This is a genomic window from Streptomyces sp. R41 (assembly GCF_041053055.1).
In the GTDB taxonomy this organism is placed as follows: Bacteria; Actinomycetota; Actinomycetes; order Streptomycetales; family Streptomycetaceae; genus Streptomyces.
The window spans coordinates 8208281-8436590 of record NZ_CP163443.1; the positions used below are offsets into that span (position 1 = coordinate 8208281).

Genomic DNA, 228310 nt, shown 5'->3' on the forward strand with positions numbered 1-228310 from the left:
TCGCGCCGGACGTCCGCCGTGATCGTGATGCCGACGGCGTACACGCTCGGCGTGATCAGCGCGAGCCCGGCGACGCGCTCCGGATGGTGTGCCGCGTACAGCACGGCCAGATTCGTACCGCCGGAATGCGCGAGCAGGTCGACCCTCTCGAGGCCCAGGTGCTCGCGCAGGGCGTCCACGTCGTCGACGAGTCGGTCGCAGCGGTAGGAGGCGGGGTCCTCCGGTGTGGCCGACCGGCCGGTTCCCCGAAGGTCCAGCATGATCAGCTGCCGGTGCGCGGAGAGGCCACCGAGGTTCCCCAGGTATGCGCAGTCCTGCATCGGTCCGCCGGGAAGGCAGATCACCGGAGGGCCGTCGCCGAACACGTGGTACGCCAGCTCGGTCCCGTCGTGCGCGGAGAAGGTGGGCATGGCCACGACTGTGTCAGTGGCGTTCGGAGGGGAGCAACTGGGTTCCCGGTTGGCCGACCGACGCCCACGTTCGGCGCGACGGGCAGTCCTTCCTCAGGGGCCGCTCCGCCGGGAGGGCGGTCACGCGTTCGTCCTGCCGAGCCCGGCCCCGGTCGTCCACCGCTCCACTTGGAGTCCGAAGGCGCCCGGGCTCAGATACAGCTCGTCCCTGCGCTGGACGACCACGTCCGTGTCCATCTCCGCCGGGATCCGCGCCGCCGTTGCCGCCCCAGCCGTGGACGAGGAGGAGGGCGGGGGGGCGTGCCGGGGTGGCCCGAGTGGTGGAGGGGCGCGGTGTCATGGGCGTGACCTCAGGTGCTTCGGCGAGTCTTGCGGTGGCTTGCGGATTTAGTTGTTCATGTGAGCTCGTATAACTAATTCCGTAATTTTGTGGCTAAGAGGCTTGTGATATCGATAGCGTCCCGCCTATGACGTACGGATCTCTCCCCGAAACCGACCTCACCCGCCACCGTCGTCTCCGTGCGCAGGGCAGCCTGGATCGCGCCGACCTGGACGCGATCCTCGACGCGGGATTCATCTGTCACCTCGGTGTGATCGTCGAGGGGCGGCCACTGGTGGTGCCGACGGTGTACGGGCGGGACGAGCGGCAGCTGTACGTGCACGGGTCGGTGGCCAGCCGGAGTCTCGCGGCCGGCGCTCCCGTGTGCGTCACGGTCACGCATGTCGACGGGCTCGTGCTCGCGCGGTCCGTGTTCGAGCACGGTGTGAACTACCGCAGCGCGGTGATCCACGGGGTACCCCGCAAGGTCACCGACCCGGACGAGAAGGTCGACGGTCTGCGGCGGCTCACCGAGCACGCCACGCCCGGCCAGTGGGACTACGCACGGGCGCCCAGCCGCAAGGAGTTGGCCGCGACGACCCTGCTCGCGCTGTCTCTCGAAGAGGCCTCGGTGAAGATCCGCACCGGCGCGCCGGACGACGGCGACGGACCCGACGCGGAGCTCGGGCTCTGGGCCGGGACCCTGCCGCTGACCTCGACCTGGGGCGCGCCGAAGTCCGACCCGCTGCTTCCGCCGGATGTGGCCCCTCCGGCGCACATCGCGCGGCGCGAGGGGACCCGGCACGGCTGAGTCACAGGCGGGGGCATACCGTGAGGAGTCGAGCACACGGCCTGGAACGAGACTGGGACGAGTCGGGAGCGAGGAGTACGGGATGGGCGGCAGCCGCACCGCGCTGGTCGAGGATCTGATGGAACGGTTCCCGCACGTGCCACGGGAAGCCGTCTTCAAGGAGGACCTGCTCCGTGGTGGCGTGGCCTTCGACGCGTCCGCCCTGAGTGACAACGAGGGCGGCGAGGTCAAGCCGAAGTCGTACTTCATCTTCTCCTTCGACCACGGCACCCTGCCCGAGCTGGGCGAGGCCGCGCTCAGGCGCCCGCCCGAGGAGATCATCCTCACCGGAGGCCCGTACGACCTGCGGCGGACCGTCGTGTCCGTACGCGTCAATCCGTCCTCGCCGTACCGGGTGGCCGCCGACGACGACGGCGTGCTCGGGCTGTACCTCGACGGGAAGCGGATCTCCGACGTCGGGGTGCCGCCGATGCCGGAGTACTACCGGCACAAGCTCTCCAACGGGAAGTCCGTGATGGAGGTGGCCCCGACGATCCAGTGGGGCTACCTCATCTACCTGACCGTCTTTAGGGTCTGCCAGTACTTCGGCGCCAAGGAGGAGTGCCAGTACTGCGACATCAACCACAACTGGCGCCAGCACAAGGCGGCGGGCCGCCCGTACACCGGCGTCAAGGACGTCGACGAGGTCCTTGAAGCGCTCGAGATCATCGACCGCTATGACGCCGCGAAGGCGTCCACCGCGTACACGCTCACCGGCGGCGCGATCACCTCGAAGCTGCAGGGCCGCGACGAGGCCGACTTCTACGGGCTCTACGCCAAGGCCATCGAGGAGCACTTCCCCGGACGCTGGATCGGCAAGGTGGTTGCGCAGGCTCTCCCGCGCGACGACGTGCAGCGGTTCAAGGACTACGGCGTGCAGATCTACCACCCCAACTACGAGGTGTGGGACCGCCGCCTCTTCGAGTTGTACTGCCCGGGCAAGGAGCGCTACGTAGGCCGCGACGAGTGGCACAAGCGCATCCTCGACTCGGCGGAGATCTTCGGCGCGCGCAATGTGATCCCCAACTTCGTCGCCGGCGTGGAGATGGCTGAGCCCTTCGGCTTCACCACGGTCGACGAGGCCATCGCCTCCACCACCGAGGGGCTGCGCTTCTTCATGTCGCACGGCATCACGCCCCGCTTCACCACGTGGTGCCCGGAGCCCACCACCCCGCTGGGCAAGGCCAACCCGCAGGGCGCGCCCCTGGAGTACCACATCCGCCTCCTTCAGGCCTACCGCTCCACGATGGAGGACTTCGGCCTCTCCTCACCGCCCGGATACGGCCCTCCCGGACCGGGGAACGCGGTCTTCTCCGTCAGCTCCTTCATGGACAGCCTTCCCGCGCAGGAGCCGTCGCAGGTGTAATCCGTTCTGCGCCCCCGGACACAGAGGGGTGTGTCTCAACGGGCGTAACGCCTCCGGCGGATGGTGGGCGTCGAAGGTCCGGTGAATGTCGACGGGAATCGAGACTTTCTGGCCTTCCTTCCGTACAACACTCGGGGCGCCTGGAGTTGGGCGACCTGTAGGGCCGACGCCCTGGGACGCCCGGGGGCGGATCGTCGCCACCGAGCGGCAGGGCCGTTGGCGGGACGGGACGGTTCGGTTGCATCGCACCACCGGTGCGATGCAACCGCTTGCCCATCATTTGAATACGTCGCTTGTCAGTTGTGCGGAAACCGTGAAAGGCTCGGGCACCGTCGTGAGACGGACCCCAACTCCCTTGTCTGGGACCCGAGTTGGGCATTGCATTACTTTGCACATGGAAGCAGTGGATGCAGGAGCCCCCCATGCCTGACCTGCCGACCCCTCAGGACGCCGCCGAGGCCGCGCTGTTCTCGGAGAGCTGGGACGCGGTCCTGTCGTACGCCGATCTGTGCACGTCCGGTTCCGCTTCGGCCACCCAGCTGGCCACCGAGGCGTTCACCCACGGCATCCGCGAGGCGCGCGAGGTCGGCTCGGGAGCGAAGAGTACCGGCCGCCGGGCGCTGCGGCTGCCCCGGATTCCCCTGCTGCTGACGTCGGTTCGGACCACGGCCGCCGCCTGGGAGGCGCACGGCCAGGGGCACCGGCTCGACCCCGACCTCAGGCTGTGGCTCAACTCCGAGAAGGCCACCCGCTACACCGGGCCGCCGCTGCACCGCCCGCTCGCGCTGCGCGGCCTCAGGGACATGCAGGAACCCGACGCCGCGCTGCTGTGGCTCGCCGAGGTCGAGTCGCTGCCGCTGCCCGCCGTGGCCCGGCGGCTCGGCCTGGACCCGGCGGCCGCGGCGGAGGAACTCGCCCAGGTGCGGGCGCTCTTCAGGGACCGGTGCCATCGCAACCACCTCGACACACCGATGGACGCCAACTGCCGCAGCTACGCCCGGCTCCTCGACGCGGTCACCCGCTCACCCGGCGCCGAGACGCCCGAGGATCTCTCCCGGCATCTCGCCCGGTGCGTCGAGTGCGCGGAGGCGGCCGCCTGTCTGCGGCTGCACGGCGGCGGGCTGCCCGCGGCGCTCGCCGGCGGGGTGATCGGCTGGGGCGGCCTCGCGTATCTGGAGCGCCGGCGCCGGGCCGCCGAGGCGGGGCTGGCGGGCGGACGTACGGACGCGGCCGTGGACACGGGCCTCGCCGAGGGCAAGGTGGCCGGGCCCCGGATCGGCCGGACCGGGCTCCTGGCCGCGGCCGTCATCGTGTCGGCGCTGGCGCTCACGGTCTCGCTGATGCCGTTCGACGGTTCCAGGGGCGGGGACGCCTCCGCACGCGGCGACTCGGCGGACCGGCAGCCCGTGGCGGACCCGGGCGTCTCGTCCCCCTCGGCCACCACGCGCCCCGCCGGCTCCCTCGTGTCACCCGAACCGTCGGACTCGACGACCGGCTCCGAGACGAACCCCGACCCCGAACCTCAGGGCACGTCCACGTCCCCCGCCGAGACGCCCCACAAGTCCGCGCACCCGACAAAGAGCGCATCGTCGTCCTGCAAGGTGAAGTACGAGATCGTCAACCAGTGGCCGGACGGCTTCCAGGCCACCGTCACCGTCACCTCCGCCAAGGCCCTCGACTCCTGGCGGATCGCCTGGACCTTCCACGACGGCCAACGCGTCACCCAGATGTGGGACGGCACCTTCGTCCAACACGACTCCCGCGTGACCGCGAGCGCCGCCGACTACAACAAGTCGGTCGCCGCGGGCGGCACTTTCGCGGTCGGTTTCCTCGCCTCTTGGCGGGACGGGAACTCGGTGCCGGGGAACTTCACGCTCGACGGGAGCAGTTGTACGACGGCGGAGTGAGCGCGGCCGGTCACTCTCGTTCGCGCAGAACCCGTCCGCCCGAGCAGGGCCGAGCGGCTTGACGGTCGTTCATCTCCCTCGGTGTTCGAAGGAGGTGAGGCAGCAGACCGCAGAACACCTCGGCGGCGTTCCTGCCGGCCGGCTCGTGACGGCTGTCGTCCTTGTGGCTGTCGGCCTCGTCCGACATTCCCCGCACGACCAGCCACGGCTTGGGGGTACCGGCCTCGTTGGCGGCGGCGTGCACGGCCTCGACCAGACCGGCGCCCTCGGTCTCCACGGCGAGGACCTTCTCGTTGTACTCGCTGAGATACCGGCGTTCCGCCGCGTCGACGTGGGCGATCACCGCCTCGCCGGAGCCGATGAGCCCGCGCAGAGCCCGGTGATCGGGTCCGTCGGGCAGCGGCCAGGGTTCGCCGTTCTCTGTGAAGAAGTCGTTGATCGCGTGCTGGACTCGGGCGGTCACGGGGTGGCTGCGCCCACGTCGCCGTACTCCCTCGGGCGTGATCTTGCGCGGCTCGTAGTGAACGATCTCCTGCGCGATCACCACGTCGCCGACGTGCACGTCGGGGTGGACGGAGCCGCCGATCCCCACCAGCGCCAGGAGCCGCGGCGCGAAGCTCTGACGCAGGTACGCCACCGCGTTGCCGGCGAACTGCTGGCCCGGCAGCAGCGACTGGGTGACGACCACGCGCACGGTGCGGCCGGCGGCGTCCCAGCTGAACTGATGGAACCGGACCCCGTGCGGGGTGACTTCCTTGTGGTGCGCGCCGCGTCGAGAGAGGGCATCGATCAGAGCGCGGGTCTCGACCGCTCCTGCTCGTCACGAAAGTGAGGGGACGTCTGCGGTGCGGCGAGAGGGGCTGGGCGCGTACGAGGAAAAGGGTTTGACGACGTGGTGCGGGACTGGGCTATGGTCGGGTCGTTCGACGCCGAGGGGCTGTGACGCCTTCGGCGCAAGCGTGTGGGAAGAGCAGGAGGTGTTGACCGATGGCTGTCTTTGCGATGGGCGCTGCCCGCATCCAGAAGTTCATCAAGTCCACCTCTGTGGCCGCCGGCTGACCTTCCTCCTCCTTCGCGCCTGAGCGCGCCTGCCGGGGCCACCCTTGTGAAGGGTCTCCCTTGACTTCCTCTGCTTTTGATTTTCCGGCAGTGCACCCTCTCGCGGCGTACGGCTGGGACGACGCGTGGGCGGACGAGTTCGCCCCGTACGACTCCGAGGGTCTGCTGGCCGGACGGGTCATCCGGGTCGACCGCGGGCAGTGCGACGTGGTCACCGCCGACGGGGTCATGCGCGCGGACACCGCGTTCGTGACGCCGCACGATCCGATGCGGGTCGTGTGCACCGGCGACTGGGTCGCCGTGGAACCCGCGGGCCATCCGCGCTACGTACGGACGTATCTGCCGCGCCGTACCGCCTTCGTGCGCTCCACCTCCTCCAAGCGCTCCGAGGGGCAGATCCTCGCGGCCAACGTCGACTACGCCGTCGTGGCCGTGTCGCTCGCCGTGGAACTCGATCTCGGCCGCGTCGAACGCTTCCTGGCCCTCGCCTGGGAGTCCGGCGCACAGCCCGTGGTCGTCCTCACCAAGGCCGACCTCGTGCCGGACGCGGTGACGCTCGGGCATCTCGTCCAGGACGTCGAGACGACGGCGCCGGGTGTACCGGTGCTGACGGTCAGCTCCACGACGAGTGCGGGCCTCGATGTCCTCGAGGCCGTCCTCGCCGGCGGTACCTCGGTCCTCCTCGGAGTGTCCGGAGCGGGGAAGTCGACCCTCGCGAACGCGCTGCTCGGCGAGGACGTCATGGATGTGCAGGCCACGCGGGACATGGACGGCAAGGGCCGGCACACCACGACGACGCGCAACCTCCTCGCCCTGCCGGGCGGGGGCGTCCTCATCGACACCCCGGGACTGCGGGGCGTCGGTCTCTGGGACGCCGAGACCGGCGTCGGGCAGGTCTTCGCCGAGATCGAGGAGCTGGCCGCGCAGTGCCGCTTCCACGACTGCGCGCATGTCGCCGAGCCCGGCTGCGCCGTCCTCGCCGCCCTCGACTCCGGCACCCTTCCCGAACGCCGTCTCGACAGCTATCGCAAGCTGCTGCGCGAGAACCAGCGGATCGTCGCCAAGACGGACGCGCGGCTGCGGGCCGAGATTCGACGGGACTGGAAGCGGAAGGGGGCGGAGGGGCGGGCCGCCATGGAGGCCAAGCGGGGGCGTTGGCAGTAGGCCGGGGCCGGGGTGGGTTTGTCTCGCCCCCTCCGTCCCTACCCGTCCCGACCAGCCTTTCGGCTGCGGGTGGGTGGGGGCTTGTCGCGCAGTTCCCCGCGCCCCTAAAAGGGGCGCGGGGAACTGCGCGATCTTTTAGGGGGTCTGGGGGCGCAGCCCCCAGGTACGGGACGGGTAGGGGCGGAGGGGGCGAGAAAAGCCCAACGCCATGTCCGATTTCCGCCAGACCCGTCCCCGGAGGCCCCGCACACTGGAAGGGTGATCGACGCAGAGACCAGGTATGAAGACACCAGGTACGAGGCGGTGCGGAGCCGGGACGCCCGGTTCGACGGGGAGTTCTTCTTCGCTGTCGAGACGACGGGGATCTATTGCCGGCCCAGCTGCCCCGCGGTGACGCCGAAGCGGCAGAACGTACGGTTCTACGCGACCGCCGCCGCGGCGCAGAGCTCGGGGTTCCGGGCATGTCGCAGATGCCGTCCGGACGCTGTGCCGGGGTCCGCGGAGTGGAATGTGCGGGCCGACGTGGTCGGTCGGGCCATGCGGTTGATCGGCGACGGGGTGGTGGACCGCGAGGGTGTCGGAGGGCTCGCGGTGCACCTCGGATACAGCGCCCGCCAGGTGCAGCGGCAGCTCACCGCGGAGGTCGGCGCGGGCCCCGTCGCACTGGCCCGCGCCCAGCGCGCCCACACCGCGCGGGTGCTGCTCCAGACCACCGGCCTCCCGATCACGCAGATCGCGTTCGCGGCCGGGTTCGCCAGCGTGCGGCAGTTCAACGACACGATCCGCGCGGTGTACGCCTCGACACCGAGCGAGCTGCGTGCCGCCGCCCCGCGCACCGGCTCCGCCGCCCTGCGTGCGGCCGCGCCCACCGCCGGGATCCCGATCCGCCTCGCCCACCGGGGGCCCTACCAGTCCACCGCCGTCTTCGACCTCCTCGCCGACGAGGCGATCGCCGGAATCGAGGACCTCAGCGGCACCCGTGGCCGCCGCACGTACCGGCGCACACTCCGGCTCCCGTACGGCACGGGAATCGTCGCGGTCGACGAGCGGCCGGGCGGGAGCCGTGGCCGCGCCACTCACAGCGACGGCGCCCACCCCGGCGGCTGGCTCGACGCCCGTCTCCACCTCACCGATCTCCGTGATCTCACCACCGCCGTCCAGCGGCTGCGCAGGCTGTTCGACCTCGACGCCGATCCGTACGCCGTGGACGAGCGGCTGGGAGCCGACGCGCGACTGGGGCCGCTGGTCGCCGCGCGTCCGGGCCTGCGTTCGCCGGGCGCCGCCGACCCGGACGAGCTGGCGGTGCGCGCGCTGGTGGGGAAAGCGGAGGCCGAGCGGCTGGTCGGGCGGTACGGGAAGGCGCTGGACGCTCCGTGCGGCACGCTCACCCATGTGTTCCCGGAACCGGCCGTCCTCGCGGAGGCAGAGCCGGACGGCACCCTCGGTGCCCTGACCGCCGCCCTGGCCGACGGCACCCTGCGGCTCGACGCGGGCGCCGACCGCGACGACGCGCAGAAGGCGCTGCTCGCGCTGCCGGGTCTGGACGCACACACCGTCGCCGTCATCCGTACCCGCGCCCTAGGCGACCCCGATGTGGCCCCGCCCGGCGACGACGTCCCGGATGCCTGGCGCCCTTGGCGTTCCTACGCCGTCCAACACCTGAGGACCGAAGCCGAGTTGGCGCGCAACAGCGTGAACTAGCCCGGCGGCGACGGCAGCAGACGTGGCTCCAGCCGCTCCTCGACCGCCGCGCCCCCCTCGCGCCTGACCAGGTACGCGCCCTTGCCCGGTATCTCCGTGACCGCCTCGACGAGCTCGGTGCCCCGGTACACAAGGCCTACGCCGTCGTCCGTGCAGTGGGTGACGGGCAGTGTGCCGTCGGCGACCAGCCGGTGGATCAGCGGGCGGCGGCCCTCGTCGCTGTCGTAGTGGACGCCGTTGCCGTAGGGCAGGTACCCGAGTCCGTCGGTGAGCGGGCGCAGTTCGGGCCCGTAGGAGTCCGTGGTGCCGCCCCGGAACCAGCAGATCGATCCGGCGCTCACCCCGCTGAGCACGACCCCGGCCTCCCACGCGCGCCGGAAGATCGCGTCGAGCCCGTGGACGCGCCATACGGCGAGCAGGTTCGCCGCCGAACCGCCCATCACCCACACGACGTCCTGCTCGAGCACCGATCCCTCGATGTCCTTGAGGTTCGGCATGGGGAAGAGGTGGAGCGGGGTCAGATCGAAGCCCGCCACGCGGGCCGCCTCGCTCATGCGCGTGGTGAAGTGCTCGGCGTCGCCGATCGCCGTCCCGACGTACATGACGCGCGGACGGCGCCCCTGGACCCCCGCCAGGTCCACGGCATGGTGGACGAGGGCGTCGAAGGTCACCCGGGTGCGGTCTCCGACGCGGTGACCACCCGAAGTGGCAAGGATGGTGGGTTCCGTGGCGGTCATGGCTCGCGACCCTACCAAGACCGCCGCGCCACGTGATCTTCAACGGACCTGACGCACAAGGCCGCTCGGCCCTCCCGGTCCCCATCCGTTCAGTCCTCCGTCCCCCGGCCGCTCAGTCCTCCATCCCCAAGCCGCTCAGTCCTCCAGCCCCCAGCTGTGGATCCGCTTCGGATGGATGCGGATCAGCTCCTCGCTGAAGTGCGGACCCAACTCGTGTGGACCGGTGAGGAGTTCGGCCTCTCCCCGGATGTCGATGCCTCTGACCTTCCACGGCGAGAAGCTGACGATGTCGTCGACGACGAGGGCGACCTTCGGGTTCTTCTGCAGGTTGCGCCACTTCTTCGTGGCGCCCATGGAGTAGCCGCCGATCAGGATCGTCCCGTCCTCCTGCGGGAAGAAGCCGACGGGGTTCGCCTGCGGCTGCCCGTGGGGGTCGACGGTGGCCAGCCGTCCCAACCGCTGCGTCTTGAGGTACGCGCGCTCGGCCTCGCTGAATTCGGTCATGACAGCAGCCAAACACTCTCGCGCCGCGATCGCATCGGATGCTGGTCCTAGGTCCAGGGGAGTACGGGGACGTCGTACGGGTGCATCCATTGGGGTGACAGTGAGTTGAGGGGGCCGGCGGCCAGGGAAACCATGCCCCCATGACTCGCGCGATCAAGGTCCGGCACCTCCTGGCCGTCCTGGTGACCTCCCTGGTTCTCACCCCGCCGACCGCGCTCGCCGAGTCCGGGCCCGGCCGGGCCACCTCCACGCCGGGCCAGACCTGGACCGGCACCTGGGAAGCCGCCGCCTCAGGCACCGCCCCCGCGCTGCCCGGCGCCTCGATCCGCAACGTGGTGCACACCAGCGTCGGCGGCCGCGCCGCCCGCGTCCGCCTCTCCAACCGGCTCGGCACAGCACCGCTCCAACTCGACGCCGTGACCGTGGCGTTGCAGCAGCCGGGCGCGCCCACCAGCCCGCGGGCCGTCCCCGGCTCGATGCGTACCGTCACCTTCGCCGGCGCGGGATCGGTGACGATCCCCGCGGGCAGAGACCTGGTCAGCGACCCCGTCGCCCTCCAGGTCCCCGCCGACGCCAACCTCCTGATCTCGCTCCACACCCCGGCGGACTCGGGCCCGGCGACCTATCACCGCTCCGCCCTCCAGGCCAACTTCCTTGCCCGCAAGGGCAATCGCACCGCCGACGAGAGCGGCACCGCTTACACCGTCACTCTGGGGAACTGGTACTACGTGACCGGTGTCGATGTGCTCGGCTCGGCCGTCGTGGGCAGCGTGGTCACGCTCGGCGACTCCATCACCGACGGCACCGGCTCGACGTTCAGCGCCAACCACCGCTGGCCCGACCGGCTCGCCGACCGTCTGCGCGGCCTCCCGCCGTACCGCCGCCACGGCGTCCTGAACGCGGGGATCGCAGGAAACCGCGTCCTGCTCGACGGCCGCGGCCCCAGCGCCCTGTCCCGCCTGGACGCCGATGTGTTCTCCCGCACCGGCGTACGCGCGGTGATCGTGATGGAGGGCATCAACGACATCAAGGGCACCCCCGAGCAGACGGACCCCCGCGCCATCGAGGACGCGTATCGCCGCATCGTGCGCCACGCCCACGCCCGCGGCATCCGTGTCATCGGTGCCACACTCACTCCGTACGGTGGTCACGCCGCGTACACACAGGCCCGCGAGGCCGTACGGCAGGCCATCAACACCGTCATCCGCACGCGCGGTCTCTTCGACGCGGTCGTGGACTTCGATGCCACCGTCCGCGACCCGTCGAAGCCGAACCGGATCCTCCCCGCCTACGACCCCGGCGACCACCTCCACTTCAACGACGCGGGCATGAAGGCGATGGCGGACACCATCGACCTGACGACCCTCATTCCCTAGGCCGTTCCCGGAAGGCCCCACTTGGGCGCCTCCGCGTTCGACCGCACCGGCGCGATCGTGAGGTCCGGCCGGTCCCCCTTCGCCGTGATCAGCGCCGACTCGCCCTTGCGCAGGGAGATTTGGATCGCGCCGCCGCCCGCGTCGGAGTACCGCAGGGCCCGCCCGTGTGCGTCCCGCACGTCCACCGGCCCCCCGATGCCATGCCGTACGACACAGGGGGCACCCGCCTCGCTGACCAGCCGGACCCAGCGGGTCGCCCCGCCCTCGCGCACCGCCGAGAGCAGAAAGGCGCCCTGCGTGCGGAAGTTGTGGACCGTCAGGTCCGACCACGCGGCGGGCAGCGCGGGGAAGACGCGGACGACGCCACCCCACGACTGGCAGACCATGTCGTGCAGGGACTGGGCGGCCGAGAGAGGGGTCTCGATGACCGGGCCCGACTCCTTGTACATGGTGTTGGCCTGGATGAAGCGGGTCATCAGTTCACCCAGGTACCCGAGCGCGTCCTCGCCCTTGCCGAGCAGGGCGGACATCGAGGCCGCGCCGGTGAAGGTGTAGCCCTGAAGCGCGCCTTCGAAGCCGACCCAGTGCGCCAACGACTTCTCGATCAGGGCCCGTTCGTCGGGTGTGCGGCCCGTCAGCTCGTACAGCGGGTACACCGCGAGCAGGTGCGAGTAGTGGCGGTGCGACTTCGCGAAGGGGATGTCCGCGCCGATCATGAAACCATTGGCGTCGGTGGGATACGCCACCCGCTTGGCCAGCACCTCGCGCCAGCGCGGCGCCAACTCGTCGTCGATACCGAGGAGTTCGGCCGACTCCAGCAGAGTCCGGCAGCCCCAGGTCAGCAGCATCAGGTCGTAGCTGCAGTCGCGCGTGTTGCCGCCGTATTCGGGGGAGAAGGTGGCCGGAAGGTGCAGCTTGCCGTCGGCGCCCGGCTCCAGGAAGTGCAGGTAGTAGTTGATCGCCTTCCGCAGCAAAGGGAACAGGACGTCGCGGAGGATCGACTCGTCCATGGTGTGGCGATAGCTGAGCCAGACGTTGTGCAGGGCCCAAGTGAGGTTGCCGACCTCCGGAGTGGGCGGATCCTGGCCGGGGATGCCGACGCCGTAGCCGGTCAGGGTGCCCGCCGCGCCGTTGACGAGGTGGGGGTCCGTGGTGCGCGGGATGCCGAGCGAGTCGCCGCGGTACCGCTCCGCGACCTCCTTGGACAGGTTGTCCCGGTATTCGCTCAACGCCCTTGTCACCGCGTCGAGTTCGAGATGGTTCGAGCCGTGGATCAGCCAGTACTCCAGCTGCACGTTCAGGTTCCACCAGGTGTTGGGCCACGGTGTGGACTCCAGCCAGGGTCCGCTGGTGGCCATCACGGGCGCGTCCCGGCGGGCGGCGGACGCCGTCTTGTACAGCTGGATCCAGTAGAAGCGCTGGATGCGCGCGTCGGGGAGGGAGAGGAAGCTCTTGCGGTAGTAGGCGTGCCACCAGGCGCGATGTGCTTGCGCCAGCCGGTCGTACGGCAACGCCGACGCCCCGCGCACGGCGGTGAGCGCCCGGTCCAGTGCCGTGGACTTCGGGTACGAGTGCGCGACATGGACGTACAGGGTGCGTGTCTCGCCCCGAGTCCGCTCCCGCCACGCGGTCGCGTGCTGTCCGCCCGACAGCAGCGGCTGTACGGCGGCCCGGATGCCGTCGTGCTCGGCGACCTCGGCGGGCGGGTTGCCCTGATAACCGTCCGGCAGCGGTTTGAAGGCGGCGCGCGGGCTGATCGCGTCGGCCGGATGGAACACCCATCGGAAGTCGCGCTCGCCCTCGCTCGGTGTCACCTCGACGGCGAGGACCGAGCGGGAGTTGTGCACCAGCGCGCGGAGCGTGAGCGTGCCCCGGTCCGTGGTGAGCGTGCCGGTCAGCTCGGCGTCGCGCAGTCCGAGCCGCCAGTCCAGGCCCGTGATGGTGCCCACCGGCTCCAGCGTGAAGTGGCCGATGGGCAGCCGGGCGAGCCCGAAGAGCGAGCCGAACTCGGGGCGGTGGTCCTGCACCTCGGAGTGCTGCACGTTGAAGCGCACGGCCGTGCTCTCCGCGCCCGGCTCCGCGTAGATGCCGGAGCCGAGGAAACCGTTGCCGAGGTACGGCCCCTCGTACCAGGTCTTCGGCATCCGCTGCCAGACGAGGTCGGCGTCGTCGAGGACGGTGCGCCAGGGGTCGGCGGCGCCTTCGTGGACGGACGCCCTCGCCTGCGCGGGCAGGCCTCCGGCGATAAGCGTCCCGCCGAGCGCGGATCCGGTGGCGAGAACGGTACGTCTGGACGGGCTGGGCATCGCGCCTCCTGGCGGCTCATTCGGCAACGTACGCACGGTGATTCATCGGAGCTATTCCAGACCGCAACGTAGAGAGCGTGCGATGGGCCGTCAATGGCTGGGAAGAGATCCGATGTGTAGGTGTGTACATGAATGACGGTCGTATGGCTGTCCTGCATGACGGCCGTATGCCTCGTCAGCAGGCCTCAGCCCCAGATCACCGCCACCAACCACGCCCCCATGATCAGCAGACAGGCGAACAGCTCCGTCAGCACACTCCATCCGCCCGACCGCATCGCGGTCCGCGCCGCGGCCCGCGCCTGCCCGTGCCCGCCCAGCCGCAGCCGCTCGGAGAGATAGATCCCGCCGATGAAGCCGGGTATCGCGCCGACCACCGGCAGCAGAAAGAAGCCGAGCAACGCCCCGGTCCCGGCGTACACCGCCATCCGGGTGGTGGCCCCGCTCGCGCGCAGCCGCCGTGGAGGCAGCACCCAGCGGACCGCCTGGGCCAGCAGCAGGACCACGGTCGCGCCGACGAGCACGGCCCAGGAGAGCGCCCGTGGGTCGGTCAGTGCCCACCACAGGACCGCGGCCCAGACGAGCCACGACCCCGGCACACCGGGCACCAGTACTCCGGCAAGGCCGAGCAGGATCACCACGCCGACCAGCAGGAGTTCCCAGACTCCCATCTGCCCAGAGTGACTGAGCGGACGTGCGACCGCAGGTCAGTACCGCGCCAACGGCCTGGGCCGGTTCCAGTGCCGCGCCCACCAGCCCGCTGGTGTCAATCCGCGCCCACCAGTCCCGCTGAAGTCACGCGCCCACCAGCCCCGCTGATATCAGGCCTCCCGCCGGTATCAGTCCCGCGCCACCCAGCCCCGCTCGTACGCGTGCCAGCCCAGCTGCAGTCGCGTCGTCACGCCCGTCAGCTCCATCAGCCGCTTCACTCGTCGCTGCACGGTCCTCAGGCCCAGATCGAGCTGCTTGGCGACGCTCGCGTCGGTCAGCCCGGCCAGCAGGAGTGACAGGATTTCCAGGTCGGTGCTGTCAGGGCCGTCCGGCTCCTGCTCGTTCACGCCCCTGCTGCCGAGGCGCAGCGGCAGCGCGTCCCGCCACACCGACTCGAAGAGGCCCGACAACAGCTCGAGGAGTCCGCTCGCGTGCACCACGAGCGCCGCGGGCTCCGCGGTGTGCGAGGTGAGCGGGACCATCGCGAGCGTCCGGTCGGCGATCACCAGCTTGGTCGGCACCTTGTCCACGACGCGCACCTGCTCGTCGCGGCTGAGCGCGGCGGACAGCTCGGTGATGCCGGTGGGCTGGTCGAGGACCGCCCGTTCGAGCACCACGCGGTAGCCGACGCCCCGGCCCGCGGCCTGTTCCTCCGCGTCGTTGTCCATCCCGGAGACCACGACCGGATTCCCGGTGACCAGCGCGCACACCTCCTCGGCGGCACCGAGCTGGAGCTGCAGGAACCGCTGGGAGACCGCCGCCGCGCCGATCACCACCTCGACCAGGTCGTGCACCGCCGGTTCGGCGGCCGCCGCCCGGTACTCCTCCGCGAGCAGCGCAGCCGCCAGCTCCGCCTTCTCCAGCTCGTGCCGCTGCTGGGTGAGCAGCGCGCCGAGGGCGACCCCGGGCGGCGCCGCGACCCAGCGCCCGGGCCGGGCCGAGGACTGGGCGGCGAGACCGTGACGCTCCAGCCGGCGCAGGGCGCGCTCGGTGTCGTACTCGCCGAGCGTGAGCCGCCGCGCTAGATCGGGCACGTCGGCGGCGCCCACGGACACCAGCGCCCGGTACGCCGACTCGTGCGTCTCGTCCAGACCTATCGCTCCCAGCATCCGGCGACGTCCCTCCCCTTGGATCCGTTCCGGCCCGCCCGTGGCGGAAATCGGCCACGGCGCAAACCCGCCTCGGCACATCATCGCCGCACACCCCGCCTCTCTGCCAAGCTCACGCCACCGCAGCACCAACCACCGTCCGCAATGCCCTTCTTGGGCCTGTTCGGCCTGGACAGATGCGGGATGCGGGCCGCACCGGCTCGTCGCGGACGCGGGTGGAGCTACCTTGGGGAGTGGGACTTTGGGGAGAGCGACAGCCCGTACGGCGATCGGGGCGGCCACCGCCGCCGTCCTTGCCGTCACGACACCCACGGCGGCGGCACAGCGGCCGAGACCGCTGACCCGTACCGGGGCCACCGCCCCGGGCGCCGTCGTCACACTTGTCACCGGAGGCCGTGTCCTGGTGACGAAGGACGGGGCCACCGCCCTGCCCGGTGAGGACGGCACCAATCCCTTCACCCTGACCCGGCAGTCCGGCAAGGACCTGTACGTCTGTGCCGAGGGCGCCGTCGCGGCCATCGCCGCGGGTCGCGTCGACGAGGGACTCTTCGTCGAGGCCAGGCCGGTGCGGCTGTCGTACTGGTACGACGGTGGCGAGACCTGGACGTCCGCGGAGACCATCCTTCGGACGGCAAGTGGACCGCCACGGTGCATCACAGCGGAGCCTCAGGGAAGCAGGTCACACTCAGGGCCGAACTGACCGACGCGCACGGCAACTCGGTCACCCAGACCGTGACCCGGGCGCCTACGACGTGCGCCAGTCCGGTCATCCAAGCGCCGCCGGGCGGTTCTCCCGTGGGGGGTGGGACCGCCCGGCGGTTTCGTCTCACTGTTCGGCTTCCAACCCTCTGGCCGGTTTTTCCGGATGCCCCGTTTTCATCCGGCTCCCGCGGTGGACAATTGGGGGCATGAGCCAGCAGGGGGAAAAGCCCACCGGTCATGAGGACGACTGGTGGGGGCAGTTGTACGACGACTCCACCGAGGACACGGGGCCCGCGGCCGCGGCCGATTCTCTGGACGATCGGTTCGCGTCGGCCGCGGGGACGATGGGGCTGGGGTCCGCCGCGGGCCCGGGGGCCGCGGCCCGCCGACCGGACGGGCCCGAGCCCGATGTCCCGTCCAGGCCGGAGCGGCCTCCCGCGGTGCCGGACTCGTCTCCCGTTCCCGCCGTTCCGGAGCGGCCTCCTGCCGTACCGGAGCAGCGTGGTGGCGCATCCGCCTCCGTGGCCTGGCCCGGAGCGACGCCGCGCGGTGAGGGGCCGACGCCGGGCCCCGGGCGGTGGGAGCGAGGTGACGTTCCCGAACTGAGTCCCGACCCCGGCCCACTGCGGCGAAGTGGTCTCGCCCGGCAACCCGCCCCCTGGGAGCCCCCGCCCACCGAACCACCGGCTCCCGCGACCTTCCCGCCCGGGCCGACGCCGCCGGGGTTCCCCGCACGGGAGCCCAGGAGCCGTACGTCCACGGAATCGCCCGGCAGTGCGGTGCCCGTGCCGAGGGCACCCGTGGACGCGCCACCGGCCCCCACGTCACCGCCCGCCGTGCCTCCGGGCGACACCTTGCCCATCACCCCGTCCGACGCCCGGCCCCCGCGGCCCACCTCCGCCCCCGAGGACGCCCCGCCAGGCGAACCCGCCCTCTCCGTCCCTCACCAGCCGCCCGCCGTCGACTACGTGGGCTCGGGCCCGCCCACCTACGACGCCGAGCCGACCGCGCTCCCGCCCGCCGACCCCGACGAGCTCGACGACCTGGTCGCCGACACCGTGCTGGACGGGGCGCGCTACGGGACGAGCACGCTGCGGGCCGTGTCCGTGCGCGGGGACTCCGCGCGGTACCGGGGCGAGCCGCGCCGGGACTCGCTGCTCACCGCCCGGTTCGGGACGGGGGAGCAGGCGCTGGTCCTGGTGGCGATGGCGACCGGCGCGCGGGCCACGCCGGGCGCGCACCGGGCGGCCGCCGAGGCGTGCCAGTGGATCGGGCGCGCCGTGGGGCGCAGTCACGCACGGCTGGCCGAGGACATCCGGGCCGCCCGGCGCGGCGACCTGAAGTCGGGGTTGCACCGACTCATCGACCGCAGCCTGGGCAAACTGCGCGCGAGCGCGGCCGAGCAGGGCATCGAACCGGAGGAGTACACCGCCAGCCTGCGCTGCCTGCTGCTGCCGGCCGACCCGGGGTGCCGTACGCGCGTCTTCTTCGGCGTCGGCGCGGGCGGTCTGTTCCGGCTGCGGGACGGTGAGTGGCAGGACATCGAGCCGCGGGTCGCGGAGGCCACCGGCGAGGCCGTGGTCGGCTTCGGATCGCTGCCCCACGAGACCCCGGAGGGCGATCGGCTCACCATGGACCTGGGCATCGCGACGCCCCCGAGCCCGTACGAACCCGCCCCCGCGCCGCCGCGCGACCCCTTCCGCTTCCGCGCCTCCGTCGCCCGCCCGGGTGACACGCTCCTGCTGTGCACCGGCGGCCTGGCGGAGCCGCTGCGCGGCGAACCCGAACTGGCCGAACACCTGACGGAGCGGTGGTCGGCGGCGGAACCACCGGGCCTCGCCGCGTTCCTCGCGGACACCTTGGTGAGGGTGAAGGGGTACGCCGACGATCGGACGGCCGCGGCCGTTTGGGAGGCGTAACCGCACGCCCTGTGAATTCATGGACCCGAGGGATGGACGAAGGGACCCGGGGGACCCGAAATGCCCAAGGGATCCAAGGGATCCAAGGATCGCGAAGAGGTGCGTGAAGCATGGCCAAGCAGAACGTCGCCGAACAGTTTGTCGACATCCTCGCCCGCGCGGGCGTCAAGCGGCTGTACGGCGTCGTCGGCGACAGCCTCAACCCTGTCGTCGACGCCATTCGGCGCAACTCGGCCATCGACTGGATCCACGTCCGGCACGAGGAGACCGCCGCCTTCGCCGCGGGCGCGGAGGCGCAGATCACCGGCAAGCTCACCGCCTGCGCCGGCTCCTGCGGCCCCGGCAACCTCCACCTCATCAACGGCCTCTACGACGCACACCGCTCCATGGCCCCGGTCCTCGCCCTCGCCTCGCAGATCCCGTCCAGCGAGATCGGCCTCGGCTACTTCCAGGAGACCCACCCCGACCAGCTCTTCCGCGAGTGCAGCCACTACAGCGAGCTGATCTCCAACCCCAAGCAGATGCCGAGGCTGCTGCAGACGGCGATCCAGCACGCGGTGGGCCAGTCCGGCGTCAGCGTGGTCTCCCTCCCCGGTGACGTCGCCTCCGAGCCCGCCCCGGACAAGCCCCTGGAGACCGCCCTCGTCACCGCCCGGCCCACGGTCCGCCCCGGCGACACCGAGATCGACAAGCTCGTGGCGTTGATCGACGAGTCGGACAAGGTCACCCTCTTCTGCGGCAGCGGCACGGCGGGTGCGCACGCCGAGGTCATGGAGTTCGCCGGGAAGATCAAGTCCCCGGTCGGGCACGCGCTGCGGGGCAAGGAGTGGATCCAGTACGACAACCCCTTCGACGTCGGCATGAGCGGACTGCTCGGCTACGGCGCCGCCTACGAGGCCACCCACGAGTGCGATCTGCTGATCCTGCTCGGCACCGACTTCCCGTACAACGCCTTCCTGCCCGACGACGTCAAGATCGCCCAAGTCGACGTCCGGCCCGAGCACTTGGGCCGCCGCTCGAAGCTGGACCTGGCGGTCTGGGGCGATGTGAAGGAGACCTTGCGCTGTCTCATCCCGCGCGTGAGGCCCAAGGAGAACCGGCGCTTCCTCGACAAGATGCTGAAGAAGCACGCCGACGCGCTCGAAGGCGTCGTCAAGGCCTACACGAGGAAGGTCGAGAAGCACATCCCGATCCACCCCGAATACGTGGCCTCCGTGCTCGACGAACTCGCCGCTGAGGACGCGGTGTTCACGGTCGACACCGGGATGTGCAATGTCTGGGCGGCCCGCTACATCTCGCCCAACGGCCGTCGCCGCGTCATCGGTTCGTTCTCGCACGGCTCGATGGCGAACGCGCTGCCGATGGCGATCGGCGCCCAGTTCACCGACCGGGACCGGCAGGTCGTCTCGATGTCCGGCGACGGCGGATTCTCCATGCTGATGGGCGACTTCCTCACCCTCGTCCAGTACGACCTGCCGGTGAAGGTCGTCCTCTTCAACAACTCCTCGCTGAGCATGGTCGAGTTGGAGATGCTGGTGGCCGGCCTGCCCTCGTACGGCACCACGAACAAGAACCCCGACTTCGCGGCCGTCGCCCGCGCCTGCGGTGCGTACGGCGTCCGGGTCGAGAAGCCCAAGCAGCTGGCCAGCGCGTTGAAGGACGCCTTCAAGCACAAGGGCCCGGCCCTCGTCGACATCGTCACCGACCCCAACGCCCTGTCCATCCCGCCGAAGATCAGCGCGGAGATGGTGACGGGGTTCGCGCTGTCGGCGTCGAAGATCGTGCTCGACGGAGGAGTGGGCCGGATGGTGCAGATGGCCCGCTCGAACCTGCGCAACGTTCCGCGACCCTAGCCGGTGCGGGGCGCCCAGCGGCAGCCCGCGTACCAGTAGGGCGGCAGGCCGGGCCGCCATCACCCTGACCTGAGGTGACCGGACGACCACCGAGCTCGTCGTCGACATGACCAGGAGGGGCACACGATCATCCACGTCGGCGACAAGGGCATCGGCGGCACGTAGCGCGCCCGGACCCTACGCCGGTCGCAGCCGCAGCGTGAGGATCTGGAACGGCCGCAGCTCGAACTCCGACGGGGCTTCGCGCAGCGGCCGTTCCAGCAGGTCGGTCACCTCGGTCCGGGCCACTGGGAAGCCGGTGCTCAGGGTGGCCCGCGCGCGCCCGCCCCGGGACTCGTACAGCCGGACCACCACATCGCCACCGCGGTCCTCGGCGAGCTTGACCGACTCGACGGTGACGGCCGGGTTGTCGACGCTCACCAGCGGTTCGAGCGAGGGCGCCGCGGCCGACCGCAGCGGCAGGTTCAGCGCGAGCCCCTCCGCGACGGCGTCTGTCACGCCCGCGCCCGGCAGCAGCGCGTACGTGAACCGGTGCGTGCCCAGATCCGTCTCCGGGTCCGGGCTGTGCGGGGCGCGCAGCAGCGTCAGCCGTACGGTCGTGCCCAGCCCGTGCTCATGCGGTGTGCGGGTCACGTCATGGCCGTACGTCGAGTCGTTGAGGACCGCCACGCCGTACCCGTCCTCCGCGACCCGCAGCCAGCGGTGCGCGCAGATCTCGAAACGGGCCGCGTCCCAGCCGGTGTTGGTGTGGGTGGGACGGTGCACATGGCCGAACTGGATCTCGGCGGCGGAGCGTTCGGCGTGCACGTCGAGCGGGAAGGCGGCCTTGAGCACCTTCTCCGACTCCCGCCAGTCGATGTCCGTCACGATGTCGAGCCGGCGGCTCGCGGCCGTCAGCCGGATCTCCTGGGTGACGCGGGACGTGCCGAAGACACGGACGACGCGGACCGTCGCCCGCAGCGGCCCGCTCTCGACCAGCTCCACCGACTCGGCGGCCGTCAGGTCCGTGTGCCTGCGCCGGTAGTGCCGGTCGATGTCCCAGGCGTCCCACGCGTTGGGGTGGTCCGGGTGCAGCTGGAGGAGATTGCCGGGGCCGCTGAGCACTTCGCGGTCGGCCGCGCGGTCCCGGACGGAGGAGAGCAGCCCGTCGCGGTCGATCGTCACCCGCAGCCATCGGTTCTCCAAGAGGACGGTGTCCCCGGTCCGTTCGGCCCGGACGCCCTCTTCGACAGTGGCCGATACGGCCGCACTCCCGAGTCCCGGCACCGTCACCAGCCCGTCCCCGACCACCTCCGTGCGCTCGTACGGCGAGGCGTTCAGCGCGGCGGGCGAGCCCGGCCCCAGCGCCCGTACCGCCTCCGCCGTGATCTCCTCCAGCTCCGCGAGCACCCGCGCGTAGGTCTCCCGTGCCTCGCGGTGCACCCACGCGATCGACGACCCCGGCAGGATGTCGTGGAACTGATGCAGCAGCACCGTCTTCCAGAGCCGGTCGAGGGCGTCGTACGGGTAGGCGTACGAGGGATCGCGTACGGCCGCCGCCGTGCACCACAACTCGGCCTCGCGCAGAGCGTGTTCCGATCTGCGATTGCCCTGCTTCGTCTTCGCCTGAGTGGTGTACGTGGCCCGGTGCAGCTCCAGATACAGCTCGCCGGACCACACCGGCGCGTGGCTTCCGTACTCCTCCTCGGCGGCCGCGAAGAAGGCCGAGGGCTTCTCGATCTCGACGCGCGGCGAGCCCTCCAGCGACCGCAACCGCCGTGCCTTCTCCAGCATTTCGCGAGTCGGGCCGCCCCCGCCGTCGCCCCAGCCGAAGGGGACGAGTGAGCGGGTGGCCCGCCCCTTGTCGGCGAAGTTCCTCTCCGCGTGGGCGAGTTCACGGCCGTGGAACTGGGAGTTGTACGTGTCCACGGGCGGGAAGTGGGTGAAGACGCGAGTGCCGTCGATGCCCTCCCACCAGAAGGTGTGGTGGGGCATTTTGTTGGACTGGTTCCAGCTCAGCTTCTGGGTGAGGAACCAGCGGACGCCCGCGAGCTTCGCCAGTTGAGGGAAGGCGGCCGTGTAGCCGAAGGAGTCGGGCAGCCAGATCTCCTCGGTCTCGACGCCCAGCTCCTCCTGGAAGAACCGCTTGCCGTGCACGATCTGCCGGGCCAGCGCCTCGCCGCCGGGCATGTTGGCGTCCGACTCGACCCACATCGAGCCCACGGGGGCCCAATTCCCTTCCTCCACCGCCTTCTTGATGCGTTCCCAGATGTGCGGCTGGTGCTCCTTGACCCAGGCGTACTGCTGGGCCTGCGAACAGGCGAAGACCAGCTCCGGGTAGTCCTGGGCGAGCGCGGTGACGTTGGCGAAGGTGCGCGAGGCCTTGCGGACCGTCTCGCGCAGCGGCCACAGCCACGCCGAGTCGATGTGGGCGTGCCCGGCCGCCGAGACCCGGTGCGCGCTGGCCGAGGCGGGCCTGGACAGCACATCCGTCAGCTCGGCCCGGGCGGCGGCCGCCGTACCGGACACGTCGTGCAGGTCCAGGGCGTCCAGCATGTCCTCGAGCGCGCGCAGGATCTCGTGCCGCCGCGGCCTGTCCGCGGGCAACTCGTGCATCAGCTCCGACAGCACTTCGATGTCGAGGACGAGCCGCCAGACGTCCTCGTCGAGTACGGCGAGATCGGCAGCCGCGAATCGGTAGATGGGCCGATCGCCCGCGGTCAGCACGTCCCCGAGGGACGTCGGCTCGAAGCCGTGCAGCACCGCCGGGTTGGCCGCCGCCTCCAGCAGCAGATGCACGGCCTCGCCTCCCCGCGCGGGTGCCGCGACGGTCAGATGCCGGTTGCGCGGGTGAATCCCCTTGAGGGGGACGCCGGCAGCGTCGTACAGGAGCCCCTCCGCCTGGAATCCGGGTCCGTCACCCGTGAAGCCGGGGTCGATCACCACCTCCACACGGCGGCCCGACCACTGCGCGGGCACCCGGCCCTCGATGCGGAACCAACTCGTCGACCAGGGCTTTCCCCAGACCGTGCCGGTCGTGAACGGCTCGTACGCGGCCTGCAGTGCCTGGTCGACGGGGACCGGCTCGCCGGGCACATGCCACACCGACAGCACCAGCGGCACCCGGTCCGCGTACTGCGCGGGGCGCAGGAACTGTCGCAGCGCGCGCTCCAGGCGCCCCTCCACCAGCGAACGGTCGTCGTGCACGGCGGCTCCTCGGCGCTCGGACGGCTCTGTCCACAGTTTCACTTCCCCGCCGGGATGCCGCGCATCCGTGGGCACCCGGCGGGTGGTTGACGATTCGACATGACTGTCACGTTCCCGACGGGGCATGGATTCCCGTGAACGTGTTCGAGCAGGAGGGAACCGACATCGGCGTGCAGGCGGGGGTCATGAAGAGGCAGGCACGAGGAGGTGGTCCGATGGCCATCGGGGCCTCCTCCGCGAAGGCAGTGGAGGAAGCGGCCGACAAGGTGACGGACCAGCCGGGTGACACGCAGCTCAGGCGCAGGCTGGGAAGGGCGGACCTGCGGGCCGTGCCGGAGGCCCGAAAGGCACTGAGGGAACTGTTACGCCACTGGGGGAAGCCGGGGAGGTCCGAGATAGCCGAGCTGCTGACCAGCGAGCTCGTCACCAACGCACTCATTCACACCGACCACGACGCGGTCCTGACGGCCACCGTCGGACCCCGCGGACTCCGCGTGGAGGTGCGGGACTTCGTGGGACGCAGGCCCAGACTGCGGGTACCGAACGCCGACGACGGTACGCACGGCAGAGGCCTCGTTCTCGTCCAGTCCCTCGCGGACGCGTGGGGCGTACGGGCGCACGGGGTGGGCAAGGCGGTGTGGTTCGAACTGGACGGCGGCGCGGTGTAGGGAACACACCACGCCGCCGTAGTCCTGTCCGGGCCCGGCCGGTGAACCGGCCGGGCAATCCGGGCTCGAGCTCAGGTCCGGCTTGAACCTCTGGCCCTTGGGCCTTGGTCTCAGCCGAACTGCTGCTCGAGGTCCTTGAGCTTGCGCTCCAGGGAGTCGAGTCGAGGCAGGGCCATCGTGTCGTCCTCGGCGGTCAGGTCGACGGTGATCGGCTCAGTGCTCTTGCGGACGGGCGTAAGGGAGGGCCGCGAGCGTACGGGCAGCTGCTCCGGCGATATGGCAGGCTCCGCGGAGGCCTGGGCGGGAGCTCGCTCCACGGTGGTCTCCAGCTGCTGCCGAGCGCCGCCGCGACCGGGCAGCCCACGGTGGCCGCGGCTGAGCGCCTTGAGGTGCGCCCGCTCGACCCGCTCCTCGTTCCGGCGGCGCAGTCGGTTCTGCTCCTTCTGGCGCCGGTCCTCGCGCACCTCGTCCACGGCCTCGTCAAGGGTGCGGACGTTCTCGAGCAGCATCAACGACCAGGCGCTGTACGTCTCACGGGGCGCGCGCAGCCAGCGGACGATGCGGATCTGCGGCAGCGGACGCGGGACCAGGCCCTGCTCACGCAGCGCGGCGCGGCGGGTCTGCTTCAGCGCGCGGTCGAACAGCACGGCGGCCGACAGCGACATGCCGGCGAAGAACTGCGGGGCGCCCGCGTGGTCGATGCCCCGGGGCGCGTGCACCCAGTTGAACCAGGCGGCGGCGCCGGCGAACGTCCACACGAGTATCCGGGAGCCGAGCGCCGCGTCACCGTGGCTGGCCTCGCGCACCGCGAGGACGGAGCAGAACATGGCCGCGCCGTCCAGGCCGAACGGGACGAGGTACTCCCAGCCGTCGGAGAGGCCGAGGTTCTGCTCGCCGAAGCCGACCAGGCCGTGGAAGGAGAGCGCTGCGGCGACCGCGGCACAGCAGAACAACAACACGTAGGAAGCCGTGCCGTAGATGGCCTCCTTACGCCTGCGACGCTCCTCGCTGCGCTCCCACGAGTCGTCGCTGCTCGCGTTCTCCCCGGACCGCTTGCCGCGCGCGAGCACCGCCACCGCCGCCAGCAGTCCCAGGAGCAAAACGGCGCCCGGAAGCAGCCAGTTCAGCGATATGTCGGTCAGTCTCATCTGGGGTCCCTTGCATTGGGATAGGGCGTAACGCCCGCCATAGTGGCCCAATCACGTCGGCCCTCAGGGGGTTTCGGGGCAAGAGGCCGCCAAGGGAGTGCAAGGGGATGCGCAGGGCGACATTCTGCTCGAACTTCCGCGCGAGGGACGGGAGTTGAGTGCGAATAAGATTACCCGTACGGATGGTTCCACGGAAAGTTCCTGCGACAAGTGAGGAAGTTGTGAATCGCCTGTAACCGCGCGGGTGTCCCGGTCGCGGATGATCTTACGGGATCCGGGGCCGTGCCCCGTCCTGAGGGTGAGTCAACTGGCGGATGCGGCCGCCAACTTGGTCACGCGGTCCGCGTCGCAGGTGCGCGGGCAGGTGGCGCAGGTGTCCTCGGGGCGCAGTGTGTAGAAGAGGCAGCAGCTGGCCCGGTCGCGGGTGGGCAGCGACTCCCCGTCCGGACCCCACAGTTCACGGAACGCGGCGGAGCCGACGTACGGCTGCGTCGACCCCGGCAGCAGCAGCTCCAGCTCGCCCATCGCGCGCCGCTCCTCGCCGAGCAGATGGGCGACGTACCAGAGGCCCTCGACGATCTCGTCGGTCGCCATGCCCCACAGGGCCCGGCCGCGCCGCCGCATACGCGGGCCGAAGCCGCCGAGGACCGGTTCCAGATGCTCGGCCACGGCGGCCCGCACCTCCGCCCGCAGCGCCTCCTCGTCCGGTACGACCCGGGCGCCGGGCAGGCCGGCCGCCGGATCGCCGGGCAGGCAGGCGAAGGTCGTGACGCGGACGGCCATGCGGCCGAGCGCGCGCTCGTATGTGACGTGCTCCACAGGAAAGCGGGGCACGCGACGCAGCAGGAACCACGGGACGGTGATCAGCAGGCAGGCGGGCCAGGCGTACCGGTGTAGTCCGAAGCTCGCCACGACATCCGGCCGCGCCCGCTGCCCGTAGTCCCGGAGCACCTGTGTTTCGTCCCACGCGAGAAACGCGTCGAGCTCGGCCCCGCCCTCCGCGAGCCGGGCGGCGGAGACCCAGCCGCCGTCCCGTGGTCCCGCTTCCCCGCGTCCCAGCTCGGTGACGCTCAGCCCGGGGAAGACCTCGGTCAGCCGGGCGTACGCGTCCGCGACGACCGAGGAGGCCGGGCGTATATCGGTGCCGGCCGGGGCGGCGGAGGGCAGGGTGGGAGCGGGCATACGGGGACCACCGCTTCACGATCGTTTGCAGGTTAGGCTTACCTTACCCCGTGTACATGATGTTTGAACTGAGGCCATGTGCGCCTATGGTGCTTGACGGACGGGTAACAACCGCCGCAATGACCCCCAAGTACCACCAAGCCCGGAGGAGGACCCCGTGGAGCAGGCCGGCCCGCGCAATGCGTACGGCCCCGCCGGTGCGGGGGTCCCGGACGTCCGTACGGGAGCCGTGCGGGTGCCCGCGCAGCCGCAGGCCGCGGACGTGGACCGCAAGCGGGGTGTCGCCGCCGAAGGGGCCGGTGCCGTGGCTCGCGGTGAGCACACGCACAGTGAGGCGCCCATCCCGCGCCCGCGCGTCGAGGCCGCGCGTCCCGTCGTCCAGCGCGCCTCCGTACGCGGGCAGATCCTCGACGCCCTGCGCACCGCGCTCGTCGCGGGCGAGCTCGCCCCCGGAGAGGTGTACTCGGCGCCCGCGCTCGGTGAGCGGTTCGGTGTGTCCGCCACGCCGGTACGGGAGGCCATGCAGCAGCTCGCGCTGGAGGGCGCCGTCGAGGTCGTACCCAACAGGGGCTTTCGCGTCGTCGAGCGCGGCACGCGGGAGCTGGCCGAACTCGCCGAGATCCGGGCGCTGATCGAGGTTCCGGTGATGCTGCGGCTCGCGCGCACCGTGCCCGCGGCACGCTGGGCGGAGCTGCGCCCGCTCGCCGAGGCGACGGTACGGGCCGCCTCCTCGGGCTGCCGCGCGACCTACGCCGAGTCCGACCGCGCCTTCCACCGCGGGGTGCTCGCCCTCGCCGGCAACGTCCAGCTGGTGCAGATCGCGGACGACCTGCACCGCCGCGCTCAGTGGCCCCTCGTCGGCGGCCCCGTCACCCGCGGCCGCGCCGACCTCGTGGCCGACGCCGCCGAACACACCGCCCTCCTGGACGCGTTGATCGTCGAGGACCTGACGGTCGTGCAGTCGCTGGTGCGGGAGCACTTCGCCGGAGCGTCCTGAGGCAGCGGGTACGTGCCCTTCCGCTCACCCGTGTCACGGATCCGTACGGTCCACGCAACACACCCCGCCGCCGGGAACCCGGCCCGGGCCGCACGCGTGCCTTCGCGTACACGGCGAGAGCCGGACCGAAACCGGGGGAGAGACCGATGCCCGACCCGTCCTGGATGGCCCAGCAACAGGCACAGCAGGCCGCACAGCAGGCCCAGCAGATCCATCAGAACCACGTACGCCACCACCGCCACATGCACGACATGGCCCGCGCCCACGGCCGTCACTCCGGCGCGCCCCACATGCACCGCCCCATGTCGTACGGCGGCGGCCGGGGCGGCGGACTGCGCGGCTTCCTGACGCTCCTCGTGATCGTGGCGGTGGTCGTCCTCGTGGCCCGCGACCCCGAACTTCGCACGACGGTAGCGACGTTCGCCCGCGACCTGTTGGCGCGAGTCCAGAGTCAGTAATGAGGCGGAACTGGTGAACTCGGGGCAGGGAAGCAGAGTCGGGGGCGCGGGGGAACGGCGCGACCAGCCACGACGCGGCCGCAGCCGACGAACTGCCTCCCCGCGGGTATCAGGCCGTCGCCGCAGGCGGAGTCAACTGCTCCGCCAGCCAGGTGGGTACACCCCCGAGCAACCGGAACAACCGCCCCGCCTCCGCGCGTAGCCGAGACGCCTCAGGCTCGGCCTCCGCATCGGCCAGGGACGCCAACGCCGGAGCCGTACCCACGAGATACCCCAGCTCCTCACGGATCCGCAGAGACTCGGCGAAGCCGTGTCGCGCCTCCGCCAGTTCCCCGTCCCGCAGGGCGAGCCCGGCGAGGTGCCGCCAGGTGAAGGAGAGCAGCAGCGCGTCGCCCTGGGCGACCGCACCCGCGTGGGCACGCCGATACGCGGCCCGCGCGGACTGCGGCGAGCGGGCGAGGTTCTCGGCGAGCAGCCCTCGCCGGAAGTCCAGGAGGGCCCGCCCGGGCGCCCCGGGAGTGAGCAGCGCCGCCGCCCGGCCGAGCGCCGCGCGCGCCTCGTCCGCCCGGTCACGCACCCCGAGCAGCGTGGCCGCGTACGCGAGCTGCCCGCGCTCGCAGGCCGCCGCGCCCCGCTCGTCGTCGCTTTGCGCCACCGCCTCCGCCGTGCGCAAGGCGTCCTCCGCCTCGGCCCAGCCCTGTTCGGTGTACAGACACCGCTCGACGAGGAGCGAGGCTCTCTGCAGCGCCGCCCCCGCCGTGTGCGGCTTGAGCAGCGCGGCCGCGTCGGCCCAGCAGGCGCGCGAACGCAGCCGCCATACCGCGGTCTGGAGTGGATCGTCCCCTGCAGTCGTTCCGGAACCAGACATGGCGGTATGCGCCACGTTGCCCTCCCCGAGCACACCATTGAGCTGTTGAGTGGTGGCATCTCAGCACGGATCGCGGGGCCCGGCCAAGGGGGTGGGTGAAGGATTTCACAAAGTCGTGGGACACCGGAGGCACTTGGGGAGAGTGGGGCCGGCGAGCCCGCGACCTCAGCTCATGCGCAAAGCCAGGAAGAAATCGAGTTTGTCCTCCAGTCGCGACAGGTCCCGACTCGTCAACTGCTCGATACGGCCCACCCGGTAGCGCAAGGTGTTGACGTGCAGGTGCAGACGTGTGGCGCAGCGGGTCCACGAGCCGTCGCAGTCGAGGAACGCCTCCAGGGTGGGGATCAGCTCGGCGCGGTGGCGGCGGTCGTAGTCGCGCAGCGGGTCGAGGAGCCGGGCGGTGAAGGCGCGGCGTACGTCGTCGGGCACGAAGGGGAGCAGGAGCACGTGCGACGCCAGCTCCTGGTGCCCGGCCGCGCACACCCGCCCGGGGCGCGCCGCGGCGACCCGGCGCGCGTGCCGGGCCTCCTCCAGCGCACCGCGCAGCCCCTCCGCCGAGTGCACGGCGGCGCTGACGCCGAGCGTGAGCCGCCCGTCGTCGTTCAGGCCTGCCGACAGCGGGTCGCGTACGGCCTCCAGGAGCGTGTCGGCGAGCAGCCCCGACTCGGAGCCGTCGTGTTCCGTCGACACCGCCGGTAGGGGTACGAGCGCGATCGCCTCGTCACCCGTGTGCGCGACGGCGATCCGGTCGGAGTGCTCGGGGCCCGTCGACAGCGGGTCGACGAGGATCTCCTCCAGGAGCGACTGGGCGACCGGACCGCCCTCGATCTCGCCACCGTCCCACTCGACGCGGGCCACGACCACCTGCCAGTGCGGTGCGGCGCCGAGGCCGGGCAGCAGCACCGGCGCGGCCACCCGCAGCCGCGCCGCGATCTCGGCGGGCGCGGCGCCCGTCTGCACCAGCTCCAGGATCTCCTGCGCGAGCCGTCGGCGCACCGTGCGCGCCGCGTCCCGCCGGTCCCGTTCCACCGCGATCAGCTGGGTGACGCCCTGGAGCAGGTCGAGCCGCTCATCGGGCCAGTCCCCGGCGTCCGCCTCGACGGCGAGCAGCCAGTCGGAGAGCACCGTCGCGCGCACGTCACGGGAGGCGCCCGTGGAGCGCCCGGACGAGCGGATCGGGAAGAGCGAGTACGTCGTCGTGCCGACCGTCACCCGGTGCGGCCCGCGGCGTCCGGTGCGCGCCGCCGCCAGATGCTCGGCGGCCAGCTCGGCGCACACGTCCACGGGCAGTCCGGCGCCCGCGAGCTTCGAGCCCGCGATGGGCCGTCCGGTGGGCGAGAGGACCCAGGCCCGCAGATCCAGGTCGGTGCCGAGCAGGTCCAGGACCACGTCGGGACCCCCGCCGGCCGGGCCCGACGTCATCATCCGCCGGTGCCGGTCCACCACGGCGGCCAGGTCCCCGGCGCGCTCGCCCGAGACCTGTCGTACGACGTGCTCGGTGATCGTCGCGAAGGCCACCGACTCATTCACGGCGAACAGCGGCAGCCGGTGCCGGGCGCACGCCACGACCAGGTCGTCGGGGATGTCGCCGAGCTCCGCCTCACCGGCGGCCAGCGCCGCGACCCCGGCGCCGGCGAGGATGCGTACGAAGGGCTCGGAGTCCGCCGCGTCGTGCCGCCAGGCGAGGCCGGTGAGGACCAGTTCGCCGCCGGAGAGATAGCGGCTGGGGTCCTTGAGGTCCGTGGTCATCACACCGCGGACGGTGCGGTCCAGCTCATCCTCGCCGCCGAGCAGCCGCAGGCCCAGCGCGTCGGTGTCCAGCAGTGCGCGCAGCCGCATTCTCGTCGCCGCCGTTCTTTGTCTCGAAATCTACGATGGATCTGTGGTGAGGACCGCGCGAGCGGGTTCTCGGGCTCCGGAGAGCGGCCTCAGGGGGTCCTCAGGACGGTGGTCCCGGCCCCTCCGAGGCTGTGTCCTGGGCTTTTGCGAGCTGTGCTCTCTCTGACCCGGGCCGTGCTTGAAGTTTCCAGAGGTCTGTGTCTGACGTTTCCAGAGGAAAACAAAGAGGTTACTGAGGACCTCCGTTCATACGAATCTACAAGATGCGCGCCCTGGCCAGCCAACTCCTTCATGGTTTCGGTGACTGACCCCGGTGTTCGACTGCGCGGTGTACTGACCCCAATCCGCGTTAACAACTCATGAACGAGCCAGGCCGCCGCACACGATCTTTGGCTCAAACAGAACGACCCACGATACGAAGAAGAGAGCCACTCATGGACTTCCTTCGCCCCGCCAGCTGGGAGGAGGCGCTCGCCGCCAAGGCTGAGCACCCCACCGCTGTGCCGATTGCGGGTGGCACCGATGTGATGGTCGAGATCAACTTCGACCACCGCCGGCCCGAGTACCTCCTTGACCTGAACCGCATCGGCGAGCTGAGCGAGTGGGAGGTCGGCGAGGAGAGCGTGCGTCTGGGCGCCTCCGTTCCGTACACCCAGATCATGGAGAACCTGCGCGGCGAGCTTCCCGGCCTGGCCCTGGCCTCGCACACGGTGGCCTCCCCGCAGATCCGCAACCGCGGCGGCGTGGGCGGCAACCTCGGCACCGCCTCCCCGGCCGGTGACGCCCACCCCGCGCTCCTCGCGGCGGGCGCCGAGGTCGAGGTCGAGTCCGTACGCGGCTCGCGGCTGATCCCGATCGACGAGTTCTACACCGGCGTGAAGCGCAACGCGCTCGCGGCCGACGAACTGATCAGGGCCGTACACATCAAGAAGGCGGACGGCCCGCAGCAGTACTCGAAGGTCGGCACCCGCAACGCGATGGTGATCGCGGTGTGCGCCTTCGGCCTGGCTCTGCACCCCGAGACCCGTACGGTCCGCACCGGCATCGGCTCGGCCGCGCCGACCCCGGTCCGTGCCAAGGCCGCCGAGGAGTTCCTCAACGCGGCGCTCGAAGAGGGCGGCTTCTGGGACAACGGAAAGATCATCACCCCGTCGGTCGCCAAGCAGTTCGCGGACCTGTGCTCCGCCGCCTGCAACCCGATCGACGACGTCCGGGGCACGGCGAGCTACCGCCGCCACGCGGTCGGCATCATGGCCCGCCGCACCCTGACCTGGACCTGGGAGTCCTACCGCGGCACCGCCGCTCGCACGGAGGGAGTCGCGTAATGCGCGTCAATTTCACGGTCAACGGCCGTCAGCAGGAAGCCGACGACGTGTGGGAGGGCGAGTCCCTTCTGTACGTGCTGCGGGAGCGCCTGGGCCTGCCGGGCTCCAAGAACGCCTGTGAGCAGGGCGAGTGCGGTTCCTGCACGGTCCGCCTCGACGGTGTGCCGGTCTGTTCGTGTCTGGTCGCGGCCGGTCAGGTCGAGGGCCGCGAGGTCGTCACGGTCGAGGGGCTCGCGGACTTCGCCAAGCAGCGTGCGGAGCACGGCGGTTGTGCCACCGGCGCCTGCGGCACGGCAGGGAAGTCCGGCACGACGCTCGACGAGGCCAAGCAGTGGGTCGCCAAGGGCACCGACTCCCAGACCGGCGAGGGCACCGAACTCTCCCCGATCCAGCAGGCGTTCATCGACGCCGGAGCCGTCCAGTGCGGTTTCTGCACCCCGGGTCTGCTGGTCGCGGCGGACGAGATGCTGGAGCGCACCCCGAACCCGACCGACGCGGACATCCGCGAGGCGCTCTCGGGCAACCTGTGCCGCTGCACCGGCTACGAGAAGATCATGGACGCGGTCCGCCTCGCGGCCGCCCGGCAGTCTGAGGCGGTCTGACCATGGGAACCACGGGTACGCCCACCAAAATCACGCAGGGCACGAAGACCAAGGGCGGCATCGGCGAGTCCACGCTGCGCCCGGACGGCATCCTCAAGGTCACCGGCGAGTTCGCCTACTCGTCCGACATGTGGCACGAGGACATGCTCTGGGGCCAGATCCTGCGCTCCACGGTCGCCCACGCCGAGATCGTGTCGATCGACACGAGCGAGGCCCTCAAGACGCCGGGCGTCTACGCCGTCATGACGTACGACGACCTGCCCACCGAGGTGAAGAACTACGGCCTGGAGATCCAGGACACCCCGGTGCTCGCGCACGGCAAGGTCCGCCACCACGGCGAGCCCGTCGCCATCGTCGCCGCCGACCACCCGGAGACCGCGCGCCGCGCCGCCGCCAAGATCAAGGTCGAGTACAGGGAACTCCCGGTCATCACGGACGAGGCGTCCGCGACCGCGCCCGACGCGATCCTGATCCACGAGGGTCGCGACGACCACCACATCGGTCACGTCCCGCACCCGAACATCGTGCACCGCCAGCCGATCGTGCGCGGCAACGCCGACGAGGCCGCCAAGAAGGCCGACTTCATCGTCAAGGGCGAGTACACCTTCGGCATGCAGGACCAGGCCTTCCTCGGCCCGGAGTCCGGTCTCGCCGTGCCCTCCGAGGACGGCGGTGTCGACCTCTACATCGCCACCCAGTGGCTGCACTCCGACCTCCGCCAGATCGCCCCGGTCCTCGGCCTGCCCGAGGACAAGGTCCGTATGACGCTCTCCGGCGTCGGCGGCGCCTTCGGCGGCCGCGAGGACCTGTCGATGCAGATCCACGCCTGCCTGCTGGCGCTGCGCACCGGCAAGCCCGTCAAGATCGTCTACAACCGCTTCGAGTCCTTCTTCGGACACGTCCACCGCCACCCCGCGAAGCTCTACTACGAGCACGGGGCGACCAAGGACGGCAAGCTCACGCACATGAAGTGCCGGATCGTCCTGGACGGCGGCGCCTACGCGTCCGCCTCCCCGGCGGTCGTCGGCAACGCCTCGTCCCTGAGCGTCGGTCCGTACGTGATCGACGACGTCGACATCGAGGCCATCGCGCTCTACACCAACAACCCGCCCTGCGGCGCCATGCGCGGCTTCGGCGCGGTCCAGGCGTGCTTCGCCTACGAGGCCCAGATGGACAAGCTCGCCGACAAGGTGGGCATGGACCGGGTCGCCTTCCGTCAGCTCAACGCGATGGAGCAGGGCACGATCATGCCGACCGGGCAGCCGGTCGACTCCCCGGCGCCGGTCGCCGAACTGCTGCGCCGCGTCAAGGCGATGCCCCTGCCGCCGGAGCAGCAGTGGCTCGCGGCCGGCGAGGAGGCGGACGTGCGCCAGCTGCCGGGCGGTCTGTCCAACACCACGCACGGCGAAGGCGTCGTACGGGGTGTCGGCTACGCTGTCGGCATCAAGAACGTCGGCTTCTCCGAGGGCTTCGACGACTACTCGACGGCCAAGGTGCGCATGGAGGTCGTCGGCGGCGAGCCCGTCGCCACGGTCCACACCGCGATGGCGGAGGTCGGCCAGGGCGGTGTCACCGTCCACGCGCAGATCGCCCGCACCGAGCTGGGCGTCACCCAGGTGACGATCCACCCGGCGGACACCCAGGTGGGCAGCGCCGGTTCGACGTCCGCGTCGCGTCAGACGTACGTCACCGGTGGCGCCGTCAAGAACTCCTGCGAGCTCGTGCGCGAGAAGGTCCTGGAGATCGGCCGCCGCAAGTTCGGTACGTACCACCCGGCTTGGGCCACCGCCGAACTCCTCCTGGAGGGCGGCAAGGTCGTCACCGACGGCGGCGAGGTCCTCGCCGACCTGGTCGACGTGCTCGAAGGTGAGCCCGTCGAGGTCGAGGCCGAGTGGCGGCACCGTCCGACGGAGGCCTTCGACCTGCGCACCGGCCAGGGCAACGGCCACGTCCAGTACTCCTTCGCCGCGCACCGCGCGGTCGTCGAGGTGGACACCGAGCTCGGCCTGGTCAAGGTCATCGAGCTGGCCTGCGCCCAGGACGTCGGCAAGGCGCTCAACCCGCTGTCCGTCATCGGCCAGATCCAGGGTGGCACGCTCCAGGGCATGGGCATCGCCGTGATGGAGGAGATCGTCGTCGATCCCAAGACCGCGAAGGTCAGGAACCCGTCCTTCACGGACTACCTGCTCCCCACGATTCTCGACACGCCGACCATCCCGGTCGACGTGCTCGAACTCGCCGACGAGCACGCCCCGTACGGGCTGCGCGGCATCGGCGAGGCCCCGACCCTGTCGTCCACCCCGGCCGTCCTCGCGGCGATCCGGAACGCGACGGGTCTGGAGCTCAACCGGACGCCGGTACGCCCCGAGCACCTCACGGGCACCGCGTAAGGCACCGGACAGGACTCTCCGGGCGGCGAGGGAACGTCACACTTCGCCGCGCCGCCCGGAGTACTCAAGTACCGCACCGCTCGCGGAACTTGGCACATCGGCGAGGAGCAGCAAGCGCCGGCACACCAGTCAGTACCAGCAGTACTAGCAGTCCCCATCGTTCGTCTCGGGCCGTCCCCCGGGTCGTGCGGCCGAAGCACCTTCCCAAATCCCGCAGCCGCGCTCGCGGTTGACCGGCCGTCAGGTCGGTTGAAGCGGGTGCCCCTTTGAACCTTGGGAGTAGGCCCACATGACCCAGCAGTCACTGGAGCCGAAGACCGCCGCGGAGGACGCGGGCACGGGTAGCCGTGTCCCGGCCGGACGGTCTTGGCTCGACCGGTACTTTCACATATCCCAGCGGGGAAGCTCGATCGCGCGTGAGGTGCGCGGTGGCGTCACCACCTTTATGGCGATGGCGTACATCCTGCTGCTCAACCCCCTGATCCTGTCCGGCAAGGACGCGGCGGGGGACACGCTCGGCCAGAAGGCCCTGATCACCGCGACCGCGTTCGCGGCGGCCTTCACCACGCTTCTGATGGGCTTCGTCGGCAAGGTGCCGCTCGCCCTCGCCGCCGGACTGTCCGTCTCCGGTGTGCTCTCCTCACAGGTGGCTCCGCAGATGACCTGGCCGCAGGCCATGGGAATGTGCGTGATGTACGGCGCCGTCATCATGCTTCTGGTCGTCACCGGCCTGCGCGAGATGATCATGAATGCGATCCCGCTTGCGCTCAAGCACGCGATCACCATGGGCATCGGCCTGTTCATCGCACTGATCGGCCTGGTGAAGGCCGGCTTCGTCCACCAGGGCAAGTCGACCCCGGTCACGCTCGGCCCGACCGGTGAACTCGCCGGCTGGCCGGTCCTGCTCTTCGCGGCGACCCTGCTGCTGATCTTCATGCTCCAGGCACGCGGTGTCCCCGGCGCGATCCTCATCGGCATCGTCTCCGGCACGGTCGTGGCCGTCGTCCTCAACGGCCTCGGCGTCATCGACCCCAAGCAGTGGGCCAGCGGCGCTCCCGAGCTGCACGGCAGCGCGGTCTCGATGCCGGACTTCTCGCTCTTCGGCAACGTCGAGTTCGGCGGCTGGGGCCAGGTCGGCGCGATGACGGTCGGCATGATCGTCTTCACCCTCGTGCTCGCCGGGTTCTTCGACGCGATGGCCACCATCATCGGTGTCGGCACGGAGGCCAAGCTGGCCGACGCGCAGGGCCGCATGCCGGGCCTGTCCAAGGCGCTGTTCATCGACGGCGCCGGCGGTGCGGTCGGCGGTGTCGCCGGAGCGTCCGGCCAGACGGTCTTCGTCGAATCGGCGACCGGCGTCGGCGAGGGCGCCCGCACGGGCCTCTCCTCGGTCGTCACCGGCCTGTTCTTCGCGGCCTGTCTGTTCTTCACCCCGCTGACGGCGATCGTCCCCGGCGAGGTCGCGGCGGCGGCGCTGGTCGTCATCGGCGCCATGATGATGATGAACGCCCGTCACGTGGACTGGGCCGATCGCGCCACCGCGATCCCGGTCTTCCTCACCGTGGTGATCATGCCGTTCACGTACTCCATCACCGCGGGCGTCGCGGCCGGAGTCATCAGTTACGTCGCCATCAAGATCGCCCAGGGCAAGGCCCGGGAGATCGGGGCGTTCATGTGGGGCCTGACGGCGATCTTCCTCGTCTACTTCGCCCTGAACCCGATAGAGAGCTGGATGGGCGTGCACTGACGCCCTGGGCCCGGTGGTCGAACCGGGCCCGCCCTCCACACAACCGCTGTTAAGGAGACCCAGACATGCTGGACATCGCCGAAGAGCTGCACCGGTGGGTCGAGCAGGGACGCGACTTCGCCGTGGCCACCGTGGTGGCCGTCGGCGGCAGCGCCCCCCGCCAGCCGGGCGCCGCACTCGCCGTCGACTCCGACGGCACGGCGATCGGCTCGGTCTCCGGCGGTTGTGTGGAGGGCGCGGTCTACGACCTGTGCCAACAGGCGCTGGAGGACGGCGAAACGGTCCTCGAACGCTTCGGCTACAGCGACGAGGACGCCTTCGCCGTCGGACTGACCTGCGGCGGCATCATCGACATCCTGGTGACGCCGGTCCGTTCCGGCGACCTCGCCCGGCCGGTGCTCGCGACCGCGCTGGCCGCCGCCGCGGCCGGGGAGGCGGCGGCGGTCGCGCGGATCGTGACCGGTCCTGGCGAACTGCTGGGCCGCGCGCTGCTCGTTCGCCCCGACGGCTCCCACGAGGGCGGCTTCGGCGCCCACCCCGAACTGGACCGCACGATCGTGGACGAGGCGGCCGCCTTCCTTGACGCGGGCCGCACCGGCACCCTGGAGATCGGAGAGCAGGGCTCTCGCTGCGGAGCACCGCTCACGGTCCTGGTGGAGTCCTCGGTCCCGCCGCCCCGCATGATCGTCTTCGGCGCGATCGACTTCGCGTCGGCGCTGGTCCGCATCGGCAAGTTCCTCGGCTACCGCGTCACCGTCTGCGACGCCCGCCCGGTCTTCGCGACCGCCACCCGTTTCCCCGAGGCCGACGAGATCGTCATCGAGTGGCCGCACACGTACCTGGAGCGCACCGAGGTCGACTCCCGCACGGTGCTGTGCGTCCTGACCCACGACGCCAAGTTCGACATCCCCCTGCTCCAGCTCGCGCTGCGGCTGCCGGTGGCGTACGTGGGCGCGATGGGCTCGCGCCGGACGCACCTCGACCGGAACGAGCGCCTGCGGGAAGTGGGCGTGACCGAGCTGGAGCTGGCGCGGCTCAGGTCGCCGATCGGCCTGGACCTGGGGGCGCGTACGCCCGAGGAGACGGCTCTGTCGATCGCCTCGGAGATCGTGGCCGATCGGCGTGGGGGGAGCGGGGTTTCGCTGACCGGGGCGCATACGCCCATTCATCACGAGGGGGCCCCGGCGCCTGCGGCGCGGATCGGGTCGGTGGCCTGACCGACGTACGAGGAGAGGGTCCGCCACAGACCGTGGCGGACCCTTTCTCGTGCCTTACGTATTGACGCGAGCATGCCCCTCGACGAGTCTCCTGTGGGAGCGCTCCCGCAAGTCCCCCGTGACCGTTGCGAACAGGAGTGAACCCGGATGAGACGTGCCTCAACATGGCTCGCCGCCTTGTCGGTCGGGCTGGCCGCCCTCTTCGCGGCACCATCGGCGCAAGCCGCGGAGTCGGTGGACCACGGACCTTCGCTGTACGTTCCTGAGGCCAACCCGGCGGCGTACCGGCAGGCCCTCGACCTGGCCCACGGGGGCCAATTCCTCGACGCGGCGGGCGTCTTGGCCATGGCGAACACCCCGCAGGCCGTCTGGTACGGCGACCAGTCCCCGGCCCAGGTGGAGCGGCTGATCCGCGCAGTCGTGCGGGACGCGGACCGCGCCGACGCGATCCCCGTGCTCGCGCTGTACAACATCCCCGGCCGCGACTGCTCCAACTACTCCGCGGGTGGCGCAGCCAACACGGCGGAGTACAAGCAGTGGATCGACGCGGTGGCGCGCGGCATAGGAGGCCGCGACGCGATCGTCACCCTCGAGCCCGACGCCCTCGCGCTGCTGCCGTCCGACTGCGGGCAGGACGACGCGCAGGGCACGAAGACCGCCGCGCGGTACGTCGAGGTCAACTACGCGGTGGACAAGCTGGAGCCGCCGGCGGGTACGCGGGTGTACCTGGACACCGGCCATCCCGGCTGGCACACCGTCAACTCCATCGTGCCGCGCCTCATCAAGGGCGGCATCGCACACGCCTCCGGCTTCTACACCAACGCCTCGAACTACAACACCGACGACGCCAACTCCTGGTACGGCAAGCTGATCTCCTCGTGTCTGGCGTACGCCGACGAGGGCGGCGACGTCGCCGAATGTCCCCACCAGTGGTGGCCGCGGGCCGACGCGCGGGCCTGGCTCGACGCGCATGTGCACACACCCCCGTCCCGGATGAAGCACTTCGTCACGGACTCCAGCCGTAACGGGCAGGGCCCCTGGACTCCGCCCGCGGGCCAGTACACGGACCCGCAGGACTGGTGCAATCCGCCGAACCGGGGCCTCGGTGCCCGCCCGACCCTGCGCACCGGTGACCCGTTGCAGGACGCCCGGCTGTGGATCAAGACGCCCGGCGAGTCGGACGGGCTGTGTCTGCGCGGTACGGCGGGGCCCGAGGATCCTGAACGGGGGATGGTGGACCCGAACGCGGGGGACTGGTTCCCCGAACAGGCCCTGGAGCTCGTCCGGTTCGCCGACCCGCCCATTTTCGGCGGACCTTGAGGGTTCAGGGGCCACGGGAGCCATGGGCCGCGCGTGGATGCGCTCACCCCCGGCGCAGCAGTCCGTCCATCGCCCGCCCGAACATCCACCGTGCCGCCCACCCCAGCGGCCGGTCGGCGATCCGGGGCAGCCACCGCACCCTCAGATCCTCCCGCCAGACCACCCGTGAGCCCCCGCCGTCCACCGGGTGCACCTCGATCTCGGCCCACCCCGTCACGAAGGTGCCGCGCTTGACCAGCCGGCACCGCCCCGGGCCCCCGTCCTCCGGCGGCCGCCAGGTCACGACCTCCATCGGGTCGTCGAACGCCATGGGCCCCATTCCCGACCGTGCCACGAACACCGTGCCCTCCCGGGTCGGCGGGGGCGTGCGCACGGTGACCCTGGTCAGCGGTACGACGTCCGCGTGCCGGGGCCAGTCGGTGAGGCGACGCCAGCTCTGGTCGACGGGGTGCGGGGATACGCGTTCCAGCAGGAAGAGGACCACGGGGGTGATCGTAGGTAATCGCACGGGAAGTGAATTCTCACGCAACCGCCCGAAATCGGACGCAGCCGCCCTACCATTCCCTCATGGGGCGAGCAATGCCGCGGCCCCCAGGGGGAGTTGGTCACCATGCCGCTGAAGGCGTACGGCGTACTGATCACACGGGCGGTCGACACCCGACGAGAGGGATCCGTCGACACCCCGCACTACCAGATCCATCTGACGGACGATCAAGGGACTCACTACCGTGCCGCGGTGAACGTGATGTCCCAGGAGCGGCCGTCCGAGTTGCTCTATCTCGTCAACGACGACTTCCAGCACCCGGTCACCACGCACCTGGAGGGCCTGGCCTCCGGCTGGAACACGCTGCCGTCGGGCCCCGGCGGCCCGAACCTCGACTTCGTACGGGGCAACCTCTTCGATCCGGCGAAGATGCGTCCCCTGCCACCCGACGTGGCGGGTCCCGACAACGACCTGGCCGACCTGCTCGACCACTACGTACGGCGCGCGGTGGACGACCCGGCCGCCCGGATGTACGTCTTCGGCGAGCGCTTCGGCCCCGAGCCGACCGTCCGGGACAAGGTCTTCGGCTTTCTGCCCGGAAACGGCGTGCACGACATCCATATGAACCAGGGCAACAGCGCCCGCTTCCAGGGTGACGACGGGGTCTGGCAGGACGGCGGGCTGCTGATCCACTTCCCGGCCCAGTCGCGCTGGGTCGGTGTCTTCCTGGCCTTCCAGAGCCAGGCCTGGCACACGGACGACATCACCGGTCACGCGATCGTCCCGCCCGGCGACTCCCGCCCCGAGCCGGGCGGTCAGCCGGTCCGCGTCGTGGCGGCCCTCGTCAATCCCCGTGGCCCGGCGCCCGAGTCCGAGAACGTCACGCTCATCAACGCCTCGCCCGACCCGGTCGACCTCACCGGCTGGCGCGTCGCCGACCGGCTCGGCCACACCTGCGCAGTGCCCGCCGGTCGACTCGCCGCCGGTGCCGCCCTGGTGGTCCCCCTCACGGACGGAGTCCAACTGGGCAACAGCGGCGGCCAGATCACCCTGCTGGGCGCCGACGGCCTGAAGGTGCACGGCGTCTCGTACACCGCGCAGCAGGCGGCACGCGAGGGCTGGACGGTCGTGTTCTGACGAACCGCTGGGGGAGGCCGGCATGGCCACTGACGGCCGGTACGGCTCGGCGGGTCTCCTGATGTACCCCCGCCAGTCCTGACGGCCCGTCAAGGCCGGTACACCGTACCGGGCTTGGCCTTCCCCGGCGCCAGCAGCTGCGGCACCGTCACGAACACGTACCCCCGCTTCTTCAACGCGTCGATGATCCCGGGCACCGCGGGCACGGTGCCCGGGTAGAGGTCGTGCAGCAGGATGATCCCGTCCCGGGACGACTGCTGCAGGACGCGCTTCTGGATCAGCTCGGGGTCGCTCGTCCTGTAGTCCTTGGCGGTCACGCTCCACAGGACCTCGGCCAGCCCCAGTTGGCGGCTGATCTTGTGCACCGTGTCGTCGGTACGCCCCTGCGGCGGCCGCATCAGCGTCGGCTTGTGCCCGGTGAGCCGCTCTATCGCGTCGTTGGGCTTCTGCAGCTCCTCCCGTATCTGCTCCGGCGTGATCCGCGTGAGGATCTTGTGGTCCCAGGTGTGGCTGGCCACCTCGTGTCCCTCGTCGGCCATGCGCTTCACCAGCTCGGGGTACTTCTCGATGTGCCGCTTGCCCAGCAGGAAGAACGTCGCCGGGACCTGCTTCTCCTTGAGGATGTCGAGCAGCCGGGCCGAGTGCTCACTCGGACCGGCGTCGAAAGTCAGCGCGATGCACTTGGCCTCCCGGCAGTCCACGGTCCCGAACCGTGCCTGCGCGCGGGCGGCGCTCGGCGCGGTGGTGTGGACCGTCGTGCACCCCGTCAGCGGCAGGGCCAGCGCGACGACGGCGGAGATCGTCGCCGCCGCACGGAACCTGGTCCCCGGTCTTTTCATCTTCCTGGTCAGTGAAGGCATGTCGAGACTATACATGCGGTGTATACATCGAATGTATAGTCCCTCGTGGTGCGCGAAATGCCTGCTCCGGGCCGCCGTGTGTCCTGATCGCCGACCGCGGCCACGTGCGCCGAGCGGCGGTGAGGCAGGTGAACCACCGGCAAGGCCAGTCCGCGCACGATGTACGAGATCGCCGTAATCGACGGCGGCTTCGCGGGGGCCGCCGCTCGCGGCCGTACGGCGTGCGAACTGCCCCCGGTCTCCCGGACCGACGACCACAGGTACCCGCCGGGCGAGAACTCCGTGATCCGGAAGCTGATCACCGGTTACCGTGCACTCACCGACGCCGGGGAGGCCGTACGTCCATGGGGGCACTGACCGCACTGGAGAAACTCGTACCGGTGGTGCTGGCCTTCGGCTGCGGAGTCCTGCTCGCGCGCCGCAAGGTCGTGCCGGCGGACAGCTCGCGGGCCTTCGCCGACTACGCGTTCCTCTTCGCGGTTCCCTGCTATCTCTTCGGCAATATCTACAGCAGCGACCTGGGCGCCCTGTTCGACTGGCGCGCCATCCTGGCGTACGCGACCACGGCGGCTCTCGCGGTGCTGACGGTCGGTGTCCTCGCGGGCCTGGGCGGCATACGCGATCCCCGGGGAATCGCGCTGCGCATCATGGCCGGGGTCCAGGTGAACACGGCCTATTTCGCCGTACCCGTGTTCATCACGCTCTTCGGGAACGCGGCCCCGATCTTCCCGGTGCTCCTCTTCCAGGTCTGCGTCCTGACCCTCGTCATCATCTCGATCATGGAACTGGGGCGGCCGGAGCGCGACGCCACCGCGGGCACGGGCCCCCGGCTGCTGCTGCGCGCCGTCGGGGCCTCCCTCGTCACCCCGGTCGTCCTCGCCTGCAACGCGGGCATCCTGCTCAATCTGCTGTCGGTGCACGTCCCGAAGGCGGCCCTGGACGGATTCTCGTTCGTCGGCGACAGTGCGTCCCCCGTGGCGCTGTTCGCCCTCGGGCTGCACCTGGGCGGCAGCGGACTCTCCGTCCGGGACACCACCCGGGAGGAGATCGGGCTCATCGCCTTCAAGTGCCTGGTCTTCCCCCTGATGACCTGGGCGGTCTGCGCCACCGTCTTCGGAGTCGACGGCGACTGGCTGAAGTACCTCGTGCTCATCGCCGCGATGCCGGCCCCGCAGAACCTGTTCATCTTCGCCCAGCGCTACGACGTCGGGGTCGACATGTCGGCGTCACTCGTGATCAAGAGCTCGGTCGCGGCCCTGTTCCTGCTTCCCCTGTGGATGCAGTGGGCGGTACACGTCGGCTGAGCCCCCAACCCACGCCCGGCAGGTGACGGGGGAGCCCCTGCGGGCCTGGTGAGTCCGCCTGTCGGCGTCAGGACGCGTACGAGGCGTTCCGTGCCGTCTCCACCACCTTCTCGCCGTCGGCCGTGCCGAGCAGGCCCGCGGACACCCAGGCGTCCACCGTGGCCCGCACCCGTGAGACCAGCGCGCCCTTGCCGCGGAACGGAGCCCCGGCCCAGATCTCGTCGAGGAGGGTGGTGCCGTCGGCCCTGGCCGGATTGGCGACGCCGGAGTCGGTGCCGCCGAAGACCACCAGCGGCTCGGCCCGCCGGACGTAGGCGTGCGTGGGGTCCTCGGTCCCCTCGAAGAAGGGCGCGAACTCGGTGCCGTCGAGCGTGTAGTGGAGCGGCTTGCCCGTCACGGGGGTGAGCGTGGGCAGCAGATCGCCGGAGAGAGCCGCGTTGCGGTAGAGCCCGAACGGGAGATAGCTCGTGCTCGCGTCGCGGGCGACCAAGTTGACCGGCCCGTAGAACAGGGTCTGTACGGACGGATCGTCGAGGGCCTTCTCCACCCGCAGCCGGAACGGCACGGCGACCCGCACGACGTCACCGCGACGCCAGGACCGGGAGACGGCGAAGTAGCGGCCGGCGACCGGAGTGCCGCTCACCGCCTTGCCGTTGACCGTCACCCGGAAGCCGCTGGTCGCCCATGGCGGCACCCGCAGCCGCAGCTCGAAGGCCGCACTGCCGCCCCCGATGGTGAGCGTGGAACCCTGCTCCCTGGGATAGTCGGTGGTCTGCGTGACGGTGACGCCCTTCTCGGCCCAGGTCAGCCTGGTCGGGCTGTACAGATTGACGTACAGCGCGCTCCCGTCCGCCGCCTTGAAGTACACCGAGTCCTGGTACTTGGTGGCGCTCTCCATGCCCGTGCCCTCGCAGCAGGTGGTTCCCTGCTTGGGCGTGTAGTCACGGACATGGCCGGGCGTCAGGCCGATGAAGTAGGTGACGAGCGGTTTCTCGGCGTCGGCCTTGTCCTGCTTCGAGCCGAGCACCTGGTTGTACAGGGCCCGCTCGTAGTAGTCCATGTACTTCGGGTCCCGCGTGTGGAAGAACAGCATCCGGCTGAGCTTGAGCATGTTGTACGCGCAGCAGGTCTCGGCGTCGGTGGCACTGATCGTCCCGGCGATGACGCCGCGGGCCTTCCAGAACTCACCGGTGCTGGTGCCGCCGATCCCGTACATGCGCACGGGGACGACCATGTCCCAGAAGTTCCGCGCGGCGCTCAAGTACCGCTGCTCGCCCGTCGCGTCGTACAGCCGCAGCAACCCGGTGAAGATGGGAATGTGCTGGTTGGCGTGCAGCCCGTCGAGGGTGTCGGTGTTCGCGGCGCACGCGTCGATGAGCTTGTCCAGGTCGAACAGCCGGGCCAGCGCGAGATGTTCGGCCTTGCCGGTGAGGGCGTGCAGATCGCAGATCGCCTCGACGATGCCGCCGAACTCGCCGCTGGAGAAGATGCCCCACATCCGCTGCAGGGTGGCGTCGGGCAGCTTCGACAGCCGGGAGTACATCCAGTCGCACATCCCGGACGCGAGGTCGAGCGCCCGCGCGTCGTCGGTGTACAGGTACGCGTCCAGCAGCCCGCGCAGGATCTTGTGCGCGGTGTAGTACGGCGCCCACACCTTGGTGTAGTCGCCGCTCGTCATCGACTCCAGCAGGATGAACTGCGTCTCCGGGTAGGCCGCGAGGAACCCGGGATGGCTCGGCCCGCCCCAGGTGCGGCGCAGGGTGGCGTCCAGGCCGCGCCCGGAGGTGTCCGCGAAGGTGCCACCGGTCGTCTCGTCGAAGGCGTACGAGGCCAGGTCGCCCCGGCCGGTGGACGCGTCGGCGGCCCGGCTGCTTTGCAACGCGGTGATCTCGTCGGCGGTCAGCGCCCGCGACCACACGTTGAACTCGTCGAACGCCCCGGCGAACACCGGGTCGCTGGAGTAGTTCGAGCGGCCGAGCCAGTTGTTCTTCAGGGTGCCCAGGTCCGCCGGGGTCAGGTTCATCGCCGTGTTCCGGGCCACGGCGTCGCCGTTGACGTAGAGGGTGCCGGTGCCGCCCGCGATCGTCACCGCCAGATGACTCCACTCGTTCAGCGGCAGCGCCGCGGTGCCGTCGAGGCCCTGCTCGCCGGCCGGCCCGCCGGTCGTGATGGCGAAGCGCGGGACTCCGCTCGCGTTGCGGGCGGCGAGATAGAGATAGCGGGTCGTGTCGTCGCCGAAGTCGAAGACCCGGCTCCAGTCGGCGTCATGGGTCGGTTTCACCCAGGCCGACAGGGTGATCGCCGAGGCACCGCCGAGCACACCGGCCGGCAGGTCGACGTACTGGTAGGAGCCCCGGACATTCTCCGCAGCCGTCCCGAACCGGCCCGCCACGCTCAGCACCGCCGGATCGTGCCGCAGCGCCTCGCGCACCTCGGTCAGTGCCCCCACGATGGAGCCGATCCTGTCGGCGTACGCCTGCTCGCCCGTGCCGCCGTAGGCCTGGGAGAGCATGGTCAGGAAGTGACCGGTGTAATGCCCGCGGAGGTTGCCGTTCGCCTCGCCGTCGAGGCCCTCCCAGCCGCCGGGGGCGACCGCGCCGAGCGTGGAGAGCCCGGCGCACGCGCGGAAGACCTGGAGCAGCCGGTTCACGTCGTAGCCGCGGCCGTGGTCGAGCATCAGCGCGCGCTTGGTGGCGAACAGGCCCTCGCCGAGCGCCACTTCCCTGAGCTGGAACGGCCGGAGCGTCCAGGCGGACGGCGCCGGGAGCGTGGCCGCGGCGGCGCGGCCACCGGCGGCGTACGCGAGTCCTGGTGCCCCCGCGGCGAGTATCGCGGTCTGCAGCACGGCACGTCGGGACAGGGGCGGTGTCATGGTGAGCGTTCCTCGTCTTGTGGGGAGGGGCAAGATACTCGGCGGCGGACTACTCGGCGTAGAACGTCGCGTCCGCCTTGGCCGTCGTCGTGTCGGCGGGCTGCGTGTAGAGCAGGTAGTTGTAGTGCCGGACGTAGCGGCCGGGGGAGCTGTACGACTCGAAGGAGACACCGGAGGCCGTGTCGGCGAGGCCCGCCCGCCGGTAGAAGCTGGCGTCGCTCCTGAAGGCGGCGGTCCCGTCGTCCTTCTCCACCCACACCTCGTAGTTCTTCTGGTGGAGGTAGTAGCCGGGGTAGTTCGTCGACTCCAGGGAGACGGTGCCCGTGCCCGCGAGACCGGTCACCACGCGGAACTGGGAGTCGGCGAGATTGGTGACGTTGGGCTCGATCTTCGCCCGGAAGTCCCAGTGGCGGATGGAGCGGTCCGGGTAGTTGTACGAGGAGAAGCGGACCGGGGAGACGCCGTCGGCGACCGGAATGCCGAAGTTGGGGGTGCCGTCGGAGTTCCAGTAGATCTTCTGGAGGCGCGTGCGGCGGTTCGGGTCGTTCAGGGGGTCGCCGGTGATGTCCTTGTAGTTGCGGTCGTGGTAGACGAGGATGTCCGACTTGCCGTCCTCGGAGACGGTGAACGAGTTGTGGCCGGGCCCGTATTGGGAGGTCGCGGCGTTGGTCTTGAAGACCGGCTGCGAACCCTTCGTCCAGGAGGCCGGGTTGAGCAGATCGGCGGAGGCGGACGCGGTCAGCATGCCCAGGCAGTAGTTGGCGTCGGTGGCGCTGGACGAGTACGTCATGAAGACCTTGCCGCCGTGCTGGATGACCGCCGGGCCTTCGTTGACCTTGTAGCCGACGGTCTCCCAGGACAGCGTGGGCTGGGAGATCTCCACCGGCGTGCCGCTGATGCTCCAGGGGTTGGCCAACTTCGCGAGGAACAGGCTGGTGTTGTTGTCCTCTGCGGGATTGCGCTGGGCCCAGGCGAGATAGCGGACGCCGTTGACGACGAAGGTGGTGGCGTCCAGCGAGAAGGAGGACACCGGGGTGGCGATCTGGCCCTTCTCGGTCCAGCTGCCGGTCAACGGGTTCGCGGCGCTGCTCTCCAGGACGTACATCCGGATCGCCCACACATCACTGGTCGACCCGGCGGCGAAGTACACGTACCACTTGCCGTCGATGAAGTGGATCTCCGGCGCCCAGATGTGAGCGCCCATCACGCCGCTGGCGTGCTTGGTCCAGATCGTGGTCTCCGGGGCCGTGGACAGGCCCTGGAGCGTGGTGGCCCGGCGCAGCACGATCCGGTCGTACTCCGGGACGGTTGCCGTGAAGTAGTAGTAGCCGTCGGTGTGCTTGAAGATGTGCGGGTCGGCGCGTTTCTCGGCGATCGGGTTGGTGAAGGTCACGGCGGGCGAGGCCGGGGCGACCGCGTGGGCGGGCGTACCGGCGGTCATCAGGGCCAGCGTGGCGAGGACCGCGGTCAGCAGGCGGCCGATGAGACGTCTCATGATCCTGGGTCTCCGGATGTCAGACGGTGGGCTTGAGCTGCCACTGCTGGCAGGTGTTGTTCAGCCAGGTCCACTGGCGTACGTCGGTGCCGTCGCCCGTACCGCAGTCGGCCACGTCGGCGACCTTGCCGCTGTTGGCGTTGGAGATCCGCACGTAGTCGCCACCGGTGTAAATGAGCCGGAACTTCTGGCAGTTGTTGTTCAGCCACGACCATTGCCGCAGATCCGCCCCGTCGGCGGTGGAGCAGTCGGCGGTGTCCATGACCTTGCCGGTGGCGACATTGACCAGGCGGCTGGTGTCGTTGCCCTGGTCCTCGATCCGCCACTTCTGGTTGGCCCCGCCGGTGCACGTCCACTGGAAGATGTTGGTGCCGTCCGCGGTGTTGCCGCCCTGCACGTCCAGGCACTTGCCGCTGTTGCGGTTCACCACGGTGTACGCCGTCGGGGTCGCCGCCGTCTCTCCGGAGGGGCCCGCGAGGCTGGTCCCGGTCGCGACCGGGGTGCCGAAGTTCGGTGTGCCGTCCGCGTTCCAGGTGAACTTCTGCGCCCGTGTCGTACGACCGTTGCCGCAGCCGCCGCTCGAGGAGCTGTTGGCGTGGTAGACGATCCAGTTCTCGGTGCCGTCCGGCGAGGTGAAGAACCCGTTGTGGCCGGGCCCGTAGACCCCGGCGGCGTCATTGCGCTGGAAGACCGGGGTCTGCTTCTTCGTCCAGGACGCGGCGGAGAGCGGGTCGCTGCCGGTCAACTCCAGCTGGCCGAGCTTGTAGTCCGCGGTCTGGCAGTAGCTGGCGGAGAACGTCAGGAACGTCCTGCCGTTGTGATACAGCGGCTCGGGCCCCTCGTTGACCGGGGCGCCGGAGGTCTCCCAGCTCAGCGTGGGGCTGGAGATGACGGTGAAGGCGGAACTGCCCAGCGTGTACGGGTTGCTCATCGGCGCGATGACCAGGCTCTGCTTGCTGCCGCCTATGGAACCGCTGCCCACCAGATACAGCTTGCTGTTGTACTGAAGGACGGTGGCGTCGATGAGCCAGCCGCCCGGGTCGAGGTTGGAGCCGGTCAGGCTGTTCTTGTAGGTGTACGGGCCCATCGGGTCGGAGCCCGCGCTCTCCAGGACGTGGGTGCGCTGGGTGTCGCAGCAGGCCGCTCCGCTCTGCGCCCCGGAGTAGTACAGGTACCAATGGCCGTTGAAGAAGTGGATCTCCGGCGCCCAGAAGTTCGCGTTGCGGCCGGAGGTGGTGTCCGTCCAGATCTGCACGCTCGGGGCCGTCGAAAGCCCCGCGAGCGTCGGCGACTTGCGCATGGTCAGCTCGTTGGTGAACGAGGTCGTCACCAGGTAGTAGTTGCCGTTGTAGTACTCCAGCCAGGGGTCGGCGCCCTTCTGCGACTTGATCGGGTTGGTATACGGCCGCCCGTCGGCCGCGGACGCGGGCTGGCTGACGAACGACGCGAGCAGGGCCAGCAGCGCTGCCCCCAGGACGAACCAGCGGCGGGTGCGGAACACGGCGAGTCCCCTTTGACGGCCCGAATGTTCGATATCTCGTACGCTGTACGGAGCTTCGACCAGAAGATAGGTTTCCGGCAGGGGCACGTCAACGCTTCCGACAGGTTTCGATTCCGGTTCGACGCAAGGCACGTGCGGGCCGCGGGTGGGGCCGGCCGGTCAACCGGCGACGGGGAACCCCGCGGTGCGCAGCACCCCGCGCCCGGCGTCGACGGCGAACACCTCGCAGCCCTCCCGCGCGGCGGCCCATTCGACGCCCTCCGCACCCATGGCGAACGCCGCCGTCGCCGTCGCGTCCGCCTCGGTCAGCGACGGCGCCACGACCGTGACGCTGAGCAGGCCCGTCGCCGCACGGCCGGTGCGCCCGTCGAGGATGTGGTCGCCCCGTTCGTACCGCGCGGAGGTCGCCACCGCGCCGTCAGTGATCTCCAGCACGGCGCACAGCCGGTCGGCCAGCTCGGGATGCCGTACGCCCACCCGCCAGGGACCGCCGTACGTCACCACATCACCACCGGCGTTGAGGCAGAACCTCCTCACCCCGCGTGCCGCCAGCAGCTCCGCGGCCCGCTGCACCGACCAGCCCTTCACCACCGCGCACGGGTCGAGGCCGCGGCCGTGCAGCCGTACGTCGAACGCGCCGTGGCTCGCGACCCGGTACTCCTCGCACAGACCGAGGACTTCGACCAGATCGCGGCTGAGCTCATCGGGCTCCAGCTCGCCCCGGTCCAGGCGTGACACCTCGCTGTCCGCGAGGAAGGGGCTGAACCGGGCGTCGACCTCGCGCAGCCACGCGAACACCGGGTCCGCGGTCTCGTCGTCGACGAGTTCGTCGTCGATCCGGAGGGAGACCGGGAACCCCATGACGTGTTCGACGCGGCGCACCTCATGAACCCTTCGCGTCGAGGGCCGCCTGAAGCGACTGGACGTATCCCTCGCTGGTGATCGTGGCGCCGGACACCGTGTCGATGTCGGCGCTCTGCGCCCGCAGCGTCTCCTTGATCAGCACCGGCACGGCGGCCGTGGTCTGCGGGTGGTTCGGCTGCTGGAGCATGCGTACGGAGCTCATCTTGTCGCCCTCGAAGGTCACCTCCACCTGCACGGTGCCCTTCGAGGTGTTGACGGTGGAGCCCTGGACGACCTGTGGGGCGGCGGCCGACGTGGACGGCGAGGCCGAGGACGAGGACGACGCGGTCGACGAGGGAGTCGGGGTCGGCGCGACGACCTCGGTGGTCGTCGTCGTAGTGCTCGACGGTTCGTACCGCCAGAGCGGGATCAGCCCCGCCACGGTCAGCACCACGACAGAAATGGCTCGCTTCATGACGTCCCCCTCATCCGGCCAGGCTGAAGCGCTCGGCGTGTATCTGCTGCTTGGGCACGCCCAGGTCGCGCAGGGTGCGCAGGACGGCTCCGGTCATGCCGGGCGGCCCGCAGACGAAGACGTCCCGGTCGGCCACGTCCGGCACGAGCCGGGCGAGCTCCCGGGGGGCCAGCTTGTCGGGCGTGGCGGGACCGGTGATGACGTGCAGCTCGGCGCCCTTGGCGTACGCGAGTTCCCGCAGCTCGTCGAGGAGTACGGCGTCGCGGTCCGTGGCCACCCGGTAGATGAGGACCCCATGGCCGTACAGCTCCTCCAGCAGGGCCCGGATCGGGGTGATGCCCACACCGCCGGCGATGAGCAGGGTGTCCGGGCGTGTCCGGTGCAAGGTCGTGAACGCGCCGTACGGGCCTTCGGCGAACACCCGCGTGCCCACCCGGAGGTGGCGCAGCGCCGCGGTACCGTCCCCGGCCGTCTTCGCGGTCAGCCGCAGACTGCGGCCGTCCGGCGCGGCCGACAGGGAGAACGGATTGGCCTGCCACCAGCGGTCCTTGGTGAGGAACCGCCACAGGAAGAACTGGCCCGCCCGCGCGGGCAGCCGGTCCAGGTCCCGCCCCGTGATGTAGATCGACACCACGTCGTCGGACTCCGGCACCACGGCCGAGACCCGCAGCCGGTGACGCAGATTCCGCCACACCGGAAGCACCAGCCGCCCCAGGAACACCGAGCCGAGCGCGGCTCCCCACAGCGCCCACCAGTAGGCGGTGGCGGCGGACGACGTGGTGAAGGTCGTGCCCACCGCGACCTGGTGCGTGAACGCCAGCACCACCGCCACATACGTGTAGAGGTGGATGAAATGCCAGGTCTCGTACGCCAGTCGGCGTCGGGCGAAGCGCGCCGACACCGCGCCGATCACGATGATCAGGGCCAGCGCGACGACGGCTCGCAGGACGCCCTCGACCGTCGTGGCCAGTTCCACCAGCTCGTCCACGAAGGACATGGACGCCGGCTGCGCGTAGCCGAGAATGATGAACGCCGCGTGCGACAGCAACGTCCACAGGAGGCCGAAGCCGACCCAGCGGTGCCAGGACGTCAGCCGGTCCATGCCGATCCGGTGGTCGAGCCACGGCAGCCGGGCGACCAGCAGCAACTGGAAGGCCATCAGCAGCGCGCCGTACAGCCCGGCCAGCCGGCCGATCGCGATCAGGGTGCTCGAGCCGAGTCCTGCCTGGAGGAAGAACACGGTCACCACGCCCGCGTTCGCGGCCAGCACGGCGTACAGGCCGGCACGGGCCACCACCTTGGGACGTACCGCCGTGGGAGGCGGCTGGACACGTTCGACAGTGGTCACGGAGGGCAGCTCCTCGTTCGGGTGTGGGGACACCGAGCCTGCCCGGTGGGAGCTGTCGTTTTCCTGTCGGTCAACTTTCAAGTTTTTATCGATGTCGATCAGGAGCGACCGCGGGTATGGCGTCCCGAGGCACGTGAAGCACTATGAGCAGGTGGAAAAAGTGCGCCTTCTGGTCGTGGACGACGACCCTCCCATCGCGGATCTCGTGGCGACGGTCGCCCGCTACGAGGGCTGGGAGGCCGTCACCGCGCACTCCGGCGAGGAGGCGCTGCGCCGGGCCGCCGAGTTCCACCCCGACATCGTGGTGCTCGACCTGATGCTGCCCGGCCTCGACGGATTCGCCGTCCTGGACCGGCTGCGGCAGTCCGGGACGATGGTGCCCGTCGTGTTCCTCACCGCGCGGGACGGTGTCGCCGACCGGGTCGCGGGCCTCACCCGCGGCGGCGACGACTACCTGGTCAAACCGTTCGCCGTGGAGGAGCTCATGGCGCGGCTGCGCACCGTGCTGCGGCGCAGCACCGGCCCCGGCTTCCAGCGGTCGGTGCTCCGGGTCGCGGACCTGACGATGGACGAGGACACCCGCGAGGTGCGCCGCGGCGACCGGCTGCTCACGCTCACCCCCACCGAGTACGAGGTGCTGCGCTACCTGATGCGCAGGTCACCCACCGTGCTGACCAAGGCGCAGATCCTCGACCACGTCTGGGAGTACGGCTTCGGCGGCCGCTCCAATGTGGTGGAACTGGTCGTCAGCCGGCTCCGCCGCAAGCTCGAGGACAGCGGCGAGCCGCTCATCCACACCGTGCGGGGCATCGGATACGTGGTGCGGCAGGTCGCCGAGTGATCGGGCGCCATTGGCGGGCCTACCGCAGACTGCGCCTGGGCACCCGGCTCGCCCTGGGCATGGGCGTGCTGTCGCTCGTCGTGTTCGCGGTCGTCGGCACGGCGCTGACGACATACATGCGGGACTACCTGGACCGCCAGCTCGGCGAGCAGATGAAGCTCGTCCAGGTCACCCAGTCCAAGGACGCCCAGGCGCACAGCACCGTGCAGCGGCAGCCGTACTACGGCTGGTACACCGCCGTGTACGACCTCTCGGACGGCACCGCCGTGCTCCGCAAGCCCGCCGACGTACCGGCGGACACCGCCGCACTGACCGCCGCCGCGGAGGCGCTGCCACCGGCCGGCTCCGAGCACATCCTGCGCAACGCGGACATCGCGGGCAAGGGCACGTACAAGCTGCGCGCCTGCGAGGTCGAACCCGGGGTGGTGCTGGTCACGGCGGCGCCCATGGCGGATCTGCAGGGCACCATGCGGCAGCTGATCACGGTCCAGGTCGTCGCCTTCGCGCTCGCCCTGCTGGCGCTCGTCGTCATCGGCCGGGCGGTGCTGCGGCGCGGCCTGAAGCCGTTCAGCGACATGGCGCACACGGCCCGCGGCATCACCTCGCACAACCTCACCGGCTCGGCGCGGCTTCCGGTGCGCGCCGGGGGCGGGAAGGGCGGACCGGAGGTCGAGGAGCTGCGCACCGCGTTCAACACCATGCTGGAACACATCGACGACGCGTTCGCCGTCCGCACGGAGGCCGAACAGCGGCTGCGCCGGTTCGTCGCCGACGCCTCGCACGAGCTGCGCACCCCCCTGATGTCGGTACGCGGCTACGCGGACCTCTTCCAGTACGCGGCGGCCAACGCGCCCGAGGAACGCGAGAAACACCTGGCGCGGCTGCGGGCCGAGGCCGCCAGGATGGGCGTACTCCTCGACGACCTGCTGCTGCTCGCCCGCCTCGACGCCGCCGAGGTGGAGACACCGTTGCGGCTGGAGTACGCGGACGTGGCGGAGCTGACGCGGGAGGCGGCGGACGCCTTCCGCGCGGGTCACCCGGACCGCGAGCTGACGGCGACCATCGGCCCGGACCCCGTGCGGCTCAGGCTGGATTCCCTGCGCATCCGGCAGGTGCTGGACAACCTGCTCACCAACGCCGCCGTGCACACCCCGGCCGGTACGAAGGTGAGCGTGGAGCTGTCCGTCCCGCCCGGCGCGGCGGTCATACGCGTCGCCGACTCGGGACCCGGCATCCCGGCCGCCGAGCAGGAACGCGTCTTCGACCGCTTCTACCGCGTCGACAAGGCCCGCAGCCGCGACCGCGGCGGCAGCGGCCTCGGCCTCGCGGTCGCGCGCTCACTGCTCCGGGCGCACGGCGGCACCGTCGACGTGACCAGCCGCCCGGGCTCGACGGCCTTCACGATCAGGCTTCCCCGTGCCGAGGACGGCGCCGTCCCTCGCGCGAGGGACGGCGCCATGGCTCGCGGGAGGGACGATCCCCAGCAGCGCCCACTGCCATGATGACCGGTGTGCACCGTGCGACGGCTTGGCGTGAAACCTGGAGGGGAACGCAGCGGTGAGCGGCGGAACTCCCTTACGTGGGTGCCGTGTTCGGGACACTGCTCGGGCTGCTCGCCGTCCTGGAATCGCTCGCCGAAGCCGTCGCCGCCCATGGGTCGATTCCCCGCATGTTCGCCGACGCCACCACGCACACCGGTCCGCACGGCAGCGCCGCCGGCGTGCAATTCGGGGAGATGCGTGCCAGGCGCCGTAGCCGCGCCGGGCTCCGGGCGCTGCTCCCGTCGCTGCCGCCGAATCGTGCGCCATGCTTCCGCCGCCTTCGTCTGCGAGCTGCCGATGAGGCCCGCAGCGGGGCCGGCCAACCTCGCCGAGAGCCTGACCATCACCCCACGAACGTCCAGACACGTGCGTCACACGCGAGTGGTGTGCTGGTCCAGGAGGGCCCGCAGCCGGTCGAGGTCCCCGGCTTCACGCACGCCCCGCTTGGGCAGGACATCGAGGCACATGATGTTGGGGTCCCGGCTGAGCAGGACGAAGTGACCTGCCGTCTCCCGGTAGCCCTGGAAGACGGACCACTTCTGGACCAACGTGCTGTGGTCGCTGCGGCAGGTGATCCCGGCCGGAGACACGGTGGCGCGGTACTCGCCCTGCCATCCGATGATCCGCTGCACGTGGGCGGCCTGTAGCCGCGGGTACCCCCACACCACCAGGACGACGAACAAGAACAGAACGGTCGAGACCACGTCGACACTCCCGCGGCTCACGGCGGAGACCAGCCAGGTCCCTACCCACAGTGCGAGGAACACGCCCCGCAGCAGTAGCCCGGTCCGCTTGATCCGCTCACGGACCCGCAGGCCAACCAGTGTGTCGGCAGACTGGGGCCGGTACACCAGCTGGACCGCGGTCTGCTCGTCCACGACATCGTCAGAGATTTCCGCGCGGTTGTTGGTGCCTTCGGCGCTGCGGCCCTCGGCCATGATCCCTCCCCGGTACGAAGATCCGCGGATCCTATCGAACCTCAGTGCGGGGGCGAACGGCCGCCGACGACGCCCTCCGCGATCGCGACGCCATTCGCACCGGCGCCTCACCCCACCACGTCCCCGACGAGATCCTCGAAGTCCCGGCCGTCCCACACATCCGCACGGGCAAGAAACTCGAAGTCCCCGTCATACGCCTCCTCCAGGGCGCCCCCGCCCTCGAGAGCGTCGTCAGCCCTTCCCGGCGGTCAGCAGGCCGCGGTGACGGCGTCGGCGCCCAGAGGTGCGGCGGTCTTCGCGGTGATCTCGTCGTACGTCACTCCCGGCGCGGTCTCCACCAGCGCCAGGCCGTCGGGGGTGACGTCGAGGACGCCGAGGTCGGTGATGACGCGGTGGACACAGCGTTCGCCGGTGAGCGGAAGGGTGCACTCCCGGAGGATCTTCGCGGAGCCGTCCTTGGCGGTGTGTTCCATGAGGACGATGACGCGGCGGGCGCCGTGGACGAGATCCATCGCTCCGCCCATGCCTTTGATCATCTTGCCGGGGATGCGACTGCTCGTCCGTGACGTCCAGCGGACCGGGGGTGAGGGCGGTGCCGCCCGCCTTCGCGACGAGGCGCTGGGTTTCCAGGGCGCCCTCGTGCAGCAGGTCGCCGCCGACGACGAGCGCGCCCTCGGCCGCGAAGCGGAGGGCAGCCGCCCGGCCCTGGCCGCGGGCCGTACCGGAGATCAGGGCCACCTTGCCCTCGAGCCGTTTCACGACGCCGCCTTGCGCAGCGAGTCGGAGATGGACTTGACGCCGCCGTGCGCGGTGAGCCCGCCGTCGACGGGGATCTCGGCGCCGGTGATGAAGGACGCCTCGTCGGACAACAGGAACACCACGAGCGGGGCGACCTCGCCGACCGTGCCGGTGCGGCCGAGCGGGGTCTCGTGGAGGTTCGTCTCGCGGAAGGCGGGGTGGGCGGAGGCGGTCATCTCCGTCTCGATGAAGCCGGGGTGGATGGTGTTGACACGGATCCCGCGCGGACCGAGTTCGGTCGCGGCGGTCCTCGACAGCCCGCGCAGGGCCCACTTGCTGGACGTGTACGCGACCGGGTAGTGGCCGGTGAGTGCGGCGGACGAGCCCACGTTGACGATGGACGAGCCGGGCGGCATCAGCGGGGCGAGATGCTGGATGCCCAGGAGTGGTCCGGTGACGTTGACGGCGTGGACGCGCGCGAAGTCCTCGGGTCGTACGTCGCCGAGGCGGGCGCGCCAGGTGATGCCCGCGTTGTTGACCAGGCCGTGCACCGCGCCGTACGACTCCCGTAGTTCGGCGGACAGTTGGGCCCAGTCGTCCTCACTGGTGACGTCGAGCCGGCGGCAGCCGCCCTCCGGCTCGGCGTCGGTGGCGATGACCCGGGCGCCCTCCCGGGTGAGTGCCTCGGCCTCAGCGGCGCCCTGGCCGCGGGCGGCTCCGGTGATGACCACGACCTTGCCGAGGAGCCTCTTCACGGCCGCTCCCGCGTACGTCGGCGCGCGGCCGGCAGCGGCACCGGATCGGTGCCCTCCACCACGGTGTTGGAGGTGGAGCCGATGCCCTCGACGGTGAGCGTGACTGTGTCACCGGGCTTGAGCGGCGGCGGATCCTGCCGCCCCCGTACGCCCCACAGCTCGGCCAGACAGCCGCCGTTGCCGCAGGTGCCCGAGCCGAGGATGTCGCCGGGGCGGACGACGGTGCCCCGGGAGGCGTAGGCGACCATCTCCTCGAAGGTCCAGCTCATGTTGGACAGCAGGTCCTTGCCGACGACCTCGCCGTTGACCTCGGCGGTGAGTGCCAGGCGCAGGAAGCCGTCGGCGTCGCGGTACGCGTCCAACTCGTCGGCGGTGACCAGGTACGGGCCGAGGGTGGCCGCCGTGTCCTTGCCCTTGCACGGGCCGAGGCCCACCCGCATCTCACGGGACTGGAGGTCGCGCGCGGACCAGTCGTTGAAGATCGTGTAACCGATGATGTGATCACGGGCCTGTTCCGGGGTGAGGTCGCGGCCCTCGCGGCCGATGACGGCGGCGACTTCGAGTTCGAAGTCGAGGACCTGCGCCCCGGGCGGCACGGGCACGTCGTCGTACGGTCCGACGACCGCGTACGGATTGGTGAAGTAGAAGGTCGGGGCGTCGTACCACGCGTCGGGCACCCCGGCGGCTCCGTCCACGGACCGTCGTACACCTTCGACATGCTCCTCGAAGGTGACGAAGTCGCGGACGGTCCCGGGCTCCAGCGGTGGCAGCAGACGCACGTCGGCGAGGGGGACGGCGGGGCCCACCGGGGACACCCCGAGGGCCTCGACCGGTGAGGTGCCGTCGGGCAGGGGGCGTACGACGGCGTCCTCGACGACGCCACACAGACGGCGGCCTTCGTGGACGTAGGTGGCTATGCGCATGCGTCCCTCACACCGGCGGGGCGACGAACACGCCGCGGTCGACGTCGTTGAACGACTCCTTGGCGACCAGCTCGTTCATGGGGTTGGCGGTGCCCCACTGATCGGCCACGTCGGGCTGGGAGAAGTCGTAGACGTGCGGGTGCCAGGTGTCCTCGTCGAGGACCTCCAACTCTGTCGTGTACTCGATGGTGTTGCCGTGCGGGTCCAGGAAGTAGGTGAAGGTGTTGTCGCCGGCCAGGTGGCGGCCCGGACCCCAGATCTTCTGGTGGCCGGCCCGGATGACGCGGCCGGAGCCGCGCATGTACTCGTCGATGCCGCGCATCTCGAAGGAGATGTGGTGCAGGGCGGTGTGCGGGCCCTGGGCGATGGCCATGGAGTGGTGCTGGCTGCTGATGCGCATGAAGTGCATCGCCTCGCCCATCTTCGGATGCATGAGGGTGTCGGAGAGGCGGAAACCGAGGTGGCGCTCGTACCACTCCCGGGTCCGGTTCAGATCGGGGGAGTTGAGGACGACGTGCGACAGCTTGACCGGGATCGCCTCCTTCTCCTCGATCCTGCGGTGCTGCCGTACCTCGACCTCGGCCGAGACCTCGATCGTGCGGCCGTCGACATCGAAGAAGCGGAAGCCGTAGCCGCCGCCGGGGGTGTCGACCTTGCCCGGATGGGAGAGCAACTGCACGCCTCCGGCGAGGAGTTGCTCGGCGAGCGTGTCGACGTCGTCCACTGAAGCGGCGCCGTACGAGACGAGGTCCAGCCGCTTCTCGTCGGCCTTCCGCAGCCGTACGACGTACTGCTCGGGCGAGCCCTCGGCGGCCAGGAAGGAGATGCCGGGGTCCTCGGCGACCTTGGTCAGGCCCCAGACGCCGGAGTAGAAGTCGAGCTGCTTGTCGTAGTCGGGCACGGCGAGGTCGACGTGCCTCAGGTGGGTGAGCAGACGCATGATGGTCAGTCCTTCCGGAGGAGGGCGGCGGCGTTGCCGCCCCGTACGGCGTGGAAGTCGGCGTCGGGCAGCCGCGCGGTGCGCAGCGCGCCGACCGGGTCCTCGGTGCCCATGTCGAAGGGGAAGTCGGAGCCGAGCAGCACCCGGTCGGCGCCGGCGGCACGGATCAACTCCCGCAGCACGTACGGGTCGTGGACGAGAGAGTCGAAGTAGAGGCGCTTGAGGTAACTGCTGGGAAGGTGGGCACAGCCCGCGCCGGCGTCGGACCGGGCGGACCAGGCGTGGTCGGAACGGCCGATGTGGGTGGGGAGGTAGCCGCCCCCGTGCGCGGCGATCACCTTCAGCTCCGGATGCCGGTCCAGAACCCCGGAGAAGATCAGATGGGAGAGCGCGACGGCGTTCTCGGTGGGCTGCCCGACGACGTTGGACAGGTACCACTGGTCCAGCCGCTCGTCGAGCGTGCAGCCGAAGGGGTGCAGGAAGAGGATCGCGCCCAGCTCCTCGGCCCGCGACCAGAAGGGCTCGTACGCCGGATCGGACAGTTCCCGGCCCGGTGCGTGGCTGGAGATCTCGACGCCCAACAGGCCCAGTCCCAGGGCGTGTTCGAGCGCGCGGACCGCCTGCTCCGGGTGTTGGAGGGGGACGAGCCCGAGCCCCTTCAAGCGACAGGGCGCCGGCGAACAGTGCGCGGCCGTCGCCTCGTTGGCGAGCAGGTACACCTTCTCGGCCGTCTCCTCGTCCGCCCAGTAGTGGTAGTGCGAGGGGGACGGGCTGACCAGCTGGACGTCCACGCCCTGCGCGTCCATGGCCGCCAGGCGTACGGCGACATCGGTCAGCCGAGGGACGCGCTCGCGCACCATGGGGCCGCTGACGGCGAGGGCCGCGGGGCCGTTGCGGCGGGCGTCGAGCGCCCTGGCCTCGGCGAGTCCGGGGAGGTCGGCCACCAGGGACTCCACCTCGGGGAGCAGAACGTGGGCGTGCACATCGACGGTGGGGGTGGTCACGGCGCTTCCTTGAGGAAGTTCATCGTGCGGGCGATCAGCCCGGGTACGTCGGCGTCACGCACGCCGTCCAGCTGCCACTGGCCGAGCTGCACGGACGCCTCGACGACCGTCCGCACCCGTGGGACGCGGCGCTCGTAGTAGGCCTGGAACAGCTCGTCGTCCCAGTCCCGCCCGCCGGTCAGCAGCTCGGCGAGAACGGAGGCGTCCTCCAGGGACAGGGCCGCGCCCTGCGCGAGGGTGGGCGGGCAGCAGTGGGCGGCGTCGCCGATGAGCACGATCCGGCCGCGGTGCCAGGAGCCCTCGACCAACAGCCGGTCGAACCAGGTGTAGTTGACCTTCGCCGGGTCGGTGATGCTCGCGGTGATCTCGGGCCAGGCGCCGCCGTAGCTCTGCGCGAGCCCGCGCATCTCGTCCGCGTACGTGGCCGGGTCGATGGACGCGCGGTCGCGGTTGGCCTCGACGAGGTAAGCGTAGATGGTGTTCTCGCTGGTGGGGCAGTAGCCCGCGATATAGGCCGGGCCGCCGTACGCCAGGTCGGTGCGCGTGACGCCCGCCGGACGCGGGGCGGGGGTGCGCCAGATGGCCATGCCGGTCGGCTCGGGCTTGTCGGTGATGCCGATCGCCGCGCGGGTCGCGGAGTTGAGGCCGTCGGCGCCGATCACCAGATCGTAGCGGCCCTCCGAGCCGTCGCTGAAACGCACCCAGACACCCTCGGCGTTCTGCTCCAGGGCCTCGGCGGTGGTGCCCAGGCGTATGCCGGCGCCACAGGCGCGCACCGCGTCGATGAGGATCTGCTGGAGCTGGGGGCGCTGCATGCCGACCGTGGCGGGCAGGTCCTCGCCGCCGGTCCGGATGTCCTCGTTGGCGAACAGGAGGCTGCCGTCGGGGGCGGTCACGCCCAGCGAGCCGAAGGCGTATCCGGACGCCTCGACCTGTTCCCACACCCCCAGTTCGCGCAGGACGCGCAGGGCGTTGCCCTGGAGGGTGATGCCGGAGCCGGTGGTGGCGTTCCAGTCGGGCCTGGCCTCGATCAGGTCCACGGCGAGGCCGGCGCGACGCAGCAGGATGGTGATGGCGTTGCCGGAGGCGCCGCCGCCGACGACGAGGACTCTGCGGGTGTCTGTCATGGAGAACTCCCTTGTTCCGCCGGTTACTTGACGGCGACCGGATTGACCGGGGAGCCGACGGCTCCGGTTATGGGCAGGGGCGCGGCGGTGAGCCAGAACTCGTACACGCCGTCGCGCGCGCAGTCCGCGGCGAGCGCGTCCAGGTCCCACATCTCGCCGATGAGGAGGCCGATGTGGGGGATGGCGACCTGGTGCAGCGGCTGGAAGGCGTGCTCGAACTCGTTCGGCCGGACCTCGAAGCCCCAGGTGTCGGTGGCGATCGCGGCGATCTCGGTGCGGTGCAGCCAGCCGGCCGTGGTGAAGGACAGGCCGGGCGAGGCACCCCCGGCGTAGTCGCCCCAGCCCTCGCGGCGGGCCCGGGCGAGCCGCCCGGTGCGCACGACGACGATGTCGCCGCGGCCGACGGTCACGCCGTGGGCCGCGGCCGTCCGTGTCAGGTGCTCCTCGGTGATGGCGAAGCCGTCGGACAACTCGCCTTGGGAACCGATCACTTGGCCCACATCCAGAAGCACGCCGCGCCCCGCGACGTGCGGCGCCATGTGCTCGATGCCGGTGACCAGATCGCCCTCGGAGGTGACGACCTTCTCGGCCGGCCGGCCGTTCCAGGCGTTGCCGTGGTCGAAGATATGCCCGAGCCCGTCCCACTGGGTGGAGCACTGCAGCGGCATGGTGATCACGTCGTCGGCGCCGCCGATGCCGTGCGGAAAGCCCTGGTTGCCGAGGGCCGCGTCGGTGCCGGTGTCGAGCATGGTGTGCACGGGGTTCGTCCGCCGCCGCCAGCCCTTCTGCGGGCCGTCCATGTCGAACCGCTGCGAGAGCGAGAAGCTCACTCCCCGCCGGACGAGGGCCGCGCCCTCGCGGCGCTTCGCCTCGTCGAGGAAGTTGAGGGTGCCGAGCACGTCACCCGCGCCCCAACGTCCCCAGTTGGAACAGGACTTGGCGGCCTCGGCGATCGCGCCCTCGGGGTCCTCGCGATTCACGCGTCCTCCCCGACACATCGGGTGCGCTGAGCGCCCAGCCCGGTGATCGAGGCGTCCATCACGTCGCCGTCGCGCAGCAGCCGTCCCCAGTGCATGCCGTTGCCGGCCGGGGATCCCGTGAGCACCAGGTCACCGGGGAGGAGTCGCGCGGTGCGCGAGGCGTACGACACCAACCGCGCGATGCCGAAGATCATGTCCTTGGTGGACTCGTCCTGCATGGTCTCGCCGTTGAGCTTCAGCGTGACCCGCAGGTCACCCGGGTCCGCGATCGACTCCGTCGGGACGATCCAGGGGCCTAGCGGCGTGAAGCCGCGCGCGTTCTTGCTGCGCAGCCAGTCGGTGCCGATGGCGGGCATGTCCCGGCGGAAGACGGTGGCGCGGTCGGTGAGGTCGTTGGCGATCGTGTACCCGGCGACGTGCTCCAGCGCCTCCTCGACGGACACCCGGTAGGCCGGCCTCCCGATGACGGCGGCCAACTCCAGCTCCCAGTCGGGCTTTTCGGCCCAGGCAGGGAGGACGACGTCGTCGTACGGGCCCGTGATCGCGCTCGGCAGGCCGATGAAGACGTAGGGCAGATCCTCCTCCGCCCGCCGGTCCATGATCTCGGCGATCTCCGCGCGCGCCTCTTCGACCGTGCGGGGGTCGTCGGGGGAGCGGTGGGCGACCTCCAGGTCGATCACGTGCTGCCGGTAGTTGGCACCCGACTGGAAGACCTGGCGGGGCTCGACGGGTGCGTGCACGTGCAGGCCGTCGAGCGAGCGCCAGTCACCGGTCGTGCCCGCTGCCAGGGCGTGCAGACGGGGGAGCGTCTCCTCCCAGCGCTCGAAGATCCCGCGCGTGGTCAGCGTGGGCTCGTCGAGAGCCGTACGAAGGTTCAGCACATTGCCCTCGGGGACCACGAGACCTGGGAAGAGCTCCTGGTCGGGGGCGGAGAGGGTGCCGAGGGCGAAGGGTCCGGAGAAGGACGCGGAAGGGGCTGCGGGTTTCACGGGGATGTCCTCCTGATTGCGTTGTGCCTAATCTGGCCCCGCACCTCGTAATCTGGGAAATCGATTCTGTGGATGAGGATCATCCAAGCCGTTTATGGTCCTCACTCGTGTTCTGGAGCACGCCGTGAACCTGGCCAGCCTCGACCTCAACCTCGTCGTCGCCTTGCGCGCGCTCCTGGAGGAGCGCAACGTCACCCGCGCGGGCAAGCGGATCGGCCTCAGCCAGCCGGCGATGAGCGCCGCCCTCGCCCGGCTCCGGCGCCACTTCGACGACGACCTGCTCTCCCGCGTCGGCGGCCACTACGAGCTGACCGCCCTCGGCCAGGTCCTCCTCGACCGCACCTCGACCGCCTGCGACCTGCTGGAACGCCTCTTCACCAGCCAGGCCGACTTCGACCCCGCCACCGAGTCCCGCGAGTTCACGATCGTGGCCTCCGACTACGCGGTCGCGGTCTTCGGCGCCGAACTCGCCCGCAGCCTCCACCGCGAGGCGCCGGGCATCCGGCTGCGCTTCACCCAGACCCCGACCGGCATCGTCGAGGCGGCCGGCACCCTGCTCAGCACGACCGACGGCCTGCTCATGCCGCACGGCATCATCAGCGACTTCCCCGCCACCGAGCTCTACCAGGACCAGTGGGTCTACCTGGTCGCCGACGACAACCCGGAGGTGGGCGATCACCTCACCCGGGACGACCTGGCGCGGCTGCCGTGGGTGACCTACCAGCGCACGTACGACGCTCCGGCCGTCCGCCAACTGGGCATGCTCGGCATCGAACCGAGGGTCGAGGTGTCCGTCGACAGCTTCCAGGTGCTGCCGTTCATGGTGGCCGGCACCCGCCGCATCACCCTCATCCAGGAACTCCTCGCCGAGCGGCTGCGCGGCCTCGCCCCCGTACGGATCATGAGGGCCCCCTATGCGGCCGTACCGCTCCAGGAGGCCCTGTGGTGGCATCCGGTCCACACCCACGACGCCGCGCACATCTGGCTGCGCGAGACGGCCGCGCGGGTCGCCGCCTCGGTGAACGGGCAGGTCATCCACGGGGCGGATGAGGGCGATCCGGCAGTTCGATCGCCCGAGGGCTAGGCGCCGGGGGCGAGCTGGTCGATAGTCGGGGCAGTTCCTGACGCCCGCTGTCCCGGGCGCAGTCCCCTCGGGTGCGCGGGTGCCCCGCGCCATGGCGACGGCCACGGCGGCGGTATGGCTCCGCACCCCCTGCCACCGCTCGTGGAGCCCCGCATGCCCGGATCCGTTCCCCTGCCCGCGCCCGCCGTCCCCCCGGACACTGCCGAGAACGCGGGCCCCCTGCGCGCCACGCTCCTCATGGCCGGCAGCTGTCTGCCGGTCCTCGGCGCCGTCCTCATCGCGCCGGTGCTGCCCAAGATGCAGGACCACTTCGACTCGGTCCCCGGCGCCAAGGCTCTCGTCCCCGTCGTCCTGACCATCCCCGCGCTCGCGCTCGCGCTGCTGGCCCCGTTTGCCGGCGTCATCGTCGACCGCCTCGGGCGCAAACGCCTGCTGGTCGTAGCGACCGTGCTGTACGCGCTCTTCGGGACCGCCCCGCTCTGGCTGGACTCGCTCGGCGCGATCGTCGCAAGCCGCGTCCTGGTCGGCATCACCGAGGCCGCCATCATGACCTGCTGCACCACACTGATCGGCGACTACTACACCGGCCGGGTACGGGATCGCTACCTCGCCCTGCAGACGATGTGCGCCTCCGCCGCCGCCACCGCGTTCTTCGTGCTCGGCGGCGCGCTCGGCTCGGCGGGCTGGCGTGCGCCGTTCTGGATCTACGCCGTCGGTCTCCTGCTCGCCCCGGCGATGGCCGCCGCCCTGCCCAAGCCCCGACCGGTTGGCGCCCCCGCGGACGAACTTGCCGCCGAGGCACGGCCGTTCCCCGTACGGCGGCTGGCAGGTCTGTGCGTGCTGACGTTGTTCGGCGCCACGATCTTCTACACCGTGCCGGTGGAAATGTCGTACCTGCTGGACGACTTGGGCGTGACGTCCACCGGCGTCGTCGGACTGGCCACGGCCCTCGCCAGCGCCGCCACCGTGGTGGGCTCGATCGCCTTCACCAAGCTGGGCGGCGAACCCGTGGGCAGGCTGCCCGCTGTCTTCGCCCTGTGCGCGGCCGGATTCGTGGTGATGGGCTTCGCCGGCAGTCCCGTCGTCCTGGTCATCGGGGCGGTGCTCAACTGCCTCGGCTGCGGCGTCCTGTTGCCCTCCCTGCTCACCGTCGCGATGTCCAAGCTGGACTACGTCGACCGCGGCCGCGGCACCGGTCTGTGGACGGCGGCGTTCTTCGCGGGTGAGTTCGTCTGCCCGCTCCTGCTGATCGCCGTCGAGTCGGCGGTCGGGAGCCTGTCCGCCGCCGTCGGTCTGCTGGGTCTCGCCTCGGCCCTGACAGCAGCCGGACTGCTGCTGTCCCGTCGACGGGTGACCATCGCGGAGGAGGCCCCGCGTCCTGTTCGGCCTTCGAGAGTGCGGTGACGTCGCTCGGCTCGCCGCCGCCCGCGTTCTTGTGTCAGGGGCTCTTAACCTTGCCCTCCGGACTCGTACAGGCCGCCGATGATCAGTATCGCGGCCGGGAGGAAGATGAGCCCCGTCGCCATGAGCCAGCCCATCTTCCTCGACGTCTTGCTCGCGACCTTGGCGCACAGCCACCAGGCAGGCCCCAAGTACAGGACGAGGAAGACGAGGACGATGAAATCGGCACCTGAACCCATGACCGCTTGCCCGCTTTCTTTGCTGTGCCCATGCTATGTGCGCCGGTCGCCGAGGACCGGGCTCGCCGTTCGCCCGTTGTCGCGGGGGCCGCTCCGGCACAAGCGGGCGGCCCCCGCGACACGAACGTCACACGCTACTGTGTGTAGTTGTCCGAGAACCGGTTCGCCGGATCGTCGCAGTGGACGACGTTCGACGGCCGGTAGCCGGGTCCGTCCCCGATGACCGGGACGGGCGGCTCGACATTCCACGGGTTGCCGCCGCTTCCACGGGTGGCGGCACTGCAGGTGCCGAAGGCGTTGCCGTTGGGAGCCGTCAGCGGGAAGTTGGAGAAGTCCTTCCAGTCTCCTCCGCTGATCCTCGAGTTCGACGGACGGCCGAGGTTGTCGGTCATCCTGTCGTCGATGTAGAGGTACAGGTCGGGCATGTAGCTCTGGAACACGATGCCGTTGTGCGGCGCTGCATCCCCGTTCTCCTCCTGATGCATCGGCTTGACGCTGCCGTCCGCGCAGAACGCGGCGGCGACGTCCTGCCAGATCGGAGGCGCGTTGCCGATCATGCTGCCGAAGACGTTGTTGTCCCCGCTGTTCTTGAAGAACATCGAGTAGATGTCTCCGGCGAAATTCTTGACGGCGTAGTTGGTCTCAAGGTTGGAGTTGATCTTGTCGACCCAGGCCTTGACGTTGTCGTTGATGTACTTGTGGGCGACCATCGGCCGGTAGCCGTGGACGCCGCCGCCGACAGCGCGGAAGTCCACGCACGAGCGGTCCGCGTTCAGGCGTGCGCCCCGGAAGTGGGGGAAATACGCCTGCCCGGGGGTGTCGCCGTCGGTGTACGGGTGTGAGGTGAGGACGTTCCCGTACTCGAGGGCATCCTGGGTGGTGTAGTCGATGTCCGGCTTCGGGATGCCGTAGTCGGCTTCGATGGCCTTCATGATGTTGGTCACGAAGTACGGAAGGTGGGCGTTGCCGACACGGACCCGGTAGCTCGCCCCCTCACTGCCGGAGACGATCTTCCCGCTGTCGTCGGACACGAACGTCACGTCGACGTCGCTCTTGATCTTGTAGCTGTTGTCGCCCTTCAGCGCCACACTCGCGGGCTGCGAGGGATCGGGCCGCTGATTGGACATGCCCATCCATACGGGGATCGACATGGCGGGCGCGGAGCCGTCCGAAGTCGGCTTCTCCCCGCCGGCCTTGATGTCCTTGTACCACTGGTCGGCGGCGTCCCAGGTCTTCTGACCGGTGCACTCGCCCACCGCCTTGGCGGTCGGGCAGCGTGCCTCGTAGCTGAGACCGCGCGCGTCCGCCCCGGGGTTGTCCCAGCGTGGGCCTTGATACGCGAGCCCCTGACCCCAGTCGTGCAGGGTCTTCGCGTTCCGCAGAGGGGTGTACATCTCCTCCGGCATGTTGGAGTCGAGGTTCTGGTTCGGGTCGAAGATCGCGGCCGCGGTCAGCGAGCGGTGCACGAACTTGCCCTTGACGGGCTGGAAGGCGACGGCGCCCCAGGCGATGTCGTCGTCGGCGGAGCCGTCCGTGGGCGTGTAGGACGACAGGCTCACGCTCGGGGCGGAGGTGAACTTGTAGGCGCCGAGTGACACCCACTTGCCGCTGTTGCCGTCCTGGTTGACGTACCGGTCGTAGGGTCCGCCGACCGCGCCGTTGACGACGTAGTGGGCCCGCCGTGTCTGCGCCCCGGTGTCGGGAACGTGCACGTACACCTGGGCCAGGTCCATGCTCTCGCCCAGGGTCCAGGTGCCGTCGACGGTCATGTAGCCGCTGGGACCGCCGAGATGAGACCTGTCGCGGGTGTGGGCGTACCAGAAGTGGCCGCCGTAGCCGCCGCCGACCTGGTGCAGGTCCGCCTTCGCTTCGTAGCGGCCCTCCGTGCCCGGGTAGAACGTGAACTGGAAGGTGCCCGAAGAGGTCACCTGCCCGCAGTCGCTCCACGATTCGGTTCCGTTGGGGACGGAGGCTACGACGTGGGAGCCGGTGGGGGCGCCGGAGCACACGGGGGTCCCGTTCTTGAGTCGGTAGCCGCGTCCCGGCTCCGGGATCTCCGTCTGGTACTTGATGTTCTCGTGACCGCAATCGTTGGCGCAGTTGGTCTTCCACTGCACGCTGGGCTTGTTCCACCAGTACTTCGCGTAGCACGCCTCGGTCTTGCAGTCCGGCGGCGTGTTCGGGTCGCAGTTGTTGTTGCCGTTGCAGAAGGTGCTCAGCGGCGGCGAGACCTGGCTGCGCTGGCCAGGGGAGGTCCACCAGGCGGGCTGGAAGCCGGCCGAGGAGAACCCGGACTCACCCTTCCAGTCCTGACGGCCCGAGGTGCCGTAGGAGAAGCCGGTGTCGATGGACCAGGCGGACCAGCCCATCACCTTCTCCTCGTACGGCCAGTCCTGCGGATGCGCCGCGTCCTTGTTGGCTTCCGAGCCGTCCACGGAGGTGTCCATGAACGGGTGGCCCCAGCTCTTCTTGTAGAGCGGGTTGGCCGGGTTGTTGTACCAGCCCAGGCCCCAGTGCCCGTCGTGCTTCGACGCTTCCGACGGCGGGTTGAAGCCGAGGTTGTAGTTCCACACGGCGGTGAACCAGTTCTCCACCATGGACGGGTCGTCGTTGTTGACGGTGACCTTCTGCGCGTCCGTGTGGACCTCGTTCCACTTGCTGGCGAGGATCTTCATGGAGGCGGCGATGTTCGTCGCGTAGTCGACCGCCACGGCCTTCTGCAGGGCCGGGGAGAGGCTGGTCTCGTTCGTCTTCTCGTGCCCCGCGAGGCGCATGCCGTCGGTGACCTGCCCGACGCCATAGCCGCAGTCCGACTTGTCCCAGTTGATCTGCCAGTAGGCGTCCGGGTCACCGTCCACGGCCTTGTGACCGTAGTAGCCGTCCACGGCGGCGAGGGGGCTGCCCATCTGGCCGGGGATCGAACCCCCCTCGGCCTGCCACAGGTTCGACTCCTGGGCCATGATGCCGAGGAGTACGTTGGCCGGGATGCGCCCCTTGCCGTCGCCGCCCTTCAGCGTCGGCGGGGGAAAGAGGCCCTGCGGGTCGATGGAGCTCATGCCGGTCTGGTTGCGGTAGCCGCCCTGCCGGATCACACCGGCGTGCAGCTTGCCGCGTACGGCCATGTCGACGGCCCATTCGACCTGGTTCGGGGTCGGCTGCAGCGCCTGGGCTCCGGTGTCGTTGCGCGAGACGGAGCACCAGCGGTCGGTGTCGACCGGGGTGTGTGACACAGCGGCCGCGGCGGTGCGCGCCAGCTTCTTCTTGCCGGGCGATCCGCCGTCGGTGAGGGCGGGCGAGAAGGTGCTCGTCCCGGCGGAGGCCGTCGTCTCGTGGACGGACTGGGTGATCTTCTCGCCGGTGGTGGTGGCGGTGGAGGTCACCGTCGTCGGCGCGTCGGACGTCACTGTTGCGGGGGCCTGCGCGGGCCGCTCCTGCGAGGAGGCTTCGGCCTTGGTGAAGCCCTTGCCCGAGTTCTTGATCCGTTCCAGGCCGGCGCGGACGCCGGGAGTGAGGACCGGGTGGACGGCGAGACGCCCCAGGGTGGAGATGTCCGTGTTCGAGGGGGCGTCGATGCGGGTGACCCCGGTGCCCTTCGTATGAGGGGTGCCGGTGGGGTGGCCGGTGAGGAACACCCGGCCCGCCGCGCCCTGCGTCAGGTCGAGGTCGCCGACCTTGCCCGAGGCGATGACGGACGGTTTGGCGTGACCCGTGAACAGCTTGGCGCGCGCGGTCGTGTCGCCGCTGCGGTCGACGAAGGCGATCTGCCCGTGTGCGGTGGGGCGGATGTCGAACGGGGCGCTGTCCGCGGCGGTCAGGTTCTTCACCTTGCCGGACCGGTCGATGTGGACCAGGCTGCGGCCGCGTGCGGCGACCGTGCCGTCCTTCACCGGAACAGCGCTGGTGACCTCACCGCCTGTCACGGTCGTGCCAGTCGTCTGCCCCGCCGTGTTCACGGTCACTACGCGCGACTTCGTGCTTTCCGGGTCGTTCATGTCCCGGTAGGCGGTGAACGCGGCAGTGTGGGTGTCCGGGTTGCAGGACGGGTCGAAGTAGGCCAGCGAAGCCGTGAACGGCAGCTTCGTGACGGTCCCGCTGTCGAGGTTGACGATCGCGGTGAACGCGCCGCCTTGCATCAGATCCGGCTTGTTCGTGAACGTGCGGGGCGCGTAGACGACGGCAGCGTGCGCCTGGTCGATGACGCACTGGTTGCCGATCCACGTGTCCGCGGGCATACCGGGCTCGGCAAGGACGGCCGCGGTCTTCCACGCGTACGCCTTCGCGCTGTCGGCGACGAGGACGTGCACACCGTCGGTGTCGGCGGCAACGGTGACAGCCCGGTCCTTGGAGGTGTTCCAGCCCTTGCCGAGCTTGCTGCCCGGATGGGTGATCCCGCCGGGAGGCGCCGGTGGTGTGGCGTGGCTGCGGCCGGGGTTCGGCTTGGACGCGGCGGTGGCGGGCGCTGCTTGCAGGAGGCTGCCGGTCAGTGCCGCGCATGCCACCACAGCGGCCAGCGGCGCGCGTGTTCTTCTTCTGGGTCTCAAGAGAGAGTTTCCCCGCTTCTCGTTGAGTGGTCTCCCGTGCCTGGTCGGGGCACGGTTCGGCCCGCCTGCGGGCACAAGGGCCTGAAGGACGGGTGGTCTTGGTGGTCAGCCGGTTGCGCCGACAACCGCGTGGACGACAGCACGGACGGTCTCTGGACGGTGCGCCTGCTCAGGGGCGGTGGCGGCGATTGGCCAAGTCCCCGCGGAACGCGGTGAATCAGCCCACGATGAGTTCGTCGCCGTCGCCGAACCGGTCGGCGGCGCCTTGGATCACGGCCCCGCTGATGTCGGCGGTGTGGGTGTAAGCGCGCGTCAGAGCCCCGCGAACAGGCCGCTACGTGGTCGGGAAGGGGGCGGCGGTCACGGGCCCGGGCCCTGCCGCTGGCACCGGAGTCGACGAACGAGGGCTGCTGATGTCCACGGGTGCCGGACCGGCCCCGTACAGAACGAACGAGTCGACGGCCGCCGGGGCAGCGTCGGGCGCACCGATGTTGCTGAAACGCATGATTTCCCCCTCAAGTCCCACGGCAGACGCAGGCGGCGCGGCACGTGCGACTCGAAACATTTCCCCGCTGATGGTCACGCGTCGGTGGTGGGCCGAGGACTGGTCTGGTCCATGCCCGCCGAACGCGTGGCTACTGTATGCGCAGCATGGACACGCCAGGCAACGATTTGACCGGGGCGTGACGAAAAATTGCCTCGCAGTCGATGTTCAGGACCATATTCGGGCGGGGTTCAACGTGTGTTCCCGCAGCTCGAGTTGCGTGAGTCAGTGAGGCGCTGTGCGTCGGAAGGCTTGATCGACGCGCCTTGATCCGGCCCCCTCTAGAGCCAGTCCCGCCTCTTGAAAATCACGTACAGACTGGCGCAGACCACGCCCATCAGGCCGATCGCGAAGGGGTATCCGAACGCCCAGTGCAGCTCCGGCATGTTCTGGAAGTTCATGCCGTAGATGGTTCCCACGAGTGTGGGAGCAAAGAGAATCGCGGCCCAGCTGGAGATCTTCTTGATCTCCTCGTTCTGTTCGAAGCCCGCTTCCGCCAACGCGCGCATCTCGGCGTTCTGTTGCTGGGTCACCAGCGTCGCGTTGACGGTGAGGATGTCGGTGAGGGCCTGGCGGAAGCTGTCGACGCGTTCGCTGGTGTGGGTGACGTGGTCGGCGACGTCGCGGAGGTAGCGCTGGAGTTCCTCGTCGGTGCCGTACTTGGCGAAACCGGCCATCAGGCCGTGCAGCATGCCGACCAGGGGCCGGGTGGCGCGCTGGAACTCGACCATCTCCCGGGAGAGTTCGTAGATGCGGCGGGAGACCGCGGGGTCGCCGCGGAAGACCTCGGTCTCGATCTCGTCGATGTCGTTCTGGACGCCGGAGACGACGGGGACGTAGCCGTCGACGACGGAGTCGAGGATCGCGTAGAGAACGGCCTCCGGGCCGAGCTTCAGCAGCTCCGGGGTGTCCTCCATGCGGCGGCGCACCGCCGAGAGGTCCGGCGCCGCGCCGTGCCGGACCGTGATCACGAAGTCGGGTCCCACGAACACGTGCAACTCGCCGAAGTCCACCTCCTCGGCCGCGTCCAGATAGCGCGCGGCGCTCAGCACGACGAAGAGCGTATCGCCGTAGCGCTCCAGCTTCGGGCGCTGGTGCGCCTCCATCGCGTCCTCGACGGCGAGCGGGTGCAGGTCGAACTCGGCTGCCAGGGAGAGGAGTTCGGCCTCCGTCGGACGGGCCAGACCGATCCACGCCATGCCGGACGGCTGCTCGCGCAGTTCGCGGAAGGTGTCGGAGAGGGAGGAAGGGGTCGAGACGCGTACCCCGTCGCGGTACAGGGCCGCCTGTACGACGCTGGCGACCTCGGCGGAGTCCGGTGCCGGTGCGTCAGGGCGGTGCGCGGGGGGCTGCGCGGGCGCGGCCGGAGGGTTCAGTGCGCGTCGCCAGACGGACTTCCTGGCGTCCTTGCCGTTGCCCGCGTTCTTCGCGTTTCCCGTGTTCTTCGAGGCTGAGCGGGCGCGTCGCTCGGACATCGCGGCTGCCTCCCATGTCGAACGTACGTATGCGTGATCACGGAGCAGGATATACGGGGCAAACGACCTGAGCGTGCCCAGTCGCCCCGGGATCCGGTGAGAGTTGCGGACAGAAGGTGTCCGCAAGCGGCGCTAACGTGCGGAGCATGACGAAGACGACCCCGACGGCCGCGACCGCCAGGACGACCGCGAGGACCGCGACCGCCGCCCCCGTGCTCGGCACCCGTGCCCTCAACCGCGCGACCCTCGACCGTCAGCTCCTGCTGCGCCGCTCGCCGCTGTCCGCGAAGGCCGCCGTCGAGCACCTCCTCGGCCTCCAGGCGCAGAACGTCAAGCCCCCGTACTACGCCCTCGCCGCCCGCCTCGACGGCTTCACTCCGCAAGCGCTGTCGCACCTCATGGCCGACCGGGAGGTCGTCCGCATCGTCACCATGCGCTCCACCATTCACACGCACACCGCCGACGACGCCCGCACCCTGCGCCCGCTCGTGCAGGCCGCCCGCGACCGGGAGCTGGGCAATTTCCGCAACGGGCTCACCGGCGTCGACCTGGACCGGCTCGCCGCGATCAGCCGTGAGCTGGTGGAGGCCGAGCCGCGCACCATGAAACAGCTCCGTGAAGCACTGCTCGCCGAGTGGCCGGACGCCGACCCGTTCGCGCTCTCGGTCGCCGCCCGCTGCCGGCTGCCCCTCGTCCAGGTCACCCCGCGGGGCCTGTGGGGCCGCAGCGGCCAGGTCGCGCTCACCACCGCCGAGCACTGGCTGGGCCGCCCCGCCGAGCCGGCGCCCGCGCCCGACGCGACCGTCCTGCGCTACCTCGCCGCCTTCGGGCCCGCCTCGGTCAAGGACATGCAGACCTGGGCGGGCCTGACCCGGCTGCGCGAGGCCTTCGAGCGGCTCCGGCCCCAGCTGATGACGTTCCGCGACGAGAACGGTGTCGAGCTCTTCGACCTCCCCGACGCGCCCCGCCCGGACGCGGACACCCCCGCCCCGCCGCGCTTCCTGCCCGAGTTCGACAACCTGCTGCTGTCCCACGCCGACCGCTCCCGGGTGGTGCCTTCCGACCTCAAGGGGCGCACCTGGCAGGGCAACCAGGCGTACTGCGCCCTGCTCGTCGACGGTTTTCTCGCGGGCGTATGGCGCCAGGAGGGCGAGATCCTCACCATCGAGCCGTTCGGCACACTCACCAAGGCACAGCGGGACGAGGTCGTTCAGGAAGCCGAGCGGATGCTCACGGTGATGGCGGGCTCGTCGTCGTACGACATCCGCTTCGGAGTCGTCGCCAGGTAGAGCTCAGTCCGCGCGCCCCGTCACCGCCACCGTCAGCCCCAGCCCGATCATCGTGAAGCCGCCCGCGCCGCCGATCAGCGACAGACGCCGGTCGGAGCGGGCGAACCAGGCGCGGGCCGCGGACGCGGTCAGACCCCACAGAGTGTCCGTGACCAGGCCGATGGAGATCGGGATCAGGCCCAACAGGAGCATCTGGAGCGGGAGCCGACCGGCGGAGTGGTCGACGAACTGGGGGAGCACCGCGGCGAAGAAGACGATGCCCTTGGGATTGGTGACGCCGACCAGTGCGCCGTCCAGGAGGGTACGGAGATCGCCGCGGGCCGGCGCCGCGGAATCCGCCCGGATCGACGAGGCCTTCATCTCCTTGCGGTGCCGGAACGCCTGCACACCGAGGAAGACGAGATACGCCGCACCGGCCAGCTTCACCGCCAGGTAGACCGTCACCGACCGCTCGACCAGCGAGCCGATCCCGAAGGCGACCGCCACGACCAGCAGATACGAGCCGACGACATTGCCGAGCGCGGTCGCCACGGCGGTGCGCCTGCCGTGCGCGAGCGCCCGCCCGATGACGAACAGCACGCTGGGCCCGGGGATCACGATCACCAGCAGCGACATCGCCGCGAAGGCCAGGAAACGGTCGGTGGACACCATGTCCATCACCTCCCACAGCGGCCCATTCAAACAGCAGGCCACCTGGCCGCTCTACAGTCCATGCCATGGAATTGCGGCAGCTCAGCTATTTCGTGACCGTCGCCGAGGAGCTGCATTTCGGCCGGGCGGCAGAACGGCTGCACATCGTGCAGTCGGCCGTCAGCCAGCAGATCCGGCGTCTGGAGCGGGAGTTGGGCGCCGAGCTCTTCGACCGTTCACCTCGGCATGTGCGGCTCACCGGCGCGGGGGAGCGGCTGCTGCCCGAGGCGCGGGCCGTGCTGGCCGCGGCGGACCGGGCCCGCGCGGCCGTAGCACCCGTCGCCGGGCTGCGGCTCGGCACCAGTACCGGCCTCGGGGAACATCTCGACCGGGTGCTCGCGGCCTTCGCCGAGCGGGAGCCGGGCGTCCAGGTCGAGCTGGTCGCGCTCCCGGCCGAGGAGCGGCTCGCCCGGGTCGTCGACGGGCGGCTCGACGCGGCGTTCGTACGGGGCGCCACACCACAGGAGCCCCGACCGGGCGTACGGGTGCTGCCGCTGTGGCCCGACCCTCTGGTGGCCGCCCTCCCCGCCGGGCACCCCCTGGCGGTGCGGGACGAGGTGGCCCTCGACGAGCTGGCCGGGCTGCCGCTGAGCATCACCGCCCGCCGGATCAACCCCGCGCTGGTCGACCTGGTCGTCGGGGCCTGTCACGACGCGGGGTTCGAGCCCCTGCCCGGTCCGGTGAGCGGCTCTTTGCAGAACACCCTCGCTACCATCGGCGCCCGGCCGCTGTGGACGGTGGTCTACGCGTCCCACGCGCGCGTGCTGCACGCGCCCCGGGTCGCCTTCGTGCCGTTCCGGGCGCCGGGGCTGGCGCTCGGGACGGGGCTCGCCGTGCACGGCTCGGCGCCGACGCCGTACCTGGACGGCCTGCTCGCGGCTTGCGGCACCGCGGGTTCCAGCGATGCTGCTCGCGGCGATCACGAGAACTGATCGCTGCCGTCTCCGGCTGCTTCTTGGTCGCTGACGCCCCGCGCGATGGACTGTTCCCGTACTCGCCGAGCGGCAAGGGCCGCCGTAGACAAGGGAGTTCAGCCATGCCCATCGTCACCGTTCAGCAGGGTCCGCGCGACGTCGAGCTCAAGCGAAACCTCGTCAAGCGCGTCACCGACGCCTTCGTCGACGCGTACAAGATCCCGGCCGAGAGCGTGCAGGTGTGGATCCACGAGGTGCCGGCGGACAGTTGGGCAAGCGCGGGGAAGCTGACCGCCGACAAGTAGGGGGAGCGGGGGAAGTGGATAGGGGGCGTTGCGGGCCGCTCGTGGAGGCCCGCAACGCCCCCTGGCATTCACCTGAGGGGTACTCAGGAGCTCATCGGTGACTACGAATTGACTTGTGCGGTCACCAGGCTGGAAAAGGTCGTCAGACGGGTGTAGACGCCCGGGTGGGAGGCCTCCGCGCAGCCCTCGCCCCAGGAGGTGATGCCTGCCAGGACGCCGCCGATGAGCAGCGGGCCGCCGCTGTCGCCCTGGCAGGTGTCGACGCCGCCGGAGGTGTATCCGGCGCAGACCATGTCGCCGGCCACGAAGTCGGAGCCGTACGAGCTCGCGCAGCTGGAGTCGGACACGATCGGCACGGTCGCGGTGCGCAGCTGGTTGGAGGAGCTGCCGCTCTCCGAGGTGGTGCCCCAGCCGAGGATGCGGGCGGTGGTGCCGGCCGCGTACACGCCGGTGTCGGAGGAGGAGACGTACGACGCCGGGGTGTACGACATCGCCGTCGACAAAGTCAGCACGGCCACGTCGTCGCCGTTGGTGGCGTCCGTGTAGTCGGGGTTGACCCAGATCTTGCTGACCTTGCTGACAGTGCCGTTCGTGCCGTTGAGGTACGTTCTGCCGCCGACCACGCGGACGCTGCTGGTGGTCTCGCCGACCATGCAGTGGGCCGCGGTGACGACCTTCTTGGCCGCGACCAGGGTGCCGCCGCAGAACTGGCTCCCGGACGCGTCAGTGATCTGCATCATGAACGGGTACGCGGTCGTCGTGGTCGTCGTACCGCCGACGATCGGCTGCGGCGCGGCTGCGGCGGAGGGGGCACCGAGCAGCGCCGTCGCGGCGGCGGCTGCGGTGGCCACGCCGACGGCAGCGGTCTTCTTGACGCGGTTGAGCCCGAACATGGGTCTCCTAAGAGGTTGCCGGTGGGGGGTCGCGCGGGTGTGGGGGGTGATGCACGGTGCCTGTGGTGGCGCCGTGTGCCCGAGCGAGCGGCACTGCTCCCAAGTTAGAAGCGGAGGGGCACTCCCCCCAATGAGGGAACCCCCTAAGGGAGTTGAGGGAGGGAAAACCCTCGGCCGCGCCGGGCGGGGTTTGGCGTACGGTGGCGTCCGGTTGGTCCCGTCCGTCCGGGGGCTCCGAACGTGCTGGACGCAGCCCCGGCGCTTCAGGGCCGGGCTCAGCCGGTCCTGCGCTCCGCCGCCAGCCGCACTATGTCCACCCGCGATCGGATCCCCAACTTCCGGTACACCCGCGTGAGCGTCGCCTCCACCGTCTTCACACTGATGAACAGGCGCGCGGCGATCTCGCGGTTGGTGGCGCCCTCCATGACGAGGGCGGCGACCTGGCGTTCGGTCGCGGCGAGCGTGTCGAGGGCGGCGGAGGCGAGGGGAGGTGACGTCGGGTGGGCGGTGGACGCGGACTCGACCTGGCGGAGCCAGGGCAGGGCGCGGCAGCGACGGAAGAGGCGGGCCGCCTCGTCGTACGAGGTGGGGCCGGGCCGGTGGGTGCGCAGCCCCGCGAGGGCGTACGCGGCGCGGGCCTCCTCCAGGCCGTAGCCCAGCTTGCCGAGGCGGTCCTGCGCGGACGTCAACTGGCGTTCGGCGGGGCCCTGTTCGCCGCGCGCGGCGCGTACGAGGGCCTCGGCGCGGTCGAGGACGGCCAGCACACTCTCGCGTTCCAGCCGCAGGGCCCGCTCCCGGGTCACGTCGATGACGTCCTGCGCCTCCACGGGTTCGCCGATCCGCACCAGCGCCTCGGCGAGGTCGCCGTGCCAGCGCCCGCGGGCGGGATCGACGACCCCGAGCCCCTCCTCCAACTCCCTTACACGACGCAGGGACTGGACCGCGGCCGCCGCGTCCCCGGCGACCAGCTGGGCGTGCCCGAGTGCGCCCAGCGCGCGCGAGAGGTAGATCAGGTCGCCGTCCTCCTCGGCGCGGTCCACGGCCTCCCGGGCGAGCGCGAGCGCGCGGTCCACGTCGCCGCCCGCGGCCTCGGCGAGCGAGGTGAACATGGCGGTGGCCGCCTCGCCGATCCCCGTGTCGCGCGCGAGCCGCAGGCTCTCGCGGGCCAGGTCGAGCGCCCGGCCGCAGTGCCCGGAGCGCAGCTCGGTCTCGGCGAGCCCACGCAGGAAGTGCACCTCGCTCTCGACCATCCCGCGCCGCTGCACCTCGTGCAGCAGCGCCGTGATGGTCGTACGGGCCTCGGCGAGCTGGTCGCCCATGATCAGCCAGCGGAAGCGGGCAGCACCGGCGCCGTTGTGGTCGCACGCCACCCGCGGGTCCTGCGGCTCGCGCATCGCCCGCTGGATGGTCGCCGGCGCGTCCGGGTGCCCCATCAGGGTCTCCATCTGCGCCTGGAAGCCCAGCGCGAGGAGTTCGGTGGGCCGGTCCCCGGCCCGGGCCGCGAGCCCCGCGGCACAGGCGGCCTCCTCGCGGGCCTTGGCCATCTCGCCGTCCATGAGCAGGGCCCGCCACGCCAGTTGGTAGCGGACGAGGGCGAGCAGCCGCGGATCGTCTCCCGCGTCGGCGAGCGCATGGGGGAAGACGGCGTCGATCTCGGCCATGGCCTGCCCCGCGGCGTCGATGACGACCATCCAGGCCCGCACCCGGTCCGCCGGTTCGGTGGCCCGGTCCAGCACCTGACGCGCGATGTCCCGCGCGAGGTCCGTCTCACCGGCCGTCAGCGCGTCCTCGGCGGCCACCAGTCGCCGCTCGTCCGGGCCGGGCACGGTGTCGACGGGAGTGTGCCGGGCCGCGAGCAGCCCGAGCCCCGCGGCGACCGAGGGCGCGCCGCGGTCCCGTGCCGCGGCCGCGGCCTCGCCGAGCCGGGCGGCGACCCGTGGGTCCGTTCCGGTGGTGGCCAGGGCGAGATGCCGGGCCCGCTCGATGGGGTCGGAGGCCGCCGTGGACAGCGCGGCGTGGGCCGCGCGCCGCTCCTGGGCACTCGCCTCCGCGTACAGCGCGGCCGAGACGAGGGGATGCGCGAACCGGATGCCGGGTGTCTCGCGCTCCGTGGCGAGGAGCCCGAGCGCCGCGGCCGACGCCATCTCCGCCTCGGCGTTCTCGCGACCGGCCGCGTGCAGCAGCGCGAGCGTGGGACGCGCTCCCGCGCTCGCCACGAGCAGCGTGCGACGGGCCTCGGCGGCCAGCATCTCCAGGCGGTTGAGGACGAGCGCGCGCAGCGAGGTCGGCACGGGGAGCGGCTCGCCCGGGCTCGGCGGGGTCGGGGACTCGGCGAGGGCGCGGCCCAGCTCCAGCGCGAACAGGGGGTTGCCGCCGCTGGTGCGGTGGATGTCCCGCACGGTGGAGCGGGGCAGGCCGGTGTAGCCGCGGTGGTCGAGGAGCGCGGCCACCTGGGCGCGGGAGAGCGGGTTGACCCGCACGGCCAGGGTGTCCGGCGGGGACGCGCGTAGATGGCGGTCGTGCTGTTGGCCCTGCGGTTCGGTGTCGGTGCGTACGGCGCACAGCATCCGTACGGGCATGCCGCCGAGCCGGCGGGCGGCGAAGCCGAGCAGTTCGGCGCTGGCCGGGTCCAGCCACTGCAGGTCGTCGGCGACGATCAGCACCGGGCCCTGGGCGGCCAGCGCCCGCAGCACCGACAGCACCGCGAGCCGCAGCGCCAGTCCGTCGCGCTGAAGGGTGGATTCGCCGCGGCCGGTGAGCGCCGATTCCAGGGCGGTGCGCTGCGGGGCGGGCAGCCGGTCGGAGACCTCGTCCACGACCAGACCGAGGAGGTCGGCCAGGGCGAGGAAGGGGAGGTGGGATTCGGACTCGGTGGCGGAGCAGCGCAACACGGTCCGTGCCGATTCGGCGCATTCCGCGGCCAACGCCCGCAGGATGGTCGACTTTCCAATTCCCGCGGGGCCGTGCACCAGCACGCTGCCCCCGCCGGAGAGCTGCTCGCGCGCTCCCGCGAAGAGCTCCTCCCGGCCGATGACCAGGTCGGGGCGGGGTCTCGCAGGCTCCTTGAAGTCCCCTCGCACGGTCACCGCTCCCCTCGTGTCGTGTCCGGGCCAATATTAGGCAATGTCTCTTTGAATTTCGGACTGTCGGGGTGGTGAGGGAAATAACAGGGTGTGCGCATAAGGTATTTCAAGGCGTGCCAGATTGAATGGAAAAACGCCAGGGGGCCGCGGAGTGGCCGGTTTCGGGGACCGCGGAGCGGTCGAAAGTGACACAGGGCGCGCTGATCGGTCAAAAGGGCGGCTGGGTGGGAAACCGCCGCGGAGCGGCGGAGAACAGGCCGCGAAGCGGCCAGGGCCAGGGGCGCGGAACGCCAAAGGCTCGCGAGCCCTATGGCAACAACCCGGCCCGGCGCGCGGCGACAACCGCCTCCAATCGGGTGTGCGCCCCGAGCTTCCGCATGGCGGACCGCAGGTACCCCTTCACCGTCTCCGGACGGAGTCCCAGTCGCTGCGCGGCGCCCGCGTTGGTCGCCCCCGCCGCGACACAGGCGAGGACGTCTGTCTCGCGCGGCGTGAGATCGACGTGACGCGAGCCGAGCCCAGGCCCCGCTTCGGCGAGCCGCCCGCACACGGAGAGGAGTTCGGCCCGCAACGCCGGGTCGAGGATCCGCGGCGCCAGCGCCCGCAGCGCCCCGTGCGCCTCGCGCACCTCCTCCCACGCGGCGCTTCCCACCGCCGGGTCGGGCTCCCGCGCGGCGGCCAGCAGATCCCGCGCCTCGTCCCGTACGACCAGCGCCTGCTCCACGTCCCGCGCCGCCGCGACGGCCGCGCCGAGCGTGCGGTCACCCAGCGGCTGGGTCGTCCGCAGGGCGCCGTACAACACTCCGCGCACCCGTCGACGTACGACGACGGGCACGGCCAGCACGGAACAGAGCCCCTCCGTGGCGACCGCCATGTCGTACTCGTGGCTGATCTGCCGTGAGGCCGAGTAGTCGGTCACGGCGCACGGCCGGGCGAGAGCAACCGCCTTGCCGCCGAGGCCATTGCCCGAGGACACGGCGAGCGCGCTGAGCGCCGCCGTCGCCGTGCCGCTGAGCTCGCTGATGCGTACCTGTTGGCGGCCGGACTCGACCAGGCCGCCGAAGGCGACCGGCAGCCCCGTCGCGCGCCGCAGCCGTACCAGCGCGCCGCGCATCTCCACCGCCTCGGCTGCGTCTGCTGCCACCTGATCGCCCCTTCATCGCGGCGCACCCCCGTTCGGGGGTGGTGAGACCTGCATCACGGAATACACGATGGTATGCGGCTGTCCGGCGACGAGGAGGACACATGACGACGACGAGCGCGACGGACGAGTTCCGGGCCGCGCGGGACTTCCTGTTGGAGCACCGCGAGGACTACACGGCGGCCTACGAGGGTTTCGGCTGGCCCCGCCCGGAGTACTTCAACTGGGCACTCGACTGGTTCGACGTCATCGCGCGGGGCAACGACCGCACCGCCCTGCACATCGTCGAGGAGGACGGAGAGCGCACCGAGGTCTCCTTCGCCGAGATGTCCGAACGCTCGAACCAGGTGGCCAACTGGCTGCGCGCGCAGGGCGTGGGCGCCGAGGACCGCATCCTCGTGATGCTCGGCAACCAGGTCGAGCTGTGGGAGACGGCCCTCGCCGCGATGAAGCTGCGCGCCGTCGTCATCCCGGCCACCCCGCTGCTGGGCGCCGCCGATCTGCGCGACCGCGTCGAGCGCGGCCGCGTCCGGCACGTCATCGTCCGGTCCGAGGACGCGGAGAAGTTCGGCGAGGTACCCGGCGGCTACACCCGGATCGCGGTCGGCGGTGCGCGGCCCGGATGGCAGTCGTACGAGGAGACGTACACCGCCGACGCGCCCTTCGAGCCCGACGGTCCCACCCGGTCCGACGACCCGCTGATGCTCTACTTCACCTCGGGCACCACGGCCCGCCCCAAACTGGTCGAGCACACCCACGTCTCGTATCCGATCGGGCATCTGGCGACCATGTACTGGATCGGGCTCAAGCCCGGTGACGTGCACCTGAACATCTCCTCGCCCGGCTGGGCCAAGCACGCCTGGTCCAATCTCTTCGCGCCCTGGAACGCGGAGGCCACCGTCTTCATCCACAACTACACGCGCTTCGACGCGGGCCGGCTGATGGCGGAGATGGACCGGGCGGGAGTGACGACGTTCTGTGCCCCGCCCACCGTGTGGCGCATGCTCATCCAGGCCGATCTGACGCAGCTGCGGACCCGGCCGCGCGAGGCCGTCGCCGCGGGGGAGCCGCTCAACCCCGAGGTCATCGAGCAGGTGCGGCGCGCCTGGGGCGTCACCATCCGGGACGGCTTCGGGCAGACCGAGACGGCCGTGCAGGTCTCCAACAGCCCGGGGCAGCAGCTCAAGACGGGTTCCATGGGGCGGCCCAGCCCCGGCTTCCGCGTCGAACTGCTCGACCCGGTGTCCGGCGCGCCGGGCGCGGACGAGGGCGAGATCTCGCTCGACCTGTCGACGCACCCCGTGGGCCTGATGACCGGTTACCACGGCGACGCCGACCGTACGGCGGAGGCGATGGCGGGCGGTTACTACCGCACCGGCGACATCGGCTCGCGCGACGCCGACGGCTACATCACGTACGTGGGCCGCGCCGACGACGTGTTCAAGGCCAGCGACTACAAGATCTCGCCCTTCGAGCTGGAGAGCGCGCTGCTGGAGCACGAGGCGGTCGCGGAAGCGGCCGTCGTGCCGGCGCCCGACGAGCTGAGGCTCGCCGTGCCGAAGGCGTACATCGTCCTCGCGGAGGGTTACGAGCCGGGCCCCGACACCGCCAAGGTGCTCTTCGAGCACTCCCGCACGGTCCTCGCGCCGTACAAGCGCATCCGGCGCCTGGAGTTCGGGGCACTCCCCAAGACCGTGTCCGGCAAGATCCGCCGGATCGAGCTGCGCGAGGCCACGGCCGCGGGCTCGGACGCGGAGTACTGCGAGGAGGACTTCCGGTGACCGAACTGTCGTACGCCCACGGCACGAGCACGACACCGCTGCTCGGCGACACGATCGGGGCCAACCTGGACCGGGCGATCGCCGCGTACCCCGGGCGTGACGCGCTGGTGGACGTGCCCTCCGGACGCCGTTGGACGTACGCCGAGTTCGGCGCCGCGGTGGACGAGGTGGCGCGCGGGCTGCTCGCCAGGGGCGTACTGAAGGGCGACCGCGTCGGCATCTGGGCGATCAACTGCCCCGAGTGGGTGCTCGTCCAGTACGCGACCGCCCGCATCGGCGCGATCATGGTGAACATCAACCCGGCCTATCGCGCACACGAGTTGGAGTACGTGTTGAGGCAGGCGGGCATCTCGGTCCTGATCGCCTCGCAGGAGCACAAGAGCAGCGACTACCGGGCTCTGGTCAACCAAGTCCGCGAGAAGTGCCCGGAGTTGCGGGACACGGTGTACATCGGCGACCCGTCGTGGGACGCCCTGACGGCGGGCGCCGCTTCCGTCGACCCTCGGCAACTGACCGTCGCGGCAGCCGAGTTGAGCTGCGACGACCCGGTCAACATCCAGTACACCTCGGGCACCACGGGCTTCCCGAAGGGGGCCACGCTCTCCCACCACAACATCCTCAACAACGGCTACTGGGTGGGCCGTACGGTCGGCTACACCGAGCAGGACCGGGTCTGTCTGCCCGTGCCCTTCTATCACTGTTTCGGCATGGTCATGGGCAACCTCGGCGCCACCTCGCACGGCGCGTGCATCGTGATCCCCGCCCCGTCCTTCGACCCCGCGGCCACGCTGAAGGCCGTACAGCAGGAGCGCTGCACGTCGCTGTACGGCGTCCCCACGATGTTCATCGCGGAGTTGAACCTCGCCGACTTCGCGACCTACGAGCTGTCCTCCCTGCGCACCGGCATCATGGCGGGCTCGCCCTGCCCGGTCGAGGTGATGAAGCGGGTGGTCGCCGAGATGCACATGGAGGAGGTCTCCATCTGCTACGGCATGACCGAGACCTCTCCGGTGTCCCTGCAGACGCGGATGGACGACGACCTGGAGCACCGCACGGGCACGGTCGGCCGTGTCCTGCCGCACATCGAGGTGAAGGTCGTCGACCCGGTGGATGGCGTGACCCAGCCGCGCGGCACCGCCGGTGAGCTGTGCACCCGCGGCTACAGCGTGATGCTCGGCTACTGGAACGAGCCAGAGAAGACCGCCGAGGCCATCGACCCCGGCCGCTGGATGCACACCGGCGACCTGGCCGTGATGCGCGAGGACGGCTATGTCGAGATCGTCGGGCGCATCAAGGACATGATCATCCGGGGCGGCGAGAACATCTACCCGCGCGAGATCGAGGAGTTCCTGTACGCCCATCCGAAGATCGCCGACGTCCAGGTGGTCGGCGTACCCCACGAGCGCTACGGCGAGGAGGTGCTCGCCTGCGTCATCCCGCGCGACCCGGCCGACCCGCTGACGCTGGAGGAACTGCGGGCCTTCTGCGAGGGGCAGCTGGCGCACTACAAGATCCCCAGCCGGCTGAGGATCCTGGAGTCCTTCCCGATGACCGTCTCGGGGAAGGTGAGGAAGATCGAGCTGCGGGAGACGTACGCCGATTAGGGCCTGTCGGCGGATCAGGTCGGAGGAAAGCAGCGGCGCATGATCCGCCGGGCAGGTCCTACGCCGTGTGGAGGGCTCTGCGCATGCAGACGCGTGGCCATCGGTCGAGGCCGTGCCCGGCCTCCGCGGCGCGGATCGTCCGCAGGCCGGGGGTGAGTTCGGCTTCTTCCAGGACGTGGAACCCGATGCGGAGGTAGTACGGAGCGTTCCACGGGACCTCCGCGAACGTGGTCAGCGTGAGACCGGTCAGGCCCTCCTCGCGTGCGCGGTCGGCGGCGTACGCGAGGAGAGCCCGGCCCACGCCCCGGTGCGCGGCACCCGGGTGGACCGAGATCTGCTCGATGTGGAGCGCGCCGTCCACCGGCTCGGCGATCAGATACGCCCGAGGAAGGTCCTCCCCGTCGACGGCGACCCAGGCGTGGCCCGCCCGGCGGTAGCCGTCCAGCAGGTCCAGGGCGGGCGGCTCGTCGTCGGCGATGTCGGCCATGCCCAGTTCCCGGAAGGGGCCGCCCGCGGCGCGTTCGATGTCCTGGAGGGCGGGGAGCTCGTCGGGGGCCGTGCGGCGGATGCGCATGCGTCGATTGTGCCGGTGGTCAGCCCGCGGTGGCGATGAGTTCGTCGGCCGGGCTGTTCACCGGCTGCGGGGTGCCCGTGAGGTCGAGGACGAAGAGGGGGACGCCGAGGGTGTCGGCCCGGGCACGGGCGTCGTCGGCGTAGCCCGCGAGGGAGAAGTACACACACCCCGCCGACTCCGTCATGGCCGTCAGCCACAGGCACTCCACGTCGCGGAACGAGGCCGGGCGGACCGTGGGGTCCACCTGGGCCAGGATGCCGCGGGCGGCGAGCCCGATCCCGGACGGCGGCCGCTGGTCCGCCCGCCGGATGTCCCGGTAGCCGAGCCAGCGCAGATACAGCGCGGCCGCCGTGACGGCGTCCCGCGCGGTACGGATGGTGACCGGCTGGAACGCCGGGCGGGGCGCGGACGAGGGGGCGTGCGCAGACCTGCTTCTGCCCCGGTCCAGGTCCCTCTCTCGGTCCCGACCGCTGTCCTGGTCCCCGTCCTGCGGCGGTCCGTCCGTGTCGTGCGTCTCGTCGTCGGTCGTGCGCGGGAGGCCGTCCGGGGCGGTTCGCGCGCGGGATTCCCCGTTCCCGTCGGGGTGCGCGTCGGCGGCCGTGCCCGGCGCGAGCTCCGCGCGCTGCGGTCGCCGTACGCCTCGCACTCCTCGTACCCGTCGTACCGGAATCCGCAGCGTCGCCCCGCAGGAGCACCCCAGCTCGGGATGGGGCCACTGGCTGTCGCGGCCGCAGGCCTCGCAGCGCACCGTGACCCAGTCCTCGTCCCAGACGCGATGGGTGACGGGCGCCGGATCCGCGAGGCGGTCGAGGGGAGGCGTCACGGGCGCGCCGCACACGCACGGATACGACGGCGCCGCGTAGAGATGCTCGCGGCGGCAGGCCGGACACCGCACCGGCACGCTCTCGGCCATGGCCCACTCCAGGACGTCACGTCGGGACAGCGCGTCCATCGTCCTCCAGGGAGGCGCCCTCCGGCAGGGAAACGGTTCGACAGCCACCGTCGGGTCCACTGAGGCGCCCACTCTTGACGGCTTTCGGCGCGCCGCCTACATTGCTTCCAGATAGTAGAAGTTAGTTTCCGCAATACGGAATCCCGATCGCCCTTGGGGGTCGGGGAAGCCGCTGCGGACCGCAACGGAATCAACAGCTCTCCGCGGGGCGCGACGGGAGCGCGAATCCGACAGCCGAAGCAGGAGTACTCCATGGCTCGTATGACCGCTGCCCGCGCGGCAGTCGAGATCCTCAAGCGCGAGGGCGTCAGCAACGCGTTCGGCGTCCCGGGCGCGGCGATCAACCCCTTCTACGCGGCGCTCAAGGCGTCCGGCGGGATCAACCACACCCTCGCCCGCCATGTGGAGGGTGCCTCGCACATGGCGGAGGGTTACACCCGGACCCATCCGGGCAACATCGGCGTCTGCATCGGTACCTCGGGTCCGGCCGGCACCGACATGATCACCGGCCTCTACTCCGCGACCGGCGACTCGATCCCGATCCTGTGCATCACGGGCCAGGCCCCGACCTCCGTGATCCACAAAGAGGACTTCCAGGCCGTCGACATCGCCTCGATCGCCAAGCCGGTCACGAAAATGGCCGTCACCGTGCTGGAGCCCGCCCAGGTCCCCGGCGTCTTCCAGCAGGCCTTCCACCTGATGCGCTCCGGCCGTCCGGGCCCGGTCCTCATCGACCTGCCCATCGACGTCCAGCTCGCCGAGATCGAGTTCGACCCGGACACGTACGAGCCGCTCCAGGCCTACAAGCCCGCCGCGACCCGTGCCCAGGTCGAGAAGGCGATCGCCCTCCTGAACGAGTCCGAGCGTCCGCTGATCGTCGCCGGCGGCGGTGTCATCAACGCCGACGCCTCCGAACTCCTCGTCGAATTCGCCGAGTTGACCGGAACTCCGGTCGTCCCGACCCTGATGGGCTGGGGCATCCTGCCCGACGACCACGAGCTGAACGCCGGCATGGTCGGCCTCCAGACCTCGCACCGCTACGGCAACGCGACCTTCCTGGAGTCCGACTTCGTGCTTGGCATCGGCAACCGCTGGGCCAACCGCCACACCGGCAAGCTGGATGTCTACACGGCCGGACGCAAGTTCGTGCACGTCGACATCGAGCCCACCCAGATCGGCAAGATCTTCGCGCCCGACTACGGCATCGCCTCCGACGCCAAGGCCGCGCTGGAGCTGTTCGTCGAGGTGGCCCGCGAGCTCAAGGCCGCGGGCAAGCTGCCGGACCGCAGCGACTGGGCCGCCTCCGCGCAGGAGCGGAAGGCGACGCTCCAGCGCCGTACGCACTTCGACAACATCCCGATCAAGCCGCAGCGCGTCTACGAGGAGATGAACAAGGCCTTCGGCCCGGAGACCCGGTACGTCACCACCATCGGCCTCTCGCAGATCGCCGGCGCCCAGATGCTGCACGTCTACCGGCCGCGCCACTGGATCAACTGCGGCCAGGCGGGCCCGCTCGGCTGGACGATCCCGGCCGCGCTCGGTGTCGCCAAGGCCGACCCGGAGGCACAGGTCGTGGCGCTCTCCGGTGACTACGACTTCCAGTTCATGATCGAGGAACTGGCCGTCGGCGCCCAGCACAAGATCCCGTACGTCCATGTCCTGGTGAACAACGCCTACTTGGGCCTGATCCGTCAGGCGCAGATCGGTCTGGACATCAACTTCCAGGTCAACCTGGAGTTCGAGAACATCAACTCTCCTGAGCTGGGCGTCTACGGCGTCGACCACATCAAGGTCGTCGAGGGCCTCGGCTGCAAGGCGATCCGGGTCACCGACCCCAGCGAGCTGGGCGCGGCCTTCGAGCAGGCCAAGAAGCTCGCCGCCGAGCACCAGGTCCCGGTCGTCGTCGAGGCGATCCTGGAGCGTGTCACGAACATCGCGATGAGCAAGACGAACGACATCAGCAACGTCGTGGAGTTCGAGGAGATCGCGACCGAGCCGGGCCACGCCCCGACCTCGATCAAGACGCTGAAGGTCTGACCCGCCTCTCAGTCTTCCGACACTCCTGTCAGGCAGGGGGCGGCCCGATCCGGGGGGATGGGCCGCCCTTTCGCGTTGTTCACAGGCATCTGCGGGTCCGGCATGCTCGCCCCATGCGGATGACCGTCCCCACACCCCTCGGCGACATCGCCGTACGCTGCTACGGCGCTCCCGGCGCCCCCGCGCTGCTGCTCCTGCACGCCAACCCCGGGGACGGCCGTGACTACGACGCCGTCCTGCCCGCCCTCGCGGACCGCCACCGTACGTTCGTGGTCGACTGGCCCGGCTACGGGGAGTCCACGGCGCCCGAACCTCAACTCGTCACCCCTGAGCGGCTGGTGGAGGCCGCAGGGCAGGTCCTCGACGTGCTCGCCGAGGAGCTGGGCGTCCGCGAGATCTCCGTGCTCGGCAACAGCGTCGGCGGCTACGTCGCCTGTCGTCTCGCCGAGGGACGGCACGCGCCGTCGATCACTGCGCTCGTCCTGGTCGACCCGGCCGGCTTCACCCGGCACACCGCCCTCACCCGCTGGTTCTGCCGCGAGGTGATGGGCCGGCCCGGCCGCGCCCGCCGCCTGGTCGTCCCGCTGGCCCGCGCCTACCTCGGCCGACTCGGCACGCCGAGCGTCAGGGCGACGTACGAGCGAACACGTCAACTACCAGAGGACGCACGGCGATTGGCCGTGCACTGCGCCATCTGGCGCGGCCTCGCCGACCCGGTCTTCGGTCTGGCGGACCCCGCCGTCCTGGACCTGCCGATCCTGCTCCTGTGGGGGAGACGTGACCCGGTCGTCCCCGCGTTCCTGGACGGCCGACGCGCCCGACGCGCCCTGCCCGTCCGGACGTTGAGCGTGCTGCTCCCCACGGCCCACGAGCCGTACAACGAACGCCCGGATCTCTTCCTGCGCCACACCCTGCCGTTCCTGAAGGATCCCCGGGCGGTCAGTGCGAGCCGCCGCCCCAGCCGGCCCCGTCGTCGGTGAACCCGATGCCGCCGCCCTCGCCGCCCCACGACTGCCCGTGCTCCGCCAGGCCGCCGCGGCCGATCAGGCCCGCGGCGGCGGCGAAACGCGGGACCAGGACCGTCAGGGCGGCGTCGCCGTACAGCGCGACCGCGAGCAGGGTGTCGTCCGTCGTGAGCCCCTCCCGTCCAGTGGGCAGCGGGCGTGTCGCGCGCAGCTCCTTGAGGGCGCGCCGGGCCGTGCGGGTCCGGTGGGGAGGAAGGCGACGCAGCAGACCCGCCTCGGCGAGCTCGGTCCGCAGCTCCGCGAGGGTGCGCCGCACCCGGGGCCGCTCCAGCAACTCCCGTATGCCGGCCGGGCGGTAGAGGGAGGCGTGCACCGCCTTCTCCAGAACAAGCCCCGCGCCCGCGGACGCCCGCGACGTCCGTATCGTGCCCAGCCGTCCGGCGTCGGCGGCGCCCCGCAGATGCAGGGCGAGCACGGCGACCGTCACGGCGGCGCGGGGCCCGCCACGCAGCAGCGCGACGGTCTGGGGCTCAAGCCCGACCGCCGCGCTGCTGACCATGGTGCTCCCCCGTACCCCCGTTCGGGGCCCGCCGCCCCCGTGTCGGCGGGCCCCGTGTGCCGAGAATCTGCCTCATCCGGGGGGAGTTGAAGCCCCTGGGGCCGTGTTCAGAGCTTGATTTGAGGGTTCCGTAGAACGTCTACGTCCGGTTGCGTACACCCGGAGCCGGGTTGTGTGCGCCGGGCGCGCGCGGCGTGCGCCCTCACTGCGCCGGATGCGCCGGGTGTTCCGACAGCCCGGGCCAGTCGTCGGGCCCGCCGCCCTGCCAGTCGATGATGTCGCTCTCCTCGACCTCGATCTCGTCGAGGTCGACATCGGCCTGGCGCAGGATCTCGACGACGTCGTCGAGGTGATACGCGATACCGAGCGTCTCGTCCCCCGCGGTGACCCGCCGCGATCCGTCCAGACCCGGGGCGTGCACGACGATGCTGGGATAGTCCATGCCTTCAGGTTCCTGCGCGGCGAGCCGATCCGCACCCGGAACGCATGGTGGAGGGCCGGGTGAGCGAGCCGATCCGCACCCGGAGCACACGGCGGAGCGCCGGGTGAGCGACCCGATCCGCACCCCGAACGCGCGGCAGAGCGCCGGGTACGGGACCGTCCGTACCCGGCGCTCTGGGCCGATGACCTGTGAAGTTGTTACCGTCCGACGGTGCGAGGCTGGGCGCGACAGGACATTCGCGCCGCCGGACGGAGTCAGTGGGCCACACTTCGGGGGTGTGGCTGGGACCGCGGCGGATGCGATGGAACCGGGGTCTCCCTCCCTCAGGTCGAGAAGGAGATCCCGAGACCTTCACCACCGCACTGGCTCGCACGCCGCCGCGGTCCCGGTCCTGCCCGGACAGCCGATGGACCACCCCTCATCCGGGTCCAACGCCGTCGCGGGCGGCTTGAGTTGAGGCTCAGTCCTCGCGCAGGGCGCGGACCGCCTCCTCCACACGCCTGCCGTACTCCGGGTCGGCGGCGTGGAAGTGGGCGAGGTTCTTCTCGATCACGTCGTCGCGGGAGACCTGCGAGAGGCCGCCGGCGATGTTGGCGATCAGCCGGGACTGCTCCTCGGCCGACATCAGGCGGTACAGCTCGCCCGCCTGGAAGAAGTGGTCGTCCTTGGTGTGGAGCGGAGCCTCGTGCGTGCCCGTGTGACCGTTCACCGCGAGCGGCGCCGACAGCGGGCGGCCGGTCTCGGCCGGGCCGTCGTACGAGTTGGGCTCGTAGTTCTTGGCGTGGCGGCCCTGGCCGTTGGAGGCCATGAGGCCGTCGCGGCCGTAGTTGTTCGCGACCGTCGCCTTGGGAGCGTTGACCGCGAGCTGGGTGTGGTTGACGCCCAGGCGGTAGCGGTGCGCGTCCGCGTAGGCGAACAGGCGGCCCTGGAGCATCTTGTCGGGGGAGGGGCCGATGCCGGGAACGAAGTTGTTCGGGGAGAAGGCGGCCTGCTCGACCTCGGCGAAGACGTTGTCGGGGTTGCGGTCCAGGACCAGACGGCCCACACGCTGCAGCGGGTAGTCCTTGTGCGGCCACACCTTGGTGAGGTCGAAGGGGTTGAAGCGGTACTCGGCCGCCTCCGCCGCCGGCATGATCTGGACGTACAGCGTCCAGGACGGGTTCACGCCCCGCTCGATGGCCTGCAGCAGGTCCGTCTGGTGCGAGTTCGCGTCCTTGCCCGCGATCTCCTGCGCCTGCTCGGTGGAGAGGCTGCGGATGCCCTGGTTCGTCTTGAAGTGGTACTTGACGAAGAAGGCCTCACCCTCGGCGTTCGTCCACTGGTAGGTGTGCGAGCCGTAGCCGTTCATGTGGCGGTAGGAGGCCGGGATGCCGCGGTCGCCCATCAGCCAGGTGATCTGGTGCGTCGCCTCGGGGGCGTGCGCCCAGAAGTCCCAGACGTTGTCCGGCTCCTGCTTGCCCGTGAACGGGTCGCGCTTCTGGGAGTGGATGAAGTCGGGGAACTTGATCGGGTCCTTGATGAAGAAGACCGGCGTGTTGTTGCCGACGAGGTCGTAGTTGCCCTCTTCGGTGTAGAACTTCAGGGCGAAGCCGCGCGGGTCACGGACCGCGTCCGCGCCGCCGAGGTTGTCGGCCACCGTGGAGAAGCGCAGGAAGACCTCGGTGCGCTTGCCGACGGTGTTCAGGAAGTCGGCGTACGTGAAGCCGGTGACGTCGTCGGTGACCTCGAAGTAGCCGTACGCACCGGAGCCGCGGGCGTGCACCACGCGCTCCGGGATGCGCTCGCGGTTGAACCGGGCGAGCTTCTCCAGGAGATGCTGGTCCTGGAGGAGGAGCGGGCCACCGACGCCGGCGGTGGCGGAGTTCTGGTTGTCGGAGACCGGGGCGCCGGACTCGGTCGTAAGCACGCGCTTCGACATCGTGGACCTTCCGTACGAGGGGGCAGCGGGGTCAGCGGAAACCTTCTTCCGCTTCGTGGACCTCTTCCGCTTCGTGGAGCCTAGGTTCGGGGCGATTTGAACGTCAACAGTTTGTTGAAGATGGATCCGGGTGGCGCCGTCGCCTGGGCGCGACAGGACAGGTGTCAGCGGCGGCGCCGCCCGGAGGTATCGAGGGTCAGACCTGCGCGCCGGAGAGGCGCTCGACCGCGCGCAGCAGCGCGGAGTGGTCCAGGCCGCCGTCGCCCTGCGCGCGCAGGCTGGCGACGAGCTGGGCCACCACGGCGCCGACCGGCAGCGCGGCACCGACATTGCGGGCGGCGTCGGTGACGATGCCCATGTCCTTGTGGTGCAGGTCGATCCGGAAGCCGGGCTTGAAGTCCCGGTTCAGGAAGTTGTCCTTCTTGCGGGTCAGGACGGTGGAGCCCGCCAGGCCGCCGTTCAGGACGTCGAGCGCGGCCTGCAGGTTCACGCCGGACTTCTCCAGGAAGACCACGGCCTCGGCGCACGCCTGGATGTTCACGGCGACGATCAGCTGGTTGGCTGCCTTCACGGTCTGGCCCGAGCCGTGCGGACCGCACAGCACGATGGTCTTGCCGAGCGCCTCGAAGAGCGGCTCGGCCTCGTCGAAGTCGGCCTGCTCGCCACCGACCATGATGGACAGCACGGCCTCGATGGCGCCGGCCTCGCCGCCGGACACAGGGGCGTCCAGGACGCGGATGCCCTTGTCCTTGGCCGCCTTCGCCAGGTCCACGGAGGTCTGCGGGGTGATCGACGACATGTCGATCAGCAGTGCGCCGGACTTCGCGTTCTGAAGGATGCCGTCGGGGCCGTACGCGATGGCCTCGACCTGCGGGGAGGCGGGCACCATCGTGACCACGACGTCGGCGTCGCGCACGGCCTCGGCGATCGAACCGGCGGCCGTACCGCCCGCGGCGGCCAGGCGCTCCAGCTTGTCCCGCTCCAGCGTGAAGCCGGTGACGTCGTACCCGGCCTTGATCAGGTTCTCCGACATGGGGGAGCCCATGATGCCGAGACCGATCCATGCCACCTTGGGGAGGTTGTTGCTCATGAGGGTGCCTCTCTGGCTTCTCTGCTACGTCTGTGGAATGCCGCTCAGCGGGCGGCTCGGGCCTCGGCGGGCAGCCAGTCGAAGGCCTCCGCGCTCGGGCGGTCGCCCGGCTTGTACTCCAGGCCGACCCAGCCCTCGTATCCGGCCTTCTTCAGCTGGTCGAGGAGGTCCGCCAGCGGGAGCGTGCCGGTGCCCGGGGCGCCGCGGCCGGGGTTGTCGGCGATCTGTACGTGGCCGGTCTTCGACGCGTACTGCTCGATCACCGACGGCAGGTCCTCGCCGTTCATGGACAGGTGGTACAGGTCCATGAGGAACGTGGCGTTGCCGAGGCCGGTCGCCTCGTTGACCTTGTTCACGATCTCGATCGCCTTGGGCGCGCTCACGATCGGGCAGAGCGGCGACTCGGGCTTGTTCAGCGCCTCGATCAGGAGGATCGCGCCGACGCGGTCGGCCGCGCGGGCCGCGAGCGCCAGGTTCTCCAGCGCGAGCGCGTCCTGCTCCGCCGGGTCCACGCCCTCGACCCGGTTGCCGTACAGGGCGTTGAGGGCCTTGCAGCCGAGCGACTGGGCGAAGTCGGCCGTCACGTCGATGTTGGCGCGGAACTTCTCCGACTCCGCGCCGGGGATCGACAGCGCGCCCCGGTCCGGGCCCGGCAGCTGCCCGGCGTAGAAGTTCAGGCCCGTCAGCTGGACGCCCGCGTCCTCGATCGCCTTCTTCAGGGCGTCGAGCTCGGACTGCTCGGGGGTGGGGGAGTCGACCCAGGGCCACCACAGCTCGACCGCCGTGAAGCCCGCCGCGGCGGCGGCCGCGGGGCGCTCCAGGAGCGGGAGTTCCGTGAAGAGGATCGACAGGTTGACGTTGAAGCGCTGGTTTGCGAATCCCATGTGGGTCGGCGCTCCCTTCCGTTGTCGAGATTCCGTATTACGGAAGTTCGTTTCTGCTTAATGGAAGATTGCCGTCGTGTGTCAGTGCTTGTCAAGAGGGGGCTGCCGGAAATCGGCATCACGCAGCAGGTTGAGCGCGTGCTGGGGAGGGTGAAGCCCGACACATGGCTCTGACCTCCGCGATCGCTGAGGTGCGGGGTCTGGCCTGCGGAAACGACTCGCGCTGGTTCTCGCGGTCAGCGCGGCGAGGACCGCGGCCACAGAAGCGAGGCCGTCGAGGCAGTGACCGGAGCGAGCGCCCAGATGGTCGGCTGATGGCCGCCGCGCCGGTGACGGCGAGCAGCGCGATGGCCCACGCGAAGGTGGGTACGAGACCGGACAGGGTCGTCGACGCGCCGAAGGCGATGGCGGCACCGAGGACGACGTTCATCGAAGGCCGTCCCCGACGGAGCTGAATCACCGGGCCGGTGCTCAGCCAAGTGATGAGCGCGCCCGCGAGCGCCGGGCCCGCGCGCGATGTTGAAATACGCCGCACTCAGCGCCGATGCGTTGCGCAGTAGCTCGGCGCCGACCATCTTCCGCCACCGCCGGTATCACCGGGAATCAGTCATCCCGCGCCGCGCGAGGCATTCCTCGAGGAAGCCGAACGCCCGCAGATGATAGGAACGCGCGGCCCATCCAAGACTGATGTTGTGCCCCGCGTCAGGATGGCGGTCGACCCTGACGCGACTCCCGGTCAGCATGCCGCTCAGTTCGGCAACCGCCTGCTGGTCGTGCCGCCACCATCGTTCGTGCTCGGCGAAGGTGAACCTGACCGGCGCGCGAATGCGGCGGGCGACATCGGGGAGCACGTCCGGCCAGGTCGGTACCTCGCGCCGCTCCCACGACGGCGTGGGAGCCACCACCGATCGACTGCTCAGGAAGGTGTTCGGTGGATAGAGTCCGAACGCTCCCCAGCTGAAGCCCCAGGCGGCGCGACTGTGGGGTTCGGGCAATCGGTCGGGTTCTACGGCGTATCGGTGGCCGCATCCGGAAACATCCAGGCCGATCAGAGGGGCGTCCACGTCGTCGGCTGCCGCGGTCAGCACGACTTTGCCCCCGAAGGAATGGGCCAGCAGAAAGAAGCCGGCCCCGACCTCGTGTCGGTGGGCGAACTCGGCCAGCGCGGCGTGCAGCGTCACGGACTGTTCGGCGAGGGGCTGTCCATCGGGGAGCTGGGTGGCGGAGTGGCCGTAGCCGGGCCGGTCGAGGGACAGGACGGTGAAGCCGAGCCGGGCGCCCAGGGTGAGGAGGGAGAGGTCGGGGTGGGCCTGCCCGTCGAAGTAACCGGCGCTCATGCCACTGCCGTGCACGGCGATGACGGTGGCGCGCGGAGTGGTGTGCTCGGGCTCGCTGAGCAGGCAGGACAGGGTGATGCCAGCGGCGCTGAGGGCGATGCGGCGGACCCCCGGGGAAAGGGGGTGAGGCCGGCTCGGCTTCGCCCCGGCCGCGGTCTCTGCCGGGGTCCGGAGGCTGGACTTGATGACGGTCATGCGTCAGTCCTTGATTTCGCAGATGGCGGCGCCGGAGGTGATGGAGGCGCCGACTTCGGCGCTGAGGCCCTTGATGGTGCCGGAGCGGTGGGCGTTGAGGGGTTGTTCCATCTTCATGGCCTCCAGGACGACGACCAGGTCGCCTTCGTTGACTTCCTGGCCCTCCTCGACGGCGACCTTGACGATGGTGCCCTGCATCGGTGAGGCGAGGGTGTCGCCGGAGGCGACGGGGCCGGACTTCTTGGCGGCGCGGCGTTTGGGTTTGGCGCCGGCGGCGAGGCCGGTGCGGGCCAGGCTCATGCCCAGCGAGGAGGGCAGGGAGACTTCCAGGCGCTTGCCGCCGACCTCGACGACGACGGTCTCGCGGCCCGGTTCCTCCTCGGCCTCGAGGTCCGTGGGGGCGGTGAAGGCGGGGATGTCGTTGACGAACTCGGTCTCGATCCACCGGGTGTGGACCGTGAACGGCGCGTTGGAGCCGGTCAGTTCCGGGGCGAAGGCGGGGTCGGTGACCACCTTGCGGTGGAAGGGGATGGCGGTGGCCATGCCCTCGACCTGGAACTCGGCGAGCGCGCGGGCGGCCCGCTGCAGGGCCTGGGCGCGACTCGCGCCGGTGACGATCAGCTTGGCGAGCAGGGAGTCCCAGGCCGGGCCGATGACGCTGCCGGATTCCACGCCCGCGTCCAGCCGCACGCCCGGGCCCGATGGCGGGGCGAAGGCGGTGACGGTGCCGGGGGCGGGCAGGAAGCCGCGTCCGGGGTCCTCGCCGTTGATGCGGAACTCCAAGGAGTGGCCGCGCAGTTGCGGATCGGTGTAGCCGAGTGCTTCGCCGTCGGCGATGCGGAACATCTCGCGGACCAGGTCGATGCCGGCGACCTCCTCGGTGACCGGGTGTTCGACCTGCAGGCGGGTGTTGACCTCCAGGAAGGAGATCGTGCCGTCCGCGCCGACGAGGAATTCCACGGTGCCCGCGCCGACGTAGCCGGCCTCCTTCAGGATCGCCTTGGAGGAGGAGTACAGCTGCTCCACCTGGGCGTCGGAGAGGAAGGGGGCGGGGGCCTCCTCGACCAGTTTCTGGTGGCGGCGCTGCAGCGAGCAGTCCCGGGTGGAGACGACGACCACGTTGCCGTGGGTGTCGGCCAGGCACTGGGTCTCCACGTGCCGGGGCTTGTCCAGGTAGCGCTCGACGAAGCACTCGCCGCGGCCGAAGGCGGCGACCGCCTCGCGGACCGCGGAGTCGTACAGCTCGGGGACTTCCTCCAGGGTGCGGGCGACCTTCAGGCCGCGTCCGCCGCCGCCGAAGGCGGCCTTGATGGCGATCGGCAGGCCGTGCTGCTGGGCGAACGCGACGACCTCCTCGGCGCCCGAGACCGGGTCCGGGGTGCCGGCCACCAGCGGGGCGCCGGCGCGCTGCGCGATGTGCCGGGCGGCGACCTTGTCACCCAGGTCGCGGATGGCCTGCGGGGGCGGGCCGATCCAGATCAGGCCGGCGTCCAGGACCGCCTGCGCGAAGTCGGCGTTCTCCGACAGGAAGCCGTAGCCGGGGTGGATCGCGTCCGCCCCGGAGTCCTTGGCGGCCTGCAGCACCTTGGCGATGTCCAGGTAACTGGTGGCCGGGGTGTCACCGCCCAACGCGAACGCCTCGTCCGCCGCACGGACATGCAGAGCGTCCCGGTCCGGTTCCGCATAAACGGCAACGCTCGCGATCCCGGCATCCCGGCACGCCCGGGCCACGCGGACAGCGATTTCGCCACGGTTGGCGATGAGCACCTTGCGCACGATGGCTGCCTTCCCTCTCACGAGTACGGTGGTCCGGGCTGCCGCCCGCCGTCACAGCGGAGGGTTTCCGTGCTTGCGGGACGGCAGGTCGGAGTGTTTGCTCCGGAGCATCGCGAAGGTGCGGATCAGCGCGGACCGGGTGTCGCCGGGATCGATCACGTCGTCCACCAGGCCCCGCTCGGCCGCGTAATAGGGGTGCATCAGCTCCGACTTGTACTCCTTGATCTTCTGCTGCCGTACCGCCTCGGGATCGGCGGCGGCCGCGATGTCACGACGGAAGATGACATTGGCGGCGCCCTCCGCGCCCATCACCGCGATCTCGTTCGTCGGCCAGGCGAGGGACAGGTCGGTGCCGATGGAGCGGGAGTCCATGACGATGTACGCGCCGCCGTAGGCCTTGCGCAGGATCAGCTGCACGCGCGGCACGGTCGCGTTGCAGTACGCGTACAGCAGTTTGGCGCCGTGCCGGATGATTCCGTCGTGCTCCTGGCCCACTCCGGGCAGAAAGCCCGGCACGTCCACGAGTGTCGCCAACGGGATGTTGAAGGCGTCGCACATCTGGACGAAGCGTGCGGCCTTCTCGGATGCCTCGATGTCCAGGACGCCCGCGAGAGAGGCGGGCTGGTTGGCCACGATCCCCACCACATGGCCGTCGAGCCGGGCCAGAGCGCAGACGATGTTCGTCGCCCAGGCGGGGTGCACCTCGAAGAACTCCGCCTCGTCGACGATCTCCTCGATGACCGTGCGCATGTCGTAGGCCCGGCCCGGGTCGAGGGGGACCAGGTCCACGAGTGCTTCGGTACGCCGGTCTGCCGGGTCGTGGCACTCCACGACGGGTGGGAGTTCACGGTTGTTGGCGGGCAGGAGCGAGAGGAGGAAGCGTACGTCTTCCAGGCAGGCTTCCTCGTCGTCGTAGGCGAAGTGCGCGACACCGGACGTGGTGGCGTGCACATCGGCGCCTCCCAGGCCGTTCTGGGAGATCTCCTCGCCCGTCACGGCCTTGACCACGTCCGGTCCTGTGATGAACATCTGTGAGGTGCCGCGCACCATGAAGACGAAGTCGGTCAGCGCGGGGGAGTAGGCGGCGCCGCCGGCGCACGGACCGAGCATGACGCTGATCTGCGGGATCACCCCGGAAGCGCGGGTGTTGCGCTGGAAGATGCCGCCGTAGCCGGCCAGTGCCGAGACGCCTTCCTGGATCCGGGCTCCGGCCCCGTCGTTCAGCGAGATCAGCGGAGCACCCGCGGCGGCCGCCATGTCCATCACCTTGTGGATCTTCTCGGCGTGCGCCTCGCCCAGCGCGCCGCCGAAGATGCGGAAGTCGTGCGCGTAGACGAAGACGGTCCGGCCGTGGACGGTGCCCCAGCCGGTCACCACCCCGTCCGAGTACGGTCGCCGGCGTTCCAGGCCGAAGCCGGTGGCGCGGTGCCGGCGCAGTGCCTCGAACTCGGTGAACGACCCGTCGTCCAGCAGCAGTTCGATCCGTTCGTGGGCGGTGAGCTTGCCTTTGGCGTGCTGACGTTCCGTGGCGGCCGGGTCCGGTCCTCGGCGCGCCGTCTCCTTGATGTCGCCGAGCTCCGTGAGCCGTTCGCGCAGGGTGCGTTCGTCCGGGGGCCGCTCGTCCGGGTTGTCGGGGGTGATCCGGAGGCTCGACCCGGACCTCTGCCCAGGGATGCCCGAGGGGATGTCCGAGGCGGTCTGCTCAACCGTACGCATGGTGTTCCACTCCAAGGCTTTCGGCGACATCGACGGTCGGGGGAGGGGTGCCCACTGCCCGGAACGGCGCACGACAGCGCGCGGCCCGGGAGTGGGCACCCGCCGCCTGGGCGGCGACGACGGATCTGCTCAGACCTGCGAGCCGATGGTGTTGTTCTCGGCGAACGCCTTGGCGTGCTCCAAGGTGATCCTGCTGTTGCCGCTGAGCGCGGTGCGGGCGAACTCCCGGGCGTCGGCGACCGTGGCACCCTCGCCGAGGACGCCCGCCACCGCCTCGGGGCGTATCGCCACGGTGTGCCGGGAGGTCACCGCGACTCCGCCCCGTACGGCGGACACGTGCCACTCGCCGGTGTGGGCCGTCATCAGCGGCGGCACCACGACCTGCTTGTAGACGATGCGCTCATCGGCGAAGCAGACACGCACCGACTTGGTCGTGTGCATGGCGCCGTCGGCGGTGATGGTGTCCATCTCCATGATCTGTACGCCCGGTTCGTCCTCCGTGAGGTCCATGCGGGAGACGTGCGGCAGCCGGTCGGGCCACTCCCCGGCCCGGTAGAGGAAGTCGTACACCTCCGTCGCCTCGCCGTCGACGACGATGGTGTCCTCGAAGGTCAGCCGCAGTTCTGCCCGGTCCGTCGACTGCTCCGCGAGCGCCTTGAGGTTCGCGAGCTCGGAGCGGCTGTTGCGGTCGGTGACGTCGGCGATCCACGTAAGGGCGTCGGGGGCGTCGTCGATCGCGCGGTAGGTGTGCTCGAGCACCACCTCCGTTCCCCCGTCCGGAAGCGGCTGGAGGATCCATGCTCCGGACATCGCCGCGACGGGCGGCTGGGAGACCTCTTGCCGGAAGGTGATGCGAAGGCCCTCGGGGTCCAGTTCCCGCCGGGAGGTCCAGGTCTTGACCGTGTCCCCGGCGACGGCCCAGATCCGGATGCGCTCGGCCTCCGCGTCCCGTTCGAGCTGCTCCACATGGACGGTGGGAGGGAAGTTCACGGGCCACAGGGTGGTGTCGGCGAGGAGTCCGTACACGGTCTCGGGCGTTGCGGACACGGTGACTGCATGTCGCACGTCGGTCATGGTTCGTACGTCCTTCGTGTCGGGCGTAGCGGGAGGAGCGGGTCGGAGATGGTGGCGGAGTTCAGTAATTGCCCAGTCCGCCGCAGACGTTGAGGGCCTGTGCGGTGATGGAGGCCGCGAGATCCGAGAGCAGATAGCCGACCAGACCGGCCACCTCCCGCGGGGTGGAGTAACGGCCGAGCGGGATCTTGGTCTCGAACCGCTCCAGTACCGCCTGCTCGTCCGTGTCCCAGATCCGCGCGTAGTTGGTGCGCACCTGCTGCGCCATGGGCGTTTCGACATAGCCCGGGCAGACGGCGTTCACGGTGATGCCGGTCTTCGCCAGTTCCAGGCCCAGCGCCTTGGTGAACCCGACCACTCCGTGCTTGGACGCGGAGTAGGGCGCTCCGAGGACGACGCCCTGCTTGCCGCCCGTCGAGGCGATGTTGACGATGCGGCCGCGCTGCTTCTCGCGCATGCCGCCCGTGGTGAGCACCTCCCGCGTCATCAGGAAGACGCTGTTGAGGTTGGTGTCGATGACGTCGTACCAGGTCTCGTCCGCGAGGTCGGCGGTGACTCCGCCGCCGCTGCGGCCCGCGTTGTTGACGAGGGCGTCGATCGTGCCGTACCGCTGCACCGCGGCCTCGACGAAGGCCCGCACCTCGTCGCGCGAGCGGACGTCGCAGCGGACCCCGTCCACGTCCAGGCCGCGTTCGCGCAGATCCTTGACAGTGACGGTCAGGTCCTCCTCGTGGCGTGCGCAGAGGAACACCTTCGCTCCGTTCTCGGCGAGGCTCTCGGTGACGGCCAGACCGATTCCGCTGGTGCCGCCGGTGACGACCACCACGCCGGCGCTGTCGTTCGCCATGCTGTCTTCTCCTCGTATCCGTCCTGCGGGGGTGGGGCCTTGAAACGGGTACGGGCCTTCCGGCGGAGGGGGGATGCCGGAAGGCCCGTGGCTCATGTGCTCGCGGCGACCGGCTCGTTGACCAGGGCCAGGAAGAGCCGGGGTGTCTCGGCCTCGCCGACGGTTTCCTCGGAGAGCTTGACGCCCAGCTCGCGCTCGACCCTGCTGGCGGCTTCGAGCAGAGCCAGCGAGTCGTAGCCGAGGTCGGTGAAGGTGGTGTCCAGGATGTCGCCGTCGAGGTCGATGCCCTCGTCGCCGGCGCTCTGCCGAAGGATGCGGGTCAGGTCCGCCAAGGTCAGCTCACGTGCCGCCATGGATGATGTCCTCACTCTTGTGTGTCTCTTGGCGTCTTGTGTGTCTCTTGCCGTGCCGCCGCCGATACGCCGGATCAGTCGCTGTCGACGGCCGATCAGTCGCTGTCGATACGGCCGGTCAGTCGCCGTCCGGAGCGCGCAGCACCATCGCCGCGTTGAAGCCGCCGTGGCCACGGGCGACCACCAGCGCGGTCCGTACGGTCATGTCGCGTGCGGTGTCCCGGACCAGGGCGATCGGACAGTCCGCCGCCTGGTCCGGGACGTGGAGGGTCGGCGGGACGACGCCGTCGCGCATGGCGAGCAGCGCCGCCGTCACATCGAGGGACGCGGCGCCCGAGTACAGGCGGCCGGTCATCGTCTTGGGCGCGGTGACCGGCACGGTGTGCGGGCCGAACACGGCGGTCAGGGCCTCGGCCTCCGCCCGGTCGAGTGCGCGTACCCCGGCCGCGTCCGCGAAGACCACATCGATGTCCGGCGGGGCCATCGCCGCGTCGGCCAGGGCCAGTTCGACGGCGCGGCGCAGTCCGGGTTCGCGGCCGGAGCCGGGTGCGGGGTCGAAGGTCGCGCCGTACCCCGCGAGCGTGCCGTAGACGCGTGCACCGCGGTCCCGGGCTGCGGTCTCGCTCTCCAGCACGAGAATCGCTCCGCCCTCGCCGGGCACGTACCCGTCGGCCGAGACGTCGAAGGGCGCGTAGGCGCGCTCGGGGTCGGCGGAGCGGCTGAGGCGTCCCGTGGTGATCTGCGAGACCAGGCCCCAGGGGCTCAGCGAGGCGTCCACGCCACCGGACATCACGAGGCCGGTGCCCTTGCGTATGTGCCGCCGCGCGTGGGCCAGTGCGTCGAGGCCGCCGGCCTGGTCGGTCACCAGTACGCCGCTGGGACCGCGCATCCCGTGGCGGATGGAGATCTGGCCGGTGTTGACCGCGTAGAACCAGGCGAACGACTGGTAGGCGCTGACGTGTTCGGGGCCCTTGCTCCACAGTTTCTGCAGTTCGTGCTGGGCGAACTCGAAGCCCCCGGAAGCACTGGCGGTCACCACCCCCATGGCGAACTCCGGCATCGTCGCCGGGTCCACGGCGGCGTCCGCGAGGGCCCAGTCCGACGCGGCCAGGGCCATCTGCGTCATGCGGTCGGTCTGCGGGAGCATGCGGTTCGACAGGTGGTCGGCCGCGTTGAAGGTCAGGACCTCTCCGGCGAGCGGCGAGGGGTAGCCGCTCGGGTCGTAACGGGTGATGCGGTCGATGCCACTGATGCCCTTGAGCGTCGACGTCCAGAACTCCTCCGTGCCCAGGCCGTTCGGCGCGACCACGCCGAGCCCCGTCACCACAGCGTTCTCGCTCATGCGGCGCTCCCTTCCGTGGGGCGGGTCAGCACCATGGCGCTCTGGAACCCGCCGAATCCGCTGCCGACGGTGAGGGCCGTGTCCACGCGCTGTTCCCGGGCGACGAGCGGGACGTAATCGAGATCGCACTCGGGATCGGGGGTGTGCAGATTCGCGGTGGGAGGCACCACACCGTGTTCGATGGCCAGCGCGCAGGCCGCGATCTCGATCGAGCCGATCGCGCCGAGCGAGTGCCCGATCATCGACTTGATGGAGCTCACCGGCACGTTGTAGGCGTGCCGGCCGAGGCTGCGCTTGAAGGCGGCGGTCTCGTGGCGGTCGTTCTGCTTGGTGCCGGAGCCGTGCGCGTTGATGTAGGACACGTCCTCGGGGTTCGTCCGGGCCTCGCCCAGGGCGCTCTCGATGGCGACCGCCATCTCCCGGCCGTCCGGCCGCAGTCCGGTCATGTGGAAGGCGTTGCAGCGGGACGCGAAGCCGGCGATCTCCGCGTAGACATGGGCCCCGCGCCGTCGGGCGTGCTCGTACTCCTCCAGTACGAAGACCGCGGCCCCTTCGCCGAGCACGAAGCCGTTGCGGCTCCTGTCGAACGGCCGGGAGGCGTGCTCCGCCTCGTCGTTGCGCGGTGTGGTCGCCTTGATCGCGTCGAAACAGGCCACCGCGATCGGGGAGATCGGGGCGTCGGTCGCACCGGCGACCATGATGTCCACGCTGCCCTCGGCGATCAGATCGCGGGCGTAGCCGACCGAGTCGATGCCGGACGTGCAGCCGGCCGAGACGACGGCGGCCGGACCTTCGGCACCGACGGCCCACGCGACCTCGGCCGCGATACTGCTGGGCACGAAGTGCCCGTACAGATGCGGCACTCCGTAGGAGCTGTCGACCAGCCATGTGCGCCCGCTGTCGCTCAGGACGACGTACTCCTCCTCGAGCCCCATGGTGGCGCCCACCGCGCTGCCGATCGTCACGCCGATCTGTGCCGGTTCCGGCGTTCCGAAGTCGAGGCCGCTGTCCCGCACGGCCTCCCGGGCCCCGGCGACCGCGAACTGCGTCGCGCGGTCCATACGGCGGATCTCGCGGGGCGTCAGGCCCTGCTGTGCCGGGTCGAAGGTGCACTCGGCCGCCACCTGGGAGCGGTACGCGGCGGGGTCGAAGAAGGAGATGCGCCCGGTCGCGGTGCGCCCCGAAGTGATGAGATCCCAGAACGCCTTGGTGCCCGTACCGCCGGGGGCGATGACGCCCACGCCGGTGATGACCACCCGCCGCGGGCCCGGGGGCGTGCCTCCCGGCCCGCCTGTGCGGCGGGCGTCCACAGATGAGTCCGTCGCTGACATGTGGGTTGCCTTTCGTGGCCAGGTCCCCGTCTCGGCCGCGCTCCGGGACGGTGCGCGGGGACGTGGGTCCGCTCGTTGGCCGCCGGCCTGACGACCGGTCCGGCGCACCGAGCAGACCGACGCCCCCTCAAGGACGGGTCAAGGACCGCTCAAGCAGCCCTCGGGCCGCACTCGTGCGGTCGTCCGACCTGGGTCGAGGCGCCCTTGAGTCGGCCTGTAGTCGTCCTTGAGCGAAGCCCGAGAGCGTTCACCTCGCCGCACCCCGGTTCCCGGAGCAGAACGGGACGCAGCCACGAGACCGGCACCATCGACGCGATGTGAGGACTCCTTGAGTACGCACACGGCATCCGAAGTGAAGAACTCCGTCGTCAACACCGTGGTCATCGGTGTCCCGGCCGACCGCCTGTGGCGCTCGTGCACGGACATCGAGCGCTGGCCGAGCATCTTCCCCACCACCCGTGAGGTCCGCCGCACCGAAGTCGGCGCCAACGAGGTGGTGATGGACATGAGGGTCGTGAACGAGCTGGGTGAGAACAGCGTTCGTTCGCACCGGCGGTACCGCCCCGACCAGTTCCGTATCGACTTCCGGATGGTGACGCTGCCCCCGGCGATCGCCGCGATGGACGGCAGCTGGACCATTGAGCCCGCCGACGGCGGTGCGCGCCTCGTCATCGTGCACACCTTCGTCCCGCGCCAGGACGACACGAAGAGCGCGTCCGACATCGCCGACGCGCTCTTCCGTACCACCGAGAACGTGCTCGCCGCGCTCAAGGAGTGGCTCGAGGCCGACCGGGACATCGAGGTGGACGGCGCCGGGAGCGACAGTCTGCGCGACGCGTGGGGACCCAGGAACGCCGGCAACGGGATCTCGGCGGCGACGTTCGAGAACTGCGAGCTGTTCTTCAGCCGGCTCGGCCTCGCCGGCCTCGACTGGGGCGACATCACCATGGTGCTCAAGGACCTGCGCAAGGAGAGCACGCACGAGGACTGGGCGGACTGGCACCGTCGGTGGTCCGCGCTCGGTGTGCACTACGAGGGACGCGCCGAGGAGTCACTGGCGGCCGGCCATCTGGAGACCACCCGCACCGCACACCGCAAGGCCGCCGCCTGCCACCACTACGCGGAGTTCTTCTACTTCGACGACGCGGAGGCCAAGTGCGAGAGCCGGGACCGGGTCACCGAGGTGTTCGAGCGGGCCATCCCGTATCTGAACGAGGTGGTACACCCGCTGAACGTCACCAGCGACGGGCTTGACGTACCCGGATATCTCATGCTGCCGCGCGGCGAAGGCCCGTGGCCGTGCGTGGTACTGGTCAACGGCCTCGACTCGGCCAAGGAGGTCGAACTCTACGCCTTCGCCCGTGAGTTCATCGCCCGCGGTATGGGCGCGGTCGTCTTCGACGGGCCGGGGCAGGGCGTGCACATCGGCAGGACACCGATGGCGGTCGACTTCGAGCGGGTCGTCGCCGCGGTGATGGAGCACGTCGTGCGGAGGCCGGACGTGGACGCCGACCGGATGGGGATCTTCGGAGTGAGCTTCGGCGGCTATCTCGCCGCGCGCGCCGCCGCGACCGTCCCCGGCTTCCGGGCGTGCGTCAACCTTTCCGGAGGCTTCGACCACGACAGCTACCGCGACGTCAACGCGATGGTGAAGAAGGACTTCCGGTTCGTCTTCGACCAGGCCGACGACGCCGCGATGGACGAGCTCGCCCGTACGTCGCTGAACCTGCGCGACGTCCCGCCGCTGCGTATTCCGCTGCTCGCCATCCACGGAGAACTCGACACGATCATTCCGATCGAGTCCTGCGAACGGATGCTGGACTGGGCCGCGGGCGAGACCGAACTGATCCGCTATCCCGGCGAGCGCCATGTCGCGACGAACTACTTCGGCGACTTCATCCCGCGCTTTTGCGACTGGATGTCCGAGCAGCTCGGAGTCGTGGCGTACTGACCTCGGCCGGGCGCGGCGGGCCGGCCGCGTTGACATACATAGCAAGCTATGGGGTAATCGACTCGGCAGTACCTGTGCACGGAGGTGGCGGTGGCGGTCGAACCCGAGGGCGTAGCGACCCGGCAGTCGAAACAGCTGCCACGCGAGACATCGCTCGGATACCAGATCAACCACCTCGCGCGCCTGCTGGAACGCGCCCTGCGGCTGAGGATCGAGCGACACGGGGTCGTGCCCGGCCAGTTCGCCCAACTGCTCGCGCTCTACGAGCAGGAGGGACTGACCCAGCGGGAGCTCTGCGACCGCGTACAGATCGAGCAGCCGACGATGGCGTACACCCTCCAGCGGATGGAGCGGGACGGACTGATCCACCGCGTCCCGGATCCGCGGGACAGACGCCAGGCACAGGTGCTGCTGAGCGAGCGTGCCCGTGAGCTTCAGGAGCCTCTGATCGCCGCCGCACACGAGGTCAACCATCTGGCGACCGGAGGTCTCGACGCCTCGGAGACGGCCACGCTGCTGAGCATGATCGCGCGCGTCATCGAAAACCTGGAGTCCACCGGGAGTCCCTGATCCCCCAAGAGGTCGGCGGCCCCCATCGACGCACAACGAGACGTCAGGAAGATCCGTCTCGTCCATCGCACCGGGGAGAAGATCGTGAAATCACGTGTGCACGCCGCCGCCGGAGTGCTCGCACTCTCGCTGATCACGCTGTTCTTCACGTCCTCTGTCGTTGTCGAGATCTTCGGCGACGAGCACGCCGTTTCGACCGTCAAGACGGCCATCGCCCTGGCGCTGATCGTCCTCGTGCCGAGCATGGCGATCGCCGGAGCCTCCGGCCGCTCCCTGAGCAGCGGTCGCCGCCGCGCCCCGCTCATCCGCCGCAAGCAGCGCCGCACGGCGGTGGCCGCCGCCGTGGGACTCCTGGTGCTCGTTCCGTGCGCCGTCACCCTGCAGTCACTGGCCGCGGAACGTGAATTCGGTACGCAGTTCTCGCTCATCCAGACCGTCGAACTCATCGGCGGCGCGGTGAACATCACGCTTCTGGCACTCAACGCCCGCGACGGCCGGCTGCTCTCGGCCGCCTCCCGGCGCCGCCGGAAGCAGCGCGTGCCCGCCGACGCACAGTCGTAAGGACCACTCTCCGGAAGGGGAAGCCATGCCGGATCAGACGCCGGCCACCCGCCCGCACGGGCAGCACGCAGAGTTTGGGCACCACCGTTGCCGGAGGACCGCCTGAGATGGCCGTCGCAGGGAAGACCGCGCTAGTCACCGGCGCGAGCGAAGGCATCGGGTTCTCCATCGCCGCGGCGCTGATCGAGGCAGGCGCGCACGTCGTGCTGACGGCACGGAGGCAGGCACCGCTGGCCGCCGCGGCCGAACGGCTGGGCCCCTGGGCAACCTGGGTCGCCGGTGACACGGCGGACGCGGAATCGGCGCAGCGCGCCGTGGACCACGCGGTCGATGTGCACGGAGGCCTCGACCTGCTGGTCTGCAACGCGGGGATCCTGATCCCGGGAGCGCTCGCGCAGCAGCCCCTGAGCGAGGTCGACCGAGTGATCACGGTCAATCTGCGCGGCACCATCGCCACGATGAACGCGGCAGTGCCCGCGATGGCGGAGCGCCCGGGTGCCTCCGCCGTGGTCGTCTCGTCGTCCATCGGCCGCCTACCGACGCCCGGAATGGGCATCTACGGAGCCACCAAAGCGGCACTGCACTATCTCGTGCCCACCTGGTCGATCGAACTGGCGCCCCTGGGGATCCGGGTCAACGCCGTGTGCGCGGGCATCACCGACACCCCTGGTCTGCGCCTCGGAGCCCAGCACATCCCCGGTCTCGAGGACTCCGTGATCGCAACGAATCTGATCAAGCGGATCGCCACCGCGGACGAGATCGCGCGGCCCGCGGTGACCCTGTTGGACAGTGATGTCAGCGGCTATGTCACCGGATCCGTCTGGGACATCGACGGGGGCTTCCAGCGCGATCACGGGAACGGCGCGCCGGCGCGCGCGGCCGAGGTCGAGGGGACGTCCCATGACGCAGCATGACGTGGTGGTGGTCGGCGGCGGTCACAACGGGCTGACGGCCGCGGCCTACCTCGCCAAGGCGGGCCTGGACGTGGTGGTGCTGGAGGCGAAGGACTACGTGGGCGGTGGCGTGATCACACGCGAGGTGACCCTGCCCGGATTCCACCACGATCTGCACGCGATCGCGCACATCTTCATCCAGGGCAATCCGCTCATCCGCGACGACGAGCTGGGCCTGCTGTCGCGGCACGGACTCGAGTACGTGTTCCCGGACCCGAGCATCGCCGTCACCTTCGCGGACGGCGACTACATCGCCTTCTACCGGGACGTACGCAAGACGGCCGAGACGATCGCCAGGATCTCGCCGCGGGACGCGGAGAGCTATCTGCGCTTCCACGCGTTCACCGATCAGCTGCTGGACATGCTCATGGCCGGGCTCTTCGAACCGCCGCCCCCGCTCGGAGCGTTCTTCGCCGGGCTGGACCAGACCGAGGTCGGCCAGGAGCTGCTCCGCATGCTCATGATGAGCTACCTGGACGTCGTCAACGAGTGGTTCGAGAGCCCGAAGGTCCGGGCCGCGCTGGCCCGATGGGTCTCGGAGATCCTGGCCGCACCCGAAGAAGGCGGCACCGGCGCCTTCCTGCTGATGATGGTGCCGGTGATCCACCGCTATGGGCTCGGCTACGCGGTCGGCGGATCGGGATCGCTGACGACCGCGCTGGTCAACTCCTTGGAGGAACTCGGCGGGACCGTCCGGACCGCGGCACCCGTCGAGAGGTTCCTCTTCACGGGCGACCGCGTGACCGGGGTCGTGCTGCGCTCGGGCGAACGCGTCGAGGCCCGGCGGGCGGTGGTCGCCGACGTGAACATCAAACAGCTGCCCGACATGGTCGACCACCGCTTCGGGGCCGACTGGGAACGCAAGGTGAGGCGGATCAAACCGGTCAGCTTCGCCTTGCTGACGGGACATCTGGCGCTGAGCGAGGCGCCCGTCTTCAAGGCCGGTCCCGAGGTGGGCAGCGCGGGCTTCCAGGAGATCGCGGTTCCGCTGCCCGAGCTGATGCGGACCTTCGACGGCCTGAAGTACGGCGTTCCGATCAGCAACATGCCGAGTATCGCCGTGGCGAGCGCCTGGGATCCCACCCGTGCGCCCGCCGGGCAGCACACCCTGTACCTGCTGAGCTACGCCCCTCTCGAACTGGACCGGGGGAGCTGGGACGAGCGCAAGGAAGAACTCTTCGACCGCGTCTTCGAGACCTTCTGCGGTCTCACCACGAACATGGGCCCCGACAAGGTACTGGGCAAGGTGATCGACAGTCCGGTGGACGGCGAGCGGTTCAACGCGTCGTGGCCGAACGGCGACCCGGGCCACTTCGGTTCGCAGCTCTTCCAGTTCATGGGATACCGGCCGATGCCCAATATGGGCTACCGGCTGCCCGCGGAGGGCTTCTATCTGGTCGGGCCGTCCACACACCCCGGATCAGGGGTCACCGGCGGAGCGCGAGCCGGAGCCCGGGCCGTTCTCGACGACCTCGGATTCGACTTCGACGACGTGATATCCGGGCAACGGCCCACCGTTGACCCGGCGGAGTAAGTGGATGCGGGGCGGCTCGGCCGACTTGCGGGGCGACAGCGCAGCCGCCCTCCCGCCCGGCCGGTGGGGTCGCCCCGGTACGCGGGGAGGCGAGCACAGTGGACATCGGAATCCTTGGCCCCTTGACGGTACGGTCCACCGGTGGACAGGCGGTGCCGACCGCCCCCAAACCACGGCAGTTGCTCGCCCTGCTGGCCGCGCGCGCGGGCCTGGTGGTCCCCGTCGACCTCCTGGTGGACGAGTTGTGGCAGGACAACCCGCCTGCCCGCGTGCTGACCGTGGTCCAGACCTACATCATGCAGCTACGCCAATCGCTTGCCCGCGCACAGGGGGCCAGCACCGCCGAAGTGACCCGCGAGACGCTCCCCTTCACCGGTTGGGGTTACCGACTGGTCGTCGACCGTGAACGGTCGGACGCGAGCGTGTTCGCCCAGTACGCGGAGCAGGGCCGACGCGCACTGCTCAACGGCGAGAACGACCGGGCATCCGCGCTGCTGCGCCGGGCGCTGCAGGTCTGGCGGGGGCCAGCGCTGGCCGATGTGCACGTGGGGGCGCACCTGTTGGCGCACCGGACCAGCCTGACGGAGAGCCGGCTCGGCGTCATCGAACAGCGCGTGGAGGCAGATCTGCGTATCGGACGGCATCACGAATTGATCGACGAGCTGACGGGGCTGGTGGCGCGATATCCGCTCCATGAGAACCTCTGCGCGCTCCTCATCATCGCGCTCTATCGCGCCGGACAGCCTGCCCGCGCCCTCGACGCCTTCGAGCTGCTGCGAACGAATCTCCGTGAGGCACTGGGAATCGACCCCTCACCGCGCGTACGCACACTGCGGCAGGCGGTTCTCGACGCGGCCCCGTGCGCGGAGTCCGGTGAGCCGCTGCGGGCGGGGTGTCCGTCGTAGTCGGCGCCGATCCGGATCGGACCCGTTCGTCCCGACAACCAGGGAGTATGTGGATGCCACCCGAAGCGAACCCGGTTCGGCGCCGTCCGGTCGACCTTCTTCTCGACCCGCTGCTCGACCTGTACTTCGTACGTGGGCGGGTCGAGCATCTCGAGCAGGCGACGCCACGCATGCGCCTGATCCGTATCACCGGGCGGAGCGTGCGCGGGCTGGACTGGATCCCGGGCCAGCACGTGAGGGTGCACGTGAAGGATGTGCACGCCCCGCTCTGGGCCGGTGCCCTGCGCGATGTGCTGCGGACCTATTCCGTGTGGTCGTACGACGGGGAAGGGCTGGAGCTGTGCGTCCTCGACCACGGGGACGGTCCCGGTGCCCGCTGGTCCGGTTCTCTCCGGGTGGGGGACGAGGTCACCTTCCGCAAACCCGAGGGGAGGTTCGTCGCCGTCGAGTCGGCCGCGTACCACCTGTTCGTGGGGGAGGAGACGGCGTCGGTGGCCTTCGGCGCGATGCTCCGAGCGCTGCCGGACAGCGCCCGCGTCCACGGCACCATCGAAGTCGCCGGCCCACAGGACCGGTTGCCGCTGCCGAGGTCCTCGGATCTGACGTGGGGTTTCCGCGGAGGCGCGTCCGCCACCCGGTCCGCCTCGCTGGTCGCGGCCGTTCGCGAGCTCGACCTGCCCGAGGAACCCGGGGTCGCTTACCTTGCCGGCGAGGCTCGCACCTGCCAGGCCGTGCGCGATCAGCTGGTGAGGGAACGCGGGTGGCCGCGCAGGTCGGTTCTGGTCAAGCCGTACTGGACACCGGGGAAGCGCGGCCTGGACTAGGCCCTGTCGGACGGGCCGGCCGCCGACGGTCTCACAGGACGCGCCCGGACGGCAGGCCCAGCTCCAGCCTGAACAGCCTGGACTGTATTTCCGCGTCCAGTGAGGGATCGGCCACCAGAATCGCCTGATGCAGGTTGTTTATGCGCGGTGAAGGATCTATCCCCAGCTCGGTGCGGAGATTCTTTCGAAGTTCCTGAAATGTGCTGAGGGCCTGCGCGGGCCGCCCCGAACGGTAAAGAGAAACCATGAAGAGGGAATGAAGATTCTCGTGGAGCGGGTGCTGCAGGACCAGTCCTGACAATTCGCTGATCAATTCGTGGTGATATCCGAGTCGCAGGTCTGCTTCCACGCGTTGCTCGACGGTCGCGAGGCGGTATTCCTCGAGATGGGTGCGGTGTGCGAGCAGGTGCGGTCCGAGCCGGACGCCCGCCAGCGCCGGTCCGCGCCACGTGCGCAGCGCCCGGCGCAGCATCACCGCCGCTTGGTCGTTCGCCCCCGCGGCCAGAGCGTCGCGCCCCAACTCGGCGCAGCGCAGGAACGCCTTTACGTCATTCGTCGTATCCGCACCTGACGCCAGGCGGTACCCCCAGCCCGTGAAGGGCAGTACCGCCTCGGCGACCTCGGCGGAGCGGATCTGCAAGGCGTCGGCGAGTGCCCGCCGCAACTGCACGATGTAGGTCTGCACGACGGTCACCGCGCTGGCCGGAGGGCGGCCCTCCCACATTTCGTCGATCAGCAGGTCCATGGAGACCGCTTGGTCCATCCGGGTCGCCAGCAGTGCCAGTAACTGCCGTGGCTTGGGTGCGGAGGGCGTGGCGTCGCCACCGCTCGACCGCACGACCAGGGGACCCAGAATTCCAATGTTCACCTTTCGCTCCCCCGTTGAAAATGCGCGGTGTCTCATCGCAAATTGAATGCTACAAGAGTTGGCGAGCGGTATGTCAACGTTTTTCTGGGGGGTTCGCCATGTGTTGACCTGGTGTCCTTCTGTTAAGGCGAGGAAAAACCGAAGGTGGGAAGTCTGTTGATTCGATTCAGCGCCCCGTGCGCCGGTCTCGTGGATTTTTCGATCAATTTGACGCCACGCGGAGGGGCGCTGTGAGCTCTTGAGTGATTCTGTGGCGCACTCGGTTCTCCTGTCCGTGACGCCACCCCGTGGAGCTTCGCATGGACACCATGACCCGAAACACCCTCGTCAAGTACCAGCTGGAACAGCTGGCCGAAGACGTGTACGCCTATCTCCAGCCGGACGGCGGCTGGTGTCTGAACAACGCCGGCATCGTGATCGGCCGCGAAGGCACCGTGCTCGTGGACACCGCGGCGACGGAGGCGCGGGCACGTCTGCTGCGGGAGACGGTCCGCACCCTCGGCCCCCGCCCGGTCACCACCGTGGTCAACACTCACAGCCACGGCGACCACACCTTCGGCAATCACCTCTTCGCCCCGAGCGCCACCATCGTGGCCCACGAGCGTGCCGCGGCGGAGATGGCCGAACACGGCCTGGCGCTGACCGGCCTGTGGCCGCAGGTCGACTGGGGCCATGTACAGGTGACCGAGCCCCATGTCACCTACCGGGACCGTATGACACTGCCGACGGCGGGCCCGCGCATGGAGCTCCTGCACCTCGGCCCCGGACACACGGCCGGTGACACCGTCGTCTGGCTGCCCGACCAGCGGGTTCTCTTCGCCGGCGACCTGCTCTTCTCCGGCGCGACACCCTTCGTGCTCATGGGATCGCTGTCCGGTTCGCTGCGCGTGCTGGACCGGCTGCGGGCCCTCGAACCGCTGCACGTCGTACCGGGGCACGGCCCGCTCTGCGGCCCCGAGCTGCTCGACGCGAACGCGGACTATCTGCGCTGGGTCCGCGAGCTGGCGCGCGCGGGCATCGCCGACGGGCTCGATCCACTGGAGCTGGCACGAGCGGCCGGACCCGGACCGTATGCCCAACTCCTCGACAGCGAACGGCTGGTGGGCAATCTGGTCCGGGCCTACGCCGAGTGCCACGGAGCCATTGCCGCCGCACCCGTCGACGTGCAGGGCGCCTTCGAGGACATGGTCGCGCTCTGCGGCGGGCTGCCGCACTGCGGAGCCTGACGGCGCCCGGGACCTGACGCGCCCCAGGGGGCGAGGCGAGGGAGGGTGCGGGGTGGTGCCGTGCCCTTCGTCCTGCCTACGCATCCCCGCTGATCGCCACGGGTGAGTCCGTTAAGGTCGTCTCGGAGCGACCGGGACACAGCGACGCCGCGCTCACGCGCCGGACGGCGGACTGTGCCCCGGATGTGCCCTCTCAGCCAGAGCTGAGGAAAATCGCAGGTCAGAGCCGATGCCATGGGGGCACAGTGCGATTGAGAGTGGAGTTCACGACCGAACCCTTCGACCTCGACGAGGCGCCCCCGCACGCGCTGGTCGCCCGCGAGGTCATCGAGGCGGCCGAGCTGGACGCCGTGGACGTCGGTCCGTTCGGCAACACGGCGGAGGGTGGCGCCGACGAGGTGCTCACGGCGGTCGACGCGCTGCTGCGCAAGACCTTGGAGGCAGGGGCCACCCGGGTCTCCCTTCAGCTCAACGTGGTCGAGGAGGGGGAGCGGTGACCGCTTTCGGGGACGACCCCTTCGTCACGGCGGTCAAGCCGCTGGTCGACGCCATGGGGGGCGAGATGCTGCCGCCCGACCAGGCCGGCGCCGACGATGTCGTGCTGTCCTGGGAGGGCGCGGACGTGGTCGCCGTACGCCTGCCCCAGCTCGCCGACTCCCTCGACCACATCCTGGCCGCCCTGGAGCGCAAGCAGGGCAGGCCGCTGGCCGACCTCGACCGCAAGGCCAAGCAGGAGGTCGTGCGCATACTGGAAGCGCGTGGAGCCTTCTCCGTGCGGCACGGCGTGGAGACCGTGGCAGGCGCCCTCGGCGTGAGCCGCTTCACCGTCTACAACTATCTGAACAGGGAAAACGCCGCGAAGGGTGACTGAGGCCGATCCCCCCACCCGCCGCCGTCCGGACTGCCCGGACGGCGGTTTTTGTTACCCGAAGTTTTCAACAAAGTGTTGACGTGGTGTTTCCGAGGGCGTTAGCTATCCGCAGCCCGTCCAGCACCACGGAGGCTTCCCGTGACTTCGAGTACGACACCTGGCGGCCTCGCCCGGTTCAACGCCCTGGAGGAGCCCGCGGCCGTCGCCGCCCTCCACGAGGCGTGCGCCTCAACGGCATGGGGGAGCGCCCTGCTCGCCCGCCGCCCCTTCGCCTCTCTCGCCGATCTCCTGGCGGCGAGCGACTCCGCCATGGCCGAGCTGACCACCGCGGATCTGGAGGAGGCGATGGCGGGGCACCCGCCGATCGGGCGGCCGAAGGCCGGGGACCCGACCTCCTCCCGGGAGCAGCGCGGCATGGCCGGCGCCTCCGAGGAGCTCAAGGAGGAGATGCTCGAACTGAACCTGGCCTACCAGGAGAAGTTCGGCCACGTCTTCCTCATCTGCGCCACCGGTCGGACCGGCGAGCAGATGCGCGACGCGGTCAAAGAGCGGATCGGCAACTCGCCCGAGCAGGAGCGCGAGATCGTCCGCGCCGAGCTGGGCAAGATCAACCGCATCCGTCTGGCCAATCTCGTACAGGAAGAAGAGGCATGAGCACCGACACCACGGCCTCCGTGTCCACGCACATCCTGGACACCAGCGTCGGCCGCCCCGCCGAGGGCGTCGCCATCCAGCTCGCGGCCCGCGCCGGGCGTGACGCGCACTGGCAGGCGCTCGGCGGCTCCGCGACCGACGCGGACGGCCGGTGCAAGGACCTTCCGGCGCTGCCGGAGGGGACGACCCACGTACGGCTCGACTTCGCCGTCGAGCAGTACTTCGAGTCGGATTCAGAAAAAAAGCAAGCCGATGCGCAGCAGGACGCCCCCGCGAATCGGGACAGCGGCGCGTTCTTCCCGGAAGTGGCGATCACCTTCGCCGTCAAGCCGGGCGAGCATTACCACGTACCGCTGCTGCTCAACCCGTTCGGCTACTCCGTTTACCGAGGGAGCTAGCAGACATGCCCACGATTCTGGGACAGAACCAGTACGGCAAGGCCGAGAACCGAGTCGTCAAGATCACCCGTGACGGCGACACGCACCACATCAAGGACCTGAACGTGTCGGTCGCGCTGAGCGGCGACATGGAGGAGGTCCACTACTCGGGCTCCAACGCGAACGTCCTGCCGACGGACACCACCAAGAACACGGTGTACGCCTTCGCCAAGGAGTACGGCATCGAGTCCGCCGAGCAGTTCGGCATCCATCTGGCCCGGCACTTCGTGACGAGTCAGGAGCCGATCAAGCAGGCGCGCATCCGTATCGAGGAGTACGCCTGGGAGCGCATCGAGACCTCGGACGCCAACTCCAAGTTCATCGGCGCCGACGCGGTCAAGCACTCCTTCGTACGCAAGGGCCAGGAGACGCGGGTCACCCAGATCACCTTCGATGGTGAGAAGTGGGAGGTCATCTCCGGCCTGAAGGACCTCGTCGTGATGAACTCGACGAACTCCGAGTTCTGGGGCTACGTCAAGGACAAGTACACGACGCTCCAGGAGGCGTACGACCGCATCCTGGCCACCCAGGTCTCCGGCCGCTGGCGCTTCAACTGGAGCGGCGACGAGCAGAAGATGCCCAACTGGGAGAAGTCCTACGACCAGGTCAGGAAGCACATGCTCCAGGCCTTCGCGGAGACGTACTCGCTGTCGCTGCAGCAGACCCTGTACCAAATGGGTGCGCGCATCATCAACAACCGCAGCGAGATCGACGAGGTCCGCTTCTCCCTCCCGAACAAGCACCACTTCCTGGTGGACCTGAAGCCGTTCGGGCTCGAGAACGACAACGAGGTCTACTTCGCGGCCGACCGTCCGTACGGGCTCATCGAGGCCACCATCCTGCGCGACGGCTGCGAGCCGCACATCCCGGTGGACCTCACCAACCTGTAGTACTGCACCGCAGGACTTGTGCTCGATCCCCGACGCGTGCGCCGGCGTCAAGTCCCAGGGGGAGAGCGGGGGCATCTGCGCAACAACAGCACCACGGATCCGGTCGTCACCCCGCTCGACCCCCGGGTCCGTCCACCAATGGGAAGAACGAGGAACCGCCGTGGCAGCTTCGCGCATCGTGATCGAGAACTGCGCCATCGCGACCGTGGACGCGGGCGACACCGAATACGCCTCGGGCTACATCGTCGTCGCCGACAACAAGATCGAGTCGGTGGGCGCCGGAAAGGCCCCCGAGAACCTGGAGAACGTGGTCCGCCGCATCGACGGCACAGGGCATCTGGCAACCCCTGGCTTGGTGAACACCCACCACCACTTCTACCAGTGGATCACCCGCGGCCTGGCCACGGACCACAACCTCTTCAACTGGCTCGTCGCGCTGTACCCGACCTGGGCGCGCATCGACGAGAAGATGGTGTACTCCGCCGCACAGGGCTCCCTCGCCATGATGGCCCGCGGCGGCGTCACCACCGCGATGGACCACCACTACGTCTTCCCGAAGGGCTCCGGCGACCTGTCCGGCGCCGTCATCCGGGCGGCACGCGAGATGGGCGTCCGCTTCACCCTCGCCCGCGGCTCCATGGACCGCAGCGAGAAGGACGGCGGTCTGCCGCCGGACTTCGCCGTCGAGACCCTCGAAGGCGCCCTCGCCGCCACCGAGGCCACCGTCGACGAGCACCACGACGCGTCCTTCGACGCCATGACCCAGGTGGCCGTGGCACCCTGCTCGCCCTTCTCCGTGTCGACCGAGCTGATGAAGCAGGGCGCCGAGCTGGCCCGCCGCAAGGGCGTACGGCTGCACACGCACGGCTCGGAGACCGTGGAGGAGGAGCAGTTCTGCAAGGAACTGTTCGGCATGGGCCCGACCGACTACTTCGAGTCGACCGGCTGGCTCGGCGAGGACGTGTGGATGGCGCACTGCGTCCACATGAACGACTCCGACATCGCCGCCTTCGCCCGTACGAAGACGGGTGTGGCCCACTGTCCGTCCTCCAACGCCCGTCTGGCGGCCGGCATCGCGCGCGTCCCCGACATGCTGGCGGCCGGCGTCCCGGTCGGCCTCGGCGTCGACGGCACCGCCTCGAACGAGTCGGGCGAGCTGCACACCGAGCTGCGCAACGCGCTCCTCATCAACCGCCTCGGCGCCCACCGCGAGGCCGCCCTCAACGCCCGTCAGGCACTGCGCCTCGGGACGTACGGCGGCGCCCAGGTCCTGGGCCGCGCCGCGCAGATCGGCTCCCTGGAGGCGGGCAAGCTCGCCGACCTCGTCCTGTGGAAGCTCGACACCCTGGCGCACGCCTCGATCGCCGACCCGGTGACCGCGCTGGTCTTCGGCGCGGCGGCCCCGGTCAGCCTCTCGCTCGTCAACGGCAAGCCGGTCGTCGAGGACAGCCGCCTGCTGCACGTCGACGAGGACGCCATCGCCCGCTCCACACGGGAAGAGGCACAGCGCCTGGCGCAGATCGCCGGCCAGGCCTGAGAGCCCGAGTCCTGACCCCCACCCGGGGTCCGGGCACGGCTTTGAACAACTGGAGATCTCCGGCTGAGGGGGACGGCCCTCGGCCGGTAGCCGTGGACCCGAGCGGGGTCCATGGCGGCCGTATCCGGGGCGCGCATGGACGTGTGCGCCCCGGAACGGTCTCCGTCCCGCATGAACGGGATCCGTTCTCATGAAGGGGGCCAATCCCTTCGAACGGTTTCCGTCCCGGTCCCGCACGACCGCGCATCACCTCCCTGAACCCCGCGTCAACGCCGACGTGTAACCGACCGGAGGAGCCGCCGTGGCCGCCCAGCCCGCGCCCAGCACCGATGCAGAACCAACTGGCCAGCTCAGGCACCCAGTTGACGAGAAGCTCCCGCCCCTGAAAATGGCGACCAGCGGCCTGCAGCACGTGGCCGCCATGTACGCCGGAGTCGTCGCCCCGCCGCTGATCGTCGGCGCCGCCGTCGGTCTCTCCGCCACCGAACTGACCTTCCTCACCGGCGCCTGCCTGTTCACCGCGGGTCTCGCCACCTTCCTGCAGACCCTCGGCTTCTGGAAGATCGGAGCCAGGCTGCCGTTCGTCAACGGCGTCACCTTCGCGGGCGTCGCGCCCATGACCGCGGTCGTCGCCTCCGCCAAGGACAAGAGCGACGCGCTGCCGATCATCTTCGGCGCGGTCATCGTCGCGGGCGTCCTCGGTTTCATAGCCGCCCCCTTCTTCAGCAAGGCGGTCCGCTTCTTCCCGCCCGTCGTCACCGGCTCGGTCATCACCCTGATCGGCGTCTCGTTGCTGCCGGTCGCCTTCGGCTGGGCACAGGGCCCCAACCCCGCGGCCGACGATTACGGCTCGATGACCTACCTGGGCCTGGCGGCCGCCACGCTCGTCATCGTCCTCCTGCTGCGCCGCTTCACCCGCGGCTTCGTCAAGCAGATCGCCGTGCTGCTCGGCCTGGTCATCGGCACACTCGTCGCGATCCCCTTCGGCGTCACGGACTTCGGCCCGGTGGCCGACGCGGACGTCGTCGGCTTCCCGACCCCGTTCCACTTCGGCGCCCCGCAGTTCCAGGTCGCCGCGATCCTCTCGCTGTGCGTCGTGATGGTCGTCTCGATGACCGAATCGACCGCGGACATGCTGGCGTTGGGTGAGATCGTCGAGCGCCCCGCCGACGAGAAGACCATCGCCGCGGGCCTGCGCGCCGACACCCTCGGCTCGGCGATCAGCCCGCTGTTCAACGGCTTCATGTGCAGCGCCTTCGCGCAGAACATCGGCCTGGTCGCGATGACACGGATCCGCAGCCGGTACGTCGTCGCCACCGGCGGCGGCTTCCTGGTGCTGATGGGCCTGTGCCCGATGGCCGCGTCACTCATCGCCGTCGTCCCGCGACCCGTCCTCGGCGGTGCCGGCGTCGTCCTCTTCGGTTCGGTCGCGGCGAGCGGCATCCAGACCCTCGTACGGGCGGGCCTGGAGAAGGACAACAACGTCCTGATCGTCGCCGTCTCGCTCGCCGTCGGCATCATCCCGATCACCGTGCCGGACTTCTACCACGCCTTCCCCGAGACGGCGAAGATCGTCCTGGACTCGGGCATCTCCACGGGCTGCGTCGCGGCCGTGGTCCTCAACCTCGTCTTCAACCACCTCGGCAAGGGGCAGGACGCGGACGAGGTCACGCATCCCATGGAGGCGGGGGAGGACCTCAAGGCCGTACCGGCCCACTGACGACCCGGGCACACGGAGGGCGCGGCACCAGGGGAGTGCCGCGCCCTCCGCCGTACCGGGGGCGTCAGCCGATGTGGTAACTGTCCCCGTACACCTTCCAGTCCAGCGGCGGATCAAGGTTCAGATTCCGCTTGCGCAGGAAGACCCGCTGCTCGGTGTCGACCCGGCTGGTGTCGGAGTGGGCCTCCTCCTGCTTCATCGCCCACACCCGCGCGTCGAGGAAGGCGTTCAGATACGTCACCTCGTCGCCGCCCTGGGAGGGCGGCTGGGCCTTGGCCAGAGCGCGCCGGCGAATACTGCTGAAGCTGGTGCTGTCGCCGCCGTCGCCGTGCATCACGATGGCGTCGTAGTACGTGAACTGGCCGAGCACACCGATGCCGTCGGCCTTGCCCTGCCGTACGGCCGGGTTGAAGTAGACACGGTCGCGTTCGTCGTTCTGGGCCTGCTGGAACGCCGAGTCCTGGGCCGCCCTGTGCCAGTCGCCCTGGAAGCCGGGGTCGAGGCCCTCGTGGGAGTCGCTGCCGTTCACCTCGCGCAGCGCGGGCAGGTACTTGGCCAGTACGTTGCCGGGCTTGCGCTGCGTGTAGAGCTCGACGAGGTCGAGCATGTCGCCGGTGCCGGAGCAGAAGCCGATGATCCCGGCGGTGTAGCCGCGCCCGTCGCCGATGTCCTCGATGTACCTGTACTGCGCCTTCCAGTCCAGCGAGGAGTTCTCCGCGCTGGAGACCAGCTTCATGGCGATCTCCTTCTTCGCCGGGTCGTCCAGACCGGCCGGCGCCGCCGTCGCGGACTGGGTGGCGATGATCGGACCTGCCACCAGCGATGCTCCGATCAGGGCGAGCAGGGTGCGACGTGACGTGCGTATGTGGGGGGTGTGCACGGTGCCTCCGATGGGGGAGTGTGACGTTGCCGCGTACTGTTAGGAAAGTTTCCTACCAGAGATTGGGGACGCCGTACACCCGTTGGGCGAGGGCGAGTTGGTGATCGGGGAAGCCGTGTGCTGGGCTACGGTCTCAGCGCACAGTCATGACCACGAGGGGGATTCCACGTCATGAACGAGTCGGGCCGTGTCGAGGCCTTCAGCGACGGCGTCTTCGCCATCGCCATCACGCTGCTGATCCTGGAGATCAAGGTCCCCGAGACCGGTGAGCACGGCGGACTGTGGCACGCGCTGGGCGCGCAGTGGCCGTCGTACGCCGCCTATGTCGTCAGCTTCCTGGTCATCGGCATCATGTGGATCAACCACCACCAGGTCTTCAGTTACGTGGCCCGGGTCGACCGCACCCTGATGTTCCTGAACCTGCTCGTCCTGATGGTCGTGGCCGCCGTGCCCTGGCCGACGGCGATGCTCGCGGAGTATCTGCGCGAGGACAAGGCGTCCCATGTCGCCGCCGCCGTCTACAGCATGGTGATGGTCGCGATGGCCCTGGCCTTCCAGGCCCTGTGGTGGCACCTCACGCGCACGGGTCACCTCTTCGACACCCGGGTCGACGTCGAAGCCGCTCGCCGCACCCGCGTCCGCTTCGCCCTCGGCTCCCTCGCCTACCCCGCCACGGTCGGCCTGGCCTACGTCTCGGCCCCGCTCACCCTGGCCGTCCACGGCCTGATCGCGATCTACTACGGCTTCAACCAGGTACCGGTGCCGACCCGAACGCCTGACAAGGCCGCGCTGCCGGAAGACGGCCGGTGAACAACGACGTGGGCGGGACGCCCATCGGCGTGCGGAAGTCCGCGGTCATGTGCGACTGGTCGTAGTGGCCGGTGGCGGCGGCCAGTTGGGCCCACGGGGTGTCCGGGGACCGGTGGGCGTAGGTGAGGATGTGGCGTACCGGGGCGACGCGGGCGTACCCACGGACGCGCTTCGTGAGCAGTTCCTCCGGGCAGCACGTCCGAGGCCTACGCCGAGGGTGTGCCGGCGGGCACGGCGTATGTCCGCAAGGGCGGGAACGCCGTGCTGACGGAGGACGTACGGCAGGTACTGGGTCGTGCGCCGCGTACGTGTGCCCGGTGGGCGCGCGATCACAAGGAGGCGTTCGCGCGGGACCGACGGCCGGCCCGCGGAGCCGGGGTGGGGGTCGCGCGCCCCGGCCGCAGGAGCGCCGCCGCCAGCAGCAGGGCCGCCGCCGCGATGCCCGTGGCCACGGTGAACGCCAGCCGATAGCCGTCCGCCGTCGCCGCCACGACCTGCTCGCCCCCGCCGATCAGGTGCTCCGTGCGGCTCGCCGCCAGTGTCGTGAGGACGGCGAGCCCCAGTGAACCACCCACCACCTGCGTGGTGTTGAAGAGCCCGGAAGCCAGTCCCGCGTCCTCCTCGGCGGCGCCCGACATGGCGAGCCCGGTCACCGCGGGCATCGCGGCGGCGAAACCGGCGGCGAGCAGGAGCAGCGGAGGCAGTACATCGGCGACATATGTGCCCTCGACCGGGACCCGGCTCAGCAGGGCCATGCCCGCCGTGATGAGGGCGAGCCCGGCGAGCAGCACGCGGTACGGGCCGAAACGTGCGATCGTGCGCGCCGACAGGCTGAGCATCAGCACCCCGATCGCGACGGGCGCCGGCAGGAATGCCGTGCCGGTGAGCAACTCGCTGTAGCCCAGGACGCGTTGGAGGTAGAGCGCGCCGATGTACTGGAAGCCGTACATCCCCGCGATCATCAGGATCTGGACGCCGTTCGCACTGGTCAGGGCACGGGAGCGGAAGAGCCGCAGCCGGAGCAGCGGGCGGGCGGCGCGCGCCTGGCGCACGGTGAAGCCTGCGAAGAGGGCGAGTGAGATCGCCGCGAGCGTCAGTGTGCCACCGAGCCCTCGGTCCCCGGCGCCCACGATCGCGTACACCGTCAGCATCAGCGCACCCGTGACCAGGGCCGCGCCGGGGTAGTCGGCGCCCTTGCCGAGACCGACTCCCTTGTCCGGGGCGAGAATCCGCAGCGCGGCGAGCCAGGCCACCACCCCGATGGGCAGGTTGATCAGGAAGATCCAGTGCCAGTTGAGGGCTTGCGTCAGCGCACCGCCGAGGAATGTGCCGAGCGCCCCGCCCGCCGCGCCGACCGCGCTGAACACCGCGATGGCACGGGCCTGTTCGCGCGGCTCGGGGAAGAGCGCGACGAGCATGCCGAGGACGACGGCCGAGGTCATGGCCCCGCCGACGCCCTGCAGCGCGCGGGCGGTGACGAGCATGCCCTGGCTGGTGGCGACTCCGCACAGCACGGACGCCGCGGTGAACACCGCGAGCCCGGCGGCGAACATCCGCTTGCGGCCGACCAGGTCTCCGAGCCGCCCCACCAGGAGCAGCAGTCCGCCGAAGGGGATCAGATACGCGTTCACGACCCAGGCGAGCCCCGGTCCCGAGAAACCGAGATCGCTCTGGATCGCGGGCATCGCGACCGTGACGATGTTCCCGTCCAGGATCGTCATCAGCGTGCCCGCGCACAGCACGACGAGCGAGGCCCAGCGGGAGTACGTTCGTGGTGTCGATGGCGTGCGTGGCTCGGTCCGGGACGGCATGGCGACGACCTCCGTGCTCTTCAAGGGTGCCCAGGTGCACGACTTGTAACGGGGTACATCGTGAGTGACCATGGGGACCGGCATAAGGAGGCACTTCGATGTCCCAGGGGAACACCGGTGTTACCTCGCAGGCCGTGCTCGCGCAGGCGTGCCCGGTCCGTGAAGTTCTTGACAGGGTCGCCGGAAAATGGAGCGTGCTGATCATCGTGGCCGCAGCGCACGGCCCCATCCGCTTCACCGAGTTGGAGCGGAGCGTGGAGGGAATCAGCCGCCGCATGCTGACCCTCACGCTGCGCAATCTGGAGCGCGACGGACTCGTCACGCGGACCGTCCATCCGACGGTGCCGCCGAAGGTCGAGTACGAACTCACCCCGGTGGCCCGGGAGTTGCACGCGACCCTGCTGTCCCTGACCGACTGGGCCGAGCGGCACCGCGTCACGATCGCCGAGTCGCGCGCGGCCTACGACGCCCAGCACTCACCGGAGTTGCTGGACGCGTAGGCCTGTTCCCTCAAGGGGGCGCGAGCGCCCCGGCCTGGGACAGCCGCGACGCGCGGATCGCCGGGTACAGTCCTGCCGGGCCGCCGATCACCAGGGTGGCGCCGCGATGCCGCCGGCCGGCGCCCATGGCGGTACGACGGTCGGCCGGCCCTGGTAAAGGCGACTCGTGCCCATGACGGCCACAACCCCCTGGAGAGCCCAGAGACTCGCGCCCGTCCGCCCGCGCGGCGGCCCGGTCAGAGCCCGAACAGCCGCGGATCGGTGGCCAGCGCCCGGAAGTACTCGCGCGGGTCGGCTACCAGCCTGCGTTCCTTGAGGTCGAGCAGTCCGCCGACCGCGGAGATCTCGGCGGACACCGTGCCGTCCGTCTTCCGGATCGTCTGCTCGATGCGGAAGCTCTTGCCCTCGCCCCAGTGGAAGTCGCAGGTCACCTCGACCTCGTCCCCGGCGCGCAGCTCCCGTTTGTAGCGGATGGTGGTCTCCAGGGCCACCGGGCCCACGCCCTTGCCTATCAGCTCGGTCTGACTGATCCCGGCCGCTTGCAGCAGCGACCAGCGGGCGTGCTCGGCGTACTGCAGATACACGCTCTGGTTGAGGTGTCCCTGCACATCGGTCTCGTACCCGCGGACGGTCACAGCGACGGAAAACGGCTCTGCCACGACTTCCCCTTCTCAACGGCGGTCAGGACTGATCCCTCCAACTCCCTTGTACCGAAAGCCATTCCGGGCCCCATCCTCACACCCGTCGCGGCGAGGCCAGGACATACCGCGCACCCGTGCGCGGCTCCGTGTGCTCGCCGACCTGCCAGCCCGCCTTCTCCAGCGTGGCCGCGCAGGCGCGCAGTGCCCCGGAATCCGGCTCGCGCACGGCGACGGCCTCCGGCTGCGGTGTCGCCCGCACCCGGTAACCGCCGCCCTCCGCCCCCGCGGGCCGGTGCCCCGCGGCCTCCAGCGCGAGCGCGGCGGCCTGCACCAGATGCGTACGCTCCCACCCGCACGGACGGTCGGTGTCACCGTCCGGATTGGTCATCCGACGCAGCTCCAGGAGCCCCTCCCAGGCGCTGCGTACCTCCCGTATGCGTGACGGCCCGGCGTCGGCCGCCTCCTCACCGCCGATCCGCGCCGTGAACACACCGGCCTCGGCCGCGGCGGGGGCCTCGACGGGGGCGACCGGCTCGGGCGTCTCACGTATGCGATGTCCGGCTGGCGTCAGGAAGTGGTCGTGCGGCGGCCGTGGATGCCGGAAGGCCAGCCCGCGCTTGACCAGCGCGGCGAGCTGCGCCTCCGTGCCCTTCAGCCGCCCGGTCACGGGATCGGCGGCCTCGATGACACGCCGCTGCGCGGCGGTCGGCGGTCGTGTCACGGCGCGCTCCTTCCCGCCGCCTGTCGTGCGCGGCGGCTCCCTCAGCCGCCCGTCAGTTCCTCTCCGGGCGTCTGTCCCGCCGAGGGGAGCGGCTCATGGGAACAGTACGCGTCGGGTCTGACATTCCACCCGGCCACCACATGCCGGCGGTGCTCGGTGCTGAGCCGGCTCATCGTCCCGGTGCCGAGCTGGAACAGTGCGCCGGCCGAGGCGGGCAGCCCCAGCCGCCGCGCGGTCAGCACCCGCAGGAAGTGCCCGTGCGAGACGACCACGACACTGCCCTCCGCCTCGGCGAGCGCCGCGTCGATCTTGGCCAGCATCCGTTCCGCGCGCGCCCCTACCTCGTCCGGGCTCTCACCGGGGTGCTCGGGCGGTCCGGCCGTGACCCCGTCCGTGAACAGGAACCAGTCGGGCCTGCTCCGGTGGATCTCGACGGTCGTGACCCCCTCGTACCCGCCGTAGTCCCACTCCGACAGGTCCGCGTCGACGCACGCCCCGCCGACCCCGGCCAGCCGCGCCGTCTCCCGCGCCCGCTGCATCGGGCTGACAAACGCCGCCGCGATGTGATGCCGTGCGATAAGCGGAGCCAGCCTCCGCGCCTGCTCCCGGCCCTTGTTGGTCAACGGGATGTCGGTCGACCCGGTGTGCCGCCCGGACAACGACCACTCGGTCTCTCCGTGCCGTACGAGGAGGAGGTCACCCATCGCCGAACCCTTTCTGTCACCTCGTACGGTGGCACCGCCGGACGAATGGCGCAGCTCCGGCTCGGCCGGGTGGCCCTACTGCCGGTACCCGCTCAGGAACCGCCCGATCCGGCTGATCGCCGCGTCCAGGTCGTCGGCGTGCGGGAGGGTGAGGATGCGGAAGTGGTCGGGGCGGGGCCAGTTGAAGCCGGTGCCCTGGACGACCTGGATTTTTTCGCGGAGGAGGAGGTCCAGGACGAATTTCTCGTCGTCGTGGATCTTGTGCACTTCGGGGTCGATGCGCGGGAAGGCGTACAGCGCGCCCTTCGGCTTGATGCAGGAGACGCCGGGGATCTCGTTGAGCTTCTGCCAGGCGCGGTTGCGCTGTTCGTGGAGGCGGCCGCCGGGCGCGGTCAGCTCGTGGATGGACTGGCGGCCGCCGAGCGCGGCCTGAATGGCGTACTGGGCGGGCGCGTTGGCGCACAGGCGCATGGAGGCGAGCATGGTCAGGCCCTCCAGGTAATTGCGCGCGTGCTGCTTCGGGCCCGTCACGACCAGCCAGCCCGAGCGGAAGCCCGCCACGCGGTACGTCTTCGACAGGCCGCAGAACGTCAGGACCACCAAGTCGGGGGCGAGCGCGGCGGCCGAGTGGTGCACCGCGTCGTCGTACAGGATCTGGTCGTAGATCTCGTCCGCGAACACCATCAGGCCGTGGCGGCGGGCGAGGTCGAGGATGCCCTCGACGATCTCCTTCGGGTACACCGCGCCCGTGGGGTTGTTGGGGTTGATGATGACGACCGCGCGTGTACGGTCCGTGATCTTCGCCGCCATGTCGTCCAAGTCCGGGTACCAGTCGGACTGTTCGTCGCAGAGGTAGTGCACCGCCTTGCCGCCGGCGAGGGTGGTGACCGCCGTCCAGAGCGGGAAGTCCGGGGCGGGGATGAGGACTTCGTCGCCGTCCTCGACCAGGGCCTGTACCGCCATCGACACCAGTTCGGAGACTCCGTTGCCGAGGAAGACGTCGTCCACGCCGACTTCCAGGCCCCGGTCCTGGTAGCGCTGGGCGACGGCGCGGCGGGCGGAGAGGATGCCGCGCGAGTCGGTGTAGCCGTGCGCCTGGGGCAGCATCCGGATCATGTCCTGGAGGATCTCCTCCGGCGCCTCGAAGCCGAAGAGCGCGGGGTTGCCGGTGTTGAGGCGCAGCACGCTGTGGCCCGCCTCCTCCAGCGCGTTGGCGTGCTCGATCACCGGGCCGCGGATCTCGTAACAGACCTCGCTGAGCTTGCTCGACTGCCGGAACTCCATGCGCTGCGCCCTCCGGTTCGTGGTGTTGCTTGGTTTTACCAAGTTGGAGCTTGGAAAGTCCAACAAGATAGCTAGACTGCGTCGCATGTCACCTCGCCGAAGCTACGACCAGTACTGTTCCGCCGCCCGCGCCCTCGATGCCGTCGGCGACCGGTGGACCCTCCTGATCGTCCGCGAGCTGCTCGGCGGACCGCGCCGCTACACCGATCTGCACGCCGACCTGCCGGGCGTCAGCACGGACGTGCTCGCGTCCCGGCTCAAGGACATGGAGCGCGACGGGCTGACCACCCGGCGACGCCTTCCGCCGCCGGGCGCGGCGTACGTCTACGAACTCACCGGCAGGGGGCGGGAGTTGCTGCCCGTGCTGCAGGCGCTCGGGGAGTGGGGGGCACCCGCGCTGGGGGAGCGGCGGCCGACGGATGCCGTGCGGGCGCACTGGTTCGCGCTGCCGTTGCTGCGCGGGCTTGACGGACTTTCAGGGGAGGGGCTGGTTGAAGTCCGGCTGGACGAGGGGGAGTTCCATGTGTGGCTCGGTGCTGAGGGCGGGCCGGTGTACGGGGACGGGCCCGCCCCGGAGGAGCCGGATGCCCGGCTGGCGCTCGATACGGAGACGTGCGAGGCCGTGAGCCGGGGGGCGTTGACGCTGCGGGACGCGGTGCGTGCGGGGCGTGTCGAGGTGACGGGGGAGGGCGCGGTGGCCAAGGTGCTGCGGGAGGCGTGACAGGCGGGTTTTCGCCCCCTCCGCCCCTACCCGTCCCTTACCTGGGGGCTCCGCCCCCAGACCCCCGTATCGAGCTTCGCGCTCGTCCTCGAACGCCGGACGGGCTGAAAGATTCAGCCCGTCCGGCATTGACGCGGGGTCAGGCGCCCGGCGGCATCCGCGAAGGCCGTCCCGACCCCCGCGTCAGCGCGTACCCGCCGATGCCCGCGAGCGCCGCGAGGATGCCGCCGATCGCGGTCCACACCCAGCGATCGGACCACCAGCCGGAGGCCCAGCCGTCGTCGGGCTCGATCGAGGACAGCGCGGCCGTCGACGAGTCGGACCCCGAGTCGGACTTCTCGGCGCTCGTCGCGATGCCCGGGACCAGCGGCTTGGCGAGCGAGCCGTCGACCGCCGCCGAGCCGCCGATGTCCTTGGAGTCCACCTTGACCTCGGCGCTCACCGGCAGACCCAGCTCGGACGTGCCCAGACCCGTGGCGGTCAGCCGGATGTAGTACGTGCCCGGCAGCGGGTCGTGGGCCCACGTCTCGGACCAGGAGCGGACGGTGCGCAGGGTGCAGGACAGGTCCACGGAGGCCGCGTCCTTCGCCGCCGTCCGCGTCTGCGCCCCGTACTGGCACGCCTGGCGGCGCCGCAGCCCGTCGTACACGTCGATCTGCCAGGTCTCCGCGGCATTCCGCGTCGAGGCCTCGGGCAGCTTCACCGTCGCCTTCACGGTGGGCCGTTGTCCGGCGTCCGCGGGGAACGACCAGTACAGGTAGTCACCCGTGGAACCGCTCGCGGTGGCCTGCTGCCCCTGCTCGATCTCGGTCGCCGTACGGAACGACGTACCGGCCTCGGTGGGCGCGCCGCCGTCGTCCGACGGACTCGCCGAAGCCGAGGGAGAGGAATCCGCGAGGGCGGGAGCGGCGCAGACGCCGAGCAGAACGGGAGCCACGGTGGCGCCCAGCATGAACACCGTCGTCGTCAACACACGTCGGATACCCATCAGTTGGTCCTCCAGACCGCGACCCGCCAGCGCGAGATCCAGCCCCACAGCACACCCGCGAGGAAGCCGGTGAGCACAAGGGCGCCGAGCAGCCACCAGCCGCGGCCGAGGCCGAACGAGGCGACGTCGCCCGCTTGGTCGGGCCCTTCGACGACGTCGACCGTCAGCTCCAGCGGCAGACCGGGCGTCGTCTTCACGCCCGAGCCCGCGGAGAACGCATTCGACACCTGCAGACACACGACTTCAGCGGCGGCGCTCGTGTCCTCGTCGTCGTCGCTCTCGGCCTTCGGATAGCGCAGACCGGTCGAGATGACGTCGGTGCGGCCGTTGCCCGCGGCCTCGCCGCGGACGATCTCGCGGCCGTGCACGGTGACGGCCCGCAGCAACACCCCGTAGTCCGGGTTGACTTCGCGGTCAGCCGCGACGCTCACCGAGGCCCGCAGCTCCTGGCCCGGCTCGACGTCCACGCGGTACCAGCGGTGCTGCGCGAACTCCTCGCGGTCCGTGTAGAGACCCGACTTGAGCGTGGGCGCCTTGGCGCACTCCGCGGCGCCTTCCACGGCGACCGGCGTCACCACGGGATCGGCGGCCCGGTCGACCAACTGGCCCACGCGGTCGGCAAGTTCCTCCTTGTGCTGGACCGAGGTGTAGGTGCCGCCGGTCGCTTCCGCGATGCAGCTGAGCTGGTCGCGGGTCTTGGCGTCGGGCACCAGGCCGAGCGTGTCGATGGTCAGGCCGATGCCCTTGGCCCCGATCTCGCGGGCCACCTCGCACGGGTCGAGGGGCTGGCAGGTGTCCTCGCCGTCGCTGATGAGGACGATGCGCCGGGTGCCCTCGCCGCCGTCGAGGTCGTCGGCCGCCTTCAGCAGCGCCGGACCGATCGGCGTCCAGCCGGTGGGCGTGAGGGTCGCGACGGCGGTCTTCGCCTCGGTGCGGTCCAGGGTCCCCACCGGGTACAGCTGAGCCGTGTCCTTGCAGCCCGTCTTGCGGTCATTGCCACGGTAGTTGGCGCCGAGGGTGCGGATGCCGAGCTGCACCTCCTGCGGCGTCGCGTCGAGCACCTCGTTGAACGCCTGCTTCGCCGCGGCCATCCGCGACCCGCCGTCGATGTCCCGAGCCCGCATCGAACCGCTGACGTCCAGCACGAGTTCGACCTTGGGAGCGGCCTGCTCCGCCGTTTCACCGGCGACCGCTCCGGCCGGAAAGGCGATCCCGGCCGTCAGGGCGGCAAGCAGGGCGCAGACTCCTGCTGCCAGCCGTTGTCTTGTGATCATCGGCGGATCCTATTGATCAAAGGTGCCGCGCTTCAAAACGATCTTCAAACCGAGCTTGAACGAGCTGGTGCACGTGCTCCGAAACGTGCCTCAAATCGCGCCTCAAGACGTGCCTCGAATCGTGCTTCAGGACGTGCCGCAAATCCTGCTTCACATCGAGTGGCCGCCCGAGCCGGGTCCCGTGAGCGGGTTGGGCAGTCGGGCCCACATGTCACCGGGTGTTTCCGGCGACAACCGCATCGAGGTCAACGCCTTGGTGGGCAGGGGTTCGTCGCGGAGGGCCGCGAGGTCGGCGGTGTCCGGCAGATCCCGTACGACGGTTTCCAGGGCCGCGCGCAGGGCGGCCGTCGAACCGGCTGTCGCCCCCAGCGCGCCGCCGACGAGCGAGCCGAAGAGCTTGCGGCGCAGGGTGGTCTCGTCGTCCGTGACGATCCGGCCGGAGAGGTCCGGGGCCGGGATGCCGTGGCGGGCGAGCCGGGCCGGGCTGATCCGGATGTCCGCCAGGTCGCGGTAGACGAGGCGGACCGGGGCGCCCGCGGGGTCGAGGACCACCAGCAGGTTCTGGCCGTGTGCCTCCAGGGCCACGCCCAGGTCGAGCAGCCGTAGCCCGACGGTGAGGACGAGCCGGGTGAACTCCGCGAGCCGGGCGGGGTCTTCGGTGAGGCCGGTCAGGGGAAGGGCGGCCACCGGGACGACCTGCTCGCCCGGCCGCGCGTACCCGTCCGGGGACTCCCGCAACACCGCCGCCAGATCAGGGCTGTTGGCGGTGATCGCGCCCAGGGTCCTGGTGATGTGCAGTGGCATGTCCAGGCGATCGGCCACCGCCTCCATGAACGCCGAGACGGTCTCGGCCGTCTCGACCGAGTACACCGAGATGTCGCGCACCGAGGAGGTCAGCCGGGCGCTCAGCGCGGTTTTGACGTGCGGGCCGTCCGGCAGGGCGAGGGTGCGCAGGGACATCAACGGATGGGCGGTGAGCCCGTCCTGGACAGGACGGTCCAGCACATGGGCCGACTGCCAGGGGTGGACCGGAATCAGGACGCGCTCGCCGTCCCGCAGCCACTTCGGCCACTCGCCCGTGACGAGGCAGTCGTCCGCGACCACCAGCCCCAGCTCCACGAGCGGCCGGTGCTCCGGCGCGTAGGCGAGCTGCTCGGCCGCCGAGAAACCCGGCCGCGAACGGCAGTTGGGGTGGTACGGATGCCCGTCGACGACCCGCTGCTCCCAGGTCCGGCTGTCCACGGGCACGGCCGGGTCGAAAGAGGCCGTCTGTCCCGCGCGGGACAGCGCCAAGGAGGCCACGCTGTGGTCGAGCTCGGCCGCGAAGGCGGGACCGTGCGGGACCGCGAGGGCGTCCAGGAGCCCGGCCGGACGATCGTACGGCTTGTCGTCGAGGCGTACCTCGGTGACGTACGCGGTGGTGGCGTACGGGTCCGCGTGCGGCCCGTGCAGCCGTCGGCCGTCGGTCAGGCGGACCGTGAGACCGTCGCGGCCCGGCTCGCGGCGCGCGATCCACGGCAGCGGCTCATGCGCCAGCGCCCGCCACAGACGGGTCAGCACGGCCGCCCGGGCGCCGGGCAGCGCCTGCGCGTACGGCGCCGCCAGGCCGGGGCGTACGACGCTCAGCTCGTCGGCCAGCGCCGCCTCGGCCGCGGGCGTGGGGGGACGGTGCACGGTCGGGCTCCTTGGGTACGGGGACTGCGTCGCGGTCGTCCGCCACGGCAGACATACTGATCACCAGTGCACCGTATGGAACGAATGGATCGCGTGGACTCCATGCCCCCCAAGCTCCCCCCGTTCGACGGGGGCGACACGGAAGAGGCCGCCGACGCGTACGCCGCCGCGCCACTGCTCAATTGTCTCCTGAGGGAGGTGGGGGAACCCGCCCAGGGCACGGGCGTGTTCCGGCTCCGGGCCAGTGGCCGACTGCTGCGCGTGCGGGGTGCTCGACGGCCCATGGAACCCGAGGTGTACGCCGGCCGCGCCTGGCATCGGCTCACCCACACCGAGCTGGTCAAACTCACCGCCGAGGAACTCCGCCGCTGCACCGGCCTTTCCAACTCCGAGCTGCCCGCCGAGATGATCGACAGCCGGGACGCGGTGGCCGCGCTGCTGGCCGCGCGCGCCCGCACGACACCGCCCGAGGACGCGTATCTGCGCTCCGAACAGTCCCTGATCACCGGGCACCCGTACCACCCCGCCCCCAAGGCCCGCGGCGGCGGCCCGGTCACCGGCTGGCTGCCGTACGCGCCCGAGGCGTACGCCCGCTTCCCGCTGGACCTGCTCGCCGTGCGGGCGGACGCGGTCGTCGAGGAGGGCGACACGGCGGCATTCGACGCCCTCGGCCGGACCCCGCCCGGCTACCGGCTGCTGCCCGCCCACCCCTGGCAGCTCGACCTGGTCGGCGCCCGCCCGGAGATCCGGGACGCCTTCGCGGACGGCCGGCTGATACGCCTGGGGCGCACCGCACGACCCCTGTGGCCGACGGCCGCCATCCGCACGCTGTACGCGCCCGAGGACGACCGGTTCATGAAGTTCAGTCTCGACGTGCGCATCACCAACGACATTCGCCGGCTGTGGCGGCACGACCTGCTGAAAATGCGCCGCACCGACGAGGCGACCGCCACGGCCTTCGCCGCTGTGCCGGGTCCCGCCGCCTGGCTGAGCGACCGCGGCTACCGCACCGCCGACTTCGCCTTCGAGGAACTCGCCGTCCTCGTCCGCGACGGACTGCGCGAGCACCTGGTCCCCGGGGCGACCCCGCTCCTCGCGGCCGCCCTCGTGGAAGGCTTCGACGGCAGCCCCCTCGACCGGCTCACCGATCCCTCCGCCTGGTGGGCGGCGTATCTGGGCCAGGTCGTGCCTCCGGTACTGGAGGCGTTCGCGCGGCACGGAGTCGTCGTCGAGGCGCACGTGCAGAACTCGCTGGTCGCCGTCGACGCCGACGGCATGCCCGTACAGGCGCTCTTCCGGGACGCGGAAGGCGTGAAACTGCTGCCCGGGGTGACGCGCGCGGCGGGCTGGCAACGGCTCGTGTACTGCCTGATCGTCAACCACGTCACCGAACTCGCCCTACTCCTCGCCGAACGCCACCCGGGCCTGGACCCGTGGCCCGCCGTACGACGGGAGCTGATCCGCTACGACACCGAGCGCGGCCTCCCCGAGATCGCGGACCTGCTCTCCTCGCCCACCCTCCCCGGCAAGACGAACCTCCTCTTGCGGTGGACGGGCGCGGACGGCGCGGACGCGCGGTATGCGCCGCTGCCCAACCCGCTCCGGGAGCCGTCGAGGTGATCGTCCGCCCGGCGTGGAGGGCGTGCCCCGCGATGGTGCTCGGGGCCGTGCGGCGCGGACAATGCCGATCACCTGTCCCGTCCGCTGCTTTACGCTGGCCGGTGTGCTGCGCGACGTGACCGCTGTTCGATACGTGACCCCGCTGAGGGCGGGCGGCTCCGTGCCCGGAGTCGTCGAGGCCGATGACCTGGGGACGTACGTCGTGAAGTTCACGGGCTCCGCGCAGGGCCGCAAGGCGCTGGTCGCCGAGATCATCGTCGGTGAGCTGGCGCGCGCCCTCGGGCTGCGGTTCCCCGAGCTCGTGCTCGTGCACTTCGACCCGGCGGTGGGCGAGCACGAGCCCCACCAGGAGGTCCAGGACCTCCTGCGCTCCAGCGCCGGCCTCAACCTCGGCATGGACTATCTGCCGGGCGCGAAGGACTTCACCCCGGAGATCGCCAAGACGTTCCCCGTCGACCCGCTGGAGGCGGGCAAGGTGATCTGGCTGGACGCCCTCACGGTCAATGTGGACCGCACGGTGCACAGCTCGAACCTGATGATCTGGCCCACCTTCGGCACCACGCCCCCGCGGCTGTGGCTCATCGACCACGGTGCCGCCCTGGTCTTCCACCACCGCTGGGACGCCTCGGCACCGGAGAAGGCGTACGACTTCCGGCGCCACGCGCTCGGTGGCTACACCCCGGACACGCGGGCGGCGGACGCCGCGCTCGCCCCCCTGGTGACCGAGGAACTCCTGCGCTCGGTCCTGGCCGAGGTGCCCGACGCCTGGCTCACGGAAGAGCCCGGTTTCACGACCCCCGACGCGGTCCGCGAGGCCTACGTCGGCTATCTGCACGCCCGCGTGCAGGCCTCCGCGGCGTGGCTGCCCACGGACTTCCCCAGCCGGGAAGAGCTCGCCGCCGAAGACGCCCACCGCGCGGCGAAAACCCAGGAGGGCCGGCCGAACTGGCTGAAGCGGGTCCCGGACCTGCACGGCAAACCGGCGGCGGAACAGGATTGGTCGGTACACCTCGGATGACAGAGATCCACCGCGTTCAGATCGAGTACTGCACCCAGTGCCGCTGGCTGCCCCGCGCCGCCTGGCTGGCCCAGGAGCTGCTCACGACCTTCGAGACCGAGCTGACGGAGCTGTCCCTGAAGCCCGGCACCGGCGGCGTCTTCGTCGTACGGGTCGACGACGAGGTCGTCTGGGACCGGCGGGAGCAGGGCTTCCCCGAACCCACGGCGGTGAAGCGCCTCGTACGCGACCGAGTGGCCCCGGAAAAGTCCCTGGGCCACTCGGACAAGTGACGGTTCAGCCGGCCAGCTGCTCGTAGGCGGGAAGGGTCAGGAAGTCCGCGTAGTCCTCGTCGAGCGCGACCTCCAGGAGCAGGTCGTGCGCCTGCTGCCAGTGGCCGGCCGCGAAGGCCTCCTCGCCGATCTCGGCGCGGATGTTCGCCAGCTCCTCGGCGGCGACCTCGCGGGCCAGCTCCGGCGTGGCCTTCACGGTCTTTCCGTCGTGCTCGAACTCGACGCCCGCGTTGATCCACTGCCAGATCTGCGAGCGGGAGATCTCGGCGGTGGCCGCGTCCTCCATCAGGTTGAAGATGGCGACCGCGCCGAGGCCGCGCAGCCAGGCCTCGATGTAGCGGATGCCCACCTGCACGGCGTTGACCAGACCGTCGTACGTGGGCTCGGCGTGGAGGGAGTCGATGGCGATCAGGTCACCGGCGGCGACGGAGACGTCCTCGCGCAGCCGGTCCTTCTGGTTGGGCTTGTCGCCGAGGACCGCGTCGAAGGAGGCCATCGCGATCGGCACCAGGTCCGGGTGGGCCACCCACGACCCGTCGAAGCCGTCGTTCGCCTCGCGGTCCTTGTCGGCCTTGACCTTCTCGAAGGCGACCTTGTTGACCTCTTCGTCGCGACGCGAGGGGATGAACGCCGCCATGCCGCCGATCGCGTGCGCACCGCGCTTGTGGCAGGTGCGGACGAGCAGTTCGGTGTAGGCGCGCATGAACGGGGCCGTCATCGTGACCGCGTTGCGGTCCGGCAGCACGAACTTCTGGCCGCCGTCACGGAAGTTCTTGACGATGGAGAAGAGGTAGTCCCAGCGGCCCGCGTTCAACCCGGCGGCGTGGTCGCGGAGTTCGTAGAGGATCTCCTCCATCTCGTACGCGGCCGTGATCGTCTCGATCAGGACGGTCGCGCGGACCGTGCCCTGCGGGATGCCGACGTAGTCCTGCGCGAAGACGAAGACGTCGTTCCAGAGGCGGGCCTCCAGGTGCGACTCGGTCTTCGGGAGGTAGAAGTACGGGCCCTTGCCGAGGTCGAGCAGGCGCTGCGCGTTGTGGAAGAAGTAGAGGCCGAAGTCGACGAGCGCGCCCGGGACGGGCTTGCCGTCCGCGTCGACGAGGTGGCGCTCGTTCAGGTGCCAGCCGCGCGGCCGCATGACGACCGTCGCGAGCTCGTCATTCGCCTTCAGGGCGTACGACTTGCCGGACTTCGGGTCGGTGAAGTCGATGTTCCGGGTGTACGCGTCGATCAGGTTGAGCTGGCCGAGGACCACGTTCTCCCAGGTGGGCGCCGAGGCGTCCTCGAAGTCCGCGAGCCAGACCTTGGCGCCCGAGTTGAGGGCGTTGATGGTCATCTTGCGGTCGGTGGGGCCGGTGATCTCGACGCGGCGGTCGTTCAGGGCGGCCGGAGCGGGGGCCACCTTCCAGGAGTCGTCCGCACGGATCGCGGCGGTCTCCGGAAGGAAGTCGAGCGTGGAGGTGCGGGCGATCTCGGCGCGGCGCTCCGCGCGGCGGGCGAGGAGCTCGTCACGCCGGGGCGTGAACAGCCGGTGCAGCTCGGCCACGAAGGCGAGGGCCGCGTCGGTGAGGACCTCTTCCTGCCGGGGCAGGGGCTCGGCGTCGACGATGGCCAGCGGCGACGGCGCTGGTGCGGACATGAGCTGTCACTTCCTTCAGCGAGCTGCGTACATACGGCACTGGGTGCCAGGGGCACCGGAAGCGGCTGACCGCGCCTTCGGGGCGGTCCAGCCCTTCTGAGCAGTGGATACTAGTTTCCTCATGGTGGAAGTTCAATGGTTTGTTGATGTCGAGATTCTCTGAGTCGAGGCAAGATGGCGCTCGGTGCCACCATGCTTACTCAAGGTGGATCAGATCGCCTTCCGTGTCGATGTCGTACGCCTGTGCCACATCACCGCACTCGACGAGTGTGATGGCGTCCTCGTGCGCCTTCAGATAGGCGCGCGCCCCCCGGTCGCCGGTGGCGGTCGCCGTGATCCCGGCCCAGTGACCGGCGCCGAAGAGCACCGGGTGCCCGCGCTCTCCGTCGTACGCCGCCGCCGCGAGCGACAGCGGTGACTCGTAGGCGGCGAGGACCCGGGCCACCGCCTCCCGCCCGATTCCGGGCTGATCGACGAGCGACACCAGCGCGGCCCGCGCCCCCGTGGCCGCCAGCGAGTCCAGCCCCGCCCGCAGCGAGGAGCCCATCCCCTCCTCCCACTCCGGGTTGTCCACGAGGACGCACCCCGGCAGTTCCGCCCGCTCCCGTACGGCGTCGGCCTGGGCGCCCAGAACCACGTGGATCCGGGTGCAGCCCCCCGCGCGCAGGACTTCGACCGCGTGTTCGACAAGGGGCCGTCCCCGGTGGGACAGGAGTGCCTTGGGGCGACCCCCGAGGCGCCGGCCGCCGCCGGCCGCCAACAACAGCCCGGCCACCTCGTCTTTGTTCTCCGTCATGTCCCCTGCATACCCGACCCGGCCCGAGCGCGCCCCGGAACCCCGGCGGGCCCTGTGGTGTCCATGGACTGAATTTCCGTTCGCGGAGTGGCGCCCGGCGCAGGGTGTGGCGTTTACTGGCCCGCGTCCCCCGGCGCCCGACCACCGCCACGGGGAGCTGGGCCGACGTACGAAGGACTGACGCACAACGGCGTGCGAGGGGGAGAGCTGTGTTGCGGAGCTTGGGGCAGAGGCCAGTGACCGGCAGCGACGAGGATCCGAGGGTGGCGGAACTGCGCAGTGCCGTCTCCCGGCTGCGCCGTGAACTCGCCGCGCACCCGGCCGAGTTCCCCGACCGCGGCATCGCCGAGGACGAACTCGCGGCCCTCGCCGCGATGGCCGTCAGCGGCATCCCCGAGATCCCCCGGCTGCGCCGCTCCCTGCTCCTGATCGCGGGCGCGATCGGCTCGGTCAGTGCACTGGCGACGAGCCTCTCCGATGTCCGCAGCGCCGTGGACCTCTTCGGGGAACCGCCGCGGCGGTAGCCGTGTACCAACCGCCGCGGCAGTAGCCGTGCACCTCAGGACAGGCCGATTCAGCCTCTCCGGATGACCCCTCGCTCCGTGGCCACCGCGACCGCCGCCGTGCGCGAATCCACGCCCAACTTGGCGTAGATGTGCACCAGATGGGACTTCACCGTCGCCTGGCTCAGGAACAGTCGCTTGCTGATCTGTTGGTTGGAGAGGCCGTCCTTGACGAGTTCGAGGACTTCGAGTTCGCGGCGGCTGAGGGCGGCGGCCGGGGTGCGCATCCGGTCCATGAGGCGGTCGGCGACCGATGGAGCGAGGGCCGAGTGGCCCGAGGCGGCGGTGCGCACCGCGGCGGACAGCTCCTCGGGCGGGGCGTCCTTGAGGAGGTAGCCGGCCGCGCCCGCCTCGACCGCCGCGAGGATGTCCGCGTCGGTGTCGTACGTGGTCAGGACCAGGACGCGAGGCGCGTCGGGGCGTGCCGTGATCGCCGCCGTGGCCTGCGCGCCGTGCATGCCGGGACCGAACTGCAGGTCCATGAGGACGAGGTCGACGCCGCCCGCCCCGGCGCGGTCGACCGCGGCCTCCGCCGTCGGTGTCTCCGCGACGATCTCGAAGTCCGGCTCCGCGGACAGGACGGCGCGCAGTCCGGCGCGTACGACGGGATGGTCGTCCGCGAGCAGCAGGCGGATGGTCATGCGCGGCTCCCGACGGCACGCGCGGAGGGGAGCCGGAGGGCTGCCTGCTCTTCGGTGGCGGTCGGCTCTCCGGTGACAGGAGGCTCCCCAGTGACAGGAGGCTCTCCAGTGGCGATCGGCTCTCCGGCGGTGCGCGGCTCTCCGATGACGGGTGGCTTCCCAGCGACGGGCAGCGGGAGCGTGACCGCCACCGCCGTGCCCTGGCCCGGCGCCGACTCGACGGTGAACGTCCCGCCCAGCGACTCCGCGCGCGAGCGCATCGCGGGGAGACCGAAACCACCGTCCTCCCGGACCCCCTCGGGCCGTACGGCATCGGGGGCGAAGCCGACGCCGTCGTCCACGACATCCAGGGCGACCGCCGTGTCCATGAAGCTGAGGGTGATCTCGGCGCGGCCCGCGCGCGCGTGGCGCAGCGTGTTGCCGAGGGCGGACTGGGCGATCCGCAGGAGGGCCACTTCGTACGGGGTCGGGAGTTCGCCCGGGGGGCCGCTCACCGAGAAGTGGATCCTCGGGGCGTCGACGGCGGCCGGCCGGCACAGCCGCTCCAGGGCTCCGGCGAGCGAGCCGTGTTCGAGATCGGGCGGCGTGAGGGCGCGGACGAAGCGACGGGCCTCGGCGAGGTTGTCCTGGGCGGTCGAGCGGGCCTGTTCGATGTGCGGGGCCGCCGGGGAGTCCGCGGGCAGCAGGCGCTGGGCGGCGCGCAGCAGCAACTGGATGCTGGACAGGCCCTGCGCGAGCGTGTCGTGGATTTCGTGGGCGAGCCGCTCCCGCTCGGCGAGCGTGCCCGCGGTGCGCTCGGCGTCGGCCAGCTCGGCGCGGGTGGCGATCAGCTCCTCGATCAGCTCACGGCGGCGCTCGCTCTCCCGGTACAGCGCCTCGTACCCGAGGACCGTGGCGACCGCGACCGCCGCCCCGAGGAGCGGGCCGATGAACGCGCCCGGCGTGATGTGCGAGCCGTGCGCCAGGAAGCTCGCGATGGCCGCCGCGGCGGTCAGGGCCACCGAGGGCAGGCTCCAGCGCACGGGCAGCAGGTGCAACTGCAGGAAGTAGAGCGGGAACGCCACCCACAGACCGTCCGGCGAGAGGGTCAGGAGCACCAGCCAGCCCGCGCTCAGGGCGGCCAGCCACACCGCGGCCGTACGCCGTGAGCGGTGCACCGCCGGGGTGCACACGCCCGCCGCGAACACCGTGCCCACCCCGAGGGCCGACAGCACGACGGCCAAGGGGTGCGTGCTGTCCCCGGAACGGACCGCGGCCAGCGCGAGGAGCCCCGTGAGCAGTGCGCAGAGGCACAGGCGCAGGGTGGCGACGACAGGGGAGTGGCGGCGGACGTCCATGGTCGTTCCAGGGTAGGCGGGGCCGAGCGGGCCCCGGTCAACCGAAAGTTTGAAAGTGGGGTGCGCACTTCGGCGGCGCAGGGCTCCGTCCTGTGACGAAGCCGGCTCCCTCCTTCGACGAAACCGGCTCCCTCCTTCGAGGGCGCGGGCTCCCTCCTTCGATTCGGGTGAACCGTGCCGTGGCGCGATGCCCCGGACGCGGCCCGGGCCGCAGGGTGGGGGCATGTTCGTCGCATGGAGAGACCTCCGGTTCGCCAAGGGGCGGTTCACCCTCATGGGGGCCGTGGTCGTGTTGATCACCCTGCTCGTGGGGCTGCTGTCCGGGCTGACCGCCGGGCTCGCCAAGGAGAACACCTCGGCGATCACCGGCCTGCCCGCCGACCACCTCGCCTTCGCCGCGCCGCCCGACGGCCAGTCGGTGTCCTTCACCAACTCGACGGTCCCCACGCGCGCGTGGCGGGCATGGGCCGAGCGGCCGGGCGTCACCTCGGCGGAGCCGATCGGCATCCGCACGCTGAACGCGGCCGCCGGGGACCGTACGGCCGCGGTGTCGGCCTTCGCCGTCGAGCCGGGCTCCGGCATCGCCCCGGCCGGCGTCGGCCCCGATCGGATCGTGCTCTCCGAGAAGGCAGCCGGCGAACTTCGCGCCAAGGCCGGAGACCGGGTACGCCTCGGCGGCACCGAGCGGACTGTCGCGGCGGTCGCGGGCGACGCCTCGTACAGCCATACGCCGGTGGTGTGGACCGCCCTGTCCGGGGAAGCCACCGTGGTCGCCCTCCATACAGACGGAACCGACCTCACGGCGGGGGACCGGGTCGCCGGCACCAGGACCCTCACCAAGGACGCCGCCCTCACCGCCATCGGCTCCTACCGGGCGGAGAACGGCTCGCTGCAGCTGATGCGCGGATTCCTCTTCGTCATCTCGGCCCTCGTCATAGGGGCGTTCTTCACGGTCTGGACGATCCAGCGCTCCGGCGACATCGCCGTACTGAAGGCGCTGGGCGCCTCGACGCCGTATCTGCTGCGCGACGCGCTCGGCCAGGCGGTGCTGATGCTCGCCGCCGGGACGCTCCTCGGCAGCGGGCTCGCCACCGGCATCGGCGGGTTGGTGCGGGGCGGCGACGTGCCGTTCGTCCTCGACGCGCCGACCGTCCTGGGGCCCGCCGCCGTGATGATCGCCCTGGGGGCGCTCGGCGCGGGCCTGTCCATCCGGCGGATCACCGCCGTCGACCCGCTGACCGCGCTGGGCAGCGCCCGATGATCACCCTGGAAGTGCCTGATGACCACGCTGGGAAGTGACCGATGAGCCTGACTCTGGACGACATCACGCTCACCTATCCGGACGGCGAGGGCCGTCTGACCGCCCTCGACCGGGTCGGCCTCGACGTCCCGGCCGGGACCATGACGGCGATCGTCGGCCCGTCCGGCTCCGGCAAGTCCAGCCTCCTCGCCGTCGCCGCGACCCTGGCCACACCGGACGACGGACGCGTTCTCGTCGGCGGTACGCAGACGGGGGCGCTGAGCCCCGCCGAGCGTGCCGTGCTGCGGCGGCGCGAGATCGGCATCGTCTTCCAGCAGCCCAACTTGCTGCCCTCGCTGACGGCGCTGGAACAGCTCCAGGTGATGGGCCACCTGGACGGGCGTCGTCGAGTGGCGGACCGGGCAAGGGAGTTGCTGGCCACGGTCGGGCTCGCCGAGCTGGCGCACCGGCGGCCGCACCAGCTCTCCGGCGGTCAGCGGCAGCGCGTGAACATCGCCCGCGCGCTGGTCAACGAGCCGTCAGTGCTCCTCGTCGACGAACCGACCAGCGCGCTCGACCACGAGCGGGGCGCGGCGGTCCTCGACCTCCTGGTCCGGATCACCCGGGAGCGCGCCACGGCCACCGTCCTGGTGACGCACGACCGCGCCCACCTCGGGGAGGCGGACGCGGTACGGGAGATGGCGGACGGCCGGATCGGGATGCCGGTCCGACGGGCGACGGACGACCGGCGACAGACGGCCGGCGCCTGAGGTGACGGCCTGATCAGGCCCCGGGACCCGAGCTCGCCAGCGCCTCCGACAGTTCGATCGCGACCTGCTGCAGCACGGGCACGATCTTGTCCGTGGCCGCCTCGGTGACACGGCCCGCCGGGCCGGAGATCGAAATGGCGGCGGCGGTGGGGGAGTTGGGTACGGAGACCGCCAGACAGCGGACTCCTATCTCCTGCTCGTTGTCGTCGATCGCGTAGCCGAGCCGGCGCACCTCGTCGAGCGCGTCGAGGAAGCCGTCCGGCGTGGTGATCGTCTTCTCCGTCGCGGCGGGCATGCCGGTACGGGCCAGCAGCGCGCGCACCTCGTCGGCCGGAGTGTGCGCGAGCAGCGCCTTGCCCACGCCCGTGGAGTGCGGCAGCACGCGACGGCCCACCTCGGTGAACATGCGCATCGAGTGCTTGGACGGCACCTGTGCGACGTAGACGATCTCGTCCCCGTCGAGCAGCGCCATGTTCGCGGTCTCGCCGGTCTCCTCGACGAGGCGTGCCAGATAGGGGCGGGCCCAGGTGCCGAGCAGCCGGGAGGCGGACTCGCCGAGCCGGATCAGACGGGGGCCGAGCGCGTATCGGCGGTTGGCCTGCTGACGTACGTAACCGCAGGCCACCAGCGTGCGCATGATCCGGTGGATGGTGGGCAGCGGCAGGCCGCTGCTCCCGGAGAGCTCGCTCAGGCCGACCTCGCCCCCGGCGTCCGCCATGCGCTCGAGCAGGTCGAAGGCGCGCTCGAGGGACTGGACGCCGCCACTGGGAGCGGATGTTTTGGCGGCGTCGGTGGTGCTGGCGCTGGACGTCGGCACGGGCGCGGTCCTTTCAAGGCTCAGAATCGAGAGGTGCGGCCCGCAGGGCCTCGAACAGGGCGGTGGCGGGTGACGGGCGGGCAAGTGCAGCCTACCCGGCAGTCGGTTGACTGCCTGGTTGTGCGTAGCTAAGTTCTGCTTCACGGAAGTCTAATTCCGCTTTGTGGAAACGTCCAGAGGGTGCGCATCGGGGGCAGAGTGGAGAAGTGTGCCCTTGACTGCACGAAGGTCGGAGTGAAGACTCCTTCAACAGAACGTTGAATTTCGTTACGCGGACGTAAACCCGCGGTATCGGGAGTCAACAGCGGCAGAGAGAGGGGTCCGGGTGTCCGACGTCGAACTGGTGCTGCGCTCGACGCGCGTCATCACTCCCGAAGGGACGCGCGCCGCATCGGTCGCGGTCGCCGCGGGGAAGATCACGGCCGTGCTCGCGCACGACGCCGAGGTGCCGGCCGGTGCACGCCTCGAGGACTTCGGCGACGACGTCCTGCTGCCCGGCCTCGTCGACACCCACGTCCATGTGAACGACCCGGGCCGCACGGAGTGGGAGGGCTTCTGGACCGCGACGCGCGCCGCGGCCGCCGGTGGCATCACCACCCTCATCGACATGCCGCTCAACTCCCTCCCGCCGACGACGACGGTCGACAACCTTCGTACCAAGAAGGACGTCGCCCGCTCCAAGGCGCACATCGACGTCGGCTTCTGGGGCGGCGCGCTGCCCGACAACGTGAAGGACCTGCGGCCGCTGCACGACGCGGGCGTCTTCGGCTTCAAGGCGTTCCTGTCGCCCTCGGGCGTGGACGAGTTCCCCGAGCTGGACCAGGAACAACTCGCCCAGTCGCTCGCCGAGATCGCCGGCTTCGGCGGACTGCTGATCGTGCACGCCGAGGACCCGCACCATCTGGCCGCCGCCCCGCAGAAGGGCGGTCAGAAATACGCCGACTTCCTCGCCTCGCGCCCCCGCGACGCCGAGGACACCGCCATCGAGAACCTCATCGCCCAGGCCAAGCGGCTCAGCGCGCGCGTGCATGTGCTGCACCTGTCGTCCAGCGACGCGCTGCCGCTGATCGCCGCCGCGAAGGCCGAGGGCGTACGGCTCACGGTGGAGACCTGCCCGCACTACCTCACGCTCACCGCCGAGGAAGTCCCGGACGGCGCCAGTGAGTTCAAGTGCTGCCCGCCCATCCGCGAGGCCGCCAACCAGGACCTGCTGTGGCAGGCGCTCGCCGACGGCACCATCGACTGCGTCGTCACCGACCACTCGCCGTCCACGGCCGACCTGAAGACCGACGACTTCGCCACCGCGTGGGGAGGCATCTCCGGCCTCCAGCTGAGCCTGTCGGCGGTCTGGACGGAGGCCCGCAAGCGCGGCCACGGCCTGGAGGACGTGGTCCGCTGGATGTCCTCGCGCACCGCGCAGTTGGTCGGCCTCGACGACCGCAAGGGCGCCATCGAGGCGGGCCGTGACGCCGACTTCGCGGTCCTCGCGCCCGACGAGACCTTCACCGTGGACCCCGCGGCGCTCCAGCACCGCAACCGGGTCACGGCGTACGCGGGCAAGACCCTCAGCGGCGTCGTCAAATCCACCTGGCTGCGCGGCGAACGGATCGTGGCCGAGGGCGAGTTCGGCGAGCCGACCGGGCAGCTCCTGACCCGCCACCCGTAAATCCGCGTACCCGCCCCGCACCCGCAGCGGCCGACCCTCGAAAGGCAGACCTGATCACCGTGACGGCGATACCTCATTTCACCGGCGACGCGAACCCCTACGGAGGCGGTGACCCGTACGCGGACTACCGCACCGCCGACTTCCCCTTCACCCAGTACGCCAACCTCGCCGACCGGCAGCTCGGCGCGGGTGTCATCGCCGCCAACGACGAGTTCTTCGCCCAGCGCGAGAACCTTCTCGTGCCCGAGGCCGCCGAGTTCGACCCCGAGCACTTCGGCCACAAGGGCAAGATCATGGACGGCTGGGAGACGCGGCGGCGCCGTGGCGCCTCGGCCGAGCACCCGTGGCCGACGGCTGAGGACCACGACTGGGCGCTGGTCCGCCTCGGCGCGCCCGGCGTGATCCGCGGGATCGTGGTCGACACGGCCCACTTCCGCGGCAACTACCCGCAGGCGGTGTCGGTCGAGGGTGCGTCGGTACCCGGCTCCCCGTCTCCCGAGGAGCTCCTCGCCGACGACGTGAAGTGGACGACGCTCGTGCCGCGCACGGCGGTCGGCGGCCACGCGGCGAACGGCTTCGCCGTCTCCGTCGAGCAGCGCTTCACGCACCTGCGCGTCAACCAGCACCCCGACGGCGGTATCGCCCGCCTGCGGGTGTACGGCGAGGTCGTGCCCGACCCGACGTGGCTGTCCGTCCTCGGCACCTTCGACGTCGTCGCCCTGGAGAACGGCGGCCAGGTCGAGGACGCGTCCAACCTCTTCTACTCGCCCGCCACGAACACCATCCAGCCGGGCCGGTCCCGCAAGATGGACGACGGCTGGGAGACGCGTCGCCGCCGCGACACCGGGAACGACTGGATCCGTTACCAGCTCGTCGGCCAGTCCGAGATCCGGGCGATCGAGATCGACACGGCGTACTTGAAGGGCAACTCGGCCGGGTGGGCGTCGGTGTCCGTGAAGAACGGCGCCGACGGCGACTGGACCGAAATCCTCCCCCGCACCCGTCTCCAGCCCGACACCAACCACCGCTTCACCCTCGCGGCCACCACGGTCGCCACCCACGCGCGCGTGGACATCTTCCCGGACGGTGGCATCTCCCGACTGCGCCTCTACGGCTCCCTCACAGAGGAGGGCGCAACACGCCTGGCGGCCCGCCACCAGGAACTGGGCGGCTGACGAGCGGGTTTCTCGCCCCCGCCGCCCCTACCCATTCCCGTACCTGGGGGGCTCCGCCCCTCAGACCCCCTGGGTTGTTCTTTTGGTGCGGGCCGGTGGGGGCTTGTCGCGCAGTTCCCCGCCCCCCTGAAGGGGCGCGGGGAACTGCGCGGGCAAACCGCCCCTACGCCGCGTACCCCCCGTCCACCGCAAACTCCGCCCCCGTGATGTACGCCGCCTCCGCGCCCGCCAGATAAGTCACCACCGACGCCACCTCACCCGCCGCCCCGAACCGCCCCAGCGCGGTCATCGCCGCCTGCCCAGGCGCGTACGGCCCGTCCGCGGGGTTCATGTCCGTGTCGATCGGCCCGGGGTGGACGATGTTCGCCGTGATCCCCCGATCCCCCAGCTCCCGAGCCAACGCCTTCGTCAGCCCGATCAACGCCGACTTACTGGTGGCGTACAACGTCCCGCCCGGCCCGGGCACCCGCTGTGTCATACAGGTGCCGACGGTGATGATCCGCCCGCCACGTTCCATGCGGGAGGCGGCGGCCTGGGAAGCCAGGAAGACACCGCGTACGTTCACGGCCAGGACCCGGTCGACATCGGCGAGGGACAGGCTCTCCAAGGGGGCGAGCAGGCCGACGCCCACGTTGTTCACCAGGATGTCGAGGCCGCCGAGCGCCTCCACCGCGTGCTGCACGGCGCCGCCCGCCTCCTCCGGGTCCGCGGAGTCCGCCCGCAGCGCGAGCCCGCGCCGCCCGAGGGCCTCGACGGCTCGTACGACGTCCTCCGCCCCCTCCTTGCCGCTGACGTAGGTGAGGGCGACGTCCGCGCCTTCCCGCGCGAGCCGCACCGCCGTCGCGGCGCCGATGCCGCGGCTTCCGCCGGTCACCAGGGCCACCTTGCCGTTCATGGTTCCTTGCGAAGTCGTCGTTCCTTGTGAGGTCATGCGTCCATCTCAGCGACCTGGGCAGCGAGGTGCTGGCGGCGAACGGACACCGAATTCGGGTCACCCGGGACCGTGCCCGGATGGCTGGAACTCTTCGCTCCACTTCCCGCGTTCTCCCGTCGTGACTCTTCAGCAAGAAATCGTCGGCAACGCCATGCAGATGGCGGTCGTCAACCTGAGCCCCGGCCAGACCGTGTACTGCGAGGCGGGAAAGTTCCTCTTCAAGACGACGAACGTGAGCATGGAGACCCGCCTCTCCGGTCCGTCGGGCGGCGCAGGCGGCCAGCAGCCCGGTGCCGGTGGCGGCGGGGGCATGGGCGGCATGCTGCGCCAGGCCATGGGCACGGCCATGCAGGTCGGCCAGCGCGCGCTGGCGGGCGAGTCGCTGGCGTTCCAGTACTTCACGTCGACGGGAGGCGAGGGCACCGTCGGCTTCGCGGGCGTGCTGCCCGGCGAGATGCGCGCCCTGGAGCTCGACGGCACGCGCGCGTGGTTCGCGGAGAAGGACGCCTTCGTGGCGGCGGAGTCGAGCGTGGAGTTCGGGATCGCCTTCCAGGGCGGCCGGACCGGGCGCAGCGGCGGCGAGGGCTTCGTCCTGGAGAAGTTCACCGGGCGCGGGACCGTGATCATCGCCGGTGCGGGCAATTTCATCGACCTCAATCCGGCCGACTTCGGCGGGCGCATCGAGGTCGACACGGGCTGCGTCGTCGCCTTCGAGGAGGGCATCCAGTACGGCGTCCAGCGCGTCGGCGGCCTCAACCGGCAGGGGGTGATGAACGCCGTCTTCGGCGGCGAGGGGCTGTCCCTGGCCACCCTGGAGGGCAACGGGCGCGTGATCCTGCAGTCCCTCACCATCGAGAGCCTCGCCAACGCCCTGAAGAAGGCCCAGGGCGGCGACAAGCAGGGCCCGACCGGAGGGCTGTTCTCGACGCACGCCGGATGAAGCGATGAGTTGCGGGGACCGGTGCGGTCTGAAGTGATGACCAAGGGCCCCGCACCAGAAAGCAGGCACCCGACATGGGCAAGCTCGTCTCCACCATCTTCGTCACTCTCGACGGCGTCTACCAGGCCCCCGGCGGCCCCCAGGAGGACCCCCGCGGCGGCTTCGAGCACGGCGGCTGGAGTTTTCCGTACGGCGACGAGGACTTCGGCCGGTTCATCAACGAGGTCTTCGACCGCGTGGGCGCCTTCCTGCTCGGTCGCCGTACGTACGACATCTTCGCTTCGTTCTGGCCGAAGATGACCGACCCCGCCGACCCGGTCGCCTCCAGGCTGAACGCGCTGCCGAAGTACGTCGCCTCGTCCAGCCTCACCGAGCCCGACTGGGCCGGCACGACCGTGATCGGCGGTGACCTCGCCAAGGAGGTCACCGCCCTCAAGGAGCGCACCGACGGCGAACTCCAGGTTCACGGCAGCGGAGCCCTCGTTCAGTCCCTGCTCGCCCTGGACCTCGTCGACACGATCCACGTACTGACCTTCCCGGTCGTACTCGGCGCCGGGCTGCGCCTGTTCACCGAGGGCTCCGTCCCGACGGCCTTCCGGCACACCGGCGGCCGTGTCACCGCCTCCGGGATCTCCATCCAGTCGTACGACTCGGCAGGCCGCCCGGAGTACGGCTCGTACGAGCTCCCGGAAAACGCCTAGTCACGCCGCCGCCGCATAGGTACGGTGATCGTTCCCGTGCGAGCCGCCGCCGTCTCCACGCATGCCCGTTCGCAGGAGACCCGGAGCCGCTCCCATGTCGTCGATCGCCGTACCCGCCGCGCTCGCGCCCCGCCGCGCCTGGCTCACCGACCTGCCCGTGCTGCTCGTGGCGGTGGTGTGGGGTGCCAGCTATCTCGCGGCCAAGGACATCACCACCGCGCGGACGGTGATCGCCGTCCTCGTGCTGCGTTTCGCGGTCGTGCTGCCGGTGCTGGTGACCGCGGGATGGCGAGCGCTGCGGGCCCTGACGGCGGCGCAGTGGCGCGGGGCCGGAGCGCTCGGGCTGATCCTGAGCGGGATCTTCCTCCTGGAGACGTACGGCGTCGTCCACACCTCGGCGACCAACGCCGGTCTCATCATCAGCCTCACCATGATCTTCACGCCGCTCGCCGAAGCTGCCGTGACCCGCGTACGCCCCTCACGCGCGTTCCTCGCCGCGGCCGGTGTCTCCGTGCTCGGCGTCGTGCTGCTCACCCAGGGCGGTGGCTTCACCCCTCCCTCGCTCGGCGATCTGCTGATGCTCCTCGCGGCCCTCGCCCGGACCGTGCACGTGCTCGCGATGTCCCGCATCAAGTCGGTCCAGGGCGCCGACGCGCTGCCGCTGACCACCGTCCAACTGGGCGCCGCCGTGGCGGTGTTCGCCGTGCTGTCGACCGGCGCCGACGCCACGCCGTGGAGCACGGCCGCGGGCTTCGGTGCGCGGGAGTGGGCCGGGCTGCTGTTCCTCTCCGTGTTCTGCACGCTGTTCGCCTTCTTCGTGCAGATGTGGGCGGTGCGCCGGACGTCGCCGTCCCGGGTCAGCCTGCTGCTGGGAACCGAGCCCCTGTGGGCCGCCGCGGCGGGCATCGCCCTCGGTGGTGAGCGCCTCGGGGCGCTGGGCCTGGTGGGAGGCGTACTGGTGCTCGCGGGGACCGCGTGGGGACGGCGCGCGGCAGGTTAACTCGCGGAAAATTCAACGGACTTGGCGGGAGAAATCCTCTACCTTGACATTGACATGCCATGGTCTACGCGCGTCATTCTAAGTCCATGAGATTCCCCCCACGCACCACTCGCATCGGCGCTCTGGTCGCCCTCATGTCCGCCCTGCTCATCGGTGGTACCGCCGTAGCCCCCGCCAACGCGGCGGCCACCTCCGTGGGCAGCATCTGTTACAGCGACCTGCCGTCCCAGGCGTACGACACGCTCGACCTCATCGCGTCGGGCGGTCCCTTCCCCTACTCCCAGGACGGCACCGTCTTCCAGAACCGGGAGGGTGTCCTGCCCTCCCAGTCCACGGGCTACTACCACGAGTACACGGTGATCACGCCCGGCTCCTCCACGCGCGGTGCCCGGCGCATCGTCACCGGTGAGGAGTACCAGGAGGACTACTACACCGCGGACCACTACGCCACGTTCGATCTGATCGACTTCGGCTGCTGATCCGCCGGTGACCCGGTCCGCCGGAGGTCCGGTCCGCGTTCAGCCGGACTTCCGGCTCTCGGCGGCCGCGAACAGCGCGAACGCCAGCACGAGGAGTGCGACGCTCGCGTAGATCTCGTAGCCGTCGAGGACGCCGAGCCGCTGTACGAGCCCCCACCCGTGCAGTCGGCCGGTGACCTCGTGCACCAGGCCCAGAGCGCCCTGCACCAGGGCGACAAAACCGAGTAGCTCCAGAATCCGTTTCATGTGATGACCCTCGCCCCGCGGACCCCCCACGTTCATCGGCCGCGGGGCGAGGCATGTCCGACCGAAGTCGCCGGTCGCGGTGACGAGGGTCGGACGAAAGTCTGAAGGGGTGCGACTTTGGTCGGTGATACCGGTCGCATGGAGGTGGCGGCGGGCGCGCCTGCGTAGATTTGTCGACCGTGAGTGGTGACAATCCGGCGCGCGAGCCGGCGTCTTGGCCGGCGGGGCCGACCGGGCGGATGGTGCCCGAGGTGCAGGCACTGCCCGGGCGGCGATGGCTGCTGCCCTCGGCCGTGGTCGCCGAGTTGGACCCCGACGCCGAGCGCGCGGGCCGCTCCGGACGGCCGCGCCGAACCGTGCGCGACTGGGTCGTCGACTTCGGGTGCTTCCTGCTGGCCGTCGCCATCGGGCTGGCGGCCGCGGACGCGCTGACCCACGACCCGAACACCCCGCACGGTCTCGCCGTCGCCGACCAGTGGCTCGGCGCGCTCGCCTGCGCCGCCGTCTGGTTCCGGCGCCGTTGGCCGCTGGGGCTCGCCATCGCCATGATCCCCGTCGGGCTGGCCTCGAACACCGCCGGCGGCGCGGGCATGGTCGCCCTCTTCACCCTCGCCGTGCACCGGCCCTTCAAGTACGTGGCCTGGCTCGCCGGTGTCCAGCTCGCACTGATTCCCGCCTTCTTCTGGCTGCGCCCCGACCCCGATCTGCCGTACGTCGCCGCCGTCGCCGTCACCGCGCTGCTCACCTCGGCGGTGGTCGGCTGGGGCATGTTCGTACGGTCCAAGCGTCAGCTCATGCTGAGTCTGCGGGACCGGGCGCGGCGGGCCGAGACCGAGGCGGCGCTGCGGGCCGAGCAGGCGCAGCGGCTCGCGCGCGAGGCCATCGCGCGCGAGATGCACGACGTGCTCGCGCACCGGCTCACCCTGCTGAGCGTGCACGCGGGGGCGCTGGAGTTCCGGCCGGACGCGCCCCAAGAGGAGGTCGCGCGGGCGGCCGGGGTGATCCGGGAGAGCGCGCACGAGGCGCTGCAGGACCTGCGGGAGATCATCGGCGTCCTGCGGGCCGGGGACTCCGACGACGCCGGGCGGCCGCAGCCGACGCTCGCCGCGCTCGACGGGCTGGTCACCGAGTCCCGCTCGGCCGGCATGAAGGTCGTCCTCGACAACCGCGTCACCGATCCGGCCGCCGTCCCCGCCTCCGTCGGACGCACCGCGTACCGGATCGCCCAGGAGGGCCTGACGAACGCCCGCAAGCACGCGCCGGGCGCGGAGGTGACCGTGACGGTTCGCGGAGCCCCCGGAGACGGCCTGACCATCTCCGTCCGCAACCCCGCGCCGCCGGGTGACATCCCCCATGTCCCCGGTTCGGGGCAGGGACTGATCGGCCTGACGGAGCGGGCGACCCTGGCCGGCGGCTGGTTGGAGCACGGGGCCGAGGGGGACGGGGGCTTTCTGGTGCGGGCGTGGCTGCCGTGGGGCGATTGACGCGCGGGCCGCGGGCAGGTGAGGGCTGGTCGCGCAGTTCCCCGCGCCCCTTCAGGGGCGCGGGGAACTGCGCAATCTTTTAAGCGGGGGTCTGGGGGCGGCAGCCCCCAGGTACGGGACGGGTAGGGGCGGAGGGGGCGAAAAACGTCTGCCGGCCCCCCCCGCGACGGCTCAGGAGTCGGTGCGCAGGATCACCCGCATGCCATGCAGTTCCCCGCGCTCCATGCGCCGGTGGACCTCCGCCGCGGCGCTGAGCGGCAGCGTCTCCGTGGTGCGGGGCCGGAGCAGACCCTGGGAGAAGAGGTCGTTGATGGCGGCTGCCGCCGAGGCGAGCTCCTCGGTGCTGGCGTGGGAGATGGCGAAGCCCCGTACGGACGCGTCCTTCATGTAGAGGGGACCCACCGGGAGGACGGGTTCGTCCTTGGCGCCGGCCATGAGGACGATACGGCCGCGACGGGCGAGCAGGGCGACGGCGGAGACGAGGTCGTTGTGGCCGGAGGTGTCGACATGGAGGTCGACTCCGCCGCGGGCCAGCTCCGAGAGGCGCCGGGTGAGCTCGGGATCGCGGTAGTCCACCACCTCGGAGGCTCCCAGGCCCCGGCAGTAGTCGTGGTCGCGCGCCGACGCCGTCGCGATGACACGGGCTCCCGCACGGACGGCGAGGACCACCAGCACGGCGCCCACGTTTCCCGCGGCTCCGCCCACCAGGACTGTCTCGCCACGGCACAGGCCACCGTGGGTGAACAGGGCGAGATACGCGGCAGCGGCCGGGTGGACCACGGCCACCGCGACCTCGGGAGGTACATCCGGAGGGAGCGGGTAGAGCCGGTCGACAGGCACCGCCGCCTGCTCGGCCGCCGCACCCTGACGGCCGCCGTGGCCGAGGCTGTTGCACCACACGGCGTCGCCGACGGCGAACCCGCCCCCGGCCGACGCGACCGTGCCCACAAGGTCCCGGCCGATGACGAAGGGGAACTCCAGCGGCGTACGGAAGACCCCTGAACGGACAAAGGCGTCCACGGGGTTGACCGTGGTGGCCCGTACGTCGACGAGGACCTCGTCGGGACCCGGCACGGGTGCGGCGAACTCTCCGTAGCGAATGACGTCGGGTGGGCCGAGTTGTTCGACGTAAGCGGCACGCATGGCCAAGGTTCCTTCCACCGCGGGGGCGCGCTCGCGCGAAGCCCGCGCGTTCCCGTCAAGTCGCCGTCAAGCCGTCATCAAGTCGCGGTCCAGGTACCCGGGATTTCCGCCCGTCGCGACCTGACGGACCCTCACGGGCATTCTTGCCCCGGCTTCCCGACCGGCGCGGCATTCCGGGCACCAGCGGTGAGTCGCGCGGGGCGGCGCGGAGCACGCGCACCGAGAAAAGGATCTGACGGCGCTTGTTTGAGACCTCCTGATCGGAAGCGTCCTGGTCGCAGACGGGCGACCTGGTTAGGTGGATCCCATGACTGCGATCCGACTGCTGCTCGTCGACGACGACCCCCTGGTGAGAGCCGGCCTGTCCTTCATGATGGGCGGCGCCGACGACATCGAGATCGTCGGAGAGGCCGCCGACGGGAGCGAGGTGGAAGCGCTCGTCGACCGCACCCGCCCGGACGTCGTCCTGATGGACATCCGGATGCCGACGGTCGATGGACTCACCGCCACGGAGAGGCTGCGCGGCCGCCAGGAGGCGCCGCAGGTCGTGGTCCTGACCACCTTCCACGCCGACGAGCAGGTGTTGCGGGCGCTGCGCGCGGGGGCGGCCGGGTTCGTACTGAAGGACACCCCGCCCGCGGAGATCCTCGCGGCGGTGAGGCGGGTGGCGGCGGGTGATCCCGTGCTGTCGCCCACCGTCACCCGCCAGTTGATGGAGCACGCGGCCGGCGGCGCGCCCGACACCCGCCGTGCGACCGCCCGCGACCGGGTCGCCTCCCTCAACGACCGGGAACGCGAGGTCGCCGTCTCCGTAGGGCAAGGCAGGTCGAACGCGGAGATCGCCGCCGAACTCTTCATGAGCGTCGCCACCGTCAAGACCCACGTCTCGCGCATCCTGGCCAAGCTCGGCCTCAACAACCGTGTACAGATCGCCCTGTTGACATACGACGCCGGGCTTCTGGAGGAGGACGGGCACTGAGAGGACGGCACTGAGGGGAGGACGGCACCGAGGGGAGGTCGGGCACTGATCGGGGGCCGCGATCGTTGATCGGGGCAACGGGAGGAGCAACCATGATCGACCTGGGGGAGTACGGGGCGCGGTTCACGGCGGACCCGTATCCGGTGTACGCGGCACTGCGTGAGCGAGGTCCCGTGCACTGGGTGCGCACGCCACCACCCGGTGCGTACGAGGGCTGGCTCGTCGTGGGGTACGAGGAGGCGCGGGCCGCCCTCGCCGACCCGAGGCTGTCCAAGGACAGCACCAAAATGGGGCTGAGCTCGCTCGAAGAGGAGCTGATGGGCCGGTATGTGCTGATCAGCGACCCGCCCGAGCACACCCGGCTGCGCTCGCTCGTCGCGGGCGCGTTCACCATGCGGCGGGTTGAGGCGCTGCGCCCGCGCGTCCAGCAGATCACCGACGAGTTGCTGGACGAGATGCTGCCGAAGGGCCGCGCCGACCTCGTGGACTCCTTCGCCTATCCGCTGCCCATCACGGTCATCTGCGAGCTCCTCGGCGTCCCCGACATCGACCGGGAGGCCTTCCGGGCCATGTCGAACGAGATCGTGGCCCCGTCCGGCGGAGACACCGAACTCGCCGCGATCGAGCAACTCGCCTCATACCTTGACGAGTTGATCGAGGACAAACGCTGCACGGCACCGGCCGACGACCTGCTCAGCGCCCTCATCCGTACCCGCGCGCAGGACGGCGACCGCCTCTCGCGCGACGAACTGCGCGGGATGGCGTTCATCCTGCTGGTCGCGGGCCACGAGACGACGGTCAACCTGATCACGACCGCGGTGCACACCCTGCTCACCCACCCGGACCAACTCGCCGCGCTGCGGGCCGACATGACCCTCCTCGACGGCGCTGTGGAGGAGGTCCTGCGCTTCGAGGGACCGGTGGAGACGGCGACGTACCGCTACGCGGCCGAGCCGATGGAGATCGGCGGCAGGTCCATCGCGGTGGGCGACCCGGTGATGATCGGCCTCGACGCCGCCGACCGCGACGCGGCGTACTGCCCGGACCGGCACCGCTTCGACGTCCACCGCGCCCCGCAGGGCCATCTCGCCTTCGGACATGGCATCCACTACTGCCTGGGCGCGCCCCTGGCCCGCCTCGAAGCCCGTGTCGCGCTGCGCTCCCTGCTGGAGCGATGCCCGGATCTCGAGCTCGACGGGCCCCCTGGGGACTGGCTGTCCGGCATGCTGATACGCGGCCTGCGCAGCCTGCCGGTGCGCTGGTGAGCGGCCCCCTTCGACGAGAGGAGCGTCATCCGTGCTGCGTACGGCGGAGATCACCGCGGAGCTGACCGGCAAGGAGCTGCGCGGCTCCGACGCCCACCAGCTGTACTGGCGCTCCACATTGGAGTTCAGCCTGGACTGCTTCATCTGCGAGCGCACCGGCCGTACGACGGTCTTCGAGCGCGGGGCCGAGCGCGCACTGTGCTCCGGCAGTCGCAGCGGATTCAAGCGGCACCACACCGCCGCCAGGATCGCCGCGTTCGACACCACCAACGGCCGGGAGGGGCTGGCGGTCCGTGCCCTGATCGACTTCTGGTGGGCGCCCTTCACCGACACCCGGGACGGCAACAAGACAGCGGCGCCCACCAGCCACCCCTGGGTCCGGCTGCACCTGGGCTACTACTGCAAGGACGCCAAGGAGTCGGGCACCGACAGCATCCAGACCAACCTGGTGCGGCCGCACGAGCTGAAGTGCAAGCACTGCGACCGGGTACTCGGAGTCGACGCACAGACCCCGGCGGTGCGCCTCCTCGTGTGAGGCGCACCGCCGGGGTCCTCCACTCAGTCTCGCCCGCCCGGGATCTCCCGGAGCCGCACCGGACGCCGCTCCTGCCGGGACACCACACACGCCTCGGCGATACGCAGCGCCTCCAACGCCTCACGGCCGTCGCACGGATTGGGCCGCTCACCGCGGACGACCTCGACGAACGCGGCGAGCTCGGCCTCGTACGCCGGACCGAAGCGCTCCAGGAAGCCCATCCACGGCTTGTCGGCGGGCGGCGGCCCGGCCGGTTCGGTGGACGCGATCGGCGTACGGTCGTCGAGGCCGACGGCGATCTGGTCCAGCTCGCCGGCGAGCTCCATCCGGACGTCGTAGCCGGCCCCGTTCACCCGGGTCGCCGTCGCCGTGGCGAGGGTGCCGTCGTCGAAGGTGAGCACGGCCGCGGCGGTGTCGATGTCACCCGCCTCGCGGAACATCGCGGGCCCGGCGTCCGACCCGGTCGCGTACACCTCGAGGACCTCGCGGCCGGTGACCCAGCGCAGCATGTCGAAGTCGTGGATCAGGCAGTCCCGGTAGAGCCCGCCGGAGAGCGGGAGGTAGTCGACCGGGGGCGGCGACTGGTCGGACGTCATCGCCCGGACCGTGTGCAGCCGGCCCAGCCGTCCCGACCGCACCGCCTCGCGGGCGGCCGTGTAGCCCACGTCGAAGCGGCGCTGGAAGCCCAGCTGCAGAATCGTTCCGGCGGCATCGACCTCGGCCAGCGCGGCCAGCGTGCCCGCCAGATCGAGGGCGATGGGCTTCTCGCAGAAGACCGGGAGCCCGGACCGCGCTGCCCGACCGATCAGTTCGCCGTGGGCCGAAGTCGCCGCCGTGATGACCACCGCATCCACGCCCCAGGTGAAGATCTCGTCCACGCTGGGCGCCGCCGTCGCGCCCAGTCGGTCCGCCAGCCGATGGGCCCGCGCGGTGTCCGCGTCCGTGACGATGAGGGAGCCGCCGACCTCACGGTGACGGCTGAGAGTGGTCGCGTGGAATGTGCCGATACGACCCGCTCCGATGAGTCCGATGCGCATGGGAACAGTGTGGGCGAAGCCGGCACCGTGTCAATGGTTTGTCCGGACAATCGAACTTCACAACTTCCCGTCAACATCTCCCAGAGCTACGCTCGGGCCGTGCCGAAACCAGATGTGGATCCGACCGTGTCGCTCCAGCTCAGCGTCGACCGCAGCAGCCCGGTCCCGCTCTACTTCCAGCTGTCCCAACAGCTGGAGGCCGCGATCGAGCACGGAACGCTGACCCCGGGCAGCCTCCTTGGCAACGAGATCGAGCTCGCCGGGCGGCTCGGCCTGTCCCGGCCCACGGTCCGCCAGGCCATCCAGTCCCTCGTCGACAAGGGCCTGCTCGTACGGCGCCGCGGCGTGGGCACTCAGGTCGTGCACAGCCAGGTCAAGCGCCCGCTGGAACTCAGCAGCCTCTACGACGACCTGGAGTCGGCGGGCCAGCGCCCGGCGACCCAGGTGGTCGTCAACACCGTCGTACCGGCGTCCGCAGAGGTCGCGGCGGCCCTGGGCGTGGCCGAGGGCGGCGACGTACACCGTGTCGAGCGGCTGCGCCTCGCCCACGGGGAGCCGATGGCGTACCTCTGCAACTATCTGCCCCCCGACCTGCTGGAGCTGGACAGCGCGCAGATGGAGGCCACCGGCCTGTACCGGCTGATGCGCGCGGCGGGGATCACCCTGCACAGCGCCCGGCAGTCCGTCGGCGCACGCGCGGCCACCGCGGAAGAGGGCGAGCGGCTCGGCGAACCGGCCGGCGCGCCCCTGCTCACCATGCAGCGCACAACCTTCGACGACACCGGCCGCGCCGTCGAGTTCGGCACCCACATCTACCGGGCCTCGCGCTACTCCTTCGAGTTCCAGCTCCTCGTGCGTCCGTGATCGACTGACGCGCTCTCCTTCCCTCGTGCGTCCGTGATCGACCGACGCGCGCTCCTCACCGGCCCCGCTGTCGTCACCGAGAAGGGCGTGGCGCGACCGGTGAAGTCCACCGCGCGCGGGACCCGCTGGTCGGGTGCATGATCCCCGTGATTGATACTTGGACGTTTGGGGCCGGTGAGACGCCGGTCCCAGGGGCCTATGTGACGGCCCTCCGGGCCAGTCCGCAGGGCCCGGCGCACCAAGGAGCAAGCAAGAAGGGCACGGCCTCGTGGCACGGACTCGGACCTGGGTAAGCATCGCGCTCGCAGGGGCGCTGGGAGTGTCCCTCGCGGGATGCAGCAGCACCGGCGGTAAGCGGGCCGAGGACGCCCGCAAGGCGGCGGCGGCCCAGGGCAGGGCCGCGGTGAACACGCCCAAATGGACCTTCGCGATGATCACCCACGCGGGCGAAGGCGACACCTTCTGGGACATCGTGCAGAGCGGCGCCAAGCAGGCCGCCGTCAAGGACAACATCAACTTCCTGTACTCGCACAGTGGCGAGGCACAGCAGCAGGCACAGCTCGTGGACGCCGCCGTCGACAAGCAGGTCGACGGCATCATCGTCACGCTCGCCAAGCCCGACGCCATGAAGGCGGCCGTCGCGCGCGCCGAGAAGGCCGGCATCCCCGTGATCACGGTGAACTCGGGCTCCGAGGAGTCCAAGGCGTTCGGTGCGCTCACCCACATCGGTCAGGACGAGACCGTCGCCGGCGAGGCGGTCGGTGACGAGCTGAACAAGCGGGGCCGCAAGAAGGCCCTGTGTGTTCTGCACGAGCAGGGCAACGTCGGTCACGAGCAGCGCTGCGCGGGCATCAAGAACACCTTCCACGGCACCGTGCAGAACCTCTATGTCCAGGGCACCAGCATGCCCGACGTGCAGGCCTCCATCGGCGCCAAGCTGCAGGCCGACACGTCCATCGACTCGGTCGTCACGCTCGGCGCCCCCTTCGCGGACACCGCGGTCAAGGCCAAGCAGGACGCGGGCAGCAAGGCCGAGATCGACACCTTCGACCTCAACGAGAAGGTGGCCGGGGAGCTCAAGAGCGGCACGCTCGGCTTCGCCGTCGACCAGCAGCCGTACCTCCAGGGGTACGAGGCCGTGGACCTGCTCTGGCTCTACAAGTACAACGACGACGTCCTCGGCGGCGGCAAGCCGGTCCTCACCGGACCGCAGATCATCACCAAGGACCAGGCCGGCGCGCTGCTGGAGTACACGAAGCGGGGCACCCGATGAGTACCACCGCACCCGCGCCGTCGCCGGGCACCAAGGCCGACGAACGTCTCCTGAAGACCTCGCCGCTGCGCAAGTTCATGGGCCGCCCCGAGCTCGGCTCGGTGGTCGGCGCGATCGCCGTCTTCGTCTTCTTCGCGATCTTCGCGGACAGCTTCGTACGGGCCGGGAGCCTCAGCACGGTCCTGTACGCCTCGTCGACCATCGGCATCATGGCCGTCCCGGTCGCGCTGCTGATGATCGGCGGCGAGTTCGACCTCTCCGCGGGCGTCATGGTGACCAGCTCCGCGCTGATCTCCTCGATGTTCAGCTACCAGATGACCGCGAACGTCTGGGTCGGCGTCTTCGTCTCGCTGCTCGTCACCCTGGCGATCGGCGTCTTCAACGGCGTCATGCTGACCCGCACCGACCCGCCGAGCTTCATCATCACGCTCGGCACCTTTCTGATGCTGACCGGCATGAACCTCGGCTTCACCAAGCTGATCAGCGGCACGGTCTCCACGAAGTCGATCTCCGACATGGAGGGCTTCTCCTCCGCCAAGGACGTCTTCGCCTCGACGCTCACCATCGGCGGCGTCGACTTCAAGATCACCATCCTGTGGTGGCTGGCCCTGGTCGCCATCGCCACCTGGATCCTGCTGCGCACCCGCGTCGGCAACTGGATCTACGCCGTCGGCGGTGGCGAGGAAGCGGCCCGCGCGGTCGGCGTCCCGGTCGACAAGACCAAGATCGGCCTCTACATGGGCGTCGCCTTCGGCGCCTGGATCTCCGGCCAGCACCTGCTGTTCTCGTTCGACGTCGTGCAGTCCGGCGAGGGCGTCGGCAACGAGCTGATCTACATCATCGCGGCCGTCATCGGCGGCTGTCTGATCACCGGTGGCTACGGTTCCGCGGTCGGCGCGGCTGTCGGCGCGCTGATCTTCGGCATGGTCAGCAAGGGCATCGTGTTCGCCGAGTGGAACCCGGACTGGTTCAAGTTCTTCCTGGGAGTGATGCTGCTCCTGGCGACCCTGCTCAACCACTGGGTCCGCAAGCGCGCGGAGGCGACGAAGTGACCACGGACGGGAACATGACGACCGACTCGGCCTCCACGGACCGTACGGCGCTCGTCGAGCTCGACGACGTCAGCAAGTACTACGGCAACATCCGCGCCCTCGAAGGCGTCTCGCTGGAAGTCCACGCGGGCGAGATCTCCTGCGTGCTCGGCGACAACGGCGCGGGCAAGTCCACCCTGATCAAGATCATCGCGGGACGGCACCAGCACGACGCGGGCATCCTGCGCATCGAGGGCGAGGAGACCCGGCTGTCGTCCCCGCGCGAAGCCCTCGACCACGGGATCGCCACGGTCTACCAGGACCTCGCCGTCGTTCCGCTGATGCCGGTCTGGCGGAACTTCTTCCTCGGCTCCGAGCCCAGGAAGGGCGTCGTTCCCTTCAAGCGCATGGACGTCGACTTCATGCGGAAGACGACCCACGCGGAGCTCCTGCGCATGGGCATCGACCTGCGCGACGTCGACCAGCCCATCGGCACCCTGTCCGGCGGTGAGCGTCAGTGCGTGGCGATCGCCCGCGCCGTCTATTTCGGCGCCAAGGTCCTCGTCCTCGACGAGCCCACCGCGGCCCTGGGTGTGAAGCAGTCCGGTGTGGTCCTCAAATATGTGGCAGCCGCACGGGACGCCGGACTGGGTGTTGTGTTGATCACCCACAATCCGCATCACGCGTATCTGGTGGGCGACCGATTCGTGCTCCTGAAGCGCGGCACGATGTTCAGCAGCAACGCGCGCGAGGACATCACGCTCGACGAGCTGACCCGCCAGATGGCGGGCGGCAGCGAGCTGGACGACCTGCGGCACGAGCTGGAACGCAGCTCGTGAGGAGCGCCCCGACAGGGGCGCGTGGCTGTACATAATGCGGCTCCGCCGCGTGGGCGCGACCGGCCTCCACGGCCCGCGGTGAAGGGACGGCCCGAGCCTCTTGACCGGCGCGCCCTGCACAGCGTCCGCGGAGGCTCCCACAGTGCAGGCCCGCCCCGGCGTAAGGCAGAATCGGCCCGATGAGCACCTACCGCGACCTCGCACACCGCGGCTCCGCGCGGGCCACCGTCCTGCGGACCGTAGGGACGCGTGAGCGCCGTTCCCACCTGACGGCGCCCCGCGTCCCCACCGTCGGCATCGACATCGGCGGCACGAAGGTGATGGCGGGCGTCGTGGACGCCGACGGCAACATCCTGGAGAAGGTCCGCGCCGAGACGCCGGACAAGTCCAAGAGCCCCAGGGTCGTCGAGGACACCATCGTCGAGCTGGTCCTGGACCTCTCCGACCGGCACGACGTGCACGCGGTCGGCATCGGCGCGGCCGGCTGGGTCGACGCCGACCGCAACCGCATCCTGTTCGCGCCGCACCTCTCCTGGCGCAACGAGCCCCTGCGTGATCGCCTCGCGGGCAGGCTCGCCGTGCCCGTCCTGGTCGACAACGACGCCAACGCCGCCGCCTGGGCCGAGTGGCGCTTCGGCGCGGGCCGTGGCGAGGACCACCTCGTCATGATCACGCTCGGCACCGGCATCGGCGGCGCGATCCTGGAGGACGGCCAGGTCAAGCGCGGCAAGTTCGGCGTCGCCGGTGAGTTCGGCCATATGCAGGTCGTGCCCGGCGGCCACCGCTGCCCGTGCGGCAACCGCGGCTGCTGGGAGCAGTACAGCTCCGGCAACGCACTGGTCCGCGAGGCCCGCGAGCTCGCCGCCGCGGACTCCCCGGTGGCGTACGGGATCATCGAGCACGTCAAGGGCAACATCGCCGACATCACCGGCCCGATGATCACCGAGCTGGCCCGTGAGGGCGACGCCATGTGCATCGAGCTGCTCCAGGACATCGGCCAGTGGCTCGGCGTGGGCATCGCGAACCTGGCCGCCGCCCTGGACCCCTCCTGCTTCGTCATCGGCGGTGGCGTCAGCGCGGCCGACGACCTGCTGATCGGCCCCGCGCGGGACGCCTTCCGCAGGAATCTCACGGGCCGCGGCTACCGCCCCGAGGCCCGTATCGCGCGCGCCCAGCTCGGCCCCGAGGCCGGCATGGTCGGCGCCGCCGACCTCGCCCGCCTCGTCGCCCGCCGCTTCCGCCGCGCCAAGCGGCGCCGCGTGGAGCGCTACGAGCGGTACGAGCGCTACACGGAGTCCCGCCGCACGACCCAGGGGTCGCTGTGACGGCCTCGCTGCCGCGCCAGGCATCACCGCCGGACGAGCCGCAGCGGCCGCCAGAGGACCCGCGCCACAAGTTCCGCCGCCGTGCCCTCACGCTGCTCATCATCGTGCTGCTCATCGGCGTACCCGCCGGCTATCTGGTGGTCTCCGCCAACCAGAGCCGCAACAGCGGCAAGCAGAAAGAGGACAAGTACTCGGCGACCGGCCTCACCGCAGGCTGGCCCTCGCGTGTCCAGCGCCGCCTGTACCAGGTGCCCATGCCCGCGGACTCCACGGACGTCGCCTACTACGAGACGAACAACTGGAAGACCAGCCGCCTGTATGTGCAGTTCGGCACCACCGACGCGGGCCTGGACTGGTTCCTCAAGACCGTCGGCACCAGCCGGAAGGCGCTGAAGAAGGACGACATCACCATCAGTGCCCGCGACCAGAAGGTCGTCGGCTGGGAGTTCACCGGCGTCGGCCCGTGGTCCGGTCTCGTCCACAAGCAGAAGGACCCGGCGCCCACGCAGGACATCGTCGTGAACCGGTCCGAGCCCCAGCACCCCATGGTGTACGTGGTCTCGCGCACGATTCCCTGACCGGTCCCGATCCGGCCCGGCGCGGTCACCGAGGCCGATTGTCAGACCCCGCCCGTAGAGTCGAAGACAACTGATTCGACTGAGGGGCGGGAGGTGACCGGGCGTATGGGGGACGGGGTGGATGCGACGGCCGAGCGGTCGCTTTCCGCGCGGGCGCTCTCCGGGCGGCTCGCCGCCGTCTTCCTGCCCGCGCCGCTGCCGCGCGAGGGGCGGGTCGCGTTCTGGGATCCGGACGGGGAGCCACTGCCGTCCGGTGAGCAGGGCGGGGACGCGGCGTCGGGGGAGCATGCCGCGGGGGTGTCCTCGGGTGAGCGCGTCGAGGGCGCGTCGTCGGCTGAGCCGGTCGACGGGGCACCGTCCGGTGAGCGGACCCGGCTGACGGTCGTACGACCCCACGGTCCCGGAGTCCGCAGGGGCACCGTCCCCGCCGTGACCCTCCCTGTAGGCGAGGCCCTGCCGCTGCTCGCCGGAGCCCGGCGTGACCCCGCCGCGCATCCTGCCACGGTCTGCTGGGGCGCGGCCGCGCTGCATGCCCTGCGGCTCGTCGCGCGCGGGCGGCTGCTGCCGGGACTGACGGCCGACGGGCTCGACGCATGGCGCGCGGGCCCGCTGGACCAGGACGACATCGCCCACCTCAGGGCGGTGGCAGCGGCCCTTCCGTACGAAGGACATGCCGTCCCGCTCCCCGGCAAGGGCCCGCTGCGGCTGCCCGAGCCGGAAGCGCTGATGCGGTCCTTCCTGGACGCCGTCGCGGACACACTGCCGCGCACTCCGGCAGCGCCGTACACCTCCGGGAAACCCTTCGCGGCGAGCGAGCCGCAGCGGCTGCCCGGTGCCCACGACTGGGCCGCCGAGGTCGCCGCCGGCATGGACGCGGGTGTACGGATCTCGCTCCGCCTGGACCTGTCCGCCTACCAGCTCTTCGACGACGACGAGGGAGCGCGCCGCGCGGGCGCGGCCGTCGTCCAGGTGCACAGCCTCGCCGACCCCACCCTCGTGGTGGACGCGACGGCCCTCTGGGCGGGGGAGGCCGACGCGACCTTCGGCCCCCGCGCGCGCGTCGACGCGGCCCTCGCCGTCCGCCGCGCGGCCCGCGTCTGGCCACCGCTCGACCGGCTGTCCGAACAGGACGTGCCCGACGTACTCGCCCTCTCCGAGGACGAGTTGTCCGATCTGCTCGGGGTCGCGGCGACCCGGCTCGGCGCGGCCGGGGTCGCCGTGCACTGGCCCCGGGACCTCGCCCACGACCTGAGCGCGGCGGCGGTGGTGCGCCCCGCGCCCGGGTCGGCGACGGACGGCACCGGGTTCTTCGAGAGCGAGGAACTGCTCCAGTTCCGCTGGCAGTTGGCCCTCGGCGGCGATCCGCTCACCGAGACCGAGATGGACACCCTGGCCGAGGCGCACCGCCCGGTCGTCCGGCTGCGCGACCAGTGGGTGCTCGTCGACCCGGCGCTCGTCCGCAAGGCCCGCAAGCGTGAACTGGGCCTGCTCGACCCGGTCGACGCGCTGTCCGTGGCGCTCACCGGCAGCGCCGAGGTCGACGGAGAGACGGTCGAGGCGGTGCCGGTCGGCGCGCTGGCCGCGCTGCGCGATCGGTTGACGGCGGGCGTGGCTTCCGTCGACCCGCCGCCGGAGCTTCAGGCCCGCCTTCGGGACTACCAACTCCGTGGCCTTGCCTGGCTCGACCTCATGACCTCCCTCGGACTCGGCGGCTGCCTCGCCGACGACATGGGACTCGGCAAGACCGTCACCGTCATCGCGCTGCACCTGCGGCGGGCCCGTAGCGAGCCGACCCTGGTCGTCTGCCCGGCGTCGCTGCTGGGCAACTGGCAGCGGGAGATCGCCCGTTTCGCGCCCGGCGTCCCCGTCCGCCGCTTCCACGGACCCGACCGCACCCTCGACGAGCTCGACGGCGGCTTCGTCCTCACCACGTACGGGACGATGCGGTCCACCGCGCCGCGGCTCGCCCAGCAGAAGTGGGGCATGGTCGTCGCGGACGAGGCGCAGCACGTCAAGAACCCCTACTCGGCGACGGCGAAGGCCTTGCGGACCATCCCGTCTCCCGCACGCGTGGCGCTCACCGGCACCCCCGTGGAGAACAACCTCTCCGAACTCTGGGCCCTGCTGGACTGGACGACCCCCGGACTGCTCGGCCCCCTCAAGTCCTTCCGAGCCCGGCACGCGCGCGCCGTGGAGAACGGCGAGGACGACGAGGCGGTGACCCGCCTGGCCCGACTGATCCGCCCCTTCCTGCTCCGCCGCAAGAAGTCGGACCCCGGAATCGTCCCCGAGCTCCCGCCCAAGACGGAGACCGACCACCCCGTTCCCTTGACCCGCGAACAAGCCTCGCTCTACGAGGCGGTGGTCCGGGAGTCGATGCTGGCGATCGAGACCGCCGAGGGCATCGCGCGCCGGGGCCTGGTCCTCAAACTCCTCACCTCCCTCAAGCAGATCTGCAACCACCCTGCGCTCTATCTGAAGGAGGAGGCCCGGGCCTCCGCCCATGGGCCCTCCGCCCGCTCCGGCAAACTCGCCCTGCTCGACGAGCTGTTGGACACGCTGCTGGCCGAGGATGGTTCGGCACTCGTCTTCACCCAGTACGTGGGGATGGCCCGCCTCATCACCGCGCACTTGGCCGCCCGTGCCGTCCCCGTGGAGATCCTGCACGGCGGCACACCGGTCGTGGAGCGGGAACACATGGTGGACCGTTTCCAGAGCGGGGCGACCCCGGTCCTGGTGCTGTCCCTCAAGGCCGCGGGCACGGGCCTGAACCTGACCCGCGCCGGCCACGTCGTGCACTTCGACCGCTGGTGGAATCCTGCCGTCGAGGAACAGGCCACCGACCGCGCCTACCGCATCGGCCAGACCCAGCCCGTCCAGGTCCACCGCCTCATCACCGAGGGCACGGTGGAGGACCGCATCGCCGAGATGCTCGAAGCGAAGCGGGCGCTGGCCGACGCGATCCTCGGCTCCGGCGAGGCGTCCCTGACGGAGCTGACCGACCGCGAGCTGTCGGACCTGGTGTCGCTCCGGAGGTCGTCGTGAACGGTTCCGAGAGCGAGGAGCGGGCGGTGGCGGCCGGGGCGCAGGAGGAACGCGAGGAGGCGGACCGGGGCGGAGGCAAGGACCTGCGCGGAGGCACGGACCGGCCCGGCGACTCCGATCTACCCCGTCCCGTTGCCGGGGTGCGGGGACCTGCGGACGAGGCCCGTCGGGCACTGCGGGCCGCGCGGGAGCGCGAGGTTCGGGGGGCCGGGTCGGCTGACGCGGCTGACGACCAGTCGGCCCCGTCTGCCGCGCGGGACGCGGCCGGGACGCCGTCGAAGACGGGGTCCTCCCCGGGAGCGCGACCTGGCGACGCGGCGCGGGAGGCTCTGCGGCGGGCGACCGGGGCGGGGAGAGCGTGGGGTGCCGGTGAGGGTGTGGATGGGGGTGCCGTGCCGTCTCCGGTGTCCGACGGTGATGCGGAACCCGGCCCGGTGGGAGCTTCCGCCGGGGCGGGGAGCACCCCGGCGAGCCGTCCTGCTGAGAATGCCTCCGAAGGCGCGCGTCCCGGTGACATCGCGCGCGAGGCCTTGCGCGCCGCGCGCGACGAGGCGAGGCGGGCACAGGCGGACACCGGAGCCGGCGGAGGAACGGGTACTGGAGCCAAGGGAGTTGAGGGCGGGCGCCGATCCGCCGAGCCGAACCTGAACGCTTCCCGGACTCGGCGGGGGCGGCCGCGCCAGGACGGCGGGACCCGGGCCCGGGACCTACGGGATCTGCTCGCCGGCGCCTTCGAGCTGCCCACGGACGTGACGTCGGACCCGCATACGGTGCAGCCTCGGGATGCTCGGGAGGTGGCTGCGGAGGCGCCTCCTGTGCTGCCTCGGGACGCTCGGGATGCGGCTTCGGGCGCGTATGGTGCGCTGTCTCGGGGTGTCCGGGAGGCGGCTGCGGAGGCGCCTCGTGCGTTGCCTCCGGACGCACACGAAGGGACTTCGGAGCCGCAGTCTGCGCAACGCGGAGACGCGTGCGAGGCGACCCCGCATGCGCACCCGGCACCGGCCGGAGACGCCCGCGCGGCGACGCCGGAGTCGTCATCCGTGCAACGCGGCGACGAGGGCGAGGCGTTCCTCGGGCGGGGCCCCGCGCGGCCCGGTTCCGTAACCGATGTGACCGCCGGCCCGCTCCCGGCGCACCCCGGTTCGCGCTCCGGATCAGCGACGACGACCGCACCCCCGGTCAACCGCCTCCCACGTTCCATGGGGTCCCCGGGCCGCGACGGTGAGCTGCGCCGTACCTTCCCCGCCTTCCCGGCGCGGGTGTCGGAGGCCGACACCTTCGCGGAGACGTGGTGGGGGAATGCCTGGGTGACCGCCTTGGAGGAGGGGGCGCTGGACGCGGCGCGGTTGGCGCGCGGGCGGGCCTATGCCGGGCACGGGTACGTCGACGCCATCACGGTCACGCCGGGGCTGGTGCTGGCATACGTGCACGGCAGCCGGCCGAGGCCGTATCGCGTGCAGGTCAGGGTGCCGACGTTGTCCGACGGCGACTGGGACCGCTTCTTGGACGCGGCCGCCGAGCGACCCGGGCACATCGCCGCGCTGCTCGACAAGGAGATGCCCAAGTCGCTCGCGGAGTGCGGGGTCGCGCTGCTCCCCGGCCCCGGCGAGCTCGAACCGCACTGCAGTTGCCCCGACTCCGGACACCCGTGCAAGCACGCGGCCGCCCTCTGCTACCAGACGGCACGGCTGCTGGACGAAGACCCCTTCGTGCTGCTCCTGTTGCGCGGCCGTGGCGAACGCGAGCTGCTCGACGCGCTGTCCCGCCGTAACGCCGCCCGCGCGGCCCGCGCCGCCCAGGAGCAGGAACCGGCGCCCCTGCCCGGCGTACGCGCCCGCGACGCCCTCACCCGGCGCGCGTTGCCGCCGCTCCCGGCGCCGCTGCCACCGCCCGCGCACCCCGAGCAGCCGCCGACCTACCCGGGCGCGCCGGGTGGTCCGGACCCCTTCGTGCTCGACCAGTTGGCCACGGACGCGGCGGCTCGTGCGCATGCGCTGCTCACGACAGGCCGCGATCCCGTCGCGGAACTGACGCTCTGGCAGGACGCGGTGCGACTGGCCGCCGCCCGCCCTGGTTCCGGCCTCACCGCCGCCACTCGTGCCCTGTACTCCTCGCTCGCCTCCGCGACGGGGCGCACCCCGGCCGATCTGGCGCGCGCGGTCGCCGCCTGGCGGCAGGGCGGATTCGAGGCGCTCAGCGTCCTCGAAGAGCCCTGGGACCCACCGGCGGGCCGTTTCGACCGGGCCCGTCCGCTCCTCCTCGCCGCCGACCTCCCCGCCTTCCGTCCGTGGCGCAACCACCTCACCCACCCCCGGGGCCACGCCCAACTCCGCCTCGGTCGGGGCGGCCTCTGGTACGCATACGAATCCGAACCGGGCCACGACGACTGGTGGCCCCGAGGCACCCCCGACCTCGACCCGGTCGGCGCGCTGACGGGCCTCGGCGCACCGGGCGACCTCTGACACCGACCAGGGGATCGGGGCCGCTCCGTCCGCCGACCGGCCGGATTCCAGGACGAGTTGAGCCCCGGCCTCGTACCATCGTGCCCATGATCCTCGACAACCACCGCCCCGCCCCGCGGTCCCGCGCGCACCTGTCGCGCGGCTGTTGTCGCTGAACCTCGCCACCGACGCGGTACGCGTCCAGGCTGCCGCAGTCCCCTGGATGACGCCGTAGCAGCCTCTTGCTTCAGGCACTCCGAGGGATGTCCCCGCGAAAGCCCGCACCGCCGCGTCCTCCACATCGCGGTCGGCACCCGTGTGTTCGCCTCCCACCCCCTGAAAGGCAGGCCTCCTCATGCCCCTTCACGAATCCGGTTACGACCGCCGCAGACTTCGCCAGTGGCTGGCGGGCGACGCCCGCGCCGACGGAGTCGCCCGGCGCGACATGCTCAGGCTGCTCGCCGCGGCCGGACTGACCGCGGCCGTGCCGACTGCCCTCGCCGCCCCGGCCGCGGCCGCCACCACGGCCGCGGCAGGCATCGTCAAGCCGGTGCCCGAGGACTGGTTCACGATCCGCGGCACCAACGCCGAGACCAAGTTCCCGTCCCTCGCCGGCACCGGCTACCACACCCCCATCGACCACTTCTTCGTACGCAACCACACCTCCACTCCGGTCCTGGACGCCGAGACCTGGAAGCTGACAGTCTGGGGAGACGGTCTCGCACGCGAGGAACCCGTCGAGTTCACCCTCGACGACCTCAAGCGGTTCCCGGCAACCACCCGCAGCGCGTTCGTGGAGTGCGCGGGCAACGGCCGCAGCTTCTTCACCACGCAGCAGGGGCAGCCGGTCACCGGCACGGCGTGGACGCTGGGCGCGATCGGCACGGCGCGCTGGAAGGGCGTACGGCTCGCCGAAGTGCTGCGCAGGGCCGGCCTCACGCGTCACGCTGTGGACGTGCTGCCCCGCGGCCTCGACGCGGAGTACGTCACGGCGGACGGCACGAACCTCGGCCATGTCCGGCGCCCGCTGCCGCTCGCGAAGGCGCTGGACGACGTATTGCTGGCGTACGAGATGAACGGTGAACCGCTGCCGCCGGACCACGGCCACCCCGTGCGCGTGCTCGTGCCCTCCTGGGTGGGCATCGCCTCGATCAAGTGGGTCGGCGACATCGAGGTCGCGGCCCAGCCGCTCTACTCGCCGTGGAACACCGACTTCTACCGGCTGTTCGGCGACGCGTATCCCGAGGGCGGCAGCGCGCCGCTGACCCACCAGACCCTCAAGAGCGCCTTCGAACTCGACTGGAACGCGAGTCTTCCGGCCGGCGCTGAGCATCGCCTCACCGGCCGGTCGTGGTCGGGCGCCGGTGGTGTCGTCCGCGTCGACGTGAGCACCGACGGCGGTACGACCTGGCGCCGGGCCCGGCTGCACGACGCCCCGTGCCGGGCGGGCTGGGTCCGCTGGTCCACCGACTGGCGTCCGGCGACTGCGGGGACGTACACACTGCTGGCCCGCGCCACCGACACCACGGGCCGCACCCAGCCCGAGGCGACCGTCCCCAACACCCAGGGCTACCTCTTCGACGCGGTGGTCCGGCACCCCGTCCAGGTGGGCTGACCAGGCCTGACCACATGTGATGGACCCGTGTGGGCGGCGTGGACAAGCGGGGCCCATGTCCGCCCGCACAGGTGCGGAAGTTAGCGTGGTGCGGTGAGTGAGACGAAGACCCCTGCCCTCCAGTACCGCTTCGACGGCCCGGAAGACGCCCCGGTCCTCATCCTCGGGCCCTCGCTCGGCACCACCTGGCACATGTGGGACAGGCAGGTCCCGGAGCTCGCGAAGCACTGGCGGGTCTTCCGGTTCGACCTGCCGGGACACGGCGGAGCGCCCGCGTATCCGGCGGGTTCGGTCGCCGAACTCGTCGGCCGGCTGCTCGCCACGCTCGACGGGCTCGGCGTGCAGCGCTTCGGGTACGCGGGCTGCGCGTTCGGGGGCGCCATCGGGATCGAGCTGGCGCTGCGCCACCCGGAGCGGCTCGCCTCGCTCGCGCTGATCGCCGCCTCGCCGCGGTTCGGTACGGCCGACGAGTTCCGGCAGCGCGGTGTGATCGTGCGTACGAACGGCCTCGATCCGATGGCGCGTACCTCGCCCGAGCGCTGGTTCACGGGCGGATTCGCCGCCGCCCAGCCCGCGATCACCGAGTGGGCCGTGCAGATGGTGCGCACCACCGACCCCGGCTGCTACATCGCCGCCTGTGAGGCGCTCGCCGCCTTCGACGTACGCGCCGAGCTGGGCCGGATCGGCGTCCCGACGCTCGTCCTCGTCGGCTCCGACGACCAGGTCACCGGGCCCGCCGAGGCACGCACGCTGGTCGCCGGGATACCGGACGCCCGGCTCGCGGTCGTCCCTGGCGCCTCGCACCTGGTCCCCGTGGAGCAGCCCGCCGCGGTCACGGACCTGCTCGTACGGCACTTCTCCACCGCCTGGCAGCCCGCCTTCGACTCGACCACCGGCCAGATGGCGATCCCGGCGGCCCCGGTGAAGCCGGTCCTTGCCCCGCCCCCGTCGTCCGCGCCCGTCGCCGAGATCGCTCCGGCCGTCATGCAGCCCCAGGCCATGGGGATGGGGCGACCCGATCCGTACGACGCCGGGATCAAGGTCCGCCGCGAGGTGCTCGGGGACGCGCACGTCGACCGGGCGCTTGCCTCGGCGGACGAGTTCTCCGGAGACTTCCAGGAGTTCATCACCCGGTACGCGTGGGGCGAGATCTGGGACCGGCCCGGACTCGACCGGCGCTCGCGCAGCTGTGTCACGCTGACCGCGCTGGTCGCGGGCGGTCACCTCGACGAGCTCGCCTTCCACACCCGCGCCGCCCTCCGTAATGGCCTCACGCCGGTGGAGATCAAGGAGGTGCTCCTCCAGGCGGCCGTCTACTGCGGCGTACCGGCCGCCAACAGCGCGTTCAAGGTGGCGCAGCAGGTCATCCGGGAGGAGACCACTCCCCAGGAGTGATCGCCCAGCCTGGCGGCGGAACCACCACCTTGGGCGGGCCGTCGGCGTGCCGAGGGGGGGCAGGATGGACCCATGAAGCTCACGAAGAAGTCGCACGCCTGCGTCCGTCTCGAGAAGGACGGGCGGACGCTCGTCATCGACCCCGGCGGTTTCAGCGAGGAGGACGCCGCCGTGGGCGCGGAGGCCATCCTGGTCACGCACGAGCACGCCGACCACTTCAACGAGGAGCGGCTGCGGGCGGGCATGGAGTCCAACCCGGCGGCCGAGATCTGGACCCTGAGGTCGGTCGCGGAGAAGATCTCCGCCGCGTTCCCGGGCCGCGTGCACACCGTCGGCCACGGCGACACGTTCACCGCCGCGGGCTTCGATGTCCAGGTGCACGGCGAACTGCACGCCGTGATCCACCCGGACATCCCGCGCATCACCAACGTCGGCTATCTCGTCGACGGCGGCCGCGTCTTCCACCCCGGCGACGCCCTCACCGTCCCCGACCAGCCCGTCGAGACGCTGATGCTTCCGGTCATGGCCCCGTGGAACAAGATCGCCGAGGTCATCGAGTACGTCCGCGAGGTCAAACCGCAGCGCGCGTACGACATCCACGACGCCCTGCTCACCGACCTCGCCCGGCCGATCTACGACAACCAGATCGGAGCGCTGGGCGGCTCCGAACACCTGCGGCTCACGCCGGGGTCGTCGGCCGAGATCTGAGAGCCCTTCGGCACGTCAGCTCTTCGGCAGTGTCAGGCCTTCACCGGCATCAGGCCTTCAGCAGCGTCAGCATCTGGTCGGTCGTCGCGATCTCCGCGATCCGCGGGAAGATCTTGCCGAAGCTGTGCGCGTGCGAGTCGGCGTCCAGGTCGGTGGTCGCGTCCTCCACCACCGTGAGGTGGTAGCTGTGCTCGAAGGCCGAGCGGGCCGTGGACTCCACGCCGATGGACGTCGAGATCCCGGCGAGCACGATCTGGGTGACGCCACGGCGGCGCAGCTGGAGATCCAGTTCGGTGCCGGTGAAGGCGCCCCAGTGCCGCTTGGTGATCACGATGTCGTCGCCGAGCGGACCGAGTTCGTCTGGGAACTCGGCGAACTCCGCGGGCGGCGCGGCGGTCGGGCCGGGTCGGTCCGCCCGCCCCACCGGCAGGTCGCCCCCGTCAGGGGACCAGGCGACCCGCACCCGTACGACGGGCAGGCCCTGCTTGCGGAACGCCTCGGCCAGCCGGGTGGCGTTCTTCAGGACCGCGTCGGAGGGGTGGACGGTCGGCAGAGCGAGGATGCCTTTCTGGAGGTCGATGAGAACGAGGGCGGAGCGCTCGTCCAGGGTGGTGGCGGGCATGGCGGTACTCCTTGTGACGCGTGGGGAAAGGCAGCGGCGGCCCTTGAGGAAGACAAAGGGCGGTCCCTGGGGAAGGCGGTCAGTCCTCGCCGAGCCGTCTGAGGAGCTCGACGGACTCGGACAGCGCGTGCTGTTCGGCCGGGGTCAGCCGTTCGGCCATGAGACGGACCATCGCGTCCTCGCGGAGCTCGCCCCGCTGCCGAAGCCGGTTCCGGCCCTTTTCGGTGAGCGCGATGAGCACCTGGCGGCCGTCCGTAGGGTGCGGTCGGCGCTCCACCAGACCCTCGGTCTGCAGGGCGTTCACCGTGGCGAGCATCGACTGCGGGCGGACCAGCTCGGCGCGGGCCAGGGCCGCGGGAGCCGCCGGGCCCTCCCGGTCGAGCCGCTTCAGCAGCGAGGACTGCGAGAGGGAGAGACCGTCGTCGGCGGCCTCGGCACGGATCCTGCGCAGCAACCGGTCCAGGGCGGACCGCAGTTCCTGTGCGGCCCGCCCCAGTTCCTCGCGGCTCAGCGGGGCGCGATCCTCGGGCGACGTCATATCGACAGGCTAACTGTCAAACAGGCGAACTTACAAGTTTGCCTGTCGAAATCGGCTGGTCCTGTGGCACCCCAGGGCCCGTTGTCGTACCCGCCCGGTAGGTTGTGAGCCATGCGCATTGCCACCTGGAACGTGAACTCGATCACCGCCCGTCTCCCGAGGCTGCTGGCCTGGCTGGAGAGCAGCGGCACCGATGTGCTGTGCCTCCAGGAGGCCAAGGTCGCGGCCGAGCAGTTCCCGTCCGACCAACTGCGCGAGCTGGGCTACGAGGCGGCCGTGCACGCGACCGGGCGGTGGAACGGCGTCGCGGTGATCTCCCGAGTCGGCCTGGAAGACGTCGTCAAGGGCCTGCCCGGCGACCCCGGCTACGAAGGCGTCGAGGAGCCCCGCGCCATCTCCGCGACCTGCGGCCCGGTCCGCGTCTGGTCGGTGTACGTGCCGAACGGCCGCGAGGTGGACCACCCCCACTACGCGTACAAGCTCCAGTGGTTCGAGGCCCTCAAGGCCGCGGTCGCGGGCGACGCGACGGGCAGCCGGCCGTTCGCGGTGATGGGGGATTACAACGTGGCGCCGACGGACGACGACGTCTGGGACATCTCCCTCTTCGACGGCGCCACCCACGTCACCCCGGCCGAGCGCGCCGCCCTCGCCGCCCTGCGCGAGGGGGGCCTCGCGGACGTGGTCCCGCGTCCCCTCAAGTACGACCACCCGTTCACGTACTGGGACTACCGCCAGCTCGGCTTCCCCAAGAACCGCGGCATGCGCATCGACCTCGTCTATGGGAACGAGGCGTTCTCGAAGGCGGTCAAGGACGCGTACGTGGATCGCGAGGAGCGCAAGGGCAAGGGCGCGTCGGACCACGCGCCGGTCGTGGTGGACCTGGACGTCTAGCCGGTAGTAGTGGACCGCGCGGCCAGCAGATAGTGGTGGACTGCGCGTCCAGCCGGTAGTGGTGGACCTGGACGTCCAGCCGGTCCGTATGGACCCGGACGTCCAGGCGACCGGCGACGTCACGCCGTCGGCGGCGGCGCCCCGGCGACCACGGGGTGGTCGCGCTCGACCGGCCCCGGGCCGGACGCGCCGCCCGGCGAACCGGGCGCCGGCGAAGAACTCGGCGTCCGCCTTGTGGTCAGGCTCCCGCTGATCAGCAGCCCGCTCATGAGCGTGATGACGTCACGTCACATGGACCTGCTGCCATCCGAGTTGACGAAGGACGGCGACTCCACGGAAGCGGTGCGTGCGCTCGCGCCGGCGGTGGCCGCGTTTCCGGTCGCCGATCCGGCGCGGGCCGCTGACTCTGATCGGGGCGAGTGAACGCCCCTTACCCGGCGGTCCGGCCGGCGCAGCGCTCCCGCTCGCCCGGCGGACCGCCGGGCGGACGGAGTCAGTCCTTCGCCCGTGTCCTGCGGGGTTCCAGGTCGGTCGACAGGCGCATCTCCAGCGACGGGACGACCCAGGCGAGGAACTCCTCGAAGTCCATCTCGGCCAGCGGGTGGACTCTGAGCACATAGCGCATGAGGGCGAGGCCGATCAGATGGCTCGACGCCAGGATGGCGCGGGTCTCGGCGTCTGGGCGGTCCTTGTACCCGGAGGTCGCCGCCCATTTCTTGGTGCTCTCCTCCACGCGGGCGCGGAGTGTCTCGGAGGTGGCGCTGTCGGCGAGGCCGGCCCGGTAGATGGCGGTCATGCCATAGCGGGTCTCCTCGCTCTCCCAGAACTCCAGATAGGTGCGGGCGAGCCAGGAGGCCTCCGACGTGTCGTCGCCGACCATGGACGGAGGCAACTGGTCGAAGATGGAGGCGACGCTGAGCGGCGAGTTGACCGCGGCGTCGAACACCCCCTCCTTGTTGTCGAAGAAGTGATGGACCAACGCCGGATCCACCTGGGCGTCCTCCGCGATCGCGCGGATGGTCGTCCTGGCGTAGCCGCGCTCGGCGAAGAGGTGGAGCGCCGACTCCAGGATCTGTTCTCTCGTGCCGCTGTCCCCGGGCCGACGTCCGCTGCGCGCACGCACCGGACGCGGCTTCTTTGTCGCGGGGGAGGCGGCCCGCCGAGGGGAGCCGGACTTTCGGGCGGGGGTGGGCGAACCGTCTGCACGCGTGGATGTCATGGGATCACTGCACTTCGGGGGTTCCGTGAGCGGTTAATTCACTGCATGATGAAAAATATCCTACCAGTCGGTTCCCGGGGGATTCCATCCACAGGTGGCACTCAGCAACTCCGTGGCGGTGTCCGACCGTTGGCGAGGAAATCGACTCCCCGCCCGGTGTCACTGCGAGACGCGGTTACGGCGTGGCGTCGCTCCCGAGCAGAGTCTGCCGCAGTCCCGGCGAGATCGTCGCCATCACCGTCTCCAGGTCCGCCGCGGCGACGGCGTCGACCTGTATGAGGTGGCGGAGCATCACGACGACCGTGTTCAGCACCAGGGCCCAGGCGACGGCCGCCCGCGGCGTCCGGTCGGGGGACGGCACCCGCAGCCGGAGCGAAGCCTGACACGAACGGGTAGCAGATAACGCCGTACCGGACAGCGGCCCGCGCCGCGCCCGCTCCGCTGCCTGTGTCATGTCGCCCTCACTCGGCAGGAACTCAGTAGTAGTTGCGCATCAGCTCGTCCGCCCACTCCGGCTGGACGACCTCCTCGCGCGGTCCGAACTGCCGCAGATACGGCTTGATGTCGAGCACGGGAGTGCCGTCGACGGCGTCCAGCCCGACGACGTGCAGATCGAGGCCGTCCGTCTTGACCAGCCGGCAGCGGGAGACCCCGATGCGGTTGGGGCGGTTCTTGCCGCGCTGGGCGAAGATGCCGGCGAGCGGCCACTCCGGGTTGTTGCGCGGATGGCGGGCGCCTTCCTGCACCTTGTCCAGTGGCACCCGGTGGAAGTGGAATACGACTTCGAGGTGGGAGAAGGAGTCGAGGGAGAGCAGCGCGTCCGTGGTGAACCGCTCGGCGTCCAGCCGGATGACGGAGGCCACCTCGCCCCAGTTGTCGTCGATGAGTTCACGCCGCTCGTTGTGCACCTGGGCGATGGGCACCAGGTCCGTGATCGCGTCACCGGTCATGTCAGTCCCTCCGTCTGCGCCGGTCAGGGCCGTCCCTGCGGCATCCCTGTCCAGAGACCACACCTGATCCCGTACGAGCAACTCACCTGTGGCGGCGCGCCGCACCGGCAGACGGGCCTTCTCGCGGGGTACGTCGAGAAGGTCGCCGAAGCGGTCCTGGAGACGCCGCAGCAACTGGACGCACCTGGGACGTGCTGCAGCTCTCCTCTGCTTCTTCCACATCTACTGACGAACCATCACCGAGTCGTGCTCATAAGGGATGTGAGCGCGGCGGGCGGCTCCTTGGAGGAACCCGGGCCGCACGGGTGGAGGGTATGTCCGAGCCCTTCGAGCAGCTGCACGCGGACCTCGAAGGGGCGTCGGCCGACCAGCCGGCGATCAACTCCCGTGCGGAAGCGGCGAGGAACTCGACATGCCCGTTCGGCAGCAGGGCGACGATCCCGCCCTCGTTCACCCGGAAGGGAGTCTTCGGCACAGGCGCCTGCCTCTCCTGGTCACGGGACGGCGGAACATGTAAGTAAGTCAGCGGATGTTGAACTCATGCTGTGATGAAATCTACGGAGGATGAATACCGTTGGCAAGGTGTGCCGTGCGCGCGGTGGCGGCGGGCCGCGCGCGGCGGTGGGCGGCGGTGCGAGAAGGGGACCGCTTCGGCGGCGCGGCCCGCGCTGCCAGGACCCGCGGTGACCAGGCAACTCCGCGCGCCTGTGGTGCGACCGGCGGAGTGGGTGACACGCTGGGTGTATGAACATCCCTTTCCTGGGCAACTGGCGCAAGAAGCGCGGCCTCGCCTTCGGCGTCGCGGTGTTCTCCGACGGCGAGAGCGATCCCGCGGGCATCGCCGAACTGCTCTCCGAGTGCGAGCTGCTGCGCTCCCAGGCGCACCAGGCGGGAGTCGAACTCGACGACTCCGCGGCCTCGTTGGAGGCCCTGGACCAACTGCTCCCGCGCTGGCGCGACGACGAGGAGAGCCTGCCCTGGCTCGGCAACGACGCCGGCCTCTACCTCGGCTCCGTGATCGTGCGTACGGTACCGGGCGCGGCCTGGGAGATCTGGCCCAACGGCCAGCCCGTGGTGCGGCTGACCTCCGGCCGTGAGATCGATGTGGTCGCGGGCGGTCACGCGTGGGCGTCCAGCGGTGTCCCCGAACTCTCGCAGCTCTACGCGGAGGTCGCCGAGGGGTAGTCGGTGGATTCAGAGGGGTGATCGGTGGATTCAATAGCAGCCCGGGCGTCGTAAATACGGCTAATGCCCGAAAAGTGCGTGTCGCGTATTAAGTCCGTTCTTGTCTGGATAGTTTGCGGCGACTGCGACACAGCTGAGAGTGGGTAGGGCTGGGCATGGCTGTCGATCCTTTGATCGAGCTGCATGGCGTGAACAAGTACTTCGGGGAGCTGCATGTCCTGCAGGACATCAACCTCACCGTCGGCAAGGGGGAGGTGGTCGTGATCATCGGCCCGTCGGGGTCGGGCAAGTCGACACTGTGCAGAGCGATCAATCGTCTGGAGCCCATCGAGTCGGGGACGATCAAGCTCGACGGTCAGCCGCTTCCTGCCGAGGGCAAGGCCCTCGCCAAGCTCCGTGCCGAGGTCGGCATGGTCTTCCAGTCCTTCAACCTCTTCGCGCACAAGACGGTCCTGCAGAACGTCTCACTGGCCCAGGTCAAGGTACGCGGCCGCAAGAAGGAGGAGGCCGACAAGCGCTCCCGTGAACTCCTGGACCGCGTGGGCCTCGCCTCGCAGGCCCCGAAATACCCGGCGCAGCTCTCCGGCGGGCAGCAGCAGCGCGTGGCCATCGCGCGCGCCCTCGCCATGGACCCCAAGGCACTGCTCTTCGACGAGCCGACCTCGGCGCTCGACCCCGAGATGATCAACGAGGTCCTGGAGGTCATGCAGCAGCTCGCGCGCGACGGCATGACCATGGTCGTCGTCACCCACGAGATGGGCTTCGCACGCTCCGCCGCCAACCGCGTCGTCTTCATGTCCGACGGCCGCGTCGTCGAGGACCGCACCCCCGAGGAGTTCTTCACCAACCCGCGCAGCGACCGCGCCAAGGATTTCCTCTCCAAGATCCTCAAGCACTGAGCGGGGGAGCGCACCGCATGTTCCGTACGACACGTGTGTGCCGTGCCCTCGTGGGGTTCACGGCACTGATCGTCATCGCCGTGGTCGCCGCCTGCGGCAAGGAGGGCAGCCCGCCCGTCAAGGGTCCCGCCGCCGGCAAACTGCCCAACTACCAAGTGGCGGAGGGCTTTGAGCTGCCCGACTCACCCACCTGGAAGCGGGCGAAGAAGCGCGGCTACTTCATCGTCGGCGTCAAGGAGGACCAGCCGTACCTGGGGGAGAGGGACCCGGCGACCGGCACCTACTCCGGCTTCGACATCGAGATCGCCCGGATGATGTCGGCCTCGCTGGGCTTCGCCCCGGAGACGATCCGCTTCAAGACGATCGCCTCCGCCAACCGCGAAACCGCACTGCAGAACGGCCAGATCGACTTCTACGTCGGCACTTACACCATCAACGACCTGCGCAAGAAGCTCGTCGGCTTCGCGGGTCCCTACTACATGGCCGGTCAGTCGCTGCTCGTACGCAAGGACGAGAACGACATCCACGGCCCGCAGGACCTCGCCGGCAAACGCGTCTGCTCTGCGGCCGGTTCGACCCCGTACCAGCGCATCAAGACCGACTATCCGCGCGCGACGCTCGTCGCGTACGACACGTACTCGGTGTGCGTCGACAACCTGCTCACCTACCAGGTCGACGCCGTCTCCACCGACGACGCGATCCTGATCGGGTACGCGGCGAAGGTGCCCGACGAACTCAAGGTCGTCGGCAAGCCGTTCTCCGAGGAGCCGTACGGCATCGGTGTACCGCGCGGCGACAACGCGCTGCGGTTCGCGCTCGACGACGCATTGGAGGCCCGCGAGAAGAACGGCGACTGGAAGAAGGCGTACGAGGCGACGCTCGGCCTGTCCGGCGTGCCGGCGCCCACCCCGCCCCCGATCGACCGCTACCCGGCGAGCTGAAGGGACGAGCGGCCGCATGAACGTACTGACAGACAACTTCTCCACCTTCGCCGAAGGATTCCTCGGGACGGTGGAACTCACCGTCTATGCCTCGGCGTTGGCGCTCGCGCTCGGTTTCGTGATGGCCTCGTTCCGGGTCGCCCCGGTCGGCTCCCTGCGGGCCTTCGGCACGGCGTGGGTGACCGTGCTGCGCAACACCCCGCTCACCCTGCTGTTCTTCGCGGTGCTGCTCGGCCTGCCGCGCTTCGGACTCGTGCTGCCCTTCCAGGTGTTCGCGGTCCTGGCGCTCGGCTGCTACACCTCGGCCTTCATCTGCGAGGCGCTGCGCTCCGGCATCAACACCGTGCCCAAGGGGCAGGGCGAGGCAGCCCGCAGCCTCGGCATGACATTCCAACAGACACTGTCCCTGGTCGTCCTGCCGCAGGCCTTCCGTTCGGTGATCCCGCCGGTCGGCTCCACGCTCATCGCGCTCGCCAAGAACTCGGCGATCGCGGGGGCGTTCAGCGTCAACGAGCTGCTCGGCACCTACAAGACGCTCAGCGAACTCGGCTACAACATCGTCTGGACCTTCTTCTGGATCGCCGTCGGCTATCTGATCATCACCCTCACCATCAGCGCGATCTTCAACGTCCTCGAAAAGCGCTGGGGAGTACCCCGATGACCGCCAACACCGTTGAGTCCACCGCCCTTTACGACATCCCGGGTCCCAAGACACGCCAGCGGCATCGGATGTACGGGATCGCGTCCACCGTCCTGATCCTCGCCCTCATCGGCTGGATCCTGTATCTGCTGTTCGACACCGGCCAGTTCACGTACACGAAGTGGATGCCCTTCGCGTACAAGGGCATCCAGGAGCTGCTGCTGCGGGGCCTGGGCAACACGCTCAAGGCCTTCGTGATGGCCGCGGTGCTCTCGCTGGCGCTGGGCACTGTGCTCGCCACTGGACGGCTCTCCGAGCACCGCCCGGTGCGCTGGATCTCCACGCTGGTCGTCGAGTTCTTCCGAGCCATGCCCGTGCTGGTGATGATCTTCTTCATCTTCGTGGCGCTGCAGGTACAGCCGCTGCCCGCGCTGGTCGCGGGGCTGACGCTCTACAACGGCTCGGTGCTCGCCGAGGTCTTCCGCTCCGGCGTCAACTCCGTCGATCGCGGCCAGCGGGAGGCCGCGTTCACGCTCGGCATGCGCAAGACCCAGGTCATGACGTACGTCCTCGTGCCACAGGCCGTGCGGGCCATGCTGCCCGCCATCATCAGCCAGTTGGTGGTGGCCCTGAAGGACACCTCGCTCGGCTATCTGATCACCTACGAGGAGTTCCTCCACGCCGGGAAGCTCATCGCGTCGAACCTCGACTACGATTTGCCGTTCATCCCCGTGGTGATGGTGATCTCACCGATCTACATCGGGATGTGCATGCTGCTCTCCTGGTTCGCCCAGTGGGTGTCCCGGTGGGAGCGGCGCAGTCCCAAGACCGAGGCCGTACATGTGGCACCGGCCGAACCAGGGACGCTGCTGCCGGGTGGGGGTCCCCCCACCGCCCCGCGACTGTAGGGGGAGAGCAGCGGCGCAAAGGGCTGGGGGTGTCTGGCGGGCCAGGCCGGGCCCGCGAGCCCGGCCTGGCCCGCCAGACACCCCCAGGACCCGGACGGCGGCAGCCGGAGATCACTGCTCGCGCAGGGGCACCGACACATATGAGGGGTCGTGCTCCGGCGAGGAGAAGGTCAGCTGCGCGCCGGACGGGTTGTGCTCGATGTAGAGCGGGTCGACCGTGTCGACGACCAGGGCGAGTCGATGCCCTGCCGGGACGTCGTAGGCCGTGGAGTACAGCTCCAGGTCGAGGCCGGACGGCTTTCCGGGCGTCTGCCCGTGGAAGGTGTACGGCGCGTTGCTGACCAGCTTGCCGAGGCCGAGCGGGCCCACGTCGTAGAGGTAGGCGACGAGGGTGCCGCTCTCCTTGGTGCCGGTGACCGTGGTGTGCAACTTGACGGTGCCGCGCACCTGCTGGGCGCTCGTGTACTTCTCCGACTGCCACACGGCCGCCCAGTAGCGCGGCAGCAGCGGTATCGACGCCATCGGGGGCAGCTGGGCGAGCTGGTCGAGGATGCTGGACAGGAAGATGATCCCGCCGTCCGCGCCCGAGTCGACGTTCGTGTGGATGGTCTTGGTGCCGGCCAGGGCGATCTTCTTCGTGGTCGGGCCGACCGACTTCCAGTCCGGGTAGCCCTCGTAGCCGCCCGAGGAACGGGACTTGAGCTGGACCGGCTGCTCACGATCGATGCCGTTGTCCTCACCCTTGAGGTAGTGGTCGAACCAGCGGCCGGTGTCCGTCCACACGTCGTTGGGGAGCCCGAACAGTCCGGTCACCTCGGCGGTCGCGTGGTCGCCGGGCCGGTACTCCAGCCTCTTCGGTCCGGTCAACTGCTCGTAGAACTTGACGTATTGGTTCGGCGGGAAGATCGTGTCGCCCCAGCCGTTGGCCAACATGATCGCCGCGTGGTTGGAGTTGAGCTGGTCGATGTAGGTCTCGGGGGAACGTTTCTTCCCCCAGGCGATGATCTCCTGTTCCTTGGAGAGATCGGAGGCGAAGAAGTCCTTGAAGATCTGCTGGAGTTCGGCGCTGGGATGGCCGGTGATCGTTCCGGCGCCGTCCAGCAGGGCGGCCGCCTGGGCGTGCTGGGTGCGGCCCGAGTAGATCGAGTCGATGAGGTCGGCCCAGCCGCTGAGGGCGGCAACCGCCTTGATCCGCTTGTCGTGCGCGGCGGCGAGCAGACTGATGCCGGCGCCGTACGACATCCCGGCCATGCCGACCTTCTGTGCGTCGGAGGGGGTGTTCGCCAGCGCCCAGTCGATCACCTTGGAGGCGTCCGCCACGTCCGGCGGGCCTGCCACTTCTATCTCCCCGCCGGACTGCCAGAATCCGCGGACGTTGTAACTGACCACCACATAACCGGAGTTCGCGAGCTTCTGGGCCTGAACGAGGTACTCGGCCTGTGGCAGGCCCCAGCTCGTAGGCAACACGATGAGCGGGTAGCTGCGGGTGCCGTCGGCGCCCGCGGGTGTGACGACGTTGGCCTTGAGGACCGTGCCGCCGTCTCCGGAGATGTCGACGAAGCGAAGGCCCGTCGCGCCGGTGGAGGCCTGGGCGGCGGGGGCCAGACCGAGGCCGGCGGTGGCGATCAGCGTCGCGGAGACGGCACCGACGGTGGACGTACGCAGGGCGTTGCGGCCGTGCCCGCCCGTCACCCACCGCCGCCCTGTTCGAAGGCGCTCCGCGCCCCTTGGACTCATGGGTCACTCCTCACTCGTGTCAGCGCAAAGTGACCCGACGGTAACCTCGGTCGCTTACGGGAAGTAACCCGTCGGTAAGTTACGTGCGGGTAACGATTGGTGAAGTGTTCATCTCGTGAGTAAAGAGACGTCGATCGGTGTGCCGCGACGCGCTGAAGTGCTCATTCCCTGCGCAAGTCGAACTGTTCATTCCGTGTGCGTGTCGAACCGCTCATCGCAGGGGCATGCGGGAGGCGAGCCTTCATGGGGTCGCCCGGTGCGAATTGCGCGGGGGCGCGGGCGTGGGCAGCGGGGTCTGGGCGGCCCGGGTGACGTCCGCGACGAGTTCGACGACGTCCGGGCCGTACGCCTGGGAGTTCACCACCTTCAGGAGCAGGACGAAGGACTTGTCGCCGTGCTTGCGTGCGAGGCGTTCGTGATTGCGGGCGAGATAGCGGGTCGCCGCCTGGTTGGTGATCGCGCGCTGGCCGCAGAAGAGGAAGACGGGCCGGGTCAGGCCGGGTTGCCCGGCCGTGAGCCGTGCCAGCAGCACGTATTCGGTCAGGCCTTGCTCCATGCGGTAGCGCTCGCTGCCGATCTGGAACGCGAGTCGGTCCGGGCCCGGTTCCGGGTCGGTGTTCACGCGCACCCCGGGCAGCATGGCGTCCATATGGGCAGCCATGCGCCGATTCGACCCCGGGCCGCCGACGCAGAACTCCGTCCGCTCGCCGAAGCCCTGCCGGGCCGCGTCCTGAGTGATCACCTCGGCGTGCGCGCCGCAATCCTTGATAAGAGCGGAGAGTTCAAGGAGTGCGAACACGTCGTACCGGTGCACTGCGAGGTCGGCGCTGCCGGCGTCGCGGTTGACGACGAGCAGTGACTCGGAGTTGTCCGGCAGCCCGAAGAACGCCTGCTTGCGGCGGAGCTTGCGCCTCCACATATACGTACGGGCGAGCCAGCCGAGCGCGGCACTGATGCCGGCCGCGAGCACGCCGAGGACGATGTTGCGCACGTCGTCATTCATGGGCGCGCATGCTAGCGGGCTTGCGGATCCGTGTTCGAGGGGGTCCTGACGCGGGCATGGCAGTGAAGTTACGCTGCGCGGACGGCTGTTGACTGGAGGTACGGATGCGTCGCCCTCTTGCGCGGAATCTGGCGGTCTTGGCGGTTTCGGCCGCGGTGGTGTCGGTCGGCGCGGCTGCGCCGCCCGCCGCCACCGATGCTTCGGTCGAGAAGGTTCCGGTCGCCGTCGGCTACGGCGGCGCCGTGGCAAGCGTCGACGCGGACGCCTCCGCGGCCGGGATCGAGGTACTGAAGAAGGGCGGCAACGCCGTGGACGCGGCCGTCGCCACGGCGGCGGCCCTCGGTGTCACCGAGCCGTACTCGTCCGGCATCGGCGGAGGCGGCTACTTCGTCTACTACGACGCCAAGTCCCGTACGGTGCACACGATCGACGGCCGCGAGACGGCGCCGTTGACGGCCGACTCCAGGCTGTTCCTGGAGAACGGGAAGCCGCTCGCCTTCGCGGACGCGGTGACCAGCGGGCTGGGCGTGGGCACACCGGGCACGCCCGCCACCTGGCAGACCGCTCTCGACGAGTGGGGCAGCAGGCGGCTGGGCAGCGTGCTGAAGCCCGCCGAACGCATCGCCCGCGACGGATTCACGGTCGACGCGACCTTCCGCTCACAGACCGAGTCCAACCAGGCCCGCTTCAAGAACTTCCCGGACACCGCCGAGCTGTTCCTTCCGGGCGGCGCGCTCCCGGTCGTCGGATCGACCTTCAAGAACCCCGATCTGGCGCATACGTACGAGGAGCTGGGCACGGAGGGTGTCGACGCGATCTACGACGGCGACCTCGGCCAGGAGATCGTCGACACCGTGAACAAGCCGCCGGTGGATCCGAGTTCGGGCTACAACGCGCGCCCGGGCAAGCTGTCCCTGGAGGACCTGGCGGAGTACGAGGCGAAGCAGCAGGTGCCGACCAAGGCCACGTACCGCGGGTTGAAGGTCTACTCCATCGCGCCCTCTTCCTCGGGCGGCACCACGGTCGGCGAGGCGCTCAACATCCTTGAGAGGAGCGACCTTTCCAAGGCGACCGAGGCGCAGTACCTGCACCGCTACATCGAGGCGAGCCGGATCGCGTTCGCGGACCGGGGCCGCTGGGTGGGCGACCCGGCCTTCGAGGACGTACCCACCAAGGGGTTGCTGTCGCAGAAGTACGCGGACTCGCGGGAGTGCCTCATCAAGGACGACGCGGTGCTGACGAGCCCGCTGGCGCCGGGTGACCCGAGCGACCCGGCCGCCTGCTCCACCGCCGGAAAGGCCGCCCCGACGACGTACGAGGGCGAGAACACCACGCACCTGACGGTGGCCGACAAGTGGGGCAACGTCGTCGCGTACACGCTGACCATCGAGCAGACCGGCGGCAGCGGCATCACGGTCCCGGGCCGCGGCTTCATCCTCAACAACGAGCTGACGGACTTCTCCTTCACGCCCGCGAGCCCGGACGTCCACGACCCGAATCTGCCCGGTCCCGGCAAGCGGCCGCGCTCCTCCATCTCGCCGACCATCGTGCTCGACCGCGCCAACCAGCCGGTGGTGGCGCTCGGTTCGCCGGGCGGCGCGACCATCGTCACGACCGTGCTGCAGACGCTGACCGAGTTCCTGGACCGCAAGCTGCCCCTGGTGGACGCGATCGCCGCCCCCCGCGCCAGCCAGCGCAACCAGACCACCACCGAACTCGAACCCGCCCTGTGGAACAGCCCGCTGAAAGCCCAACTGGAGTCCATCGGCCACGCCTTCCGCCAGAACCCGGAAATCGGCGCGGCAACGGGCGTCCAGCGCCTCCCCAACGGCAAGTGGCTCGCGGCGGCGGAGAAGGTACGGCGCGGGGGCGGGTCGGCGATGGTGGTGCGGCCGGCGTCGTAGCGAAGGGGGTGGGGCGGAGGCCCGGGAGCCCTCTCGGGCCCGGGCCGGCCGCCCCACGCGGCTAGCGAGCCGTCAGGATGCGCGGTCCGGCGTCCGTGATGGCCACCGTGTGCTCCGTGTGGGCCGCGCGGGAGCCGTCGTTCGTGCGGAGGGTCCAGCCGTCGGGGGCCGCGTGGTAGCCGTTGGTGCCGCCGCCGATGAGCATGGGCTCGATGGCGAGGACCATGCCGTGGCGGAGGGGGAGGCCGCGGCCGGGGCGGCCCTCGTTCGGGACGGACGGGTCCTCGTGCATGCGGCGGCCCACGCCGTGGCCGCCGAAGCCGTCCGGGATGCCGTACCCCGCCGCGCGGCACACCGTCCCGATGGCGTGCGCGATGTCGCCGATGCGGTTGCCGACGACGGCCGCCTCGATGCCGGCCGCGAGGGCCCGCTCCGCGGTCTCGATCAGGCGTACGTCGGCGGCGCGCGGCTTCCCGACGATGAAGCTGATCGCCGAGTCGCCCACCCAGCCGCCCAGTTCGGCGCCGAAGTCGATGGAGACCAGGTCGCCGTCGCGCAGCCGGTAGCCGTCCGGGATGCCGTGCACGATCGCGTTGTTCACGGAGGCGCAGACGACCGCGGGGAACGGGGTGGGCGCGAAGGAGGGGCGGTAGCCGAGGAAGGGGGAGCTCGCGCCCGCGTCCCGCAGGACCTGGTGCGCCACCTCGTCCAGCTCCAGGAGTGAGACGCCTACGTCGGCGGCTTCGCGTACCGCCGTGAGCGCCCTGCCCACGACCTGGCCCGCCGCGTACATCTCGTCGATCGATGTGTCCGTCTTCAGTTCCACCATGCCAATTACTATACCGGTATTAGAATGGTGGCATGGGACGTACCCCCCTGACTCCCGAAGAACGCGAACGCGGCGAGCGGCTCGGCCGGTTGCTGCGCGACGCCCGCGGTGACCGCAGCATGGCCGAGATCGCGGCGGTCGCCGGGATCTCCGCCGAGACGCTGCGCAAGATCGAGACCGGGCGGGCGCCCACCCCCGCCTTCTTCACCGTGGCGGCGCTGGCGCGGGCGCTCGGGCTGTCGATGGACGACCTCGTGGTGCGGTGCGCGTTGGCGCGGGTGGCGTGAGGTGACGTCCGACCGCCGACCATCGGGCGGGGGAGGCGAGTAGGGTCTCCTGACAGCTGCGTCCCTGGCGGGCCGCACACCGGTGTCATCCATCCCGGAGGGCTCTGCGTCCGGTCCGAAAACTCCCTGTAGCCGTGCCGTAACACGGCTGGTGTTTTCTACCGGAGCGAAGTACTCCAGTCGGGCGGGGAGTCGTGTGATGGCTGTAGAACAACTCCCGGGTCAAGTGCGGGAGTTCGCGAGGTACCTGAGCGGGCTGATGGAACGGCTCGATCAGGGCGCCGGCTGGTGCGGAGTGTTCTGGCAGCGAGATCCCGACGGCATGCGGGCCTGCCTGGACGGCTGGGAAGTCCCGCCCTGGGATGTCGTGGAGGCGCTCCTCCAGGACATCGCCGCGGAGTACGGCGACCGCGCCGCCGCCCAGGAGACCGAGCGCGCCCGCGGCCTGCACGGCGCCTCGCTCGCCGCGTACGACGCCCGGCCGGGAGGCCGCGACGCCCTCGGCGACCGCCTCGACGTCATGCTCCGCGAACAGCGCTACGCGGCCGAGCGCCAGGCCGAGCTGGGCCGGCTGCTCCGCTCGGCCGGCTCCCAGGAGGAGGCCGAGTCGATCCGGCTCGACCTCGCCTGGGCCCACGACGACCACGAACGGGCCACGGCCCGCTGCGCCGAGCTCCGCCACCGCATGGAGAACCTCGACCGCCGCGCCCAGTACACCTATGGGCAGGGCGCGCTGGACTTCACGGCCGGGCCCGCCGGGGACGTGTTCCGGGTACAGCAGGCCGAGGGCGGGGTGAACACGTCGGGCCGTCCGACCGCTCGGCCGGGCCCAGGAGAGGGCGCCGCCCCGGGGCCGTCGTCACCCCGTCACCGCTCGCCCATTCCCGAGCAGACCGGCCCGCACTCCCCGCTCGCGGACCCGGCCTGGCCGGAGCAGACCTCCGCGCGCTCGCCCTTCGCGGACCCGGAGTCGCCCGCCCGAGCGGCGACCTCACGTCCCGACGCATACGCCCCCGACGCGCAGGGCGACCACGACCAGCCCCCGGCCCGGGCCCCGGAGCCGGCCCCCGCCACCCCCAAGCAACGCTCCAAGCGCCGCCCCCGAGGCAGCGCCCGCTTCGCCGGAATGATGGAGCCGGAGTCGGCCCCCATGGCCGTACCCGAGACGGCGCAGCCCGCCCCGGCCCCCGCCGCGCCGGGCGGCCGTACCCCCCGAGGCGCCCGTTTCGCGGGAGCGGCCGAGGAGCCCGCGCAGCCGCGCACGCAGCCGCTGGACGACGGGGCGCGGCGGGCCACCGTCGAGACCGTCGAGACGCTGATACGGCTGCGGAGCGAGGGCAGGAGCGGCGAGGCGCACGCCGTCCTCGTCGAGGCCGCGTACTGGCCCGCCGCCCGTTTCCCGCTGCTCGCCGCGCAGCTGCACCGCGCGGGCCTGGACGCCGACTGGGCCACCCTGCTGTGGGAGGCGGCCTCGCTCCCCGCCGACCGGTTGGTCGCAGCCGCGGACGCGCTCGTCGCGGCGGGCCGGACGGCCGACGGGCAGCAGATGCTGCGCCAGGGCGTGGCCCGGCCCGCGCCGGAGATCGGGGCCGCCGTGCTGGGTCTCGCCGAGGAGGGCCGCCGGCGCGAGATCGACGCACTGCTCGCCGCGTACGTCCGCGTGCGCACCCCGGAGGAAGCGGCCCGCAGCGCGGAAGCGGACCCGCAGCGGCTCGTGCCGCTCCTCCTGGAGGCCGCCCAGGGTGTCTCGGACGAGCGCCACTGGGACCTCGTCCACGCTCTGCGGGTCGCCGGCTTCACCGCGTGACCGGATCCGTCACTCACCCACAGGAGTGCGAAACGTGATCGACTCAGCGGGTTAACGACGATGGTCTTGGCAAGGCTCCCCAGGGGGCTTACTTTCGAGCCTCTACAGCCTTTGTCTACGGGCGTAGAGGCTCTCTGACGTCCCGTCGAAGGAGCAGCTCATGGCCAACGTCGTACGTGCCGCTCTGGTCCAGGCCACCTGGACAGGCGACACCGCATCCATGGTCGCCAAGCACGAGGAACACGCCCGCGAGGCGGCCCGGCAGGGCGCCAAGGTCATTGGATTCCAGGAAGTCTTCAACGCTCCCTATTTCTGCCAGGTCCAGGAGCCCGAGCATTACCGCTGGGCGGAGCCCGTGCCCGACGGGCCCACCGTCACTCGGATGCGGGAGCTCGCCCGCGAGACCGGCATGGTCGTCGTCGTGCCCGTCTTCGAGGTCGAGCAGTCCGGCTTCTACTTCAACACCGCGGCAGTGATCGACGCCGACGGCACGTACCTCGGCAAGTACCGCAAGCACCACATCCCCCAGGTGAAGGGCTTCTGGGAGAAGTACTACTTCAAACCGGGCAACCTGGGCTGGCCCGTCTTCGACACCGCCGTCGGCAAGATCGGCGTCTATATCTGTTACGACCGCCACTTCCCGGAGGGCTGGCGACAGCTCGGCCTGAACGGCGCCCAGCTCGTCTACAACCCGTCCGCCACCTCCCGCGGCCTCTCCGCCTATCTCTGGCAGCTGGAGCAGCCGGCCGCGGCCGTCGCCAACGAGTACTTCATCGCGGCGATCAACCGGGTCGGGCAGGAGGAGTACGGGGACAACGACTTCTACGGGACGTCGTACTTCGTGGACCCGCGTGGGCAGTTCGTGGGGGAGACGGCGAGCGACAAGGCCGAGGAACTCGTCGTCCGCGACCTCGACTTCGACCTGATCGAGGAAGTCCGGCAGCAGTGGGCGTTCTACCGCGACCGCCGTCCCGACGCGTACGAAGGGCTGGTGCGGCCGTGACCGATCTGTACACGCGCCACAAGGCCGTCATGCCCGACTGGCTCGCCCTCTACTACGAGGACCCGATCGAGATCACCCACGGCGAGGGCCGCCACGTCTGGGACGCCCAGGGCAACAAGTACCTCGACTTCTTCGGCGGCATCCTGACGACGATGACGGCCCATGCCCTCCCCGAGGTGACCAAGGCCGTCAGCGAGCAGGCCGGGCGGATCATCCACTCCTCGACGCTCTATCTCAACCGGCCGATGGTCGACCTCGCCGAGCGGATCGCCCAGCTGTCCGGCATCCCGGACGCGCGCGTCTTCTTCACCACCTCCGGCACCGAGGCCAACGACACGGCCCTGCTGCTTGCCACCGCCTACCGGCAGAGCAACCAGATCCTGGCGATGCGCAACAGCTACCACGGCCGCTCGTTCAGCGCGGTCGGCATCACCGGCAACAAGGGCTGGTCGCCGACCTCCCTCTCGCCGCTCCAGACGCTGTACGTCCACGGTGGCGTCCGCACCCGCGGTCCGTACGCCGATCTGAGCGACGCCGATTTCATCGCCGCCTGCGTGGAGGATCTGAAGGACCTGCTCGGCCACATCCGCCCGCCCGCGGCCCTGATCGCCGAACCCGTCCAGGGCGTGGGCGGCTTCACGCTGCCGCCTGACGGCCTCTACGCCGCCTTCCGCGAGGTCCTGGACGAGCGCGGCATCCTCTGGATCGCCGACGAGGTGCAGACCGGCTGGGGCCGCACCGGCGAGCACTTCTGGGGCTGGCAGGCACACGACGCGGCGGGCCCGCCGGACATGCTCACCTTCGCCAAGGGGATCGGCAACGGCATGTCCATCGGCGGAGTCGTCGCCCGCGCCGAGATCATGAACTGCCTCGACTCCAACTCCATCTCCACCTTCGGAGGCTCGCCGGTCACGATGGCGGCGGGGCTCGCGAACCTCACGTACCTCCTCGAACACGACCTCCAGGGCAATGCCCGGCGCGTCGGCGGGCTGCTCATCGAGCGGCTGCGGGCGATCGCCGTGGCGCTCCCGGGCGTACGAGAGGTCCGCGGGCGCGGACTGATGATCGGCGTCGAGCTGGTCGAGCCGGGCACGGACAAGGCCAGTCCGGACGCCGCGTCCGCCGTGCTCGAAGCGGCCCGCGAGGAAGGCCTGTTGATCGGCAAGGGCGGCGGTCACAACACCAGCGTGCTGCGCATCGCACCGCCGCTCTCCCTCACCGTCGCGGAGGCGGAGGAGGGCGCGGCGATCCTGGAGCACGCGCTGAGGTGTACCCAGTAGGACTGAGCAAGGGAACGCGCCATGACCACCGCCTTGGAACCCGCCCTGTCGGTACGCCAGGTCCTCACCCTGGACCGGGTGCTCGCCGGAGAGCCCGAGGTGGTGGCCGGCGCGAGCCATCTCGACCGGCCCGTGCGCTGGGTGCATGTCGCCGAGGCCGCCGACGTGGGCGTGATGCTCAGCGGCGGTGAAATGGTGCTCACCACGGGGGTGTTGCTCGCCGGTGATCCCGACGCGCAGGCCGAGTACATCCGCTCGCTGCACCGTGCCGAGGCCGCGGCCGTCGTCCTCGGACTCGGCCGCGCCTTCCCGGCGCCGCCGGACGTGATGCGCCGGGCCGCCGAGCGCTGTGGGCTGCCCATGGTGGTGCTCCACCGGCCCTTCCCCTTCGCCGAGTTGACGGAGGAGGTGCAATCCCGGCTGGTCAGAAGCAAGTTCGCGGCCGTGAGTCTGTCCGAGGCCGTACGGACCGCGCTCACCGGACTCATCACCACGGGCGCTCCGCTGCAGCGCATGCTCGACGAGATCGCCGGGCACGCCGCCTGCCCCGTCGTCGTCACCAACCTCGCCCACCGCGTCCTCGCCACCGCCGGGGAGCGGTCCGCCGTCGACGACGTGCTGCGCGACTGGGAGCGCATCGCCCGGCAGGCGGGCGGCAGCGAGGGCGACGGATGGATCCGCGCCGAGCTGGGCGGGCGCGGCGAGCGCTGGGGCCGCATCGTGCTGTGCGGATACCGCGGCGACGGCGCGACCGGGCGGCTGCTCGCCGACCGGGCCGCCGAGGCCCTGGTCCTGCACCGGATGCTCGGCGGCTCCGTGCACACCTGGGAGGAGGAGTCCGCGCAGAGCCTGCTGACCGACCTGGTGAGCGGGGTCGTACCGGCCCGGCAGCTGCTGCCGAGGGCGCGGGCGGCGGGACTGCCCGTCAACCGGCGGGCGTTCGTGCCGCTCGTGGTACGGGACGGCGACCCGACCCAACTGGACCGTGTACTGCGCCTGTTGGGGCTTCCCGGACTCGTCGCCGAGCTGGCCGACGGAGCCACCGCCGTGCTGCTCAGCCTCGCCCGCGACCAGGACGGGGAGGCGCTGGCCGCGCACTTCGCACTGCGGCTGCGGCACGAGACCGGGGTCCGTACGACCGTGGCCGCGGCCTCTCCCCGTACCGCCTGGGACGACGTCCCCGGCGGCCTGCGCGAGGCCCTGCACGTCGCCGAGGCCGCCGCCGACGCGCCGGCCGACCAGGACCAGCCGGTGCTCGTACGCCTGCGGGACGTTCATCTGCGTGGCCTGGTGCGGCTGTTGCGGGACGATCCGCACGTCCAGTCCTTCGCCGAGCGGGAGTTGGACGGGTTGCTGTGCGGCGCCGACGCCGAGTCGGAGCTGCTGCCCGTGCTGCGGACGTATCTCGCGACCGGCCGGAACAAGTCGCGCACCGCGCAGCTCCACCACGTCAGCAGGCCCGCCCTGTACCGGCGGCTGGAGGCCATAGAGGCCCGTCTCGGCGTCGACCTCGACGACTTCGAGCAGGCGGCGTCCGTGCACATCGCGCTGCTCGCGCACGACGCGCAACAACGGTGAAACACGGGACGACATAGGTGAAACATGGGACGACGCGGGGGTGACACCGTGGAACGGCACAGCGCTTCAGACGTGACACGGTGCAACTCAAAGCCGCCCTCCGGCCTTTCTAGGCTCCTGGGGCGGGCGCCGGAATTGCCGTCTGCCCCACGGCGTCCGGCACGCACTCTCGCCGCACCGGGCACAAGCCCAAGTACATCCAGTACGAGGACTTGCGCCCGGCACGCCGAGAGCACGCACCGGACGCCGCAGGGCCCGCCCTCCGGGCGGACGACGGCACTTCCGGCGGCCGCCCCAGCACACCGAGCGACCGGAGGTCCCGATGAGCAGAGTGATCCGCGCCGCCGTCTTCCAGACCGCATGGACCGGCGACAAGGAATCGATGATCCAGGTCCACGAGCAGGCGGCCCGCGACGCGGCCGCGCAGGGCGCCCAAGTCCTGTGCTTCCAGGAGCTGTTCTACGGACCCTACTTCTGCCAGGTCCAGGACAAGGCGTTCTACGAGTACGCCGAGAAGATCCCCGAGGGCCCGATCGTCCAGCGCTTCCAGGCGCTGGCCAAGGAGCTGGGGATCGTCCTCGTCCTGCCGATGTACGAGGAGGAGCAGCCCGGCGTCCTCTACAACACCGCGGCGGTCATCGACGCCGACGGCTCGTACCTGGGCAAGTACCGCAAGACCCACATCCCCCAAGTGCCGGGATTCTGGGAGAAGTTCTACTTCCGTCCGGGCAACTCCGGGTGGCCGATCTTCGACACCGCCGTCGGAAGGATCGGTGTCTACATCTGCTACGACCGGCACTTCCCGGAGGGCTGGCGTGCGCTGGGCCTCGCGGGTGCGGAGATCGTCTTCAACCCGTCGGCCACCTCGCGCGGTCTGTCCGGCTACCTCTGGCAGCTGGAGCAGCCGGCCGCTGCCGTCGCCAACGAGTACTTCGTGGGCGCGATCAACCGGGTGGGCGTCGAGGAGTACGGCGACAACGACTTCTACGGGACGTCTTATTTCGTCGACCCCGAAGCCCAGTTCGTCGGCGAGGTGGCGAGCGACAAGGAGACGGAACTCGTCGTCCGCGACCTGGACCTGGCCAAGCTCCGCGAGGTGCGCGACCGCTGGCAGTTCTACCGCGACCGCGCTCCGGGCACGTACGGGCCGCTGACCGCGCCGTAGGCATAACGCGTTTCGCGGGCCCGGCTCACGGGGGGCCGGGCCCGCGGAACCGTGTTCCTTTCAAGGGCGGGACAACCCCCGGACCCGCGGCCGAAACAGTGTTGATCGCAGTTTTTAACAGCAACCGGATTCCCTCAGTGCACGCACGACCGGAAGGAGAGGGAGCATGAGCCGTACCGTCATCCGTGGTGGCCTCGTCATCACCGCGTCGGACGAGATCCACGCCGACGTCCTGATCGAGGACGGCCGGATCGCGGCCCTCGCCGCGACCGGCACCCCGGCGGCCGAGGCGTGGACGGCCGAGCGGACCGTCGACGCCACCGGCAAGTACGTCATCCCGGGCGGCGTCGACGCCCACACCCACATGGAGCTGCCGTTCGGCGGCACCTTCGCCTCCGACACCTTCGAGACGGGCACCCGGGCCGCGGCCTGGGGCGGCACCACCACCATCGTCGACTTCGCGGTGCAGAGCGTCGGCCACTCGCTGCGTGAGGGCCTGGACGCCTGGAACGCCAAGGCCGACGGCAAGTGCGCCATCGACTACGCCTTCCACATGATCGTCTCCGATGTGAATCAGGAGACGCTCAAGGAGATGGACCTGCTGGTCGAAGAGGGCGTCACCTCCTTCAAGCAGTTCATGGCCTACCCCGGGGTCTTCTACAGCGACGACGGCCAGATCCTGCGCGCCATGCAGCGCTCCGCCGAGAACGGCGGCCTGATCATGATGCACGCGGAGAACGGCATCGCGATCGACGTCCTTGTCGAGCAGGCGCTCTCCCGTGGGGAGACCGATCCCCGCTATCACGGGGAGGTCCGCAAGGCACTGCTCGAAGCCGAGGCCACCCACCGCGCCATCAAGCTCGCGCAGGTCGCGGGCGCCCCGCTGTACGTCGTGCACGTCTCGGCGCAGGAGGCGGTCGCCGAGCTGGCACGGGCGCGCGACGAGGGCCTGAACGTCTTCGGCGAGACCTGCCCGCAGTATCTGTTCCTGTCCACCGACAACCTGGCCGAGCCCGACTTCGAGGGCTCGAAGTACGTGTGCAGTACGCCTCTTCGCCCCAAGGAGCACCAGGCGGCGCTGTGGCGCGGACTGCGCACGAACGACCTCCAGGTCGTCTCCACCGACCACTGCCCCTTCTGCTTCGTGGGCCAGAAGGAGCTCGGCCGCGGCGACTTCTCGAAGATCCCCAACGGCCTTCCCGGCGTCGAGAACCGTATGGACCTGCTGCACCAGGCCGTCGTCGACGGGCACATCTCGCGCCGCCGCTGGATCGAGATCGCCTGCGCGACCCCGGCGCGGATGTTCGGCCTGTACCCGAAGAAGGGCACCATCGCGCCGGGCGCCGACGCCGACATCGTCATCTACGACCCGCACGCCGAGCAGGTCATGTCGGTCGAGACGCACCACATGAACGTCGACTACTCGGCGTATGAGGGCAAGCACGTCACCGGACGGGTCGAGTCCGTGCTCTCGCGCGGCGAACTGGTCATCACCGAGCGGGAGTTCACCGGACGCGCGGGTCACGGCGTCTACACCCCCCGCTCCACCTGTCAGTACCTTCTCTGAGCGACTAGGAGTGGCGCCATGGACTTCGGACTCGTGTTGCAGACCGACCCCCCTGCCTCCCGCGTCATCGAGCTGATGAAGCGGGCCGAGGGCAACGGCTTCACCTACGGCTGGACCTTCGACTCCGCCGTGCTGTGGCAGGAACCCTTTGTGATCTACAGTCAGATCCTCGCGAACACGGAGAAGCTGACGGTCGGCCCGATGGTCACCAACCCGGGCACCCGCACCTGGGAGGTCACCGCCTCCACCTTCGCGACGCTCAACGACATGTACGGCAACCGCACGGTGTGCGGCATCGGCCGCGGCGACTCGGCGATGCGCGTCGCCGGACGCAAGCCCAACACGCTCGCCCGCATCAGCGAGGCGATGAAGGTGATCCGGGCACTCGGGCGCGGCGACGAGGCCGACCTCGGCGGCACCGTCATCAAGTTCCCGTGGGTCAAGCCCGGCGCCGAACTCCCGGTCTGGATGGCCGCGTACGGCCCGAAGGCACTGAAAATGACCGGTGAGGAGGCCGACGGCTTCATCCTGCAGCTCGCGGATCTGTACCTGACCGAGTACATGGTCAAGGCCGTGAAGAACGCCGCCGCCGAGGCCGGACGCGACCCCTCCGACGTCAAGATCTGCGTCGCCGCACCCGCGTACATCACCGAGGACGACTCGCCGGAGGCGCTCGCCCACGCACGTGAGCAGTGCCGCTGGTTCGGCGGCATGGTCGGCAACCACGTCGCCGACCTCGTCTCCAAGTACGGCGAGCACTCCGCCGCCGTACCCGACGAACTCACCGACTACATCAAGGCCCGCGAGGGCTACGACTACTCCCACCACGGACGCGCCGACAACCCCGACACCGCGTTCGTGCCCGACGAGATCGTCGACCGGTTCTGCCTGATCGGCACGGCCGAGCGGCACATCGAGAAGCTCGACGCGCTGCGCGAGCTCGGCGTCGACCAGTTCGCGGTGTACGACATGCACGACGCGCAGGAGGCCACCATCGACGCGTACGGGTCGACGGTCATCCCGGCCATCAACGGCTGATCGCGCAAGCCCAGCCCCACAGCGGCTCCCGCTCCCTCCCCGAACGTCCCCTTCCCGCCGTCCCGGGAAGGGGACCGGCCGCACCCGCACATCCCCCCACGGCGTCACCCGCACGGCCTCTCCCGTCACTCCTCATCTGATTGGCCTGCCCATGACCGAGACCGTCCCCCCGGACAGCCCGCCCGCCGCTCAAGTCACGCTCGCCGACGGGCGGGTGGAGATCGCGCCCGACGCCCCGGCGCCGAGCGGCCCCTACGCCAACGAGGACCTGCTGCCGGTCCCGGTCGAGAAGCGCACCTGGACCACGTACAACTTCTCCGCGCTGTGGGTCGGCATGGCCCACAACACCGCTTCCTGGACGCTGGCCTCCGGTCTGATAGCCGTCGGCATGGACTGGAAGCAGGCCGTCTTCACCATCGCGCTGGCGAACCTGATCGTGCTGGTCCCGATGCTGCTCACCGGGCACGCCGGACCCAAGTACGGCATACCGTTCCCGGTCTTCGCGCGCGCCTCCTTCGGTGTCCGCGGCGCCAACCTGCCCGCCGTCGTACGGGCGTTGGTGGCCTGTGGCTGGTTCGGCATCCAGACCTGGATCGGCGGCGAGGCGATCTACTTCCTCGCCGGGAAGCTCTTCGGCGACAGCTGGGCGAACGCCTCCGAGGTCGGCGGCTACGCCTGGACCATGTGGCTGTCCTTCGCGATCTTCTGGGTGCTCCAGGTCGCCATCATCTACCGGGGCATGGAGACGATCCGCCGCTTCGAGAACTGGGCGGCGCCCTTCGTGCTCATCGGCGCCGGTGTGATGCTGTGGTGGATGAGCAGCAAGGCGGGCGGCTTCGGCCCGCTGCTCGACCAGCCCTCCAAGCTGGGCTGGGGCGGCGAATTCTGGAAACTGTTCTGGCCCTCGCTGATGGGCATGATCGGCTTCTGGTCCACGCTGTCGCTGAACATCCCCGACTTCACCCGCTACGGCAAGAGTCAGAAGGCGCAGACCTGGGGGCAGGCGCTCGGCCTGCCGACCACGATGACGCTCTTCGCCTTCCTGTCGGTCATGGTCACCTCGGGTTCGCAGGCCGTGTACGGCAAGGCGATCTGGGACCCGGTACAGCTGGCCGCCAAGACGGACAACGTCGCCGGCATCCTCTTCGCCCTGGTCACCGTGCTGGTCGCGACCCTGTCCGTGAACATCGCGGCCAACCTGGTCTCGCCGGCCTTCGACTTCTCCAACATCGCGCCCAGGAAGATCAACTTCCGCGCCGGCGCGCTCGCCACCTGCGTCCTCGGCGTGCTGATCTTCCCCTGGAAGCTGTACTCCGACCCGCAGGGCTACATCTTCACCTGGCTCGGCCTGGTCGGCGGTCTGCTCGGCACGGTCGCCGGCATCCTCATCGCCGACTACTGGATCCTGCGCCGTACCAAGCTCGACCTCGCCGACCTGTACCGCACGGGCGGCCGCTACTGGTACGACGGCGGCTGGAACTGGCGCGCCGTCGTCGCCTTCGTCACCGGCGGCGTCCTGGCCATCGGCGGCGCCGACTTCCACCCGCTGATCGACGGCCGGCCCATTCCGGCGCTGGAGTCGCTGGCCGACTACGGTTGGGCGGTCGGACTCGGTACGTCGATGGTTCTGTACGTGGTGCTGATGCTGCTGCGGGGCAAGGAGAAGGCCACTGTCTGACGTGCCCGACTTACGTGCCCATGGGTAGAGCCGACCGCTTCGTCCCGGTCGGCTCTACCGCGTTTTGGCGGACCTGCGTCGGTTTTTCAGGTCCTGTTCCGGTCTTCGGGTCCCGTCCCGGTTCTTCAGGTCCCGTTGCGGATCTTCCCGGCTATTGCCGGCTCTTCTCCAGTGCGGCCACCGCGTCCTTGGCGGCCTTGATGGCGCCCTTGTTGATCTCGTCCGTACTCGGCGCCTTCTTCGTCTCGAAGTCACTGCCGTTGTACGTGATGACCACCAGCGCGTTGGACACCTGCGCCAGCACCACTCCCTCGCGCGTCTGCTGCTTGTCCTCGGTGGTGAGGTTCACGACGGAGTAGGCCCTGTCGCCGAGTCCGGGGACCGCCCCGCCGCCGCTCTTGTCCGCGACGCGCTCCTTGTAGGACTTCTGTGCCGCTTCGTCCGACGCCTTGATCTCGTACGAGACGTCGAGCCAGCGGTAGTCGAACCCCTTCAGCGCGTTCCAGGAGCAGGTGCGGCGCACCGACTTGTCGGTCGAGGCGATCTCCTGCCCGGCCGTCTTGGCGCCCGGGACCAGGGACTTGACCGTCGTCTCCGTCACGCCGTCGCAGGGCGCGGGCGACGCGGTGTATGTCTTGGTGGCGGCGGACGTCGATGGCGCACTTGCCGTATCGGTCGTCTTTTGCGTCGGTTTGTGCTCGGCGGTGGGGGTCGCGGCCAACGGACCGGACGTAAGGGCCCAGCCCGCGGAGGCGAGCACGGCGACCGGCAACAGGCGCGCGGAGAGAGCGAGCGGCAGAGGAAGAGAACGCAAGACGCACTTCTCGTGGGGGACGGTGCGGAGGGGTCCGCACTGCGGACGGGACGCCAGTGTCACATGAGTCCCTGTGGGGCGGAAGTGCCAACTCGCTCCGTGCCTGTGTGGTGACAGTGGCTCACTGTTGACGGGGTGCGGGCCGTTTCTCGCCGTCCTTCGTGATCGCCCTCGCCGTCACGAGCCACACCGCCCCCCGGAGGCGGACGCCGCGATTCGTCTCGTACGGGCGCAACGTGTCCTCCAGGGCGGCGCGCGTGCCGGCGTCGACCGTTCGGCCGGGCGTGCGGGAGAGGATGAAGTCGACGGCGTCCGCGGCGTCGCGCCCCCATGTCGTGTCGACACCCACCGGGGTCACGGTCACGTCGACGTATCCCTGAAGCGCTTCGCGGATCCGCGCCGGGTCGGACAAGGACGCCATCGCGACCTGCGCGGCGGCGATGTCGCCGTCCGTACCCTCGCCGTCTCCATCGCCTCCTTCGAGGAGTTTGCCGAAGAGGCCGAGAGCGCGCGACTCCTCGATGTGCGGACCGGCGGGCCGCGGACACACGAACGCGAGCCGCCCTCCCGGCCGCAACGCCCCTGCCAGATTCCGGAAGGCGGCCGCGTGGTCAGCGAAGAACATCACGCCGCCCCGGCTGATGACCACGTCGTATCCGGCGCGCGGGAAGGGATGGATCTGCGCGTCGGCAAGCTCGTACGCGGCATTCGTGACGCCCTCGGCGGCGGTGATCGCCCGTGCCCTGTCGAGCAGGGGCGCCGAGATGTCGACTCCCACGGCATGTCCGCTCGCGGCCAGCCGGGCCGCGATCCGCGTGGTCGCCCCGGCGCCGCAGCCGACGTCGAGGACGCGGTCGCCCGCCGAGATGGCCGCGCCCGCGAACAGCGCGTCGTTCACGCCCGACACCATCGCGTCGTAACGCTCCTGGTGGGTGGCCCAGTGGGTGCCGACCGGGCCGTTCCAGGCCTGTGCTTGCGCGGAGTTGGCGATCCGGGTCACGAGGTCTCCTTCATGGTGCCGACGGGAAGCGCGCTCTCGATGCGGTCGACGGCGGCGAACGCGCCGTACGCCACGAGGTGCACGAGACAGTGGTCGGTATGGATCGGTCGGCGCCAGGCCGTCACGTCCTCGTCCGTGATGCGGTACGGGGCGAGGGCGGCCAGCAGCGCGAGACGGGCGCCGGGGCGGGAGCGGTCGGGCAGTTCGTCCCGGCCGAGCGGCGGATGCGTGCCGTCCCACGCCTCGAGCGTTTCCCGTACGAGGATCCGGTCGCCCTCGTCCAGGAGCCCCGCTCCGGCGGTGGCGGCGTCGCGCAGTGCGGCGTAGGCCGGGCCGACCGTGCTCCCTTGCGCCCAGTCCGGCCCGGGACCCGGGTCGTCGAGCAGCGCCAGGCCCGCACCGGGGGAGGGGCGCCGACGCACCGTCTTGGCGACCGAACGTCCCGCGAGGCTCCTCACCGCCCGGAAGCGCTGGACGTTGCCCGGCAGCAGGTTCTCGGTCAGCAGGGCCGACACGATCCGGTTGATGAAGTGGAAGGAGAGGGCGGTGCCGATATAGGCGGGGGCGTGGGCGCCGGGGAAGGGGTACGGCGTCAACTCGGCCGCCCCAGGGGTCCGGCTCGCCCTGCCCCACGCCAGCACACGCGCGTGGCGCTCGTCGGCGGGGGTCTCCCCGCGCACCATGGCTTCGGCGAGGGAGTGGTCCCCGGTGGCGTGCAGCAACATCGTGTGCGCGTCCACACAGAACGGACACCGATTGGCTTCGGACACCCCCAGCGCCGCGAGTTCCTTCCCGGTCCTGTCACCGCCGCCCGCGATGAGCGACTCGCGCATCAACGCCCAGGCGGCGGCCATGATTTCGGGCGCGGAGGAGAGCACGACGAACGTCGTCGCGCGCTCGATCCCGAAGTCTTCCGCGAGTTGGGCGTAGACGGCCGCGGTGACGCCGGTGGCGGATTTGGGTGGGGGCGGGGTGGTGTAGCGGAAGGGGCTGGACATGGGGTGCCTCCGGGCTGTGGGTGGTTGTTCAGGGTTGTGGGCTGCGGGCTGCGGGTTGTGGGCTGCGGGCTGATGGCTGTCGGTTGTCGGCTGGCCGCCGGCGACTGGCGGTGGGCGATTGACGGTTGGTGGCTGAGTGCTGGCCGCGAACCTTGGCCTGCACAAGGTGTCGGCCGACCGCCGGTGTCCTGGCCGGTGGCCACTGATTGCCATGCGCGAGCGGGTGGGCGGTGGCCGCCGGCCGCGCCCGTTGGCCGGCGACCTCGACCGCCCACCGCTGTGGGCAGTCGTTCCGCAGGGCCGAGAGCTCGGGGGAGGACGGGTGCAGCCACCAGCGCCGGGTGCCGTTGCAACCCTGGCCCAGGCGAGGCACCCGAGACGTCGTACCCCCGAAGGCAATACCAGCTACCCCCACCGGGGCCCGCGCACAGCGCGACCTACTGCGCCGGGAGTACCCCGGCACCCATCCACAGGTCTGACGCGGCTGTCGGCGCAGCCGCATATGGTGCCGAACATGCAGCTGGACCAGGCCACCCGCAGGAACATCACCGACGCGACGCTCGCCGTCGTGATCGGCGCCCTCGTCGTGACCGCGGCTGCCTTCGACGACGGCACGACCCCCGTCGACTACGCACTGATCGGCGTCGGCTCCCTGGCCCTCGCGGCCTATCGCAGGGCGCCGCGCGCCGTGCTGGCGGCGAGCACGGCCGCCACGACCGCCTACGTCGTCCACGCCCACCCAGGCTCCCTCTCCGCCCTCCCTGTCCTGGCCGCCGTACACACGGCGGCCCGTGCGGGCCACCGAGGCGTGGCGGCGATGGCAAGCGCCGCCTTCCTGGCGGGATACGTGGCGACGGGCCCCACGACACAGGAGATCGTCGAGCGGAGTCTCCTGCTCGCCGGCTGGTTCCTGTGCGCCCTGGTGACCGGCCTCGCCGACCGCAACTGGCAGGCGTACCTGCGCCAGACGGAACAGCGCGCGCTGGAGGCGGAACGCACCCGCGAGGAGGCGGCACTGAGACGCGCGGGCGAAGAACGGCTCCGGATCGCCCGGGAGTTGCACGACTCGCTCACGCACACCATCTCGATCGTCAAGCTCCAGGCGGGCGTTGCCGTCCACCTCGCCCGCAAGCGCGGCGAGGAGGTTCCGCCCGCGCTGCTCGCCATCCAGGAGGCGGGCGGCGAGGCGATGCGCGAACTGCGCGCCACGCTGGAGGTGTTGCGCACCGACGAGCCGACCGGCACACCCGCGCTGCTGGTGGAACGGGCCCGAGCCGCCGGTCTCGCCGTCGATCTGAGGGTGACCGGCGAGGAATGCGCGCTCACGGCGACCGTCGACCGCGCCGCGTACCGCATCGTCCAGGAGGCCCTCACGAACGCCGCCCGCCACGCGGGCCCCGCCAAGGTGACCGTCGAACTCGACTACGCACGGGTGAGTTGACGATCCGCGTGGACGACGACGGCACCGCCCAGTCGGCCCGGCCGCCCAGACCCGGCATCGGCCTCACCGGCATGCGTGAACGGGTCACGGCCCTCGGTGGCACCCTGCAGGCCGGCCCGCGCGCGGAGGGTGGCTTCTCGGTACGGGCCGAACTGCCGCTGGGCATACCGGAGGACGTGTCGTGATCAGGGTCGCGCTCGTCGACGACCAGGCCCTCATGCGGGCCGGCTTCCGCGCTCTGCTCGACGCCGAGGAAGGCATCGAGGTGGTCGGCGAGGCCGCCGACGGAGAACAGGGGCTGGCCCTCGTGAGAGCCGAGGTGCCGGACGTCGCCCTCGTCGACGTGCAGATGCCGGTGATGACGGGCATCGAGGCGACCCGCCGTATCGCCGCCGACCCCGAACTGTCCGGCGTGCGCGTCGTCATCCTCACCAACTACGGCTTGGACGAGTACGTCTTCGAGGCGCTGCGCGCCGGTGCCAGCGGTTTCCTGCTCAAGGACACCGAGCCCGCCGACCTGCTCCAGGCCATCGAGGTCGTCGTCCACGGAGAGGCGCTGCTGTCCCCGTCCGTGACGCGCACCCTGATCGGCGAGTTCGTCGCCCGGCCGCCGGACCGGGCCACCGCGCCGGGCCTGGAGCACCTCACGCGCCGCGAACGCGAGGTCACCGCACTCGCCGCGCGCGGCCTCACCAACGAGGAGATCGCCGCGCACATGGTCATCAGCCCCTTCACGGCGAAGACCCACATCAGCCGGGCGATGACGAAGCTGGGCGCCCGCGACCGGGCGCAGCTGGTGGTGTTCGCGTACGAGTCGGGGCTGGTGGCTGTTCGGCACGGAGATCACCGGTTCAGGTGAGCCGCGTGCTGAATCGCCCAACGCGTGTGGCGGATTGCGGTACACCGGGGAGGGTGGTCATGCTGCAGACACGATGTCCGACGGAGAACCGATGAGCGCTCAGCCGCACGCGTACGCAGTGACCGACCCGGAAACCGCACTGAAGTACGCGATCCAGCACATCCAGGGTGACCGTGTGCAGATCGTCGAGGGGGTCATCCAACCGATCGTGCCGTCCTGGGACCACGAGAACGTCGCCGATCTGATCCGCGAGCAGTTGGGGCCGGTGCTGCGCAGACTGGGCTGCCGGGCCGGTTCCGGGAACCTGGACCTGCCGGGGACGAGCAACTGGTACGTGCCGGATCTGGCAGTCGTGCCGAGCGACGTCGCCAAGGGCGCGGGGGCCCTGCTCCCCGACCAGACCTTGCTGATCGTCGAGGTCACCTCGGAGTCCAATGCGGAAACCGACCGCACGGTCAAACGTGCCCGCTATGCGGAGTACCGCGCACCGCTGTATCTGCTCGTCGACCGTACGGAACGGTCCTGCACCCTGTACGCAGTACCGGGCCGACTCGGCTACACCAGGGTGGAGGGGCCGCTGCCGTTCGGGACGCCTGTCGTGCTGCCTGATCCGTTCGACATGGAGCTCGACACCTCCGAGTTCTGAGCGGCACCGCCGGCTAGGGCACCCGGCCCGTCCATTCCGCCGACCCGAACTTCGACCGCGCCAGCTCCTCCGCCCGCGCCAGCTCCTCCTCTGTCACCTTGCCGTCCGCCAGCCCGTACCGGCCGCGGAACGAGTCGATCATCCGCTCGATGACCGCCTCGCGTGCGAGCCCCGTCTGCCGGCGCAACGGATCCACCCGCTTCTTCGCACTCTTCGTGCCCTTGTCGGAGAGCTTCTCCCGGCCGATGCGCAGCACTTCGAGCATCTTGTCGGCGTCGATGTCGTACGACATGGTCACGTGGTGGAGCACCGCGCCGGGCCCGCCCCCGTCCACGGGTCCCACCACCCGCTTCTGGGCGGCGCCCGCGATCTTGCCCTGGTCCGTGGCGATGTCGTTCAGCGGCTGGTACCAGGCCTTGATTCCCATGTCGCCGAGCGCGCCCAGCACCCAGTCGTCGAGATACGCGTAGCTGTCCTGGAAGGAGAGCCCCTGGACGAGCGCCTCGGGCACGGAGAGCGAGTACGTGATGGTGTTGCCCGGCTCCACGAACATCGCGCCGCCGCCGGAGATCCGGCGCACGACCTCGATGCCGTGGCGTGCGGCCCCCTCCAGGTCGACCTCGTTGCGCAGCGACTGGAAGCTGCCGATGATCACGGACGGGGCGCCCCACTCCCACACGCGCAGCGTCGGCGGACGCCGGCCCGCGGCGACCTCGGCGGTCAGCACCTCGTCCAGGGCCATGTGCAGCGCCGGGGACTGCGGACCCTCGTGGATCAGCTGCCAGTCGTAGTCCGTCCAGTCGGTGGCGTGCGCGAGCGCCCGGCGCACCGCGATCCCGATGCCCTCCGAGGTCAGCCCGTACATGACCGTGCCCACGGGCAGCGCGGCGTCGATGCGGGCGGCCAGGCCTGTCGCGTCGGTGTCGGCCGGGGCCCCGTTCAGCGCGTGGTTGACGGCGTCCAGCGCCTCGTCCGGTTCGAGGAAGAAATCGCCTGCCACGCGCGCGTGGCGCAGCACTCCGTCCTCGACGTCCAGATCCACCACGACGAGCTTGCCGCCGGGGATCTTGTACTCACCGTGCACCGATCCGCCTCCGTTCCGTTCCACGAGGACCAACGCCCATCCCGGGCGAATGATTCCGATCATTCCGGTCCTTCCGGGGCGGCTCCGTGTGGCGCGGGGCCGCTGTCCTGCCCTCCCATGAGCGCAAGTGCCATAGTCGGGACCGAGGTTGATCGCTCCGCACAGCGAGGTGGCAGGCATGTTCACGACTCGACCGACGCTCCAGGGCACCTTCGGCATGGTGTCCTCCACACACTGGCTCGCCTCGCAGTCGGCGATGGCCGTCCTGGAAGGCGGCGGCAACGCGTACGACGCCGCCGTCGCCGCGGGCTTCGTGCTGCACGTCGTCGAGCCCCACCTCAACGGGCCCGCCGGCGAGGTCCCGATCATCCTCGCCCCGGCGGGCGGCGAGGTGCGGGTCCTGTGCGGACAGGGCGTCGCGCCCGCCGGAGCGACGATCGCCCACTACAGGGGACTCGGTTTGGATCTCGTACCCGGTACGGGGCCACTCGCCGCCGCCGTGCCGGGTGCGTTCGACGCCTGGATGCTTCTGCTGCGCGACCACGGAACCAAGCCGCTCGCCGACGTGCTCAAGTACGCCATCGGGTACGCCGAGGACGGGCACGCGCCCGTGGAGCGCGTCGGCGAGACGGTCGAGACCGTGCGCGAGCTGTTCGAGACGGAGTGGACCTCGTCGGCCGAGGTGTATCTGCCGGGCGGCGAGGCACCGCGCCCCGGCGAGCTGTTCCGCAATCCCGCCCTCGCCGCGACCTGGCGACGGCTGCTCGCCGAGGTCTCCGAAGAGACGGACCGCGTGGCTCAGATCGAGGCCGCGCGCAGGGTCTGGCGCTCCGGCTTCATCGCCGAGGCCCTGGTACGCCAGGCCCGGCGGCCCACCATGGACACCAGCGGCGAGAGCCACACCGGCACCCTGACGGCCGCCGACCTGGCGGCCTGGTCCGCGACCTACGAGCCCCCGGCGACGTACGACTGGCGGGGCTGGACCCTGTGCAAGGCGGGCCCGTGGAGCCAGGGACCGGTCCTCCTGCAGCAGCTGGCCCTGCTCCCGGCCGAGCTGCCGCGCTACGGCTGCGCCGACTACGTCCACCTCCTCGTCGAGGGCTGCAAGCTCGCCATGGCCGACCGGGAGGCCTGGTACGGGGACGCGGCCGAGGTGCCGCTCGCCGAGCTGCTCTCGGAGCCGTACAACACCGCCCGGCGTGCGCTCATCGGCGACAAGGCGTCGTACGAGCTGTGCCCCGGCAGCCCCGGAGGGCGCAGCCCGCGGCTGAGCGTGCACGCGCGCGTGGTGGCCGCCGGGGAGCCGGGCTTCGACGCCCTCGCGGTACCGGGCGCCGGTGAACCGACCGTGGCCCGGACGGCCGCGGAACCCGACGTGGCACGGAACGGCGGCACCCGGGGCGACACCTGCCACCTCGACGTCGTCGACCGCTGGGGCAACATGGTCGCCGCCACCCCGAGCGGCGGCTGGCTGCAGTCCAACCCGGTCGTGCCCGAGCTGGGCTTCCCGCTCGGCACCCGGCTCCAGATGGCCTGGCTGGAGGAGGGACTGCCCAACTCCCTGACGCCGGGACGCCGCCCGCGCACCACGCTGACCCCCTCGCTGGCGCTGCGCGACGGCGTGCCGGTCATGGCGTTCGGCACCCCGGGAGGCGACCAGCAGGACCAGTGGCAGACGCACTTCTTCCTGTCCGTGGCACTGCGCTCCGAGGTGCGCGGCGGCCTCGATCTCCAGGGCGCGATCGACGCCCCGAACTGGCACAACGACAGCTTCCCCGGTTCCTTCTACCCCCGCGGCATGCGCCCCGGCAGCCTCACCGTCGAGTCCCGCATGGACGAGGCGGTTGTCGATGAACTGCGCCGCCGCGGCCATGACGTCCTGGTCGCCGAGGCCTGGTCCGAGGGGCGGCTGTGCGCGGTCGCCCGGGACCCGGAGACGGGCGTGCTGTCGGCGGCGGCGAATCCGCGTGGGATGCAGGGGTACGCGGTCGGACGCTGATCTCCGACCGCCGGCATCACTGATCGCCGTCCCCCCGGCGTCGCTGATCGCCGCCCCCGGCGTCGCTGATCGCCGTCCCCTCCCGCATGACCGATCACCGAACCCGTATTGCTGATCTCCGATCCCCGGTATTCATGGCGATTCCACCGGGAGTGCACCGGGCGGGTGGGGATTGTCAGTGGCGCGTGTTGTCATGGAGCCATGATCGAAGACATCGAAACCATCGACGAGTTTCTCGCTCACCGCACGTCCGACGTCGAAGAAGCGATCCGCAAGGCGGCCGCCGCCGAGATCATGCCGCGTTTCAGGCAGCTGGCCGCGCACGAGATCGATCAGAAGACCGGCCCGCACGACCTGGTGACGGACGCCGACCGCAAGGCCGAGGAGTACCTCACCGAGGCCCTCACCAAGCTGCTGCCCGGCTCGGTCGTGGTGGGCGAGGAAGCGGTGCACGCCAACCCGGCGACGTACGAAGCCATACGTGGCACGGCGCCGGTGTGGATCGTCGACCCCGTCGACGGAACGCGGCAGTTCGTGCACGGCGACTCCGGCTTCTGCACGCTGGTCGCGCTGGCGCTGGACGGCGTCGTGCTCGCCTCCTGGACGTACGCTCCCGCGCGCGACGAGTTCGCCACCGCGATACGTGGCCGGGGCGCCGTACTCGACGGCGTGCCCCTGCGCTCCGGCTCGCCCGAGCCGGGCCGCGACCTGGACATAGCCACGTCCCACCCGGACTACACCACGGACGAGCAGAAGCGCGCGCTCCTCGGCCTGTACGTCGAGGGGGTCGTCCCGCGCCCCTGCGGGTCGGCGGGGCTGGAGTATCTGGCCATCGCCCGCGGCGAGTTGGACGCCACGGCCTTCTCCTGGGAGGCCGCCTGGGACCACGCGGCGGGCCTGCTGCTGGTCGAGGAGGCGGGCGGCGCCCACCTGACCCTCACGGGCGAGCCGTTCCGCGTGACAGGGGGCAACGCGCTGCCGTTCACCGCGGCCCGGGACGAGGCCACGGCCCGCCGGGTGGCGGCACTGCTGGCGGCCGGAGTCTGATCGAGCGGCGGGCCTGGCCCGATCAAGAGCCTCCGCGCCCGTTCCAGGCCGGGGGACGGCTCGTGCCCGGGCGAGGGCTCCGCCCCAACCACCCGCGCCGCCAAGGCTGTCAGTCCACCGGCATATCCTGATCCTCAGTGGCCGTCGGCTGACAAAGGAGTCCGAAGGTGCCGTCGATGCTCGATGCGGTCGTAGTGGGTGCGGGGCCGAACGGACTGACGGCTGCCGTGGAGCTGGCCCGCCGGGGCTTCTCCGTGGCGGTGTTCGAGGCGCGGGACACCGTGGGCGGCGGAGCGCGCACCGAAGAGCTGACGCTGCCCGGTTTCCGGCACGACCCCTGTTCGGCGGCGCATCCGCTGGGCATAAACTCGCCCGCGTTCAAGGCGATGCCCCTGGAGCGGTACGGGCTTCAGTGGCTGCACGCCGAGCTGCCCATGGCGCACCCGTTCCCCGACGGCACGGCGGCGGTGCTCTCGCGGTCGGTGGCCGAGACCGCCGCCTCGTTCGGGCCGCGTGACGCCGGCGCGTACCGCAGGCTCGTAGCGCCGTTCCTGCCGAAGTGGGACACGCTCGCGCACGACTTCATGTCGCTGCCGCTGACCGCGCTGCCCCGCGACCCCATCACCCTCGCCCGCTTCGGCCTCGCCGGACTGCCGCCGTCGACGTGGCTGACCCGCCGCTTCCGCGACGAGCGCGCCAAGGCCCTGTTCGCCGGGCTCGTGGCGCACGTCATCGCCCCGCTGGACGGCTTCGCCACCAGCGCCGTCGGCCTGGTCTTCGCGCTGGCCGCGCACGCTCGCGGCTGGCCCGTCGCGCGCGGCGGCTCCCAGTCCATCTCCGACGCGCTCACCGCGTATCTCAAGGACCTCGGCGGCACCGTCCACACCGACTACGAGGTCAAGCGCCTGGACGACCTGCCCCCCGCGCGCGCGTACGTCTTCGACACCTCGCCCACCGCCCTGGCCCGGATCGCCGGCTTCGGGCGGTACTACGAGCGCTACCGGTACGGGGCGAGCGTGTTCAAGATCGACTACGCGCTGGACGGGCCCGTGCCCTGGACGGCCAAGGAGGCGCGCACCGCCGGGACCGTGCAGATCGGGGCGAGCAGCGCGGAGATCAGTACCGCGCTGCGGGCGGCCTCCCGTGAGGGCCGGGCGCCCGACGCGCCCTTCCTGATCACCGTGCAGCCCAGCGTCGTGGACCCCTCCCGGGCACCCGACGGCAAGCAGGTCTTCTGGGCGTACGGACATGTTCCGAACGGCTGGACGGGGGACCTCACGGACGCCATGGAGCGGCAGCTGGAGCGGTTCGCGCCGGGCTTCCGCGACCGCGTACTGGCGCGCGCGACCGCGGGCCCGCCCGAGCTCGCCTCCCGCAACGCCAACTATGTGGGCGGAGACATCGCCTGCGGCGCCGCCTCCGGGCTCCAGCTCATGCTGCGCCCCAAACTGTCCCTGTTTCCGTACAGCACCCCGCACCCGGCCGTCTTCCTCTGCTCGGCGGCCACCCCGCCGGGACCCGGCGTGCACGGAATGTCGGGGCACAACGCGGCGAAGGCCGTCTGGAGGAGGCTGAGGCAGTCATGACCACGATCACGCTGGTCCAGGGCGACATCACCCGGCAGACCGCGGACGCCATCGTCAACGCGGCGAACTCCTCGCTGCTCGGCGGCGGAGGCGTCGACGGAGCCATTCACCGCAGGGGCGGCCCCGCCATCCTCGCCGAGTGCCGCAAACTCCGTGCCGGCCACTACGGCAAGGGCCTGCCCACGGGCCAGGCGGTCGCCACCACCGCGGGCGAGCTGGACGCGCGCTGGGTGATCCACACCGTCGGCCCGCGATTTGCCCACGGGGAGGACCGGTCGGAGCTGCTGGCCTCCTGCTACCGGGAATCGCTGAGGGTGGCCGACGAGCTCGGTGCTCGCACGGTCGCGTTTCCCGCCGTCTCCGCCGGTATCTACGGGTGGCCGATGGACGACGCCGCCCGTATCGCGGTGGAGACGGTGCGGGCCACGGAGACGGCGGTCGAGGAGGTCAGATTCGTCCTCTTCGACGAGCCGGCGTACGAGGCGTTTGCCGCACAGGTCGGCTGAGCGGGGACCATCAGTCGAGCTTGGAGACCTGGTAGTGGCTGATGTACCAGCCGTCCTCCAGGCGTTTCACCAGTACGCCGAGGTTGACGTGAATAGTAGGCCGGTCGGTGAACGAGAAGTCGACGCCCAGGTAGCCCAGGACGAGGTCGTCGGCCGGGCGTCGGGTTTCGAGAATCCGATACTCCGCCGTCATCCCGAGGGGCTGGGAGTCGTAGTAGGCGGCGATGCCCGCCCTTCCGACGCTGTAGGGGTGCAGTCCCTGGAAGATCGCGTCTTCGGTGAACCGGGAGGCGACCCGCTGCGGTTCGTGCTGGTCGACGGCGGCCTTCCACTGGTCGAGGACGCCGCGCAGGATCACTTCACTGTCTGTCGTGCTGGTCATCAGGGTTCTCCTGTCGGTGGAATCGGAGGCGCGGCTTTTCGGCCGCGCCTCGCGAGCGATGCCCTGCGGGTCAGTGACCGGCGCTCATGCCGCCGTCGACGTGGAGGATCTCGCCGGTGACGAACGGGGCGTTCTCCAGGTAGATCACCGCGTCGACGATGTCGCTCGGCTCACCCATCCGGCCGACCGGATGCAGGGCGGCGAGAGCCTCATGCGTGTCCTCGGAGTGCATGGGGGTCTTGATGGTGCCCGGTGAGACCGCGTTGCTGCGGATGCCGCGCGTCGCGTACTCGATGGCGAGGGACTTGGTGGCGGACTGCAGGCCGCCCTTGGTCAACGAGGCAAGCACGGAAGGGACGTTGGAGTCGGGGTTGTCGACCAGGCTGGTGGTGACGTTGACGATGTGGCCGGCGCCCTGGGCGAGCATGTGCTCGATGGCCAGCTGGGTGATGCGGAAGAAGCCCGCGAGGTTCACGCCGGTCACCGTGGCGTAGTCGTCCTGGGTGTAGTCGGTGAAGGGCTTGGCGACGAAGACGCCGGCGTTGTTGACCAGGGTGTCGATACGGCCGAACCGCTCGATGCCGGCGGCGATGACGCGTTCGGCGGTGGCAGGGTCGGCGATGTCTCCCTGGACGGTCAGGATGTCCACGTCGTTGGAGGGGGCGATTCCGCGCGAGGTGGCGACAACCGCGTAGCCGAGCTTGCGATAGGCCTCGACGAGGCCGGCGCCGATGCCCTGCGAGGCGCCGGTGATGACTGCGACCTTCTGGTCCTGAGAGCTCATGATGACCTTCTTCGAGATGAGGTGGGGGCTTCTCGATCGATCGCGAGGAACTAGCCGACCGGTCGACTATTTGACGGTAGGTGTCTCCGCGAACAGAAGTCAAAGCTCAAGCGGGTCGGGTCCGGGACCGACTTCCTCCCACCTGGTAGGCGCAGCCTTCCAGTCCAGGTCGGATGGACAGGGCGGGGCAATGCCGGGGGCGTGCGGCGGCGGAAGCGAGGAGCGGCGCAATTGTCAGAAGGAGAGGCTGACCCCTTGGGAGAACTTGGGGCACTCGAACGGTCAGGCGTCGGCCACGGCCTCGCGCGGTGCGCGGGCACCGAGCAGGGCCAGGCAGTTCACCCACAGTGCGCCGAGCCGGCGGGTGTTGTTGTAGAGCTTGGCGAACAGCACCTGCCCCTCGAGCTGGGCGACCAGCGCCTGTGCGGCTTGCCGGGTGTCGGTCGCGGTCACCTCCTTGCGCTCGAGAGCCTCGGCTATGACCGCCTCGACCATCTCGACCTGTGCGTCGAAGATCTCCTGCAGCCGTGTCCGGATCGCCTCGGTGTGGTTGCTCATCTCCAGGCTGAGGTTCCCGAACAGGCAGCCCGAGACGGTGCCGCAGCTCTGCTGGCCGGCGAGCTGGCCGGCTTCCGTCTCCTCGAACAGCCGGAACAGGCGTCGCAGTGGTTCCTCGTCGCTGTTCAGGATGCGGGTCCAGGTGCGCTTCTGGCCGGCCCAGTGCTCGTCGATCACGGCCAGGGCGAGCGATTCCTTGGATTCGAAGAAGTAGTAGAAGCTGCCCTTGGGTACGCCGGCCGCCTTGCAGATCTCGGCCACGCCCAAGGCCGAGTAGCCGCGCAGCTCGATGAGCGATTGCGCGGCGCTGAGGATCTTCTCCCTGGCGTCGCTGGTCCGTCCCATGAAGCGAGTGTACGACCGGTCGACTATCTCTGGCATACCAGACGGTCGGGGCGTTGGCCAATGGCTGAGCCACGCGTTCAGGATGTGTTCATGGTGCGAATGCCACGTTGATGATCATGCCTCGCAGGCATGCGCACCGTACCCCCCACGGGAGAACTGAACAATGGACAAGTCGGAACTCGTCACTGATCCGAGTGCCACCGATCCGCATGTCGCCGATCCCGGCGCGTATGTGATGAAGAAGCTGCCCGAGGTGACCCTGGCCTTCTGGGTCATGAAGATCGCCGCGACGACCCTTGGCGAGACGGCGGGCGACCTCTTCGCCCAGACCCTCAAGTTCGGGTACTTCCTCACCACCATCCTGCTGTTCCTGATCTTCGTGATCACGCTGGTCGTACAGCTGAAGTCACGGCGGTACAACCCGTTCTTCTACTGGACCGTGATCCTGTCGACCAGCATGGCCGGCACCACGATGTCCGACTTCATGAACCGGGACGCCAGCGCCGAGTACCTCTCCGGCGGCGCCACCTCGCTCGGCTGGGGACCGCAGGGCCTGGGGCTCGGGTACCCCGCGGGTGCCGCGATCCTGATCTCGCTGCTCATCGTCATCTTCGTCATCTGGAAGCTGACCGGGCAGACGTTCGTCATCCGCGACATCGTGACCTTCCGGGGCGAGGCCCTCTTCTGGTCGGCGATCCTCGTGTCGAACACGCTCGGCACCTCCATGGGCGACTTCCTGTCCGACAGCTCCGGACTCGGCTACGCGGGCGGCGCGCTGCTCGTGAGCGGGGTGCTCGCGGGACTCCTCGCGCTGACGCGAGTTCCGGTCGTGCCGAATGTCCTGCTGTTCTGGTTCGCCTTCGTGCTCACCCGCCCGCTCGGCGCCACCGCGGGCGACTTCCTGACCAAGCCGGTCGCCAAGGGTGGCCTCGACCTCGGCACTGTGGGCTCCTCGGCCGTGCTCCTCGCGATCCTCGTCGGCCTCATGGGCTACGCCCACATCAAGGAGCGGCGGCCGTAGCCGGTCACGTGACTGTCGTGGCTGATCGACTGCCGGCAGAAGCCGGGCCTTCTCCAAGCCGGTGCGCGAGGTCTACTAGAACCTCGCCGATACCGGTCTGTCGGTCGCCGGACCGGCCCGCGCAACAGCCCACCGGCTGAGCCTGCGAAGGTCGCGGCCGTGCCTACCAGCCGGGCAGCGTCTCGGCCAGCAGCCGCAGCAGGTCACCGGTCGCGTCGACAGCACCGAGCGCGGGCAGCGCGCCGAGGGCGAGGACCGCCGCCCCGATGGGCCACAGGTCGGGCGGCGGCGCCGTCTGCAGCGCCGCGATACGGCGGGTGACGGCGTGCTCGGAGAAGTGCAGGGCGCATCCCGTGCGGGCGCGCTGGGAGATGAGTGCGGCGCGTGCCAGGGCGCGTGCGGTGGTGCGACGGTCGCCGACGCTGCCCGCGGCCACCTCGTCGGCCCAGCGTTCCAGCAGGAACGTGACGGTGGTGCGCACGGGCACGAGCAGCGGGTTGGCCGCGGCCGCGAGCGCGACGGCGGTCGACAGCGCCGAGTGCCGGTGCACGAGATGAGCGCGTTCGTGGGCCAGCAGGACGCGCCGCTCCGCGGGTTCGAGCGCGCCGAGCATCGCGGCCGTGACCAGGATCCGGCCCGGCGTGCCGGGAATCGCGAAGGCGTGCGGGGTCGAGGACGCGGCGACGATGAGTTCGCTGTCGGGCGGATGCCCTTCGCACAGCCGGCGCAGCACCCGGCGGATCGCGTAGTGCGCTCGTACGGCATGGAAGAGCCGGAAGGCGATCACGCCGAGCACGGCGACCGCCACGACGGCGATGGTCTCCGGGACGGGCTCGGGCAGCGAGCGACCGTCCTCACTGGCCTCCGCGGCCACCGACGGTGCCCTGTCGATCAGTGTGGCGGCGAGCAGGAACAGCGCCCAGGTGGAGGCGGCCGCGGTCAGCACGGCGGCGACGGTGAGTACGCGGGCCGCCAGCGCCGGCGACACCCGCCTGCCCACCTGCGGCGCGACCACCGGGAGCAGCAGCGACAGGACGAGTGGAACGTAGACGTCGATCCTCATGGCCCGTTTCCCCCGAGGAGGTCGCGCAGGGCCTCTTCCTCCTGGGGGCTCAGCCCGGTGACGAACTGCTGGAGGGCCGCGATCGGGTCGGGGCCGCGGTCGAGCGCCTCGTGCATGGCCTCGGCGGTCAGCTCGGCCGCGTTCTTGGCGGGCCGGTAGGCGCCGCGCCGCCCGTCCACGTCACGGAGCACCAGGCCCTTGTCGTACAGGCGCTTGAGGATGGTGTGCACGGTGTTGTAGGCGAGACCGCCGCCGATCTCGGCCTGGATCTCGGCGGGCGTCAGGGCCTCGTCGGTGGCCCACAGGGCGGCGAGGACTTCGCTCTCCAGTTCGCCCGCGCTGCGCCGTTCCGCCCTGCCGTGGGGGCCTGTGCCAGCCATGTCCGCCACCTTACAGCGCGTAGGGGCGCGAGCACCGGGCCGGACTCCGGATGCCGCTCCCGGACTGCATCCATGACTGGTTCACGCTAATTTGTCCATGATTTTCCGGCTCCATCCTTCACACTACATCCTGTAGGGTGAAGGACCCTACAGGATGTAGGGCTGAAGGGTGGACGATGGTCAAGACCTTGAACATCCCGCTCGTCGGCGCCAAGCGCCGCGCCCCGTCCTCGGCTGCCCGCGTGTCGAGACGGCCCGGCGGCGACGTGTGGCTCGCACTGGTCGCGGTCGCCTTCACCTTGGCTCAACTCGTCCTCGTACGCCCCGGAATGGGCCTCGGCTGGGACGAGACCGTGTACGTCAGTCAGGTCAGCCCGCACGTCCCCGCGGCGTTCTTCAGCGCCCCGCGCGCCCGCGGTGTCCCGCTGCTCGTCGCGCCGATCGCCTCCTGGTCCTCGTCCACGACGCTGCTGCGGGTCTACCTCGCCCTGCTGTCCGGCCTCGCCCTGTACCTGGCGTTGCGCGTCTGGCGGGGATTGTTCCCGACACGGGTACTGGCGACGGCGGGCGGCGTGTTCGCGACGCTGTGGGTGACGCTGTTCTACGGTCCGCAGGCCATGCCCAACTACTGGGTCGCGATCGGCGCCCTGGCCTGCGTCGGCTGCTTCCTGCGCGCCCGCGCGGACCGCTCCGACCGGGCGGCGTTGTGGGGGGTGGGCCTCAGCACCGCGCTGATGGCCTGGATGCGGCCCACCGACGCGGTCTGGACGGCCCTGCCGCTCCTGGTGCTCGCCGTGGCCGTCCGCGGATGGCCACGGCCGAGGCTGCTGGTCGCCCTCGTCGCGGGTCTGGTGGCCGGAGCGGGCGAGTGGGTCCTCGAGGCGTACGTCAGCTACGGCGGCCTGGGTCAGCGGCTCGCGGACGCCTCCCGCATCCAGGGCGGCCTGGGCTGGAACTTCGCCGTCGGCGACCAGATGCGCAGCCTGAGCGGACGCGCCCTGTGCCGCCCGTGCACCGGGGCGATGCCGAACCCGGTGGTGATGGTGTGGTGGTTCGCGCTGCCGCTGCTCGCCGTCCTCGGTCTGGTGATCGCCGTCAGGGCCCGGCGCACGGCGACCACACTGTTGCTCCTGGCCTGCGCCACGACGGCGGGCATCCCGTATCTGTTCATGATCGGATACGCCGCCCCGCGCTTTCTGCTCCCCGTCTACGCCCTCCTCGCGATCCCGGTCGCCGACGCCCTCGTCCACCTGGTCACCGCCCCGAGCCGGGCCTGGCGCCCGGTGGCCGTGACCCTGGTGGCGCTCGGCCTCGCCGGGCACCTGGCGGTTCAATTCGCGGTCCTGCAAGCCACCGTGCAGCGCACCACCGACTCCCACCGGGCCTGGGCGGCCACGGCGGCCGACCTGCACCGGCTCGGCGTACGGCCGCCCTGCCTGCTGACCGGCCACGAGGCCGTCCCGATCGCCTTCTACGCCGGTTGCTCCTCCGTCGCGACCAGTGGCCACAACGCCAACACCACCGAGACGGACATCGTGCGGTCCGGACGGCGCGAGCCGGTCGGCGTGCTCACCACCCCGGGAGGACGGCCGCCCGCATACGCCCGCGATTGGGCCCCGCACCCCGCCGGTGACCTGCGTGTCTATGTCGCACCAGGGGCGGGAGGCGGGGCGGTATGACCGTCCCGTCCGGCGCCCCTGCGACAACCGTCGACGGGCCGGCGTCCACGAGGAGGCCGTTGTCCGTCGGCAGACGGGTCTCCTGGCACGCCGCGGTCACTCTTGTCATGCTGGTGTGCGCGGTGTATCTAGCCCGGCGCCACTGGCCGGTGATCGAGACCGGAGCCGATCGGCTCGCCGCCGCCGACCGAGGCTGGCTGCTCGTGGCGACCGCCGCCACCTCGGCGACCTGGGCGTGTTCGGCCCTCGCCCAGCAGGGCGCGGTGGCCCGGTCGTTGCCCGCCCGGCGCCTGGTGGCGGTGCAGTTCGCGGCCTCCGCCGCCAACCACGTCCTGCCCGCCGGTCTCGGGGCGGGCGCCGTCAATCTGCGCTTCCTTACCCGTTGCGGGCTGCCCGTCACCCGGTCGGCGACCGCGCTCGCGGTCAAGGCCACCGCGGGGACCGTGGTCAGAGGCTGTCTGATCGCCGCGCTCGCGCCGGCCTGCCCCGGCGCACTGCGCTCCCCGCACGTATCCGCGACGGCATGGGCGGTGACGGTCGCGGTGGTCGCCACCGCCGTGGTCCTGCTGTCGGGGCCGCTGCGGCGCGCCCTTCGAGCCGTACTGGCGGACATCCGCGCCGTGCACGAAGTACCCGCGCGGGCGGTGGCGTTGTGGGGCGGCTCGCTCGCCTTCACCGCGCTGCACGCCGCCGTGGTCATCGCCGTCACCCAGGCCATCGACCTGCCGCTGCCCCCGGCCCAGGTGGCACTGGCGTACCTCGCCGCGAGCAGCGCCGCCGTCCTGCTGCCCACTCCCGGCGGCCTCGGCTCCCTGGACGCCGCACTCGCCCTGGCTCTCACCCTCGCCGGAGCACCGGGCAGCGCGGCGGCATCGGCGGTCCTCGGCTACCGGCTGCTGACGGTGTGGCTGCCGCTGCTTCCAGGGCTGGTCGCGCTGGGGGTGCTGGTGCGCCGCCGAGTGCTCTGAACCGCCGTACGGCTCACGTGAGTTCGAGACGGTGGCCGCGCCCCGGCAGTGTGGTGATCCGCGGCGCACGCAAGGGCTGCCGCCCCGGGTACGGCCGCACCGAGGGTACGGGCGGCGCGGGCGTCGGTCTCGCCCTCGCGGGTGGGCGGGATCGGTCGGAGGTGAGACCGGTCGGGTAGTCAGGATGTATTCAGGCATCGGCTGGCAGCGTCCGCTCCCATGACATCCGAGACTTCCGAGACGTCCGTTGCGTACGGCCGGACCGAGGCCGCCCCCCGCCACCCCATGCGCTGGAACAAGGTGCCCGAAGTCACCGCGTACTTCTGGTTCATCAAGGTGCTGTGCACGACGGTCGGCGAGACCGCGGCGGACCTCCTGAACGAGAAGCTGGGCCTGGGCCTGACCGGCGTGTCGCTGCTGATGAGCGCGCTGCTGGCGGTGGTCCTCGTCGTCCAGTTCCGCACGAAGGCCTACAAGGCAGGCGTCTACTGGTTCGCCGTGGCTCTGATCAGCGTCGTCGGCACGCTGATCAGCGACAACTTGACCGACAACCTGGGCGTGCCGCTGGAGACCAGCACCGCCGTGTTCGCCGTCGCCCTCGCCGTCGTCTTCTTCGTCTGGTACCGCCGCGAGCGGACCCTGTCCATCCACAGCATCGACACGCTGTCGCGCGAGGCCTACTACTGGCTGGCGGTGCTGTTCACCTTCGCGCTGGGCACCGCGGCCGGTGACCTCGTCGCCGAGCGCATGGCTCTCGGCTACTGGGTCTCCGCCGTCCTGTTCGGCCTCGCCATCGCCGCGGTCGCGGTCGCGCACGTCGCGCTCGGCCTGAACGCCGTACTCAGCTTCTGGATCGCGTACATTCTCACCCGCCCGCTGGGCGCCTCGATCGGTGACTACCTCTCGCAGCCCACCGGCGACGGCGGCCTGGGCTTCGGCACCGTGGTCACCAGCGTGCTGTTCCTCGCGGTCATCCTCGGCCTGGTCGTGTACCTCTCGGTGACGCGCCGGGATGTCGCCGAGGCCGAGCGGCTCACCCCGCAGGGAGGCTGACCACGAACCTCGCGCCCGAGGTGTGCCGCTCGTCGTAGTGCACCTCGCCGCCGGCGGAGCGGGCCAGGCGTCGCGAGAGCGGCAGCCCCAGGCCCGCTCCGCCGTGTCCGTCCCCCGGATCGGCGCGGCGCCCCGGTTGGAAGAGCTGCGTCGCGAACGACGCGGGTACGCCGGGTCCGTCATCCGTGACATCGACGCGTACGCCGCCGGGGCGTGCGCGCGCCCGGAGCTCGACCCGCGCCCGCGCGTGCCGCAGCGCGTTGTCGAGCAGGGGACTGACGATGCGCTCCAGGAGGGCGTCCGGCACACCGGCCGACAGCTCGGCGTCCCGCCCGGTGACGACCACCTCCACTGTCTCGGTCGGCGCGACGCGGTCCGCGAGCCGCCGCAGCACGGGCAGTACGTCGGTCGTGCCGGGCGCGGTGGCCGCGCTGTCGCGCGCGTCGTCCAGGAGGGTGTCGCAGATCGTGCGCATGGACTGGGCGGCGTCGGCGATGACTTCGTGCGTGCTCCGGGTGTCGGCGGCGGAGCGGGGACGGGCCTGCCACCAGTCGAGCTCCGCGATGATCCGGGCGAGCGGGTTGCGCAGTTCGTGCGACAGCTCTCGGGTGAGCTGCCGCTCGTGGCGCAGCAGCGCGCGGATGCGGTCCAGGAGTGCGTCCAACGACCCGCCCAGCTGGGCCAGTTCGGTGGGCCGGGCCACGCTTCCGAAGCGGTCCTCGGAGGCTATGGCGCTCCACCGCGTGGCGTGCTCGGTCATGGTGCGTACGGGACGCAGCGCGCGCCCGACCGCCAGGCGTGTCAGCGCGTATGTGCAGGCGAGCATGACGGCGTCGAGCGCGAGCGAGGCGAGGAGCAGGGCCTCGGCCGAGCTGCGATAGGGGGACAGGTCCAGCGCGGTCACGACGGTCGCGGCACCCTTGTCGCCGGGCACGGGTCGCGAGCACAGCCGGACGGGGCCGTGGCTGTGGGCGGTGACGCACTGTCCGCCGCCCCGCGCGGCGAGCCGGTCCGCGGTGCGGGTCAGCGGGCCGGTGGCGGTGGTGGAGGGGGGCTTTTCGAGGAGCCGGCCGCCCGCGTAGATCCACACGTTCGTGTCGAGCAACTCCTCGCCCGGCGTTTCCAGGACGCGCACCCGGGGGCCGCTGGTGTCGACGGTCGCGGCGACGGCGGCGGCCCGCGTGCGCAGTTCGTCGTCCGCCTGGTGCTGGAGGTGGCGCTGTACGACCGTGTTGAACGCGACGGTGAGGATCACCATCAGCAGCGTGGCGGTGGTCAGCGCGACCAGGGAGAGCCGGCCGCGCAGGGTACGCGGCCACCACCGGGAGCACAGCCGCCGGGGGGAGTATGGCCACCACCGAAAGCGCGGCCACCATCGGGAGACGGATGCCCTCCGGGAGACGGATGCGCTCCGGGAGACGGATGCGCTCCGGGAGACGGATGCCCTCATGACAGGCGGTGCCCGATACCGCGCGCGGTGGTGACGGTCAGCTCGCTGCCGCCGTCCCGCAGCTTGCGGCGCAGCCGGGTCAGATACTGGTCGAGCGTGTTGTCACTGACCTGCGCGCCCTCGGGCCAGCCCACCCTGATCAGCTCCCGCCGGCGCACGATGTCCCCGGACGCCGCCATCAGTGCCGCCAGCAGGCGGAACTCCGTGGGAGTCAGGCCGACTCGGGTGCCCCGGACCGTGAGGCTGTGCCCCACCGGGTCGAGGATCAGGTCACCGGCCGTCGCGGTCGGAACCGAGCCGGTGCGCTTGAGGGCCGCCCGCAGCCGGGCGGCCAGCTCCGTCAGATGGAACGGCTTGGGCAGATAGTCGTCGCCCCCGGCCGAGAACCCCGCCAGCCGGTCCGTGAGGTGGTGGTGGGCCGTCAGGAAGATGACGGGGGAGAGGAAGCCGCCCGCCCGGATCGCCTGGCACACGTCCCGTCCGTCCGCGTCGGGCAGCCCGACGTCGAGCACGGCCGCGTCGACGTCGTCCCCGGCCAGCCGCAGCGCCGTCGCGCCGTCCTGTGCGGGCACGGTGTCGAAGCCCTCGTCCCGCAGGCCGCGCAGCAGGACATCACGCAGGGCGTGATCGTCCTCGACGACCAGGATCCTGTGCCGCATGCCTCTCCCTCACTTGGTCTCGTACGGGGTCGCCTCTGCGAGTTGCGGCGCTATCAGCAGGGGCCTCAGCCGCGACCTGGTGAGCCGGTGCGCCGACGTCTCGGGGATCCGGTGCAGCCCCGCCGTCAGCAGCATCGCGATCAGCGTGCCGACGAGGACTCCGGCCATGACGTCGTGCGGGTAGTGCACGCCCACCCAGACGCGGGACGCGGCCAGCGCGCAGGCGGCCACCACCGCGACGGTGCCGAGGCGGCGGGAGACGTGGAGCAGGGCCACGGCGGCCGCGGCGGCGATGACCGCGTGATTGCTCGGGAACGACCAGTCGCCGGGGGCCGGACACGCCTCCAGCGTCCTCACCTGCAGGCTCTGACAGGGCCGGTCCTCGCGCACCAGCGTCTTGAACACCGAGTTCACCGCGTACGCCACGACCACGATCAGCGGTACCGCGAGCGCGATCAGCGCGGCCCGGGCGCTCACCCGCCGCGCTTGCCACCAGCCCAGCAGCATGAGGACGGCGAACAGCCCGAGCCCGTACGTCGACCAGGCGGACACCAGACTGTCCAGCCACGAGGGGGAGTCCTGGGCGAGATCCACCACATACGTGTAGGCGGAGCCGTCGATCGAGGAGCCGTCGAAGCCCGGCATCATCCTTGGACCCCCTTCTCCGCGGCGGCCGCCCGGCGTGAGCGGTACAGCTCGGCGGCGAGCGGGATCAGGGACACGGCGACGATCAGGGCGATCATCGGGAGCAGATACCGGTCCACGTTCGGAATGGACGAGCCCAGTGCGTAGCCGCCGAGTGTGAGGCCGAGGCTCCAGAGGAGTCCGCCGGTCACCTGCCAGACGGTGAAGGTCCGCACGGGGACGTGCAGGGCGCCCGCCATGGGGTTCAGCACCGTGCGCACCACGGGCACGAAGCGGGCCAGCACGATCGCCTTCGCGTATCCGTAGCGCTCCAGCAGCTCCTCGGCGCGCTGGGCGCCCGCCTGCAGCCGGGGCGAGCTGCTGCGGGCGAGCAGGGCGCCGCCCGCCTTCCGCCCGATCAGATAGCCGGTCTGCGAGCCGGCCAGCGCGCCCACGGCGGCGGCGACCAGGAGCGGGGCCAGCGACAGCTTCAGACCTCCGTGACCCGACCCGGTGCACAACAGGCCCGCCGTGAACAGCAGGGAGTCACCGGGCAGGAAGAAGCCGATCAGCAGCCCGGTCTCCGCGAACATCACCACGCCCACGCCCAGCACACCGAAGGCGGCGAGCAGGGACTGCGCGCTGAGAATATTCACGGCGAGCTGCGACGCTGTGAACAAAGGTGCGGCCATGGTCGCGGGCCCTCTCATACTGGACGGGCGGGTACGGTCGAGACGCACCCGAGTGACTACAATCCTGTAGACGGTCTACTGAACTGTAGACGATGGCGGGGTGAGGATCGTTCCCATGACCAGCGCGAAGGACGAACGCCGACCGGCGGGCGAGCTCGAGGCCAGTGTGATGGCCGCACTGTGGGCCGCCGGGGCACCGCTCACACCCGGGCGTGTACAGCTGGAGCTGGACTCGGGTCTGGCGCGTACGACCGTGACGACGATCCTGTCCCGGCTGCACGAGAAGGGCATCGTCGGCCGCGAGCGGCAGGGCCGGGGCTACGCGTACTTCCCCGTCCAGGACCCGCACGGTCTCACCGCCCGGCGCATGCACAGCGAACTCGACCGGGACGACGACCGCGAGACGGCCCTGGCCCGGTTCGTCGCCCAGCTCAGCCCCGACGACGAGCGTCTCCTGCGCGATCTGCTGGAATCGGGTGAGGAATGACCGCGACGACGGCCCTGCTGCTGATCCCGCTGCTGGTGCCCTTCGCGGTACCGGCGCTGGCCCGCCGCTGCCTCGCCCGTCTCGCACCCGTGACCGCACTGTGGGCCCTGACCCTGGCGGTCGTGGTGCTCGCCGGAGCCTCCGTCGCCGCGCTCGGCGCGCTGCTCCTGACCGGCCTGCTCAAGCTGCCGGTCTTCGCGGGCCTCGGTGACCTCATCCATCCGCTGCGCACCGCGTCCGACCTGGTCGTCCTGCCCGCCGCGGCGGCCGCCACCGGCGCCCTGACCGTCGGCGCCTGGACCCTCGGACGCTCGGCCCTGCGCCAGCTCCGCGCCTTCCGCATCGCCCGCACCCAGGCCGACCGCCGGCCCGCCGCGGGCGACCTGTGCGTCATCGAGTCGCCCCACCCCGACGCGTACGCCCTGCCGGGCCGCCCGCACCGCATCGTCGTCACCACGGCGATGCTCCGCAGCCTCGGTCCCGACGAACGCGAAGCGCTCTTCGCCCATGAGCGGGCCCACAACGCGGGCGGCCACCACCGCTTCCTCCTCGTGGCCGAACTCGCGGCGCACTGCCACCCCGGTCTGCGTCCGGTCCGCGCGTCCATCGCGCTCGCCGCCGAGCGCGCCGCCGACGAGGCCGCCGCCGTCGCGGTGGGGGACCGGCGCCTGACCGCCCGCGCCATCGCCCGCGCCGCCCTGGCCACCCGGGCGTCCCACTCCACCCGCCCCGACTTCGCCCCCGCGGCCACCACCGGCCCCGTCCCCCAGCGCGTCGCCGCCCTCCTCGCCGCACCCTCGCGCCACCCCCGCGCCGCCTCCTGGATCGCCCTGCTCCTCGCCGTCTGCGCCACCCTCTCGGCCGGCGCCTCGGCGGCCGGCGTACTCGCCTTCCATCACGAGGTGGAGGTAGCGCAGGGCGAAGAGCCCCGCTGACGCAGGGTTCAGAGGCAGAGCCCCCTGGAGGAGGCGAGGGCGGAGCCCCGGGCGGGGGTGCAGGGGGCGCAGTCCCCGCCGGGTTTCAAGGGCAGCGCCTCTGGGAGGTACGGGGGCGAACCCCGGGCAGGGGTCCAGGGGCAGCGCCCTTGGCGGGGTCTGGGGCGGAGCCCCAGGGACGGGAATGGGCAGGGGCGGCGGGGGCGAAAAACCATACGGTCGCCACCACCGCGTCGACCCCTTCCTCCGCCTTGCCCAAGGAACCAGGCCCTAGGCCTGTTCGGCGGATCATCTCGGAGACGTGGGGCCCGGCACGCCCATCTGCGACGTTGTCGTCGGTTGCCGACTCCCCCACTCTCGACTTCGCTCGAGGGGCCCCCATAGCGTCGACGCCCACCTCCGCCTCGCAGCTCGACGCACCAAGCCCCGCTCATCGGCGCTTATCAGGCGCCGCAGCTCTCCTCCGACCTGATCCGCCGGACAGGCCTAGCCCCGGCCCCGACGCCCCCCTCCCGCACCCCTCCTCAGCAGGACGCCCGCGACCGGCCCGACCGTCAGCAACACGGCGAGTACCGCGTACCCGTACGACAGTGTCGCCGCCGTGGCGACGCCCGCGACGAGCAACGGCCCGCCCGCGTCCCCCAGTTCGCGCCCCAACTCGGCGGCGCCCATCGTCTGTCCGAGCCGCTCCCGAGGGGTGGCCGACGCCAGGGCGGCGAAGCCCAGCGGGGTGATCAGACCGGTGCCGACACCGATCAGCGCCGCCGCGAGCAGCACGCCCGTCAGCCCGGGGAGCGTCGCGCAGGCGAGCCCCGCGGCGGCGGTCAGCAGCCCGGCGCCGATGCCCGTGCGGGCGGTCAGCCGGCCCGCGTCCAACGCGCGCCCGGCGCGCGGCTGGACGAGGGCGGCACAGGCGGCGAGGACGGACACGGCGGCGCCCGTCGCCACGGTGCCGAGGCCCGCGCCCGCACCGGAGACGGGCAGGAATCCCACGCCGACGGAGAGCGCGGCTGTCGCGCCCGCGAGTGCCCCCGTCGGGGCGAGGAAGGCGGGGTCGGCCAGGCGGCGCGCCAGGTCGAGCACGGTCTGCCGGGCGCGCGGCAGCGGCGGCACGCGCGGCACGCAGAGCAGAGCCCATACGGCGACCACCGCACCCAGCGCCGTGAGCACACCGAACAGCAGCCGCAGCCCGCCCGCCCACACGAGCACGCCGCCCAACAGCGGCCCCAGCGTGTAGCCGATGGACTTGTAGAAGCCGTAACTCCCGTACGCCCGCCCGTGCTTGGCCGCCGGATTGAGCCGGGCCACCAGCGCGGAGGCCGCGGGCGAGAACGCGGAGGCCGCCGCACCCTGACCGAGCCGGGCGGCCCACAGCAGGCCGGGGCTGTCCACCACGACGTACAGCGCGGACGCGACGGCGAAGGCGACGAGCCCGCCGAGCAGTACGGGCCGGGCGCCGATCCGGTCGGCGATCGTGCCGAACACCGGCTTGAGCAGCACCTCGGCCCCGTCGTAGAGGGCCAGCAACCCGCCCAGGACGAGCAGCGAGGTGACCCGGTCCGCGGAGTGCCCGCCCAGGTTCGCGGCGATGCCGTGCGCCCCGAACGCGGTGGTGAACCCGGCGGCGTACAGCGGCCACATCTGCCGCGCGGGCGCCCGCGTCACGTCATCCGCCCGCGTCACATCACTCGGTCGTGTCACTGAGGCCGAGCCGCAGATGCTCCACGTGGTAGACCGCCTGGTCGAGGAGTTCGGCGACATGGTGGTCGTGGAGCGCGTACACCACCGAACGGCCGCTCCGCTCGCCGACGACCAGGCCCAGATTGCGCAGCAACCGCAGCTGGTGCGAGCAGGCGGACTGCTCCATGCCGACCGCTGCGGCCAACTCGGTCGCCGGGAGCGGCCCTTCGCGCAGTCGCGCGAGGATCAGCAGGCGGGAGGGTGTCGACAGCGCCTGGAGCGTGGTCGCCACCTTCGCGACGTTGGCCGCGTCCAGACGTACGCGCTCGGTGGCGTCCTGCGCGGTGGTGACGGCTCCATGACCCATGGGCGGTATCTTACCCACCGCACATGAAGGCATGAATGAGTCTTCATGTGTTCCTGTATGGTCCTCGGTGTGACTCCCACTCTCGCCCCGCCGCCCGTCACCGAACGGCCCGCCTCAGCACCTCCACGGCGGCGCACTCGCGTCCTCGCGCTGCCGGAGGCCCGCCGGGCGCTCCTCGCGACCGTCACCTTCCTGCTCGCGCTCCCGCTGCACCTCGGCGGCGCGCCCGGGTGGACGTACGGCCCGCTCTACGCGATCGCCTACGCCGCCGGGGGCTGGGAGCCCGCCCTCGAAGGGCTGCGGGCGCTGCGCGAGAAGACCCTGGACGTGGATCTGCTGATGATCGTCGCGGCCCTCGGCGCCGTCGCGATCGGGCAGGTCCTGGACGGCGCCCTGCTGATCGTCATCTTCGCCACCTCCGGAGCCCTGGAGGCCCTCGCCACCGCCCGCACCGCCGACTCCGTGCGCGGTCTGCTCGACCTCGCGCCCGCCACGGCGACCAGGGTGACGACCGGCGGCGAGGAATCGGTCCCCACCACTCAACTCACCATCGGAGACGTGCTGTTGATCCGCCCGGGCGAGCGGATCGGCGCCGACGGACGGGTCCTTGACGGCACCAGCGAGGCCGACCAGGCGACCATCACCGGCGAACCGCTGCCGGTCGCGAAGACGCCCGGCGACGAGGTCTTCGCGGGCACCCTCAACGGCACCGGAGCGTTGCGCGTCCGCGTCGAGCGCGACCCCACCGACTCGGTGATCGCCCGAATCGTCACCCTCGTCGAGGAGGCTTCACGGACCAAGGCGCCGACGCAGCTGTTCATCGAGAAGATCGAACAGCGGTACGCGATGGCCGTGGTGGCCGCCACGCTCGCCGTCTTCGCGCTCCCCGTGGCCTTCGGCGCGGACCTCACCGGCGCGCTCCTGCGGGCGATGACCTTCATGATCGTCGCCTCGCCGTGCGCGGTCGTGCTGGCCACCATGCCGCCGCTGCTCTCCGCCATCGCCACCGCCGGACGGCACGGCGTCCTGGTGAAATCGGCCCTCGCCATGGAACGCCTCGGCGAGATCGACGCGGTCGCCCTCGACAAGACCGGCACGCTGACCGAGGGCGCACCCGAGGTGACGGCCGTACGTCCGGCGCCGGGTTCGGGGCTGGACGAGGACGCCCTGCTGGCGCTGGCGGCCGCCGCCGAGCACCCCAGTGAACACCCGCTCGCCCGCGCCGTCGTCGCCGCCGCCCGGGCCCGCGGCCTGCGGCTCGCACCCGCCGCCGACTTCACGGCGAAGCCGGGAGACGGCGTCACGGCGACGATCGACGGCCACGTCATCACAGTCGGCCGCCCGCAGCCGCACACCGACGCCGGTCGGCCCGACCATCGGGCGTCGTACACGGAGGCTGCCGGTGCGGTCGGCCGTCCGGCGTCGCACCCGGAGGCCGATGCCGGTAAGGCCGGCAGGCCGGTCCCGTACACGGACGCCGACGGCGGCACGGTGGTCTTCGTCGCACGCGACGGTACGCCCGTCGGCGCCCTCGCCCTCACCGACCGCCTCCGCCCCGAGGCCCCCGGGACCGTCGCCGCGCTCACCGCCCTGACCGGCGCCGCGCCCGCGCTGCTCACCGGCGACAACCCGCGTGCCGCCGCCCAGGTGGCCACCGCCACCGGCATCACCGACGTACGCGCGGGTCTGCTGCCCGAGGGCAAGGTCGAGGCCGTACACCAACTCGCCGACCGCAAGGTGCTGTTCGTCGGCGACGGCGTCAACGACGCGCCCGCCCTGGCCGCGGCCCATTCGGGGATCGCGATGGGCCGCGCCGGATCCGACCTCGCCCTGGAGACCGCCGACGCCGTCGTCGTCCGCGACGAGCTGGCGGCCATCCCGGCGGTCGTACGGCTCTCCCGCGCCGCCCGCCGCCTGGTCACCCAGAATCTCGTCGTCGCGGGTACGTTCATCACCGTCCTGGTCCTGTGGGACCTCCTCGGCCACCTCCCGCTCCCGCTCGGCGTCGCGGGTCACGAGGGCTCAACCGTCCTCGTCGGCCTCAATGGACTGCGGCTGCTGCGGGAGTCCGCGTGGCGGAGGACGGACGTGGGCTAGGACGAGTCGTCGGAGCGAAGGAGGCACGCAGGCCGGGCGAGGTACATGTCGTATTCTCGCCAGCCCCGACCTCGCGCGTGCCCGATGCTTGAGGCATGCGGAACGGGATGCACACGGACATCGAGCGCTGCGTGCGCGCCGTCCAGGCCAAGGACGCGCGCTTCGACGGATGGTTCTTCACGGCGGTGCTGACCACACGGATCTACTGCCGGCCCAGCTGCCCGGTCGTGCCGCCGAAGCCGGAGAACATGACCTTCTACCCGAGCGCGGCCGCCTGCCAGCAGGCCGGGTTCCGGGCCTGCAAGCGATGCCGCCCGGACACCAGCCCCGGCTCGCCCGAGTGGAACCAGCGCGCCGACCTGGTCGCCCGCGCGATGCGGCTGATCGGCGACGGCGTCGTGGACCGCGAGGGCGTCCCCGGCCTGGCCACCCGGCTCGGCTACAGCACCCGCCAGATCGAACGCCAGCTCCTGGCCGAGCTGGGCGCCGGACCGCTGGCGCTCGCCCGGGCCCAGCGCGCCCAGACCGCGCGGCTGCTCATCGAGACCACCCCGCTGCCGATGGCGGAGATCGCCTTCGCGGCCGGATTCTCCTCCATCCGCACCTTCAACGACACCGTGCGCGAGGTCTTCGCGCTCTCCCCGAGCGAGCTCCGCGCCCGCCTGCCCAAGAAGCGGGCGGGAGCCACGCCGGGCGTGCTGAGCCTCCGGCTCCCCTTCCGAGCACCGCTCAACCCCGACAACCTCTTCGGCCACCTGGCGGCGACCGCCGTACCCGGCGTCGAGGAGTGGCGCGACGGGGCATACCGGCGGACCCTGCGGCTGCCGTACGGGCACGGGATCGTCGCCCTGACGCCGCGGTCCGACCACATCGCCTGCCGCCTCACCCTCAGTGACCTGCGCGACCTGCCCGTCGCCATCAGCCGCTGCCGCCGCATGCTCGACCTGGACGCCGACCCCGTCGCGGTCGACGACCAGCTGCGCGCCGACCCGCTGCTCGCCCCGCTCGTCGACAAGGCACCCGGCCGCCGGGTGCCGCGCACGGTCGACGAGGCCGAGTTCGCCGCACGAGCCGTGCTGGGCCAGCAGGTCTCCACGGCTGCTGCCCGCACCCACGCGGCCCGCCTGGTCGCCGCGCACGGCGAACCGGTCGAGGACCCTGAGGGCGGCCTCACCCACCTCTTCCCCTCGGCCCCGGCACTCGCCGCACTCGATCCCGAGGCACTCGCGATGCCGCGCACCCGCCGCACCACGTTCACCACGCTGATACGCCAACTCGCCGACGGAACACTTCACTTGGGGGTAGAGAGCGACTGGGCTGAGGCACGAACCAGGCTGCTGGCGCTTCCCGGCTTCGGCCCCTGGACGGTCGACGTCATCGCCATGCGCGCCCTCGGCGACCCCGACGCCTTCCTCCCCACCGACCTCGGAATCCGGCGCGCCGCCCAGGAGTTGGGCCTCCCGTCCACTCCGGCCGCCCTCACGGCACGCGCCGCGGCCTGGCGCCCCTGGCGCGCGTACGCGGTCCAGTACCTGTGGGCGACCGACAGTCACCCGATCAACTTCCTTCCCGTATAAGCCCGTTCAAGGACATCCAGTGAAACAGCACACGGTCATCGACAGCCCGTACGGCCCCCTGACACTCGTCGCCGACGGAGGCGTCCTGTGCGGCCTCTACATGGTCGGCCAGCGCCACCGCCCGCCCGAGGAAACCTTCGGCGAACGCGACGACACACTCTTCGATGAGGCGACCGACCAGCTACGGGCCTATTTCGCAGGCGAGTTGAAGGAGTTCACGCTCGAACTGCGGCTGGCCGGCACGTCCTTCCAGCGCAGCGTCTGGGAGCAGCTCCGCGAGATCCCGTACGGCGAGATCCGCTCGTACGGCGAACTGGCCGAGGCCCTCGGCAACCCGGGCGCCTCCCGCGCGGTCGGCCTCGCCAACGGCAAGAACCCCATCGGCATCATCGTGCCCTGCCACCGCGTCGTCGGCGCGAACGGCAGCCTCACGGGATACGGCGGCGGCCTGGACCGCAAGAAGCGGCTGCTGGACTTCGAGAGCGGAGCGGCCCTCTTCTAGCCGCTCGGCGCGCCGGCCGTTCCGCCCGCCAGGGCCTGTCCGGCGGATCAGGTCGCAGGAGAGCTGCCGCGCCTCATGAGCACAGGTGAGCGGGGCCTGGTGCGTCCAGCTGCAAGACGGAGGAGGGCGACGACGCGGTGGGGGTCCCCCCCGCTCGAGCGAAGCCGAGAGTGGGGGAGTCGGCAACCGACGACAACGCCGCAGGTGGGCGTGCCAGGCCCCGCGTCTCCGACATGATCCGCCGGACAGGCCCTGGTCGCCCAGCTTGCGCAGGAGTTCGGGCAGGGCGGTGCCGATCGGCTCCCGTACGACCTCGTCGGCCCGCTCGTCGTACGGCGTCGGCTCGGCGTTGGCGATGATCAGCCGGGTCCCGTGGTCGGCGACACCGGCGAGCCCGGCGGCGGGCCGAACCTGCAGGCTGCTCCGCACGGCGATGAACACTTGGCCGGCCTCGGTGATGGCGACCGCCTCACCCGGCACCACCGGGTCGAGCCGCTCGCCGAACATCCGTCGCCGACTTGAGGATCCCACCGCACTCCAGACACGGCGGGTCCACCTCACCGGCCTCGACCCGGGCGAGCGCGTCCTCCATCGGCTGCCTGGCGTGCCACTTCGTGCAGATGACGCTCCGTGCGGTGCCGTGCAGTTCCAGCACCTTCCGTGCCGGCATCCCGGCGAGCTGGTGCAATCGGTCCACGTTCTGCGTGATCACCCGGACCGGCACGCCGGACCGCTCCAGCTCGGCCACGGCCCGGTGCGCCGCGTTCGGCTCCGCCTTCAGCGTCCGTTTCTTGCGCCGCATCTGCCAGGAGCGGCGCCGGATCTCCGGATCTCCCATGTAGTACTCGTACGTGACGAGCTTCTCGGCCTCCGGGTCCCGCCGCCACAGCCCGCTCGGGGACGATGCCTACGGCGTGCCGGGAAGCCGGACCGTGACGAGGAGACCGCCTGCGGGGCGGGGGACGAGGTCGAGGGTCCCGTCGTGGGCGCGGACGATGCTGTGCACGATGGCCAGGCCGAGGCCGACGCCGGCGTGCTCGTCGGTGCGTACGCGTTCCGTTCCGCGCCGGAAGGGTTCGGTGAGGGTCGGTACGAGTTCCGGGGGGAGCCGACGGCCCGTGTTCTCGACCCGCAGCACGCTCGTGTCGCCGTGCACCTCGGTGTGGACCGTCACGGTGCCGCCGGCGGGGAGGTTGTGGACGATGGCGTTCTGGACGAGGTTCGTCACCATCCGCAGCAGGAGCTCCGCGGAGCCGCTGGTCCGGGCCGCCCCGCCGGTGACGTCGAGCGTCATCCGGCGCTGTTCGGCGAGGGGAAGCAGCGTTTCGGCGGCTTCTTCGGCGACGAGGGAGAGGTCGACGCATCCGCGGGTGAAGTTTCCGCGGTCGCCCCGGCTGAGCAGCAGGAGGGCCTCGGTGAGGTCGATCGCCCGCGTATTGACAGCGTGCAGGCGTTCGATGAGTTCGCCCCGGTCTCGCGTGGGGTCCTTGCGGGCGACGTCGAGGAGGGTCCGTGAGATCGCCAGCGGGGTGCGCAGTTCGTGCGAGGCGTTCGCGGCGAACCTCTGCTGCTCGGCGACGTGGGACTCGAGTTGTTCGAGCATCGAGTCGAACGCGTCGGAGAGTTCACGGAATTCGTCCTGGCGGCCCTTCATGCGGATCCGGTGGGACAGGGACCCGTTCCCGGCCATCCGTGCCGCATCCGTGATCTGTGTGAGTGGTGCGAGCATCCGGCCGGCGAGGATCCATCCCCCGACGAGGCCGAACACGAGCAGGAAGACCATCGCCACGGCCGCGGCGGGGGCGAAGGTGTGCACAAGGAGGTAGCGGTTGGGCGAGATCCCGAGAAGGCCCTGGGAGTTGTCGGGTACATAGCGCAGCAGGAACACCCACACCACGGCCAGCAGGAGGGAGCCGGCGACGGCGAGGAACCCGGCGTAGCTGAGGGTGAGTTTCAGTCGGGCGCTGAGCCCTGGGCGTCTAGGCATGCGTACTGCCGGTGCGGCTGGTGTCGGGGCCGGTGTCGATCCG

The 228310-nt window shown here is 70.7% G+C and carries 204 protein-coding genes and 4 pseudogenes (2 of these 208 cut by a window edge); 111 read left to right on the forward strand and 97 right to left on the reverse strand.

What is annotated here, in order from left to right; all coding sequences use genetic code 11:
* Positions 1–410: the 5' portion of an alpha/beta fold hydrolase gene (locus AB5J53_RS37325; protein WP_369250016.1), read on the reverse strand. Its footprint begins 511 nt before the window's first position; 410 of the gene's 921 nt are visible here — the first part of the coding sequence; the start codon lies at positions 408–410; its stop codon lies beyond the left edge, outside the window.
* Positions 411–877: 467 nt separating this feature from the next.
* Between AB5J53_RS37325 and AB5J53_RS37330 the strand changes: the two genes are divergently transcribed.
* The 3 genes from AB5J53_RS37330 to AB5J53_RS37340 all read left to right on the forward strand — a co-directional run bounded on the left by AB5J53_RS37330 (position 878) and on the right by AB5J53_RS37340 (position 4852).
* Complete coding sequence (locus AB5J53_RS37330) at positions 878–1540, forward strand: pyridoxamine 5'-phosphate oxidase family protein (protein ID WP_369250017.1); 663 nt, start codon at positions 878–880, stop codon at positions 1538–1540.
* A gap of 82 nt (positions 1541–1622) precedes the next feature.
* Positions 1623–2945, forward strand: a complete 1323-nt coding sequence (locus AB5J53_RS37335; RefSeq protein ID WP_369250018.1) for a radical SAM protein — start codon at positions 1623–1625, stop codon at positions 2943–2945.
* A 422-nt stretch (positions 2946–3367) separates the two neighbouring features.
* Entirely contained in the window at positions 3368–4852 is a 1485-nt protein-coding gene (locus AB5J53_RS37340) for a cellulose binding domain-containing protein (protein WP_369250019.1), read from the forward strand.
* A gap of 10 nt (positions 4853–4862) precedes the next feature.
* On the opposite strand, the gene AB5J53_RS37345 is transcribed toward AB5J53_RS37340, so the two are convergent.
* Positions 4863–5645, reverse strand: coding sequence for a hypothetical protein (locus AB5J53_RS37345; protein ID WP_369252683.1), 783 nt, complete (start codon positions 5643–5645; stop codon positions 4863–4865).
* Between the two features lie 326 nt (positions 5646–5971).
* Between AB5J53_RS37345 and rsgA the strand changes: the two genes are divergently transcribed.
* Both rsgA and AB5J53_RS37355 read left to right on the forward strand, forming a co-directional pair.
* Positions 5972–7075, forward strand: a complete 1104-nt coding sequence (gene rsgA / locus AB5J53_RS37350) for a ribosome small subunit-dependent GTPase A (protein WP_369250020.1) — start codon at positions 5972–5974, stop codon at positions 7073–7075.
* A 258-nt stretch (positions 7076–7333) separates the two neighbouring features.
* Positions 7334–8776, forward strand: a complete 1443-nt coding sequence (locus AB5J53_RS37355) for a DNA-3-methyladenine glycosylase 2 family protein (protein WP_369250021.1) — start codon at positions 7334–7336, stop codon at positions 8774–8776.
* On the opposite strand, the gene AB5J53_RS37360 is transcribed toward AB5J53_RS37355, so the two are convergent.
* Positions 8773–9513, reverse strand: a complete 741-nt coding sequence (locus AB5J53_RS37360) for a Type 1 glutamine amidotransferase-like domain-containing protein (protein ID WP_369250022.1) — start codon at positions 9511–9513, stop codon at positions 8773–8775. The genes AB5J53_RS37355 and AB5J53_RS37360 overlap by 4 nt on opposite strands.
* A gap of 135 nt (positions 9514–9648) precedes the next feature.
* Positions 9649–10017 carry a PPOX class F420-dependent oxidoreductase gene (locus AB5J53_RS37365; RefSeq protein ID WP_369250023.1) on the reverse strand — a complete coding sequence of 123 codons (369 nt, stop codon included), beginning with the start codon at positions 10015–10017 and terminating at the stop codon, positions 9649–9651.
* 140 nt (positions 10018–10157) lie between these two features.
* Between AB5J53_RS37365 and AB5J53_RS37370 the strand changes: the two genes are divergently transcribed.
* On the forward strand, positions 10158–11393 hold the full coding sequence (locus AB5J53_RS37370; protein ID WP_369250024.1) for an SGNH/GDSL hydrolase family protein: 1236 nt from the start codon (positions 10158–10160) through the stop codon (positions 11391–11393).
* On the opposite strand, the gene AB5J53_RS37375 is transcribed toward AB5J53_RS37370, so the two are convergent.
* The 3 genes from AB5J53_RS37375 to AB5J53_RS37385 all read right to left on the reverse strand — a co-directional run bounded on the left by AB5J53_RS37375 (position 11390) and on the right by AB5J53_RS37385 (position 15516).
* Complete coding sequence (locus AB5J53_RS37375) at positions 11390–13699, reverse strand: glycoside hydrolase family 95-like protein (RefSeq protein WP_369250025.1); 2310 nt, start codon at positions 13697–13699, stop codon at positions 11390–11392. The two genes, AB5J53_RS37370 and AB5J53_RS37375, sit on opposite strands and share 4 nt — an antisense overlap.
* A gap of 185 nt (positions 13700–13884) precedes the next feature.
* On the reverse strand, positions 13885–14367 hold the full coding sequence (locus AB5J53_RS37380) for a DUF456 domain-containing protein (RefSeq protein WP_369250026.1): 483 nt from the start codon (positions 14365–14367) through the stop codon (positions 13885–13887).
* Between the two features lie 168 nt (positions 14368–14535).
* The gene (locus tag AB5J53_RS37385) at positions 14536–15516 is read right to left on the reverse strand and encodes a winged helix-turn-helix transcriptional regulator (protein ID WP_369250027.1); all 981 of its coding nucleotides are present in this window, start codon (positions 15514–15516) and stop codon (positions 14536–14538) included.
* 241 nt (positions 15517–15757) lie between these two features.
* Between AB5J53_RS37385 and AB5J53_RS37390 the strand changes: the two genes are divergently transcribed.
* The 3 genes from AB5J53_RS37390 to AB5J53_RS37400 all read left to right on the forward strand — a co-directional run bounded on the left by AB5J53_RS37390 (position 15758) and on the right by AB5J53_RS37400 (position 19990).
* Positions 15758–16216, forward strand: coding sequence for a hypothetical protein (locus tag AB5J53_RS37390; RefSeq protein ID WP_369250028.1), 459 nt, complete (start codon positions 15758–15760; stop codon positions 16214–16216).
* A gap of 208 nt (positions 16217–16424) precedes the next feature.
* Positions 16425–18137: a protein phosphatase 2C domain-containing protein gene (locus tag AB5J53_RS37395; protein ID WP_369250029.1), complete on the forward strand. Its 1713-nt coding sequence runs from the start codon at positions 16425–16427 to the stop codon at positions 18135–18137.
* Positions 18138–18247: 110 nt separating this feature from the next.
* Positions 18248–19990, forward strand: a complete 1743-nt coding sequence (locus AB5J53_RS37400) for a pyruvate dehydrogenase (RefSeq protein WP_369250031.1) — start codon at positions 18248–18250, stop codon at positions 19988–19990.
* 177 nt (positions 19991–20167) lie between these two features.
* On the opposite strand, the gene AB5J53_RS37405 is transcribed toward AB5J53_RS37400, so the two are convergent.
* Positions 20168–23176: an alpha-mannosidase gene (locus tag AB5J53_RS37405; RefSeq protein ID WP_369250032.1), complete on the reverse strand. Its 3009-nt coding sequence runs from the start codon at positions 23174–23176 to the stop codon at positions 20168–20170.
* Between the two features lie 215 nt (positions 23177–23391).
* Here AB5J53_RS37405 and AB5J53_RS37410 point away from each other — a divergent pair, with 215 nt between their 5' ends.
* Positions 23392–23844 carry an ATP-binding protein gene (locus AB5J53_RS37410; RefSeq protein WP_369250033.1) on the forward strand — a complete coding sequence of 151 codons (453 nt, stop codon included), beginning with the start codon at positions 23392–23394 and terminating at the stop codon, positions 23842–23844.
* Positions 23845–23954: 110 nt separating this feature from the next.
* Here AB5J53_RS37410 and AB5J53_RS37415 read toward each other — a convergent pair whose 3' ends face one another.
* Together AB5J53_RS37415 and AB5J53_RS37420 are read right to left on the reverse strand one after the other, a co-directional pair.
* Complete coding sequence (locus AB5J53_RS37415; RefSeq protein WP_369250034.1) at positions 23955–24992, reverse strand: DUF2637 domain-containing protein; 1038 nt, start codon at positions 24990–24992, stop codon at positions 23955–23957.
* A gap of 303 nt (positions 24993–25295) precedes the next feature.
* Positions 25296–26174 carry a (2Fe-2S)-binding protein gene (locus AB5J53_RS37420; protein WP_369250035.1) on the reverse strand — a complete coding sequence of 293 codons (879 nt, stop codon included), beginning with the start codon at positions 26172–26174 and terminating at the stop codon, positions 25296–25298.
* Positions 26175–26331: 157 nt separating this feature from the next.
* Between AB5J53_RS37420 and AB5J53_RS37425 the strand changes: the two genes are divergently transcribed.
* Positions 26332–27171: a GntR family transcriptional regulator gene (locus tag AB5J53_RS37425; protein WP_369250036.1), complete on the forward strand. Its 840-nt coding sequence runs from the start codon at positions 26332–26334 to the stop codon at positions 27169–27171.
* Between the two features lie 146 nt (positions 27172–27317).
* Positions 27318–27629 carry a hypothetical protein gene (locus AB5J53_RS37430; protein ID WP_369250037.1) on the forward strand — a complete coding sequence of 104 codons (312 nt, stop codon included), beginning with the start codon at positions 27318–27320 and terminating at the stop codon, positions 27627–27629.
* 109 nt (positions 27630–27738) lie between these two features.
* Here AB5J53_RS37430 and AB5J53_RS37435 read toward each other — a convergent pair whose 3' ends face one another.
* A complete protein-coding gene (locus AB5J53_RS37435; protein ID WP_369250038.1) occupies positions 27739–28512 on the reverse strand; it encodes a hypothetical protein in 774 nt (257 codons plus the stop codon).
* Positions 28513–28662: 150 nt separating this feature from the next.
* Positions 28663–30336 (reverse strand): PucR family transcriptional regulator, encoded by a 1674-nt coding sequence (locus AB5J53_RS37440; protein ID WP_369250039.1) that lies wholly within the window; start codon positions 30334–30336, stop codon positions 28663–28665.
* Positions 30337–30770: 434 nt separating this feature from the next.
* Between AB5J53_RS37440 and AB5J53_RS37445 the strand changes: the two genes are divergently transcribed.
* From AB5J53_RS37445 to AB5J53_RS37470, 6 genes are all read left to right on the forward strand, one after another.
* A complete protein-coding gene (locus AB5J53_RS37445; protein ID WP_369250040.1) occupies positions 30771–31661 on the forward strand; it encodes a xanthine dehydrogenase family protein subunit M in 891 nt (296 codons plus the stop codon).
* Entirely contained in the window at positions 31661–32263 is a 603-nt protein-coding gene (locus tag AB5J53_RS37450) for a (2Fe-2S)-binding protein (protein WP_369250041.1), read from the forward strand. Before AB5J53_RS37445 ends, AB5J53_RS37450 begins: the two co-directional genes overlap by 1 nt.
* Positions 32264–32265: 2 nt before the next feature.
* Entirely contained in the window at positions 32266–34653 is a 2388-nt protein-coding gene (locus tag AB5J53_RS37455; protein WP_369250042.1) for a xanthine dehydrogenase family protein molybdopterin-binding subunit, read from the forward strand.
* 289 nt (positions 34654–34942) lie between these two features.
* Entirely contained in the window at positions 34943–36400 is a 1458-nt protein-coding gene (locus AB5J53_RS37460) for an NCS2 family permease (RefSeq protein WP_369250043.1), read from the forward strand.
* A 65-nt stretch (positions 36401–36465) separates the two neighbouring features.
* Positions 36466–37617, forward strand: coding sequence for an XdhC family protein (locus tag AB5J53_RS37465; protein ID WP_369250044.1), 1152 nt, complete (start codon positions 36466–36468; stop codon positions 37615–37617).
* A gap of 147 nt (positions 37618–37764) precedes the next feature.
* Positions 37765–38937: a glycoside hydrolase family 6 protein gene (locus AB5J53_RS37470; RefSeq protein ID WP_369250045.1), complete on the forward strand. Its 1173-nt coding sequence runs from the start codon at positions 37765–37767 to the stop codon at positions 38935–38937.
* Between the two features lie 43 nt (positions 38938–38980).
* Here the strand turns inward: AB5J53_RS37470 and AB5J53_RS37475 are convergent, their stop codons facing one another.
* Entirely contained in the window at positions 38981–39421 is a 441-nt protein-coding gene (locus tag AB5J53_RS37475; RefSeq protein ID WP_369250046.1) for an SRPBCC family protein, read from the reverse strand.
* A 126-nt stretch (positions 39422–39547) separates the two neighbouring features.
* Between AB5J53_RS37475 and AB5J53_RS37480 the strand changes: the two genes are divergently transcribed.
* On the forward strand, positions 39548–40558 hold the full coding sequence (locus tag AB5J53_RS37480) for a DUF2278 family protein (RefSeq protein ID WP_369250047.1): 1011 nt from the start codon (positions 39548–39550) through the stop codon (positions 40556–40558).
* Between the two features lie 89 nt (positions 40559–40647).
* Here AB5J53_RS37480 and AB5J53_RS37485 read toward each other — a convergent pair whose 3' ends face one another.
* Complete coding sequence (locus tag AB5J53_RS37485; RefSeq protein WP_369252685.1) at positions 40648–41397, reverse strand: polysaccharide deacetylase family protein; 750 nt, start codon at positions 41395–41397, stop codon at positions 40648–40650.
* A 180-nt stretch (positions 41398–41577) separates the two neighbouring features.
* Between AB5J53_RS37485 and AB5J53_RS37490 the strand changes: the two genes are divergently transcribed.
* Together AB5J53_RS37490 and AB5J53_RS37495 are read left to right on the forward strand one after the other, a co-directional pair.
* Positions 41578–41775 (forward strand): hypothetical protein, encoded by a 198-nt coding sequence (locus tag AB5J53_RS37490; RefSeq protein ID WP_369250048.1) that lies wholly within the window; start codon positions 41578–41580, stop codon positions 41773–41775.
* On the forward strand, positions 41763–42722 hold the full coding sequence (locus AB5J53_RS37495) for an AEC family transporter (protein ID WP_369250049.1): 960 nt from the start codon (positions 41763–41765) through the stop codon (positions 42720–42722). Before AB5J53_RS37490 ends, AB5J53_RS37495 begins: the two co-directional genes overlap by 13 nt.
* Positions 42723–42789: 67 nt before the next feature.
* Here the strand turns inward: AB5J53_RS37495 and AB5J53_RS37500 are convergent, their stop codons facing one another.
* The 6 genes from AB5J53_RS37500 to AB5J53_RS37525 form a co-directional block, all read right to left on the reverse strand.
* Entirely contained in the window at positions 42790–45594 is a 2805-nt protein-coding gene (locus tag AB5J53_RS37500; protein WP_369250050.1) for a beta-L-arabinofuranosidase domain-containing protein, read from the reverse strand.
* Between the two features lie 49 nt (positions 45595–45643).
* Positions 45644–47089 (reverse strand): family 43 glycosylhydrolase, encoded by a 1446-nt coding sequence (locus tag AB5J53_RS37505; RefSeq protein WP_369250051.1) that lies wholly within the window; start codon positions 47087–47089, stop codon positions 45644–45646.
* Positions 47090–47108: 19 nt separating this feature from the next.
* On the reverse strand, positions 47109–48590 hold the full coding sequence (locus tag AB5J53_RS37510) for a family 43 glycosylhydrolase (protein ID WP_369250052.1): 1482 nt from the start codon (positions 48588–48590) through the stop codon (positions 47109–47111).
* A gap of 159 nt (positions 48591–48749) precedes the next feature.
* On the reverse strand, positions 48750–49472 hold the full coding sequence (locus AB5J53_RS37515; RefSeq protein ID WP_369250053.1) for an FAD:protein FMN transferase: 723 nt from the start codon (positions 49470–49472) through the stop codon (positions 48750–48752).
* 1 nt (position 49473) lies between these two features.
* The gene (locus AB5J53_RS37520; protein WP_369250054.1) at positions 49474–49908 is read right to left on the reverse strand and encodes an FMN-binding protein; all 435 of its coding nucleotides are present in this window, start codon (positions 49906–49908) and stop codon (positions 49474–49476) included.
* A 10-nt stretch (positions 49909–49918) separates the two neighbouring features.
* Positions 49919–51256: a ferric reductase-like transmembrane domain-containing protein gene (locus AB5J53_RS37525; RefSeq protein ID WP_369250055.1), complete on the reverse strand. Its 1338-nt coding sequence runs from the start codon at positions 51254–51256 to the stop codon at positions 49919–49921.
* Between the two features lie 151 nt (positions 51257–51407).
* Here AB5J53_RS37525 and AB5J53_RS37530 point away from each other — a divergent pair, with 151 nt between their 5' ends.
* Positions 51408–52097, forward strand: a complete 690-nt coding sequence (locus AB5J53_RS37530; protein WP_369250056.1) for a response regulator transcription factor — start codon at positions 51408–51410, stop codon at positions 52095–52097.
* Positions 52094–53599, forward strand: coding sequence for an ATP-binding protein (locus tag AB5J53_RS37535; protein WP_369250057.1), 1506 nt, complete (start codon positions 52094–52096; stop codon positions 53597–53599). Before AB5J53_RS37530 ends, AB5J53_RS37535 begins: the two co-directional genes overlap by 4 nt.
* A gap of 410 nt (positions 53600–54009) precedes the next feature.
* On the opposite strand, the gene AB5J53_RS37540 is transcribed toward AB5J53_RS37535, so the two are convergent.
* The 9 genes and pseudogenes from AB5J53_RS37540 to AB5J53_RS37580 form a co-directional block, all read right to left on the reverse strand.
* Positions 54010–54576: a YcxB family protein gene (locus tag AB5J53_RS37540; protein ID WP_369250058.1), complete on the reverse strand. Its 567-nt coding sequence runs from the start codon at positions 54574–54576 to the stop codon at positions 54010–54012.
* Positions 54577–54824: 248 nt separating this feature from the next.
* Positions 54825–55124 (reverse strand): annotated as a pseudogene (locus AB5J53_RS37545) (CoA-transferase); the annotation flags it as partial.
* 207 nt (positions 55125–55331) lie between these two features.
* On the reverse strand, positions 55332–56069 hold the full coding sequence (locus AB5J53_RS37550) for an SDR family NAD(P)-dependent oxidoreductase (RefSeq protein ID WP_369250059.1): 738 nt from the start codon (positions 56067–56069) through the stop codon (positions 55332–55334).
* A complete protein-coding gene (locus tag AB5J53_RS37555; RefSeq protein ID WP_369250060.1) occupies positions 56066–56992 on the reverse strand; it encodes a fumarylacetoacetate hydrolase family protein in 927 nt (308 codons plus the stop codon). The genes AB5J53_RS37550 and AB5J53_RS37555 overlap by 4 nt, the downstream gene beginning before the upstream one ends.
* Before the next feature lie 7 nt (positions 56993–56999).
* Entirely contained in the window at positions 57000–57932 is a 933-nt protein-coding gene (locus AB5J53_RS37560; RefSeq protein ID WP_369250061.1) for a VOC family protein, read from the reverse strand.
* Between the two features lie 5 nt (positions 57933–57937).
* A complete protein-coding gene (locus AB5J53_RS37565; RefSeq protein WP_369250062.1) occupies positions 57938–58936 on the reverse strand; it encodes an amidohydrolase family protein in 999 nt (332 codons plus the stop codon).
* Positions 58933–60063: an FAD-dependent oxidoreductase gene (locus AB5J53_RS37570; RefSeq protein WP_369250063.1), complete on the reverse strand. Its 1131-nt coding sequence runs from the start codon at positions 60061–60063 to the stop codon at positions 58933–58935. Before AB5J53_RS37570 ends, AB5J53_RS37565 begins: the two co-directional genes overlap by 4 nt.
* A gap of 23 nt (positions 60064–60086) precedes the next feature.
* Complete coding sequence (locus tag AB5J53_RS37575; protein ID WP_369250064.1) at positions 60087–61043, reverse strand: cyclase family protein; 957 nt, start codon at positions 61041–61043, stop codon at positions 60087–60089.
* The gene (locus AB5J53_RS37580; RefSeq protein WP_369250065.1) at positions 61040–62032 is read right to left on the reverse strand and encodes a fumarylacetoacetate hydrolase family protein; all 993 of its coding nucleotides are present in this window, start codon (positions 62030–62032) and stop codon (positions 61040–61042) included. Before AB5J53_RS37580 ends, AB5J53_RS37575 begins: the two co-directional genes overlap by 4 nt.
* Before the next feature lie 124 nt (positions 62033–62156).
* Here AB5J53_RS37580 and AB5J53_RS37585 point away from each other — a divergent pair, with 124 nt between their 5' ends.
* Together AB5J53_RS37585 and AB5J53_RS37590 are read left to right on the forward strand one after the other, a co-directional pair.
* Complete coding sequence (locus AB5J53_RS37585) at positions 62157–63116, forward strand: LysR family transcriptional regulator (protein ID WP_369250066.1); 960 nt, start codon at positions 62157–62159, stop codon at positions 63114–63116.
* Positions 63117–63269: 153 nt separating this feature from the next.
* On the forward strand, positions 63270–64520 hold the full coding sequence (locus AB5J53_RS37590; protein ID WP_369250067.1) for an MFS transporter: 1251 nt from the start codon (positions 63270–63272) through the stop codon (positions 64518–64520).
* Between the two features lie 44 nt (positions 64521–64564).
* Here AB5J53_RS37590 and AB5J53_RS37595 read toward each other — a convergent pair whose 3' ends face one another.
* From AB5J53_RS37595 to AB5J53_RS37605, 3 genes are all read right to left on the reverse strand, one after another.
* Entirely contained in the window at positions 64565–64756 is a 192-nt protein-coding gene (locus AB5J53_RS37595) for a hypothetical protein (RefSeq protein WP_369250068.1), read from the reverse strand.
* A gap of 134 nt (positions 64757–64890) precedes the next feature.
* Positions 64891–69297: a hypothetical protein gene (locus AB5J53_RS37600; protein WP_369250069.1), complete on the reverse strand. Its 4407-nt coding sequence runs from the start codon at positions 69295–69297 to the stop codon at positions 64891–64893.
* A gap of 825 nt (positions 69298–70122) precedes the next feature.
* Positions 70123–71316, reverse strand: a complete 1194-nt coding sequence (locus AB5J53_RS37605; protein ID WP_369250070.1) for a magnesium and cobalt transport protein CorA — start codon at positions 71314–71316, stop codon at positions 70123–70125.
* 146 nt (positions 71317–71462) lie between these two features.
* On the opposite strand from AB5J53_RS37605, the gene AB5J53_RS37610 reads away from it, so the two are divergent.
* Complete coding sequence (locus AB5J53_RS37610; protein WP_369250071.1) at positions 71463–72605, forward strand: winged helix DNA-binding domain-containing protein; 1143 nt, start codon at positions 71463–71465, stop codon at positions 72603–72605.
* A gap of 3 nt (positions 72606–72608) precedes the next feature.
* On the opposite strand, the gene AB5J53_RS37615 is transcribed toward AB5J53_RS37610, so the two are convergent.
* Positions 72609–73256 (reverse strand): LysE family translocator, encoded by a 648-nt coding sequence (locus AB5J53_RS37615; protein WP_369250072.1) that lies wholly within the window; start codon positions 73254–73256, stop codon positions 72609–72611.
* Between the two features lie 65 nt (positions 73257–73321).
* Here AB5J53_RS37615 and AB5J53_RS37620 point away from each other — a divergent pair, with 65 nt between their 5' ends.
* Together AB5J53_RS37620 and dmpI are read left to right on the forward strand one after the other, a co-directional pair.
* A complete protein-coding gene (locus tag AB5J53_RS37620; RefSeq protein ID WP_369250073.1) occupies positions 73322–74227 on the forward strand; it encodes a LysR substrate-binding domain-containing protein in 906 nt (301 codons plus the stop codon).
* A 104-nt stretch (positions 74228–74331) separates the two neighbouring features.
* The gene (dmpI, locus tag AB5J53_RS37625; RefSeq protein WP_369250074.1) at positions 74332–74514 is read left to right on the forward strand and encodes a 4-oxalocrotonate tautomerase DmpI; all 183 of its coding nucleotides are present in this window, start codon (positions 74332–74334) and stop codon (positions 74512–74514) included.
* 101 nt (positions 74515–74615) lie between these two features.
* On the opposite strand, the gene AB5J53_RS37630 is transcribed toward dmpI, so the two are convergent.
* From AB5J53_RS37630 to AB5J53_RS37640, 3 genes are all read right to left on the reverse strand, one after another.
* Positions 74616–75407 carry a trypsin-like serine protease gene (locus tag AB5J53_RS37630; protein WP_369250075.1) on the reverse strand — a complete coding sequence of 264 codons (792 nt, stop codon included), beginning with the start codon at positions 75405–75407 and terminating at the stop codon, positions 74616–74618.
* A gap of 275 nt (positions 75408–75682) precedes the next feature.
* Positions 75683–78493, reverse strand: coding sequence for an AAA family ATPase (locus tag AB5J53_RS37635; RefSeq protein WP_369250076.1), 2811 nt, complete (start codon positions 78491–78493; stop codon positions 75683–75685).
* A 304-nt stretch (positions 78494–78797) separates the two neighbouring features.
* The gene (locus AB5J53_RS37640; RefSeq protein WP_369250077.1) at positions 78798–79634 is read right to left on the reverse strand and encodes a response regulator transcription factor; all 837 of its coding nucleotides are present in this window, start codon (positions 79632–79634) and stop codon (positions 78798–78800) included.
* Positions 79635–79735: 101 nt separating this feature from the next.
* Here AB5J53_RS37640 and AB5J53_RS37645 point away from each other — a divergent pair, with 101 nt between their 5' ends.
* Positions 79736–81412: an AMP-binding protein gene (locus AB5J53_RS37645; RefSeq protein WP_369250078.1), complete on the forward strand. Its 1677-nt coding sequence runs from the start codon at positions 79736–79738 to the stop codon at positions 81410–81412.
* The gene (locus tag AB5J53_RS37650) at positions 81409–83016 is read left to right on the forward strand and encodes an AMP-binding protein (RefSeq protein WP_369250079.1); all 1608 of its coding nucleotides are present in this window, start codon (positions 81409–81411) and stop codon (positions 83014–83016) included. Before AB5J53_RS37645 ends, AB5J53_RS37650 begins: the two co-directional genes overlap by 4 nt.
* 58 nt (positions 83017–83074) lie before the next feature.
* Here AB5J53_RS37650 and AB5J53_RS37655 read toward each other — a convergent pair whose 3' ends face one another.
* Together AB5J53_RS37655 and AB5J53_RS37660 are read right to left on the reverse strand one after the other, a co-directional pair.
* Positions 83075–83590 carry a GNAT family N-acetyltransferase gene (locus AB5J53_RS37655; protein ID WP_369250080.1) on the reverse strand — a complete coding sequence of 172 codons (516 nt, stop codon included), beginning with the start codon at positions 83588–83590 and terminating at the stop codon, positions 83075–83077.
* A gap of 19 nt (positions 83591–83609) precedes the next feature.
* Positions 83610–84503: a hypothetical protein gene (locus AB5J53_RS37660; RefSeq protein WP_369252687.1), complete on the reverse strand. Its 894-nt coding sequence runs from the start codon at positions 84501–84503 to the stop codon at positions 83610–83612.
* A gap of 291 nt (positions 84504–84794) precedes the next feature.
* Between AB5J53_RS37660 and gcl the strand changes: the two genes are divergently transcribed.
* Positions 84795–86579, forward strand: coding sequence for a glyoxylate carboligase (gene gcl, locus AB5J53_RS37665; protein ID WP_369250081.1), 1785 nt, complete (start codon positions 84795–84797; stop codon positions 86577–86579).
* Positions 86580–86692: 113 nt separating this feature from the next.
* Positions 86693–87559 (forward strand): alpha/beta fold hydrolase, encoded by an 867-nt coding sequence (locus AB5J53_RS37670; protein WP_369250082.1) that lies wholly within the window; start codon positions 86693–86695, stop codon positions 87557–87559.
* Here the strand turns inward: AB5J53_RS37670 and AB5J53_RS37675 are convergent.
* The 5 genes from AB5J53_RS37675 to AB5J53_RS37695 all read right to left on the reverse strand — a co-directional run bounded on the left by AB5J53_RS37675 (position 87519) and on the right by AB5J53_RS37695 (position 92437).
* Positions 87519–88103 (reverse strand): TIGR04222 domain-containing membrane protein, encoded by a 585-nt coding sequence (locus AB5J53_RS37675; RefSeq protein WP_369250083.1) that lies wholly within the window; start codon positions 88101–88103, stop codon positions 87519–87521. The genes AB5J53_RS37670 and AB5J53_RS37675 overlap by 41 nt on opposite strands.
* A gap of 202 nt (positions 88104–88305) precedes the next feature.
* Positions 88306–88545 carry a hypothetical protein gene (locus AB5J53_RS37680; protein WP_369250084.1) on the reverse strand — a complete coding sequence of 80 codons (240 nt, stop codon included), beginning with the start codon at positions 88543–88545 and terminating at the stop codon, positions 88306–88308.
* 460 nt (positions 88546–89005) lie between these two features.
* Complete coding sequence (locus tag AB5J53_RS37685; RefSeq protein WP_369250085.1) at positions 89006–90463, reverse strand: catalase; 1458 nt, start codon at positions 90461–90463, stop codon at positions 89006–89008.
* 196 nt (positions 90464–90659) lie between these two features.
* Positions 90660–91553, reverse strand: coding sequence for a 2-hydroxy-3-oxopropionate reductase (locus AB5J53_RS37690; RefSeq protein WP_369250086.1), 894 nt, complete (start codon positions 91551–91553; stop codon positions 90660–90662).
* 44 nt (positions 91554–91597) lie between these two features.
* On the reverse strand, positions 91598–92437 hold the full coding sequence (locus AB5J53_RS37695; RefSeq protein ID WP_369250087.1) for a TIM barrel protein: 840 nt from the start codon (positions 92435–92437) through the stop codon (positions 91598–91600).
* A gap of 314 nt (positions 92438–92751) precedes the next feature.
* Between AB5J53_RS37695 and AB5J53_RS37700 the strand changes: the two genes are divergently transcribed.
* Positions 92752–92892: a hypothetical protein gene (locus tag AB5J53_RS37700; protein ID WP_369250088.1), complete on the forward strand. Its 141-nt coding sequence runs from the start codon at positions 92752–92754 to the stop codon at positions 92890–92892.
* A 138-nt stretch (positions 92893–93030) separates the two neighbouring features.
* Here AB5J53_RS37700 and AB5J53_RS37705 read toward each other — a convergent pair whose 3' ends face one another.
* The 8 genes from AB5J53_RS37705 to AB5J53_RS37740 all read right to left on the reverse strand — a co-directional run bounded on the left by AB5J53_RS37705 (position 93031) and on the right by AB5J53_RS37740 (position 102408).
* Positions 93031–93969 (reverse strand): alpha/beta hydrolase, encoded by a 939-nt coding sequence (locus AB5J53_RS37705; protein WP_369250089.1) that lies wholly within the window; start codon positions 93967–93969, stop codon positions 93031–93033.
* A 3-nt stretch (positions 93970–93972) separates the two neighbouring features.
* On the reverse strand, positions 93973–95745 hold the full coding sequence (locus AB5J53_RS37710; RefSeq protein ID WP_369252689.1) for a biotin carboxylase N-terminal domain-containing protein: 1773 nt from the start codon (positions 95743–95745) through the stop codon (positions 93973–93975).
* A gap of 51 nt (positions 95746–95796) precedes the next feature.
* Entirely contained in the window at positions 95797–97461 is a 1665-nt protein-coding gene (locus tag AB5J53_RS37715) for an acyl-CoA carboxylase subunit beta (RefSeq protein ID WP_369250090.1), read from the reverse strand.
* 129 nt (positions 97462–97590) lie between these two features.
* Complete coding sequence (locus tag AB5J53_RS37720) at positions 97591–98535, reverse strand: aromatase/cyclase (protein ID WP_369250091.1); 945 nt, start codon at positions 98533–98535, stop codon at positions 97591–97593.
* A gap of 61 nt (positions 98536–98596) precedes the next feature.
* Positions 98597–99382, reverse strand: coding sequence for an SDR family NAD(P)-dependent oxidoreductase (locus AB5J53_RS37725; protein ID WP_369250092.1), 786 nt, complete (start codon positions 99380–99382; stop codon positions 98597–98599).
* A 92-nt stretch (positions 99383–99474) separates the two neighbouring features.
* Complete coding sequence (locus AB5J53_RS37730; protein ID WP_369250093.1) at positions 99475–99735, reverse strand: acyl carrier protein; 261 nt, start codon at positions 99733–99735, stop codon at positions 99475–99477.
* A 118-nt stretch (positions 99736–99853) separates the two neighbouring features.
* Positions 99854–101077, reverse strand: a complete 1224-nt coding sequence (locus AB5J53_RS37735; RefSeq protein ID WP_369250094.1) for a ketosynthase chain-length factor — start codon at positions 101075–101077, stop codon at positions 99854–99856.
* Positions 101074–102408 (reverse strand): beta-ketoacyl synthase, encoded by a 1335-nt coding sequence (locus AB5J53_RS37740; protein ID WP_369250095.1) that lies wholly within the window; start codon positions 102406–102408, stop codon positions 101074–101076. The genes AB5J53_RS37735 and AB5J53_RS37740 overlap by 4 nt, the downstream gene beginning before the upstream one ends.
* Positions 102409–102736: 328 nt before the next feature.
* Between AB5J53_RS37740 and AB5J53_RS37745 the strand changes: the two genes are divergently transcribed.
* From AB5J53_RS37745 to AB5J53_RS37775, 7 genes are all read left to right on the forward strand, one after another.
* Complete coding sequence (locus tag AB5J53_RS37745) at positions 102737–104359, forward strand: alpha/beta hydrolase (protein WP_369250096.1); 1623 nt, start codon at positions 102737–102739, stop codon at positions 104357–104359.
* 90 nt (positions 104360–104449) lie between these two features.
* Positions 104450–104929: a MarR family winged helix-turn-helix transcriptional regulator gene (locus tag AB5J53_RS37750; RefSeq protein ID WP_369250097.1), complete on the forward strand. Its 480-nt coding sequence runs from the start codon at positions 104450–104452 to the stop codon at positions 104927–104929.
* An 84-nt stretch (positions 104930–105013) separates the two neighbouring features.
* Positions 105014–105490, forward strand: a complete 477-nt coding sequence (locus AB5J53_RS37755; RefSeq protein ID WP_369250098.1) for a hypothetical protein — start codon at positions 105014–105016, stop codon at positions 105488–105490.
* A 107-nt stretch (positions 105491–105597) separates the two neighbouring features.
* Positions 105598–106404 (forward strand): SDR family NAD(P)-dependent oxidoreductase, encoded by an 807-nt coding sequence (locus AB5J53_RS37760; RefSeq protein WP_369250099.1) that lies wholly within the window; start codon positions 105598–105600, stop codon positions 106402–106404.
* Entirely contained in the window at positions 106391–107977 is a 1587-nt protein-coding gene (locus AB5J53_RS37765) for a phytoene desaturase family protein (protein WP_369250100.1), read from the forward strand. The genes AB5J53_RS37760 and AB5J53_RS37765 overlap by 14 nt, the downstream gene beginning before the upstream one ends.
* A gap of 122 nt (positions 107978–108099) precedes the next feature.
* The gene (locus AB5J53_RS37770; RefSeq protein WP_369250101.1) at positions 108100–108882 is read left to right on the forward strand and encodes a BTAD domain-containing putative transcriptional regulator; all 783 of its coding nucleotides are present in this window, start codon (positions 108100–108102) and stop codon (positions 108880–108882) included.
* Positions 108883–108935: 53 nt separating this feature from the next.
* Positions 108936–109706, forward strand: coding sequence for a siderophore-interacting protein (locus AB5J53_RS37775; RefSeq protein ID WP_369250102.1), 771 nt, complete (start codon positions 108936–108938; stop codon positions 109704–109706).
* A 31-nt stretch (positions 109707–109737) separates the two neighbouring features.
* Here AB5J53_RS37775 and AB5J53_RS37780 read toward each other — a convergent pair whose 3' ends face one another.
* Positions 109738–110610, reverse strand: a complete 873-nt coding sequence (locus AB5J53_RS37780; RefSeq protein ID WP_369250103.1) for a BTAD domain-containing putative transcriptional regulator — start codon at positions 110608–110610, stop codon at positions 109738–109740.
* 263 nt (positions 110611–110873) lie between these two features.
* Between AB5J53_RS37780 and AB5J53_RS37785 the strand changes: the two genes are divergently transcribed.
* The 8 genes from AB5J53_RS37785 (at position 110874) to AB5J53_RS37820 (ending at position 117909) form a co-directional block, all read left to right on the forward strand.
* Complete coding sequence (locus AB5J53_RS37785) at positions 110874–111800, forward strand: MBL fold metallo-hydrolase (RefSeq protein ID WP_369250104.1); 927 nt, start codon at positions 110874–110876, stop codon at positions 111798–111800.
* Between the two features lie 245 nt (positions 111801–112045).
* On the forward strand, positions 112046–112297 hold the full coding sequence (locus tag AB5J53_RS37790) for a thiamine-binding protein (RefSeq protein ID WP_369250105.1): 252 nt from the start codon (positions 112046–112048) through the stop codon (positions 112295–112297).
* Positions 112294–112671, forward strand: coding sequence for a helix-turn-helix domain-containing protein (locus AB5J53_RS37795; protein WP_369250106.1), 378 nt, complete (start codon positions 112294–112296; stop codon positions 112669–112671). The genes AB5J53_RS37790 and AB5J53_RS37795 overlap by 4 nt, the downstream gene beginning before the upstream one ends.
* Positions 112672–112809: 138 nt before the next feature.
* Positions 112810–113325, forward strand: coding sequence for a 2-oxo-4-hydroxy-4-carboxy-5-ureidoimidazoline decarboxylase (uraD, locus tag AB5J53_RS37800; RefSeq protein WP_369250107.1), 516 nt, complete (start codon positions 112810–112812; stop codon positions 113323–113325).
* On the forward strand, positions 113322–113723 hold the full coding sequence (uraH, locus tag AB5J53_RS37805; RefSeq protein WP_369250108.1) for a hydroxyisourate hydrolase: 402 nt from the start codon (positions 113322–113324) through the stop codon (positions 113721–113723). Before uraD ends, uraH begins: the two co-directional genes overlap by 4 nt.
* A gap of 5 nt (positions 113724–113728) precedes the next feature.
* A complete protein-coding gene (gene pucL / locus AB5J53_RS37810) occupies positions 113729–114652 on the forward strand; it encodes a factor-independent urate hydroxylase (protein ID WP_369250109.1) in 924 nt (307 codons plus the stop codon).
* Positions 114653–114812: 160 nt separating this feature from the next.
* Positions 114813–116189 carry an 8-oxoguanine deaminase gene (locus tag AB5J53_RS37815; protein WP_369250110.1) on the forward strand — a complete coding sequence of 459 codons (1377 nt, stop codon included), beginning with the start codon at positions 114813–114815 and terminating at the stop codon, positions 116187–116189.
* Between the two features lie 388 nt (positions 116190–116577).
* Positions 116578–117909, forward strand: coding sequence for a nucleobase:cation symporter-2 family protein (locus AB5J53_RS37820; protein ID WP_369252691.1), 1332 nt, complete (start codon positions 116578–116580; stop codon positions 117907–117909).
* Positions 117910–117973: 64 nt separating this feature from the next.
* Here AB5J53_RS37820 and AB5J53_RS37825 read toward each other — a convergent pair whose 3' ends face one another.
* Complete coding sequence (locus tag AB5J53_RS37825; RefSeq protein WP_369250111.1) at positions 117974–118789, reverse strand: chitosanase; 816 nt, start codon at positions 118787–118789, stop codon at positions 117974–117976.
* A gap of 171 nt (positions 118790–118960) precedes the next feature.
* Between AB5J53_RS37825 and AB5J53_RS37830 the strand changes: the two genes are divergently transcribed.
* Positions 118961–119599 (forward strand): TMEM175 family protein, encoded by a 639-nt coding sequence (locus tag AB5J53_RS37830; protein ID WP_369250112.1) that lies wholly within the window; start codon positions 118961–118963, stop codon positions 119597–119599.
* Between the two features lie 329 nt (positions 119600–119928).
* On the opposite strand, the gene AB5J53_RS37835 is transcribed toward AB5J53_RS37830, so the two are convergent.
* Complete coding sequence (locus AB5J53_RS37835; protein WP_369252693.1) at positions 119929–121320, reverse strand: MFS transporter; 1392 nt, start codon at positions 121318–121320, stop codon at positions 119929–119931.
* A gap of 188 nt (positions 121321–121508) precedes the next feature.
* Between AB5J53_RS37835 and AB5J53_RS37840 the strand changes: the two genes are divergently transcribed.
* A complete protein-coding gene (locus tag AB5J53_RS37840; protein WP_369250113.1) occupies positions 121509–121910 on the forward strand; it encodes a winged helix-turn-helix transcriptional regulator in 402 nt (133 codons plus the stop codon).
* Between the two features lie 10 nt (positions 121911–121920).
* Here AB5J53_RS37840 and AB5J53_RS37845 read toward each other — a convergent pair.
* The 5 genes and pseudogenes from AB5J53_RS37845 to AB5J53_RS37865 all read right to left on the reverse strand — a co-directional run.
* Positions 121921–122060: pseudogene (locus AB5J53_RS37845) on the reverse strand (ABC transporter permease); the annotation flags it as partial.
* A gap of 86 nt (positions 122061–122146) precedes the next feature.
* On the reverse strand, positions 122147–122569 hold the full coding sequence (locus AB5J53_RS37850; RefSeq protein WP_189191786.1) for a thioesterase family protein: 423 nt from the start codon (positions 122567–122569) through the stop codon (positions 122147–122149).
* Between the two features lie 76 nt (positions 122570–122645).
* On the reverse strand, positions 122646–123272 hold the full coding sequence (locus tag AB5J53_RS37855) for a hypothetical protein (RefSeq protein ID WP_369250114.1): 627 nt from the start codon (positions 123270–123272) through the stop codon (positions 122646–122648).
* 41 nt (positions 123273–123313) lie between these two features.
* Entirely contained in the window at positions 123314–123976 is a 663-nt protein-coding gene (locus AB5J53_RS37860) for a histidine phosphatase family protein (RefSeq protein WP_369250115.1), read from the reverse strand.
* A gap of 75 nt (positions 123977–124051) precedes the next feature.
* Positions 124052–125260, reverse strand: a complete 1209-nt coding sequence (locus AB5J53_RS37865; RefSeq protein WP_369250116.1) for a pyridoxal phosphate-dependent aminotransferase — start codon at positions 125258–125260, stop codon at positions 124052–124054.
* 85 nt (positions 125261–125345) lie between these two features.
* On the opposite strand from AB5J53_RS37865, the gene AB5J53_RS37870 reads away from it, so the two are divergent.
* Positions 125346–125981: a winged helix-turn-helix transcriptional regulator gene (locus tag AB5J53_RS37870; RefSeq protein ID WP_369250117.1), complete on the forward strand. Its 636-nt coding sequence runs from the start codon at positions 125346–125348 to the stop codon at positions 125979–125981.
* Between the two features lie 139 nt (positions 125982–126120).
* Here the strand turns inward: AB5J53_RS37870 and AB5J53_RS37875 are convergent, their stop codons facing one another.
* The 3 genes from AB5J53_RS37875 to AB5J53_RS37885 all read right to left on the reverse strand — a co-directional run bounded on the left by AB5J53_RS37875 (position 126121) and on the right by AB5J53_RS37885 (position 129917).
* On the reverse strand, positions 126121–126969 hold the full coding sequence (locus AB5J53_RS37875; RefSeq protein ID WP_369250118.1) for a hypothetical protein: 849 nt from the start codon (positions 126967–126969) through the stop codon (positions 126121–126123).
* Positions 126969–128243, reverse strand: a complete 1275-nt coding sequence (locus tag AB5J53_RS37880) for a VWA domain-containing protein (protein ID WP_369250119.1) — start codon at positions 128241–128243, stop codon at positions 126969–126971. Before AB5J53_RS37880 ends, AB5J53_RS37875 begins: the two co-directional genes overlap by 1 nt.
* Positions 128244–128393: 150 nt before the next feature.
* Positions 128394–129917, reverse strand: coding sequence for an IucA/IucC family protein (locus AB5J53_RS37885; RefSeq protein WP_369250120.1), 1524 nt, complete (start codon positions 129915–129917; stop codon positions 128394–128396).
* 102 nt (positions 129918–130019) lie between these two features.
* Between AB5J53_RS37885 and AB5J53_RS37890 the strand changes: the two genes are divergently transcribed.
* From AB5J53_RS37890 to AB5J53_RS37900, 3 genes are all read left to right on the forward strand, one after another.
* On the forward strand, positions 130020–131537 hold the full coding sequence (locus AB5J53_RS37890) for an IucA/IucC family siderophore biosynthesis protein (protein WP_369250121.1): 1518 nt from the start codon (positions 130020–130022) through the stop codon (positions 131535–131537).
* Positions 131538–131640: 103 nt separating this feature from the next.
* The gene (locus AB5J53_RS37895; protein WP_369250122.1) at positions 131641–132555 is read left to right on the forward strand and encodes a HipA family kinase; all 915 of its coding nucleotides are present in this window, start codon (positions 131641–131643) and stop codon (positions 132553–132555) included.
* Entirely contained in the window at positions 132552–132827 is a 276-nt protein-coding gene (locus AB5J53_RS37900) for a SelT/SelW/SelH family protein (RefSeq protein ID WP_189191774.1), read from the forward strand. Before AB5J53_RS37895 ends, AB5J53_RS37900 begins: the two co-directional genes overlap by 4 nt.
* Before the next feature lie 4 nt (positions 132828–132831).
* On the opposite strand, the gene aceB is transcribed toward AB5J53_RS37900, so the two are convergent.
* Positions 132832–134466: a malate synthase A gene (gene aceB, locus AB5J53_RS37905; RefSeq protein WP_369250123.1), complete on the reverse strand. Its 1635-nt coding sequence runs from the start codon at positions 134464–134466 to the stop codon at positions 132832–132834.
* Positions 134467–134662: 196 nt separating this feature from the next.
* Positions 134663–135262 (reverse strand): NTP transferase domain-containing protein, encoded by a 600-nt coding sequence (locus tag AB5J53_RS37910; protein ID WP_369250124.1) that lies wholly within the window; start codon positions 135260–135262, stop codon positions 134663–134665.
* Between the two features lie 209 nt (positions 135263–135471).
* Here AB5J53_RS37910 and AB5J53_RS37915 point away from each other — a divergent pair, with 209 nt between their 5' ends.
* Positions 135472–135786, forward strand: coding sequence for a DUF5955 family protein (locus AB5J53_RS37915; RefSeq protein WP_369250125.1), 315 nt, complete (start codon positions 135472–135474; stop codon positions 135784–135786).
* Positions 135787–135836: 50 nt separating this feature from the next.
* Here AB5J53_RS37915 and AB5J53_RS37920 read toward each other — a convergent pair whose 3' ends face one another.
* Positions 135837–136466 (reverse strand): response regulator, encoded by a 630-nt coding sequence (locus AB5J53_RS37920; protein ID WP_369250126.1) that lies wholly within the window; start codon positions 136464–136466, stop codon positions 135837–135839.
* A complete protein-coding gene (locus AB5J53_RS37925; RefSeq protein ID WP_369250127.1) occupies positions 136463–137803 on the reverse strand; it encodes a sensor histidine kinase in 1341 nt (446 codons plus the stop codon). The genes AB5J53_RS37920 and AB5J53_RS37925 overlap by 4 nt, the downstream gene beginning before the upstream one ends.
* Positions 137804–138026: 223 nt before the next feature.
* Between AB5J53_RS37925 and AB5J53_RS37930 the strand changes: the two genes are divergently transcribed.
* Together AB5J53_RS37930 and AB5J53_RS37935 are read left to right on the forward strand one after the other, a co-directional pair.
* Positions 138027–139064, forward strand: a complete 1038-nt coding sequence (locus AB5J53_RS37930) for an ABC transporter permease (RefSeq protein ID WP_369250128.1) — start codon at positions 138027–138029, stop codon at positions 139062–139064.
* Between the two features lie 41 nt (positions 139065–139105).
* A complete protein-coding gene (locus AB5J53_RS37935; protein WP_369250129.1) occupies positions 139106–139813 on the forward strand; it encodes an ABC transporter ATP-binding protein in 708 nt (235 codons plus the stop codon).
* Positions 139814–139826: 13 nt separating this feature from the next.
* On the opposite strand, the gene AB5J53_RS37940 is transcribed toward AB5J53_RS37935, so the two are convergent.
* Positions 139827–140630, reverse strand: a complete 804-nt coding sequence (locus AB5J53_RS37940; RefSeq protein WP_369250130.1) for an IclR family transcriptional regulator — start codon at positions 140628–140630, stop codon at positions 139827–139829.
* Between the two features lie 325 nt (positions 140631–140955).
* On the opposite strand from AB5J53_RS37940, the gene allB reads away from it, so the two are divergent.
* Entirely contained in the window at positions 140956–142296 is a 1341-nt protein-coding gene (gene allB, locus AB5J53_RS37945; protein ID WP_369250131.1) for an allantoinase AllB, read from the forward strand.
* Between the two features lie 59 nt (positions 142297–142355).
* Complete coding sequence (gene alc, locus AB5J53_RS37950) at positions 142356–143471, forward strand: allantoicase (RefSeq protein WP_369250132.1); 1116 nt, start codon at positions 142356–142358, stop codon at positions 143469–143471.
* A gap of 163 nt (positions 143472–143634) precedes the next feature.
* Here alc and AB5J53_RS37955 read toward each other — a convergent pair whose 3' ends face one another.
* Positions 143635–144366, reverse strand: a complete 732-nt coding sequence (locus AB5J53_RS37955) for a 3-oxoacyl-ACP reductase family protein (RefSeq protein ID WP_369250133.1) — start codon at positions 144364–144366, stop codon at positions 143635–143637.
* Positions 144367–144523: 157 nt separating this feature from the next.
* Between AB5J53_RS37955 and AB5J53_RS37960 the strand changes: the two genes are divergently transcribed.
* From AB5J53_RS37960 to AB5J53_RS37975, 4 genes are all read left to right on the forward strand, one after another.
* Complete coding sequence (locus tag AB5J53_RS37960; protein ID WP_369250134.1) at positions 144524–145345, forward strand: AIM24 family protein; 822 nt, start codon at positions 144524–144526, stop codon at positions 145343–145345.
* Between the two features lie 74 nt (positions 145346–145419).
* Positions 145420–146046 (forward strand): dihydrofolate reductase family protein, encoded by a 627-nt coding sequence (locus tag AB5J53_RS37965; protein ID WP_369250135.1) that lies wholly within the window; start codon positions 145420–145422, stop codon positions 146044–146046.
* A 94-nt stretch (positions 146047–146140) separates the two neighbouring features.
* On the forward strand, positions 146141–147046 hold the full coding sequence (locus AB5J53_RS37970; RefSeq protein ID WP_369250136.1) for a DMT family transporter: 906 nt from the start codon (positions 146141–146143) through the stop codon (positions 147044–147046).
* Positions 147047–147132: 86 nt separating this feature from the next.
* The gene (locus AB5J53_RS37975; RefSeq protein ID WP_369250137.1) at positions 147133–147525 is read left to right on the forward strand and encodes a ribonuclease domain-containing protein; all 393 of its coding nucleotides are present in this window, start codon (positions 147133–147135) and stop codon (positions 147523–147525) included.
* A 39-nt stretch (positions 147526–147564) separates the two neighbouring features.
* Here the strand turns inward: AB5J53_RS37975 and AB5J53_RS37980 are convergent, their stop codons facing one another.
* The gene (locus AB5J53_RS37980) at positions 147565–147771 is read right to left on the reverse strand and encodes a hypothetical protein (RefSeq protein ID WP_369250138.1); all 207 of its coding nucleotides are present in this window, start codon (positions 147769–147771) and stop codon (positions 147565–147567) included.
* 239 nt (positions 147772–148010) lie between these two features.
* On the opposite strand from AB5J53_RS37980, the gene AB5J53_RS37985 reads away from it, so the two are divergent.
* On the forward strand, positions 148011–149255 hold the full coding sequence (locus AB5J53_RS37985) for a sensor histidine kinase (protein WP_369252695.1): 1245 nt from the start codon (positions 148011–148013) through the stop codon (positions 149253–149255).
* Between the two features lie 171 nt (positions 149256–149426).
* On the opposite strand, the gene AB5J53_RS37990 is transcribed toward AB5J53_RS37985, so the two are convergent.
* Entirely contained in the window at positions 149427–150398 is a 972-nt protein-coding gene (locus AB5J53_RS37990; RefSeq protein ID WP_369250139.1) for an NADPH:quinone reductase, read from the reverse strand.
* Positions 150399–150705: 307 nt separating this feature from the next.
* On the opposite strand from AB5J53_RS37990, the gene AB5J53_RS37995 reads away from it, so the two are divergent.
* The 3 genes from AB5J53_RS37995 to AB5J53_RS38005 all read left to right on the forward strand — a co-directional run bounded on the left by AB5J53_RS37995 (position 150706) and on the right by AB5J53_RS38005 (position 153177).
* Positions 150706–151377, forward strand: a complete 672-nt coding sequence (locus AB5J53_RS37995) for a response regulator (RefSeq protein ID WP_369250140.1) — start codon at positions 150706–150708, stop codon at positions 151375–151377.
* 92 nt (positions 151378–151469) lie between these two features.
* Entirely contained in the window at positions 151470–152642 is a 1173-nt protein-coding gene (locus tag AB5J53_RS38000; RefSeq protein ID WP_369250141.1) for a cytochrome P450, read from the forward strand.
* Positions 152643–152673: 31 nt separating this feature from the next.
* A complete protein-coding gene (locus AB5J53_RS38005; protein ID WP_369250142.1) occupies positions 152674–153177 on the forward strand; it encodes a hypothetical protein in 504 nt (167 codons plus the stop codon).
* 23 nt (positions 153178–153200) lie between these two features.
* Here AB5J53_RS38005 and AB5J53_RS38010 read toward each other — a convergent pair whose 3' ends face one another.
* A complete protein-coding gene (locus AB5J53_RS38010; RefSeq protein ID WP_369250143.1) occupies positions 153201–154214 on the reverse strand; it encodes a Gfo/Idh/MocA family oxidoreductase in 1014 nt (337 codons plus the stop codon).
* 126 nt (positions 154215–154340) lie between these two features.
* Between AB5J53_RS38010 and AB5J53_RS38015 the strand changes: the two genes are divergently transcribed.
* The 11 genes from AB5J53_RS38015 to AB5J53_RS38065 all read left to right on the forward strand — a co-directional run bounded on the left by AB5J53_RS38015 (position 154341) and on the right by AB5J53_RS38065 (position 169328).
* Entirely contained in the window at positions 154341–155078 is a 738-nt protein-coding gene (locus tag AB5J53_RS38015) for a GntR family transcriptional regulator (protein WP_369252697.1), read from the forward strand.
* A gap of 268 nt (positions 155079–155346) precedes the next feature.
* Entirely contained in the window at positions 155347–156351 is a 1005-nt protein-coding gene (locus AB5J53_RS38020) for a sugar ABC transporter substrate-binding protein (protein WP_369250144.1), read from the forward strand.
* Positions 156348–157403 (forward strand): ABC transporter permease, encoded by a 1056-nt coding sequence (locus AB5J53_RS38025; RefSeq protein WP_369250145.1) that lies wholly within the window; start codon positions 156348–156350, stop codon positions 157401–157403. The genes AB5J53_RS38020 and AB5J53_RS38025 overlap by 4 nt, the downstream gene beginning before the upstream one ends.
* Before the next feature lie 14 nt (positions 157404–157417).
* Positions 157418–158221 carry an ATP-binding cassette domain-containing protein gene (locus tag AB5J53_RS38030; RefSeq protein ID WP_369250146.1) on the forward strand — a complete coding sequence of 268 codons (804 nt, stop codon included), beginning with the start codon at positions 157418–157420 and terminating at the stop codon, positions 158219–158221.
* A gap of 179 nt (positions 158222–158400) precedes the next feature.
* Complete coding sequence (locus AB5J53_RS38035; RefSeq protein ID WP_369250147.1) at positions 158401–159546, forward strand: ROK family glucokinase; 1146 nt, start codon at positions 158401–158403, stop codon at positions 159544–159546.
* On the forward strand, positions 159543–160124 hold the full coding sequence (locus tag AB5J53_RS38040) for a sugar kinase (RefSeq protein WP_369250148.1): 582 nt from the start codon (positions 159543–159545) through the stop codon (positions 160122–160124). The genes AB5J53_RS38035 and AB5J53_RS38040 overlap by 4 nt, the downstream gene beginning before the upstream one ends.
* A 105-nt stretch (positions 160125–160229) precedes the next feature.
* Entirely contained in the window at positions 160230–163169 is a 2940-nt protein-coding gene (locus AB5J53_RS38045; protein ID WP_369252699.1) for an SNF2-related protein, read from the forward strand.
* 140 nt (positions 163170–163309) lie between these two features.
* Positions 163310–165631: an SWIM zinc finger family protein gene (locus AB5J53_RS38050; RefSeq protein ID WP_369252701.1), complete on the forward strand. Its 2322-nt coding sequence runs from the start codon at positions 163310–163312 to the stop codon at positions 165629–165631.
* A gap of 334 nt (positions 165632–165965) precedes the next feature.
* A complete protein-coding gene (locus tag AB5J53_RS38055; protein ID WP_369250149.1) occupies positions 165966–167225 on the forward strand; it encodes a sulfite oxidase in 1260 nt (419 codons plus the stop codon).
* 93 nt (positions 167226–167318) lie between these two features.
* On the forward strand, positions 167319–168620 hold the full coding sequence (gene pcaC, locus AB5J53_RS38060; protein WP_369250150.1) for a 4-carboxymuconolactone decarboxylase: 1302 nt from the start codon (positions 167319–167321) through the stop codon (positions 168618–168620).
* Between the two features lie 72 nt (positions 168621–168692).
* Positions 168693–169328 carry an MBL fold metallo-hydrolase gene (locus tag AB5J53_RS38065; RefSeq protein ID WP_369250151.1) on the forward strand — a complete coding sequence of 212 codons (636 nt, stop codon included), beginning with the start codon at positions 168693–168695 and terminating at the stop codon, positions 169326–169328.
* 49 nt (positions 169329–169377) lie between these two features.
* Here the strand turns inward: AB5J53_RS38065 and AB5J53_RS38070 are convergent, their stop codons facing one another.
* A complete protein-coding gene (locus AB5J53_RS38070) occupies positions 169378–169950 on the reverse strand; it encodes an isochorismatase family protein (protein WP_369250152.1) in 573 nt (190 codons plus the stop codon).
* Between the two features lie 79 nt (positions 169951–170029).
* Complete coding sequence (locus AB5J53_RS38075; RefSeq protein ID WP_369250153.1) at positions 170030–170488, reverse strand: MarR family winged helix-turn-helix transcriptional regulator; 459 nt, start codon at positions 170486–170488, stop codon at positions 170030–170032.
* A 111-nt stretch (positions 170489–170599) separates the two neighbouring features.
* Between AB5J53_RS38075 and AB5J53_RS38080 the strand changes: the two genes are divergently transcribed.
* Both AB5J53_RS38080 and AB5J53_RS38085 read left to right on the forward strand, forming a co-directional pair.
* A complete protein-coding gene (locus AB5J53_RS38080) occupies positions 170600–171379 on the forward strand; it encodes an exodeoxyribonuclease III (RefSeq protein ID WP_369250154.1) in 780 nt (259 codons plus the stop codon).
* Positions 171380–171646: 267 nt separating this feature from the next.
* A complete protein-coding gene (locus tag AB5J53_RS38085) occupies positions 171647–171802 on the forward strand; it encodes a hypothetical protein (protein ID WP_369250155.1) in 156 nt (51 codons plus the stop codon).
* A gap of 70 nt (positions 171803–171872) precedes the next feature.
* On the opposite strand, the gene AB5J53_RS38090 is transcribed toward AB5J53_RS38085, so the two are convergent.
* From AB5J53_RS38090 to AB5J53_RS38100, 3 genes are all read right to left on the reverse strand, one after another.
* Positions 171873–172502 (reverse strand): TetR family transcriptional regulator, encoded by a 630-nt coding sequence (locus AB5J53_RS38090; RefSeq protein WP_369250156.1) that lies wholly within the window; start codon positions 172500–172502, stop codon positions 171873–171875.
* Between the two features lie 271 nt (positions 172503–172773).
* A complete protein-coding gene (locus AB5J53_RS38095; protein WP_369250157.1) occupies positions 172774–172959 on the reverse strand; it encodes a hypothetical protein in 186 nt (61 codons plus the stop codon).
* Positions 172960–173074: 115 nt separating this feature from the next.
* Complete coding sequence (locus AB5J53_RS38100) at positions 173075–173722, reverse strand: SAM-dependent methyltransferase (RefSeq protein WP_369250158.1); 648 nt, start codon at positions 173720–173722, stop codon at positions 173075–173077.
* A 570-nt stretch (positions 173723–174292) separates the two neighbouring features.
* Here AB5J53_RS38100 and AB5J53_RS38105 point away from each other — a divergent pair.
* The 5 genes from AB5J53_RS38105 to AB5J53_RS38125 all read left to right on the forward strand — a co-directional run bounded on the left by AB5J53_RS38105 (position 174293) and on the right by AB5J53_RS38125 (position 178121).
* Positions 174293–174733: a DUF6278 family protein gene (locus AB5J53_RS38105; RefSeq protein WP_369250159.1), complete on the forward strand. Its 441-nt coding sequence runs from the start codon at positions 174293–174295 to the stop codon at positions 174731–174733.
* A gap of 155 nt (positions 174734–174888) precedes the next feature.
* Positions 174889–175632 (forward strand): amino acid ABC transporter ATP-binding protein, encoded by a 744-nt coding sequence (locus tag AB5J53_RS38110; RefSeq protein ID WP_369250160.1) that lies wholly within the window; start codon positions 174889–174891, stop codon positions 175630–175632.
* Positions 175633–175649: 17 nt separating this feature from the next.
* Positions 175650–176573: a glutamate ABC transporter substrate-binding protein gene (locus tag AB5J53_RS38115; protein WP_369250161.1), complete on the forward strand. Its 924-nt coding sequence runs from the start codon at positions 175650–175652 to the stop codon at positions 176571–176573.
* Positions 176574–176589: 16 nt separating this feature from the next.
* The gene (locus AB5J53_RS38120; RefSeq protein ID WP_369250162.1) at positions 176590–177234 is read left to right on the forward strand and encodes an amino acid ABC transporter permease; all 645 of its coding nucleotides are present in this window, start codon (positions 176590–176592) and stop codon (positions 177232–177234) included.
* Positions 177231–178121: an amino acid ABC transporter permease gene (locus AB5J53_RS38125; protein WP_369250163.1), complete on the forward strand. Its 891-nt coding sequence runs from the start codon at positions 177231–177233 to the stop codon at positions 178119–178121. Before AB5J53_RS38120 ends, AB5J53_RS38125 begins: the two co-directional genes overlap by 4 nt.
* 111 nt (positions 178122–178232) lie before the next feature.
* On the opposite strand, the gene AB5J53_RS38130 is transcribed toward AB5J53_RS38125, so the two are convergent.
* Together AB5J53_RS38130 and AB5J53_RS38135 are read right to left on the reverse strand one after the other, a co-directional pair.
* On the reverse strand, positions 178233–179858 hold the full coding sequence (locus AB5J53_RS38130) for an alpha/beta fold hydrolase (protein WP_369250164.1): 1626 nt from the start codon (positions 179856–179858) through the stop codon (positions 178233–178235).
* A gap of 241 nt (positions 179859–180099) precedes the next feature.
* Entirely contained in the window at positions 180100–180861 is a 762-nt protein-coding gene (locus tag AB5J53_RS38135; RefSeq protein ID WP_369250165.1) for a hypothetical protein, read from the reverse strand.
* A 104-nt stretch (positions 180862–180965) separates the two neighbouring features.
* Between AB5J53_RS38135 and ggt the strand changes: the two genes are divergently transcribed.
* Positions 180966–182765, forward strand: coding sequence for a gamma-glutamyltransferase (ggt, locus tag AB5J53_RS38140; RefSeq protein ID WP_369250166.1), 1800 nt, complete (start codon positions 180966–180968; stop codon positions 182763–182765).
* 61 nt (positions 182766–182826) lie between these two features.
* On the opposite strand, the gene map is transcribed toward ggt, so the two are convergent.
* Complete coding sequence (gene map / locus AB5J53_RS38145) at positions 182827–183594, reverse strand: type I methionyl aminopeptidase (protein ID WP_369250167.1); 768 nt, start codon at positions 183592–183594, stop codon at positions 182827–182829.
* A 32-nt stretch (positions 183595–183626) separates the two neighbouring features.
* On the opposite strand from map, the gene AB5J53_RS38150 reads away from it, so the two are divergent.
* The 9 genes from AB5J53_RS38150 (at position 183627) to AB5J53_RS38190 (ending at position 194997) form a co-directional block, all read left to right on the forward strand.
* Complete coding sequence (locus AB5J53_RS38150; RefSeq protein ID WP_369250168.1) at positions 183627–183881, forward strand: helix-turn-helix domain-containing protein; 255 nt, start codon at positions 183627–183629, stop codon at positions 183879–183881.
* A 199-nt stretch (positions 183882–184080) separates the two neighbouring features.
* Positions 184081–185688 (forward strand): hypothetical protein, encoded by a 1608-nt coding sequence (locus tag AB5J53_RS38155; protein ID WP_369250169.1) that lies wholly within the window; start codon positions 184081–184083, stop codon positions 185686–185688.
* Positions 185689–185848: 160 nt separating this feature from the next.
* Positions 185849–186691 carry a nitrilase-related carbon-nitrogen hydrolase gene (locus AB5J53_RS38160; RefSeq protein ID WP_369250170.1) on the forward strand — a complete coding sequence of 281 codons (843 nt, stop codon included), beginning with the start codon at positions 185849–185851 and terminating at the stop codon, positions 186689–186691.
* Between the two features lie 29 nt (positions 186692–186720).
* Entirely contained in the window at positions 186721–187971 is a 1251-nt protein-coding gene (locus AB5J53_RS38165; RefSeq protein ID WP_369252703.1) for an aspartate aminotransferase family protein, read from the forward strand.
* 21 nt (positions 187972–187992) lie between these two features.
* Positions 187993–189549: a PucR family transcriptional regulator gene (locus AB5J53_RS38170; RefSeq protein ID WP_369250171.1), complete on the forward strand. Its 1557-nt coding sequence runs from the start codon at positions 187993–187995 to the stop codon at positions 189547–189549.
* A gap of 322 nt (positions 189550–189871) precedes the next feature.
* Positions 189872–190714 carry a nitrilase-related carbon-nitrogen hydrolase gene (locus AB5J53_RS38175; protein ID WP_369250172.1) on the forward strand — a complete coding sequence of 281 codons (843 nt, stop codon included), beginning with the start codon at positions 189872–189874 and terminating at the stop codon, positions 190712–190714.
* A gap of 166 nt (positions 190715–190880) precedes the next feature.
* Positions 190881–192281, forward strand: a complete 1401-nt coding sequence (hydA, locus tag AB5J53_RS38180) for a dihydropyrimidinase (protein ID WP_369250173.1) — start codon at positions 190881–190883, stop codon at positions 192279–192281.
* A gap of 18 nt (positions 192282–192299) precedes the next feature.
* The gene (locus tag AB5J53_RS38185; protein WP_369250174.1) at positions 192300–193319 is read left to right on the forward strand and encodes a TIGR03842 family LLM class F420-dependent oxidoreductase; all 1020 of its coding nucleotides are present in this window, start codon (positions 192300–192302) and stop codon (positions 193317–193319) included.
* A gap of 151 nt (positions 193320–193470) precedes the next feature.
* Positions 193471–194997 carry an NCS1 family nucleobase:cation symporter-1 gene (locus tag AB5J53_RS38190; RefSeq protein ID WP_369250175.1) on the forward strand — a complete coding sequence of 509 codons (1527 nt, stop codon included), beginning with the start codon at positions 193471–193473 and terminating at the stop codon, positions 194995–194997.
* Between the two features lie 151 nt (positions 194998–195148).
* Here the strand turns inward: AB5J53_RS38190 and AB5J53_RS38195 are convergent, their stop codons facing one another.
* The 3 genes from AB5J53_RS38195 to AB5J53_RS38205 all read right to left on the reverse strand — a co-directional run bounded on the left by AB5J53_RS38195 (position 195149) and on the right by AB5J53_RS38205 (position 197809).
* Complete coding sequence (locus tag AB5J53_RS38195) at positions 195149–195811, reverse strand: hypothetical protein (protein ID WP_369250176.1); 663 nt, start codon at positions 195809–195811, stop codon at positions 195149–195151.
* 121 nt (positions 195812–195932) lie between these two features.
* Positions 195933–196811 (reverse strand): class I SAM-dependent methyltransferase, encoded by an 879-nt coding sequence (locus tag AB5J53_RS38200; protein WP_369250177.1) that lies wholly within the window; start codon positions 196809–196811, stop codon positions 195933–195935.
* Positions 196808–197809, reverse strand: coding sequence for a carboxymuconolactone decarboxylase family protein (locus tag AB5J53_RS38205; protein WP_369250178.1), 1002 nt, complete (start codon positions 197807–197809; stop codon positions 196808–196810). Before AB5J53_RS38205 ends, AB5J53_RS38200 begins: the two co-directional genes overlap by 4 nt.
* Positions 197810–198323: 514 nt before the next feature.
* On the opposite strand from AB5J53_RS38205, the pseudogene AB5J53_RS38210 reads away from it, so the two are divergent.
* The 3 genes and pseudogenes from AB5J53_RS38210 (at position 198324) to AB5J53_RS38220 (ending at position 200755) form a co-directional block, all read left to right on the forward strand.
* Positions 198324–199435, forward strand: a pseudogene (locus tag AB5J53_RS38210) (sensor histidine kinase).
* A complete protein-coding gene (locus AB5J53_RS38215; protein ID WP_369250179.1) occupies positions 199432–200109 on the forward strand; it encodes a response regulator in 678 nt (225 codons plus the stop codon). Before AB5J53_RS38210 ends, AB5J53_RS38215 begins: the two are co-directional and overlap by 4 nt.
* A 91-nt stretch (positions 200110–200200) precedes the next feature.
* Positions 200201–200755, forward strand: a complete 555-nt coding sequence (locus tag AB5J53_RS38220) for a Uma2 family endonuclease (protein ID WP_369250180.1) — start codon at positions 200201–200203, stop codon at positions 200753–200755.
* A gap of 13 nt (positions 200756–200768) precedes the next feature.
* Here AB5J53_RS38220 and AB5J53_RS38225 read toward each other — a convergent pair whose 3' ends face one another.
* Positions 200769–201839 (reverse strand): lipoate--protein ligase family protein, encoded by a 1071-nt coding sequence (locus tag AB5J53_RS38225; RefSeq protein WP_369252705.1) that lies wholly within the window; start codon positions 201837–201839, stop codon positions 200769–200771.
* Between the two features lie 178 nt (positions 201840–202017).
* On the opposite strand from AB5J53_RS38225, the gene AB5J53_RS38230 reads away from it, so the two are divergent.
* The 4 genes from AB5J53_RS38230 to AB5J53_RS38245 all read left to right on the forward strand — a co-directional run bounded on the left by AB5J53_RS38230 (position 202018) and on the right by AB5J53_RS38245 (position 206977).
* Positions 202018–203838: a gamma-glutamyltransferase family protein gene (locus AB5J53_RS38230; RefSeq protein WP_369250181.1), complete on the forward strand. Its 1821-nt coding sequence runs from the start codon at positions 202018–202020 to the stop codon at positions 203836–203838.
* Between the two features lie 201 nt (positions 203839–204039).
* On the forward strand, positions 204040–204885 hold the full coding sequence (locus AB5J53_RS38235; protein WP_369250182.1) for an inositol monophosphatase: 846 nt from the start codon (positions 204040–204042) through the stop codon (positions 204883–204885).
* Positions 204886–205061: 176 nt separating this feature from the next.
* The gene (locus AB5J53_RS38240; RefSeq protein WP_369252707.1) at positions 205062–206471 is read left to right on the forward strand and encodes a phytoene desaturase family protein; all 1410 of its coding nucleotides are present in this window, start codon (positions 205062–205064) and stop codon (positions 206469–206471) included.
* Complete coding sequence (locus AB5J53_RS38245) at positions 206468–206977, forward strand: O-acetyl-ADP-ribose deacetylase (protein ID WP_369250183.1); 510 nt, start codon at positions 206468–206470, stop codon at positions 206975–206977. Before AB5J53_RS38240 ends, AB5J53_RS38245 begins: the two co-directional genes overlap by 4 nt.
* Before the next feature lie 10 nt (positions 206978–206987).
* Here AB5J53_RS38245 and AB5J53_RS38250 read toward each other — a convergent pair whose 3' ends face one another.
* The 3 genes from AB5J53_RS38250 to AB5J53_RS38260 all read right to left on the reverse strand — a co-directional run bounded on the left by AB5J53_RS38250 (position 206988) and on the right by AB5J53_RS38260 (position 209046).
* A complete protein-coding gene (locus AB5J53_RS38250) occupies positions 206988–207359 on the reverse strand; it encodes a hypothetical protein (RefSeq protein ID WP_369250184.1) in 372 nt (123 codons plus the stop codon).
* 70 nt (positions 207360–207429) lie between these two features.
* Positions 207430–208143: an SDR family NAD(P)-dependent oxidoreductase gene (locus AB5J53_RS38255; RefSeq protein ID WP_369250185.1), complete on the reverse strand. Its 714-nt coding sequence runs from the start codon at positions 208141–208143 to the stop codon at positions 207430–207432.
* A 282-nt stretch (positions 208144–208425) separates the two neighbouring features.
* Positions 208426–209046 (reverse strand): TetR/AcrR family transcriptional regulator, encoded by a 621-nt coding sequence (locus AB5J53_RS38260; protein ID WP_369250186.1) that lies wholly within the window; start codon positions 209044–209046, stop codon positions 208426–208428.
* Positions 209047–209209: 163 nt separating this feature from the next.
* Between AB5J53_RS38260 and AB5J53_RS38265 the strand changes: the two genes are divergently transcribed.
* Entirely contained in the window at positions 209210–210067 is an 858-nt protein-coding gene (locus tag AB5J53_RS38265) for a hypothetical protein (RefSeq protein ID WP_369250187.1), read from the forward strand.
* Positions 210068–210230: 163 nt separating this feature from the next.
* Here the strand turns inward: AB5J53_RS38265 and AB5J53_RS38270 are convergent, their stop codons facing one another.
* Together AB5J53_RS38270 and AB5J53_RS38275 are read right to left on the reverse strand one after the other, a co-directional pair.
* Entirely contained in the window at positions 210231–211130 is a 900-nt protein-coding gene (locus AB5J53_RS38270; RefSeq protein ID WP_369250188.1) for a M48 family metalloprotease, read from the reverse strand.
* Positions 211127–211510 carry a BlaI/MecI/CopY family transcriptional regulator gene (locus AB5J53_RS38275; RefSeq protein WP_369250189.1) on the reverse strand — a complete coding sequence of 128 codons (384 nt, stop codon included), beginning with the start codon at positions 211508–211510 and terminating at the stop codon, positions 211127–211129. Before AB5J53_RS38275 ends, AB5J53_RS38270 begins: the two co-directional genes overlap by 4 nt.
* A gap of 176 nt (positions 211511–211686) precedes the next feature.
* Here AB5J53_RS38275 and AB5J53_RS38280 point away from each other — a divergent pair, with 176 nt between their 5' ends.
* The 3 genes from AB5J53_RS38280 (at position 211687) to AB5J53_RS38290 (ending at position 215210) form a co-directional block, all read left to right on the forward strand.
* Positions 211687–213189 carry a hypothetical protein gene (locus AB5J53_RS38280; protein WP_369250190.1) on the forward strand — a complete coding sequence of 501 codons (1503 nt, stop codon included), beginning with the start codon at positions 211687–211689 and terminating at the stop codon, positions 213187–213189.
* 107 nt (positions 213190–213296) lie between these two features.
* On the forward strand, positions 213297–214157 hold the full coding sequence (locus tag AB5J53_RS38285; RefSeq protein ID WP_369252709.1) for a lysylphosphatidylglycerol synthase domain-containing protein: 861 nt from the start codon (positions 213297–213299) through the stop codon (positions 214155–214157).
* 219 nt (positions 214158–214376) lie between these two features.
* On the forward strand, positions 214377–215210 hold the full coding sequence (locus tag AB5J53_RS38290; protein WP_369250191.1) for a hypothetical protein: 834 nt from the start codon (positions 214377–214379) through the stop codon (positions 215208–215210).
* Here AB5J53_RS38290 and AB5J53_RS38295 read toward each other — a convergent pair.
* The 4 genes from AB5J53_RS38295 to AB5J53_RS38310 are packed head-to-tail and all read right to left on the reverse strand — an operon-like array spanning position 215191 to position 218653.
* On the reverse strand, positions 215191–216660 hold the full coding sequence (locus AB5J53_RS38295; RefSeq protein ID WP_369250192.1) for a sensor histidine kinase: 1470 nt from the start codon (positions 216658–216660) through the stop codon (positions 215191–215193). The two genes, AB5J53_RS38290 and AB5J53_RS38295, sit on opposite strands and share 20 nt — an antisense overlap.
* On the reverse strand, positions 216657–217319 hold the full coding sequence (locus AB5J53_RS38300) for a response regulator transcription factor (protein WP_369250193.1): 663 nt from the start codon (positions 217317–217319) through the stop codon (positions 216657–216659). Before AB5J53_RS38300 ends, AB5J53_RS38295 begins: the two co-directional genes overlap by 4 nt.
* Positions 217320–217328: 9 nt before the next feature.
* Positions 217329–217967, reverse strand: a complete 639-nt coding sequence (locus tag AB5J53_RS38305; protein WP_369250194.1) for a phosphatase PAP2 family protein — start codon at positions 217965–217967, stop codon at positions 217329–217331.
* Positions 217964–218653 carry a DedA family protein gene (locus tag AB5J53_RS38310; protein WP_369250195.1) on the reverse strand — a complete coding sequence of 230 codons (690 nt, stop codon included), beginning with the start codon at positions 218651–218653 and terminating at the stop codon, positions 217964–217966. The genes AB5J53_RS38305 and AB5J53_RS38310 overlap by 4 nt, the downstream gene beginning before the upstream one ends.
* A gap of 97 nt (positions 218654–218750) precedes the next feature.
* On the opposite strand from AB5J53_RS38310, the gene AB5J53_RS38315 reads away from it, so the two are divergent.
* Complete coding sequence (locus tag AB5J53_RS38315) at positions 218751–219122, forward strand: BlaI/MecI/CopY family transcriptional regulator (RefSeq protein ID WP_369250196.1); 372 nt, start codon at positions 218751–218753, stop codon at positions 219120–219122.
* Positions 219119–220057 (forward strand): M48 family metalloprotease, encoded by a 939-nt coding sequence (locus tag AB5J53_RS38320; RefSeq protein WP_369250197.1) that lies wholly within the window; start codon positions 219119–219121, stop codon positions 220055–220057. Before AB5J53_RS38315 ends, AB5J53_RS38320 begins: the two co-directional genes overlap by 4 nt.
* Positions 220058–220543: 486 nt before the next feature.
* On the opposite strand, the gene AB5J53_RS38325 is transcribed toward AB5J53_RS38320, so the two are convergent.
* A complete protein-coding gene (locus tag AB5J53_RS38325) occupies positions 220544–221698 on the reverse strand; it encodes an MFS transporter (RefSeq protein WP_369252711.1) in 1155 nt (384 codons plus the stop codon).
* Positions 221699–221741: 43 nt separating this feature from the next.
* Positions 221742–222104 (reverse strand): ArsR/SmtB family transcription factor, encoded by a 363-nt coding sequence (locus AB5J53_RS38330; RefSeq protein ID WP_369250198.1) that lies wholly within the window; start codon positions 222102–222104, stop codon positions 221742–221744.
* 57 nt (positions 222105–222161) lie between these two features.
* On the opposite strand from AB5J53_RS38330, the gene AB5J53_RS38335 reads away from it, so the two are divergent.
* From AB5J53_RS38335 to AB5J53_RS38345, 3 genes are all read left to right on the forward strand, one after another.
* Positions 222162–224201 (forward strand): heavy metal translocating P-type ATPase, encoded by a 2040-nt coding sequence (locus AB5J53_RS38335; protein ID WP_369252713.1) that lies wholly within the window; start codon positions 222162–222164, stop codon positions 224199–224201.
* A 95-nt stretch (positions 224202–224296) separates the two neighbouring features.
* On the forward strand, positions 224297–225778 hold the full coding sequence (locus tag AB5J53_RS38340) for an AlkA N-terminal domain-containing protein (RefSeq protein ID WP_369250199.1): 1482 nt from the start codon (positions 224297–224299) through the stop codon (positions 225776–225778).
* 19 nt (positions 225779–225797) lie between these two features.
* Positions 225798–226280: a methylated-DNA--[protein]-cysteine S-methyltransferase gene (locus AB5J53_RS38345; RefSeq protein WP_369250200.1), complete on the forward strand. Its 483-nt coding sequence runs from the start codon at positions 225798–225800 to the stop codon at positions 226278–226280.
* A 261-nt stretch (positions 226281–226541) separates the two neighbouring features.
* Here AB5J53_RS38345 and AB5J53_RS38350 read toward each other — a convergent pair.
* From AB5J53_RS38350 to AB5J53_RS38360, 3 genes and pseudogenes are all read right to left on the reverse strand, one after another.
* A pseudogene (locus AB5J53_RS38350) lies at positions 226542–227178 on the reverse strand (Sir2 family NAD-dependent protein deacetylase); the annotation flags it as partial.
* A 9-nt stretch (positions 227179–227187) separates the two neighbouring features.
* The gene (locus AB5J53_RS38355) at positions 227188–228267 is read right to left on the reverse strand and encodes a sensor histidine kinase (protein WP_369250201.1); all 1080 of its coding nucleotides are present in this window, start codon (positions 228265–228267) and stop codon (positions 227188–227190) included.
* On the reverse strand, positions 228260–228310 hold the final stretch of the coding sequence (locus tag AB5J53_RS38360) for a response regulator transcription factor (RefSeq protein ID WP_369250202.1). Its footprint extends 645 nt past the window's final position; the window shows 51 of its 696 coding nt (coding positions 646–696); its start codon lies beyond the right edge, outside the window; its stop codon occupies positions 228260–228262. Before AB5J53_RS38360 ends, AB5J53_RS38355 begins: the two co-directional genes overlap by 8 nt.

Excerpts from the sequence above, each read along its gene's own strand:
- AB5J53_RS37330 (WP_369250017.1), top strand. The coding sequence starts at position 878 with ATGACGTACGGATCTCTCCCCGAAACCGACCTCACCCGCCACCGTCGT.
- AB5J53_RS37335 (WP_369250018.1), top strand. The coding sequence starts at position 1,623 with ATGGGCGGCAGCCGCACCGCGCTGGTCGAGGATCTGATGGAACGGTTC.
- AB5J53_RS37340 (WP_369250019.1), top strand. The coding sequence starts at position 3,368 with ATGCCTGACCTGCCGACCCCTCAGGACGCCGCCGAGGCCGCGCTGTTC.
- AB5J53_RS37360 (WP_369250022.1), bottom strand. The coding sequence starts at position 9,513 with ATGACCGCCACGGAACCCACCATCCTTGCCACTTCGGGTGGTCACCGC.
- AB5J53_RS37365 (WP_369250023.1), bottom strand. The coding sequence starts at position 10,017 with ATGACCGAATTCAGCGAGGCCGAGCGCGCGTACCTCAAGACGCAGCGG.
- AB5J53_RS37370 (WP_369250024.1), top strand. The coding sequence starts at position 10,158 with ATGACTCGCGCGATCAAGGTCCGGCACCTCCTGGCCGTCCTGGTGACC.
- AB5J53_RS37375 (WP_369250025.1), bottom strand. The coding sequence starts at position 13,699 with ATGCCCAGCCCGTCCAGACGTACCGTTCTCGCCACCGGATCCGCGCTC.
- AB5J53_RS37380 (WP_369250026.1), bottom strand. The coding sequence starts at position 14,367 with ATGGGAGTCTGGGAACTCCTGCTGGTCGGCGTGGTGATCCTGCTCGGC.
- AB5J53_RS37385 (WP_369250027.1), bottom strand. The coding sequence starts at position 15,516 with ATGCTGGGAGCGATAGGTCTGGACGAGACGCACGAGTCGGCGTACCGG.
- AB5J53_RS37395 (WP_369250029.1), top strand. The coding sequence starts at position 16,425 with ATGAGCCAGCAGGGGGAAAAGCCCACCGGTCATGAGGACGACTGGTGG.
- AB5J53_RS37400 (WP_369250031.1), top strand. The coding sequence starts at position 18,248 with ATGGCCAAGCAGAACGTCGCCGAACAGTTTGTCGACATCCTCGCCCGC.
- AB5J53_RS37410 (WP_369250033.1), top strand. The coding sequence starts at position 23,392 with ATGGCCATCGGGGCCTCCTCCGCGAAGGCAGTGGAGGAAGCGGCCGAC.
- AB5J53_RS37415 (WP_369250034.1), bottom strand. The coding sequence starts at position 24,992 with ATGAGACTGACCGACATATCGCTGAACTGGCTGCTTCCGGGCGCCGTT.
- AB5J53_RS37420 (WP_369250035.1), bottom strand. The coding sequence starts at position 26,174 with ATGCCCGCTCCCACCCTGCCCTCCGCCGCCCCGGCCGGCACCGATATA.
- AB5J53_RS37430 (WP_369250037.1), top strand. The coding sequence starts at position 27,318 with ATGCCCGACCCGTCCTGGATGGCCCAGCAACAGGCACAGCAGGCCGCA.
- AB5J53_RS37440 (WP_369250039.1), bottom strand. The coding sequence starts at position 30,336 with ATGCGGCTGCGCGCACTGCTGGACACCGACGCGCTGGGCCTGCGGCTG.
- AB5J53_RS37445 (WP_369250040.1), top strand. The coding sequence starts at position 30,771 with ATGGACTTCCTTCGCCCCGCCAGCTGGGAGGAGGCGCTCGCCGCCAAG.
- AB5J53_RS37450 (WP_369250041.1), top strand. The coding sequence starts at position 31,661 with ATGCGCGTCAATTTCACGGTCAACGGCCGTCAGCAGGAAGCCGACGAC.
- AB5J53_RS37455 (WP_369250042.1), top strand. The coding sequence starts at position 32,266 with ATGGGAACCACGGGTACGCCCACCAAAATCACGCAGGGCACGAAGACC.
- AB5J53_RS37460 (WP_369250043.1), top strand. The coding sequence starts at position 34,943 with ATGACCCAGCAGTCACTGGAGCCGAAGACCGCCGCGGAGGACGCGGGC.
- AB5J53_RS37465 (WP_369250044.1), top strand. The coding sequence starts at position 36,466 with ATGCTGGACATCGCCGAAGAGCTGCACCGGTGGGTCGAGCAGGGACGC.
- AB5J53_RS37470 (WP_369250045.1), top strand. The coding sequence starts at position 37,765 with ATGAGACGTGCCTCAACATGGCTCGCCGCCTTGTCGGTCGGGCTGGCC.
- AB5J53_RS37480 (WP_369250047.1), top strand. The coding sequence starts at position 39,548 with ATGCCGCTGAAGGCGTACGGCGTACTGATCACACGGGCGGTCGACACC.
- AB5J53_RS37485 (WP_369252685.1), bottom strand. The coding sequence starts at position 41,397 with ATGAAAAGACCGGGGACCAGGTTCCGTGCGGCGGCGACGATCTCCGCC.
- AB5J53_RS37490 (WP_369250048.1), top strand. The coding sequence starts at position 41,578 with ATGTACGAGATCGCCGTAATCGACGGCGGCTTCGCGGGGGCCGCCGCT.
- AB5J53_RS37495 (WP_369250049.1), top strand. The coding sequence starts at position 41,763 with ATGGGGGCACTGACCGCACTGGAGAAACTCGTACCGGTGGTGCTGGCC.
- AB5J53_RS37500 (WP_369250050.1), bottom strand. The coding sequence starts at position 45,594 with ATGACACCGCCCCTGTCCCGACGTGCCGTGCTGCAGACCGCGATACTC.
- AB5J53_RS37505 (WP_369250051.1), bottom strand. The coding sequence starts at position 47,089 with ATGAGACGTCTCATCGGCCGCCTGCTGACCGCGGTCCTCGCCACGCTG.
- AB5J53_RS37520 (WP_369250054.1), bottom strand. The coding sequence starts at position 49,908 with ATGAAGCGAGCCATTTCTGTCGTGGTGCTGACCGTGGCGGGGCTGATC.
- AB5J53_RS37540 (WP_369250058.1), bottom strand. The coding sequence starts at position 54,576 with ATGGCCGAGGGCCGCAGCGCCGAAGGCACCAACAACCGCGCGGAAATC.
- AB5J53_RS37555 (WP_369250060.1), bottom strand. The coding sequence starts at position 56,992 with ATGCGCATAGCCACCTACGTCCACGAAGGCCGCCGTCTGTGTGGCGTC.
- AB5J53_RS37560 (WP_369250061.1), bottom strand. The coding sequence starts at position 57,932 with ATGCGTCTGCTCACCCACCTGAGGCACGTCGACCTCGCCGTGCCCGAC.
- AB5J53_RS37570 (WP_369250063.1), bottom strand. The coding sequence starts at position 60,063 with ATGACAGACACCCGCAGAGTCCTCGTCGTCGGCGGCGGCGCCTCCGGC.
- AB5J53_RS37590 (WP_369250067.1), top strand. The coding sequence starts at position 63,270 with ATGCCCGGATCCGTTCCCCTGCCCGCGCCCGCCGTCCCCCCGGACACT.
- AB5J53_RS37595 (WP_369250068.1), bottom strand. The coding sequence starts at position 64,756 with ATGGGTTCAGGTGCCGATTTCATCGTCCTCGTCTTCCTCGTCCTGTAC.
- AB5J53_RS37605 (WP_369250070.1), bottom strand. The coding sequence starts at position 71,316 with ATGTCCGAGCGACGCGCCCGCTCAGCCTCGAAGAACACGGGAAACGCG.
- AB5J53_RS37610 (WP_369250071.1), top strand. The coding sequence starts at position 71,463 with ATGACGAAGACGACCCCGACGGCCGCGACCGCCAGGACGACCGCGAGG.
- AB5J53_RS37615 (WP_369250072.1), bottom strand. The coding sequence starts at position 73,256 with ATGGTGTCCACCGACCGTTTCCTGGCCTTCGCGGCGATGTCGCTGCTG.
- AB5J53_RS37620 (WP_369250073.1), top strand. The coding sequence starts at position 73,322 with ATGGAATTGCGGCAGCTCAGCTATTTCGTGACCGTCGCCGAGGAGCTG.
- dmpI (WP_369250074.1), top strand. The coding sequence starts at position 74,332 with ATGCCCATCGTCACCGTTCAGCAGGGTCCGCGCGACGTCGAGCTCAAG.
- AB5J53_RS37630 (WP_369250075.1), bottom strand. The coding sequence starts at position 75,407 with ATGTTCGGGCTCAACCGCGTCAAGAAGACCGCTGCCGTCGGCGTGGCC.
- AB5J53_RS37645 (WP_369250078.1), top strand. The coding sequence starts at position 79,736 with ATGACGACGACGAGCGCGACGGACGAGTTCCGGGCCGCGCGGGACTTC.
- AB5J53_RS37655 (WP_369250080.1), bottom strand. The coding sequence starts at position 83,590 with ATGCGCATCCGCCGCACGGCCCCCGACGAGCTCCCCGCCCTCCAGGAC.
- AB5J53_RS37660 (WP_369252687.1), bottom strand. The coding sequence starts at position 84,503 with ATGGCCGAGAGCGTGCCGGTGCGGTGTCCGGCCTGCCGCCGCGAGCAT.
- gcl (WP_369250081.1), top strand. The coding sequence starts at position 84,795 with ATGGCTCGTATGACCGCTGCCCGCGCGGCAGTCGAGATCCTCAAGCGC.
- AB5J53_RS37670 (WP_369250082.1), top strand. The coding sequence starts at position 86,693 with ATGCGGATGACCGTCCCCACACCCCTCGGCGACATCGCCGTACGCTGC.
- AB5J53_RS37675 (WP_369250083.1), bottom strand. The coding sequence starts at position 88,103 with ATGGTCAGCAGCGCGGCGGTCGGGCTTGAGCCCCAGACCGTCGCGCTG.
- AB5J53_RS37680 (WP_369250084.1), bottom strand. The coding sequence starts at position 88,545 with ATGGACTATCCCAGCATCGTCGTGCACGCCCCGGGTCTGGACGGATCG.
- AB5J53_RS37685 (WP_369250085.1), bottom strand. The coding sequence starts at position 90,463 with ATGTCGAAGCGCGTGCTTACGACCGAGTCCGGCGCCCCGGTCTCCGAC.
- AB5J53_RS37690 (WP_369250086.1), bottom strand. The coding sequence starts at position 91,553 with ATGAGCAACAACCTCCCCAAGGTGGCATGGATCGGTCTCGGCATCATG.
- AB5J53_RS37695 (WP_369250087.1), bottom strand. The coding sequence starts at position 92,437 with ATGGGATTCGCAAACCAGCGCTTCAACGTCAACCTGTCGATCCTCTTC.
- AB5J53_RS37700 (WP_369250088.1), top strand. The coding sequence starts at position 92,752 with ATGGCCGCCGCGCCGGTGACGGCGAGCAGCGCGATGGCCCACGCGAAG.
- AB5J53_RS37705 (WP_369250089.1), bottom strand. The coding sequence starts at position 93,969 with ATGACCGTCATCAAGTCCAGCCTCCGGACCCCGGCAGAGACCGCGGCC.
- AB5J53_RS37715 (WP_369250090.1), bottom strand. The coding sequence starts at position 97,461 with ATGCGTACGGTTGAGCAGACCGCCTCGGACATCCCCTCGGGCATCCCT.
- AB5J53_RS37720 (WP_369250091.1), bottom strand. The coding sequence starts at position 98,535 with ATGACCGACGTGCGACATGCAGTCACCGTGTCCGCAACGCCCGAGACC.
- AB5J53_RS37725 (WP_369250092.1), bottom strand. The coding sequence starts at position 99,382 with ATGGCGAACGACAGCGCCGGCGTGGTGGTCGTCACCGGCGGCACCAGC.
- AB5J53_RS37730 (WP_369250093.1), bottom strand. The coding sequence starts at position 99,735 with ATGGCGGCACGTGAGCTGACCTTGGCGGACCTGACCCGCATCCTTCGG.
- AB5J53_RS37735 (WP_369250094.1), bottom strand. The coding sequence starts at position 101,077 with ATGAGCGAGAACGCTGTGGTGACGGGGCTCGGCGTGGTCGCGCCGAAC.
- AB5J53_RS37740 (WP_369250095.1), bottom strand. The coding sequence starts at position 102,408 with ATGTCAGCGACGGACTCATCTGTGGACGCCCGCCGCACAGGCGGGCCG.
- AB5J53_RS37760 (WP_369250099.1), top strand. The coding sequence starts at position 105,598 with ATGGCCGTCGCAGGGAAGACCGCGCTAGTCACCGGCGCGAGCGAAGGC.
- AB5J53_RS37765 (WP_369250100.1), top strand. The coding sequence starts at position 106,391 with ATGACGCAGCATGACGTGGTGGTGGTCGGCGGCGGTCACAACGGGCTG.
- AB5J53_RS37775 (WP_369250102.1), top strand. The coding sequence starts at position 108,936 with ATGCCACCCGAAGCGAACCCGGTTCGGCGCCGTCCGGTCGACCTTCTT.
- AB5J53_RS37780 (WP_369250103.1), bottom strand. The coding sequence starts at position 110,610 with ATGAGACACCGCGCATTTTCAACGGGGGAGCGAAAGGTGAACATTGGA.
- AB5J53_RS37785 (WP_369250104.1), top strand. The coding sequence starts at position 110,874 with ATGGACACCATGACCCGAAACACCCTCGTCAAGTACCAGCTGGAACAG.
- uraH (WP_369250108.1), top strand. The coding sequence starts at position 113,322 with ATGAGCACCGACACCACGGCCTCCGTGTCCACGCACATCCTGGACACC.
- pucL (WP_369250109.1), top strand. The coding sequence starts at position 113,729 with ATGCCCACGATTCTGGGACAGAACCAGTACGGCAAGGCCGAGAACCGA.
- AB5J53_RS37820 (WP_369252691.1), top strand. The coding sequence starts at position 116,578 with ATGGCGACCAGCGGCCTGCAGCACGTGGCCGCCATGTACGCCGGAGTC.
- AB5J53_RS37830 (WP_369250112.1), top strand. The coding sequence starts at position 118,961 with ATGAACGAGTCGGGCCGTGTCGAGGCCTTCAGCGACGGCGTCTTCGCC.
- AB5J53_RS37835 (WP_369252693.1), bottom strand. The coding sequence starts at position 121,320 with ATGACGATCCTGGACGGGAACATCGTCACGGTCGCGATGCCCGCGATC.
- AB5J53_RS37840 (WP_369250113.1), top strand. The coding sequence starts at position 121,509 with ATGTCCCAGGGGAACACCGGTGTTACCTCGCAGGCCGTGCTCGCGCAG.
- AB5J53_RS37860 (WP_369250115.1), bottom strand. The coding sequence starts at position 123,976 with ATGGGTGACCTCCTCCTCGTACGGCACGGAGAGACCGAGTGGTCGTTG.
- AB5J53_RS37865 (WP_369250116.1), bottom strand. The coding sequence starts at position 125,260 with ATGGAGTTCCGGCAGTCGAGCAAGCTCAGCGAGGTCTGTTACGAGATC.
- AB5J53_RS37870 (WP_369250117.1), top strand. The coding sequence starts at position 125,346 with ATGTCACCTCGCCGAAGCTACGACCAGTACTGTTCCGCCGCCCGCGCC.
- AB5J53_RS37875 (WP_369250118.1), bottom strand. The coding sequence starts at position 126,969 with ATGGGTATCCGACGTGTGTTGACGACGACGGTGTTCATGCTGGGCGCC.
- AB5J53_RS37880 (WP_369250119.1), bottom strand. The coding sequence starts at position 128,243 with ATGATCACAAGACAACGGCTGGCAGCAGGAGTCTGCGCCCTGCTTGCC.
- AB5J53_RS37890 (WP_369250121.1), top strand. The coding sequence starts at position 130,020 with ATGCCCCCCAAGCTCCCCCCGTTCGACGGGGGCGACACGGAAGAGGCC.
- AB5J53_RS37900 (WP_189191774.1), top strand. The coding sequence starts at position 132,552 with ATGACAGAGATCCACCGCGTTCAGATCGAGTACTGCACCCAGTGCCGC.
- aceB (WP_369250123.1), bottom strand. The coding sequence starts at position 134,466 with ATGTCCGCACCAGCGCCGTCGCCGCTGGCCATCGTCGACGCCGAGCCC.
- AB5J53_RS37910 (WP_369250124.1), bottom strand. The coding sequence starts at position 135,262 with ATGACGGAGAACAAAGACGAGGTGGCCGGGCTGTTGTTGGCGGCCGGC.
- AB5J53_RS37920 (WP_369250126.1), bottom strand. The coding sequence starts at position 136,466 with ATGACCATCCGCCTGCTGCTCGCGGACGACCATCCCGTCGTACGCGCC.
- AB5J53_RS37925 (WP_369250127.1), bottom strand. The coding sequence starts at position 137,803 with ATGGACGTCCGCCGCCACTCCCCTGTCGTCGCCACCCTGCGCCTGTGC.
- AB5J53_RS37930 (WP_369250128.1), top strand. The coding sequence starts at position 138,027 with ATGTTCGTCGCATGGAGAGACCTCCGGTTCGCCAAGGGGCGGTTCACC.
- AB5J53_RS37935 (WP_369250129.1), top strand. The coding sequence starts at position 139,106 with ATGAGCCTGACTCTGGACGACATCACGCTCACCTATCCGGACGGCGAG.
- AB5J53_RS37955 (WP_369250133.1), bottom strand. The coding sequence starts at position 144,366 with ATGAACGGCAAGGTGGCCCTGGTGACCGGCGGAAGCCGCGGCATCGGC.
- AB5J53_RS37965 (WP_369250135.1), top strand. The coding sequence starts at position 145,420 with ATGGGCAAGCTCGTCTCCACCATCTTCGTCACTCTCGACGGCGTCTAC.
- AB5J53_RS37970 (WP_369250136.1), top strand. The coding sequence starts at position 146,141 with ATGTCGTCGATCGCCGTACCCGCCGCGCTCGCGCCCCGCCGCGCCTGG.
- AB5J53_RS37975 (WP_369250137.1), top strand. The coding sequence starts at position 147,133 with ATGAGATTCCCCCCACGCACCACTCGCATCGGCGCTCTGGTCGCCCTC.
- AB5J53_RS37980 (WP_369250138.1), bottom strand. The coding sequence starts at position 147,771 with ATGAAACGGATTCTGGAGCTACTCGGTTTTGTCGCCCTGGTGCAGGGC.
- AB5J53_RS37985 (WP_369252695.1), top strand. The coding sequence starts at position 148,011 with ATGGTGCCCGAGGTGCAGGCACTGCCCGGGCGGCGATGGCTGCTGCCC.
- AB5J53_RS37990 (WP_369250139.1), bottom strand. The coding sequence starts at position 150,398 with ATGCGTGCCGCTTACGTCGAACAACTCGGCCCACCCGACGTCATTCGC.
- AB5J53_RS37995 (WP_369250140.1), top strand. The coding sequence starts at position 150,706 with ATGACTGCGATCCGACTGCTGCTCGTCGACGACGACCCCCTGGTGAGA.
- AB5J53_RS38000 (WP_369250141.1), top strand. The coding sequence starts at position 151,470 with ATGATCGACCTGGGGGAGTACGGGGCGCGGTTCACGGCGGACCCGTAT.
- AB5J53_RS38010 (WP_369250143.1), bottom strand. The coding sequence starts at position 154,214 with ATGCGCATCGGACTCATCGGAGCGGGTCGTATCGGCACATTCCACGCG.
- AB5J53_RS38025 (WP_369250145.1), top strand. The coding sequence starts at position 156,348 with ATGAGTACCACCGCACCCGCGCCGTCGCCGGGCACCAAGGCCGACGAA.
- AB5J53_RS38030 (WP_369250146.1), top strand. The coding sequence starts at position 157,418 with ATGACGACCGACTCGGCCTCCACGGACCGTACGGCGCTCGTCGAGCTC.
- AB5J53_RS38035 (WP_369250147.1), top strand. The coding sequence starts at position 158,401 with ATGAGCACCTACCGCGACCTCGCACACCGCGGCTCCGCGCGGGCCACC.
- AB5J53_RS38045 (WP_369252699.1), top strand. The coding sequence starts at position 160,230 with ATGGGGGACGGGGTGGATGCGACGGCCGAGCGGTCGCTTTCCGCGCGG.
- AB5J53_RS38055 (WP_369250149.1), top strand. The coding sequence starts at position 165,966 with ATGCCCCTTCACGAATCCGGTTACGACCGCCGCAGACTTCGCCAGTGG.
- AB5J53_RS38065 (WP_369250151.1), top strand. The coding sequence starts at position 168,693 with ATGAAGCTCACGAAGAAGTCGCACGCCTGCGTCCGTCTCGAGAAGGAC.
- AB5J53_RS38070 (WP_369250152.1), bottom strand. The coding sequence starts at position 169,950 with ATGCCCGCCACCACCCTGGACGAGCGCTCCGCCCTCGTTCTCATCGAC.
- AB5J53_RS38075 (WP_369250153.1), bottom strand. The coding sequence starts at position 170,488 with ATGACGTCGCCCGAGGATCGCGCCCCGCTGAGCCGCGAGGAACTGGGG.
- AB5J53_RS38080 (WP_369250154.1), top strand. The coding sequence starts at position 170,600 with ATGCGCATTGCCACCTGGAACGTGAACTCGATCACCGCCCGTCTCCCG.
- AB5J53_RS38085 (WP_369250155.1), top strand. The coding sequence starts at position 171,647 with ATGAGCGTGATGACGTCACGTCACATGGACCTGCTGCCATCCGAGTTG.
- AB5J53_RS38105 (WP_369250159.1), top strand. The coding sequence starts at position 174,293 with ATGAACATCCCTTTCCTGGGCAACTGGCGCAAGAAGCGCGGCCTCGCC.
- AB5J53_RS38110 (WP_369250160.1), top strand. The coding sequence starts at position 174,889 with ATGGCTGTCGATCCTTTGATCGAGCTGCATGGCGTGAACAAGTACTTC.
- AB5J53_RS38115 (WP_369250161.1), top strand. The coding sequence starts at position 175,650 with ATGTTCCGTACGACACGTGTGTGCCGTGCCCTCGTGGGGTTCACGGCA.
- AB5J53_RS38120 (WP_369250162.1), top strand. The coding sequence starts at position 176,590 with ATGAACGTACTGACAGACAACTTCTCCACCTTCGCCGAAGGATTCCTC.
- AB5J53_RS38125 (WP_369250163.1), top strand. The coding sequence starts at position 177,231 with ATGACCGCCAACACCGTTGAGTCCACCGCCCTTTACGACATCCCGGGT.
- AB5J53_RS38130 (WP_369250164.1), bottom strand. The coding sequence starts at position 179,858 with ATGAGTCCAAGGGGCGCGGAGCGCCTTCGAACAGGGCGGCGGTGGGTG.
- AB5J53_RS38135 (WP_369250165.1), bottom strand. The coding sequence starts at position 180,861 with ATGAATGACGACGTGCGCAACATCGTCCTCGGCGTGCTCGCGGCCGGC.
- ggt (WP_369250166.1), top strand. The coding sequence starts at position 180,966 with ATGCGTCGCCCTCTTGCGCGGAATCTGGCGGTCTTGGCGGTTTCGGCC.
- map (WP_369250167.1), bottom strand. The coding sequence starts at position 183,594 with ATGGTGGAACTGAAGACGGACACATCGATCGACGAGATGTACGCGGCG.
- AB5J53_RS38150 (WP_369250168.1), top strand. The coding sequence starts at position 183,627 with ATGGGACGTACCCCCCTGACTCCCGAAGAACGCGAACGCGGCGAGCGG.
- AB5J53_RS38155 (WP_369250169.1), top strand. The coding sequence starts at position 184,081 with ATGGCTGTAGAACAACTCCCGGGTCAAGTGCGGGAGTTCGCGAGGTAC.
- AB5J53_RS38160 (WP_369250170.1), top strand. The coding sequence starts at position 185,849 with ATGGCCAACGTCGTACGTGCCGCTCTGGTCCAGGCCACCTGGACAGGC.
- AB5J53_RS38165 (WP_369252703.1), top strand. The coding sequence starts at position 186,721 with ATGCCCGACTGGCTCGCCCTCTACTACGAGGACCCGATCGAGATCACC.
- AB5J53_RS38170 (WP_369250171.1), top strand. The coding sequence starts at position 187,993 with ATGACCACCGCCTTGGAACCCGCCCTGTCGGTACGCCAGGTCCTCACC.
- AB5J53_RS38175 (WP_369250172.1), top strand. The coding sequence starts at position 189,872 with ATGAGCAGAGTGATCCGCGCCGCCGTCTTCCAGACCGCATGGACCGGC.
- hydA (WP_369250173.1), top strand. The coding sequence starts at position 190,881 with ATGAGCCGTACCGTCATCCGTGGTGGCCTCGTCATCACCGCGTCGGAC.
- AB5J53_RS38185 (WP_369250174.1), top strand. The coding sequence starts at position 192,300 with ATGGACTTCGGACTCGTGTTGCAGACCGACCCCCCTGCCTCCCGCGTC.
- AB5J53_RS38190 (WP_369250175.1), top strand. The coding sequence starts at position 193,471 with ATGACCGAGACCGTCCCCCCGGACAGCCCGCCCGCCGCTCAAGTCACG.
- AB5J53_RS38205 (WP_369250178.1), bottom strand. The coding sequence starts at position 197,809 with ATGTCCAGCCCCTTCCGCTACACCACCCCGCCCCCACCCAAATCCGCC.
- AB5J53_RS38220 (WP_369250180.1), top strand. The coding sequence starts at position 200,201 with ATGAGCGCTCAGCCGCACGCGTACGCAGTGACCGACCCGGAAACCGCA.
- AB5J53_RS38230 (WP_369250181.1), top strand. The coding sequence starts at position 202,018 with ATGTTCACGACTCGACCGACGCTCCAGGGCACCTTCGGCATGGTGTCC.
- AB5J53_RS38235 (WP_369250182.1), top strand. The coding sequence starts at position 204,040 with ATGATCGAAGACATCGAAACCATCGACGAGTTTCTCGCTCACCGCACG.
- AB5J53_RS38240 (WP_369252707.1), top strand. The coding sequence starts at position 205,062 with ATGCTCGATGCGGTCGTAGTGGGTGCGGGGCCGAACGGACTGACGGCT.
- AB5J53_RS38245 (WP_369250183.1), top strand. The coding sequence starts at position 206,468 with ATGACCACGATCACGCTGGTCCAGGGCGACATCACCCGGCAGACCGCG.
- AB5J53_RS38250 (WP_369250184.1), bottom strand. The coding sequence starts at position 207,359 with ATGACCAGCACGACAGACAGTGAAGTGATCCTGCGCGGCGTCCTCGAC.
- AB5J53_RS38255 (WP_369250185.1), bottom strand. The coding sequence starts at position 208,143 with ATGAGCTCTCAGGACCAGAAGGTCGCAGTCATCACCGGCGCCTCGCAG.
- AB5J53_RS38260 (WP_369250186.1), bottom strand. The coding sequence starts at position 209,046 with ATGGGACGGACCAGCGACGCCAGGGAGAAGATCCTCAGCGCCGCGCAA.
- AB5J53_RS38265 (WP_369250187.1), top strand. The coding sequence starts at position 209,210 with ATGGACAAGTCGGAACTCGTCACTGATCCGAGTGCCACCGATCCGCAT.
- AB5J53_RS38270 (WP_369250188.1), bottom strand. The coding sequence starts at position 211,130 with ATGAGGATCGACGTCTACGTTCCACTCGTCCTGTCGCTGCTGCTCCCG.
- AB5J53_RS38275 (WP_369250189.1), bottom strand. The coding sequence starts at position 211,510 with ATGGCTGGCACAGGCCCCCACGGCAGGGCGGAACGGCGCAGCGCGGGC.
- AB5J53_RS38280 (WP_369250190.1), top strand. The coding sequence starts at position 211,687 with ATGGTCAAGACCTTGAACATCCCGCTCGTCGGCGCCAAGCGCCGCGCC.
- AB5J53_RS38285 (WP_369252709.1), top strand. The coding sequence starts at position 213,297 with ATGCTGGTGTGCGCGGTGTATCTAGCCCGGCGCCACTGGCCGGTGATC.
- AB5J53_RS38290 (WP_369250191.1), top strand. The coding sequence starts at position 214,377 with ATGACATCCGAGACTTCCGAGACGTCCGTTGCGTACGGCCGGACCGAG.
- AB5J53_RS38295 (WP_369250192.1), bottom strand. The coding sequence starts at position 216,660 with ATGAGGGCATCCGTCTCCCGGAGCGCATCCGTCTCCCGGAGCGCATCC.
- AB5J53_RS38300 (WP_369250193.1), bottom strand. The coding sequence starts at position 217,319 with ATGCGGCACAGGATCCTGGTCGTCGAGGACGATCACGCCCTGCGTGAT.
- AB5J53_RS38305 (WP_369250194.1), bottom strand. The coding sequence starts at position 217,967 with ATGATGCCGGGCTTCGACGGCTCCTCGATCGACGGCTCCGCCTACACG.
- AB5J53_RS38310 (WP_369250195.1), bottom strand. The coding sequence starts at position 218,653 with ATGAGAGGGCCCGCGACCATGGCCGCACCTTTGTTCACAGCGTCGCAG.
- AB5J53_RS38315 (WP_369250196.1), top strand. The coding sequence starts at position 218,751 with ATGACCAGCGCGAAGGACGAACGCCGACCGGCGGGCGAGCTCGAGGCC.
- AB5J53_RS38320 (WP_369250197.1), top strand. The coding sequence starts at position 219,119 with ATGACCGCGACGACGGCCCTGCTGCTGATCCCGCTGCTGGTGCCCTTC.
- AB5J53_RS38325 (WP_369252711.1), bottom strand. The coding sequence starts at position 221,698 with ATGTGGCCGCTGTACGCCGCCGGGTTCACCACCGCGTTCGGGGCGCAC.
- AB5J53_RS38330 (WP_369250198.1), bottom strand. The coding sequence starts at position 222,104 with ATGGGTCATGGAGCCGTCACCACCGCGCAGGACGCCACCGAGCGCGTA.
- AB5J53_RS38335 (WP_369252713.1), top strand. The coding sequence starts at position 222,162 with ATGGTCCTCGGTGTGACTCCCACTCTCGCCCCGCCGCCCGTCACCGAA.
- AB5J53_RS38340 (WP_369250199.1), top strand. The coding sequence starts at position 224,297 with ATGCGGAACGGGATGCACACGGACATCGAGCGCTGCGTGCGCGCCGTC.
- AB5J53_RS38355 (WP_369250201.1), bottom strand. The coding sequence starts at position 228,267 with ATGCCTAGACGCCCAGGGCTCAGCGCCCGACTGAAACTCACCCTCAGC.